This window comes from Streptomyces rapamycinicus NRRL 5491 (genome assembly GCF_024298965.1).
GTDB lineage: Bacteria > Actinomycetota > Actinomycetes > Streptomycetales > Streptomycetaceae > Streptomyces > Streptomyces rapamycinicus.
In genome coordinates, this window is the sequence record NZ_CP085193.1 from 8680315 (window position 1) to 8909516 (window position 229202).

General features: G+C 71.2%; 209 protein-coding genes, 1 tRNA gene and 2 pseudogenes (1 of these 212 running past the window's edge). 140 read left to right on the top strand and 72 right to left on the bottom strand.

Annotated features, from left to right (window positions below):
* The 9 genes from ftsW to LIV37_RS36475 form a co-directional block, all read left to right on the top strand.
* Positions 1–345, top strand: partial view of a putative lipid II flippase FtsW gene (gene ftsW / locus LIV37_RS36435; RefSeq protein ID WP_121824090.1) — the 3' portion only. 1107 nt of this gene lie to the left of the window's left edge; the window shows 345 of its 1452 coding nt (coding positions 1108–1452); its start codon lies beyond the left edge, outside the window; the stop codon is at positions 343–345.
* A 6-nt stretch (positions 346–351) separates the two neighbouring features.
* Positions 352–1446 (top strand): undecaprenyldiphospho-muramoylpentapeptide beta-N-acetylglucosaminyltransferase, encoded by a 1095-nt coding sequence (gene murG / locus LIV37_RS36440; protein ID WP_020872074.1) that lies wholly within the window; start codon positions 352–354, stop codon positions 1444–1446.
* A 13-nt stretch (positions 1447–1459) separates the two neighbouring features.
* Positions 1460–2257 carry a cell division protein FtsQ/DivIB gene (locus tag LIV37_RS36445; RefSeq protein WP_020872075.1) on the top strand — a complete coding sequence of 266 codons (798 nt, stop codon included), beginning with the start codon at positions 1460–1462 and terminating at the stop codon, positions 2255–2257.
* Positions 2258–2534: 277 nt separating this feature from the next.
* The gene (ftsZ, locus tag LIV37_RS36450; protein WP_020872076.1) at positions 2535–3776 is read left to right on the top strand and encodes a cell division protein FtsZ; all 1242 of its coding nucleotides are present in this window, start codon (positions 2535–2537) and stop codon (positions 3774–3776) included.
* Positions 3777–3819: 43 nt separating this feature from the next.
* Positions 3820–4560, top strand: a complete 741-nt coding sequence (pgeF, locus tag LIV37_RS36455) for a peptidoglycan editing factor PgeF (protein ID WP_020872077.1) — start codon at positions 3820–3822, stop codon at positions 4558–4560.
* 3 nt (positions 4561–4563) lie between these two features.
* Positions 4564–5283: a YggS family pyridoxal phosphate-dependent enzyme gene (locus tag LIV37_RS36460; RefSeq protein WP_020872078.1), complete on the top strand. Its 720-nt coding sequence runs from the start codon at positions 4564–4566 to the stop codon at positions 5281–5283.
* 123 nt (positions 5284–5406) lie between these two features.
* Positions 5407–6021, top strand: coding sequence for a cell division protein SepF (locus LIV37_RS36465; RefSeq protein WP_020872079.1), 615 nt, complete (start codon positions 5407–5409; stop codon positions 6019–6021).
* Positions 6022–6103: 82 nt separating this feature from the next.
* Positions 6104–6400: a YggT family protein gene (locus tag LIV37_RS36470; RefSeq protein WP_014060001.1), complete on the top strand. Its 297-nt coding sequence runs from the start codon at positions 6104–6106 to the stop codon at positions 6398–6400.
* 49 nt (positions 6401–6449) lie between these two features.
* Complete coding sequence (locus tag LIV37_RS36475; protein WP_020872080.1) at positions 6450–7634, top strand: DivIVA domain-containing protein; 1185 nt, start codon at positions 6450–6452, stop codon at positions 7632–7634.
* A gap of 311 nt (positions 7635–7945) precedes the next feature.
* On the opposite strand, the gene ileS is transcribed toward LIV37_RS36475, so the two are convergent.
* The gene (gene ileS / locus LIV37_RS36480) at positions 7946–11083 is read right to left on the bottom strand and encodes an isoleucine--tRNA ligase (RefSeq protein WP_020872081.1); all 3138 of its coding nucleotides are present in this window, start codon (positions 11081–11083) and stop codon (positions 7946–7948) included.
* A 597-nt stretch (positions 11084–11680) separates the two neighbouring features.
* Here ileS and LIV37_RS36485 point away from each other — a divergent pair.
* The 4 genes from LIV37_RS36485 (at position 11681) to LIV37_RS36500 (ending at position 14576) form a co-directional block, all read left to right on the top strand.
* The gene (locus LIV37_RS36485) at positions 11681–12421 is read left to right on the top strand and encodes a TraR/DksA family transcriptional regulator (protein ID WP_020872082.1); all 741 of its coding nucleotides are present in this window, start codon (positions 11681–11683) and stop codon (positions 12419–12421) included.
* A gap of 70 nt (positions 12422–12491) precedes the next feature.
* A complete protein-coding gene (gene lspA / locus LIV37_RS36490; protein WP_020872083.1) occupies positions 12492–13079 on the top strand; it encodes a signal peptidase II in 588 nt (195 codons plus the stop codon).
* 94 nt (positions 13080–13173) lie between these two features.
* Positions 13174–14115, top strand: a complete 942-nt coding sequence (locus LIV37_RS36495) for an RluA family pseudouridine synthase (RefSeq protein ID WP_020872084.1) — start codon at positions 13174–13176, stop codon at positions 14113–14115.
* On the top strand, positions 14112–14576 hold the full coding sequence (locus tag LIV37_RS36500; RefSeq protein ID WP_020872085.1) for a GNAT family N-acetyltransferase: 465 nt from the start codon (positions 14112–14114) through the stop codon (positions 14574–14576). The genes LIV37_RS36495 and LIV37_RS36500 overlap by 4 nt, the downstream gene beginning before the upstream one ends.
* A gap of 16 nt (positions 14577–14592) precedes the next feature.
* Here LIV37_RS36500 and LIV37_RS36505 read toward each other — a convergent pair whose 3' ends face one another.
* Positions 14593–15732, bottom strand: coding sequence for a mechanosensitive ion channel family protein (locus tag LIV37_RS36505; protein ID WP_020872086.1), 1140 nt, complete (start codon positions 15730–15732; stop codon positions 14593–14595).
* A gap of 132 nt (positions 15733–15864) precedes the next feature.
* Here LIV37_RS36505 and LIV37_RS36510 point away from each other — a divergent pair, with 132 nt between their 5' ends.
* Positions 15865–16455 carry a dienelactone hydrolase family protein gene (locus LIV37_RS36510; RefSeq protein ID WP_121824089.1) on the top strand — a complete coding sequence of 197 codons (591 nt, stop codon included), beginning with the start codon at positions 15865–15867 and terminating at the stop codon, positions 16453–16455.
* A 65-nt stretch (positions 16456–16520) separates the two neighbouring features.
* On the opposite strand, the gene LIV37_RS36515 is transcribed toward LIV37_RS36510, so the two are convergent.
* The 5 genes from LIV37_RS36515 to LIV37_RS36535 all read right to left on the bottom strand — a co-directional run bounded on the left by LIV37_RS36515 (position 16521) and on the right by LIV37_RS36535 (position 22407).
* Positions 16521–18152 carry an alkaline phosphatase D family protein gene (locus tag LIV37_RS36515; protein ID WP_020872088.1) on the bottom strand — a complete coding sequence of 544 codons (1632 nt, stop codon included), beginning with the start codon at positions 18150–18152 and terminating at the stop codon, positions 16521–16523.
* 205 nt (positions 18153–18357) lie between these two features.
* Complete coding sequence (locus LIV37_RS36520; RefSeq protein WP_020872089.1) at positions 18358–19185, bottom strand: thioredoxin domain-containing protein; 828 nt, start codon at positions 19183–19185, stop codon at positions 18358–18360.
* A gap of 63 nt (positions 19186–19248) precedes the next feature.
* Positions 19249–19947: a hypothetical protein gene (locus LIV37_RS36525; protein WP_020872090.1), complete on the bottom strand. Its 699-nt coding sequence runs from the start codon at positions 19945–19947 to the stop codon at positions 19249–19251.
* Between the two features lie 64 nt (positions 19948–20011).
* Positions 20012–20998 (bottom strand): thioredoxin domain-containing protein, encoded by a 987-nt coding sequence (locus LIV37_RS36530; RefSeq protein WP_121824087.1) that lies wholly within the window; start codon positions 20996–20998, stop codon positions 20012–20014.
* Between the two features lie 83 nt (positions 20999–21081).
* On the bottom strand, positions 21082–22407 hold the full coding sequence (locus LIV37_RS36535; protein ID WP_020872092.1) for a DUF2252 domain-containing protein: 1326 nt from the start codon (positions 22405–22407) through the stop codon (positions 21082–21084).
* Positions 22408–22621: 214 nt separating this feature from the next.
* On the opposite strand from LIV37_RS36535, the gene dnaE reads away from it, so the two are divergent.
* Positions 22622–26167: a DNA polymerase III subunit alpha gene (dnaE, locus tag LIV37_RS36540; RefSeq protein WP_020872093.1), complete on the top strand. Its 3546-nt coding sequence runs from the start codon at positions 22622–22624 to the stop codon at positions 26165–26167.
* A gap of 187 nt (positions 26168–26354) precedes the next feature.
* Here dnaE and LIV37_RS36545 read toward each other — a convergent pair whose 3' ends face one another.
* Positions 26355–26534 carry a hypothetical protein gene (locus tag LIV37_RS36545; protein WP_020872094.1) on the bottom strand — a complete coding sequence of 60 codons (180 nt, stop codon included), beginning with the start codon at positions 26532–26534 and terminating at the stop codon, positions 26355–26357.
* A gap of 334 nt (positions 26535–26868) precedes the next feature.
* Between LIV37_RS36545 and LIV37_RS36550 the strand changes: the two genes are divergently transcribed.
* From LIV37_RS36550 to LIV37_RS36565, 4 genes are all read left to right on the top strand, one after another.
* Positions 26869–28200 (top strand): NYN domain-containing protein, encoded by a 1332-nt coding sequence (locus tag LIV37_RS36550; RefSeq protein WP_121824086.1) that lies wholly within the window; start codon positions 26869–26871, stop codon positions 28198–28200.
* 745 nt (positions 28201–28945) lie between these two features.
* Entirely contained in the window at positions 28946–29986 is a 1041-nt protein-coding gene (locus LIV37_RS36555) for an ABC transporter ATP-binding protein (RefSeq protein ID WP_121824085.1), read from the top strand.
* 246 nt (positions 29987–30232) lie between these two features.
* A complete protein-coding gene (locus LIV37_RS36560) occupies positions 30233–30991 on the top strand; it encodes an ABC transporter permease (protein WP_020872096.1) in 759 nt (252 codons plus the stop codon).
* Between the two features lie 59 nt (positions 30992–31050).
* Entirely contained in the window at positions 31051–31809 is a 759-nt protein-coding gene (locus LIV37_RS36565; protein ID WP_020872097.1) for a magnesium transporter, read from the top strand.
* A gap of 107 nt (positions 31810–31916) precedes the next feature.
* On the opposite strand, the gene LIV37_RS36570 is transcribed toward LIV37_RS36565, so the two are convergent.
* Positions 31917–32942 carry a LacI family DNA-binding transcriptional regulator gene (locus tag LIV37_RS36570; protein WP_020872098.1) on the bottom strand — a complete coding sequence of 342 codons (1026 nt, stop codon included), beginning with the start codon at positions 32940–32942 and terminating at the stop codon, positions 31917–31919.
* A 190-nt stretch (positions 32943–33132) separates the two neighbouring features.
* Here LIV37_RS36570 and LIV37_RS36575 point away from each other — a divergent pair, with 190 nt between their 5' ends.
* The 6 genes from LIV37_RS36575 (at position 33133) to LIV37_RS36600 (ending at position 39268) form a co-directional block, all read left to right on the top strand.
* On the top strand, positions 33133–34131 hold the full coding sequence (locus LIV37_RS36575) for an asparaginase (RefSeq protein ID WP_020872099.1): 999 nt from the start codon (positions 33133–33135) through the stop codon (positions 34129–34131).
* The gene (locus LIV37_RS36580; protein ID WP_020872100.1) at positions 34124–35002 is read left to right on the top strand and encodes a polysaccharide deacetylase family protein; all 879 of its coding nucleotides are present in this window, start codon (positions 34124–34126) and stop codon (positions 35000–35002) included. The genes LIV37_RS36575 and LIV37_RS36580 overlap by 8 nt, the downstream gene beginning before the upstream one ends.
* Positions 35003–35387: 385 nt before the next feature.
* Positions 35388–36716: an MFS transporter gene (locus LIV37_RS36585; protein WP_020872101.1), complete on the top strand. Its 1329-nt coding sequence runs from the start codon at positions 35388–35390 to the stop codon at positions 36714–36716.
* 21 nt (positions 36717–36737) lie between these two features.
* Positions 36738–37520, top strand: a complete 783-nt coding sequence (locus LIV37_RS36590) for an SDR family NAD(P)-dependent oxidoreductase (RefSeq protein ID WP_020872102.1) — start codon at positions 36738–36740, stop codon at positions 37518–37520.
* Positions 37521–37533: 13 nt separating this feature from the next.
* Positions 37534–38271, top strand: a complete 738-nt coding sequence (locus LIV37_RS36595) for an SDR family NAD(P)-dependent oxidoreductase (RefSeq protein WP_020872103.1) — start codon at positions 37534–37536, stop codon at positions 38269–38271.
* A 139-nt stretch (positions 38272–38410) separates the two neighbouring features.
* The gene (locus tag LIV37_RS36600) at positions 38411–39268 is read left to right on the top strand and encodes a hypothetical protein (RefSeq protein WP_020872104.1); all 858 of its coding nucleotides are present in this window, start codon (positions 38411–38413) and stop codon (positions 39266–39268) included.
* Here the strand turns inward: LIV37_RS36600 and ybaK are convergent.
* Genes ybaK through LIV37_RS36615 form a run of 3 tightly spaced genes read right to left on the bottom strand, consistent with a single transcriptional unit; the run spans position 39157 to position 42057 of the window.
* Positions 39157–39654, bottom strand: a complete 498-nt coding sequence (gene ybaK, locus LIV37_RS36605; RefSeq protein ID WP_020872105.1) for a Cys-tRNA(Pro) deacylase — start codon at positions 39652–39654, stop codon at positions 39157–39159. The two genes, LIV37_RS36600 and ybaK, sit on opposite strands and share 112 nt — an antisense overlap.
* 11 nt (positions 39655–39665) lie before the next feature.
* A complete protein-coding gene (locus LIV37_RS36610) occupies positions 39666–40406 on the bottom strand; it encodes an LON peptidase substrate-binding domain-containing protein (RefSeq protein ID WP_020872106.1) in 741 nt (246 codons plus the stop codon).
* Between the two features lie 55 nt (positions 40407–40461).
* Positions 40462–42057 carry a hypothetical protein gene (locus LIV37_RS36615; protein ID WP_020872107.1) on the bottom strand — a complete coding sequence of 532 codons (1596 nt, stop codon included), beginning with the start codon at positions 42055–42057 and terminating at the stop codon, positions 40462–40464.
* Positions 42058–42213: 156 nt separating this feature from the next.
* Between LIV37_RS36615 and hisD the strand changes: the two genes are divergently transcribed.
* Genes hisD through hisF form a run of 8 tightly spaced genes read left to right on the top strand, consistent with a single transcriptional unit; the run spans position 42214 to position 48006 of the window.
* Positions 42214–43539: a histidinol dehydrogenase gene (hisD, locus tag LIV37_RS36620; RefSeq protein ID WP_020872108.1), complete on the top strand. Its 1326-nt coding sequence runs from the start codon at positions 42214–42216 to the stop codon at positions 43537–43539.
* Entirely contained in the window at positions 43536–44654 is a 1119-nt protein-coding gene (locus LIV37_RS36625) for a histidinol-phosphate transaminase (RefSeq protein ID WP_020872109.1), read from the top strand. The genes hisD and LIV37_RS36625 overlap by 4 nt, the downstream gene beginning before the upstream one ends.
* Positions 44651–45244 carry an imidazoleglycerol-phosphate dehydratase HisB gene (hisB, locus tag LIV37_RS36630; protein ID WP_020872110.1) on the top strand — a complete coding sequence of 198 codons (594 nt, stop codon included), beginning with the start codon at positions 44651–44653 and terminating at the stop codon, positions 45242–45244. Before LIV37_RS36625 ends, hisB begins: the two co-directional genes overlap by 4 nt.
* A 1-nt stretch (position 45245) precedes the next feature.
* A complete protein-coding gene (locus tag LIV37_RS36635) occupies positions 45246–45410 on the top strand; it encodes a hypothetical protein (protein WP_020872111.1) in 165 nt (54 codons plus the stop codon).
* Positions 45401–46045: an imidazole glycerol phosphate synthase subunit HisH gene (gene hisH / locus LIV37_RS36640; RefSeq protein ID WP_121824083.1), complete on the top strand. Its 645-nt coding sequence runs from the start codon at positions 45401–45403 to the stop codon at positions 46043–46045. The genes LIV37_RS36635 and hisH overlap by 10 nt, the downstream gene beginning before the upstream one ends.
* Before the next feature lie 55 nt (positions 46046–46100).
* A complete protein-coding gene (gene priA / locus LIV37_RS36645; protein ID WP_020872113.1) occupies positions 46101–46832 on the top strand; it encodes a bifunctional 1-(5-phosphoribosyl)-5-((5-phosphoribosylamino)methylideneamino)imidazole-4-carboxamide isomerase/phosphoribosylanthranilate isomerase PriA in 732 nt (243 codons plus the stop codon).
* Positions 46829–47239: a Rid family hydrolase gene (locus tag LIV37_RS36650; RefSeq protein ID WP_020872114.1), complete on the top strand. Its 411-nt coding sequence runs from the start codon at positions 46829–46831 to the stop codon at positions 47237–47239. Before priA ends, LIV37_RS36650 begins: the two co-directional genes overlap by 4 nt.
* Positions 47236–48006: an imidazole glycerol phosphate synthase subunit HisF gene (hisF, locus tag LIV37_RS36655; RefSeq protein WP_020872115.1), complete on the top strand. Its 771-nt coding sequence runs from the start codon at positions 47236–47238 to the stop codon at positions 48004–48006. Before LIV37_RS36650 ends, hisF begins: the two co-directional genes overlap by 4 nt.
* A gap of 54 nt (positions 48007–48060) precedes the next feature.
* On the opposite strand, the gene LIV37_RS36660 is transcribed toward hisF, so the two are convergent.
* The 4 genes from LIV37_RS36660 to LIV37_RS36675 form a co-directional block, all read right to left on the bottom strand.
* On the bottom strand, positions 48061–49131 hold the full coding sequence (locus LIV37_RS36660) for a CU044_5270 family protein (protein ID WP_020872116.1): 1071 nt from the start codon (positions 49129–49131) through the stop codon (positions 48061–48063).
* The gene (locus LIV37_RS36665) at positions 49128–49769 is read right to left on the bottom strand and encodes an RNA polymerase sigma factor (RefSeq protein WP_121825056.1); all 642 of its coding nucleotides are present in this window, start codon (positions 49767–49769) and stop codon (positions 49128–49130) included. Before LIV37_RS36665 ends, LIV37_RS36660 begins: the two co-directional genes overlap by 4 nt.
* Before the next feature lie 239 nt (positions 49770–50008).
* Positions 50009–51646, bottom strand: coding sequence for an IS200/IS605 family element transposase accessory protein TnpB (locus tag LIV37_RS36670; protein WP_020872118.1), 1638 nt, complete (start codon positions 51644–51646; stop codon positions 50009–50011).
* A 206-nt stretch (positions 51647–51852) separates the two neighbouring features.
* The gene (locus LIV37_RS36675; protein WP_020872119.1) at positions 51853–52323 is read right to left on the bottom strand and encodes an OsmC family protein; all 471 of its coding nucleotides are present in this window, start codon (positions 52321–52323) and stop codon (positions 51853–51855) included.
* 193 nt (positions 52324–52516) lie between these two features.
* Between LIV37_RS36675 and LIV37_RS36680 the strand changes: the two genes are divergently transcribed.
* The 3 genes from LIV37_RS36680 (at position 52517) to LIV37_RS36690 (ending at position 55258) form a co-directional block, all read left to right on the top strand.
* The gene (locus tag LIV37_RS36680) at positions 52517–53251 is read left to right on the top strand and encodes an SDR family oxidoreductase (protein WP_167525832.1); all 735 of its coding nucleotides are present in this window, start codon (positions 52517–52519) and stop codon (positions 53249–53251) included.
* Positions 53252–53355: 104 nt separating this feature from the next.
* Complete coding sequence (locus tag LIV37_RS36685) at positions 53356–54228, top strand: polysaccharide deacetylase family protein (protein ID WP_020872121.1); 873 nt, start codon at positions 53356–53358, stop codon at positions 54226–54228.
* A 199-nt stretch (positions 54229–54427) separates the two neighbouring features.
* Positions 54428–55258 carry an endo alpha-1,4 polygalactosaminidase gene (locus LIV37_RS36690; RefSeq protein ID WP_121824082.1) on the top strand — a complete coding sequence of 277 codons (831 nt, stop codon included), beginning with the start codon at positions 54428–54430 and terminating at the stop codon, positions 55256–55258.
* Positions 55259–55367: 109 nt separating this feature from the next.
* Here the strand turns inward: LIV37_RS36690 and LIV37_RS36695 are convergent, their stop codons facing one another.
* Complete coding sequence (locus LIV37_RS36695) at positions 55368–56000, bottom strand: TIGR03085 family metal-binding protein (RefSeq protein WP_020872123.1); 633 nt, start codon at positions 55998–56000, stop codon at positions 55368–55370.
* Positions 56001–56275: 275 nt separating this feature from the next.
* On the bottom strand, positions 56276–57301 hold the full coding sequence (locus LIV37_RS36700) for a hypothetical protein (RefSeq protein ID WP_148717764.1): 1026 nt from the start codon (positions 57299–57301) through the stop codon (positions 56276–56278).
* A 165-nt stretch (positions 57302–57466) separates the two neighbouring features.
* On the opposite strand from LIV37_RS36700, the gene hisI reads away from it, so the two are divergent.
* The 18 genes from hisI to LIV37_RS36785 all read left to right on the top strand — a co-directional run bounded on the left by hisI (position 57467) and on the right by LIV37_RS36785 (position 78211).
* Entirely contained in the window at positions 57467–57844 is a 378-nt protein-coding gene (hisI, locus tag LIV37_RS36705) for a phosphoribosyl-AMP cyclohydrolase (RefSeq protein ID WP_121825055.1), read from the top strand.
* Positions 57845–57913: 69 nt separating this feature from the next.
* Entirely contained in the window at positions 57914–59449 is a 1536-nt protein-coding gene (locus tag LIV37_RS36710) for an anthranilate synthase component I (RefSeq protein WP_274596666.1), read from the top strand.
* Positions 59450–59565: 116 nt separating this feature from the next.
* Positions 59566–60279: a TIGR02234 family membrane protein gene (locus LIV37_RS36715; protein ID WP_020872127.1), complete on the top strand. Its 714-nt coding sequence runs from the start codon at positions 59566–59568 to the stop codon at positions 60277–60279.
* Positions 60280–60714: 435 nt separating this feature from the next.
* The gene (locus tag LIV37_RS36720) at positions 60715–61002 is read left to right on the top strand and encodes an HGxxPAAW family protein (RefSeq protein WP_020872128.1); all 288 of its coding nucleotides are present in this window, start codon (positions 60715–60717) and stop codon (positions 61000–61002) included.
* A gap of 117 nt (positions 61003–61119) precedes the next feature.
* Positions 61120–61530 (top strand): DUF2752 domain-containing protein, encoded by a 411-nt coding sequence (locus LIV37_RS36725; RefSeq protein ID WP_020872129.1) that lies wholly within the window; start codon positions 61120–61122, stop codon positions 61528–61530.
* A 157-nt stretch (positions 61531–61687) separates the two neighbouring features.
* Positions 61688–62497: an indole-3-glycerol phosphate synthase TrpC gene (trpC, locus tag LIV37_RS36730; RefSeq protein WP_020872130.1), complete on the top strand. Its 810-nt coding sequence runs from the start codon at positions 61688–61690 to the stop codon at positions 62495–62497.
* A gap of 23 nt (positions 62498–62520) precedes the next feature.
* Positions 62521–62673, top strand: a complete 153-nt coding sequence (trpM, locus tag LIV37_RS52695) for a tryptophan biosynthesis modulator TrpM (RefSeq protein WP_369075658.1) — start codon at positions 62521–62523, stop codon at positions 62671–62673.
* Between the two features lie 69 nt (positions 62674–62742).
* Entirely contained in the window at positions 62743–63990 is a 1248-nt protein-coding gene (trpB, locus tag LIV37_RS36735; protein ID WP_020872131.1) for a tryptophan synthase subunit beta, read from the top strand.
* Positions 63990–64808 (top strand): tryptophan synthase subunit alpha, encoded by an 819-nt coding sequence (gene trpA / locus LIV37_RS36740; protein WP_020872132.1) that lies wholly within the window; start codon positions 63990–63992, stop codon positions 64806–64808. Before trpB ends, trpA begins: the two co-directional genes overlap by 1 nt.
* Positions 64809–64880: 72 nt before the next feature.
* Positions 64881–65699: a DsbA family protein gene (locus LIV37_RS36745; protein WP_020872133.1), complete on the top strand. Its 819-nt coding sequence runs from the start codon at positions 64881–64883 to the stop codon at positions 65697–65699.
* A gap of 70 nt (positions 65700–65769) precedes the next feature.
* The gene (gene lgt, locus LIV37_RS36750; RefSeq protein ID WP_121824080.1) at positions 65770–66762 is read left to right on the top strand and encodes a prolipoprotein diacylglyceryl transferase; all 993 of its coding nucleotides are present in this window, start codon (positions 65770–65772) and stop codon (positions 66760–66762) included.
* Positions 66763–66950: 188 nt separating this feature from the next.
* Positions 66951–67682, top strand: a complete 732-nt coding sequence (locus LIV37_RS36755; RefSeq protein WP_020872135.1) for a VIT1/CCC1 transporter family protein — start codon at positions 66951–66953, stop codon at positions 67680–67682.
* A gap of 300 nt (positions 67683–67982) precedes the next feature.
* Positions 67983–72533 (top strand): glutamate synthase large subunit, encoded by a 4551-nt coding sequence (gene gltB / locus LIV37_RS36760; RefSeq protein WP_121824079.1) that lies wholly within the window; start codon positions 67983–67985, stop codon positions 72531–72533.
* Positions 72526–73986 carry a glutamate synthase subunit beta gene (locus LIV37_RS36765; protein ID WP_020872137.1) on the top strand — a complete coding sequence of 487 codons (1461 nt, stop codon included), beginning with the start codon at positions 72526–72528 and terminating at the stop codon, positions 73984–73986. The genes gltB and LIV37_RS36765 overlap by 8 nt, the downstream gene beginning before the upstream one ends.
* Positions 73987–74247: 261 nt before the next feature.
* Entirely contained in the window at positions 74248–74670 is a 423-nt protein-coding gene (locus LIV37_RS36770; protein WP_020872138.1) for a GntR family transcriptional regulator, read from the top strand.
* Positions 74667–75599, top strand: a complete 933-nt coding sequence (locus tag LIV37_RS36775) for an ABC transporter ATP-binding protein (RefSeq protein WP_020872139.1) — start codon at positions 74667–74669, stop codon at positions 75597–75599. The genes LIV37_RS36770 and LIV37_RS36775 overlap by 4 nt, the downstream gene beginning before the upstream one ends.
* Positions 75596–76654 (top strand): translation initiation factor IF-2, encoded by a 1059-nt coding sequence (locus tag LIV37_RS36780; RefSeq protein ID WP_020872140.1) that lies wholly within the window; start codon positions 75596–75598, stop codon positions 76652–76654. The genes LIV37_RS36775 and LIV37_RS36780 overlap by 4 nt, the downstream gene beginning before the upstream one ends.
* A gap of 57 nt (positions 76655–76711) precedes the next feature.
* Complete coding sequence (locus tag LIV37_RS36785) at positions 76712–78211, top strand: glycosyltransferase family 39 protein (protein WP_020872141.1); 1500 nt, start codon at positions 76712–76714, stop codon at positions 78209–78211.
* Positions 78212–78223: 12 nt separating this feature from the next.
* Here the strand turns inward: LIV37_RS36785 and LIV37_RS36790 are convergent, their stop codons facing one another.
* Entirely contained in the window at positions 78224–78697 is a 474-nt protein-coding gene (locus LIV37_RS36790; protein WP_020872142.1) for a PPOX class F420-dependent oxidoreductase, read from the bottom strand.
* A gap of 108 nt (positions 78698–78805) precedes the next feature.
* On the bottom strand, positions 78806–79693 hold the full coding sequence (locus LIV37_RS36795; protein WP_020872143.1) for a hypothetical protein: 888 nt from the start codon (positions 79691–79693) through the stop codon (positions 78806–78808).
* Between the two features lie 264 nt (positions 79694–79957).
* Here LIV37_RS36795 and LIV37_RS36800 point away from each other — a divergent pair, with 264 nt between their 5' ends.
* Positions 79958–80755, top strand: coding sequence for a S1 family peptidase (locus tag LIV37_RS36800; protein WP_020872144.1), 798 nt, complete (start codon positions 79958–79960; stop codon positions 80753–80755).
* A gap of 62 nt (positions 80756–80817) precedes the next feature.
* Here the strand turns inward: LIV37_RS36800 and LIV37_RS36805 are convergent, their stop codons facing one another.
* Complete coding sequence (locus LIV37_RS36805; RefSeq protein ID WP_020872145.1) at positions 80818–81204, bottom strand: VOC family protein; 387 nt, start codon at positions 81202–81204, stop codon at positions 80818–80820.
* Positions 81205–81684: 480 nt separating this feature from the next.
* On the opposite strand from LIV37_RS36805, the gene LIV37_RS36810 reads away from it, so the two are divergent.
* A complete protein-coding gene (locus LIV37_RS36810; protein WP_020872146.1) occupies positions 81685–82074 on the top strand; it encodes a chorismate mutase in 390 nt (129 codons plus the stop codon).
* A gap of 79 nt (positions 82075–82153) precedes the next feature.
* A complete protein-coding gene (gene pepN / locus LIV37_RS36815; RefSeq protein WP_020872147.1) occupies positions 82154–84775 on the top strand; it encodes an aminopeptidase N in 2622 nt (873 codons plus the stop codon).
* Positions 84776–84850: 75 nt separating this feature from the next.
* Here pepN and LIV37_RS36820 read toward each other — a convergent pair whose 3' ends face one another.
* Both LIV37_RS36820 and LIV37_RS36825 read right to left on the bottom strand, forming a co-directional pair.
* The gene (locus LIV37_RS36820; RefSeq protein WP_020872148.1) at positions 84851–85429 is read right to left on the bottom strand and encodes a TetR/AcrR family transcriptional regulator; all 579 of its coding nucleotides are present in this window, start codon (positions 85427–85429) and stop codon (positions 84851–84853) included.
* 69 nt (positions 85430–85498) lie between these two features.
* Positions 85499–85906 (bottom strand): annotated as a pseudogene (locus LIV37_RS36825) (dihydrofolate reductase family protein); the annotation flags it as partial.
* Between the two features lie 28 nt (positions 85907–85934).
* On the opposite strand from LIV37_RS36825, the gene LIV37_RS36830 reads away from it, so the two are divergent.
* From LIV37_RS36830 to LIV37_RS36840, 3 genes are all read left to right on the top strand, one after another.
* On the top strand, positions 85935–86168 hold the full coding sequence (locus LIV37_RS36830; RefSeq protein WP_121824077.1) for a hypothetical protein: 234 nt from the start codon (positions 85935–85937) through the stop codon (positions 86166–86168).
* A gap of 131 nt (positions 86169–86299) precedes the next feature.
* Positions 86300–87700 (top strand): pyridoxal phosphate-dependent decarboxylase family protein, encoded by a 1401-nt coding sequence (locus LIV37_RS36835; RefSeq protein WP_020872151.1) that lies wholly within the window; start codon positions 86300–86302, stop codon positions 87698–87700.
* Positions 87697–89184 carry a lysine N(6)-hydroxylase/L-ornithine N(5)-oxygenase family protein gene (locus LIV37_RS36840; RefSeq protein WP_020872152.1) on the top strand — a complete coding sequence of 496 codons (1488 nt, stop codon included), beginning with the start codon at positions 87697–87699 and terminating at the stop codon, positions 89182–89184. Before LIV37_RS36835 ends, LIV37_RS36840 begins: the two co-directional genes overlap by 4 nt.
* A 42-nt stretch (positions 89185–89226) precedes the next feature.
* Here LIV37_RS36840 and LIV37_RS36845 read toward each other — a convergent pair whose 3' ends face one another.
* Positions 89227–89793: a TetR family transcriptional regulator gene (locus tag LIV37_RS36845; protein WP_020872153.1), complete on the bottom strand. Its 567-nt coding sequence runs from the start codon at positions 89791–89793 to the stop codon at positions 89227–89229.
* Between the two features lie 117 nt (positions 89794–89910).
* On the opposite strand from LIV37_RS36845, the gene LIV37_RS36850 reads away from it, so the two are divergent.
* Positions 89911–90849, top strand: coding sequence for an NADP-dependent oxidoreductase (locus LIV37_RS36850; RefSeq protein ID WP_020872154.1), 939 nt, complete (start codon positions 89911–89913; stop codon positions 90847–90849).
* Positions 90850–90934: 85 nt separating this feature from the next.
* Here LIV37_RS36850 and LIV37_RS36855 read toward each other — a convergent pair whose 3' ends face one another.
* Positions 90935–92731, bottom strand: a complete 1797-nt coding sequence (locus tag LIV37_RS36855) for a bifunctional metallophosphatase/5'-nucleotidase (RefSeq protein WP_020872155.1) — start codon at positions 92729–92731, stop codon at positions 90935–90937.
* A gap of 105 nt (positions 92732–92836) precedes the next feature.
* On the opposite strand from LIV37_RS36855, the gene LIV37_RS36860 reads away from it, so the two are divergent.
* On the top strand, positions 92837–93577 hold the full coding sequence (locus tag LIV37_RS36860; protein ID WP_020872156.1) for an SIMPL domain-containing protein: 741 nt from the start codon (positions 92837–92839) through the stop codon (positions 93575–93577).
* A gap of 157 nt (positions 93578–93734) precedes the next feature.
* The gene (pyk, locus tag LIV37_RS36865; protein WP_121824076.1) at positions 93735–95165 is read left to right on the top strand and encodes a pyruvate kinase; all 1431 of its coding nucleotides are present in this window, start codon (positions 93735–93737) and stop codon (positions 95163–95165) included.
* 128 nt (positions 95166–95293) lie between these two features.
* Here pyk and LIV37_RS36870 read toward each other — a convergent pair.
* Positions 95294–95368, bottom strand: a tRNA-Leu gene (locus tag LIV37_RS36870).
* A gap of 97 nt (positions 95369–95465) precedes the next feature.
* Between LIV37_RS36870 and LIV37_RS36875 the strand changes: the two genes are divergently transcribed.
* Complete coding sequence (locus LIV37_RS36875) at positions 95466–96107, top strand: ANTAR domain-containing response regulator (protein WP_020872158.1); 642 nt, start codon at positions 95466–95468, stop codon at positions 96105–96107.
* Between the two features lie 54 nt (positions 96108–96161).
* Here LIV37_RS36875 and LIV37_RS36880 read toward each other — a convergent pair whose 3' ends face one another.
* The 8 genes from LIV37_RS36880 to LIV37_RS36915 all read right to left on the bottom strand — a co-directional run bounded on the left by LIV37_RS36880 (position 96162) and on the right by LIV37_RS36915 (position 105871).
* Positions 96162–96878, bottom strand: coding sequence for an ABC transporter ATP-binding protein (locus LIV37_RS36880; protein ID WP_020872159.1), 717 nt, complete (start codon positions 96876–96878; stop codon positions 96162–96164).
* The gene (locus LIV37_RS36885; RefSeq protein ID WP_086880995.1) at positions 96875–97792 is read right to left on the bottom strand and encodes an ABC transporter ATP-binding protein; all 918 of its coding nucleotides are present in this window, start codon (positions 97790–97792) and stop codon (positions 96875–96877) included. The genes LIV37_RS36880 and LIV37_RS36885 overlap by 4 nt, the downstream gene beginning before the upstream one ends.
* The gene (locus tag LIV37_RS36890) at positions 97789–99543 is read right to left on the bottom strand and encodes a branched-chain amino acid ABC transporter permease (protein WP_020872161.1); all 1755 of its coding nucleotides are present in this window, start codon (positions 99541–99543) and stop codon (positions 97789–97791) included. The genes LIV37_RS36885 and LIV37_RS36890 overlap by 4 nt, the downstream gene beginning before the upstream one ends.
* A gap of 12 nt (positions 99544–99555) precedes the next feature.
* Positions 99556–100488, bottom strand: coding sequence for a branched-chain amino acid ABC transporter permease (locus tag LIV37_RS36895; RefSeq protein ID WP_020872162.1), 933 nt, complete (start codon positions 100486–100488; stop codon positions 99556–99558).
* Positions 100489–100589: 101 nt separating this feature from the next.
* Positions 100590–101822, bottom strand: coding sequence for a branched-chain amino acid ABC transporter substrate-binding protein (locus tag LIV37_RS36900; RefSeq protein ID WP_121824075.1), 1233 nt, complete (start codon positions 101820–101822; stop codon positions 100590–100592).
* Positions 101823–102342: 520 nt separating this feature from the next.
* Positions 102343–102861 carry a hypothetical protein gene (locus LIV37_RS36905; protein ID WP_020872164.1) on the bottom strand — a complete coding sequence of 173 codons (519 nt, stop codon included), beginning with the start codon at positions 102859–102861 and terminating at the stop codon, positions 102343–102345.
* A 130-nt stretch (positions 102862–102991) separates the two neighbouring features.
* Positions 102992–103507, bottom strand: coding sequence for a hotdog fold thioesterase (locus LIV37_RS36910; protein WP_020872165.1), 516 nt, complete (start codon positions 103505–103507; stop codon positions 102992–102994).
* An 81-nt stretch (positions 103508–103588) separates the two neighbouring features.
* Positions 103589–105871, bottom strand: coding sequence for an FdhF/YdeP family oxidoreductase (locus tag LIV37_RS36915; RefSeq protein WP_020872166.1), 2283 nt, complete (start codon positions 105869–105871; stop codon positions 103589–103591).
* A gap of 194 nt (positions 105872–106065) precedes the next feature.
* On the opposite strand from LIV37_RS36915, the gene polA reads away from it, so the two are divergent.
* The 7 genes from polA to LIV37_RS36950 all read left to right on the top strand — a co-directional run bounded on the left by polA (position 106066) and on the right by LIV37_RS36950 (position 113314).
* Positions 106066–108804 carry a DNA polymerase I gene (gene polA / locus LIV37_RS36920; protein ID WP_020872167.1) on the top strand — a complete coding sequence of 913 codons (2739 nt, stop codon included), beginning with the start codon at positions 106066–106068 and terminating at the stop codon, positions 108802–108804.
* A gap of 113 nt (positions 108805–108917) precedes the next feature.
* Complete coding sequence (locus tag LIV37_RS36925) at positions 108918–110678, top strand: lytic transglycosylase domain-containing protein (protein WP_121824074.1); 1761 nt, start codon at positions 108918–108920, stop codon at positions 110676–110678.
* A 171-nt stretch (positions 110679–110849) separates the two neighbouring features.
* Entirely contained in the window at positions 110850–110984 is a 135-nt protein-coding gene (locus LIV37_RS36930) for an SPW_0924 family protein (RefSeq protein ID WP_020872169.1), read from the top strand.
* A gap of 16 nt (positions 110985–111000) precedes the next feature.
* Positions 111001–112002 (top strand): cell envelope lipid trafficking protein PgfA, encoded by a 1002-nt coding sequence (pgfA, locus tag LIV37_RS36935; protein ID WP_121824073.1) that lies wholly within the window; start codon positions 111001–111003, stop codon positions 112000–112002.
* Between the two features lie 2 nt (positions 112003–112004).
* Positions 112005–112625, top strand: a complete 621-nt coding sequence (locus LIV37_RS36940) for a hypothetical protein (RefSeq protein WP_243146099.1) — start codon at positions 112005–112007, stop codon at positions 112623–112625.
* Positions 112626–112721: 96 nt separating this feature from the next.
* Positions 112722–112940 (top strand): hypothetical protein, encoded by a 219-nt coding sequence (locus tag LIV37_RS36945; protein WP_020872172.1) that lies wholly within the window; start codon positions 112722–112724, stop codon positions 112938–112940.
* Positions 112937–113314 (top strand): hypothetical protein, encoded by a 378-nt coding sequence (locus LIV37_RS36950; RefSeq protein ID WP_020872173.1) that lies wholly within the window; start codon positions 112937–112939, stop codon positions 113312–113314. The genes LIV37_RS36945 and LIV37_RS36950 overlap by 4 nt, the downstream gene beginning before the upstream one ends.
* Positions 113315–113458: 144 nt before the next feature.
* Here LIV37_RS36950 and hrpB read toward each other — a convergent pair whose 3' ends face one another.
* Together hrpB and LIV37_RS36960 are read right to left on the bottom strand one after the other, a co-directional pair.
* Positions 113459–116122, bottom strand: coding sequence for an ATP-dependent helicase HrpB (gene hrpB, locus LIV37_RS36955; protein ID WP_121824071.1), 2664 nt, complete (start codon positions 116120–116122; stop codon positions 113459–113461).
* Entirely contained in the window at positions 116107–116997 is an 891-nt protein-coding gene (locus LIV37_RS36960; RefSeq protein ID WP_121824070.1) for a class I SAM-dependent methyltransferase, read from the bottom strand. The genes hrpB and LIV37_RS36960 overlap by 16 nt, the downstream gene beginning before the upstream one ends.
* Before the next feature lie 367 nt (positions 116998–117364).
* Here LIV37_RS36960 and rpsA point away from each other — a divergent pair, with 367 nt between their 5' ends.
* A complete protein-coding gene (gene rpsA / locus LIV37_RS36965) occupies positions 117365–118873 on the top strand; it encodes a 30S ribosomal protein S1 (RefSeq protein WP_020872175.1) in 1509 nt (502 codons plus the stop codon).
* A 62-nt stretch (positions 118874–118935) separates the two neighbouring features.
* On the opposite strand, the gene LIV37_RS36970 is transcribed toward rpsA, so the two are convergent.
* Positions 118936–119397: a right-handed parallel beta-helix repeat-containing protein gene (locus tag LIV37_RS36970; protein WP_020872176.1), complete on the bottom strand. Its 462-nt coding sequence runs from the start codon at positions 119395–119397 to the stop codon at positions 118936–118938.
* Positions 119398–119732: 335 nt separating this feature from the next.
* On the opposite strand from LIV37_RS36970, the gene LIV37_RS36975 reads away from it, so the two are divergent.
* From LIV37_RS36975 to LIV37_RS36985, 3 genes are all read left to right on the top strand, one after another.
* Positions 119733–120677, top strand: coding sequence for a PAC2 family protein (locus LIV37_RS36975; RefSeq protein ID WP_020872177.1), 945 nt, complete (start codon positions 119733–119735; stop codon positions 120675–120677).
* A gap of 38 nt (positions 120678–120715) precedes the next feature.
* Complete coding sequence (coaE, locus tag LIV37_RS36980; RefSeq protein WP_020872178.1) at positions 120716–121324, top strand: dephospho-CoA kinase; 609 nt, start codon at positions 120716–120718, stop codon at positions 121322–121324.
* 298 nt (positions 121325–121622) lie between these two features.
* Positions 121623–122003 (top strand): tetratricopeptide repeat protein, encoded by a 381-nt coding sequence (locus tag LIV37_RS36985; protein ID WP_020872179.1) that lies wholly within the window; start codon positions 121623–121625, stop codon positions 122001–122003.
* Between the two features lie 82 nt (positions 122004–122085).
* Here the strand turns inward: LIV37_RS36985 and LIV37_RS36990 are convergent, their stop codons facing one another.
* On the bottom strand, positions 122086–122292 hold the full coding sequence (locus LIV37_RS36990) for a hypothetical protein (RefSeq protein WP_020872180.1): 207 nt from the start codon (positions 122290–122292) through the stop codon (positions 122086–122088).
* A 173-nt stretch (positions 122293–122465) separates the two neighbouring features.
* Positions 122466–122771 (bottom strand): DUF6343 family protein, encoded by a 306-nt coding sequence (locus LIV37_RS36995; RefSeq protein ID WP_020872181.1) that lies wholly within the window; start codon positions 122769–122771, stop codon positions 122466–122468.
* A gap of 144 nt (positions 122772–122915) precedes the next feature.
* Here LIV37_RS36995 and LIV37_RS37000 point away from each other — a divergent pair, with 144 nt between their 5' ends.
* Positions 122916–124124 carry an ADP-ribosylglycohydrolase family protein gene (locus LIV37_RS37000; protein ID WP_020872182.1) on the top strand — a complete coding sequence of 403 codons (1209 nt, stop codon included), beginning with the start codon at positions 122916–122918 and terminating at the stop codon, positions 124122–124124.
* A 48-nt stretch (positions 124125–124172) separates the two neighbouring features.
* Here LIV37_RS37000 and LIV37_RS37005 read toward each other — a convergent pair whose 3' ends face one another.
* Complete coding sequence (locus LIV37_RS37005; protein WP_121825053.1) at positions 124173–125396, bottom strand: FUSC family protein; 1224 nt, start codon at positions 125394–125396, stop codon at positions 124173–124175.
* 70 nt (positions 125397–125466) lie between these two features.
* On the opposite strand from LIV37_RS37005, the gene LIV37_RS37010 reads away from it, so the two are divergent.
* Positions 125467–125937: a type II toxin-antitoxin system PemK/MazF family toxin gene (locus LIV37_RS37010; protein WP_020872184.1), complete on the top strand. Its 471-nt coding sequence runs from the start codon at positions 125467–125469 to the stop codon at positions 125935–125937.
* Positions 125938–125978: 41 nt separating this feature from the next.
* Here LIV37_RS37010 and LIV37_RS37015 read toward each other — a convergent pair whose 3' ends face one another.
* Positions 125979–126521, bottom strand: coding sequence for a DUF1697 domain-containing protein (locus tag LIV37_RS37015; protein WP_121824068.1), 543 nt, complete (start codon positions 126519–126521; stop codon positions 125979–125981).
* A gap of 108 nt (positions 126522–126629) precedes the next feature.
* Between LIV37_RS37015 and LIV37_RS37020 the strand changes: the two genes are divergently transcribed.
* Positions 126630–127277 carry a nucleoside/nucleotide kinase family protein gene (locus tag LIV37_RS37020; RefSeq protein WP_020872186.1) on the top strand — a complete coding sequence of 216 codons (648 nt, stop codon included), beginning with the start codon at positions 126630–126632 and terminating at the stop codon, positions 127275–127277.
* 56 nt (positions 127278–127333) lie between these two features.
* Here the strand turns inward: LIV37_RS37020 and LIV37_RS37025 are convergent, their stop codons facing one another.
* The 4 genes from LIV37_RS37025 to LIV37_RS37040 all read right to left on the bottom strand — a co-directional run bounded on the left by LIV37_RS37025 (position 127334) and on the right by LIV37_RS37040 (position 130665).
* Entirely contained in the window at positions 127334–127996 is a 663-nt protein-coding gene (locus LIV37_RS37025) for a DUF4360 domain-containing protein (protein ID WP_020872187.1), read from the bottom strand.
* A gap of 30 nt (positions 127997–128026) precedes the next feature.
* On the bottom strand, positions 128027–128680 hold the full coding sequence (locus LIV37_RS37030) for a DUF4360 domain-containing protein (protein ID WP_020872188.1): 654 nt from the start codon (positions 128678–128680) through the stop codon (positions 128027–128029).
* Between the two features lie 360 nt (positions 128681–129040).
* Positions 129041–129694, bottom strand: coding sequence for a methylated-DNA--[protein]-cysteine S-methyltransferase (locus tag LIV37_RS37035; protein WP_020872189.1), 654 nt, complete (start codon positions 129692–129694; stop codon positions 129041–129043).
* Between the two features lie 89 nt (positions 129695–129783).
* On the bottom strand, positions 129784–130665 hold the full coding sequence (locus tag LIV37_RS37040; RefSeq protein ID WP_020872190.1) for a glycerophosphodiester phosphodiesterase: 882 nt from the start codon (positions 130663–130665) through the stop codon (positions 129784–129786).
* A 216-nt stretch (positions 130666–130881) separates the two neighbouring features.
* Between LIV37_RS37040 and uvrB the strand changes: the two genes are divergently transcribed.
* From uvrB to LIV37_RS37060, 4 genes are all read left to right on the top strand, one after another.
* The gene (gene uvrB / locus LIV37_RS37045) at positions 130882–133026 is read left to right on the top strand and encodes an excinuclease ABC subunit UvrB (RefSeq protein ID WP_020872191.1); all 2145 of its coding nucleotides are present in this window, start codon (positions 130882–130884) and stop codon (positions 133024–133026) included.
* Positions 133027–133222: 196 nt separating this feature from the next.
* On the top strand, positions 133223–133801 hold the full coding sequence (locus LIV37_RS37050) for a TerD family protein (RefSeq protein WP_020872192.1): 579 nt from the start codon (positions 133223–133225) through the stop codon (positions 133799–133801).
* Between the two features lie 148 nt (positions 133802–133949).
* A complete protein-coding gene (locus LIV37_RS37055) occupies positions 133950–135890 on the top strand; it encodes a TerD family protein (protein WP_121824067.1) in 1941 nt (646 codons plus the stop codon).
* Between the two features lie 242 nt (positions 135891–136132).
* On the top strand, positions 136133–137137 hold the full coding sequence (locus LIV37_RS37060; RefSeq protein ID WP_185058025.1) for a TerC family protein: 1005 nt from the start codon (positions 136133–136135) through the stop codon (positions 137135–137137).
* Between the two features lie 90 nt (positions 137138–137227).
* Here LIV37_RS37060 and LIV37_RS37065 read toward each other — a convergent pair whose 3' ends face one another.
* From LIV37_RS37065 to LIV37_RS37075, 3 genes are all read right to left on the bottom strand, one after another.
* Positions 137228–138538 carry an MFS transporter gene (locus LIV37_RS37065; RefSeq protein WP_020872195.1) on the bottom strand — a complete coding sequence of 437 codons (1311 nt, stop codon included), beginning with the start codon at positions 138536–138538 and terminating at the stop codon, positions 137228–137230.
* A gap of 121 nt (positions 138539–138659) precedes the next feature.
* Positions 138660–139316 (bottom strand): MBL fold metallo-hydrolase, encoded by a 657-nt coding sequence (locus tag LIV37_RS37070; RefSeq protein WP_020872196.1) that lies wholly within the window; start codon positions 139314–139316, stop codon positions 138660–138662.
* 4 nt (positions 139317–139320) lie between these two features.
* Entirely contained in the window at positions 139321–140067 is a 747-nt protein-coding gene (locus LIV37_RS37075; RefSeq protein ID WP_020872197.1) for a maleylpyruvate isomerase family mycothiol-dependent enzyme, read from the bottom strand.
* A 229-nt stretch (positions 140068–140296) separates the two neighbouring features.
* Here LIV37_RS37075 and uvrA point away from each other — a divergent pair, with 229 nt between their 5' ends.
* Positions 140297–143314 carry an excinuclease ABC subunit UvrA gene (gene uvrA, locus LIV37_RS37080; RefSeq protein ID WP_020872198.1) on the top strand — a complete coding sequence of 1006 codons (3018 nt, stop codon included), beginning with the start codon at positions 140297–140299 and terminating at the stop codon, positions 143312–143314.
* A 93-nt stretch (positions 143315–143407) separates the two neighbouring features.
* Here uvrA and LIV37_RS37085 read toward each other — a convergent pair whose 3' ends face one another.
* A complete protein-coding gene (locus LIV37_RS37085; RefSeq protein ID WP_020872199.1) occupies positions 143408–144358 on the bottom strand; it encodes a carbohydrate kinase family protein in 951 nt (316 codons plus the stop codon).
* Complete coding sequence (locus LIV37_RS37090) at positions 144355–145434, bottom strand: LacI family DNA-binding transcriptional regulator (RefSeq protein WP_121824065.1); 1080 nt, start codon at positions 145432–145434, stop codon at positions 144355–144357. The genes LIV37_RS37085 and LIV37_RS37090 overlap by 4 nt, the downstream gene beginning before the upstream one ends.
* A 171-nt stretch (positions 145435–145605) precedes the next feature.
* On the opposite strand from LIV37_RS37090, the gene LIV37_RS37095 reads away from it, so the two are divergent.
* The 16 genes from LIV37_RS37095 (at position 145606) to pgi (ending at position 160822) form a co-directional block, all read left to right on the top strand.
* Positions 145606–146031: a QcrA and Rieske domain-containing protein gene (locus LIV37_RS37095; RefSeq protein ID WP_020872200.1), complete on the top strand. Its 426-nt coding sequence runs from the start codon at positions 145606–145608 to the stop codon at positions 146029–146031.
* Between the two features lie 112 nt (positions 146032–146143).
* Positions 146144–148285 (top strand): excinuclease ABC subunit UvrC, encoded by a 2142-nt coding sequence (gene uvrC, locus LIV37_RS37100; protein ID WP_121824064.1) that lies wholly within the window; start codon positions 146144–146146, stop codon positions 148283–148285.
* Complete coding sequence (gene rapZ, locus LIV37_RS37105) at positions 148282–149217, top strand: RNase adapter RapZ (protein WP_020872202.1); 936 nt, start codon at positions 148282–148284, stop codon at positions 149215–149217. Before uvrC ends, rapZ begins: the two co-directional genes overlap by 4 nt.
* Positions 149214–150233 carry a gluconeogenesis factor YvcK family protein gene (locus LIV37_RS37110; protein WP_020872203.1) on the top strand — a complete coding sequence of 340 codons (1020 nt, stop codon included), beginning with the start codon at positions 149214–149216 and terminating at the stop codon, positions 150231–150233. The genes rapZ and LIV37_RS37110 overlap by 4 nt, the downstream gene beginning before the upstream one ends.
* A complete protein-coding gene (whiA, locus tag LIV37_RS37115) occupies positions 150224–151213 on the top strand; it encodes a DNA-binding protein WhiA (protein ID WP_020872204.1) in 990 nt (329 codons plus the stop codon). Before LIV37_RS37110 ends, whiA begins: the two co-directional genes overlap by 10 nt.
* Positions 151214–151448: 235 nt before the next feature.
* Complete coding sequence (locus tag LIV37_RS37120) at positions 151449–151748, top strand: hypothetical protein (protein ID WP_185058026.1); 300 nt, start codon at positions 151449–151451, stop codon at positions 151746–151748.
* Positions 151749–152198: 450 nt separating this feature from the next.
* On the top strand, positions 152199–152525 hold the full coding sequence (locus LIV37_RS37125; protein WP_020872205.1) for a hypothetical protein: 327 nt from the start codon (positions 152199–152201) through the stop codon (positions 152523–152525).
* Between the two features lie 112 nt (positions 152526–152637).
* The gene (locus LIV37_RS51860; protein WP_274596681.1) at positions 152638–152766 is read left to right on the top strand and encodes a hypothetical protein; all 129 of its coding nucleotides are present in this window, start codon (positions 152638–152640) and stop codon (positions 152764–152766) included.
* Positions 152767–153131: 365 nt separating this feature from the next.
* Complete coding sequence (locus tag LIV37_RS37130; protein WP_407077181.1) at positions 153132–153578, top strand: hypothetical protein; 447 nt, start codon at positions 153132–153134, stop codon at positions 153576–153578.
* Positions 153579–153754: 176 nt separating this feature from the next.
* A complete protein-coding gene (gene gap / locus LIV37_RS37135; RefSeq protein ID WP_020872206.1) occupies positions 153755–154759 on the top strand; it encodes a type I glyceraldehyde-3-phosphate dehydrogenase in 1005 nt (334 codons plus the stop codon).
* An 83-nt stretch (positions 154760–154842) separates the two neighbouring features.
* Entirely contained in the window at positions 154843–156045 is a 1203-nt protein-coding gene (locus LIV37_RS37140) for a phosphoglycerate kinase (protein WP_020872207.1), read from the top strand.
* A 5-nt stretch (positions 156046–156050) separates the two neighbouring features.
* On the top strand, positions 156051–156827 hold the full coding sequence (tpiA, locus tag LIV37_RS37145) for a triose-phosphate isomerase (RefSeq protein WP_121824063.1): 777 nt from the start codon (positions 156051–156053) through the stop codon (positions 156825–156827).
* Positions 156828–156940: 113 nt separating this feature from the next.
* Positions 156941–157168, top strand: a complete 228-nt coding sequence (secG, locus tag LIV37_RS37150) for a preprotein translocase subunit SecG (RefSeq protein ID WP_014059875.1) — start codon at positions 156941–156943, stop codon at positions 157166–157168.
* Between the two features lie 219 nt (positions 157169–157387).
* Complete coding sequence (locus tag LIV37_RS37155; RefSeq protein ID WP_009718803.1) at positions 157388–157723, top strand: RNA polymerase-binding protein RbpA; 336 nt, start codon at positions 157388–157390, stop codon at positions 157721–157723.
* 157 nt (positions 157724–157880) lie between these two features.
* Complete coding sequence (locus tag LIV37_RS37160; RefSeq protein WP_020872211.1) at positions 157881–159119, top strand: MFS transporter; 1239 nt, start codon at positions 157881–157883, stop codon at positions 159117–159119.
* Between the two features lie 50 nt (positions 159120–159169).
* Positions 159170–160822 carry a glucose-6-phosphate isomerase gene (gene pgi, locus LIV37_RS37165; protein WP_121825050.1) on the top strand — a complete coding sequence of 551 codons (1653 nt, stop codon included), beginning with the start codon at positions 159170–159172 and terminating at the stop codon, positions 160820–160822.
* 78 nt (positions 160823–160900) lie between these two features.
* Here pgi and pgl read toward each other — a convergent pair whose 3' ends face one another.
* From pgl to tkt, 5 genes are read right to left on the bottom strand one after another with little or no spacing between them, the layout of a single operon-like run.
* On the bottom strand, positions 160901–161683 hold the full coding sequence (gene pgl / locus LIV37_RS37170) for a 6-phosphogluconolactonase (RefSeq protein WP_020872213.1): 783 nt from the start codon (positions 161681–161683) through the stop codon (positions 160901–160903).
* The gene (gene opcA / locus LIV37_RS37175; protein WP_020872214.1) at positions 161680–162846 is read right to left on the bottom strand and encodes a glucose-6-phosphate dehydrogenase assembly protein OpcA; all 1167 of its coding nucleotides are present in this window, start codon (positions 162844–162846) and stop codon (positions 161680–161682) included. The genes pgl and opcA overlap by 4 nt, the downstream gene beginning before the upstream one ends.
* Positions 162843–164366 carry a glucose-6-phosphate dehydrogenase gene (zwf, locus tag LIV37_RS37180; protein ID WP_020872215.1) on the bottom strand — a complete coding sequence of 508 codons (1524 nt, stop codon included), beginning with the start codon at positions 164364–164366 and terminating at the stop codon, positions 162843–162845. Before zwf ends, opcA begins: the two co-directional genes overlap by 4 nt.
* 4 nt (positions 164367–164370) lie before the next feature.
* Positions 164371–165489: a transaldolase gene (tal, locus tag LIV37_RS37185; protein ID WP_020872216.1), complete on the bottom strand. Its 1119-nt coding sequence runs from the start codon at positions 165487–165489 to the stop codon at positions 164371–164373.
* Between the two features lie 43 nt (positions 165490–165532).
* Complete coding sequence (gene tkt, locus LIV37_RS37190) at positions 165533–167611, bottom strand: transketolase (protein WP_020872217.1); 2079 nt, start codon at positions 167609–167611, stop codon at positions 165533–165535.
* Positions 167612–167994: 383 nt separating this feature from the next.
* Between tkt and LIV37_RS37195 the strand changes: the two genes are divergently transcribed.
* From LIV37_RS37195 to LIV37_RS37205, 3 genes are all read left to right on the top strand, one after another.
* Positions 167995–168945, top strand: coding sequence for a heme o synthase (locus LIV37_RS37195; RefSeq protein ID WP_121824062.1), 951 nt, complete (start codon positions 167995–167997; stop codon positions 168943–168945).
* Between the two features lie 24 nt (positions 168946–168969).
* Positions 168970–169404, top strand: a complete 435-nt coding sequence (locus tag LIV37_RS37200; RefSeq protein ID WP_020872219.1) for a hypothetical protein — start codon at positions 168970–168972, stop codon at positions 169402–169404.
* Positions 169405–169490: 86 nt separating this feature from the next.
* On the top strand, positions 169491–170627 hold the full coding sequence (locus tag LIV37_RS37205; protein WP_020872220.1) for a hypothetical protein: 1137 nt from the start codon (positions 169491–169493) through the stop codon (positions 170625–170627).
* On the opposite strand, the gene LIV37_RS37210 is transcribed toward LIV37_RS37205, so the two are convergent.
* The 3 genes from LIV37_RS37210 to LIV37_RS37220 all read right to left on the bottom strand — a co-directional run bounded on the left by LIV37_RS37210 (position 170597) and on the right by LIV37_RS37220 (position 173454).
* On the bottom strand, positions 170597–171589 hold the full coding sequence (locus tag LIV37_RS37210) for a COX15/CtaA family protein (protein ID WP_020872221.1): 993 nt from the start codon (positions 171587–171589) through the stop codon (positions 170597–170599). The genes LIV37_RS37205 and LIV37_RS37210 overlap by 31 nt on opposite strands.
* A 168-nt stretch (positions 171590–171757) precedes the next feature.
* Entirely contained in the window at positions 171758–172531 is a 774-nt protein-coding gene (locus tag LIV37_RS37215) for an ABC transporter permease (protein ID WP_020872222.1), read from the bottom strand.
* Positions 172528–173454, bottom strand: coding sequence for an ABC transporter ATP-binding protein (locus LIV37_RS37220; RefSeq protein ID WP_020872223.1), 927 nt, complete (start codon positions 173452–173454; stop codon positions 172528–172530). Before LIV37_RS37220 ends, LIV37_RS37215 begins: the two co-directional genes overlap by 4 nt.
* A gap of 255 nt (positions 173455–173709) precedes the next feature.
* Here LIV37_RS37220 and LIV37_RS37225 point away from each other — a divergent pair, with 255 nt between their 5' ends.
* From LIV37_RS37225 to dapD, 11 genes are all read left to right on the top strand, one after another.
* Positions 173710–174450, top strand: a complete 741-nt coding sequence (locus LIV37_RS37225) for a helix-turn-helix transcriptional regulator (RefSeq protein ID WP_121825048.1) — start codon at positions 173710–173712, stop codon at positions 174448–174450.
* Positions 174447–175868: a Fe-S cluster assembly protein SufB gene (sufB, locus tag LIV37_RS37230; RefSeq protein ID WP_020872225.1), complete on the top strand. Its 1422-nt coding sequence runs from the start codon at positions 174447–174449 to the stop codon at positions 175866–175868. The genes LIV37_RS37225 and sufB overlap by 4 nt, the downstream gene beginning before the upstream one ends.
* 91 nt (positions 175869–175959) lie before the next feature.
* Positions 175960–177129, top strand: coding sequence for a Fe-S cluster assembly protein SufD (gene sufD / locus LIV37_RS37235; protein WP_020872226.1), 1170 nt, complete (start codon positions 175960–175962; stop codon positions 177127–177129).
* Positions 177126–177449, top strand: a complete 324-nt coding sequence (locus tag LIV37_RS37240) for a bifunctional 3-phenylpropionate/cinnamic acid dioxygenase ferredoxin subunit (protein ID WP_020872227.1) — start codon at positions 177126–177128, stop codon at positions 177447–177449. Before sufD ends, LIV37_RS37240 begins: the two co-directional genes overlap by 4 nt.
* A 7-nt stretch (positions 177450–177456) precedes the next feature.
* Positions 177457–178221 (top strand): Fe-S cluster assembly ATPase SufC, encoded by a 765-nt coding sequence (gene sufC, locus LIV37_RS37245; protein WP_020872228.1) that lies wholly within the window; start codon positions 177457–177459, stop codon positions 178219–178221.
* Entirely contained in the window at positions 178218–179474 is a 1257-nt protein-coding gene (locus LIV37_RS37250; RefSeq protein WP_020872229.1) for a cysteine desulfurase, read from the top strand. Before sufC ends, LIV37_RS37250 begins: the two co-directional genes overlap by 4 nt.
* A gap of 11 nt (positions 179475–179485) precedes the next feature.
* Positions 179486–179950: a Fe-S cluster assembly sulfur transfer protein SufU gene (gene sufU, locus LIV37_RS37255; RefSeq protein WP_020872230.1), complete on the top strand. Its 465-nt coding sequence runs from the start codon at positions 179486–179488 to the stop codon at positions 179948–179950.
* On the top strand, positions 179947–180282 hold the full coding sequence (locus LIV37_RS37260; RefSeq protein ID WP_020872231.1) for a metal-sulfur cluster assembly factor: 336 nt from the start codon (positions 179947–179949) through the stop codon (positions 180280–180282). The genes sufU and LIV37_RS37260 overlap by 4 nt, the downstream gene beginning before the upstream one ends.
* A 136-nt stretch (positions 180283–180418) precedes the next feature.
* Positions 180419–180739, top strand: a complete 321-nt coding sequence (locus tag LIV37_RS37265; protein ID WP_020872232.1) for a DMT family transporter — start codon at positions 180419–180421, stop codon at positions 180737–180739.
* A complete protein-coding gene (locus tag LIV37_RS37270; RefSeq protein WP_020872233.1) occupies positions 180739–181308 on the top strand; it encodes a TetR/AcrR family transcriptional regulator in 570 nt (189 codons plus the stop codon). The genes LIV37_RS37265 and LIV37_RS37270 overlap by 1 nt, the downstream gene beginning before the upstream one ends.
* A 129-nt stretch (positions 181309–181437) precedes the next feature.
* Positions 181438–182427 carry a 2,3,4,5-tetrahydropyridine-2,6-dicarboxylate N-succinyltransferase gene (gene dapD / locus LIV37_RS37275; protein WP_020872234.1) on the top strand — a complete coding sequence of 330 codons (990 nt, stop codon included), beginning with the start codon at positions 181438–181440 and terminating at the stop codon, positions 182425–182427.
* Positions 182428–182570: 143 nt separating this feature from the next.
* Here the strand turns inward: dapD and LIV37_RS37280 are convergent, their stop codons facing one another.
* On the bottom strand, positions 182571–184397 hold the full coding sequence (locus LIV37_RS37280; RefSeq protein ID WP_020872235.1) for an endonuclease/exonuclease/phosphatase family protein: 1827 nt from the start codon (positions 184395–184397) through the stop codon (positions 182571–182573).
* A 388-nt stretch (positions 184398–184785) separates the two neighbouring features.
* On the opposite strand from LIV37_RS37280, the gene LIV37_RS37285 reads away from it, so the two are divergent.
* The 4 genes from LIV37_RS37285 to LIV37_RS37300 all read left to right on the top strand — a co-directional run bounded on the left by LIV37_RS37285 (position 184786) and on the right by LIV37_RS37300 (position 190604).
* The gene (locus tag LIV37_RS37285) at positions 184786–186303 is read left to right on the top strand and encodes a hypothetical protein (protein ID WP_121824061.1); all 1518 of its coding nucleotides are present in this window, start codon (positions 184786–184788) and stop codon (positions 186301–186303) included.
* A gap of 285 nt (positions 186304–186588) precedes the next feature.
* Positions 186589–188046, top strand: a complete 1458-nt coding sequence (locus tag LIV37_RS37290; RefSeq protein WP_020872237.1) for an alkaline phosphatase PhoX — start codon at positions 186589–186591, stop codon at positions 188044–188046.
* Positions 188047–188090: 44 nt separating this feature from the next.
* Positions 188091–189143, top strand: coding sequence for an LLM class flavin-dependent oxidoreductase (locus LIV37_RS37295; RefSeq protein WP_020872238.1), 1053 nt, complete (start codon positions 188091–188093; stop codon positions 189141–189143).
* A gap of 264 nt (positions 189144–189407) precedes the next feature.
* Entirely contained in the window at positions 189408–190604 is a 1197-nt protein-coding gene (locus tag LIV37_RS37300) for an IS110 family RNA-guided transposase (protein ID WP_167525781.1), read from the top strand.
* A 50-nt stretch (positions 190605–190654) separates the two neighbouring features.
* On the opposite strand, the gene LIV37_RS37305 is transcribed toward LIV37_RS37300, so the two are convergent.
* A complete protein-coding gene (locus LIV37_RS37305; RefSeq protein WP_121825047.1) occupies positions 190655–191869 on the bottom strand; it encodes a TerD family protein in 1215 nt (404 codons plus the stop codon).
* Between the two features lie 7 nt (positions 191870–191876).
* On the opposite strand from LIV37_RS37305, the gene LIV37_RS37310 reads away from it, so the two are divergent.
* Together LIV37_RS37310 and LIV37_RS37315 are read left to right on the top strand one after the other, a co-directional pair.
* Positions 191877–192686, top strand: coding sequence for a YwqG family protein (locus tag LIV37_RS37310; RefSeq protein ID WP_020872240.1), 810 nt, complete (start codon positions 191877–191879; stop codon positions 192684–192686).
* A gap of 91 nt (positions 192687–192777) precedes the next feature.
* Positions 192778–193689 (top strand): NAD-dependent epimerase/dehydratase family protein, encoded by a 912-nt coding sequence (locus LIV37_RS37315; protein ID WP_020872241.1) that lies wholly within the window; start codon positions 192778–192780, stop codon positions 193687–193689.
* Here the strand turns inward: LIV37_RS37315 and LIV37_RS37320 are convergent.
* Positions 193627–194562, bottom strand: a complete 936-nt coding sequence (locus LIV37_RS37320; protein WP_020872242.1) for a DMT family transporter — start codon at positions 194560–194562, stop codon at positions 193627–193629. The genes LIV37_RS37315 and LIV37_RS37320 overlap by 63 nt on opposite strands.
* A gap of 149 nt (positions 194563–194711) precedes the next feature.
* On the opposite strand from LIV37_RS37320, the gene LIV37_RS37325 reads away from it, so the two are divergent.
* The 5 genes from LIV37_RS37325 to LIV37_RS37345 all read left to right on the top strand — a co-directional run bounded on the left by LIV37_RS37325 (position 194712) and on the right by LIV37_RS37345 (position 198828).
* On the top strand, positions 194712–195356 hold the full coding sequence (locus LIV37_RS37325; RefSeq protein WP_020872243.1) for a TetR/AcrR family transcriptional regulator: 645 nt from the start codon (positions 194712–194714) through the stop codon (positions 195354–195356).
* Positions 195353–196315, top strand: a complete 963-nt coding sequence (locus tag LIV37_RS37330) for an SDR family NAD(P)-dependent oxidoreductase (protein ID WP_020872244.1) — start codon at positions 195353–195355, stop codon at positions 196313–196315. Before LIV37_RS37325 ends, LIV37_RS37330 begins: the two co-directional genes overlap by 4 nt.
* 86 nt (positions 196316–196401) lie before the next feature.
* Positions 196402–196830, top strand: coding sequence for a MarR family winged helix-turn-helix transcriptional regulator (locus tag LIV37_RS37335; RefSeq protein ID WP_121825046.1), 429 nt, complete (start codon positions 196402–196404; stop codon positions 196828–196830).
* On the top strand, positions 196827–198263 hold the full coding sequence (locus tag LIV37_RS37340; protein ID WP_020872246.1) for an MFS transporter: 1437 nt from the start codon (positions 196827–196829) through the stop codon (positions 198261–198263). Before LIV37_RS37335 ends, LIV37_RS37340 begins: the two co-directional genes overlap by 4 nt.
* 1 nt (position 198264) lies before the next feature.
* Positions 198265–198828, top strand: a complete 564-nt coding sequence (locus LIV37_RS37345) for a cysteine hydrolase family protein (protein ID WP_020872247.1) — start codon at positions 198265–198267, stop codon at positions 198826–198828.
* A gap of 526 nt (positions 198829–199354) precedes the next feature.
* Here LIV37_RS37345 and LIV37_RS37350 read toward each other — a convergent pair.
* A complete protein-coding gene (locus tag LIV37_RS37350; RefSeq protein WP_020872248.1) occupies positions 199355–200164 on the bottom strand; it encodes an NAD-dependent epimerase/dehydratase family protein in 810 nt (269 codons plus the stop codon).
* Between the two features lie 308 nt (positions 200165–200472).
* Here LIV37_RS37350 and LIV37_RS37355 point away from each other — a divergent pair, with 308 nt between their 5' ends.
* The 14 genes from LIV37_RS37355 to LIV37_RS37420 all read left to right on the top strand — a co-directional run bounded on the left by LIV37_RS37355 (position 200473) and on the right by LIV37_RS37420 (position 217039).
* Positions 200473–201450: a 5-dehydro-4-deoxyglucarate dehydratase gene (locus LIV37_RS37355; protein WP_020872249.1), complete on the top strand. Its 978-nt coding sequence runs from the start codon at positions 200473–200475 to the stop codon at positions 201448–201450.
* Positions 201447–202646: a hypothetical protein gene (locus LIV37_RS37360; RefSeq protein WP_020872250.1), complete on the top strand. Its 1200-nt coding sequence runs from the start codon at positions 201447–201449 to the stop codon at positions 202644–202646. The genes LIV37_RS37355 and LIV37_RS37360 overlap by 4 nt, the downstream gene beginning before the upstream one ends.
* 142 nt (positions 202647–202788) lie before the next feature.
* Positions 202789–203934 carry an MFS transporter gene (locus LIV37_RS37365; protein ID WP_020872251.1) on the top strand — a complete coding sequence of 382 codons (1146 nt, stop codon included), beginning with the start codon at positions 202789–202791 and terminating at the stop codon, positions 203932–203934.
* 85 nt (positions 203935–204019) lie between these two features.
* Positions 204020–204658: a GntR family transcriptional regulator gene (locus tag LIV37_RS37370; RefSeq protein ID WP_020872252.1), complete on the top strand. Its 639-nt coding sequence runs from the start codon at positions 204020–204022 to the stop codon at positions 204656–204658.
* A 115-nt stretch (positions 204659–204773) separates the two neighbouring features.
* Positions 204774–205676: a dihydrodipicolinate synthase family protein gene (locus tag LIV37_RS37375; protein WP_020872253.1), complete on the top strand. Its 903-nt coding sequence runs from the start codon at positions 204774–204776 to the stop codon at positions 205674–205676.
* Positions 205673–207412, top strand: a complete 1740-nt coding sequence (gene araD, locus LIV37_RS37380; RefSeq protein ID WP_121825045.1) for an L-arabinonate dehydratase — start codon at positions 205673–205675, stop codon at positions 207410–207412. The genes LIV37_RS37375 and araD overlap by 4 nt, the downstream gene beginning before the upstream one ends.
* A gap of 133 nt (positions 207413–207545) precedes the next feature.
* The gene (locus tag LIV37_RS37385) at positions 207546–208472 is read left to right on the top strand and encodes a carbohydrate ABC transporter permease (RefSeq protein WP_020872255.1); all 927 of its coding nucleotides are present in this window, start codon (positions 207546–207548) and stop codon (positions 208470–208472) included.
* Positions 208469–209368, top strand: coding sequence for a carbohydrate ABC transporter permease (locus LIV37_RS37390; protein WP_020872256.1), 900 nt, complete (start codon positions 208469–208471; stop codon positions 209366–209368). Before LIV37_RS37385 ends, LIV37_RS37390 begins: the two co-directional genes overlap by 4 nt.
* A gap of 67 nt (positions 209369–209435) precedes the next feature.
* Positions 209436–210665, top strand: a complete 1230-nt coding sequence (locus LIV37_RS37395; RefSeq protein WP_020872257.1) for a Gfo/Idh/MocA family protein — start codon at positions 209436–209438, stop codon at positions 210663–210665.
* On the top strand, positions 210662–211534 hold the full coding sequence (locus LIV37_RS37400; protein WP_020872258.1) for a DUF6807 domain-containing protein: 873 nt from the start codon (positions 210662–210664) through the stop codon (positions 211532–211534). The genes LIV37_RS37395 and LIV37_RS37400 overlap by 4 nt, the downstream gene beginning before the upstream one ends.
* Positions 211535–211703: 169 nt before the next feature.
* Complete coding sequence (locus LIV37_RS37405; protein WP_020872259.1) at positions 211704–213053, top strand: ABC transporter substrate-binding protein; 1350 nt, start codon at positions 211704–211706, stop codon at positions 213051–213053.
* Between the two features lie 130 nt (positions 213054–213183).
* Entirely contained in the window at positions 213184–214065 is an 882-nt protein-coding gene (locus LIV37_RS37410; RefSeq protein ID WP_020872260.1) for a polysaccharide deacetylase family protein, read from the top strand.
* A 213-nt stretch (positions 214066–214278) separates the two neighbouring features.
* On the top strand, positions 214279–215499 hold the full coding sequence (locus tag LIV37_RS37415; RefSeq protein ID WP_121824059.1) for a right-handed parallel beta-helix repeat-containing protein: 1221 nt from the start codon (positions 214279–214281) through the stop codon (positions 215497–215499).
* A 94-nt stretch (positions 215500–215593) separates the two neighbouring features.
* A complete protein-coding gene (locus LIV37_RS37420) occupies positions 215594–217039 on the top strand; it encodes an NCS2 family permease (protein WP_020872262.1) in 1446 nt (481 codons plus the stop codon).
* A 49-nt stretch (positions 217040–217088) separates the two neighbouring features.
* Here LIV37_RS37420 and LIV37_RS37425 read toward each other — a convergent pair whose 3' ends face one another.
* The 4 genes from LIV37_RS37425 to LIV37_RS37440 form a co-directional block, all read right to left on the bottom strand.
* Positions 217089–218069, bottom strand: a complete 981-nt coding sequence (locus LIV37_RS37425) for an aldo/keto reductase (protein WP_020872263.1) — start codon at positions 218067–218069, stop codon at positions 217089–217091.
* 70 nt (positions 218070–218139) lie between these two features.
* Positions 218140–218820 carry a response regulator transcription factor gene (locus LIV37_RS37430; protein WP_020872264.1) on the bottom strand — a complete coding sequence of 227 codons (681 nt, stop codon included), beginning with the start codon at positions 218818–218820 and terminating at the stop codon, positions 218140–218142.
* Complete coding sequence (locus LIV37_RS37435; RefSeq protein WP_254807134.1) at positions 218817–220082, bottom strand: sensor histidine kinase; 1266 nt, start codon at positions 220080–220082, stop codon at positions 218817–218819. The genes LIV37_RS37430 and LIV37_RS37435 overlap by 4 nt, the downstream gene beginning before the upstream one ends.
* A 162-nt stretch (positions 220083–220244) precedes the next feature.
* Positions 220245–221015, bottom strand: a complete 771-nt coding sequence (locus LIV37_RS37440) for an IclR family transcriptional regulator (protein WP_020872266.1) — start codon at positions 221013–221015, stop codon at positions 220245–220247.
* An 87-nt stretch (positions 221016–221102) separates the two neighbouring features.
* Here LIV37_RS37440 and LIV37_RS37445 point away from each other — a divergent pair, with 87 nt between their 5' ends.
* Positions 221103–222686 (top strand): aldehyde dehydrogenase (NADP(+)), encoded by a 1584-nt coding sequence (locus LIV37_RS37445; RefSeq protein WP_121824057.1) that lies wholly within the window; start codon positions 221103–221105, stop codon positions 222684–222686.
* A 202-nt stretch (positions 222687–222888) separates the two neighbouring features.
* On the top strand, positions 222889–223935 hold the full coding sequence (locus LIV37_RS37450; protein WP_020872268.1) for an aminotransferase class V-fold PLP-dependent enzyme: 1047 nt from the start codon (positions 222889–222891) through the stop codon (positions 223933–223935).
* Between the two features lie 102 nt (positions 223936–224037).
* Here LIV37_RS37450 and thpD read toward each other — a convergent pair whose 3' ends face one another.
* From thpD to LIV37_RS37480, 6 genes and pseudogenes are all read right to left on the bottom strand, one after another.
* Positions 224038–224925 carry an ectoine hydroxylase gene (gene thpD, locus LIV37_RS37455; protein ID WP_020872269.1) on the bottom strand — a complete coding sequence of 296 codons (888 nt, stop codon included), beginning with the start codon at positions 224923–224925 and terminating at the stop codon, positions 224038–224040.
* A gap of 4 nt (positions 224926–224929) precedes the next feature.
* A complete protein-coding gene (locus LIV37_RS37460; protein WP_020872270.1) occupies positions 224930–225334 on the bottom strand; it encodes an ectoine synthase in 405 nt (134 codons plus the stop codon).
* Between the two features lie 40 nt (positions 225335–225374).
* Positions 225375–226637: a diaminobutyrate--2-oxoglutarate transaminase gene (gene ectB / locus LIV37_RS37465; RefSeq protein WP_020872271.1), complete on the bottom strand. Its 1263-nt coding sequence runs from the start codon at positions 226635–226637 to the stop codon at positions 225375–225377.
* 73 nt (positions 226638–226710) lie between these two features.
* Positions 226711–227262 (bottom strand): diaminobutyrate acetyltransferase, encoded by a 552-nt coding sequence (gene ectA, locus LIV37_RS37470; protein WP_121824056.1) that lies wholly within the window; start codon positions 227260–227262, stop codon positions 226711–226713.
* A gap of 319 nt (positions 227263–227581) precedes the next feature.
* The gene (locus tag LIV37_RS37475) at positions 227582–228436 is read right to left on the bottom strand and encodes a hypothetical protein (protein WP_121824055.1); all 855 of its coding nucleotides are present in this window, start codon (positions 228434–228436) and stop codon (positions 227582–227584) included.
* Positions 228437–228579: 143 nt separating this feature from the next.
* Positions 228580–229125, bottom strand: a pseudogene (locus LIV37_RS37480) (SigE family RNA polymerase sigma factor); the annotation flags it as partial.
* Positions 229126–229202: the final 77 nt, after the last annotated feature.

Sequence of the window (229202 nt, forward strand, 5' to 3'; positions counted from 1 at the left end):
GGCTATGCGGGTATCCGCGTGGCCGGACGCACGGAGGACCCCTTCGTGAGGTACGCCGCGGGAGGCGTGACCACCTGGATCACGGCCCAGGCCGTGGTCAACATCGGTGCGGTGCTGGGTCTGCTGCCGATCGCCGGTGTTCCGCTCCCGCTGTTCTCCTACGGAGGGTCCGCCCTGCTGCCGACCATGTTCGCCGTAGGCCTGCTGATCGCCTTCGCACGGGCAGAGCCCGGTGCGCGGGCGGCGCTGGCCATGCGGCAGCCTGCTTTGCGGAAGAAGCTGGCTCGGGTGAGACGGAAGACGATGCGACGGCCCGTCAAGAGGCGGCCGTCCGGAGAGCGGTGAATTTCGGTGCATGTCGTACTCGCCGGTGGGGGGACCGCCGGCCACATCGAGCCCGCGCTCGCCCTCGCGGACGCCCTGCGCAGGCAGGACCCGACCGTGGGGATCACGGCGCTCGGCACGGAGCGCGGGCTCGAGACCCGGCTCGTACCGGAGCGCGGCTATGAGCTCGGGCTCATCCCGGCCGTACCGCTGCCGCGCAAGCCCACCCCCGAACTGATCACCGTCCCCGGGCGGCTGCGCGGCACCATCAAGGCCGCCGAGCAGATCCTGGAGCGCACCAAGGCCGACTGCGTCGTCGGCTTCGGCGGCTATGTGGCCCTGCCCGGATACCTGGCGGCCAAGCGGCTCGGCGTGCCGATCGTCGTCCACGAGGCCAACGCCCGCCCCGGCCTCGCCAACAAGATCGGCTCCCGTTACGCCCACTTCGTGGCGGTCTCCACCCCGGACAGCAAGCTCCGCAACTCCCGCTATGTGGGCATTCCGCTGCGCCGCTCCATCGCCACCCTCGACCGGGCCGCGGTCCGGCCCGAGGCCCGCGCGGCCTTCGGGCTCGACCAGAACCTGCCGACGCTGCTGGTCTCCGGCGGCTCGCAGGGCGCGCGGCGGCTGAACGAGGTGGTCCAGACGGTGGCGCCGTTCCTCCAGCGCGCCGGGATCCAGGTGCTGCACGCGGTCGGCCCGAAAAACGAAATGCCGCATGTTGACAACATGCCCGGAATGCCGCCCTATATCCCGGTACCGTATGTGGACCGGATGGACCTCGCGTACGCCGCGGCCGACATGATGCTCTGCCGTGCGGGCGCGATGACCGTCGCCGAACTGTCCGCCGTCGGGCTCCCCGCCGCCTACGTCCCGCTGCCGATCGGCAATGGCGAGCAGCGGCTCAACGCCCAGCCGGTGGTCAAGGCGGGCGGCGGGCTGCTGGTCGACGACGCCGAGCTGAGCCCCGAGTGGGTGCAGAGCAATGTGCTGCCGGTGCTCGGCGACCCGCACCGGCTGTACGAGATGTCCCGGCGCGCCGCCGAGTTCGGCCGCAGGGACGCCGACGAGCTGCTGGTCGGCATGGTGTACGAGGCGATCAGCGCACGCCGCCGGGCGTGAGGAGGCAGGGAGCGTGGCCGGACCGTCGACCGCCGAGCGCGGCACACGAGGGATGACTCCGTCCGGCCCGCCCCCACGTCTCCTCCGGGTCCGTCGCAGGCTCCGGCCGCCCCGCCGCCGCACCCTGCTGGTGACGGCGGTGGCGGTGACCCTGCTCGGTGCCGGGGCCGTCTGGCTGCTCTACGGCTCGAGCTGGCTGCGGACCGAGCGGGTGCGGGTCGCCGGGACCACCGTCCTCACCGTCGAGGAGGTGCGCGACGCCGCCGATGTATCCCTGAACACCCCGTTGGTGACGGTGGACACCGGAGCGATCGAACACCGTGTACGCGAGCGGCTGAAGCGGATTGCGAAAGTGGACGTATCCCGGTCATGGCCGCACACCATCAGTCTGGTGGTGACGGAACGCAGGCCCGAAGCCATTGTCGAAGAGGGCGGGAGGTTCCACGAAGTGGACGCCACGGGAGTCCGGTTCTCCACGCTGAGCAAGCGCCCGAAGGGGGTTCCGCTGCTGGAAATGGAGCCGGATCGGTCGCCGAGTTCGCGCCATTTCGGCCCGACCGGACTGCGCCGCGAGGCGGTCCGGGTGGTCACCCAACTCCCCGAGAAGGTCCGCCAGGACACCCGTTCCCTCCGGGTCCGCTCGTACGATTCGATCACCCTGGAGCTGACCGGGGGACGTACCATCGCCTGGGGGAGCGGAGAGCGCGGCGAGGCGAAGGCGAAGGCGCTCACCGCCCTGATGAAAGCGCGGCCGGACGCCGACCACTTCGATGTCCAAGCGCCGAGTGCCCCCGCGGTGTCTCGCAGTTGACGTCGATAGCGGCAGGCCAGCACCCTGGTTGGCTAGCCCGCTGGGTGATCACATAGGGTGAAAAGAAAAGCGGGAGGTTCGGCGTGTTCATTGAACGCGCGACACTTGTCGACTTAGTGTCCTGTTCCGAAGAGTCCGGGAAACAGAGGCACTGGTAACCCTAAACTTCAGCGTTAGGGTTGGGGTCGGCAATCGGAACCGTCCCATTCGGCATCAGTCGGCGCACCGCGGCAAGAGCGGGGTGGCGACACGTAACTCGAGGCGAGAGGCCTTCGACGTGGCAGCACCGCAGAACTACCTCGCAGTCATCAAGGTCGTCGGCATCGGCGGCGGTGGCGTGAATGCCATCAACCGGATGATCGAGGTCGGGCTCAAGGGCGTCGAGTTCATCGCGATCAACACCGATGCGCAGGCCCTGCTGATGAGTGACGCGGACGTCAAGCTGGACGTCGGTCGCGAGCTCACCCGGGGCCTGGGAGCCGGCGCCAACCCCGACGTCGGCCGTAAGGCCGCCGAGGACCACCGCGAGGAGATCGAGGAGGTCCTCAAGGGGGCCGACATGGTCTTCGTGACGGCGGGTGAGGGCGGCGGTACGGGCACCGGCGGTGCCCCGGTGGTCGCGAACATCGCCCGCTCGCTGGGCGCACTGACGATCGGTGTGGTCACCCGTCCGTTCACCTTCGAGGGCCGCCGCCGCGCCAATCAGGCGGAGGACGGCATCGCGGGTCTGCGGGACGAGGTCGACACCCTCATCGTGATCCCGAACGACCGGCTGCTGTCCATTTCGGACCGTCAGGTGAGCGTGCTCGACGCGTTCAAGTCGGCCGACCAGGTGCTGCTGTCGGGTGTTCAGGGCATCACCGACCTGATCACCACCCCGGGTCTGATCAACCTCGACTTCGCGGACGTCAAGTCCGTGATGTCGGAGGCCGGATCGGCGCTCATGGGCATCGGCTCGGCCCGCGGTGACGACCGCGCGGTGGCCGCGGCCGAGATGGCGATCTCCTCGCCGCTGCTGGAGGCGTCCATCGACGGCGCCCGGGGCGTGCTGCTCTCCATCTCCGGCGGCTCGGACCTCGGTCTGTTCGAGATCAACGAGGCCGCCCAGCTGGTGAGCGAGGCCGCCCACCCCGAGGCCAACATCATCTTCGGCGCGGTGATCGACGACGCGCTCGGCGACGAGGTCCGGGTCACCGTGATCGCGGCGGGCTTCGACGGCGGTCAGCCGCCCGCGAAGAACCGCGACAAGGTGCTCGGCTCCTACAGCGGCGGCAACCGCGAAGAGGGATCCGGCAGCTCCTCGAACCGCCCGGCCGGCCAGGACAGCGGCGGCCGCCCGTCCTTCGGCGGGCTCGGCAGCGTCACCCCGCGCGAGGAGGAGACCGCCCCGGCGGACCCCGCCCCGGTCGCCGAGGTGCCGCCGCCCCCGGTGCCCACCCCGCACCCCCAGGTCCCCCCGGCTCGCCCGTACCCGGACAGCCAGGCCGAGGAGCTGGACGTCCCGGACTTCCTGAAGTGAACCGTCCGGCATGGCTCGACGGCGATTTTGAAGTGAACCAGACGTGATAGCGCAACAGCACGACGCGAGCGGCGCGCACTTCGCCTTCACCGACCGGTGGGGCGGGGTGAGCGCCGCTCCGTATGAGGAGCTCAACCTCGGCGGGGCGGTCGGCGACGACCCCCAGGCCGTACGGACCAACCGCGAGCTGGCCGCCAAGGCGATGGGCCTGGACCCGGCGGCGGTCGTCTGGATGAACCAGGTGCACGGCCGGGACGTCGCGGTGGTCGACGGACCGTGGTCGGACGAGGAGATCCCGGCGGTGGACGCGGTGGTGACGCGGCGTCGGGGCCTCGCCCTGGCCGTCCTCACCGCCGACTGCACCCCGGTGCTGCTGGCCGATCCGGTGGCCGGGGTCGCCGGCGCCGCCCATGCCGGGCGGCCGGGACTGGTCGCCGGAGTGGTCCCGGCGGTGCTGAAGGCGATGACCGAACAGGGCGCCGAGCCCGCCCGGATCGTCGCCCGCACCGGTCCCGCGGTCTGCGGCCGCTGCTACGAGGTCCCCGCGGACATGCGCGCCGATGTCGCCGAGACGGTGCCGGAGGCGTGGGGCGAGACCAGCTGGGGTACCCCCGCCGTGGATGTGGCGGCCGGGGTGCGGGCCCAATTGGCGCGCGGGGGTGTGCGGATGGACGAGATGGATGGACAATCTCACATCTGCACCCTGGAGTCGGCCGACCACTTCTCGTACCGGCGCGAGCACACCACGGGGCGGCTCGCGAGCTATGTCTGGTTGGGCGGCTGAGCTGTGACGGATCGCAGGGCGGAACTGGCCGCGAATCTGGCCCGGGTGGAGGAACGTATCTCTGCCGCCTGCGCCGGGGCCGGTCGCAAGCGCGAAGAGGTGACCCTGATCGTGGTCACCAAGACCTATCCGGCGAGCGATGTCCGTTTGCTCGCGGAACTCGGCGTACGGCATGTCGCCGAGAACCGCGACCAGGAGGCCGCCCCCAAGGCCGCGGAATGCGCGGATCTGCCATTGATCTGGCACTTTGTCGGGCAATTGCAGACCAATAAGGTGCGTTCCGTATCGAGTTATGCCGATGTGGTGCAATCTGTCGATCGCAGGCGATTGGTCGACGCGCTCTCCCGTGCGGCTGTGGGGGCCGCGCGGGAGCTGGGCGTCCTGATTCAGGTCGCGCTCGACGTGGACTCCAGTGACCGGGGAGAGCGCGGAGGGGTGGGACCGGACGGAGTGGAACGGCTCGCCGGGTCCGTGGCCGAGGCCGAAGGGCTCCGGCTCGACGGTCTGATGACCGTCGCCCCGCTGGCGGGCCCCTACGAGGGGCGGCCGCGGGCGGCGTTCGACCGGCTGATGGAAATCTCATCCCGCCTGCGCGTGGCACATCCGGCTGCGAACATGGTCTCGGCGGGGATGAGCTCGGACCTGGAGGAAGCGGTGGCGGCGGGGGCGACACATGTGCGCGTCGGCACTGCGGTACTCGGAGTCCGACCCAGGCTCCGGTAACGTCGCGAAGAAGTCGGACCACAGCAGAAAATATGGTCATTCCCGTCAAAAGACGGGCGGGCCACGTGGATCCATGGCATCCGGTGGCGGAGCCGATCCACCACAGAGCGGAGGACGCAGAAAATGGCCGGCGCGATGCGCAAGATGGCGGTCTACCTCGGCCTCGTGGAGGACGATGGGTACGACGGCCGGGGATTCGACCCCGACGACGAGTTCGAGCCCGAGCCGGAGCCCGAGCGGGACCGCCGGCGGCATCAGGTGGTGGAGACCGAACCGCGGCCGGAAAGGGGCGAATCTGTGCGAGTCGTCCACCCTCCCGCACAACGCGAACCGGCCCCACTTGCGGTGGAAACCGGGCGACCCGCGCGAATTGCCCCCGTGGCGTCCATCACACCTGAACGTCAGAACTTGGAGAAGAACGCGCCAGTGATCATGCCCAAGGTCGTGTCCGAGCGGGAGCCGTACCGGATCACCACACTGCACCCCCGGACCTACAACGAGGCCCGTACTATCGGGGAACACTTCCGTGAGGGCACTCCCGTGATCATGAATCTGACGGAGATGGACGACACGGATGCGAAGCGACTTGTCGACTTTGCCGCCGGTCTGGTGTTCGGTCTCCATGGGAGCATTGAGCGGGTGACGCAGAAGGTGTTCCTGTTGTCTCCTGCTAACGTCGATGTCACGGCGGAGGACAAGGCCCGTATCGCGGAGGGCGGGTTCTTCAACCAGAGCTGAGACGCAAAAACGGCAAACCGGCAACACCGAGTCATCCGAGGCCGAAAGGCCGAGTACGAACCAGGGGAGAGGGACGCGCGGGATGGGCATCGCACTACAGGTGATCTACATCGCGCTCTACTGCTACCTGATCGTGCTGATCTTCAGGCTCGTGATGGACTACGTCTTCCAGTTCGCGCGCTCGTGGCAACCCGGTAGGGCGATGGTGGTCATCCTCGAGGCCACCTACACTGTGACCGATCCGCCACTCAAGCTGCTGCGGCGGTTCATTCCGCCGTTGCGTCTCGGGGGTGTGGCGCTCGACCTGTCCTTCTTCGTGCTGATGATCATCGTCTGGATCCTGATCACCGTCGTGAGCAATTTTGCGAGCAGGGTGTGAACGATACGGTCTTGCCGATTGCCGACGACTACGTTGAGGTGAAGTAGAGATGCCGTTGACCCCCGAGGACGTGCGGAACAAGCAGTTCACGACCGTCCGCCTCCGAGAAGGCTATGACGAGGACGAGGTCGATGCCTTCCTCGACGAGGTCGAAGCCGAACTGACCCGGCTGTTGCGGGAGAACGAAGACCTGCGCGCCAAGCTGGCCGCCGCGACACGCGCCGCGGCCCAGAGTCAGCAACAAGGCATGCGCAAGCCTCCCGAACAGCAGGAGCGGCCGGGCGCACCTGTGCCCGCCGCCATATCTGGACCGCCGCAGCCGGTGCCGCCCGGCCAGCAGCAGATGGGTGGCCCGCCCCAACTCCCGGGCGGAGCCCCGCAGCTGCCGGCCGGCCCGATGGGCCAGAACGGCCCCGGGCCGATGCAGCAGGGCGGCCCCGGTCCGATGCAGCAGGGCGGGCCCGGTCCGATGCAGCAGGGCGGCCCCGGCCCGATGGGCCAGAACGGACCCATGGGTCCCGGCGGCCCCATGGGTGGCCCGATGGGCGGTCCCGGTGGCCCCGGCGGTCCTGGCGGCCCCGGTGGCCCGCAGCTGCCGCAGCCGGGGCAGGGCCCGGGCGGCGACAGCGCCGCGCGCGTGCTCTCGCTCGCGCAGCAGACCGCCGACCAGGCGATCGCGGAGGCCCGTTCCGAGGCCAACAAGATCGTCGGCGAGGCCCGTAGCCGCGCCGAGGGCCTGGAGCGGGACGCCCGCGCCAAGGCCGACGCGCTGGAGCGGGACGCGCAGGAGAAGCACCGTGTCGCGATGGGCTCCCTGGAGTCCGCTCGCGCCACGCTCGAGCGCAAGGTCGAGGATCTGCGCGGCTTCGAGCGCGAGTACCGCACGCGGCTGAAGTCGTACCTGGAGAGCCAGCTGCGCCAGCTGGAGAACCAGGCCGACGACTCGCTCGCCCCGCCGCGCACCCCGGCGACCGCCTCGCTGCCGCCGTCCCCCTCGATGAGCGGCTCCATGGCCTCGGCCGGCGCCGGCACGATGGGTGGCCACACCATGGGCGGCAACCAGTCCATGGGCGGCCACCAGCAGAACGGCGGAGCGCCGTCCTACGGTGGCCAGCAGCAGATGTCTCCCGCGATGACCCAGCCGATGGCACCGGTGCGGCCGCAGAGTCCGCAGCCGATGCAGCAGGCGCCGAGCCCGATGCGGGGCTTCCTCATCGACGAGGACGACAACTGACGCGGGGCGCGTAAGCGCGGAGCGTTCGGCAATCACAAGGGCCGGGTCCCAGGAGCCTCCTCCTGGGACCCGGCCCTTTGCCATGCCCGCGGGCCGCGGGGGCTTTTCCCCTACCCGCCCCTTCCCGAACCAGGGGCTCCGCCCCCGGACCCCCGGACGCCCTTCGGGCGTGTCCTCAAGCGCCGGACGGGCTGAAATCAGCCCGTCCGGCGCCTGAGGACCGGGGTCCGGGGCGGAGCCCCGCCACGCGGCGGAGCCGCATATCGATGCTGCGGGAAGGGGCGGGTAGGGGAACAAACCCCCGGCCGGGGTTACGCCTTGCGGAGGCGGAAGGTGAGGCCCAGCGGGGCGTCGGTGAACTCGGCGCCGTAGCCTTCCTCCCCGTCGCCGGAGGCGAAGTCGGTCGCGAGGACCTCGTCCGCGATCAGCTCGGCGTGGTCGGCGAGAGCCTGACGCAGCTCCTCGTCGGCCGACTGCCACCGCAGCGCGATCCGGTCGGCCACGTCCAGCCCGCTGTTCTTACGGGCCTCCTGGATCAGCCGGATCGCGTCACGGGCGAGACCCGCGCGCCGCAGCTCCGGGGTGATCTCCAGGTCGAGGGCGACCGTGGCGCCCGCGTCGGAGGCGACGGACCAGCCCTCGCGCGGGGTCTCGGTGATGATGACCTCGTCGGGGGAGAGGGCGACCGTCTCGCCGTCCACCACGACCGACGCGTTCCCCTCGCGCAGCGCGACCGACAGCGCGGCGGCGTCGGCCTCCGCGATCGCCTTGGCGACCGGCTGGGTGCCTTTGCCGAAGCGCTTGCCCAGGGCGCGGAAGTTGGCCTTCGCGGTCGTGTCGACCAGCGAGCCGCCGACCTCGCTCAGCGACGCGAGCGAGGAGACGTTCAGCTCCTCCTCGATCTGGGCGCGCAGTTCGGCGCCGAGGGTTTCGAAGCCGGAGGCGGCGACCAGCGCGCGCGACAGCGGCTGGCGCGTCTTCACACCGGACTCCGCGCGGGTCGCGCGCCCCAGTTCCACCAGGCGCCGTACGAGCGCCATCCGCTCCGAGCGGGCCGGGTCGATCATCGACCGGTCCGGCTCCGGCCAGGTGGTCAGGTGCACGGAGGCCGGGGCCTCCGGGCTCACCGGGACGACCAGGTCCTGCCAGACCCGCTCGGTGATGAAGGGCACCAGGGGCGCCATCAGCCGGGTGACCGTCTCGATGACGTCGTGGAGGGTGCGCATCGCGGCGGCGTCGCCCTGCCAGAAGCGGCGGCGTGAGCGGCGCACGTACCAGTTGGACAGGTCGTCGACGAACGCCGACAGCAGCTTTCCGGCGCGCTGGGTGTCGTACGCCTCCAGGGACTCGGTGACCTGCTCGGTGAGCGTGCCCAGCTCGCCCAGCAGCCAGCGGTCCAGCAGCGGCCGCTCGGCCGGGGCCGGGTCGGCCGCGGATGGCGCCCAGCCCGAGGTGCGGGCGTACAGCGCCTGGAAGGCGACCGTGTTCCAGTAGGTGAGCAGCGTCTTGCGCACGACCTCCTGGATGGTGCCGTGGCCCACCCGGCGGGCCGCCCACGGCGAGCCGCCGGCGGCCATGAACCAGCGCACCGCGTCCGCGCCGTGCTGATCCATCAGCGGGATCGGCTGAAGGATGTTGCCCAGGTGCTTGGACATCTTCCGGCCGTCCTCGGCCAGGATGTGACCGAGGCAGACCACGTTCTCGTACGAGGACTTGTCGAAGACGAGCGTGCCGATCGCCATCAGCGTGTAGAACCAGCCGCGGGTCTGGTCGATGGCCTCGGAGATGAACTGCGCCGGGTAGCGCCGCTCGAAGAGCTCCTTGTTGCGGTACGGGTAGCCGTACTGGGCGAACGGCATGGAGCCCGAGTCGTACCAGGCGTCGATGACCTCGGGCACCCGCTCGGCCGTCAGCGAGCAGCCGTCGGCGGTGCAGGTGAAGGTGACCGCGTCGATGTACGGCCGGTGCGGGTCCAGACCGCTCTGGTCGGTGCCGGTCAGCTCGGAGAGCTCGGCGAGGGAGCCGACGCAGGTGAGATGGGACTCGGCGCAGCGCCAGATGGGGAGCGGGGTGCCCCAGTAGCGGTTCCGCGACAGCGCCCAGTCGATGTTGTTATTGAGCCAGTCGCCATAGCGACCGGTCTTGACCGACTCGGGATACCAGTTGGTCCTCTCGTTCTCCCGCAGCAGCGCGTCCTTGATCGCGGTGGTGCGGATGTACCAGGACGGCTGGGCGTAGTAGAGCAGCGCCGTGTGGCAGCGCCAGCAGTGCGGGTAGCTGTGCTCGTACGGCACGTGCCGGAACAGCAGCCCGCGCTCCTTGAGGTCCGCCGTCAGCGCCTCGTCGGCCTTCTTGAAGAACTGGCCGCCGATCAGGTCCAGGCCGTCCTCGAAGGTGCCGTCCGGGCGGACCGGGTTGACCACCGGCAGCCCGTAGGCCCGGCAGGTCAGCAGGTCGTCCTCACCGAAGGCGGGGGACTGGTGGACCAGACCGGTGCCGTCCTCGGTCGTCACATAGTCGGCGTTGACGACGAAGTGGGCGTCTGGGATCTCCACCAGGTCGAAGGGGCGCCGATAGGTCCAGCGCTCCATCTCGGCCCCGGTGAAGGACTCGCCGGTGACCGTCCAGTCCTCGCCGAGGGCCTTCTCGACCAGCGGCTCGGCGACGACCAGCTTCTCCTCGCCGTTGGTGGCGACCACGTAGCGCACCTCCGGGTGCGCGGCCACGGCGGTGTTGGAGACCAGGGTCCACGGCGTGGTCGTCCACACCAGCAGCGCCGCCTCGCCCGCCAGCGGGCCGGAGGTCAGCGGGAAGCGCACGAAGACCGAGGGGTCGACGACCGTCTCATAGCCCTGGGCGAGCTCGTGGTCGGACAGCCCGGTGCCGCAGCGCGGGCACCAGGGGGCCACCCGGTGGTCCTGGACCAGCAGCCCCTTGTTGAAGATCTCCTTCAGGGACCACCACACCGACTCGACGTACCCGGGGTTCATGGTCCAGTACGCGCCGTCGAGGTCGGTCCAGAACCCCATCCGGGTGGTGAGCTCGGCGAAGGCGTCGGTGTGCCGGGTCACGGACTCCCGGCACTTGGCGTTGAACTCGGCGATGCCGTACGCCTCGATGTCCTTCTTGCCGTTGAAGCCCAGCTCCTTCTCGACCGCCAGCTCGACCGGCAGGCCGTGGCAGTCCCAGCCCGCCTTACGGTCGACGTGGTAGCCCCGCATGGTGCGGAAGCGCGGGAAGACGTCCTTGAAGACGCGGGCCTCGATGTGGTGGGCGCCGGGCATGCCGTTCGCGGTCGGGGGGCCCTCGTAGAAGACCCACTCGGGCCGCCCCTCGGACTGCTCGAGGCTACGGGCGAAGATCTTGTTCTCCCGCCAGAAGTCGAGCACGGCGTGCTCGAGGGCGGGCAGGTCGACCTGGGCGGGCACCTGGCGGTACTGCGGCGTCATCGGGGCTCTTCTTCCTCCGGCGGACACGTGCTCTTCCGTTTCCGTCGGAGGGACGAGAGCCGTGCGCTCCCGCGGTACCACCCTCCTTGACCGGCAGTGGTTGGCTCCCGGCCCCCTCATTGGGATCGCGATGCCGGTTCTACTGACCCACGGGGGGCGTTCCTCCGGCGGCTCCGGGGTGATCCTTCACATCGCGCTCGCCCCCGGGCTCACACCGTCCCCGGGTCGCTCTGGGCCGCCTACGACGCTACTCGTCCCCATCCATGCCTTTCGCTGCGCCCCAGTGTACGGGGCCGGGGGGACCGTGGCCGACCGAATAAGGCGCTGCGCCGAGTGGGGGACGGCCGGGTCCGGGGACTGACCCGAACGGCCGGACGCCGGGGGCCGCGATCAGGGCAGTCACGCTGGGTCACCCCCCGGTACCGGATCCCGGACGGATTACCGGAGGCGGAGTGGGGCACAACGGTGGAGACCGGGTTGTCGTACGGGCAAGCCGGGCGAATCGGGCGGCGTGCCCCGTTGCCGCCCGCCCGGAGTCGATTTATCGTTCCGGAACGATTCGCGCGCAAGATCACAATATGTGAAGGGGCCGCGGCCATGGTGGCGAGAAAGACCACCGTGCAGAAGAGCACGGCGAAGGCGACGAAGGCCGCGCCCGGCAAGAAGAGCGCCTCGGGCAAGAAGGCCGTCAACGAGACCGCGGCACCCGGCAGGGCCGCCGCGCAAGGCGCCGCCAAGGCGGCGAAGAAGAGCGCACCGAAGAAGAAGTCGGAGACGCCCGCCAAGAAGGCCGCGCCCGCCGACAAGGCGGTGCCCGCGAAGAAGACGGGAGCCAGGAAAGTGGTTGCGAAGAAGACCTCGGGTGGTGCGCCTAACGGCAAGAAGGCCACGACGACCGCGCCGCCCCTGCCCAAGGCCCGTGCGGCGGGCGCCCCCGTCGACCCCAGTGAGCTCGCGGTCCGCCCGGGCGAGGACCCCTGGTCGGCCGAGGAGGTGGACGAGGCGCGCGCCGGGCTGCTGACCGAGGCCGGCCGGCTGCGCACCGAGATCCTCGCCTCCGAGGAGGCGATCACCGGGCTGATGCGCGATTCCGGCGACGGCGCGGGCGACGACCAGGCCGACACCGGCACCAAGAACATCACCCGCGAGCATGAGATGGCCCTGACCGGAAACGCCCGCGAGATGCTGCTCCAGACCGAGCGGGCCCTGGAGCGGCTGGACACCGGGACGTACGGGCGGTGCGAGAGCTGTGGCAACCCGATCGGCAAGGCGCGGATGCAGGCGTTCCCCAGGGCCACGCTGTGCGTCGAGTGCAAACAGCGCCAGGAGCGGCGCTGACGCCCGTACGCGTGTGCCGTACCCTCGTCCCTCACAGGGGGAGACAGGCTCACGAGGTTGAGGGACTCACGTGACAGAGGCGGAGCAGGCCATCGGTACGCCGGACGCGGGGAAGGCGGAGGGGGGCGCCGGGACCAGCGCCGCCGGATCCGGTGAGGCCGCGGCGGGCAGGGGGAAGCGGCGGGTCGGGGTGCTCCTCGCGGTCGCGGCGCTGGCCTATCTGATCGATCTGACCAGCAAGCTGGCCGTGGTCGCGAAGCTGGAGCACCACGCTCCGGTCGAGGTGATCGGCACCTGGCTGCAGTTCGAGGTGATCCGCAACCGGGGGGCAGCGTTCGGCTTCGGCGAGGCCATGACCATCGTCTTCACGGTGATCGCGGTCGGCGTCATCGTGGTGATCGCGCGGCTGGCCCGCAAGCTCCACAGCCTGCCCTGGGCCATCGCGCTCGGGCTGCTGCTCGGCGGCGCCTTCGGCAATCTCACCGACCGGATCTTCCGGGCCCCCGGGGACTTCCAGGGTGCGGTCGTCGACTTCATCGCGCCCTCCCACTTCGCGGTCTTCAACCTCGCCGACTCGGCCATCGTGTGCGGCGGCTTCCTGATCGTGATCCTGTCCTTCCGCGGTCTGGACCCGGACGGCACGGTCCACAAGGACTGACCGGGGCCGACACCGGTCCGACCCTGGAAGGGACCGGGCGGCCGGTATCCGACGGGCGTACGAACCGGTGCTCCCGGTCCGGCATACTCGTCGGGTGAGTACGATTCCCGAGATCCGCACCCTGCCCGTACCGGACGGACTGGAGGGCGAGCGCGTCGATGCCGCGATCGCCCGCATGTTCGGTTTCTCCCGGACGAAGGCGGCCGAGCTGGCCGCGGCCGGAAAGGTGCAGCTCGACGGCAGTGTCGCCGGGAAGTCCGACCGGGTCTCCGGGGGTGCCTGGCTCGAGGTCGAGATGCCGCAGGCCGCGCCGCCGGTGCGGATCGTCGCGGAGCCCGTCGAGGGCATGGACATCGTGCACGACGACGAGGACATCGTGGTCGTCTCCAAGCCGGTCGGCGTCGCCGCCCACCCCAGCCCCGGCTGGAGCGGCCCCACCGTGATCGGCGGGCTCGCCGCCGCCGGCTTCCGCGTCTCCACCTCGGGCGCCGCCGAGCGCCAGGGGATCGTGCACCGGCTGGACGTCGGCACCTCGGGGCTGATGGTCGTCGCCAAGTCCGAGCTCGCGTACTCCGTGCTCAAGCAGCAGTTCCGCGAGCGCACCGTGGACAAGCGCTACCACGCGCTGGTCCAGGGCCACCCGGACCCGCTGAGCGGCACCATCGACGCCCCGATCGGCCGCCATCCCCAGCACGACTACAAGTGGGCGGTGACCGCGGACGGCAAGCCGAGCGTCACCCACTACGACCTCATCGAGGCGTTCCGGGCCGCGAGCCTGCTGGACATCAAGCTGGAGACCGGCCGCACCCACCAGATCCGGGTGCACATGGCGGCCCACCGCCACCCCTGCGTCGGCGACCTCACCTACGGCGCGGACCCGACGCTCGCCAAGCGGCTGAAACTGACCCGGCAGTGGCTGCACGCCGTGCGGCTCGGCTTCGAACACCCCGCGCACGGCGGATGGGTCGAATTCGAGTCCGTCTACCCGGACGATCTGCGCGGGGCGCTGGACATCGTGAAGGCGGAGAGCGCGTGATCGAGGTCGTGGCCGACGGGGACCTGTCCGGCTGCTTCGCGGTCCGCCGCGAGGTCTTCGTGGTGGAGCAGCGGATCCCCGAGGAGGAGGAGATGGACGCGTACGACGCGCACGCCGTCCACCTCCTGGCCACCGACGCCGGGGGCCGCCCGGTGGGCACCGCCCGCTTTCTGCACGGCGCGGCCGCGGACAAGAAGTACGGCCACGCCGGTGTCGACGGCGCCACCACCGCCGTGCTCGGCCGCCTCGCGGTGGCCCGGGCGGCGCGGGGCACCGGGCTGGGGGCCGATCTGGTCCGGGCCGTCGAGGCGGAGGCCCACCGGCGCGGTCTGGCCGAGGTCTATCTGGAGTCCCAGACCCATGCGCTCGGCTTCTACGAGCGGCTGGGCTACGAGGCGTTCGGCCCCGAGTTCGACGAGGGCAGCGGCATCCCGCACCGGGCGATGCGACGGTCGCTGTAGCGGCGGACCGGCGGGCTCACCGTGAGTGCCGGGCGTCCTTGCGCAGCCCGTCCTCGAAGCGGGCGAAGTGATCGTGGCGCTCGCGGCGGCGCTCGCTCTCCGGCGGCGCCTGCGGGGCCTGGGCGGCCGGAGCGGTGGTGATGCGCGGCAGGGCGTACGGATGGGCGTCCCGCAGCCAGATGATCATCTTCTCGCGCACCTCACAGCGCACGGTCCACGCGTCATCCGGGTCCCGCGCGGTGATGAGCGCCCGCACCATGATGGTGCTCGGGGTGGTGTCCGTCACCACCAGGTTCCAGTCCCGGCCGTCCCAGGCGGGGGACTTCCTTACGATCTCGCGCAGATGCTCCCGCATCTCCTCGATCGGCGCGGTGTGGTCCAGGTGGAAGTAGACCGTGGCCACCTTCTGGGTGCCGCCCCGCGACCAGTTCTCGAACGGCTTGTTGGTGAAGTACGACACCGGCATGGTGATCCGCCGCTCGTCCCAGGTCCGTACGGACAGGAAGGTCAGCGTGATCTCCTCGACCGTGCCCCACTCGCCGTCCACGACCACCGTGTCCCCGATCCGCACCATGTCGCCGAAGGCGATCTGCAGCCCCGCGAAGAGGTTCCCCAGCGTGGACTGGGCGGCCACACCGGCGACCACCCCGAGGATCCCGGCGGAGGCCAGCATGGAGGTGCCGACCGTGCGCATCGTCGGGAAGGTCAGCAGCATGGCCGACGCCGCCACCACGCCGACGATCGCGGCCACCACCCGCTGGATCAGCGTCACCTGGGTCCGCACCCGGCGCACCCGCGCGGGGTCGTGCGCGCTGGAGGAGGCGTAGCGGAAGTAGGAGGACTCCACCACGGCCGAGGAGACCCGCACCATGAGCCACGCCGTGGCCGCGATGAGCACCAGCGCGAGCAACTGGCCGATCGCCGCCCCGTGCTCCTGGACGACCCTCGCCCCGGTCTTGTCGTACGAACCGCTCAGCGACGCCGTGCACACGGTCACCTGAAGAGGGAGCCGGCAGCGGCGCAGATGGCCCCACAAGGGGGTCTCGGGATGCCGGGCGTCGACCCTCCGCAGCAGCCAGTCGACGGCCCAGCCGATGAACAGCGTGATGGCCAGTGAGCCGCCGATGACAATGAGCGGACGCAGCACGTCCTCCATGGACACCTACCTCATCCTTCCCCAGGGGAGACTCCAGGGTGTCCTGTCCCGCCTTCCCCGGATCCGGTGCCCTCAGACTGTGACTGGCACGATAGGAGGGGCTGATCCACGGAAAGTGAAACGGGAAGGAAAGTGACGGCGGTGGCCGATACCTCGACGATTGTGCTGTTCCACTCCGCGTACGGGCTGCGGCCCGCCGTGCACGAGGCGGCCGACCGGCTGCGCGCGGCCGGGCATGAGGTGGTCGTGCCGGACCTGTACGAGGGGGAGACCGCCGAGACCGTCGAGGACGGCATGGTGATCAAGGAGCGGATCGGCCGGGACGAGCTGCTGAAACGGGCCGTCACCGCCGCCGCGCCGTACTCGGACCGCGGGCTGGTCTACGCCGGGTTCTCGCTCGGCGGCTCCCTCGCGCAGAACCTGGCGCTGGCCGACGACAAGGCGCGCGGACTGCTCCTGCTGCACGGCACCTCGGACATCGCCGACGACGCCGCGGCCGACGACCTGCCGGTGCAGCTGCATGTGGCCGACCCCGACCCGTTCGAGCCGCACGACTGGCTCAACGCCTGGTATCTGCGGATGCGGCGGGCCGGTGCCGATGTGGAGGTCTTCCGCTACGGCGGGGCCGGGCACGTCTTCACCGACCCCGAGCTGCCGGACTACGACAAGGAGGCCGCCGAGGCCACCTGGCGGGTGGCGCTCGGCTTCCTGGCGAGCCTCTGAACCTCTGAGCCTTTGACGCGCGGGCGGGCCTCGACGCGCGGGTGGTCTTGACGCGCGGGCGAGTCTCAGCGCACAGGCGCGTCCGCGCGCTCGATCTTCTGGCTGCCCGCCTGGGTGCGGTACGACCGCGTCCAGGCGCTCGTGGCCTGCGGATCGGTCCGGTCGGAGACGGTGTAGTAGTCCATCTGGGCCCGCCGCGGGGTGACGTCGAGCACGCCGTAGCCGTGCGAGTCCATGTCCACCCACTTCACATGGCGGTTGGCGGCCCTGATCGCGGCGGCCGCCGCCAGGGACACCGTCTGTGGCGCCACATGCAGCAGGTCGTCGAGGTTGTCGGAGGTCACCGAGGTGACCACGAACTCGGTCGCGGCCGACCGGGAGAGCGGATAGGTGGCGGCCTTCACCGGTACGTCGTTGGCCCACGCCATATGGATGTCACCGGTGAGGAAGACCGTGTTGGCGATCCCGTGGTCGGTGAGGTGGGCGAGCAGCTCGCGCCGGTCGTCCGTATAGCCGTCCCACTGGTCGGTGTTGATGGCCAGCCCGCCCTTGGGCAGCCCCAGCAGCTCGGCGAGCGGGCCCAGCAGCTCGGCGGGGAGGGCCCCGAAGGCGACCGGTGAGATCATCACCGAGTTGCCCACCAGCCGCCAGGTGGTGTCCGAGGCGGTCAGGCCCGACTTCAGCCAGTCGAGCTGGGCGCGCCCGGTCAGGGTGCGCTCCGGGTCGTCCACGTCCCCGCTGCCGGTGGCCGCCTGCTGGGAGCGGAACGAGCGCAGATCGAGCAGATGGAGATCGGCGAGGCCGCCGTAGCGCAGCCGCCGGTAGGTGGTGCCCTGGGTGGAGGGGCGCACCGGCATCCACTCGAAGTACGCCTGCTTGGCGGCGGCCACCCGCTGGGCCCACGCCCCCTCGGTGCCCGGCGTGTGGTTCTCCGCCCCGCCGGACCAGGCGTCGTTGGCGAACTCGTGGTCGTCCCAGATCGCGATCAGGGGGAGCGCGGCGTGCAGCGCCTGGGCGTCGGGGTCGGTCTTGTAGTTCCCGTGCCGGACGCGGTAGTCGGCGAGCGTGACGATCTCGTGGGTGGGGGCGTGCGGACGGACGACGTCCTTCGCCTCCGGGTACTCGCCGCTCTTGTACTCGTAGATGTAGTCGCCCAGATGGAGTACCGCGTCCAGGTCGGTGCGGGCGGCCAGATGGCGGTACGGGGAGAACCAGCCCGCCTCCCAGTTGGCGCAGGAAACCACGCCGAAGCGCACCCCGTCGGGCGCCGCGTCGTGCGCGGGTGCGGTGCGGGTGCGGCCCACGGGGGAGCGGACGCCGCCGTCCACGCCGAAGCGGTAGACGTAGTCGGTGGCGGGCCGCAGCCCGCGCACATCGGCCTTGACGGTGTGGTCGGTGTCGGCGGCGGCCTTGACGGTGCCGTGGGCGACGACCGAGCGGAAGTCCCGGTCCTCGGCGACCTCCCAGGTCACCTCGACGGCGGGGCCCAGCCCCGAGCCGGGCACGGCGTCGGGGGCGGGCGTGATACGGGTCCACAGCAGGATCCCGTCGGGCAGCGGGTCGCCCGAGGCGACGCCGTGCAGGAAGGCGGGCCCGGAGGCGGCGGTGGCGGTGGGGCCCGGGACGAGGGACAGCAGGGCGGCGGCGGCCGCCGCGGCCGTGACGGCGCTTCGGCGCGATATGTGGAGGTCGGTCACGGCCGTGGAGATTACTGACAAGTAGCCCGCGGGGACAGGGGGCTTGGGGGATGTTCGCCCACCCGTCGCCGCCAGGTCACCGGCGCGCTGGTCGCCCGGTCACCGCCCGGGCCGCCGGGTCACCGCCACCGCCGTCGGGGCCACAACGCCGTCGGCGGGCGCACCCTGGGGCGCGCCCGCCGATCCGGCCGGGAAGAGCCGGACACTACTTCTTGAGCTCCTGCTTGACGAGCGGGGTGAACTGCTCCGGGGTCATCGGCGGGTTCTGGCCCACCATCAGCTTCTTCCCGTTCATCTTGAAGGACGGGGTGGCGTCGACGTCCTTGGTGTCGTTGAACGACTTGGACATGGCCAGCGCCCACCGGTCGTAGGTGCCGTTCTTCACGGCCTTCTCGAAGCCCGTGTTGCCCTTCAGCTCCTTGACCTGCTGGGCGACGTCGATCAGCTTCTGGTCGTCCGCGAAGGCGTCATCGGTCTCCTCCGGGTGGTTCTTCGGCGCGTACAGCGCCTCCTTGTAGTCCAGGAACGCCTGCGGGCTGACATTGAGGGCCGCGCCGAGCGCGCTCAGCGCGTTCTTCGAGCCGGCGCCGGGCTGCTGCTTGTTGTCGTCGAGGAAGGTGCCCATGGTGAACTGCGCCTTGTAGGTGCCGTCCTTGATGTCCTTGAGCACGGTCGGGCCGGTGAACTTCTCGAACTGGGCACAGACCGGGCAGCGCATGTCCTCGTAGACGTGCAGGGTGTTCTTGGCCTTCTTGTCGCCGATGACGACCGTCGTGCCCTGGGAGCCGGTGGCGTTGGCGGGCTTGGCGAACGTCTTCTTCTCGGCCGCCGCCCGCCACTTCTGGTTCGGGTTGTCCGAGCTCATGTTGGTGACGGCGTAGCCGATGCCGCCGGCTATCGCGAGGACCGCGACGACCGCGCCGCCGACGAACAGCTGGCGCCGCATCCGGTCCTTCTTGGCCTGGCGCTCGCGCTCGGCACGCAGCCGTTCGCGCGCGGCCTGCTTGTTCTGCTGGCTGTTGCGGTTGCTCATGATGGTTCGATCTCCGTGGGTGTGCGTCGTCAGTGATGCGTACGGGGGTGGGGAGCGCTGTGCTCAGGCAGCGGCCGAGCAGGGCGGTCCACGACGCACCACGGAGTGCACGAGGAGAGGGAGCGCAGGTGCCGGGCGCACCGGCCGTACGGGCCGCGGGGTCCGGCGGCGGGGCAGCGGGGCCGCCGCGTGGACCGCGACGGCCAGCAGCAGCGGCCGGAAGGCGAAGGCGGCCAGGGCGGCCAGCAGACGGCTCAGGGCGGCCTCGCCGCGCCGCAGCCAGGCCGAGGCGATCAGACCCACCGCGATATGCGCGGCGAGCAGCAGCCAGGGGGTGGCGGAGCTCACGGCCGCCGCCAGCGGGGTGGCGATGCCGTTCTGGGAGACCCCGGGCAGCGGACCGCCGAGGTCGCCCCCGCCACACAGCACGGTGACGCCCATGGTGCGCAGGGAGCCCGCCACCGGGCCACCGGACTGTCCGTAACACGCCTGCTGACCGGTGGTGAAGATCGTGTCGGCGGCCAGCTCCAGGGGGATCATGAGGGCCGCTATGGACCAGAAGCCCCGCTCCCGGCCCGCGAGGGCGTACGCGACGGCGAAGACGGCCACCGCGAGCGCGCCGACGGTGCCCAGCGGCAGCGGGGCCCGCGACAGCAGGACATGCGAAGCCGAGGACAGCGTGACGCACAGCGCCGTGAAGAGCGCCGCGCGCACTGCCCTCAGCTGCGGTCCGGTGCCGTCCATGACTTCGAATTCTGCCATGAACGGCTGTAGGGACCATGTGAAGAATCGGCCCGGCGCCCGGCTACCCGCCTGACCTGCTGGTTCACCCCTTGAGCTGCTTGTCCACCGCTTCCGTGAACTCCGTCGCGGTCGCGGGGGTGGAGCCGCCGCTGCCGGTCAGCTGGGAGCCGTCGAGCTTGACGGTGGGGGTGCCGCTCACCCCGGAGGCGTCGAAGTCGGCGATCACCTTCTTCGCCCAGGGGTCGTAGGTGCCCTCGCGCAGAGCCTCCCGGAAGGAGGCGTTCGTCTTGAGCGCGTACACCTCCTGCGAGACGGTCAGCAGCTGGTTGTCGTCGGCGTAGGAGTCCTTGCTCTCCTCGGGGTGGTTCTTCGGCGACATCAGGGCGGCCTTGTAGTCGAGGAAGGTGTCGGTGCTCACGTCCAGCGCCGCCCCGAGGGCGCTCAGGGCGTTCGCGGAGCCACTGCCGCCCATGGTCTTGTCGAGGATGGCGGTGAAGTGGAACGAGACCTTGTACTTGCCGGCCTTGATGTCCTTGGCGATGGTCGGCCCGACCGCCTGGTCGAAGGAGGCGCACGGCGGGCAGCGCAGGTCCTCGTAGACGTCGAGGGTGTGCTCGGCACCGGCCTCGCCGATCACCACGGTCGTTCCGCCCGGCCCGGAGCTGTGGGCGGGCGTGACGAGATCTCCCGGGCCCTCCGAGCCGCCGGAGCTGTCCGGGTCCCCGGAACCGCCCGAGCCCGGCGCTCCCGGCGGGCCCTGGACGACATCGTCCGACGAGCCGCCCCGGGAGCCCTGGTCGTCATCCGTGAACACGAGGACGCCCGCGACCACCGCGGCGGCGGCCGCCACCGCGATGACGGCCGTAAGGCCGCCCTTGCGCTGCCGGTCCGCCGGTGCGGGAGCGCCGCCCCAGGGCCCGCCGCCCGGCCCGGGCGGCGGGCCCTGGGGCGGCGGGGGAGCGGGAGGGAAGCCCGGAGGCTGATCCGGGGGCGGCGGATGACCCGGCTGCTGGTACGGATTCTGCTGCGGGTCTCGCTCGCCCCCCGGCGGCTGCTGTCCAGGCCACATGACAGACAACGATAGGGGGGCGAGCGCACCCCGGCCATGGCCGGGGTGACGATCAACGGCCCGGGGGCGCCCCCGGGAGGCGATCAGAGGCCGGGGATGCGGCCGTTGCGGAAGAGGTCCACGAAGATCTGGTGGTCGGCGCGGGCGCGGGCGCCGTAGGAGTGCGCGAAGTCCACCAGGAGCTCGGCGAAGCCGTCCTCGTCGGCGGCGATCACCGCGTCGATGGCTCGCTCGGTGGAGAACGGCACCAGCGAGTGGCCGCTCTGGTCGTCCGCGGCCGCGTGCATGGTGGCCGTGGCCCGGCCCAGGTCGGCCACGACCGCCGCGATCTCGGCCGGGTCGTCGATGTCGGACCAGTCCAGGTCCACCGCGTACGGCGACACCTCGGCGACCAGCTGCCCCGCCCCGTCCAGCTCGGTCCAGCCCAGCCACGGGTCGGCGTGGGCCTGGAGCGCGCGCTGGGAGATCACCGTGCGGTGGCCCTCGTGGTGGAAGTACGACCGCACCTGCTCATCGGTGATGTGCCGGGAGACCGCCGGGGTCTGCCCCTGCTTCATGTAGATCACCACATCGTTCTCCAGGGCGTCGCTGTTGCCCTCCAGAAGGATGTTGTACGAGGGGAGCCCGGCGCTGCCGATGCCGATGCCCCGGCGGCCCACCACGTCCTTGACGCGGTAGGAGTCCGGGCGCGAGAGACTGGACTCGGGGAGCGTCTCCAGATAGCCGTCGAAGGCGGCCAGCACCTTGTAGCGGGTGGCCGCGTCCAGCTCGATGGACCCGCCGCCGGCCGCGAAGCGGCGCTCGAAGTCGCGGATCTCGGTCATCGAGTCCAGCAGCCCGAAGCGGGTCAGCGAGCGGGCGTCGCGCAGCGCGTCCAGCAGCGGGCCCTCCGCGGTCTCCAGGGTGAAGGGCGGCACCTCGTCGTTCTTGGCGCCGGTGGCCAGGGCGTGGACGCGCTCGCGGTAGGCGCCGGCGTACGTCCGCACCAGCTCGGTGATCTTCTCGTCGCTGAGCGCCTTGGTGTAGCCGATGAGCGCCACGGAGGCGGCGAACCGCTTGAGGTCCCAGGTGAAGGGGCCGACGTACGCCTCGTCGAAGTCGTTCACATTGAAGATCAGCCGGCCGTTGGCGTCCATGTAGGTGCCGAAGTTCTCGGCGTGGAGGTCGCCGTGGATCCACACCCGGCTGGTGCGCTCGTCCAGGTACGGCCCGCCGGAGCGCTCCCGCTCCACATCGGAATAGAACAGGCAGGCGGTGCCGCGGTAGAACGCGAACGCCGAGGCGGCCATCTTCCGGAACTTGACGCGGAAGGCGGCCGGGTCGGCGGCGAGCAGCTCGCCGAAGGCGGTGTCGAATACGGCGAGGATGTGCTCGCCGCGCTGCTCCGCCTGGGTCTGCTGGGTCGACATCGCGGAACGCCTCCTGGGGCATGAGAGTGATGATCGGTGGTGCGGATACGACAGGGTATGTTCCGTCTCGCCGGGTGCGCGGGAAGTCCGGATGACCCGTCGGGATCAACGCCTGAGGCTACTCGCGAGTGCCCGGCTCTTGTCAGTGCGGAGGGGTAACCTTCGGAGCTGTCTCGCCGTGCCGTCATCGATTGTTCGCCGGAGGTCTTCCACCGTGACCAAGCCGCCCTTCACGCACCTGCATGTCCATACCCAGTACTCGCTGCTGGACGGTGCGGCGCGGCTCAAGGACATGTTCAACGCGTGCAATGAGATGGGCATGACCCACATCGCCATGACCGACCATGGCAACCTCCACGGCGCGTACGACTTCTATCAGCAGGCGACGGGCGCGGGGATCACCCCGATCATCGGCATCGAGGCGTATGTGGCCCCCGAGTCGCGGCGCTACAAGCGACGGGTGCAGTGGGGCCAGCCGCACCAGAAGCGCGATGACGTCTCCGGTTCCGGTGGTTACACCCACAAGACCATCTGGGCGTCGAACAAGACCGGTCTGCACAATCTCTTCCGGCTCTCCTCGGACGCCTATATGGAGGGCTACTTCGTCAAGTGGCCGCGGATGGACAAGGAGACCATCGCCCAGTGGTCCGAGGGCCTGATCGCCTCCACCGGCTGCCCCTCCGGCGAGCTCCAGACCCGGCTGCGGCTCGGCCAGTTCGACGAGGCCCTCAAGGCCGCCTCCGAGTACCAGGACATCTTCGGCAAGGAGCGGTACTTCCTGGAGCTGATGGACCACGGCATCGAGATCGAGCGCCGGGTCCGGGACGGGCTGCTGGAGATCGGCAAGAAGCTGGACATCCCGCCGCTGGTCACCAATGACTCGCACTACACCTACTCCCGCGAGTCCGTGGCCCACGACGCGCTGCTGTGCGTCCAGACCGGCAAGAACCTCTCCGACCCGGACCGCTTCCGCTTCGACGGCACCGGCTATTACCTGAAGTCGACCGACGAGATGTACGCCATCGACTCCTCGGACGCCTGGCAGGAGGGGTGCCGCAACACCCTCCTGGTGGCCGAGCAGATCGACAACGACGGCTGGTTCGAGAAGCGCGACCTGATGCCTCGGTTCGACGTGCCCGAGGGCTACACCGAGGTCACCTGGTTCCAGGAGGAGGTCCACAAGGGGATGGCCCGCCGCTTCCCCGGCGGCGTCCCCGAGGACCGCCAGAAGCTGGCCGAGTACGAGATGGACGTCATCATCCAGATGGGGTTCCCGGGCTACTTCCTCGTGGTCGCCGACTTCATCATGTGGGCCAAGAACAACGGCATCGCGGTCGGCCCCGGCCGAGGCTCCGCGGCCGGTTCGATCGTCTCGTACGCGATGGGCATCACCGACCTCGACCCGGTCGAGCACGGGCTGATCTTCGAGCGGTTCCTCAACCCCGAGCGTGTGTCCATGCCCGATGTCGACATCGACTTCGACGAGCGTCGGCGCGGTGAGGTGATCCGGTACGTCACCGAGAAATACGGCGCCGACAAGGTCGCCCAGATCGGCACGTACGGCACCATCAAGGCCAAGAACGCCATCAAGGACTCCGCCCGGGTGCTCGGCTATCCGTACGCGATGGGCGACCGCATCACCAAGGCCATGCCCGCCGACGTCCTCGGCAAGGGCATCCCGCTCTCCGGCATCACCGACGAGAAGCACCCCCGCTACAGCGAGGCGGGCGAGGTGCGCGGGATGTACGAGAACGAGCCGGATGTGAAGAAGGTCATCGACACCGCGCGCGGAATCGAGGGCCTGGTCCGGCAGATGGGCGTGCACGCGGCCGGCGTGATCATGTCCAGCGAGACGGTCACCGACCATGTGCCCGTCTTCTCGCCGAAGAACGACGGTCAGGTCGTGACCCAGTGGGACTATCCCACTTGTGAGTCGCTCGGCCTGCTGAAGATGGACTTCCTCGGCCTGCGCAACCTCACCATCATGGACGACGCCGTCAAGATGGTGCGCGCCAACAAGGGCGTCGACCTGAAGATGCTCGATCTGTCCCTGGACGACCCCAAGACCTTCGAACTGCTCTGCCGCGGTGACACCCTGGGCGTCTTCCAGTTCGACGGCGGCCCCATGCGCTCCCTGCTGCGCATGATGAAGCCCGACCACTTCGAGGACATTTCCGCCGTCTCGGCCCTCTACCGGCCGGGCCCGATGGGCATGAACTCGCACATCAACTACGCGCTGCGGAAGAACGGCCAGCAGGAGATCACCCCGATCCACCCCGAGCTGGAGGAGCCGCTCAAGGAGGTCCTGGGGATCACCTACGGCCTCATCGTGTACCAGGAGCAGGTGCAGAAGGCCGCCCAGGTGCTCGCGGGCTACTCGCTCGGACAGGCCGACCTGCTCCGCCGCGCGATGGGCAAGAAGAAGCAGGAGGTCCTCGACAAGGAGTTCGTGCCCTTCCAGAAGGGCTGCCGCGAGCGCGGTTACTCCGACGAGGCCATCCAGGCGGTGTGGGACGTCCTGGTCCCGTTCGCCGGATACGCGTTCAACAAGGCGCACTCCTCCGCGTACGGCCTGGTCACCTACTGGACCGCGTACCTCAAGGCCAACTACCCCGCCGAGTACATGGCGGCGCTGCTCACCTCGGTCCGCGACGACAAGGACAAGTCGGCGGTCTACCTGAACGAATGCCGCCGCATGGGCATCAAGGTGCTGCCGCCGAACGTCAATGAGTCCGAGGCCAACTTCACCGCCCAGGGTGATGATGTGATCCTCTTCGGTCTCACGGCGGTCCGTAACGTCGGTCAGAACGTGGTGGAGGCGATCATCCGCGGCCGCAAGGCCAAGGGGAAGTACACCTCGTTCCCGGACTACCTGGACAAGGTCGAGGCGGTCGTCTGCAACAAGCGCACCACCGAATCGCTGATCAAGGCGGGCGCCTTCGACGAGATGGGCCACACCCGTAAGGGGCTCACGGCGCACTACGAAGCCCTGATCGACAATGTGGTCGCGGTGAAGCGCAAGGAGGCCGAGGGGCAGTTCGACCTCTTCGGCGGCATGGGCGGCGACAGCGGGGACGGCGACGGGCCGGGCTTCGGGCTCGACGTCGAGTTCGCGGACGTCGAATGGGACAAGAGCTATCTGCTGGCCCAGGAGCGGGAGATGCTCGGCCTGTATGTCTCCGACCATCCGCTGTTCGGCATCGAGCATGTGCTGAACGAGAAGGCGGACGCCGCGATCTCCGCGCTCACCGGTGGTGAGCACGCGGACGGCGCGATCGTCACCATCGGCGGCATCATCTCCGGTCTCCAGCGCAAGATGACCAAACAGGGCAACGCCTGGGCCATCGCCACCGTGGAGGACCTGGCCGGCTCCATCGAGTGCATGTTCTTCCCGGCCACCTATCAGCTGGTCTCCACCCAGCTGATCGAGGACGTGGTTGTCTTCGTCAAGGGGCGGCTGGACAAGCGCGAGGACGTGCCCCGGCTGGTCGCCATGGAGCTGATGGTCCCCGATCTCTCCGAGGCGGGCGCCAACGCGCCCGTGACGATCACCATTCCCACGGTCAAGGTCACCCCGCCGCTGGTCGAGAAGCTGAGCGAGGTGCTCACCCACCACCGCGGCTCCACCGAGGTGCGGATCAAGCTCCAGGGGGCGCGGAAGACCACCGTGCTGCGGCTCGACCGGCACCGCGTCACCGCCGACCCGGCCCTCTTCGGCGACCTCAAGGTGCTGTTGGGGGCGTCCTGCCTGGCCGGGTGACCGCCCGGCCCTGACGAAGGCAGTGATCGCCCGGCCCCGGTGAAAGCAGTGATCGCCCGGCCCGGCGAAAGACGAAATCAGCGGTTCCGGCGAGAACGCACAAGGGGCGCGCCCGTGTCGGGCGCGCCCCTTGGGGCCATGTCACACGGCCTGCCACCGCGGTGGCCCAGCGCCGGTGCGCGGTGCGTCAGTTGTGGCCGAAGCTCTTCTGCCGGTCCTTGCGCGGCGTCGAGGGGCTGCCCTCCGACCGCATCGCCTGCGACTGCGCGTCCATCGAGGACTGCTGGTCGGCGGGGCGGTCGGCCATGCCGCGCTCCTGACGCCGCTCCTGCTGCTGCTTGCGATCGCGGTTCTTGTTCTTGCCCATGGTGGTGTTCCTCCAGTTGGGATCAGCCCCCCGGTGAAGGGCCCTCCGGGAGAACCTCTTCGGAGGAAGCCCTTCGGAAGAAGCCCTTCGGAAGAAGCCCTTCGGGAAGAACAGTGACATGCCGAGGTGACCCGTGCATTTCGGGCAATTACGGTGAGTGAGAAGGAGGGTCTTGGCGGGTAAGCCGTATCCGCCACGCCGGTGATCCAGTTCGGACTGATAACCCCCGCACGGTCGGGCAGACTCGAAGGAAAGCCGAAAGACCACATCCGGGGACGGCGGCTGTGCGCGGGGGGCGACCGAGGACTGGATTCGTCAGGGAAGAGGGTGGAACGTGGACCGCTGCGTCGTCCTGGTGGACGCCGGGTACCTGCTGGGCGCCGCCGCGAGCCTGCTGGCCGGAGAGCCCGCCCGATCGCGTATTTCCGTCGACCACGCGACCCTCATCCAGGGCCTGCGGGAGCGGGCCGAGGCCGAGACCGAGCGCCCGCTGCTGCGGATCTACTGGTTCGACGGCGCCCCCGACCGCGTACCCCAGCCCGAGCACCGGCGGCTGCGGGTGATGCCCCGGGTGACCGTGCGGCTCGGCGCGCTCACCCGCAGCGACGGCCGCTGGGCCCAGAAGGGCGTGGACGCCGCCATGCACGCCGAGCTCACCGAGCTCGCCCGCAACCGGGCCTGCTCCGACATCGTCCTCGTCACCGGCGACGGGGATCTGCTGCCCGGGCTGATGTCGGCCAAGGAGCACGGCGTCGCCGTCCACCTCTGGGCAGTACAGGCCGCCGACGGCGACTACAACCAGTCCGAGGACCTCGTGGCCGAGGCCGATGAGCGCCGTGTCCTGGACCGCGCCTGGATCACCCGGGCGGTGCGCGCCAAGGAGCTTCCCGGGCCCTGTGCGCCCGTCTCCGAGCCGCGCCCGGAGATCGCGGCCATTCTCTCCGCCCCGCTGCCGGAGACCGCCGCGGCTGCCGCTGCCGCTGCCGCCGCGGCGGCAGCGCCCGGCGCGGCGGAGGCGGCACCCGGCCGCAACGGCGCCGCCCGGCCCGGCACCGATGTGACCGGCCCGGCCGCCGCCCCCGGCCGTCCCGCCGCCACGGCCGCCGAGGCGGGTGCGGACGCCGCGGCAGGGGCCGCGGCCAAGGGCGTGCCCACCCCCAAGGACCTCGCCGACCTCGGCCGCGGCCCCGCTGGCCCCGCCGGGCCCGGCGGCCAGGGGGACCGGCAGCCGGCCGGTGCCACGCTGCGCTGGTCCTCCGACAAGGGCTGGATCGACCGGGGCCCCGGCTCCGCCGGGGTGGGGGAGCCGCCGGAGACCGCCAACCTCCCCATGCTGGCCCAGCTCACCAGCGCCGAACAGCGCTGGGCCGACCGCGAGGAGGACATCACCGCGGTCAGCGGAGACCCGTTCGAGGTCGGCCAGGTCTTCGCCCGCCGCTGGACCGACCGGCTCGCCGATTCGGTCCACCTCCAGCAGCTCTCCACGGAGTACCCCCGCATCCCGCACCGCATCGACGGTGAACTACTGCGCTACGCGGCCCGCTTCGGGCTGCTGGCCCACAAGGACGATCAGATCGACGAGCACGACCGCTATGCGATCCGGGCGGGCTTCTGGCGCGAGATCGACCTCCGCTCGGCGGCGGAACACGCCCAGACCGGCGGCTAGGGGTCACCCGGCGAGCCTTGACGCCTGCGGCGAGCTGCTCCCCTCCCCGCCCCTTCCCGAAACCGGGGCTTCGCCCCAGACCCCGAAACCGGGGCTTCGCCCCAGACCCCGAAACCGGGGCTTCGCCCCAGACCCCGAAACCGGGGCTTCGCCCCAGACCCCGAAACCGGGGCTTCGCCCCAGACCCCGGGACCGGGGCTCCGCCCCAAGACCCCGGGACCGGGGCTTCGCCCCAGACCCCGGGACCGGGGCTCCGCCCCAAGACCCCGTAACTGGGGCTTCGTCCCAGGCCCCGGGCCGGGCTTCGTCCCAGGCCCTGGGTCCGGGGCTCTGCCCCGGACCCTGGAACCGCGGCTGCGGCCCAGACCGCGGGACTAGGGCTCCGTTCCAGGCTGCGGGGCCGGGGCTTCGTCCCAGGCCCCGGCGTCGGGGCCCTGCCCCAGACCTTGGAACCGGGGCTCCGTCCCTGGCCCTGGAATCGGGGCTGCGCCCCAGGCCCCGGAGCCGGGGCTCCATCCCAAGGCACCGGAGCCGGGGCTCTGCCCCAAGACCCGGGGGTCCAGGGGCGGAGCCCATGGTTACGGGGAGGGGCGGGGAGGGGGAAGCGCCGGTATGCGGCTTCGTTGCGTGGTTCGCCGGGCCACCGTGGGCCGTGGATGGGCCGCAGTCCGGCGCTGCCGGGTGAACCGTGACCCGAGGGCCCCGGGGACGGGAGCGGGTGTATGGGCGCGTACCCTCATAGCTCGTGAGGACGGGCGCGAAACAGGCGACGAGTGGCGATGTGGTGTGCACCGTGCGCGGCCTGGTCAAGACCTATCCCGCGGCGCGCGGCCGACGCGGGGCGCCCGGTACGCCCGCCGTCCGGGCCAGCGACGGCATCGACCTCGATGTGGTGCGCGGCGAGGTCTTCGGGCTGCTCGGGCCCAACGGCGCGGGCAAGTCCACCCTCGTACGGCAGCTCACCGGCCTGTTGCGGCCCGACGAGGGCCAGGTGCGGGTGCTCGGCCACGATCTCGTACGCCACCCCGAGCGGGCCGCCCGGCTGCTGGGCTATCTCGGCCAGGACTCGACCGCGCTGGACGAGCTGACCGTCGGCCTGGCCGCCGAGACCACCGCGCGGCTGCGCGGTCTGGATACCCGCGCGGCCCGCGCCGAGCGCGACGCGGTGATCGAGGAGCTGGGGCTCGGCGAGGTCGCCGGGCGGCCGCTGAAGAAGCTTTCCGGGGGTCAGCGGCGGCTGGCCTGCGTCGCCGCCGCGCTGGTGGGGGAGCGGCCGCTGCTGGTGCTGGACGAGCCCACCAGCGGGATGGACCCCGTGGCCCGGCGCGCCGTATGGGCGGCCGTGGACCGGCGGCGGGCCGAGCGGGGGGTGACGGTGGTGCTGGTCACCCACAATGTGATCGAGGCGGAGACGGTGCTGGACCGGGTCGCCGTGCTGGACCGCGGCCGGGTCATCGCCTGCGACACGCCCGCCGGGCTCAAGGCTCTGGTGGCCGACGAGGTGCGGCTGGAACTGGTGTGGCGCACCGAGCCGCCGCTGGAGGTGCCCGAGGTCGCCGCCCTGTGGAAATCCGCCGGGGCGGCCCGGGCCGCCGGCGGCGCCTCCGGGCGGCGCTGGACGCTCCGGCTGCCGCCGGACGACGCGCGCGCCGCCATCGCCACCGTGACCGGCGGCCCCGCCTTCGCCGCGCTGGACGATTTCACCTTGGCCACGCCGAGCCTGGAGGATGTGTACATCGCCCTGGGGGGCCGTGCCGAGGGCGCGGAGGGGCTGGTGAGGGCGTGACCGCCGGGGCGAGCCGGTGAACGCGTCGGTGACCGTGACCGTATTCGAGCCGTAAGAGGCGAAGAGGAGCAGCACAACGTGAGTGTCATGCCCGCCGTGTCCGGTGTATCCGGTGTGTCCGGGGCCACTGGTGTGCCTGGTGTGTCCGGTGCGTCCGCTGGGCTGCCCAGTGCGTCCGGTGCGTCCAGTGCGTCCAGTGCGTCCGGTGTCTCCGGTACCTCGGGGGCGTCCGGTGACGCCGGTGACATGCCCGCGCCGCTGGCGGCCCGGGCGCGGCTCTTCCCCGCGCTCGTCGCGGTCTACCGCGCCCAGCTCTCACGGGCCCGGGTGGCCCGGATACCGCTGCTCTTCGTGGCCACCTTCCAGTCCATCGGGATCATGATCCTGATGCGCGGGGTGGTGGACGGCGGAAGCGAGGCGCGATCGGTGGTGGCCGGATCGAGCGTGCTGGTCGTCGCCTTCGTGGCGCTCAACCTGCTCGCGCAGTACTTCGGCCAGCTGCGGGCCAGCGGCGGGCTCGACCACTACGCGACCCTGCCGGTGCCGCCCTCGGCCGTGGTGCTCGGGGCGGCCGCCGCGTACGCCTCGTTCACCGTGCCCGGGACCGCCGTCACCGCCGTGATGGGCAGTGTGCTCTTCCAACTGCCCATGACCAACCTGTGGATCCTCCTCGCCGTGATCCCCCTGTCCGGCGCCGCCCTCGCCGGACTCGGCGCCGCGCTGGGGCTGCTCGCCCCGCGTCAGGAACTCGCCACGCTGTGCGGGCAGTTGGGGATGTCCGCCGCGCTGCTGCTCGGCGTGCTGCCCGCGGCCCGGATGCCGCAGGTGGTGTCGTACGCGCGCGATCTGCTGCCGTCGACGTACGGTGTGGAGGCCCTGGCCCGGTCCTTCGACGGGCAGCCCGACTGGTGGGTGGTCTGCGCCGACCTCGGGGTGTGCGCCGGGGTGGCCGTGGTGTCCCTCGCCGCCGCGACCTGGGCCTATCGGCGGGCGGCGGTGCGGTGACGCGCCGCAGTGAACGTCCCGCCGACCGAAGTACGCCATCCGCCTGGCACGATGACGGGGTGACCGCACCGTTGACGCCACATGATCAGCACTCGCCGCACGACGAGCCCGCCGAGGGCCGGCCGCCGTCCCCCGAGCAGCCCGCCGGGGACTCCGCCGCGCCGTACCCCACCGGGTATCCCGCGCATCCGGGGCAGGCTTCGGGGTATCCGGAGCACGCCGAACACTCCGAGCACGCTGAGCACTCCGATGAGCACGCCGAGTTCTCCGGGCACTCCGAGCCCGGGCCCGAATTGCGTGCCGAACTGGTGCAGGCGTCGCTGGTCGCCATCGCGGTGGCTGTCGCGGGCGTGCTTCTCGGGCTGCTGTGGCTGTGGTTGGCGCCGAAGGTTCCCCTGGTCTCGGACGGTTCCGCCGTCTATCTGAAGAACTCGGAAGGGGAGGACGCGGTCGGCGCGGACGGGATGTTCACGCTGCTCGGGCTCGCCTTCGGCGCCGTCTCGGCCATCATCGTCTTTCTGCTGTTCCGCCACGGCGGTATCGCGCTGGTGGTCGGTCTGGCGATCGGCGGGGTGCTCGCCTCGGTGATCGCCTGGCGGCTCGGCGTATGGCTGGGGCCCACCTCGGACGTCGTGGCGCATGCCAAGTCGGCCGGTAAGGGCGTCACCTTCGACGGACCGCTCAAGCTGGGCGCCAAGGGTGCGCTGCTGGCGTGGTCGGTGGCGGCGATGGTGATCCACCTGGCGCTGACCGGGCTCTTCGGCCCGAGGGACCCGGAGCCCGCCCTGCCGCCTCCGGCGACGCCGGGAGCGCGCTGAGCGGAGCGCGCGTCTCTTGCCGGGCCCGGTGTTCGCGGGCCCGGTCCGCCGCCACCCTCCCGGCTCAGGGAGGCTGCCCCCTCCCGGCTCAGGGAGGTCGTCCCGGCTCAGGGAGAGGGGACGCTGGAGGCGCGGACGATGAGTTCGGGGCGTAGCCGCTTGGACTCCACGGCCTCGCCCTCCAGCAGCCGCAGCAGCGTCCGCAGCCCCTCGCGCCCCATGTCGAGCATCGGTGACCGCACCGTCGTCAGCGGCACCGGCAACTCCGCCGCCAGCGGCGTGTCGTTGAAGCCCACGACGGCGACGTCGTCCCCCGCCCGCAGCCCCTGGTTGCGCAGCGCGCCTATCGCGCCGATGGCCGCGAAGTCGTTGACCGCGAAGATGGCCGTCGGCCGGTTCGGGGTGTCCAGCAGCCGCGCCGTCGCGGCGTGGCCGCCGGAGACGTCGAAGCGGGACTGGGCTATGCGGTCCGCCGGAACGGGCAGCCCCGCCTCCCGGTAGCGGTCCACCAGGCCCGCGGTGCGGTCGATACCGGTGCTGGCGTACGGCTCGCCCGCGACGATGGCGACATCGCGGTGGCCCAGTTCCAGCAGATGCTCGGCCACCAGCCGCCCGCCGAGGTAGTCGTCGCAGGTCACCGAGGGATGGGCCCCGGCGGTGCGGCTGACCAGGACGAACGGAATGCCGCGGTCGGCCACCTCGTCCAGGAACCGCCCGTCCCCATGCGCGTCGCCGAAGATCATGCCGTCGACGCGTCGTCCGATGACCATATTGGTGCGGGTGCGCTGTGCCTCGGGCCGGTCGCCGGTGTTGGCGACGAACGTGGACAGTCCGTGCTCGGCGGCGGCCTCCTCGATGCCCTCGTAGATCGTGGCCAGCACCATGTCGGACAGCCGGGGCACCAGCACGCCCACCAGGTTGCTGCGCCGGGTGCGCAGGCTCGTGGCGTGCGGGTTGGGCTGATAGCCGAGCTCGTCGGCGAGGCGGCGGATGCGCTCGACCGTGCTGGTCGAGGCGGCGCGCAGGCTCTCGTCCGGTTTGGCGTGCAGCACCCGCGAGACGGTCGAGACATGCAGGCCGAGCTGATCGGCGATGGTGCGCAGGGTGACCGGTCGTGATCGCTGCGTACCCACTCCGCTCGGCCTCCGCTTGTCCCGCCGCCGCAGCCGGACCTCGGTTGCGGCCAGTTGGCGCGATGGTAACAGCGGACCCCTTGACACCCGCTGCCGGTGGCCCACATTCTACCCAAACGATTGGCCCAAACGTTTGGGTGCGAAATCGAGCCACCTGAGGTCGGTTTCGCGTCACCGATGAGGAGGCAGGGTGCGCAGGATCGTCGTGCTGTCGACGGGCGGAACCATTGCCACGCGGCAGGACGCCCATGGCACCAGGCTCGCCGCCGAGCCCGCGGACGCCCTGTTGGAGCGGCTCCCGTGGCCGCCGGGGGTGGCGATCGAGGCGAGGGACGTGTTCTGCCTGGGCAGCTATCTGCTGACCCCGGCCGATATGCACGGCGTCGCCCTGGCCGTCCGCGAGGCGCTGGCCGACGAGTCGGTGGCCGGGGTCGTCGTCACCCACGGCACCGACAGCCTGGAGGAGACCGCCTATCTGGTGGATCTCTTTCACGGCGACCCCCGGCCCGTGGTGTTCACCGGGGCGATGCGCCCGGCGGACGCCCCGGACGGCGACGGCCCGCGCAATCTGGCGGACGCGATCACGGTCGCGGACGCCGTCGCCGCCCGTGACCTGGGGGTGCTGGTCTGTTTCGACGGCCAGGTCTACCCCGCCCGTGGCACCCGTAAGGCGCACACCACGGCGCCCGCCGCGTTCGCGGCACCCGACGGCGGCCCGCTGGGGCGGGTCGGCGACGGCGAGGTGCGGATCTCGGCGGTGCCGGTGCGCCCCAAACCGCTGGACCTCGGCGCCTTCCGCCCCGACGGGATCCGCGCTGACATCGTGGCCTGCTACCCCGGATGCGATGTCCGGGCGTTGCGCGCGGTGGCCGACGCGGGCGCCCGCGGGGTGGTGCTCGAAGCCACCGGGGCGGGCAACGCCAACCCGGAGGTCGCCGCGGAGGTCGCCAGGCTCACCGCGTCCGGTGTCGTCGTCGCCCTGTCCACCCGGGTGCACGCGGGCCCCGTGGCCGCGCTCTACGGAAACGGCGGCGGCGCGGATCTGGTGCGGGCCGGGGCCGTCCCCACCGGAACCCTGCGCCCCTCCCAGGCGCGGGTCCTGCTCATCGCCCTGCTCGGCGCCTACGGCGATCCGGAGCGGGTGCGGGCCGAATTCAACGATTCACTGGAGAGGAACACCCATGGCTAAAGAGATCTTCGTGGCGTTCGGCGTCGATGTGGACGCGGTGGCCGGCTGGCTGGGCTCCTACGGCGGCGAGGACTCGCCCTGTGACATCTCCCGCGGGATGTTCGCCGGGGAGGTCGGGGTGCCACGGCTGCTCCGGCTGTTCGAGCGGAAGGAGTTGCGCACCACCTGGTTCATCCCCGGCCACTCCCTGGAGACCTTCCCGGATCAGACCCGCCAGGTGGTCGACGCGGGCCATGAGATCGGCGCCCACGGCTACTCGCACGAGAACCCGATCGCGATGACCCGGGCCCAGGAGAGCGCCGTCCTGGACCGCGGCATCGATCTGATCGAGAAGGTCTCCGGGCGCCGCCCGACCGGTTATGTCGCCCCCTGGTGGGAGTTCTCGCCGGTGACCAACGAGTTGCTGATCGAGCGCGGTATCACCTACGACCATTCGCTGATGCACAACGACTTCACGCCCTATTACGTCCGGGTGGGCGACAGCTGGACGAAGATCGACTACTCGCGCCCGGCCGAGGAGTGGATGAAACCGCTGGTGCGTGGTCAGGAGACCGGACTGGTCGAGATCCCGGCCAACTGGTACCTCGACGACCTGCCGCCCATGATGTTCGTCAAGGCCAGCGCCAACAGCCACGGTTTCGTCTCCCCGCGCGAACTGGAGCAGACCTGGCGCGACCAGTTCGACTGGGTGTACCGGGAGATGGACTACGCGGCCTTCACCATGACGATCCACCCCGATGTCTCCGGCAGGCCCCAGACGCTGCTGATGCTGGAGCGGCTCATCGAGTACATCGGCGGCCACGAGGGCGTGCGCTGGTCGACCTTCGACGACATCGCCACCGACTTCAAGGCTCGTTTCCCCCTTTCCTGAAGGCTCGGTTCGCCTCCGGGGCGCCTCAGCCTCCCCCCGCTACCGCTGGGAGGTGCCCCCTGTCGACGGTCGACCGTGCTCGGTCGCCCACGCGGCGGAGCCGCATGTCGATCGCAGCCCTCGCTCCCTGCGCGCGCTCTCCCTTTCGACAGCGACGCGCCCCTTCGGCTCGCCCCCAGCTACCGCTGGGAGGTGCCCCCGGCCACAAGACCCCAGCACCCTCTCCGTCCCGCCCCCAGCGCGGTCATCCCGTGTGCGGCGCGGCCCTTTCCCGGGCGACAGGTTTCATGCCGCCGGGCCCCGGCCCCACCCCCGGCCGAAGCATCTTCGTTCCCCTCGCCGCGCCGGCGCGGCGATCCCCCGCTTCCGACAAGGGGCACCCGTCATGACCACAGTCTCCTCCGACCCCGTCGCGCCCACCCGCAGATTGCCGCGCATCGGGGTGCGGCCCACCCGTAAGGCGACGGCCATCGCGTTCTTCGCATGGGTCTTCGCCGTCTACGACTACATCCTCTTCGGCACCCTGTTGCCGGAGATCTCCGACCGCTTCGGCTGGAGCGAGGAACGAGCGGCGCTGGTCTCCACCCTGATCTCCGCCGGAACGGCCATCGTGGTCCTCGGGGTCGGCCCGCTCGTCGACCGGCTCGGCCGCCGTAAGGGCATGATCCTCACCGTCTCGGGCACCGCCCTGGCATCGGCCGCCTCGGCCGGAACCGTGAACGCCGGGTATCTGGTCGGTGCCCGCTCCCTGGGCGGCATCGGGCTGTCCGAACAGTCCGTCAACACCACCTACCTCAACGAGATCTACGCCGTCACCGAGGACGAGGCGATCAAGAAGCGCCGCGGCTTCGTCTACAGCCTGGTGCAGGCCGGCTGGCCGACCGGCACGCTCGTGGCCGCGGCGTTCGTCGCCGTGTTCCTCCCGCTCGTCGGCTGGCGCGGCTGCTTCCTGCTGGCCACCTTCCCCGCCGTCGTCATCGCCCTGCTGCGCCGCGGACTGCCGGAGACCCCGCAGTTCGAACTGGAGCAACGGCTGCGTCGGCTGCGCCGGGAGGGCAAGCCGGACGAGGCACGGCGGGTCGCGGCGGAGTACGGCGTGGACGAGGGGTCCTCCGCACCGCTGCTGGAGATCTTCCGCGGCCGCGCCCGGCGCAACACCCTGGTGCTCAGCTTCGCCTGGCTGGCCAACTGGTTCGGCATCCAGACCTTCAGCGTCCTGGGCACCACGGTGCTCACCAAGGCCAAGGGCGTCAGCTTCGCCAACTCCCTGGTGCTCTTCATCGTCATCAACGCCGTGGCCTTCGCCGGATATCTCTTCCACGGCTGGGCCGGTGACCGTTTCGGACGCCGGAATGTGATCGGCTGCGGCTGGATCCTCTCGGGCGTGCTCTTCGCCCTCATGCTGACCGTCGCCCACGGCACCGTCGCCGTGGTGGTGCTCTACTCCCTGGGGATGTTCTTCCTGGTCGGCCCGTACGCCGCGATGCTCTTCTACATGGGCGAGTGCTACGACACCCGCTGCCGGGCCACCGGCACCTCGTTCATCAACGCGTTCAGCCAGCCCGGGGCCATCGCCGCCGGGGCGATCGCCACCGCGATGCTCGCCTCCGGCGCCCACTGGGATCGCACCGCGCTGCTCGTCGGGGCGGTCGGCACCTTTCTGTCCGGCTTCGTGATGTTCGCCGCCCGGCGCGTCGACACCGTCGAAGCCTGAAACCACCGGGAGAAGACCACAGTGGCAAGGACCGACCATCCCACGGACCGGCGCGTCGCCGTCATCACCGGGGCGGCCAGCGGCATCGGCCGCGCACTCGCCGTGGAGTACGCCCGCCGCGGGGTGCGCACCGTCATCGGCGGCTACCCCGGCGACCCCCACGACCCCGCCGAGACCGAGCGCCTGGTGAAGGCGGCGGGCGGGGAGTGCACGCGGTACGACGTCGATGTGCGCGACCCCGCTCAGGTCGAGGCGTTCGCCGAACACGCCCTTACGGCCTTCGGCCGCCTGGACATCGCCGTGGCCAACGCCGGGGTGCTGCGCCGGGCACCGCTCGATCGGCTCACCGACGACGCCTGGGACGACATGCTCTCCGTCGACCTCACCGGGGTGCTGCGCACCCTGCGCTCCGCCGCGCGGCGGATGGACGGACCGGGCGCGATGGTGGCGGTGTCCTCCATCGCGGGCGGGGTCTACGGCTGGGACGACCATGCCCACTACGCCGCCGCGAAGGCCGGTGTGCTCGGGCTGTGCCGCAGTCTCGCGGTCGAACTCGCCCCGCGGGGCATCCGCGTCAACTCCGTCGTTCCGGGGCTCATCGAAACCCCCCAGTCCTCCGACCCCGTCAACTCGCTCGGTCCCGAGGGGCTGTCCCGTGCCGCCGGGGGCATCCCCTGGGGACGGGTCGGGAGGCCCGGGGAGATCGCCTCCGCGATCGCCTATCTGACCTCGGGCGGCGCCTCGTACATCACCGGTCAGAGCCTGGTCGTCGACGGCGGCCTCACCGTGAGGATGCCGGCATGAGGAGGGAGCGCTGATGGGTGCGCTGGACGGACGGAGGGCGTTCATCACCGGCGGGGCCAGCGGGATCGGCCGCGCCGTCGTCGAGGCCTACGCGGCCGAAGGGGCCCGGGTGGTGGTGGCCGACCGCGACGGGGAGCGGGCGAGGGCCGTGGCCGAGCGGACCGGCGCCGCGGGGCACACGGCGGTGGACGTGAGCGATCCGGCCGCCGTGGAGGCGGTGATGTCGGCCGCGGTCGGGGAGTTCGGCGGAATCGACATCCTCGTCAACGCCGCGGGCATCCTCACCGAGGCGCCGCTGCTGGAGATGGACCCGCGGATGTGGTCCGAGACCCTCGCGGTCGATCTGACGGGCGTCTTCCTCTGCTGCCGCTACGCGGTCCCCCAGATGGCGGAACGGGGCTGGGGGAGGGTCATCAACATCGCCTCGCAGCTCGGTATCAAGGGTGGCCGGTCGCTGTCCCACTACGCGGCCGCCAAGGCCGGGGTCATCGGGCTGACCAAGTCGCTGGCCCTGGAGGTCGCGGAGCGGGGCGTCCTGGTGAACGCCATCGCGCCGGGGCCGATCGACACCCCGCTGGTCGCCGGGATCACCCCGGAGTGGAAGGCGGCCAAACAGGCCGAACTGCCACTGGGGCGGTTCGGCCGGCCCGAGGAGGTCGCCCCGACCGCCGTGCTGCTCGCCAGCGACCCCGGCGGCAATCTGTACGTCGGCCAGACCCTCGGCCCCAACAGCGGCGATGTGATGCCGTAGCCGCGTCGGCGTCGGCCGCGGCCCTCCCCGCGTCGGACGCGAACCGCGGACTCGGCGGGCCGGGCCCGGACGCATACGGCTCGGGGCGACAGAAGCGGAACGACAGAAGCGGGAACGACAGAAGAAGGAAGGTGGCGGGATGTGCGGGGCCTGCGGTGAGCGGGGCGCGTTCGACTGGGCGCGGCCCTGGGTCAGCGGGATCGCCGCCCGCCGGGCGGTGGCCGCCGCGGTCGGCGCGGTGGACCGGCCCGGGGTGCGGGTGGCGGTCGGGAGCGGCGGCTGGCTGGTGACCGGACCCACCGGAGCGACCACGGCCTGTGCGGGGCTGGTCGCCCTGGTGGCTGCCGTACGGCGCTGGGCCCCCGGAGCGGAACCGGCATCTCCGGACCGCGCGCGGCCGTCCGGGCCACTGTCCGTGCCCGGGGAGGAGGACCGGCGCCGGGGCGTGGTGCTGCGCGTCGCCCCGGGCGGGGCCCGCCGGGCCGACGCCGCGTTGGAGGTGCCCGGGACAGTGGCGTTGGTGGACTCCGGGGCCACGGCCCGCGCCGTCATCGCCGCGCTCGCCTCGCCCCGCTGGTTCCCCCGCCGCTATCTGGAGCGGGTGGAGGGCGTGGCGGACGCCTGGGCCCGTCCCGCGCCCGCCCTGTGGTCACCGCCGACCGGCCCGGACCCCTGTGCCCTGGCCGCCGACACCCTGGTCCGGCTGGAGTGGATCCGGCAGAGCGGCCGGCTGGACGGGGACGCGCTCGCGGTCCGGGGCCCGCTCGGTCCCGCCGCCGGGTACGACGTGGAGATCCGCGACGGGCACGTGGTGCGGGCCCGCACCTGCCGCGCGAGCCATGAGCGGGCCCGCCATGAGAGCTACGAGCGGAACCACGAGCAGAGCTACGAGCGGGCGATCGGTGCCACCACCGCGGCCGTCAGCGACGCCAGGTCCTTGGGGGACAGCTCGACCTCCAGCCCGCGGCGGCCCGCCGAGACGCAGATCGTCTCGTAGCCGTCGGCCGAGGCGTCCAGGGCCGTCGGGAGGCGCTTGCGCTGGCCGAGCGGGGAGATCCCGCCGCGCACATAGCCCGTGGTGCGCTCGGCCACCGCCGGGTCCGCCATCGTGGCGCGCTTGCCGCCGACCGCCGAGGCGAGCGCCTTGAGGTCGAGCGTGGCCGAGACGGGCACGATGGCGACCGTAAGGCGGTCATCGACGCTCGCGACGAGGGTCTTGAAGACCCGCTCCGGTGCGACGCCGAGCGCCTGGGCGGCCTCCTCGCCGTAGGACGGGGCCGCCGGGTCGTGCTCGTAGGAGTGCACGGTGAAGTCCGTGCCCGCGGCGGTGAGGGCGGTGGTGGCGGGGGTGCCCGCCGAGTTCTTCTTGGTCTTCTTCGGCATGTTCGTCCGCGTCAGTTGGGGCTGGTGGGACCGCGGGTCAGATCGACGGCGGGGAGCGACGGGAGCTTACCGATGACCGCGCTCTCGGCGCGAAGGAGTTTCAGCTCGTCGGCCAGCCGGCTCGCGGTGTCCGGCGCCTGCAGCAGCCGCTGCTTCGCGGGCGTGTCGAGCACGGCGGCGGCCGCCACCAGGTAGGAGAGGACGGATGGCTCGCCCGGCAGGTCCTGCTCGGCCGCCAGGGTGCGCTCCCGGGCTCCCGCGAGCCGCTTCTGGTACATGCGGAAGGCCCGTACGACCCCCGAGGCCAGCGCCCCGGCGCCCTCGCCCTGCTCCTCCTCCAGCTCCTTGACCTCGGCCGTCAGATACGGGCCCGAGGAGTCCACGGAGACCAGCTCGAAGCGGGTGGTGCCGGTGGCCAGCACCTCGAAGGTGCCGTCCTCCTGCTCCCGGATGGTGGCCGCGTCGGCCACGCATCCCACGGAGTAGAAGGACTTGGCGGGGTCGGGGCCGAACCCGGCGGTGGGGCCGGGGTCCGGCGGCGTGTGGGAGTCCGGGAGGCCGATCGCGCTCGGCGCGACCTCATAGCCGTCCCTGATCGCGATCACGCCGAACCGGCGCGGCGCGTCCTCGGGGAGCGCCGACAGATCGCGCATCAGGGAGCGGTACCGCTGCTCGAAGACGTTCAGGGGCATGACGAGCCCCGGGAACAGCACCGTGTTCAGCGGGAAGAGCGGAAGGCGCGCGGAGGTCACGGGGCGTAAGCCTAATGGCCCCGCGCGTTCCCTTTCACTGGCGCCGGAGCAGCGGTCACTGGCGCCGCAGCAGCCGGGACGCGCCGGCGGCGACCGCGGTGGCCAGCACCCAGCCCAGAAGGATCATGACGATGGAGGCCCATTGGACGGCGCCCTGGGGTTTCCAGTAGCCGTCCATGCCCAGATCGATGACCGGGATCAGCAGGTCGAGCGTGTACAGCGAGGCGTTCCAGTTCGGCGATTCATCGGGCTTCAGCGCCTCCGGCCGGTTGTGGGCGAAGAACACCGAGCCGACCGCCCACAGCACCGCCATCCACACCGCCGCCCGGCCCGGGCGGTAGCCGTAGGCCACCGTCCAGTCCTGGAGGTAGCCCCACACCTTCCCGGCGAGCGGCAGGGTCTCCCGGCGGCGCCGCTGCTTGGCGAGCTGCACCTCGCGCGCGTCGGCGTCCTCGCCGCTGGTCCGCATCGAGTTGGCCAGCATCTCGTACGGCTCGGGCGCGTACTCGGGTGTGGCGGCGGCCACCCACTCCAGCCGCCGGGCCAGCGGGAAGTGGCCGCGCGGGATCAGGCACTCATAGCTGAACCCGGCCATGGTCAGCCCGCCGGGCCCCGGCCAGCTCACCGACTTGTCGACAAGGTTGACCACCCGGGCGCCGGAGAGGATCACCCGTCCGCGCTGCGGCCGCTCCCCGAGGAAGCGCAGCTCGGGCGTCTGGACCCGGCGCAGCGACAGCTCCTGGTCGTTCTCCATGATGAAACGGGCCTGGTCGAAGTCGATCGCGTCGCCGATCCGCCCGTCGTCCAGCCGGACTCCGCCCTCGCACTCGAAGCGCTGGATCCGGGTGCCGCGGGTGGGGGTGGAGGCGGTGCCGTACGGCGGGGTGGAGCCGCTGGAGTACGTGCTCACCCCGCCCGCGGTGAGGTACAGGCTGCGCTCCACGGTCAGCTGCGGCGCGTTCAGCGCGCGGCGGCCGTAAGGGTTGCGCAGCCGGCTGCCGCGCAGGCTGAGCGACACGCCGATCTGCGCCCCGCGCAGGCTCAGCTCGCCGTACGACTCGATCATGTCGGCCTGGAAGTCCTGGGCGACGGTCAGCCCGTCGGCGCTGATCGACATGCCCCGGCGGTCGCGGCGCACGATGAGCTGGTTGAGCAGTAAATCGGTGCCGATATGGGCATCGGTGAGCCGGATGCCGTGTTCGACCACACAGCGCGGCAGATGCAGATCGCCCTCGGTGCGCAGCCGGGCCGCCTCCAGCCGGGGCAGCGAACAGCCCACCAGGCGCAGGGTGGTGAACTGCGCCTCGGGGACCAGCACCTCCCGCTCGAAGCGGCAGTTCTTGAGCTCCACATAGGGCTCGATGTTCCCGCCGGCCAGATCGAGCGTGCCGGTGATGTGCACCCCGTTGAGCTTGAGCGCCGAGACCCGGCCGGGCTGCGCGGGCGGCCCGTCCAGCAGCAGGAGGGCCACGACACGCGCGCGGACACTGCGCTCCGGGCCCCAGGCATACGGTCCTGAGGGGTCGTTCCGCTGGGGGTGGGAGGTGCGCAGATCATGGGTGCTGCCATTGCGGAACGCCTGCCACATGCCCCATTCGGCGGTGGTCAGATCGAGGCCCGGGGGTGGATCGCCATCGTGCGGCTCGGTCACAGCCGTGTCCCCTCCTGATTCTCCGTGTCCCCGTACGGAGCACATTCCCGCTGAGTAACCGGTTGAACGCCAACGGTCAGGGTCAACTTAGGGGGTCCGTATCACTGGCTGATACGGGGGGAGGGGCCTCGTGGCGGGTCTGAGACAATTGATCGCGTGATCTCCCGTATCGATCTGCGCGGCGCCGCCTTCCCGGAGGGCGGGATCGACCGCGACCTGCTGCCCCGTGCCGAGCTCGACGTCGAGGCCGCCCTGGAGAAGGTGCGGCCCATCTGCGACGACGTGCGCCATCGCGGTACCGCTGCGCTGATCGACTACGCCCATCGGTTCGACGGCGTGACCATGGAGCGGGTGCGGGTCCCCGCGGAGGCGCTGGAGAGCGCCCTCGCCGAGCTGGACCCGGCCGTGCGGGCCGCCCTGGAGGAGGCCGTCCGGCGGGCCCGGCTGGTCCACCGCGACCAGCGGCGCACCGACCACACCACCCAGGTGGTGCCGGGCGGCACCGTCACCGAGCGCTGGGTGCCGGTCGACCGCGTCGGGCTGTACGTACCGGGCGGGCGCTCGGTCTACCCCTCCTCCGTGGTGATGAACGTGGTGCCCGCGCAGGAGGCCGGGGTCGCCTCGATGGCCGTCGCCTCCCCGCCGCAGGCGGAGTTCGGCGGGCTGCCGCACCCCACCATCCTCGCGGCGTGCGCGCTGCTGGGCGTGGACGAGGTGTACGCGGCGGGCGGCGCCCAGGCCGTGGCGATGTTCGCCTACGGCACCGAGGACTGCCGTCCGGTCTCGATGGTGACTGGTCCCGGCAACATCTGGGTCGCGGCGGCCAAGCGGCTGCTCAAGGGCCGGATCGGCATCGACGCCGAGGCCGGGCCGACCGAGATCGCCATCCTCGCCGACGCCACCGCCGACCCGGTGCATGTCGCCGCGGACCTGATCAGCCAGGCCGAGCACGATCCGCTGGCCGCGTCCGTGCTGGTCACCGACTCCGAGGAGCTGGCGGCCGCGGTCGAGAAGGAACTCGAGACCCAGGTCGGTGCCACCAAGCATGTCGCGGACCGGATCGGTCCGGCGCTGGCCGGGCGGCAGTCCGGCATCGTACTGGTGGACGGTCTGGAGCAGGGCCTGGCCGTCGTGGACGCGTACGCGGCCGAGCACCTGGAGATCCAGACCGAGGACGCGGCGGCCGTCGCGGCCCGGGTGCGCAACGCCGGGGCGATCTTCGTCGGGGCCTACGCCCCGGTGTCGCTCGGCGACTACGCGGCGGGCTCCAACCACGTGCTGCCCACCGGCGGCTGCGCCTGTCACTCCTCGGGGCTGTCCGTGCAGTCCTTCCTGCGCGGCATCCATGTGGTGGACTACACCCGGGACGCGCTGGCCGAGATCGCCGGCCATGTGGTGACGCTGGCCGAGGCGGAGGATCTGCCCGCCCACGGCGCCGCGGTGAAGGCAAGGTTCGACTGGAAGGTGCCACCGAGCAAGTGACCGGCATTGACGATCTCCCGATCCGGGACGAGCTCCGTGGCAAATCCCCGTACGGCGCTCCGCAGCTGGACGTGCCCGTACGGCTGAACACCAACGAGAACCCCTATCCGCTGCCCGAGCCGCTGGTCGCCCGGATCGCCGAGCGGGTCGCCGAGGCGGCCCGCAACCTCAACCGCTACCCGGACCGGGACGCGGTCGAGCTCCGCACCGGGCTGGCCCGCTACCTCAGCCGTACGGCCGGTCTCGAAGTCGGCGTCGCCCAGGTCTGGGCGGCCAACGGGTCCAACGAGGTGCTCCAGCAGCTGCTGCAGACCTTCGGCGGCCCGGGGCGCACCGCGATCGGCTTCGAGCCCTCGTACTCGATGCACGCGCTGATCTCCCGTGGCACCGGCACCGGCTGGATTTCCGGTCCGCGGAACGCCGACTTCACCATCGATGTCGATGCCGCCCGTAAGGCCATCGCCGAGCACCGCCCCGACGTCGTCTTCATCACCTCGCCGAACAATCCGACGGGGACGGCGGTCGCCGCCGAGGCGGTGCTCGCGCTGCACGACGCGGCCCAGGACGCCAGGGCGGACACCGCCGGGGCGCTCGTCGTCGTGGACGAGGCGTACGGGGAGTTCAGCCACCGTCCGTCGCTGCTGCCGCTGATCGAGGGGCGGCCGCGGCTGGTGCTCTCGCGGACCATGTCCAAGGCGTTCGGCGCGGCCGGGCTGCGGCTCGGCTACCTCGCCGCCGACCCGGCGGTCGTCGACGCCGTCCAGCTGGTCCGCCTGCCGTACCACCTGTCGGCCATCACCCAGGCCACCGCGCTGGCCGCCCTGGAGCACACCGATACGCTGCTGGGGTACGTCGAGGCGCTCAAGGCCGAGCGCGACCGGCTGGTGAGCGAGTTGCGCACCATCGGCTGCCAGGTGACCGACTCCGACGCCAACTTCGTCCAGTTCGGCCGCTTCGAGGACGCCCACGCGGCGTGGCAGGGCCTGCTGGACCGGGGCGTCCTGGTCCGTGACAACGGTGTACCGGGATGGCTGCGGGTCACCGCGGGGACCCCGGCCGAGAACGACGCGTTCCTCGACGCGGTACGCGAGCTGATGAAGGAGAAGAGCGCATGACCCGCGTGGGACGCGTGGAGCGCAGCACCAAGGAGACCTCGGTCGTCGTCGAGATCGACCTCGACGGCACCGGCCAGGTCGATGTGTCGACAGGGGTCGGCTTCTACGACCACATGCTCGACCAGCTCGGCCGCCACGGCCTCTTCGACCTCACGGTCAAGACCGAGGGCGACCTGCACATCGACACCCACCACACCATCGAGGACACCGCCCTCGCGCTCGGCGCCGCCTTCAAGCAGGCGCTCGGCGACAAGGTGGGCATCTACCGCTTCGGCAACTGCACGGTGCCGCTGGACGAGTCGCTGGCCCAGGTGACGGTCGACCTCTCCGGCCGCCCGTACCTGGTGCACACCGAGCCGGAGAACATCGCGCCGATGATCGGCACCTACGACACCACGATGACCCGGCACATCCTGGAGTCCTTCGTGGCCCAGGCGCAGATCGCCCTGCATATCCACGTGCCCTACGGGCGCAACGCCCACCACATCGTGGAGTGCCAGTTCAAGGCCCTGGCGCGGGCCCTGCGCTACGCCAGCGAGCGCGACCCCCGCGCCGCCGGGATCCTCCCCTCCACGAAGGGCGCCCTCTGACGTGAATGGCCTGTCGACCGTATTCATCCTCGTGGGGCTGTTTCTGCTCGGCGGGGTCGTCTCCTTCGTCAAGCAGGGCATGTCCAAGAGCATCATCACGCTGCTCGGGATCGGCGCCACGATGGCGCTGCTCGCCGGCGTCCTGCGGCTTGAGGTATGGAATTGAGCAACAAGAGCGTCGTTGTCCTCGACTACGGATTCGGCAACGTCCGGTCCGCCGAGCGGGCCCTCGCCCATGTCGGCGCGCGGGTCGAGATCACCCGTGACTACGACAAGGCCATGGCCGCCGACGGCCTGCTCGTCCCCGGTGTCGGCGCCTTCGCCGCCTGTATGAATGGGCTGCGCGCGGCGCGCGGCGACTGGATCGTGGGGCGCCGGCTGTCCGGCGGCCGCCCGGTCATGGGCATCTGCGTCGGCATGCAGATCCTCTTCGGGCGCGGTATCGAGCACGGCGCCCCGGCCGAGGGCCTGGACGAGTGGCCCGGCACGGTCGAGCCGCTGCGCGCCCCCGTCGTCCCCCACATGGGCTGGAACACGGTCAAGGCACCCGGCGACTCCCAGCTCTTCGCGGGCCTCGACGAGGGCGAGCGGTACTACTTCGTTCACTCCTACGCGGTCCGCACCTGGGAGTTCGAGGTCACCAACCGGCATATCCCCGCCCCCAAGGTCACCTGGTCCACCCACGGCGAGCCGTTCGTCGCCGCCGTCGAGAACGGCCCGCTGTGGGCCACCCAGTTCCACCCCGAGAAGTCGGGCGACGCCGGGGCGCGGCTGCTCCGCAACTGGCTCGACACGCTCTGACCGGCCCCCCGCGCCAGCTCTCACCGCCCGCACGCTCCCACCGAAGGTTGTCCGCATGCGCACGCACCGCCTCGAACTCCTCCCCGCCGTCGATGTCCGCGACGGCCAGGCCGTCCGCCTCGTCCACGGCGAGTCCGGCTCCGAGACGTCGTACGGCGACCCGATGGAGGCCGCCCTGGCCTGGCAGCGGGCGGGCGCCGAGTGGCTGCACCTGGTGGACCTCGACGCCGCCTTCGGCACCGGGGACAACCGCGCGCAGATCGCCGAGGTGGCCCGCGCCATGGACCTCAAGGTCGAGCTGTCCGGCGGGATCCGCGACGACGCCTCGCTGGCCGCCGCCCTGGCCACCGGCTGCGCCCGGGTGAACCTCGGCACGGCCGCGCTGGAGTCCCCCGAGTGGGTCGCCAAGGTCATCGCCGAGCACGGCGAGCTGATCGCCGTGGGCCTCGATGTGCGCGGCACCACGCTGCGCGGCCGCGGCTGGACCCGGGACGGCGGCGATCTGTACGAGACGCTGACCCGCCTCGACTCCGAGGGCTGCGCCCGCTACGTCGTCACCGACATCGCCAAGGACGGCACCCTCCAGGGCCCCAACCTGGAGCTGCTGCGCAATGTCTGCGCCGCGACCGACCGGCCCGTCGTCGCCTCCGGCGGCGTTTCCTCGCTTGACGACCTGCGTGCCCTTGCGACCCTGGTACCGGAAGGTGTCGAGGGCGCCATCGTGGGCAAGGCGCTCTACGCCAAGGCGTTCACCTTGGAAGAGGCGTTGGAGGCGGTGGCCGTATGACCTCACCCGAGATCGGGCGACGGGTCCAGACCGAGAGTCCGTGGGAACAGACCATTGGGTTCGCCCGGGCCGTCGAGGCCGGTGACCTGGTGCTCGTCGCCGGGACGATGCCGCTCGCGGAGCGCGGCGTCCTGGAGGGCGAGGGGGATCCGTACGAGCAGACGCTCGCGGCCTTCCGCCATGCGCTGGACGCGCTGACGAAGTTCGACCTCGGCGTCGAATCGGTGGTCCGCACCCGTATGTACCTCACCCACGCCCGCGACGTGGACGAGGTGGGCCGCGCCCACAAGGAGCTCTTCGACGCCGTGCGCCCCGCCGCGACGCTGGTCGTGGTGTCCGGCTTCGTCGACTCGCGCGTCCTGGTAGAAGTCGAACTGGAAGCATTCCGAGGAGCACGACAGTCATGACCCTGGCGGTCCGAGTCATCCCCTGCCTGGACGTGGACAACGGCCGGGTCGTCAAGGGCGTCAACTTCCAGAATCTGCGCGACGCGGGCGACCCGGTCGAGATGGCCAAGATCTACGGCGAGGAGGGCGCGGACGAGCTGACCTTCCTCGACATCACCGCCTCCTCGGGCGACCGCGAGACCACCTACGACGTGGTCCGCCGCACCGCCGAGCAGGTCTTCATCCCGCTCACGGTCGGCGGTGGCGTCCGCACCCCGGAGGACGTCGACAAGCTGCTGCGCGCCGGGGCGGACAAGGTCGGCGTCAACACCGCCGCCATCGCCCGCCCCGAGCTGATCCGCGAGATCGCCGAGCGCTTCGGCAGCCAGGTGCTGGTCCTCTCGGTCGACGCCCGCCGCTGCCTCGAGGGGACGGTGACCCCCTCCGGCTACGAGGTCACCACCCACGGCGGCCGCCGCGGCACCGGCATCGACGCCGTCGAATGGGCCCACCGCGCGGCGGAGCTGGGCGCCGGGGAGATCCTGCTGAACTCCATGGACGCGGACGGCACCAAGGACGGCTACGACACGGCCATGATCGGGGCCGTCCGCAAGCACGTCACCGTCCCGGTGATCGCCAGTGGCGGCGCCGGTAAGCTCACCGACTTCGCCCCGGCGGTCGCGGCGGGCGCGGACGCGGTGCTGGCCGCCTCCGTCTTCCACTTCGGCGATCTGCGCATCGGCGAGGTCAAGGACGCGCTGCGGGACGCGGGGCACCCGGTGCGCTGAGGTACGTCACGGCGGCGGGGGACCACCGATGGTGATCCCCCGCCGCGTCGCGTCTCAGCTGGTCGGCCGCTCGCGGTAGTGGTCGACGATCCCGCGCTTCAGGTACGCGGTCTTCTCCATGACGTCGCCCTTCTTGCCCGCCCCGACGTCCCTCGTCAGGTAGCTGCGCTCACCGAGCAGGGTCAGGCTGTCCCGGTCGAAGACCCACTCGGTGGCCTCCCCCGACCTCTTGTCGACGCGGGCGATGCCGACCCCGTGGCGGCCGGCCGCGTCCACCGCGTCCTCCTTCCGCGTCACCCCGGGGAGCTTCGCGGCGGCCTTGTAGAGAGCGGCCGCGTTCTCCGGCGGCATCACCGTCTCACCCAGGAAGGAGCCGATCCGGTTGAAGACGGCCTGCGCCTTCTCCACGTCCTCGTCCGGGCTCGCCATCCGGTACAGCTCCTCGAGCAGGGCGTCCGGGTCGGTCGGCAGGGACGCCAGCCACTGGTACGTGGGGCGGTGGACGCCCGCCGGGGACCCACCCAACTCGGCCATCCGGCCCCACTCCCCGTTTTCCTTTATCTCGCCGGTCTTGGTGATCCGCTTCACCTGCTGCGACATCCAGACCTCACGCTCATGCCGCGGCTCCAGTTTCGAGGAGCCGTCCTCCTTCATCTCGGCCCCCGCCGTCAGGCTCTTGACGTAGACGAACTGGTCCTGTCGCACCGGCTGGACGTCCGACTTCGCCGCGGTCCCGGCGATCCGGTCGAGCAGGACGGTGGCGGTCTCACGCGGCTGGGCGGTGGTGTCGCCGGACGTCCCGCCCCCGGTGAAGGTGATGGCCAGCGCCCCGGCCAGCGCCAGCGCCGCGGCGGGCATCAGCAGCACCGGGCGCGGCAGCCGCCGCAGGACCTTCCGGGCGGGCGCGGGGGTGCGGTTCTGGTCGTCATCGATGTGCTGCATCAATCGGTCCTTGTGGTGGAGGTACGGAGCGGAGGGCACGTCCCGTTCGGCCGGGACGGGAGGAAGCAGCCGGGCGAGCTCCTCGCGCGCGGTGCCCTCGTACACGTCGTACGCGGTGTCCTCGTACGCGGCGTCCTCGCGCTCGCGCTCGGGCCGGGCGGGCCCGGAGCCGGCGGCGTTCATCGGGGGTCCTCCTGAAACTCCTGAAAGGGCAGGGCCGCGAACGCGGCCTCACGCTGTACCTCTCCGCGACGGTGCGGCGGTTCCTTCTTTTCTTCCGCGAGCCGCTGATCGGCGAGGGCGCGCAGCCGGGCGCGGGCCCGGGACAGCCGCGAGCGCACCGTCCCCACCGGGATGCCCATGGCCTCGGCCGCCTGTGCGTAGTCCAGACCGGACCAGACGCACAGCGCCAGCACCTCCTGCTCCCCGCGCCGCAGCCGTCCGAACACCCTGCGCACGGCGGCGATCCGGCGGGCGTCGTCGATCCGGCCCGCCGCCTCGTCGGCGAAGTCCGCCACCGGGGCGGGGGCCGGGCGGCGGGCCAGGAAGGCCAGGCGGCGGCCGATGCCGCGGTTGGCGTTGCGGGCCTTGTTCGTCGCCACGCCCAGCAGCCACGGTTTCAGCGTGCCGTCGCCCGGCTCCAGTTGCTCCCGGGTCCGCCAGGCGTCGAGGAACGTATCGCCCATCACCTCCTCGGCCACCGACCAGTCGCCGGTCAGCCGGAAGGCATGGTTGTAGACCGTGCGCGCGTAACTCTCGTAGAGCTCCGCGAACGCCTCACGGTCACCCGCCCGTATTCGCGCCCGAAGGCCGTCACTCATCTCGTTCACACCTCACACCCGTGCCTCTCCGCACGGCGGAGGTGGTTCCCGTGACCTGTGCCACACCTCTTGAGGAACGGGTTAAGGCACGGGCCGGTCTCCGACGCCGTCGCGACGCCCGCCTCGGCCCTCCTGGCCGGCCACGCTGATCGCCAACCCGGCACTACCCGGCGACGGGGTCGCCGCCGACGTCGGTATGCGTATCTGGCGTACGTGGGCGGCAAGACCGGCTACACGGACTACCGTTCCTGAAGACTGAGCGGGAGTGGGTCCTGTTGCCAGAACCCGTGCCCAGCCGTGTGCCCCGAACGGTGTTGGGCATACTGGTCGGCCGCTTTCGCTCCGCACTCAGCGCCATCAGATCGTGTCCGTGGTCCGGGGATGCGGGGGCGGCTTTCCTCACGCCCTTGGGCGCCGTGTCCGGCCTGGGCGGTCCGATGCCTACACCCATCGCTCTGGTGGGTGTGGGGCGGTGCCGTCCGTCGCCGGATACGGTGCCCGAGGGCGCGCCTTCCGATGGCCACGCTCGCGGCGTCGTGCCGCGTGGTGGCCCGATTCTTGCTGGTGAGGGGCCTCAGCCAGTGCTGAGCACCCCACTTGGACGTGTAGGCGGGATCGACGGCGACGATGACGATGCCCAGTTCTGCCGCCATCGCGACCAGACGGGCCCGGAGTGTGCTGACGGGCAGGCCGGAGATGAGTTTCCGGAAGCTTTTGCGGCGTCCGTGCTTCTCGCGGGTCTTCTCAGCGGTGAAGTCGAGGTCTTCGATGGCGATGGCCAAGTGGTGGCGCCTGGCCCAGTGCAGGAGGCGGATGAGGGCATGCCGTACCTGTGCGTCCCGGTGTGGTGCGTTGCCGGAGAGGTCGTAGGGGAACCTGCGGGGTTCGCCGACGGGGTTGCCGTGGGGGTCCAGGCGCCAGGCGGCCAGGTGATCGGCGTTGGTGTCCACACCGATCAGCCCGCCTGACCGGGGCGCCTCCAGCGGCATCGTCCTGACCGGTGGGTTCTGCCAGGAGGCGGTCAGGTACCAGCGGTCACGCTCCACGTCGTAGTGGATGCGGTAGGCCACGGCACCGTTCGCCGAGATGCGGTCCGCCCACTGCTCGCCCCGGTGCCGGAAGCCGGTCCGGCAGGCCAGCACGTACCGGCCGTGGGGCGCGTTCGCCAGTCCAGCCAGCGGCGCCGGAAGCTTGATGCTCACCTCACCGTCCGGAGTGACACGGATCGTCTCGTTCCCGCATCGCTTCCCCGACTCGCCGTCGGCCTGGAGGAACCAGCGCCCGGCCTCCCACCGCTCCCGCCACCGCGTCCCGGTCAGTCGGGCGGCTTGGAGGTTGTGCCGGTGGCGCAGCAGCTTCTTTCCGCCGCGCACCACCCGCACGCGTCCGGCCTCACGGTCGGCCCGCTCCCGCTCCAGCCGGTCCTGGAGCAGATGCAGGCGCCGGGCCTTGGCGAACCACTCCTGCCGGGAGCGGTAACCACCCGGGGAGCCCTTGGAACCCTTCGCCCCGACCGGCAGCGACAGCCGGAACGCGATCATGTCGATGCTCGTCCGGAGGTGCTGGATATGCGCGAGCTGACCGCGCCGGGCCAGCGCCCACTGGTCATGCGTGGCCTTGGTGATGCTGCCCGCCCAGCGCGAGGAAGACTGGCCGGTCACGACTCGCTTGCGCCGCGCCCACTGGTCACTGTCGTGATCCAGCCCGGCCGCGCAACGGGCCTTCAGGTCCCGGGAGGCCAGGGAGCCCAGCAAACCCCCGACCGTACGCAGGACCTCCTCGTCCTGCCCGGTCAGACCCTCGAGGCCGCAGCGGATCGACACTCCGGCCGGGCCGGGCACCACGAACGGCGCCGCCACCTCGCGCAGCTCACCCACTTCCCCCGCCCCCTTACCCGGCTCGAAGTTCCCGTCACCGCACCCAGCGAGCACCTCCCGCAAAGGTCACGCATTCGGGGTAGGAACTCCCGTTCCTTTTCAAGTCCCGTCGCGCGGCCGTCAATGCTCAGTCCCGCACGCCAAAACGCGCCTAAACGCTGTCAACCGGCAGCAGCTTGAAACCCCACCCTGACGGCGGCCTGAGCTCAGCCGACCCGGACGGCCGGCTGGTGGCGGACGGGGAAGTTGACCGAGTTCGCGATGAAGCACGTCTGATGGGCGTCCGTATGCGCCGAACGCGCCCGCTCCAGCATCGATTCGTCCGCGACGGTGACCACCGGATTGAGCACCACCTCGACGAAGCGTCCGCTGTGCCCGGCCGTCTCCTCCATGACCCCGGCGGCGACGTCCTCGTACGCCGTGACCGTCACCCCGTCCCGGGCGCATACGGAGAGGTAGGTCAGCATGTGGCACTGCGAGAGCGAGGCCAGCAGGAACTCCTCCGGATTCCAGCACTCCGGGTCCCCCAGGAACGCGGGATCGGCACTGCCCCGCAGGGTCGGCTTCCCGTCGCCGAGGATGTCGTGCGACCGCCCGTAGCCCCGGTAGCCACTCGTCCCCGAACCGGTGTTACCGGTCCACCGGACGGTTGCGCGATAGGTGTGCTGTCGGCCCATTGTCTGTGTGCTCCCCTTCGTGTCCCAGCAGTGGCGGAGCTGGCGCCTGCCCATCATGCCGTGCTGACTGGGAGTGTCGCACCCAGGAGGAGCGCGTCCTGGTACAGGGGCTCTGACCTGCGCAGACTCGGTGGGGTCGGCACAGAGCCGCACAGGGACGGAAAGGGATACCGCCATGAACGCCAAGAACGACATGACCGGGACCGGCAAGGTCGTGCTCATCACCGGGGCCAGCAGCGGGATCGGAGCGGCGACCGCGCGCCGGCTCGCCGCCGACGGGCACCGGGTCTATCTGGGGGCGCGGCGGACCGAGCGGCTGGGGGAGCTGGCCGGGGAGCTCACCGCCGAGGGCGGCAGCGCCGCGTACCAGAGGCTGGACGTCACCGCGGCCGATGACATGCGGGCCTTCGTGGCGGCCGCCCGGGAGCGGTTCGGGCGGGTGGACGTGCTGGTCAACAACGCCGGGGTGATGCCCCTTTCACCGCTCGAGGCGCTGAAGGTCGACGAATGGGACCGGATGCTCGATGTGAATGTGCGCGGTGTGCTGTACGGCATCGCCGCGGCCCTGCCGGTGATGCGGGAGCAGGGCGGCGGGCACGTCGTGAACATCGCCTCGGTCGGCGCGTACGAGGTGTCGCCCACCGCCGCGGTGTACTGCGCCACCAAGTTCGCCGTGCGCGCCATCTCGGAGGGGCTGCGCCAGGAGTCGGCCGGTCACATCCGGGTCAGCCTGGTCTCCCCGGGCGTGACCGAGTCCGAACTCGCCGAGTCCATCTCCGACCCGAGCGCCCGTGAGGCCATGAAGACCTACCGCTCGGTGGCCATCCCCGCCTCCGCGATCGCCGACGCCATCGCGTACGCCATCGGACAGCCGCCCGAGGTCGACGTCAACGAGATCGTGGTGCGCCCGGTGGCGAGCGCCCAGTAGGGGCGGGCCGTCCAGGAGGGGCGGGCCGTCCAGGAGGGGGCCGTCCAGGAGGGGTGGGCGGAAAACCGGTGGGGCGATCGCTGACGGCGGCTCACACTGAGGTCATGGACGGAGCCACGTCGAGTCAGCTGCTGGGTTTCCCGCCCGATGCGCGGGTGCTCATCGTCAACTGCGACGACCTCGGCATGCACGAGTCGGTCAACGTCGCCGTCATCGACGCGATCGAGGAGGGGATCGCCGGCTCCTGCAGTCTGATGGTGCCGTGCCCGGGGGCGCCGCAGGCCCTGCGGATGCTGCGCGCGCGGCCGGGCATCCCGTTCGGCATCCACCTCACCCTCGTCCGCGACGCGGACCACCTCCGGTGGGGGCCGCTGAGCGCGAAGGCGACGGTGGCGTCGCTGCTGGACGAGCGGGGCGAGCTCTTCACCGCCGGCCGGCGGGAGGAACTGTTCGCGCGGGCGCGCCCCGAGGAGGTCGAGCGGGAGTTCCGGGCGCAGATCGAGGCCGTGGCCGACGCGGGACTGACGCCGACTCATCTGGACTGGCACTGTCTGGCCGACGGCGGCCGCGAGGACGTCTTCGAGCTGACCGTGGCGCTGGCGGGGGAGTACGGACTGGCGGTGCGGGTCTGGCTCGACGGCGGCCGCCGGACGGCGCGCGGGCGGGGGCTGCCGGTCACCGACCATGACTTCCTGGACAGCTTCGCCCTCGACGTCGACGGTAAGGCGGCCCGCTACGCCGAGTTGCTGCGCGCCCTTCCGCCCGGGCTCAGCGAGTGGGCGGTCCACCCCGGTCTTGACGACGCCCGGTCGCGGGCCGCGGAGCCCGGCGGCGGATGGCGGGTGCGCCACGGCGACCACGCGTTCCTGACGTCGGCGCGGGCCCGCGAACTGCTGGCGGAGGAGGGCGTCGTGGTGATCGACTACCGGCCGCTCCAGCGGATCTGGTCCGGGGGCGGCCGGCGTGACGCCATCTGATCCAGCGGTACCGCCGACTTGACGCCGTTGCCGGGGCCCGCTTTGATCGCAGCAGCCGCACGGTGTACCTGCCCCGTGCCGCGCAAGAGGTGCGCCCAGCCGGTAGGGGACCCGGTGCCGGTCCCGAGCCCGGACACAGTCGCCAGGACGGCGGATGCCATCCGAGGCGGGGACGCTACCCGCGAGTGTTGGAGCTTTCATGCCAGCCAGCCATGCCGCACGCCTTCGTCGCCGCTGGGCCCTCGCGTCGGTGGTTACGGCCGCCGCCGCCGCGGCCGCCGTCGTGACCGTGTCCATGTCCTCGGGAGCCAGCGCGTCCGAAGTGGCGCTGCCGCCCGTCCACGGTGGCTTCGACTACCAGATCGGCGGGGCGTACACCCCGCCGAAGGGTGTCGACATCGTCAGCCGCGACCGCGGGGACTCCCCGGCGAAGGGGCTGTACAACATCTGCTACGTCAACGCCTTCCAGGTCCAGCCGGGCGAGCGCGACCAGTGGCCGGACGACCTGCTGCTGCGCGACAGCAACGGCGATCTCGTCATCGACACCAAGTGGAAGGAACCGCTGCTCGACCTCCGTACCGCCGGGAAGCGCGAGCGGGTGGCGGACAAGGTCGACGGGTGGATCGACGGCTGCGCCGACAAGGGGTTCGACGCCGTCGAGCCCGACAACTACGACAGCTACGAACGCTCCAAGAAGCTGCTGACCACCGCTCACGCCAAGGCGTTCATGGCCCTGCTGTCGGAGCACGCCCACGCCCAGGGGCTGGCCATCGCGCAGAAGAACACCGCGGAGCTCCTCCCCGACCGGGAGGCGGCCGGGCTGGACTTCGCGGTGGTCGAGGAGTGCGGCGAGTACGACGAGTGCGGTGAGTTCGCCGAGGCGTACGACGACCATGTGGTAGTGGTCGAGTACGGCGACGAGGGCTTCGCCAAGGCGTGCGAGGGCTGGGGCGACCGGCTCAGCGTCGTCCGGCGGGACGAGGGCGTCTCGCCCGCGGGTGAGGACGGCTACGTCCGCGAGACCTGTTAGGGGATTTCCCCGGTGACCTGTTAGGGAATTCCCTCGTGTCGTCCCCGCCCGCCCCGCGCGGGCGGGGACGTGTCGTTCGGGCGGGCACGCCTCGCGTCCGGCGGGCGGCTCAGATGCCCAGCCCGGCCTCGTGCGCCGCGGCCACGGCCTCCTTGTCGCCCTCCAGCTCGACCCGGGCGGAATCCTGGCGGCCGGTGAGGAAGAGCGCCAGCTCGCCCGGTTCGCCGGTGACCGTGACGACCGGGGTGCCGCGGCGGGCCACCGCCGTACGGCCGTCCGGGCGGCGCAGCACCAGGCCGACGGGGGAGCGGCGGCCGAAGATCCGGGCGCCGCGCTCGATGCGGGACCACAGCGTGTCGGCGAAGACCGGGTCCAGCTCGCGCGGTGTCCAGTCCGGCCGGGCGCGGCGCACATCCTCGGCGTGGACGTAGAACTCGAAGCTGTTGGCCGCCTCGTCCACCTGCTTCAGCGCGAACGGCGACATCCGCGGCGGACCGGTACGGAACAGTTGGAGCAGCTCCTCGTACGGCCGCGCCGCGAACTCCTGCTGCACCCGGGCCAGCCGCGCGGCCAGCGGCTTGACCAGCACCCCGGCGGCCGCGTCGGGGCGGCGCTCGCGGACCACCAGATGGGCCGCCAGATCGCGGGTGCTCCAGCCCTCGCACAGCGTCGGGGCCCCGGGGCCCGCGCCCTCCAAGAGGTCGGCGAGGAGCAGGCGTTCGCGCTTCGCGTGAGTGGACATGCGTCCACCCTACGACCGGGGCCCGCCCGCTGCCATGAGGAGCGCCGCCGCACCCCGGCGCGGCGCGGCCTCCTGCCAGGCCTACGCGGTGTGCGGCTCCGCCGCGTGGCAGCGGCACCGCCCCTGGACCCCAGGGTCCGAGCGGTACCCCGCCTTCCAGCCCCTCCGGCGCTTGAGGAGCGGGGTCTGGGGCGGAGCCCCAGTTGTGGGAAGGGGCGGGGAGGGGAGCAGCCCGCCGCAGGCGCCACAATCCGCCGGACGACACGCCGCCCTGACTACCCCGGCAGCGGCTTGCTCAGCTTCTTGCCGTCCCGCCCGGCGCTCAGCGTGAGCGCGCAGGAGACCTGGTCCTCGCCCTGGATGGAGTACGTGCCCAGCGCGGGGTACAGCGCGTAGTAGTAGTACATCCGGCCGTCGTTGGGGATGCTCTTGAGCCGCTTCTTGGCATCCGTCGCGCACAGCGCGAGCGCCTTCGTCTGAATCGCCTTCTCGGTGGAGAAGTCGCCGCTCAGCGTCTCGTTGGCGATCACCTCGCCGTCGTGCGGGCCCTGGCAGGACCGCTTCTCGACCTTGGTGACGCTGCTGTCCATCGCCGGGTGGTCGAAGCACCGGCCGGGGTCGAGCACCACGTACGGCACCTTGTCACCGGGCGGGCCCGACTCCGACGCGTCCGGGGCCGCCGACTCCGAGGCGCCCGGATCCCCGTCGGGGGCCTCGCTTCCACCGCCCAGCGGCGCGCCCTCTCCGGGGTCCTCCGAGCCCGACGGGGCGGCGGACGACTCGGCGTCCGAGGGCGAGGAGAGGGGGCGGTCCGAGGCCGAGGCGGACGGGCCGGCGTCGGCCGCCGTCTCCTTGCCGCCGTCGTCCTTCGTCCCGATGACGACCGCGCCGACGACCACCGCCGCGGCCACCACCGCCGCGATGACGATCGCCGTGGTCCTGGAGCCGCCGGTGCCGGGCGGCGGGGGAGGGGGCGGCAGCGCGCCCGGGGGTATGGACCCCGGCGGCAGCGCGCCCGGGGGCGGGCCGCCGGGCAGCAGCGCCGGTGGGGTGGGCGGACCGAAACCGCCGCTCGGCGGCGCGGGCGGACCTGGCTGGGGCTGCGGCCCCGTCCCGCCCGGCTGCGCGGGCTGGTCCGCCGGGGGCGGCGGCCCGAAGCCCTGCTGCGGCTGCTGCGCCTGCGGGGGCTGTGGCTGCGCGGGCTGTGGCTGTGGTGGTTGCTGCTGCGGCTGCGGCGGTGGACCGAACCCCCCGCCGTTTCCAGGCCGGTTGGGCTCGTTCGACGGCGGCGGAAACGTCATGCCCGAAGCATGCCCCATTCCACCGACAATCCGTCCATCGGGCCCGGCCTACCGGCCGGTTTCCCGGCCCGGTTTCCCAGCCCGGCCTCGGGCCCGGCCCTGGTCCGGCCCGTTTCCGCGGAGATCATTCGCGGGGACCCCCCTCCGGACGTGCAGAATGGTCGCATGACCGGCTCCGACCGCCCCTCCGCCCTCGACCCGGCCCTCGCCGCCCGCCTCAAGCGCGGCGCCGACGGCCTGCTGCCCGCCATCGCCCAGCAGTACGACACCGGTGAGGTGCTGATGCTCGGCTGGATGGACGACGAGGCGCTGCACCGCACCCTCACCACCGGCCGCTGCACCTACTGGAGCCGCAGCCGCCAGGAGTACTGGGTCAAGGGCGACACCTCCGGCCATGTCCAGCTGGTCAAGTCCGTCGCGCTCGACTGCGACGCCGACACCGTCCTCGTCAAGGTCGACCAGGTCGGCGCCGCCTGCCACACCGGCGACCGCACCTGCTTCGACGCCGACGAGCTCCCGCTCGGCCCGCAGACCGGCCCGTAGACCGGCCCGCGGACCGGCCAGCAGACCGGTAACCACCCCGCCCAGCCTTCCAGCCCCAGCCCCAGTCCCGTGCCCCGCCGGGCTCCCCAGACCCAGACCCAGGACGCTGTCACGATGGATCTCGAGACCTTCCGCAAGCTGGCGGCCGACCGCCGCGTCATCCCCGTCAGCCGCAAGTTGCTCGCGGACGGCGACACCCCCGTGGGCCTCTATCGCAAGCTGGCCGCCGAGCGCCCCGGCACCTTCCTCCTCGAATCCGCCGAGAACGGCCGCTCCTGGTCCCGTTACTCCTTCATCGGCGTCCGCAGCGCCGCCACCCTCACCGAGCGCGACGGCCGCACCCACTGGCTGGGCACCCCGCCGGTCGGCGTCCCCACCGACGGCGATCCCCTCCAGGCGCTGCGCGCCACCGTCGAGACCCTGCACACCCCCCGGGACCTCGGCGGGCTGGTCCAGCTGCCGCCGTTCACCGGCGGCATGGTCGGCTACCTCGGCTACGACATCGTCCGCCGCCTGGAGAAGGTCGGCGAGCACGGCCGGGACGATCTGCGCCTGCCCGAGCTGACCATGCTGCTCACGTCGGACCTCGCGGTGCTGGACCACTGGGACGGCACCGTGCTGCTGATCGCCAACGCGATCAACCACAACGACCTCGACACAGGGGTGGACGAGGCGTACGCGGACGCCGTGGCCCGGCTCGACGCGATGGCCGCCGACCTGGTCCGTCCCGTGGCGACCGACCCCGCCGCGCTGCCGGACTCCGAGCTGCCCGAGTACACCGCGCTGTGGGGCGGCGAGGACTTCATGGAAGCGGTGGACGACATCAAGGAGCGCATCCGCGCGGGCGAGGCGTTCCAGGTCGTCCCCTCGCAGCGGTTCGAGACGCCGTGCTCGGCCAGCGCCCTCGATGTCTACCGGGTGCTGCGCGCCACCAACCCGAGCCCCTATATGTACCTCTTCCGGTTCGAGGGCTTCGATGTGGTGGGCTCGAGCCCGGAGGCGCTGGTCAAGGTCGAGGACGGCCGGGCGATGCTGCACCCCATCGCCGGCACCCGCCACCGGGGGGCCACCCCGCAGGAGGACGCCGCGCTCGGCGAGGAACTGCTCGCCGACCCCAAGGAGCGGGCCGAGCACCTCATGCTCGTCGATCTCGGGCGCAATGACCTCGGGCGGGTCTGCGAGCCGGGCAGCGTGGAGGTCGTCGACTTCATGTCGATCGAGCGCTACAGCCACGTCATGCACATCGTCTCGACCGTCACCGGCAGCCTCGCCGAGGGCCGTACGGCCTTCGACGTGCTCACCGCCTGCTTCCCCGCGGGCACCCTCTCCGGCGCCCCCAAGCCGCGGGCGCTCCAGATCATCGAGGAGCTGGAGCCGAGCCGCCGCGGGCTGTACGGCGGCTGTGTCGGCTATCTCGACTTCGCGGGCGACTCCGACACCGCGATCGCCATCCGCACCGCGCTGCTGCGCGAGGGCACGGCGTATGTCCAGGCGGGCGCCGGGATCGTCGCCGACTCCGACCCGGTGGCCGAGGACGCGGAGTGCCGCAACAAGGCGGCGGCGGTGCTGCGGGCGGTGCACGCGGCGGGCCGCCTCGGGCGGTAGTTCCCGGTGGCCGGTGGCCCCCAAGGCGGTAGTTCCCCATGGCCAGTGGCTCCCGGTAGGTCCCATATCCCCCACCCGGGAACGATCCCGTACCCGGGTGGGGGATAGTGGTAGGCGTGACTGCAGCAGCCGTACCCCAGCCCAGGGCCGAGCACGAGCCCTCCGCCCCCGTCGCGCGCGGCCGCCGAAGCAGCCTTGCCATCGCCCTGCTCGCCGGTGCGCTCGGCGCCGCCCTGGTCCTGCTGGCCACCAGCCGCAAATGGGCCGAGGGCACCGCCTCCGTCGCCCAGGGATCCCTCTCGCAGAGCGCCAACGGCGATGACATCACCGGACTCCCCGGTGCCCTCGCGGTCGTCGGCCTGGCCGCGCTGGTCGCGGTCTTCGCCGTACGCCGCCTGGGCCGTGCCGTCGTCGCGGCGCTGCTGGCCCTCTGCGGCGCGGGCATCGTGATCAGCTCCGCCGTCGGCGCGTCCGACAAGGCGGCGCTGGAGGAGAAGGCGTCCAAGGTGAGCGGGCTGACCCACAGCCCCATCCACGACGTGGCGTACACCCCCTGGCCGTGGGTCGCCGCGGCGGGCGGGGTGCTGCTGCTGCTCGCGGGCGTGCTCGCGCTGGGTTACGGCCGTCACTGGCCCGCCATGTCCGGTCGGTACGAGCGCGCGGGCACCGCGGGCACCCCGGCCCGGAGCCGCACCCGGCGCGGTGCCGCCGCCTCCGATCCGGACCGCCCCGAGGAGCTGTGGAAGGCCCTGGACCGCGGCGAGGACCCGACGGAGGCCCCGGCAGCCCCGACGACCCCGGCGCGGCGGGAGGCCGAGCGCGGCGCCTAGGCGCCTGCGGCGGACTGCTCCCCTCCCCGCCCCTTCCCGAACCCGGGGCTGTGCCCCAGACCCCCGGCCCGGGGCTGTGCCCCAGACCCCCGGCCTCGGGGGTGCGCCCCAGACCCCCGGCCCGGGGCTGCGCCCCAGACCCCGGCCTCGGGGGTGCGCCCCAGACCCCGGCCTCGGGGGTGCGCCCCAGACCCCGGCCTCGGGGGTGCGCCCCAGACCCCGGACCCGGGGCTCTGCCCCAGACCCCCGGAGGTCCAGGGGTGAAGCCCCTGCCATGCGGTGGAGCCGCGCATCGCATATCTCCCGGCCGCCGTCCCGTCTCGCGCCGTAAGGTCCCACCCCCGCTCAAGGGCGTTTCGCGCATCGGGGACAATGGCGTGGGAGCGTTCGCCCCCGAGCGCCCGGACCAGGCGCGTACAGATACGAGGAGAATTCATGGCGGGTCACGACCACGGACACACCCCGGCCGCCTGGACCGGTGTCACCATCGCCTTCATCGGCTTCTGCGTCGCCGGCGCGTTCACCGTGGCGGCCAACCCGCTCGGCTTCTGGGCGGGCATGGTGATCATCGCCCTCGGCGGTGTCGTCGGCGCGGCGATGCGCGCGGCCGGGCTGGGCATGCCCAAGACGCAGCACCCGCCGCAGCCGCAGCCCGCGGCGCAGCCGCAGCCCGCGGCGCAGTCGCAGCCCGCGGCGCAGTCGCAGGCGCAGACCCAGAGCTGAGCCCCGGCGCGGCCCGGGGCCGCGCCCGCCTCCACCGCATGCGGCACTGAGCCGTACGGAGGTCGGCGTATCGGCCCTGAGCTGCGCCTTCGTGGATCCCCGGGCAGACTCGGCGGTGTGACCGAACCACCGCCGACCGCCCTCGCCCCGCTGGTGCGGCGCCTGACCGCCCCGTTGGGTGTGCTCGCGGGCGTTCTCGCCGCCTTCGGCTACGTCGGCGCCGTGGACCCCCGGGAGCCCGGCCACTACCCCGTCTGCCCGCTGCTGCGGCTCACCGGGCTGTACTGCCCCGGCTGCGGCGGGCTGCGCGGCGCCCATGCCCTGGCCCATGGCGACCTGGCGGCCGCGTTGCGGGACAACGCCCTCGCCGTCGGCTGTTACGCGGCCTTCGCCGTCTGCTGGGCGGTCTGGTGCGTACGCGGACGCTTCCCGGCGCCGCGGCTGTGGCACGCGGGGGCGCTCGGCGTGGTGGCCCTGGTCTTCACAATCGTCCGGAATTTCCCGTTCGGGGGACTACTGGTGCCGTGATCGTTGTTGTGTATGTGCATGTGGCGGGCGTCCGCGTCAACCGGATGCGAGACCTCGGCCTACCGGCGGCTACCATCGCAGTGCCAGGTGACGCGGTGGACCGCCCCACCCGGTACAGATCAGAAGCTTCATCCCCGTCACGGAAGGGGGCCGCTCGGTGAGTGTGCTCGACGAGATCATCGACGGAGTCCGTGCCGACCTCGCGGAGCGGCAGGCGCGCGTCGCCCTCGACGAGCTCAAGGAGCGGGCGGCCAAGGCCCAGCCGGCGAAGGACGGTGTCGCCGCGCTCAAGGGCGACAGCGTCAAGGTGATCTGCGAGGTCAAGCGGTCCAGCCCCTCCAAGGGCGCGCTCGCCGCGATCGCCGACCCCGCCGGGCTCGCCGCGGACTACGAGGCGGGTGGCGCGGCCGTGATCAGCGTGCTGACCGAGCAGCGGCGCTTCGGCGGATCGCTGGCCGACCTGGAAGCCGTAAGGGCGAAGGTCGACATTCCGGTGCTCCGTAAGGACTTCATCGTCACCTCGTACCAGCTGTGGGAGGCGCGGGCGCACGGCGCCGACGTCATCCTGCTGATCGTCGCCGCGCTGGAGCAGCAGGCGCTGGTCTCGCTCATCGAGCGGGCGGAGTCGATCGGGCTGACGCCCGTGGTCGAGGTGCACGACGAGGAGGAGACCGCCCGGGCGGTCGACGCCGGAGCCCGGGTGATCGGCGTCAATGCGCGTGACCTCAAGACCCTCCAGGTGGACCGCTCGAACTTCGCCCGGATCGCACCGGAGATCCCGGACCACATCGTCAAGATCGCGGAGTCCGGGGTGCGCGGCCCGCACGACCTGATCGCCTATGCCAACGACGGCGCGGACGCGGTGCTGGTCGGCGAGTCCCTGGTGACCGGGCGCGACCCCAAGGCCGCGGTGGCCGATCTGGTGGCGGCGGGCGCCCATCCGGCGCTGCGCCACGGCCGGGACTGACGACGGGGCGGGATCGGCGGACCATGGAGACGTACGCGCGCCTGGCACGGGGCTGTCGGCCCCGGGGCTGCCGCGCGCCCGCGAGGCGGGTGCGGGGGCGGCGCGTGCGCTACCACATCGGATGCGAGCCGGGGCAGATCAACGGGCGGCGATGGCGCCGGGCGGCGGCGCGCTGAGCGCACGCCGCACGCCTGCCATCCATCCCACCTGTCGCGGGGCGCTGCCCCGATCGAGGAGTACGTCGCATGTCCTCTGATTTCTTCATCCCTGACCCGGAGGGCCAGGTGCCCAGCGCCGAGGGGTATTTCGGTGCCTTCGGCGGCAAGTTCATCCCCGAGGCGCTCGTCGCCGCGGTCGACGAGGTCGCCGCCGAGTACGAGAAGGCCAAGGCGGACCCCGCCTTCGCGGCCGAACTCGAGGATCTGCTGGTCAACTACACCGGCCGGCCAAGCGCGCTGACCGAGGTGGAGCGGTTCGCCGAGCACGCCGGGGGCGCCCGGGTCTTCCTCAAGCGGGAGGACCTCAACCACACCGGCTCCCACAAGATCAACAACGTGCTGGGGCAGGCCCTGCTCACCCGGCGGATGGGCAAGTCCCGCGTCATCGCCGAGACCGGCGCCGGCCAGCACGGGGTGGCCACGGCCACCGCATGCGCGCTGTTCGGGCTCGAGTGCACCATCTACATGGGCGAGATCGACACCCAGCGGCAGGCGCTCAACGTGGCGCGGATGCGGATGCTGGGCGCCGAGGTCATCGCCGTGAAGTCCGGCAGCCGCACCCTCAAGGACGCCATCAACGAGGCGTTCCGGGACTGGGTCGCCAATGTGGACCGCACCCACTACCTCTTCGGCACCGTGGCGGGACCCCACCCCTTCCCGGCGCTGGTGCGCGACTTCCACCGGGTGATCGGCGTGGAGGCGCGGCGGCAGATCCTGGAGCGGACCGGGCGGCTGCCGGACGCGGTCGCGGCCTGCGTGGGCGGCGGATCCAACGCGATCGGGCTGTTCCACGCCTTCCTGCCGGACGAGAGCGTGCGGATCGTCGGCTTCGAGCCCGCCGGGCACGGCGTGGCCACCGGGGAACACGCCGCCACGCTGAGCCAGGGCGAGCCCGGGATCCTGCACGGCTCCCGGTCCTATGTCCTCCAGGACGAGGACGGCCAGATCACCGAGCCGTACTCGATCTCGGCCGGTCTCGACTACCCCGGCGTCGGCCCTGAGCACGCGTATCTGAAGGACACCGGCCGCGCCGAATACCGGGCGGTCACCGACGACGAGGCCATGCGGGCGCTGCGGCTGCTGTCGGAGACCGAGGGCATCATCCCGGCGATCGAGAGCGCCCACGCGCTCGCGGGCGCCCTGGACCTCGGCCGGGAGCTGGGGAGCGGCGGCCTGGTGCTGGTCAACCTCTCCGGGCGCGGCGACAAGGACATGGACACGGCGGCCCAGTACTTCGGGCTCTACGAGCAGCAGGGCGACGAGGGGGCGAAGTGATGGCCGGGAACCTGGAGCTGCTGGGGTCCGTCCTGGCGGGCGCCAAGGACGAGGGGCGCGCCGCGCTCGTCGGCTATCTGCCCGCCGGTTTCCCCACCATCGACGGCGCGGTGGACGCGATGACCGCCATGATCGAGGGCGGCTGCGACATCGTCGAGGTCGGGCTGCCGCACAGCGATCCGGTGCTCGACGGGCCGGTGATCCAGACCGCCGACGACATCGCGCTGCGCAACGGGGTCCGGATCCGCGATGTGATCCGCACGGTGGGGGAGGCGCACGCCCGTACCGGCGCCCCGATCCTGTGCATGACGTACTGGAACCCCGTGGACCGGTACGGCGCCGAGCGGTTCGCCGCCGATCTCGCCGAGGCGGGCGGCGCGGGCTGCATCCTGCCCGATCTGCCGGTCGAGGAGTCGGAGATCTGGCGGAAGGCCGCCGAGCAGCACGGTCTGGCGACCGTGTTCGTGGTCGCGCCCAGCAGCCGTGATGAGCGGCTGGCGAAGATCACGGCGGCGGGCAGCGGTTTCGTCTACGCGGCGTCCCTGATGGGCGTCACCGGAACGAGGGAATCGGTGGGCCAGGAGGCGCGCGCTCTGGTGGAGCGCACCCGCGCCACCACCTCGCTCCCGGTGTGTGTGGGCCTCGGCGTCTCCAATGCCACCCAGGCGGCGGAGGTCGCGGCGTTCGCCGACGGGGTCATCGTGGGCTCGGCCTTCGTCAAGCGGCTGCTGGACGCCGGGGGTGACACCGAGGCCGGTCTGGCGGGGCTGCGCGAGCTCGCGGGTGAGCTGGCGGAGGGCGTCCGCACCGCCCGTTAGAGGGTCGCTCGTTCGAGGGAACAACGGGGCGGAGAAGCTCAGCGGTGCTCCTCCGCCTCGTTAGGCGAGGGCGTGAGCCAGAGAAACCGTGAGGGAAAGCGCGGCGCCCGAGAGCGCCTGCGGGAACAGCGCGAGCGGGACCGGGCGCGTGCGAAGCGTAAGCGGACGCTGGGCGTCCTGGGGGCGGTGGTGGCCGTCCTCGGCGCGGCGGTGGGCGTGGGCGTCTTCGCGTCCAGGACCGACGACGACTCGGGGAAGTCGGGCAGCGCCCTGGTGCCGCCGCGCGGAGCCGTCGGCAAGGGACGTCTGGTGATCCCCTCGGGGAAGTCGGAGAAGGCCGGGCAGGAGGGGAAGGCGGGGAAGACGGGCCCGGTGACCCTGACGGTCTACGAGGACTTCCGCTGCCCGGGGTGCAAGCAGTTCGAGGACGTCTTCCGCAAGACCGTCCACGAGCTCCAGGACAGCGGCCGGATGAGGGTCGAGTACCACCTGGTGACGATCATCGACGGCAACCTCGGCGGCACCGGTTCGGTCCGCGCCGCGAACGCGGCGGCCTGCGCCCAGGACAAGGACCCCGCGAAGTTCCGGGCGTACCACGATGTGCTCTACCGCCATCAGCCCCAGGAGACCCGGGACACCTACGCCGACAACGGCAGGCTGATCAAGCTCGCGGACCAGGTCCCCGGGCTGGTCACGCCCGCCTTCCGGCGTTGCGTCGAGGACGGCCGGCACGACGCCTGGGTGCGCAAGTCCAACGACGTCTTCGCCCACTCCGGCTACGCCTCCACGCCGACCGTGCTGCTGGACGGGAAGTCGATCTACGGCGACCCCAAGAAGCCGCTGAGTCCCAACAAGCTCAAGCACATGGTCCTCGCGGCGGCCCGCGACTGATCCTTGTTACGCAGCCGTTGCCGGGTGGGTTGCCGCATCGCCCGCCCGGCACGGTAGCGTCGGTCCTGTCATGGACCTCCTCGCTTATATTCCCAGCCCGTCGTCCGGCGTGATCTATCTCGGTCCGGTCCCGCTGCGCGGCTATGCGTTCTGCATCATCATCGGCGTCTTCGTCGCGGTCTGGTACGGCGGGCGGCGCTGGGTCGCCCGTGGCGGCCGGGTCGGCACCGTCGCCGACATCGCCGTCTGGGCGGTGCCCTTCGGCTTGGTCGGCGGCCGCCTCTACCACGTCATCACCGACTACGAGCTGTACTTCACCGACGGCCGTGACTGGGTGGACGCCTTCAAGATCTGGCAGGGCGGCCTGGGGATCTGGGGGGCCATCGCGCTGGGCGCGCTCGGCGCCTGGATCGGCTGCCGCCGCCGGGGGATTCCGCTTCCGGCGTACGCCGACGCCATCGCCCCCGGAATCGCCTTCGCCCAGGCCATCGGGCGCTGGGGCAACTGGTTCAACCAGGAGCTGTACGGCAAGGCCACCACGCTGCCCTGGGCGCTGAAGATCGACGGCGACGCCGACGCGGGCCGGGTGGCCGGCACGTACCACCCGACCTTCCTGTACGAGTCGCTGTGGTGCGTCGGCGTGGCGCTGCTGGTGATCTGGGCGGACCGCCGCTACAAGCTGGGGCATGGGCGGGCGTTTGCCCTCTACGTCGCGGCGTACACCGTGGGCCGCTTCTGGATCGAGTACCTCCGGGTGGACGACGCCCACCATGTGCTGGGGCTGCGGCTCAACAACTGGACGTCCGTCGTGGTCTTCCTGGCCGCGGTGGCCTATCTGGTGGTCTCCGCGAAGCGGTCCCCGGGCCGCGAGGAGGTCGTGGAACCGGCCGCGGTCGAGGACGGCGCGGCCCCGGCCACCGGCACGAGCGGCGACGCCCCGGCCGGGAGCGCGGCCAAGAGCGGCGACACTCCGGCCAAGAGCGACGGCAGTCCAGCCAAGAGCGACGGTGCGGACGAGGCCGGTGCGGTGGCCGCCGAGGCGGAGCCCACCAAGAATCCCTGACGCGCGCCGATATGCGTCCATCGGGCCGCCTGACCCCTCGGGGTTTGGCGGCCCTTCTGCGTTTACGCAGGTCAGCGAGGTAAGTTCGGCCTTCCTTGCTGGCGGAGCGGGGGAATTCGTGCGTACCTTCGAACCGTTGGGGTGAGGGCCGCATCGCCACACCCTTCTCGAAGGGAGCACATCTTCATATGTCCGTCATTGACAGTGCTGAGTCACCGCACATCGCCCACCGCGACAACCACACCCACCGTGATGTGAACGGCGGCTGGCTGCGCCCCGCCGTCTTCGGCGCCATGGACGGACTGGTCTCCAACCTCGCGCTGATGACCGGTGTGGCCGGTGGCGCCGTGGACCGGCAGACCATCGTGATCACCGGTCTCGCGGGCCTCGCGGCCGGTGCCTTCTCGATGGCCGCCGGTGAGTACACCTCCGTCGCCTCCCAGCGCGATCTGGTCCAGGCCGAGCTGGAGGTGGAGCGGCGCGAGCTGCGCAAGCACCCGGTGGACGAGCTGGAGGAGCTGGCCGCGCTCTACGAGTCGCGCGGGGTGGAGCCGGCCCTGGCCCGTGAGGTGGCCGAGCAGCTCTCCCGCGACCCCGAGCAGGCGCTGGAGATACACGCCCGCGAGGAGCTGGGCGTGGACCCGGACGATCTGCCGTCGCCGCTGGTCGCGGCGGTGTCCTCGTTCGGCTCCTTCGCGCTGGGCGCGCTGCTGCCGGTGCTGCCGTATCTGCTGGGCGCCTCGGCGCTGTGGCCGGCCCTGGTGCTGGCGCTGATCGGGCTCTTCGGCTGCGGTGCGGTGGTGGCGCGGGTGACCGCCCGTAACTGGTGGTACAGCGGGCTGCGGCAGCTGGCGCTGGGCGGCGCGGCGGCGGGTGTGACCTATGCCCTGGGCGCTTTCTTCGGAACGGCCGTAGGATGACAGTCATACGGCGAGCCGCATAATCACGCCGTTACTCCTCGGTTTCGATCCTTTTACGGGCGGGCATAAGCCCGAAGCGCTTGGGCAGTGTCGCCCGATCCGCGCCATGGCGACGCCGGTCGCCCCATCCCCAATGCCCGTACTGCCTCACCTCACCCCACCCCTGGGGTGTCCGCATGATGGAACGGAATTTCCGCTTCCCGAGATGCACTCCATCATGTAACCTGCACGAAATTCTCGCGGAGGGCCAACGTCGTCCCTCGGCACACGCAAAATGCCATGACGACGACGGGAGAGCCGATGCGTTCCGCATCCCACCCTGCCCGCCAAGGGATGTACGACCCACGCAATGAGCACGACGCCTGTGGCGTCGGCTTCGTGGCGACCCTCACCGGCGAGGCCAGCCATGAGCTCGTGGAGCAGGCTCTCACCGTGCTGAGGAACCTCGAGCACCGCGGCGCCACCGGTTCCGAGCCCGACTCCGGCGATGGCGCGGGCATCCTCGTCCAGGTTCCGGACGCCTTCCTGCGGGCCAGTGTGACCGGCTTCGAGCTGCCCGAAGCCGGTGCCTACGCGGTGGGCATCGCGTTCCTCCCGGAGGGCGAGACCGAGGGTGCGGCCGCCGCGGAGCACATCGAGCGGCTCGCCGCCGACGAGGGCCTGACCGTCCTCGGCTGGCGTGAGGTGCCCGTCGCCCCCGAGCTGCTGGGCAACGGCGCCCGGGCCACCATGCCCGCCTTCCGCCAGCTCTTCGTCGCCGACGGCACCACCACCGGCGTGGCCCTGGACCGCAAGGCGTTCATGCTGCGCAAGCGCGCCGAGCGCGAGGCGGGGGTCTACTTCCCCTCGCTGTCCGCCCGCACCCTGGTCTACAAGGGAATGCTGACCACCGGTCAGCTGGAGCCGTTCTTCCCGGACCTCTCCGACCGACGCTTCGCCACGGCCGTCGCGCTGGTCCACTCCCGGTTCTCCACCAACACCTTCCCGAGCTGGCCGCTGGCCCACCCGTACCGCTTCGTCGCCCACAACGGTGAGATCAACACCGTCCAGGGCAACCGCAACTGGATGCGGGCCCGGGAGTCCCAGCTGGTCAGCGACCTGTTCGGGGAGAAGGGCCTGGAGCGGATCTTCCCCGTCTGCACCCCGGACGCCTCCGACTCGGCGACCTTCGACGAGGTCCTGGAGCTGCTCCACCTCGGTGGCCGCTCGCTGCCGCACTCGGTGCTGATGATGGTCCCCGAGGCGTGGGAGAACCACCCCTCCATGGACCCGGCCCGGCGCGCCTTCTACCAGTACCACTCCACGATGATGGAGCCCTGGGACGGCCCGGCCTGTGTCACCTTCACCGACGGCGTCCAGGTCGGCGCCGTGCTGGACCGCAACGGTCTGCGGCCCGGGCGCTACTGGGTCACCGACGACGGTCTGGTCGTGCTCTCCTCCGAGGTCGGCGTCCTGGACATCGACCCGGCCAAGGTGGTCCGCAAGGGCCGGCTCCAGCCGGGCCGGATGTTCCTGGTGGACACCGCCGAGCACCGCATCATCGAGGACCACGAGATCAAGGCCGAGCTGGCCGCCGAGCAGCCGTACGGCGAGTGGCTGGAGGCCGGTCTGATCGACCTGGCCGACCTGCCCGAGCGCGAGCACATCGTGCACACCCACGCCTCGGTCACCCGCCGCCAGCAGACCTTCGGGTACACCGAGGAGGAGCTGCGCGTCCTGCTCGCGCCGATGGCCAAGGCCGGTGCCGAGCCGATCGGCTCGATGGGCACCGACTCGCCGATCGCCGCCCTCTCGGAGCGGCCGCGGCTGCTGTTCGACTACTTCACCCAGCTGTTCGCGCAGGTCACCAACCCGCCGCTGGACGCGATCCGCGAGGAGCTGGTCACCTCGCTGATCTCCTCGCTGGGCCCGCAGGGCAATCTGCTGGAGCCGACTTCGGCCTCCTGCCGCAGCGTCACCCTGCCCTTCCCGGTGATCGACAACGATGAGCTGGCCAAGCTCATCCACATCAACGCCGACGGGGACATGCCGGGCCTCAAGGCGGCGAACCTCTCGGGCCTGTACCGGGTCGGTGGCGGCGGTCAGGCGCTCGCCGCCCGGCTGGACGAGATCTGCGCCGAGGCCGACCGCGCCATCGAGGACGGCGCCCGGCTGATCGTGCTCTCCGACCGCCACTCGGACGCCGAGCACGCCCCGATCCCCTCGCTGCTGCTCACCTCCGCGGTCCACCACCACCTCATCGGCACCAAGCAGCGCACCGAGGTGGGGCTGCTGGTCGAGGCGGGCGACGTCCGCGAGGTGCACCATGTCGCGCTGCTGATCGGCTACGGCGCCGCGGCCGTCAACCCGTACCTGGCCATGGAGTCGGTCGAGGACCTGGTCCGGGCCGGCACCTTCCTGCCCGGTGTCGAGGCCGAGACCGCGATCAAGAACCTCATCAAGGCGCTCGGCAAGGGCGTCCTGAAGGTCATGTCCAAGATGGGCATCTCGACCGTGGCCTCCTACCGGGGTGCGCAGGTCTTCGAGGCCGTCGGCCTGGACGAGTCCTTCGTGGACACCTACTTCCACGGCACCGCCACCAAGATCGGCGGCGCGGGCCTGGACGTCGTCGCCAAGGAGGTGGCCGCCCGCCACGCCAAGGCGTACCCCGCCTCCGGGGTCCCCTCCGCCCATCGCGCGCTGGAGATCGGCGGCGAGTACCAGTGGCGCCGCGAGGGCGAGCCGCACCTCTTCGACCCCGAGACGGTCTTCCGGCTCCAGCACTCCACCCGGTCGCGCCGCTACGACATCTTCAAGAAGTACACGGAGCGGGTGAACGAGCAGTCCGAGCGGCTGATGACGCTGCGCGGTCTGTTCTCCTTCAAGGGCGAGCGCACCTCGATCCCGATCGAGGAGGTCGAGCCGGTCAGCGAGATCGTCAAGCGGTTCTCCACCGGCGCCATGTCGTACGGCTCCATCTCCCAGGAGGCGCACGAGACCCTCGCCATCGCCATGAACCAGCTGGGCGGAAAGTCCAACACCGGTGAGGGCGGCGAGGACTCCGACCGGCTGCACGACCCCGCCCGGCGCTCCTCGATCAAGCAGGTGGCCTCCGGCCGCTTCGGTGTGACCAGCGAATACCTGGTCAACTCCGATGACATCCAGATCAAGATGGCCCAGGGCGCCAAGCCCGGCGAGGGCGGCCAGCTGCCCGGCCACAAGGTCTACCCGTGGGTGGCCAAGACCCGGCACTCCACTCCGGGCGTCGGCCTGATCTCCCCGCCGCCGCACCACGACATCTACTCGATCGAGGATCTCGCCCAGCTGATCCACGACCTGAAGAACGCCAACCCGCGGGCCCGGATCCACGTCAAGCTGGTCTCCGAGGTCGGCGTCGGCACGGTGGCCGCGGGCGTCTCCAAGGCCCACGCCGATGTGGTGCTGATCTCCGGCCACGACGGCGGCACCGGCGCCTCGCCGCTCACCTCGCTCAAGCACGCGGGCGGCCCCTGGGAGCTCGGCCTCGCCGAGACCCAGCAGACGCTGCTGCTCAACGGGTTGCGCGACCGCATCGTGGTGCAGACCGACGGCCAGCTGAAGACCGGCCGTGACGTGGTGATCGCCGCGCTGCTCGGCGCCGAGGAGTTCGGCTTCGCCACCGCGCCGCTGGTGGTCTCCGGCTGCGTCATGATGCGCGTCTGCCACCTGGACACCTGCCCGGTCGGCATCGCCACCCAGAACCCGGTGCTGCGCGAGCGCTACAGCGGCAAGGCCGAGTTCGTGGTGAACTTCTTCCAGTTCATCGCCGAGGAGGTCCGCGAGTTCCTCGCCGAGCTGGGCTTCCGCTCCCTGGACGAGGCCATCGGCCACGCCGAACTGCTGGACACCACCCGAGCCGTCCAGCACTGGAAGGCGCAGGGCCTGGACCTCGCCCCGCTGCTGTACGTGCCCGAGCTGCCCGAGGGCGCCGTCCGCCACCAGGCGATCGAGCAGGACCACGGCCTGGCCAAGGCGCTCGACAACCAGCTGATCAAGCTGGCGGCCGACGCGCTGAACGCCGCGAGCGCCGAGGCCGCCGAGCCGGTCCGGGCCCAGGTCGCGATCCGCAACATCAACCGGACCGTCGGCACCATGCTCGGCCATGAGGTGACCCGTACGTTCGGTGGCGCGGGCCTGCCCGAGGACACCATCGACATCACCTTCACCGGCTCGGCCGGCCAGTCCTTCGGCGCGTTCCTGCCCAGCGGTGTCACGCTGCGGCTCGAGGGCGACGCCAACGACTACGTGGGCAAGGGCCTGTCCGGTGGCCGCGTGATCGTCCGCCCGGACCGGGGCGCGGACCACCTCGCCGAGTACTCGACGATCGCGGGCAACACCCTCGCGTACGGCGCGACCGGCGGCGAGATGTTCCTGCGCGGCCGGGTCGGCGAGCGGTTCTGCGTCCGCAACTCCGGGGCCACGGTCGTCGCCGAGGGCGTGGGCGACCACGGCTGTGAGTACATGACCGGCGGCCACGCGGTAGTCCTCGGCCGCACCGGCCGTAACTTCGCGGCCGGGATGTCCGGCGGTATCGCCTATGTGATCGACCTCGACCCGGACAACGTCAACGTCGATCTGCGGGACGCCGTCGGCGCGCTGGACGACACCGACCAGCGGTGGCTGCACGACGCGGTGCGCCGCCACCACGAGGAGACCGGCTCCACCGTCGCGGGCACGCTGCTCGACGACTGGGAGACCGCCGTCACCCGCTTCAGCAAGATCATCCCAGCTACGTACCAGGCCGTGCTCGCCGCCAAGGACGCCGCCGAGCGTGCCGGGCTCTCCGAGTCCGAGACCCACGAGAAGATGATGGAGGCGGCGATCAATGGCTGACCCCAAGGGCTTCCTGAGCACTGACCGCGAGGTCGCCGAGACCCGTCCGGTGGACGAGCGCGTCAAGGACTGGAACGAGGTCTACGTCCCCGGCTCGCTGCTGCCGATCATCAGCAAGCAGGCCGGCCGGTGCATGGACTGCGGCATCCCGTTCTGCCACAACGGCTGTCCGCTCGGAAACCTCATCCCCGAGTGGAACGACTACGCCTACCGGGAGGACTGGCGCGAGGCCAGCGAGCGGCTGCACGCGACCAACAACTTCCCGGAGTTCACCGGGCGGCTGTGCCCCGCCCCGTGCGAGTCGGCGTGCGTCCTCGGCATCAACCAGCCGGCGGTGACCATCAAGAACGTCGAGGTCACCATCATCGACAAGGCCTGGGACTCCGGTGACGTCACCCCGCAGCCGCCCGAGCGGCTCAGCGGCAAGACCGTCGCCGTCATCGGCTCGGGCCCGGCGGGCCTGGCCGCCGCCCAGCAGCTCACCCGCGCCGGGCACACGGTCGCCGTCTACGAGCGGGCCGACCGCATCGGCGGACTGCTGCGCTACGGCATCCCCGAGTTCAAGATGGAGAAGCGGCACATCAACCGCCGCATCGAGCAGATGCGCGCGGAGGGCACCAAGTTCCGCACCGAGACCGAGATCGGCCGCGACATCGACGCCGCCAAGCTGCGCAAGCGGTACGACGCCGTGGTCATCGCGGCCGGCGCCACCACCTCGCGCGACCTGCCGGCCCCGGGCCGGGAGCTGAACGGCATCCACTTCGCGATGGAGTACCTGCCGCTCGCCAACAAGGTGCAGGAGGGCGACCTCACCACGTCCCCCATCACCGCCGAGGGCAAGCACGTCGTGGTCATCGGCGGCGGTGACACCGGCGCGGACTGCGTCGGCACCGCCCACCGGCAGGGCGCCGCCTCCGTCACCCAGCTGGAGATCATGCCCCGGCCGGGCGAGGAGCGGCACGCGGGCCAGCCCTGGCCCACCTTCCCGATGCTCTACAAGGTCACCTCGGCGCACGAGGAGGGCGGCGAGCGGATCTACTCCGTCTCCACCACCCACTTCGAGGGCGACGAGGACGGCAACGTCCAGTGGCTGCACCTGATCGAGGTGGAGTTCAAGGACGGCAAGCTGGAGCAGAAGCCGGGCACCGAGCGGAAGATCCCGGCCCAGCTGGTCACCCTCGCCATGGGCTTCACCGGTACCGACCAGAAGAACGGCCTGGTCGAGCAGTTCGGCCTGGAGCTGGACGAGCGCGGCAACATCGCGCGCGATGCCTCCTTCGCCACCAATGTGCCGGGTGTCTTCGTGGCCGGTGACGCGGGCCGCGGCCAGTCGCTGATCGTCTGGGCCATCGCCGAGGGCCGCTCCGCGGCGCGCGGGGTGGACCGCTATCTGGCCGGGGCCAGCGAGCTGCCCGCCCCGATCCGCCCCACCGACCGGGCCCTCATGGTCTGACCCGGTCTCCCGGCTTTCCCGGATCTCCGCCCGTACAACGGCGTACGGACCGGCCGCGCGGCGCCTTCCCCCTCCCGACCGGGGGAAGGCGCCGCGTGGCGTTTGGGCTGACGTCCTCCCGGACCGGCTGACCAGGCCGGCTGACCAGGCCGACTGACCAGGTTGGCCGAACAGACCGGCTGACCAGGTCGGTTGACATTCCCTTGGGCGCACTACACCATCATTCCACTAACTGATTAGTGAAAGGGTGGTGGAGGGCGGATGGTCGAATACCGCATCGACCGGCGCAGCGGCATCGCCACCTATCTGCAGATCGTCCAGCAGACCAAGCAGGCGCTCCGCCTCGGCCTGCTGGAACCCGGGGACCGGCTGCCCACGGCCAAGGAGGTCGTCGCGGCCACCGCCATCAACCCCAACACCGTCCTGAAGGCGTACCGCGAGCTGGAGCGCGAAGGGCTGGTCGAGCCCCGGCCGGGGCTCGGCACCTTCGTCCGCCGGTCGCTGGCCCGGCCCGGCGCCGCCGCGGACTCACCGCTGCGCGCGGAGCTCGCCGACTGGACCGACCGGGCCCGCGCCGCCGGGCTCGACCGCGAGGACGTGACGGCGCTGGTGGCCTCGGTCCTCGAAGAGCGCTTCGGCGAGACCGCCGCCCCCGGCGAGCGTGGACACGAGGAGAACGGGTGACCGACGACATCGACGCGGCCGACGCACTGGAGGCGTCCGGGCTGGGCAGGAAGTACCGACGCGGCTGGGCCGTCAGAGACGTCGCCTTCCGGCTGCCCGCCGGGCGGATCTGCGCGCTGGTGGGCCCCAACGGCTCCGGCAAGAGCACCCTGCTGTCGCTCGCCGCCGGACTGCTGACCCCGACCACCGGCATCCTGCGGGTCTTCGGCCGGCCCGCCTCCGACCCCGGCACCCGCGAGCGCATCGCCTTCGTCGCCCAGGACAAGCCGCTCTACCCGCGCTTCTCCGTGGCCGACACCCTGCGCCTGGGCCGGGAGCTCAACCCCCGCTGGGACCAGAGCGCCGCCGAACGGGTGGTGGCGGAGGCCGATGTGCCGCTGTCCGCCCGTGTCGGCTCGCTCTCCGGCGGCCAGCGCACCTGTGTGGCCCTCGCCCTCGCCCTCGGCAAACGCGCCGATCTGCTGTTCCTGGACGAGCCGATGGCCGATCAGGACCCACTGCGCCGCCGCCGGATGATGGGTGCCCTGATGGCCGAGGCCGCCGAGCGCGGCACCGGCGTGGTCATCTCCACCCATGTGCTCGCCGAACTCGACGGCGTCTGTGACTACCTGCTGCTGATGGGCGGCGGCCGGATCCGCCTGGCGGGCGGGACGGACGCCCTCCAGGCCGCCCACCGCCTGGTCACCGGCCCGAGCGCGCCCGGTGGCGGAACACCGGAGGCGCTCGCCCGCCACACCGTGGTCGAGACCCGTACGACGGGCCGTCAGCTCACCGCGCTGATACGCCCGGAGGGCACCCCGGCCGGGGACGGCTGGATCGTCACCGAACCCTCCCTCGAGGATGTCCTGCTCGGCTATCTGGGCGCGCCCGACGCCCCGCCGATGTTCACGGCCGAAGCGCGGGCGACCGTTACGGAGGTGGGGGCATGAGCTCGATCGGCATACGGCTCCGGGCACCCGGCGCACGGCTCCGTGCCCGGGGGCTGGTGTGGCTGGTGGCGCGCCAGCACCGGGCCGCCCTGTGGGCGGGCCTGGCCGTGGTCGTGGCGATCGCCGCGTACATCGTCTGGCAGCGCGCCGAGATGGTCGGCTATATGCGGGCGCACCACATCCAGGGCTGCGCGGACTGGGACTCGGAGGCGCTCTGCCACGGCAGGCAGATCAGTCCCCAGAAGGGGACCAACCCGATGGCCGAAGCGTTCCGCCACCTCACCGCCACCTACCGCACACCGCTGCTCAACACCGGACGGCTGCTCATCGCGCTGCCCGTGCTGATCGGCGTCTTCATCGGCGCGCCGCTGTTCGCCCGGGAGCTGGAGACGGGCACCCACCAGGTGGTGTGGACCCAGTCCGTCGGCAGGACCCGCTGGCTCATCGCCAAACTCGCGCTCCCCCTTGTCGCCGTCACGGCCGGCACCTCGGTCCTCGTGGCCCTCTACACCTGGTGGTGGCGGGTGGCCCGGATCCAGTTCCAGGACATCGCCTGGGGCACCGCCGCACCGTTCGACGCGACCGGCCCGGCGGCCGTCGCCCTCGCCCCGCTGTCCTTCCTCCTCGGTGCGGCGGCCGGGCTGCTGCTGCGGCGCACCCTGCCCGCCATGGTGGTCACCCTGGGGGCCACCGCCGGTGTCCAGTACGGGCTGGACGCCCTGCGCCCCCATCTGATGACCCCGCGGACGATCGTCTCCACCCTCTCCGAGGACACCTCCCCCCAGGTCTACGTCAACGCGTGGCGCGGCATGGGCGACGGCTATCTGGGCCGGTCCGGGGAGAAGATCCCCCTGGACAGCTGCGCGTCCGCCGTCGGTCCGCACGGCTGGGACCGCTGCTTCGCCCGGCTCGGCGCCACCGACAGGTGGTACGAGGAGGTGCACCCGGCGAGCCACTACTGGCCCATGCAGTGGATGCAGGCCGGGATCTGCCTGGCCGCGGCCGTCGCGCTCGCCGCCCTCTGCGTGTGGTGGATCGGCCGCAGACGGGCCTGACCGGCGCCACCCCCTTCCACCAGCAGCCCTTCCGCTCCGATCGGAGTTCCCCTTCCCATGTCCATCTCGCCTGCCCTCGACACCGCCGGGGCCGGTCCACGCGCCCACCGGGCGTCCCCGGAGCCCCCGGCGTCCCGCCCCGCCGGGCGTACCGGGCGCGCCGCCGTCGGGCTCGCACCGGCCGGGCTGGCGCTGGCGCTCGGGCTGTGGGGGATCCGCCGCGAGAACAGCATGTGGCGGGACGAGTCGACGACGTATCAGGTCGCCCACCGCGACCTCGCCGACATCTGGCATCTGCTCGGCCAGGCCGATGTCGTCCACGGCCTGTACTACCTGCTCATGCACGGCCTGTTCGCCCTCTGGGACGGCGGTATTGTCGCCCTCCGGCTGCCCTCGGTGCTGGCCATGGCCGCCGCGGCCGCCGGGGTCGGACTGCTCGGGCAGCGGCTCGCGGGGCCCCGTGCCGGACTCGCCGCCGGGCTGGTCTTCCCGCTGTTCCCGGTGGTGCAGCGGTACGCGCAGGAAGGGCGCTCCTACGCCCTGGTCTGCGCCGTGGTCGTCTGGGCCACGCATCTGCTGCTGAGCGCGGTGGCCAGGCCCCGCAAGCGGACCTGGACCGGCTATGCCGTCGTCGCGGCGCTGGCCTGTCTGCTGCACGAGTTCGCGATCCTGGCCGTCGCCGCACACGGCGTCGCCCTGTTCCGGGCCCGGGTGCCGGCGGCGCTGGGCTGGGCCTGGGGCCAGGCCGCAGCGGCGACGGCCCTCGTGCTGACTCCGCTGGTGATCGTCAGTCAGCAGCAGGTGGCGCTGGTCGGCTGGATCTCAGCCCCGGGCACGAGCCAGCTGCTCGGCTTCGGCGTGCCCGCGCTGGCGGGCGTCCTGTGTGCCAGGGCGCCGGTCCCGGCGCGCGGGCCCATCGCGCTCGGCGATCTCGCGCTGCCCCTGCTGATCCTGCCCCCGGCCGTGCTGATCGCGGTGTCGTATCTGCACCCGCTGTACGTCGACCGCTACGTGATCTACGTCTACGTCGGCCTCGCACTGCTGGTGGGCGCGCGCCTGGAGCGGCTGACGCGCACCTCCCCGGCCCCGAGGACGGCGGCCGCCGCGCTGGCGGTGGTGGCGGTGGCCGCCCTGCTCCCGTACTCCGTCCAGCTGCGGACCCCGCAGAGCCGCATCGACGACACCATGGCCGCCGCACGTGCCGTACGGGAGCTGAGCCGGCCCGGCGACGGCGTGCTCTTCATGCCCGCCCGCCGCCGGGAACCGATCATGTCGAGTCCCGGGGACTTCCGCGGGCTGGAGGATCTGGCCCTGGCCGAGCGCCCGGTGCCCTCGGGCACCCTGCACGGCATCGAGCTGCCCGCGCCGCGCATCCGGACCCGGATGCTGGCGGCCGGCCGGATCGTCACGGTCAATGACCCGCCCGGCCAGCCACTGGACGACAACCCCCGGGAGAACGTCAAGCGGGGGGTGCTGAAGAAGTACTTCCACCGGTGTGCCGTCAGGGACGTCACGGGGATGCGGATCGTCCTGTACGCGCGCCCCGGCAGCTGCTGATCCGGCGTCCCGTCAGCCCTCGTCCTCCACCAGCCGGGCCGGGAAGCCGCCCGTGGCCACCGGGCCCCAGCGCTCGGGGGTGACCCGGATCAGCGACTTGCCCTGCTTGCGCATGGCCTCGCGGTACTCGTCCCAGTCCGGGTGCTCGCCCGCGATATTGCGGTAGTACTCGACCAGCGGCTCGACGGACTCCGGGGTGTCGATCACCTCGGCGGTGCCGTCGATCTGCACCCACGGGCCGTTCCATTCGTCGGACAGCACGACGAGGCTCACGGCGGCGTCGCGCTTGGCGTTGCGCACCTTGGCACGCTCGGGGTAGGTGGACATCACGATCCGGCCGGAGTCGTCGACTCCGCAGGTCAGCGGGGACGCCTGGGGCGAGCCATCCGTCCGGCGGGTCATCAGCAGCGCACGGTGGCGCGGGCGTACGAACTCCAGCAGTTCGTCGAGGCCGACTTGGGTGTTGGTGGCGATGGAGGGGCTCATGCAGGCGAGCGTACGACGTCGAGCGCACTCCAAGGCCGTACGGCACCGCGGACCGCGTCGCGGACCTGCGTCGCGTCAGAAGCCGCGGTCACGTGGTCAGGTGCCGCGTCAGGTGTCGCACTCCAGCACCGTGCGGCACAGCCCGCAGCGGGCCCGCACCCGCCCGCGCACCGGGACCCGGATGCGCTGGCGGCAGGTCGGGCAGGGGAAGGAGACGCTCAGCGGAGGGCCGGTGTCGAAGGCGTACTCCCCTCCGGTGGGGGAGGGCCGGCCGGACTGGGCCGACCGGCGGTCCTTGGCGTAGCGGCGGCGGCCGGTCCAGCCGGCGGCGGTGAGCGGCGGCCGGGCCTGCTCGCGGCGGGCCAGCTCCAGCCCCTTGGTGTACGCCTCGTACGCCTGCGGAGAGGTGAACCAGGGGGAGGGGTCCTCGTCGAAGAGCAGCGCCCGCATGGCCAGGACGTAGCCGAACTCCTCCGGTGTCAGATAGCCCAGTTTCTGGCTGGAAACCGAGTCCTGGCGATAGGCGTCGAGCAGCAACCAGCCCGTGCCGAGATAGGCGGCGGTGGTGTCGGTGAGGATTTCGTTGTCGCGTGTGCCGGGGAACGACAGGTCCAGGCGGTGCAGATACACATGTGTGACCTCGTGGGCCAGGGCCGCGCCGATGTCCCGACGGTGGGTCTTGAAGCGGGAGTTGAGCTCGATGAAGTACTCCGGGCCCGCGGCCAGTTCCACGTTCCCCGCGTGCCGCATCTCCCGGAAGCTCACGATCATCCGGGCGTCCGGCAGCCGCAGATGCTGCACCATGACCCGGGCCACCCGCTGTACGCCCAGGTAGAGGTCGTCCTGGTCGGAGAAGGCGACATCGCCGGGGACCACGCTGAGTCCGAAGGTGTCCACCGTGTCGCGGGACAGGCGGTGGTAGAGCGCGGTGATCGCGGCCCGGACGGTGTCCAGGTGGGGATAGCCGTGCTCGATGTCGCTGCCCGGTGCCGCCACGCCGTCACCCCGTGCCCGTCGCCAGCCGTGCGCCCTGTCTCACGTCAACCTTACGGTCGTTCGGCGGGGCAGTGGGTAGGCCGCGCTGGCTTGAAACCGACCCTTGTCACCTCGTTGACCCGGTCCACATAATCACAGGGCGTTTTACCGGCTCATCCACGGGATTTCGGAGAGGTTTCCGGATTTTTGTCGCGCGGCGGAGCCGTAAATCGATGCTTGGCATGAGCCTGACATGCCTTGAACCCCCCACGAAAGGACAGTCCGTTGCGGAACACGCTGAAGCACATCAAGAGAGCCTCGGCCCTCGGCGCGGTCGCCCTCGCCGCCTTCAGCCTCACCCCCGGCAGCGCCAGCGCCCAGCCCACCGGCCCCGAGCCGAGCCCCTCCGTGGTCGGCGGCACCCGCGCCGCGCAGGGCGAATTCCCCTTCATGGTCCGGCTGTCCATGGGCTGTGGTGGCGCGCTCTACACCCAGGACATCGTCCTCACCGCCGCCCACTGTGTGGACGGCAGCGGCGCCAACACCTCCATCACCGCCACCGCGGGCGTCGTGGACCTCCAGAGCTCGAGCGCCATCAAGGTCAAGTCCACCCGGGTGCTCCAGGCCCCGGGCTACAACGGCACCGGCAAGGACTGGGCGCTCATCAAGCTCGCCAAGCCGATCAACCAGCCCACCCTGAAGATCGCCGAGACCACGGCGTACAACAAGGGAGACTTCACCGTGGCCGGCTGGGGCGCCGCGGTCGAGGGCGGCGGCCAGCAGCGCTACCTGCTGAAGGCCAGCGTGCCGTTCGTCGACGACGCCACCTGCAAGTCCGCCTACGACGAGCTCGTCACCGGCGAGGAGATCTGCGCCGGGAAGATGGCCGAGGGCGGCGTGGACACCTGCCAGGGCGACTCCGGCGGCCCGATGTTCCGCAAGGACGACGGCGGCCAGTGGATCCAGGTCGGCATCGTCAGCTGGGGCGAGGGCTGCGCACGGCCCGGTAAGCCCGGTGTCTACACCGAGGTGAGCACCTTCGCCAAGGACATCAAGGCGGGTGCGACCCAGCTCGGCGGCTGACCCCTCCTCAGCACCGAGAACGCGGAGAGCTGACCGGGGTGCGGCCATCGGGCCGGTCCCGGTCAGCTCGGTTCCATCTGTCCGTAGCAAATGCAGAACGGGTGCCCGGCCGGATCGTTGAAGACCCGGAACCCCGAACGCTCCCCGCCGCTGTCACGCAGGAACGTCGCCCCGAGCTCGATCAGCTCGCGCTGCGCCCGCTCCGCGTCCGCGCGCGTCTCCACGTCGAAGTCCAGATGGATCTGCTGCGGGTGGGCCGGGTCCGGCCAGCGCGGCGGCTGGTGGTCCGGCGCCAGCTGGAAGGCCAGCTTACGGCCGTCCTCGGCGGTCAGGGTCGCCCACTCGGGATCGGCGTCGTTCAGCCGCCAGCCCAGGATCCTGCCGTAGAAGGCGGCCAGCGCGGCGGGGTCGGGGCAGTCGATGACGGTGCACTGAAGCGTCGCGATCATGTGGGGACCCTACGGGGTATCCGCCGGATCTTTCCCCTTCTTTCAGGGGCCGATATGCGTCTGCGCCGCGCGGCGGGGCATCGCCTTTGGGGTCTGGGGCGGAGCCCCGGCGGGGTCGGGGGCGGAGCCCCAGTTGTGGGAAGGGGCGGGGAGGGGAGCAGCCCGCCGCAGGCGTCAAGCCCCGCCGGAGCCCCCTAGCCCGGAACGGCGCCCTCCGGAGCGGGGCCGCGCCGAAAGCCGGGCCGGAAGTGGAACCTCTCCCCGCCCAGGTGACTCCTCCACGGTGGAGGCGCCGTACCGGGAGCGGTCCTCCACCACGACCGCCCCGCCCCCTTCCGCGCCCCGTGGGCCGGACCCCGAACCCCCCACAGGGGTCGGGGCGGTCCGGGGCCGGCCGAGGGCGGGCCCCGGACGCGGCCGACGCCGGCCGAAGCGCCCCCGAGCGGAACCGGGCCCCGGGGAAAAGTACTCTCGGGAGGCATGACGCACAGCACGAGCGACCACACCGCCGGACAGCCGGCGACGCCGGGCGACCCCGAGGGGATCGACCCGTCCGTCCTCGACGAGCTGACCCGGTTGCGTGACAGCATCGACAACATCGACGCGGCCGTGGTCCATATGCTCGCCGAGCGCTTCAAATGCACCCAGCAGGTCGGCCACCTCAAGGCCGCCCACCGGCTCCCCCCGGCCGACCCGGCCCGTGAGGCGCGTCAGATCACCCGGCTGCGGCAGCTCGCCGAGAGCGCCAAGCTCGACCCCGGCTTCGCCGAGAAGCTGCTCAACTTCATCATCGCCGAGGTCATCCGGCACCACGAGACCATCGCACGCTCCGACAACGGCACCGAGGGGCCCGAGGGCGCACTCCGGTAGTGCGCCCGGGCGGCCGTACGCGCCGGGCAACCACTTCCCACCCGTGTGCGGCCCGCCGCACGTAGGGCAGCATGTCCCCATGTCCGTACTGACGCGCGAGGAAGCGCAGAACCGAGCCCGCCTCATCGAGGTCCACAGCTACACGATCGACCTCGACCTCACCCGCGGGGAGGAGCTCTTCGGCTCCACCACGACCATCCGCTTCAGCGCGCGCCAGGCGGGCGCGGACACCTTCGCCGAGCTCCAGCCGGCCGCCCTCCACCGCGCCGTGCTCGACGGCCGGGAGCTCGACCTCACCGGCGAGACCGCCGAGGCGCTCGCGGGCGGCCGGCTCCCGCTCACCGGGCTCGGTGAGGGCGAGCACGAGCTGCGCGTCGAGACCGACATGCGCTACTCCCACACCGGCGAGGGCATGCACCGCTTCACCGACCCCGCCGACGGCGAGACGTACCTCTACACCATGTGCTGCATGTCGGACGCGAACGGCGTCTTCACCGCGTTCGACCAGCCCGACCTCAAGGCCGTCTTCGACGTCCGCGTCACCGCCCCGCCCGAGTGGACCGTCCTCGGCAACGGCATCGCCACCCGCGTCGGCGCCCCCGAGGAGGGCCGCTGGCAGCTCGCGCCCACCCCGCCCATCAGCACCTATCTGATGGCCCTGGCCGCCGGCCCGTACCACTCGGTGCGCACCGAGCACGCCGGACTCCCCTTCGGGCTGCATGTCCGCCGCTCCCTCGCGCCCCACCTCGAGGCCGACGCCGACGAGCTCTTCGACATCACCCGGCGCTGCTTCGACCGCTACCACGAGCTCTTCGAGGAGCCGTACCCCTTCGACTCCTACGACCAGGCGTTCGTCCCCGAGTTCAACTCGGGTGCCATGGAGAACCCGGGCCTGGTCACCTTCCGCGACGAATACGTCTTCCGCTCCGCCGTCACCGACGCCGAGCGCCAGACCCGCGCCATGGTCATCGCCCATGAGATGGCCCATATGTGGTTCGGCGACCTCGTCACCATGAAGTGGTGGGACGACATCTGGCTGAACGAGTCCTTCGCCGAGTACATGGGCTACCAGATCCTCACCGAGACCACCCGCTACACCGACACCTGGGCCGACTTCGGCGTCCGCCGCAAGAACTGGGGCTACGACGCCGACCAGCGCCCCTCCACCCACCCGGTCGCCCCCGCGCCCGAGCTGGTCCCCGACACCGCCGCCGCCCGCCTCAACTTCGACGGCATCTCCTACGCCAAGGGCGCCTCCGCGCTCCGCCAGCTCGTCACCTGGCTCGGCGAGAAGACCTTCCTCGACGGCATCAACGACCACTTCACCCGGCACCGCTTCGGCAACGCCACCCTCGCCGACTTCATCGACTCCCTGGCCCGCTCCTCCGGCCGCGACGTCCACGCCTGGGCCGACCGCTGGCTGCGCACCACCGGGGTCGACACCCTCGCCCCCGTCGTCACCGCGAACGGCGACCGCTGGAGCGCCGAGATCCGCCACCAGGGCGGCGGCCCGGACGGGGACGCCCCCGTCAGGCGCCCGCACCGCATCGCCATCGGCCTGTACGACCACGCGCCCGCGGCCCCGCACCAGCTGGTCCTGCGCGAGCGCGTCGAGGCCGAGCTCGACGGCGCCGAGCCCGGCCTCAGCCTCTCCTTCACCGGGCCCCGGCCCGATCTGCTGCTGCTGAACGACGGCGACCTCACCTACGCCAAGATCCGGCTCGACCCCGCCTCCTGGAAGGCCGTCCACCGCTCGCTGTCCGGCCTCCCCGACGCCGTCAGCCGCGCCGTGGTCTGGAACGCCGCCCGCGACATGGTGCGCGACGGCGACCTGCCCGCCACCGACTACCTCGAGGCCGCCCGCGCCCATCTGCCGCACGAGACCGACATAGCGATCGTCCAGGGCGTCCTCGCCTTCGCCCGCACCCAGATCGCCGACCGCTACCTCCCCGCGGACCGGCGCCCCGCCGCGCTGGCCACCATCGGCGCCACCTGCCGCGATCTGCTGCGCCGCACCGAGGACGGCTCCGGGGACGGGCTGCGGCTCGCCGCGGTCCGTACGTTCATCGGCAGCGCCACCGCGCCCGCCGAGCTCAGCGACTGGCTCGACGGCGACACCGTCCCCGGCGGCCCCGCCCTCGACCCCGAGCTGCGCTGGCAGATCCTCGGCCGCCTCGCCGTCCTCGGCGCCGTCGGCCCCGCCGACATCGACGCCGAACGCGCCCGCGACTCCAGCGCCACCGGCCAGGAGGGCGCCGCCCGCTGCCGGGCCGCCCTGCCGGACGCGGCGGCGAAGGAGGCCGCGTGGCAGACCCTCTTCGGCGGCGGCGAGGACGACCGGAACACGGACGGCCAGGGTGCCGGTGGTCAGGGTGCCGGTGGTCAGGGGGCCGAGCTCTCCAACTACCTGGCCATCGCGACCGTCGCGGGCTTCTGGCAGCCCGAGCACCACGACGTCCTCGTCGACTACGTGCCGCGCTACTTCCCGGCCGCCGTCGCGCTGGGTGCCCGCCGGGGCGCCGTCATCGCCGACACCGTCGCCCGCTTCGGCTTCCCGAGCACCGTCGACGCCGAGACCCTGCGCCTGGGCGAGGAGTGGATCGCGTCCTCCGACGCCGTTCCCGCCCTCCGCCGCCGCCTCGCCGACCAGATCGACGACCTGCGGCGCGCCCTGCGCGTACGGGAGAAGCAGGGCGGGTGATCCCGCGCCGACGGGGGCGGCGAGGGCGCTCGGCCGCCCCGCCGCCCCTGCCGCGCGGTCTTGGCGCGGGGCCGGTCAGCTCGGGGTGTCGGCGAGCTGGGTGATGAGGAAGTCGAGGCGCTCATCCTGAGTGTCCGGGGGGATGCGGCCGCTGTCCGACAGGACGGCGATGCCGTGCAACGCGCTCCAGATGACTTCGGCGAACAGTTGGCGCCGCGCGTTGTCCGGGCGGTAGCAGCTGACGAATTCGTCGAAGCCGGCGCGCAGTTGGGGCGGGGTGTCGACGTGCGCGAACTTCACGTCGGTCGGCATGACGAACATGGCCTGGTAGAGGGCGGGCCGCTCGGTGGCGAACTCCAGATAGGCGCGGCATACGGCGTGCAGGGCCTGCCCTGGCTCGGGGGCGGCCAGCCGGGCACGGCGCAGGTGGGCGGCGAGTTCGCCGAAGCCGTCGATCGAGACGGCGCGCACGATGGCGTCCTTCCCGCTGAAGTGGCTGTAGAGCACGGGCTGGCTGTACTCGACGCGCTCGGCGAGCCTTCGCGTCGTCACCGCCTCCCAGCCTTCGGCCTCGGCGAGTTCGCGGGCTGCTGTGATGATCAGCTGATGGCGTTGGGCACGTTCACGTTCGCGGCGCTCTTTGATGGCGGACATATCGACATCTTAGCGGTGCTAGACATTCTGCCGAGGATATGACTATCGTCGACACAACAACTAGCGCCGCTAGCCAATAGTGGGCGCCGCTACCGACCGCGACGTCACCTGCTCCAGCCGCAGCGGCGGGACGCCCTCGAACAGCCGCGTGCCGGCGCCGAGCGTGAACGGCACGATACGCAGCCGCAGCTCATCGATCAGACCGGCGGTGAGGTACTGGTTGATGGTGGTCGCGCCGCCATGGACCGAGACCTCGCCGTCCCCGGCCGCCGCGCGTGCCCGTGCCAGCGCCGCCGCGATCCCGTCGGTCACGAAGTGGTACGTGGTGCCGCCGTCCATCGGCTGCGGCTCGCGCGCGTGGTGGGTGAGCACGGACACCGGGGCGTGGAACGGCGGATCGCCGCCCCACCAGCCTTTCCACTGCCGGTCCCGCGCGCCGCGCACCGGGCCGAACATATTGCGCGCCATGATGAACGCCGGTCCGGGCACGGGGCAGACTGACGGCATGGATCGAGAAGCGCGCCAGTGGATGCTGAAGGTCGACGGAGAGGGGTTCGAGGTCGCTGAGCGCCCCGACGAACCCGGGACGTACGACTTCACCTGGCTGACCGGGCCGAACCCGGGATACGGCTTCACCACCCATGTGCACGGAGCCGACTCATTGAGCGAGCGGGAACTGGAGGAGTCCGCACGGGACTTCCTCGGTCAGGTGGACCCCGGGACGGGGCACATCGAGTAACCGATCAATTCGCGGGGCCGGGCCGTACCACGTACGGGTGCACTTGCCCCCGACCCCGGATCGGACCGCCGGCGGGCGAAGTAATTTAGGCAGCCCTGACCGCCGCCCAGACACCCCCTAGGGGCACACCCATGCCCGTGCCCGCAGCCGGAACCGCCCGCCTCCTCGCCGGGGGCCAGAGCGGACCGGACGTGCTCCGCCCGATGGTCGACACCGTCCTGGACGCCCTCGCTCACGGCGCCGCCGACCGCGGTGGGCCCCTCCCGGCCGGGGGACCGGCCGCGGTGGCCCGGCGGATACGCGGTGCGGCCCGGCCGCTCATCCCCGACGAGGGGGAGGGGCCCCACCACGCGCTGCGCGGCCTCGTCCGCGCCCTCGCCCACGGCGCCGCCGAACCCGCCGACCCCCGCTGCACCGCCCATCTGCACTGTCCGCCGCTCGCCGTCGCCACCGCCGCCGACCTCGCGGTCTCCGCGCTCAACCCCTCCCTCGACTCCTGGGACCAGGCCCCCGCAGCCTGTGCGCTGGAGGCGCTGACCTGCCGCGCCCTCGCCGAACTCGTCCACCCCCACGGCCCCGACCCCGACGCCCTCGTCACCACCGGCGGCACCGAATCCAACCAACTCGGCCTGCTCCTCGCCCGCGAGGCCGCCCGGGGCGCTCCGCTCCGTATCGTCCGCGGCGCCAACGGTCACCACAGCGTCCAGCGCGCCGCCTGGCTGCTCGGGCTGGACGAGCCCCTCACCCTCCCCACCCCCGGCGGCGTCCTCGACCCGGTCGCGCTCCACACCGCCCTCGACCGGCCGTCCGACGCCCCCACCCTCGTCGTCGCCACCGCCGGCACCACCGACACCGGGGCCATCGACCCGCTCCCCGACATCGCCGACGTCTGCGACCACCACGCCGCCACCCTCCACATCGACGCCGCCTACGGTGCGCCGCTCCTGTTCAGCGACACCCTCCACAAGCGGCTCCACGGGCTCGACCGCGCCCGTACCGTCGCCCTCGACCTGCACAAACTCGGCTGGCAGCCGGTGGCCGCGGGCCTCCTCGCCGTGCCCGACGGCGCCGCGCTCGCCGCGCTGGCCCACCACGCCGACTACCTCAACGCCGACGACGACACCGAAGCGGGCCTGCCCGATCTGCTCGGCCGCTCGCTCCGCACCACCCGCCGTCCCGACATCTTCAAGATCGCCGTCACGCTGCGGGCGCTCGGCCGCCGCGGTCTCGGCGAGCTCGTGGACCACGTGTGCGCGGCCGCCCAGCACCTCGCCGACCTCATCGAGGCGCGCCCCGGGCTCGAGCTCCACGCCCGCCCCACCATCAGCACCGTCCTCTTCCGCCCCACCGGGGCACCGCCCGCCACCGTCGCCGCGCTGCGCCGCCGCCTCCTCCACCACGGGGCGGCCGTCCTCGGCCGCGCCGCCACACCCGAGGGGCTGTGGCTCAAGGCCACCGTTCTCAACCCGCACATCCAGCCCGACGATCTGCGCGGGCTGCTCGAACTCGTGGAAGGCAACACCACCCCATGAGCACCGCACAACCCCCCAATTCCGCCGCCGGTCCCGCATCCGACACCGACCGGCCCGTGGACCTGGCCGGTATCGGCATCGGCCCGTTCAACCTCTCCCTCGCCGCCCTCGCCCACGGCGTCCCCGCCCTGCGCACCGCCTGCTACGAGCAGCGGCCCGCCTTCCACTGGCACCCCGGCCTCCTCATCGACGGCGCGACCATCCAAGTCCCCTTCCTCGCCGACCTGGTGACCCTCGCCGACCCCGGCAGCCCCTGGACCTTCCTCCAGTACCTCAAGGCCCATGAGCGGCTCTTCCCCTTCTACGTCGCCGAGCGCTTCCACATCGAGCGCGCCGAGTACGACGCCTACTGCCGCTGGGTCAGCGAACAGCTCCCCGGACTCCACTTCGACCACCGCGTGGACGCCGTCCGCTGGGACCACGAATACGAGCTGTTCGAAATCGACTTCACCCGGCTCGGCCCGGCCGCCGACACCCCCGCGTCCGATGCGACCGGAACCGACGAGGAGTGCAGGGCCCTCGGCCGCGTCTACGCCCGCAACCTCGTCCTCGGCGTCGGCACCGAGCCGTACGTCCCCGAACCCCTGCGCCCACTCGCCGACGCCCCCAACGTCCCCGTCCTCCACTCCTCCGACTACCTCGAACACCGCGAGCGGCTCCTGGCCACCGGCCACGTCACCGTCATCGGCTCCGGCCAGTCCGGCGCCGAGGTCTTCCTCGACCTGCTGCGCAACCGCCCCCTCGGCGCCGAGGGGCTCCACTGGATGGCCCGCACGCCCGCCTTCGCGCCCATGGAGTACAGCAAGCTCGGCCTGGAGCAGTTCAGCCCCGATTACACCCGCTACTTCCACACCCTGCCCGAGCCCGTCCGCGACCAGCTGCTGCCCCGCCAGTGGCAGCTCTACAAGGGCATCGCCCACGAGACGCTCGACGCCATCCACCACGAGCTCTACCGCCGCGCCATGCACTCCGACGGCTGGCCCGGCGCCGTGCTCACCCCCGGGGTCACCGTCCGCACCGCCGGCCGTATCGCCGCCGCCCAGCTCGAACTCCACCTGGAACACACCGAGCAGGGCACCCGGGCCCGCCACACCACCGAGGCCGTCGTCCTCGCCACCGGCTACCGCGAGCGCCGCGTCGACACCCTCCTCGCCGCCCTCGACCCCTACATCCGCCGGGACGCCTCCGAGCGCCCCCGCGTCGACGCCGACCACCGGCTGGTCCTCGATCCCATGATCAAGGGCTCGGTGTACGTCCAGAACGCCGAGCGCCACACCCATGGCGTCGGCACCCCCGACCTCGGCCTCGCCGCCTGGCGCTCCGCCGTCATCCTCAACGCGCTGCTCGCGGAGCCCGCCTACCGGCTGCCGTCCCGCACCGCGTTCACCGCCTTCGGGCTCCAGCCGTCGGGGCGGTGCGGCACCGTGATCGGCAACCCGCACCTCCCCGACCAGCGCACCCCCCTCACCCCGACGCGGACCTGACCGCGCCGGGCCGGGCGCGCCCCGGGCCACGGGAAGCGCACCTCAGCCGGTGGCGGTCAGTGCCCGCAGCTGGGCCAGCGTCTCGCGGATGACATCGCGCAAGTCGCGGTCCTCGGTGGCGTTGATCCATCGTTCATAGGCGACGCGGAACACCGCGATGCCGGTCTCGGTGGCCAGGCTGGCCTCGGCGTCGTCGATACCCCGCCGCCGCAACCTGTCGGCCAGGACGGCCGACATGGACGCGAGCTTGATCAACTCACGTTCGCGGAGATCGGCGTTGGCCATGATCACCGTCTGCCGTGTCCGTGCGAACTCACGGTCGCCGCCGACCACCTCGGCCACCGCGTCGAGCGCGGCCGCGACGGCGTCCAGCGCCGATGCCGTGGCCGGCGCCCCCTCCAGGGCGGCAACCGACCTTTCCTCCAGTTCGGACGCCCCGTCGAAGAGAACCTCGCGCTTGTCGGCGAAGTACCGGAAGAAGGTGCGGGCGGTGACACCGGCCCGTTCGGCTATATCGGCAACCATGGTCTGCTCGAAGCCACGTTCCAGATACAGCGCCAGCGCGGCCTCGCGCAGTCGGCCACCGGCTCCAGGTTCCCACCGTCCCATGCGGCGAGTTTACGTGATGTCACCTGATGACACCGTGTCGCCGCACACTGATGTCATCAGGTGACATCGGCGTGCTAGGGTGATGTCACCTGATGACATCAGCGGTGGAGGCCTCGAATGACAACGGCGAAGCGCATTCAGTACCACCAGTACGGCGGGCCCGAGGTCTTGCGGCTCGAGGACTTCCAGCCGGCCCGGCCCGGCCCCGGCGAGGTTCTGGTCCGTATGCGGGCGGCGGCAGCCAACCCGATGGACTGGAAGATCCGCAGTGGCGGCATGAAGATGCTGACCGGCCGGAGCTTCCCGCGTGGGCTGGGCCACGACTTCGCGGGCGTCATCGAGGCGGTCGGCGACGGCGTCACCCGGCTCGGCGTCGGTGACGAAGTGCTCGGCGGGGCGCCGCTCAAGACGGCGGGGGCGTTCGCCGAGATGATCGTCGCCGAAGCGAAGGGGGTCGTGAAGAAGCCGGCGGATCTCTCGTTCGAGGATGCCGCCGTGCTCCCAACGGTCGGGATCACCGCCCTTCAGGCCCTGACCAACCTGGGGAAGCTGCAACCCGGGCAAGCCGTCTTCGTCCACGGCTGCCTCGGCGGAGTGGGCCGGGCCGCCGTCCAGATAGCCTCGATGCGCGGCGCCTCGGTGGGAGGCAGCTGCCGCGCCACCGCCACGCGGGACGCGCGCGACCTCGGCATCGCCCCGATCGTCGAGTTCGACTTCGACCCGACGACGCTTCGAGGGCGATTCGACATCGTCTTCGACACGGCGGGCACGCTCCCGGTCAAGGCGGCGCAGACGTTGCTGAAGTCCGGCGGCCACATCATCGACATCACCCCCACTCCGGCGAAGTTCGCGAGAAGTGCTCTGCCGGGGCCCTTCAAGGTGTTGATCGCCCAAGCCGTCACCAAGGACCTCGAGGAAGTCGCGCGAGCCGCCGGGCAGGGGACGCTGCGGCTCCCCATCGCTCGCACGGTGCCGCTCACACAAGCGATCGCGGCGCTCACGGAGTTCGAACGCGGCATACCCAAGGGCGGCAAGCTCGTCATCACGACCGGGTGACCGCCGTGCCGCTGTCAGCCCACGCCGTTCCGGTGCGGCGGCCGGCCGGAACGGCGTGAGCGCGGCGATACCCCCGGAACACGCCCTAGAACACCGGAGCGCCGTCGCGGGTCAGCTTCCAGTCCACCGACGCGAACCGCGACACATCGATCGTCCCCTTCGCCTGCACCCAGGCGATGATCGTGTTCCGGATCTCCTCCGAATTGGCCCACACCTGCTTCGCGGAGGCCACATGCGGGAAGTTGCCGCCCCCGCTCGCCCGGTAGTTGTTGACCGCCAGCACGAACTGCGCCTTCTCGTCGACCGGCTCGCCGTCGAAGCTGAGCTTCGCGATCCGCGAGCCCGGCGCCTTCGCGATGTCGATCTCGTACGTGAGCCCGCCGACCGCGTCGTAGTTGTAGTCCGGGATGTCCGAGGCGTTCGTCAGCTTCGCGGGGTCCACATCGCCACCCGCCGGGGTCTGGACGTAGTAGCGCGCCGAGAACTCCAGATACTCCTTGAGCTGGGCACCCGTCAGCACCCGTGCCTCCAGCGTGTTCTCGAACGGGTACAACCCCGCCACCTGCCGGATCGTGACCTCCCCGGCCGGGATCGCCGCCGTACGGGAGAAGCAGGACGCCTGAGAGAGCACCGGCAGCTCCGCGTACTCCGTCCCCGCCAGCGCCGCCTTCACCGTCTCCGCCTGCACATGGTTGATGAAGTCGACGATCGGCGCGTCCTTGTACGGCGCCTCGGTGGCCGCCATCGCCGCCGAGCAGGTGCCGATGACCTGGTTCACATAGCCGACGACCTCCTTGTGCTCGGCGTCGAGCAGCCGCACGATCCGCGGGTCCTCCCCGGCCGTGTTGGAATTCAGCACCGTCGCCGACACCGACGCCACCCGCCAGCGGCCCCGCTCCCACTCCAGCTCGAAGTCGAAGAGGGTGAGCCGCTGACCCCACTTGAGCGGTTCCGACAGCACGACCTCGCGCCCGGTCTCCTTGTTGACCACCCGTGACTCGGGGATCTCCACATGCGCGTGGCCCACCAGGATCGCGTCGATCCCCGCCACCTTCTCGGCCACCAGCGCCGCCGCGTTCTCCACATACGGCACCTGGTCGCCGTAGCTGGAGGTGCCGCTGGTCCCCGAATGCGCCGAGACGATCACCACGTCCGCGCCCATCGACCGCAGCCGCGGCACCCACTTCGCGGCCTGCTCCTCCAGCCCCGGGAAGGTCATCTTGCCCTGCACATTGACCTTGTCCCAGATCGCGATGCCCGGGTTGGTCAGCCCCAGCACCGCCACCTTCACATCCCGTCCGCACGGGGTGCGCAGCCGCGTCATCCAGTACGGCGGGAAGGCGGGCCGCAGCGTCTTCGCGTCCAGCGCGTTCGCCCCCAGCAGCGGGAAATCGCACTGCTCCTCGAACTTCCGCAGCACCGGGATGCCGTAGTTGAACTCATGGTTGCCCAGCGCCGCCGCGTCATAGCCGATCGCGTTCATCGCCCGCGCCATGGGATGCACCGGGCCGCCCTCCCCGGTGATCGGGTCCACCCGGGCGTAGTAGTACGACAGCTGGGTGCCCTGGATGGTGTCGCCCGCGTCGATCAGCAGCGTATTGCGGCGCCCCTTCTCCTCGCGGACCTGGTCGACCAGCGTGGAGATCTTCGCCAGGCCCACATCGTTGTGCGCCGCGTCGTCGAACTCGGCGTCGGTGAAGTAGTCCCAGTTGAAGACGTTGCCGTGCAGATCGGTCGTGCCCATCACGGTGAAGGCGTACCGCCGCCGGGGCCGCTCATGACCCCGTGCCTCCGCCGGGACGGCGGCCGCGGCGGAGACGAGGGCGGCCCCCGCACTGGTCGCCGCGGTGCGGCCGAGGAACTTCCGACGGTTGAGCGGCATGGCTGATCTCCCCTGAGATACCTGCGAATTGGGCACAACGCGCGTAGATTCTGGCCCAACCGCACCGCTTCGCACCAGCCCTCGCACACCTGACCGGGAGCCGCCATGAATCAGCCGCCGCCCCAGCCCGCCCACCCCGGCCCGCCGCCGCCCGCCGCCCACGTGCCGTACGGCACCCCCGAGACCCCGCGCGTCGCCGTCCGCGGCGAGGCGACCCTGGAGGTCGACCCCGAGATCGCCCGGCTCACCATCACCATCAGCGCCCGCGGCGACGACCGGCGCGCCGCGCTGGAGGACCTCACCCGCCGCAACAACCAGGTCCTGGAGCTGGTGAAGTCCTACGGCGAGGCGGTCGAGAAGCTGGAGACCGGCGCCTTCTCGGTCACCCCCGAGATCAACCCCAAGAGCCGCCATGAGCGCGTACGGGCCTATCACGGCCGGGTGCACCTCACCGCGACCCTCGCCGACTTCACCGCCCTGGGCGAGCTCACCACCCGCCTCGCCGACCTCGAGCTCACCCGCGTCGACGGTCCCTGGTGGGGGCTGCGCCCCGACTCGCCCGCCCATGGCCGGGCCCGGCAGCAGGCGGTGCGCGAGGCGGTGCAGCGGGCCCGCGAGTACGCCGGAGCGCTCGGCGCCCGGCTGGTGGCGCTCACCGAGCTCGCCGACCTGGAGGCGGAGGAGGGCCCCTTCCAGCCCGTGGCCGTCGCCGCCCCGCGCGCCCGGTCCGGCTACGGCGGCCCCGCCGACCGGGACGCCGTGGCCGCGCTCGATCTGGAACCGCAGCGCCAGACGGTGTACGCGCACGTCAACGCGCGCTTCACCATGACCCCGCCCGAGCTCTGAAACGCCTTCTCCGGAACCCCGGAACCACCCTCCGGAACGCTCATCGGAGCGGCCCACTGCACGTTTCATTAGTTGTCAATAACCTGCCATGCAAAGGCCATGGGGGAGTGTGAAGTTCCCGGTTCTTTACTCGCCGGTAAGTCATAGGCTCGGCATCATGCGCCGAGCAAAAATCGTCTGTACTTTGGGACCCGCCACCGACTCGTACGAGCAGATCAAGGCACTCATCGAGGCCGGAATGGACGTGGCCCGCTTCAACCTCAGCCACGGCACCTATGCCGAGCACGAGGAGCGTTATCGGCGAGTGCGCAAAGCCTCGCTGGAAACCGGCCGCAGCGTCGGCATCCTCGCCGACCTTCAAGGTCCGAAGATTCGGCTCGGCCGTTTCCGTGAAGGGCCGGTACTCCTTGAACGCGGGGATGAGTTCATCATCACCGTCGAACCCATCGAGGGCGACCGGTTCCGCTGCGGCACCACCTACGAGGGGCTGGCCGGCGACGTCAGCAAGGGTGAGCGGATCCTCGTCGACGACGGCCGGGTCACCCTGGAGGTCGTCGACATCGACGGCCCTCGGGTGCACACCATCGCCATCGAGGGCGGCATGGTCTCCGACCACAAGGGGCTCAACCTCCCCGGCGTGGCCGTCTCCGTCCCCGCGCTGTCCAAGAAGGACATCGAGGACCTGCGCTGGGCCCTTCGCATCGGCGCCGATGTCATCGCCCTCTCCTTCGTCCGCAACGGCAACGACGTCGTGGACGTCCACCGGGTGATGGACGAGGAGGACCGCCGGCTCCCGGTCATCGCGAAGATCGAGAAGCCGCAGGCGGTGGAGAACCTCGAGGGTATCGTCGACGCCTTCGACGGCATCATGGTCGCCCGTGGCGACCTCGGCGTGGAGATGCCGCTCGAGCAGGTGCCGATCGTCCAGAAGCGCGCGATCAAACTGGCCAAGCGGAACGCCAAGCCGGTGATCGTCGCCACTCAGATGCTCGACTCGATGATCGAGAACTCCCGCCCCACCCGGGCCGAGGCGTCCGACGTCGCCAACGCGGTGATCGACGGCACGGACGCGGTGATGCTCTCGGGCGAGACCAGCGTCGGCAAGTACCCGATCGTCACGGTCAAGACGATGGGCCGCATCGTGGCCGCCGCCGAGGAGGACATCCTCGCCAAGGGACTCCCCCCGCTCACCGAGCGCAGCAAGCCCCGCACCCAGGGCGGCGCGGTGGCCCGCGCGGCGGCCGAGATGGGCGACTTCCTCGGCGCGAAGTTCCTCGTCGCCTTCACCCAGTCCGGCGACACCGTCCGCCGCCTCTCCCGCTACCGCTCCCCGATCCCGCTGCTGGCCTTCACCCCGGAACCGGGCACCCGCTCCCAGCTCAATCTGACCTGGGGCGTGGAGACCTTCCTCGGCCCGATGGTCGAATCCACGGACGAGATGGTGGCCCAGGTGGACGAGGAACTGCTGCGCCTCGGCCGCTGCAAGAAGGGCGACCTGGTCATCATCACCGCCGGTTCCCCGCCCGGTGTCTCCGGCTCCACCAACCTGGTCCGCGTCCACCACATCGGCGCGGACGACCTGAGGTAACCGAGCCGCGCTCCTTGGGGCCGAAGTACTGGTTCAGTACTTCGGCCCGACGTGGTATTTCGCCGAAGCATTCACTTCATCGAGTGAAGAAGACCGATTCCAATGTGACCTTGGAATCGAAGGAAAAGTGCCCCGGGTCGGACTCGAACCGACACTGTATGGGTTTTGAATCCATTGCCTGCTGCCAATTGGGCTACCGGGGCTTGCAGTTTCGAAGGTCACCAATGACCCGCTGCGCGTCCACCTTACCGTAGCTAGGTAGGCTCGTGGTGCCCACCTGCCAGGAAACCGAGGAGCACAGTGAGCACCGCTGACGCCCCCGACGCGCAGTCGCACGTCCCACCGCAGACAACCCGCGTCGTCATCGCCGAGGACGAGGCCCTCATCCGCCTCGACCTGAAGGAGATGCTCGAGGAGGAGGGGTACTCCGTCGTCGGCGAGGCGGGCGATGGGGAGACGGCTGTCGCGCTCGCCCAGGAGCACCACCCCGACCTCGTCATTCTCGATGTGAAGATGCCGGTTCTCGACGGCATCTCCGCCGCCGAGCGGATCGCGGCCGACCGCATCGCCCCCGTACTGATGCTGACCGCCTTCTCCCAGCGCGAACTGGTCGAACGGGCCCGGGACGCCGGGGCGATGGCGTATCTCGTGAAGCCGTTCAGCAAGAGCGATGTGGTGCCCGCCATCGAGATGGCCGTCTCCCGCTTCACCGAGTTGAAGACCCTGGAGCAGGAGGTCGCCGACCTCTCCCAGCGGCTGGAGACCCGCAAGCTGGTCGACCGGGCCAAGAGCGTTCTTCAGACGCAATACGGGCTGACCGAGCCCGCCGCCTTCCGCTGGATCCAGAAGACCTCGATGGACCGCCGGCTGTCGATGCAGCAGGTGGCGGAGGCCGTCATCGAGGACGCGGCGGAGAAGAAGGCCGCCAACGAGGAGCAGTAGAAGAGGGAAGGGCCCGCACCGCTGCTTGTCGCGGTGCGGGCCCTCCCGTTTTCGTCAGTCCTCGCCGAGGTACGCCTTCCGCACCGACTCGTCGTGCAGCAGCGTCTCGCCCGAGCCCGACAGCACGATCTTGCCGATCTCCATCACATGGCCCTGGTCGGCCAGCGACAGAGCGGCCTGGGCGTTCTGCTCGACCAGCAGGATCGTCGTGCCCTGGGACTTGAGCTCGGCGATGGTCTGCATGATCTTCTGCATCATGATCGGCGATAGGCCCATCGAGGGCTCGTCGAGCATCAGCAGCTTGGGGCGGGACATCAGGGCCCGGCCCATCGCGAGCATCTGCTGTTCACCGCCGGAGAGGGTGCCCGCCGCCTGGTTGCGGCGCTCGCCGAGGATGGGGAAGAGCTCGTAGGCGTGCCGGATATCGGCGGCTATGCCGTCAGCGTCCTTCCGGAGGAACGCTCCGAGCTGGAGGTTCTCGGCGATCGACAGCCGCGGGAAGATATGCCGTCCCTCGGGCGAGTGGGCCAGCCCCAGGGCGACGATCTTGTGCGCGGGGACGCCCCGCAGCGGTTTGCCGTCGAAGCGGATCTCCCCGCCGAGCGGCTGGAGCAGGCCGGACAGGGTGCGCAGCGTGGTCGTCTTGCCCGCGCCGTTGGTACCGATGAGGGTGACGACCTGTCCGGCCTCGACGCTGAACGAGATGCCCTTGACGGCCTCGATCTTGCCGTAGGCGACCCGCAGGTCCTCGACCTCGAGCAGTGCGGTCACTGTCCGTCCTCCGTACGTGCTGTGGTGCCCCGCTGGGCCTCGTCCTGCGTGGCCCCTCCCGTGGCTCCGGTCGTGGCCCCGGCCTCCGCGGCCTCGACCTCGGCGGCCTCCTCCGCGCCCGGCGCGCCCTCGAAGGGGGTGCCGAGGTAGGCGGCGATGACGCGCTCATCGCTCTGGACGACCTCCGAGGTGCCCTCGACGAGCTTCTGGCCCTGGACGAGTACGGCGACCCGGTCGCAGAGGTTGAAGATGAAGCGCATGTCGTGCTCGATGACGAGCACGGCGGTGCCCAGGTCCCGGATGGCGAAGACCAGTTCCTCGGTGGCGCGGGTCTCCTGGGGGTTCATTCCGGCGGTGGGCTCGTCGAGCAGCAGCAGTCCGGGGTCGCTGGCGAGGGCGCGGGCGATCTCCAGCTTGCGCTGTTCGCCGTAGGGGAGGTTGCGGGAGAGGTGGTCGGCCTTGTCGGCGAGGCCGGTGAACTCCAGGAGTTCCATGGCACGGGCCTTGGAGGCGGCCTCGGCGCGCTTGAAGCCGGGGCCGCGCAGCAGGGCCGACCACAGGCCCTCCTTGGTGCGGGTGTGGCGGCCGACGAGCACGTTCTCCAGGACCGTCATATTGGCGAAGAGCCGGATGTTCTGGAAGGTGCGCGCGATGCCCGCCTGGGTGACGAGGTGGGGCTTGGGCGGCAGCACGGTGCCCCGGTAGGCGACGCTGCCCTCGGTGGGGACGTAGAGACCGGTGAGGCAGTTGAAGAAGGTGGTCTTGCCCGCGCCGTTGGGCCCGATGAGGCCGACGATCTCGCCGGGGTGGACGTCGAGGTCGACCGCTTGTACGGCCGTGAGCCCGCCGAAGCGCATGGTGACGCCGGTGGCGGTGAGCACGGGGGAGGTCGTGGTGGTGGTCATCGCTGTCATGCCTCCGCCTTGGTGACGCCGACGGCACCGTCCTTGAGTCCGGTGGCGCCGGGGACGTCGAGCTGGCCGGTCTCGTGGTACTCGAGCTGCTGCCGCCGGTTGGGGACGATCCCCTCGGGGCGGAAGCGCATCAGCAGGATGAGCGCGATACCGAAGGCGAGGAGCTGGTAGTCCTGGAGGAACTCCAGCTTCTTGGGGATCAGATAGAGCAGGGTGGCGCCGAGCAGCGGGCCGCCGATGGTGCCCATGCCGCCGAGGATGACGGCGGCCACCAGGAAGGTGGAGTTGGGCGGGACGGGTCCGGCGAAGACGTACTGCTCGGGGACGACCGTGGACTGGAAGTGGGCCCATACGGCGCCGGCGACCCCGGCCAGGGTGGCGCCGAGCGCGAAGGCGATGAGCTTGACCCGGAATCCGTTGATGCCCATGGCGGTGGCGGCGGTCTCGTCCTCGCGGATGGCGACCCAGGCGCGGCCGATACGGGAGTTGCCCGCCCGGCTGAAGATCAGCACGACGACCACCGTGACCAGAAGCATCAGCAGGTAGTAGTTGCCGTTGGAGTCGAGGCTGATGCCGCCGACGCTGTGGTCGTCGTTGAAGTTGAACCCGAAGATCTCCAGCGGGGGGATGTTGGGGATGCCGTCGGGGCCGTTGGTGACGGAGGGGCCGGAGGTGCCGTCGAGGTTCAGCATGGCGAGTCGGAAGATCTCTCCGAAGCCGAGGGTCACGATGGCGAGGTAGTCGCCGCGCAGCCGCAGGGTCGGGGCGCCGATGACCACGCCGAAGATCAGTGAGACCACGCCGCCGGTGATCACGGCGGCCCAGAACGGGAACCTGACGTCGATCGTCGAGGCGGTGGACCCGGAGACCAGGGCGGCGGTGTAGGCGCCGACGCCGAGGAAGGCGACGTACCCGAGGTCCAGGAGGCCCGCGAGGCCGACGACGATGTTCAGGCCGAGGGCGACGGTCGCGAAGATGGCGATGTTGACGCCCAGCTCGGTGAAGCTGGACTTGTCCTGGAAGAAGGGGAAGACGATCGCGGTGATCAGCGCCGCCACCAGGGTGACGGAGCGGTAGGAGTTGGTGAGCTCGCTGATCCGGCTGATGAGCCCGGCCTTGACCAGGGCGACGGCGGCGAATCCGATGGCGATGAGGTAGCCGAGGAACGGCTCGGGGTGGTCGGCGTCGGTCTGGATGCCGTAGTTGACCACGTAGAGGCCGACGGCGAAGACCGCCGCGATGATCAGGATCTCGGCCCAGGAGGGCAGCTCCTTGGGGCGGCACAGCGGGCGGCTGTCGTCCGGGAGCAGGTAGGTGGTGGCCACCGGCACGGCGGTCACCACGGCGGCTACCCAGCCGCCGGGTTCCAGGTTGACCAGGCCGTCCAGGTCCACCGCGATGGCGATGACGGTGAACCAGGTGACGGCGAAGGTGCCGAGGGCCAGCATCCGCAGGGCCTGGGTGGAGCCGCTGGGGGTGAGCCAGCGCAGGCCCTTCAGGTCGAGGGCGGCCAGCGCGAAGACGCCGGTGGCGATTCCCAGGACGAGGGTGAGGAGCTGCAGTCCGCCGGGGTAGCCGTAGACGGTCAGATCGCCGGGGAATTCGGCGGTCCAGGTCCAGGCGAGGAAGGTGGAGACGACGGCGGCGGCGCCGCCGGCCGCGGTGAGGGCCCGCAGCAGCGTGGTGCGCGGGGCGGGTGCGCCGGCCTCGGCCTTGCGCACGGCGGTGGGCTGGGTCTTGTCGGTGGTCATCGGTTCACTCCCTCACGCCCGGTCCGCTACGCGTTCGCCGAGCAGACCCTGTGGCCTGACCAGCAGGACGAGGATGAGCAGGGTGAAGGCCCATACGTCCTTCCAGGCACCGCCGCCGAGCTGGTCCATCCCGGGGATGTCCTGGATGTACTTGATGGCCAGGGCCTCGACGACGCCCAGGACGACGCCGCCGAGCATGGCACCGTAGATGTTGCCGATGCCGCCGAGCACGGCGGCGGTGAACGCCTTGAGACCGGCGATGAAGCCCATCTCGAAGTTGATCTGGCCGTACTTGAGCCCGTGGGAGAGGGCGGCGACGGCGGCGAACGCACCGCCGATGGCGAAGGCCATCACGATGATGCGGTCGGTGTTGATGCCCATGAGCTTGGCGGTGTCGGGGTCCTGCGCGGTGGCCTGCATGGCGCGGCCGGCCCGGCTCTTGGAGACGAACAGCCCCAGGGCGAGCATGCACAGCGGGGCGGCGATGAGCAGGAAGGCGTCGCCGCGCTGGATGTGCAGATTGTCGAGGATCTCGAACGACGATCCCTCGAACTGCGGGAAGCTGCGGGGCTTCTTGGCGTCGGGGTAGAAGGCCCAGACGGCCTGCTGCAGTGCGATGGACAGACCGATCGCGGTGATCAGGGGGGCGAGCCGGGGGCCGCCGCGCAGGGGCCGGTAGGCGAAGCGTTCCGCCGCGGTGGCGATGGCGACCGAGGCGACGATGCCGCCGATCAGCATCAGGGGCAGAGCGAGGGAGAGCGCGGTGCCGCTGGGCAGCCAGATGTAGATGGTGAGGGCCCCGAAGCCCCCGATCATGAAGATCTCGCCATGGGCGAAGTTGATGAGCTGGACGATGCCGTAGACCATGGTGTACCCGATGGCGATCAAGCCGTAGAGGGCGCCAAGGGTCAGGCCGTTGACCAGCGTTTGCGGCAGTTCGTGCACCGCAGGGCCTCCGATGAGCGTGTCGGATATGACGCCGCGCGAGGGCGATGGGTACGCCCTCGCGCGGATTCGTTTCGTGGGTGTGCGATCGCTGCCGGGGGTCAGTCCTTGAAGGTCTCGCTCTTCACGGACTTCCAGGCGCCCTTGGTGACCTTGTAGACGGTCAGCTGCTTGTTCGTGGTGTCGCCGTACTTGTCGAAGGAGACCTTGCCGGTGACGCCGTCGAAGGAGACCTTGCCGAGCGCCTCGGTGATCTTGGCGCGGGCGTCGTCGGGGAGCTTGCCGTCGTTGTCCTCGACCACGGCCTTGACGGCCTGGATGATGGCCCAGCCGGCGTCGTAGGAGTAGCCGCCGTAGGCCGCGTACGGGTCCTTGTAGTGCTGGTCCGCGTAGTTCTTCACGAACGTCTTGGCGGAGTCGAGCTGCTCGACCGGGTAGCCGACGGAGGTGGCGAGGTCACCGTCGTTGCTGGTGCCCGAGGCCTTGATGAAGGCGGGGTCGTAGATGCCGTCGCCGCCCATGACCGGGACCTGCGCGCCGGCCTGCTTGACCTGGTCGGACAGCAGACCGCCCTCGGGGTACTGGCCGCCGAAGTAGACCGAGTCGGCGCCGGAGGACTTCACCTTGTTGGAGATGCCGGAGAAGTCGGTCTCCTTGACGGTCAGGTGGTCCCGGCCGACGACCTTGCCGCCGAGGCGCTTGAACTCCTCGGCGAAGATGGTGGCGAGGCCGTTGCCGTACGCCTGCTTGTCGTCGATGACGAAGACCTTCCGCTTCTTCGCGTCCTTGAAGTAGTACTGCGCGGCGAAGCGGCCCTGGATGATGTCGGTGGTCGCGGTGCGGAAGTAGGTCTTGAAGGGGCGCGACTTCTTGCCCGAGGCCCAGTCGTCGCCCTGGCTCAGGGCCGGATTGGTGTTGGCGGGGGAGACCTGGGCGAGGTCGCCTCTGTCGAAGACGCCCTGCATGGACTGGGCGACGCCCGAGTTGAGCGGCCCCACCGCGCCGAGGATGTCCTCGTCGTCGACCATCGAGGTCGCGTTCGCCTTGCCGGAGGAGGGCACGGCCTGGTCGTCGAAGGACTTGACCTTGAAGGTGACCCCGTCCACCTCGTTGTTCTTGTTGGCTATCTTCGCCGCGAGGTCGACGGAGTTCTTGATGCCCTGGCCGAGAGCGGACAGCGAGCCGGTGAGCGGGGCGTCGACACCGATGACCACGGTCGTCTTGCCGTCCTTGCCGCCACTGTCGTCTTTGTCGTCCCGCGACCCGCAGGCGCTGAGGGTGAGGGCGCCCGCGGTGATGGCGGTCGTCATGATGAGCAAGGAACGGTGTCGCACGAGGAATCCTTTCGCTGGCCCGGCACCCCGGGGTCATGGGGTGCCGTGTCCTCGCCGGATGAACCTGGAATGGCCGTGTGGGTGCGGCGTACATCCCACGGGGCCGTGACTGGCTGTGACTCTAAGCGCGGGGCGCGACCGGGGGCAGAGGTCTAGACGATGATGTGACTGTCTTGTTATGACGCGCGTCACCCCGGGATGTCCGTGTAGCGGAACGGAAGGGACGAATAGGGCGCATTTGGGCCAATCATTAGGTCCGGATCCTGAGAAGGTGCAGTTCCGCTAAGGAGTGCGGTGCGCTTGTGAATGAAGCGCGGAGACGGCTGCGCGGATGAGCGCGGAAAGATCGTTTCCGGAGTCGCCGAGGGTGCTGAAAATGCGATCTTATATTGCGTCAGTGTTACGCAGTGTTACGGCCGGCGGTCCGGGTCCGGGGCTTGTCCGGGGTGGTGGGCGGGGTTCCGGAATGGTGTCGGACCGGTGTCGCGCGAATGTCGCGCGGATGTGGCGCCGGTGCGGCTCAGGCCGGCGGACGCCAGTTCTCGGAGCTGTGGGTGGCGCCGTTCGCGGCCGCGCAGCGGCGCTCGGCCAGCCGCTTGATCAGCGCTTTGGCCGCCGGAGTGCCATGCCGCTTCCGCTCGGTGCGCGCGGCCCGGACGATGTCGTCGTAGATCTCGTACTGCTCGTTGGAGAGCCCCTTCTGCTCCCAGTCGAGCCCCGCCCACTGGCTGCCCGCGAGGTCCTGCTCGGCCCAGTAGGAGATGAGGTCGGCGCACAGCCGTACGGGGGAGGCGGCCCGCGGTGTGGGGCCGTGAGAGGCAGGTGTGGACGCCGGGGCGTTACGGGAGTCGCCGGAGTTTCCGGAGCCACCGGAGTTGCGGGAGCCGCCCGAGGGGCCGGAGTCACTGGAGTTGCGGGAGCCGCCCGAGGGGCCGGAGTCACTGGAGTTGCGGGAGCCGCCCGAGGGGCCGGAGTCACTGGAGTTGCGGGAGCCGCCCGAGGGGCCGGAACCGGAGCCGCCGCATCCGGTCACCGTCACGGCGAGTACGAGAGCGCAGCCACAGACTGCGGCGGGCCAGGTACCCGCCCGGGTCGTTGCCCCCATGGAGAGTCACGGTAGACCCGGCCCCCCAGGGGGACAACGGCGATGGCGCCGGGCGTCCCGGGCGTCACGCCTCGGCGCGGCCCTTCGCCTCGGTGATGTCGGCGACCGTCCTGGCCCGGCCGGCGTCGTCCACCTCGCGCAGCAGGCAGGTGAGACGGGCGGTGCACACCCGCCGGTCCTGCTCATCGCTGATGACGATCTCGTAGGTGGCGGTGGAGCGGCCCCGGTGGACGGGGGTGGCCACGCCGGTGACCAGGCCCGAGCGGGCGCCCCGGTGGTGGGTGCAGTTGAGGTCCACGCCGACCGCGATCCGCCCGCTGCCGCCGTGGAGCATCGAGCCGACCGAGCCCAGGGTCTCGGCCAGCACGGCGGAGGCGCCGCCGTGCAGCAGCCCGTACGGCTGGGTGTTGCCCTCCACCGGCATGGTGCCCACGACCCGCTCGGCCGAGGCCTCGATGATCTGCACGCCCATGCGGGTGCCGAGGTGTCCGGCGGAGAACAGCGCGGGAAGATCCACGCCGAGCGCCGCGTACTCCTCGAGTACCTCTTGCGGGAACTTCACGCTGGTCTGCTCGCCCATCGGGACAGGCTCCGTTCGGTTGCTGTGGTGGCCACCTTTGCTTGCGGTGGCCACCTTCTTACCAGGCAACTGAGCAAACGCTTAGGCCGGGGTTGTCTGTTCCAGGCGGACGACCACGGACTTGCTCGCCGGGGTGTTGCTGGTGTCGGCGGTGGCGTCCAGCGGGACCAGGACGTTGGTCTCCGGGTAGTACGAGGCGGCGCAGCCGCGCGCGGTCGGGTAGTGGATCACGCGGAAGCCGGTGGCACGCCGCTCGGTGCCGTCCTTCCACTCGCCGACCAGGTCGACGTAGGAGCCGTCGGCCAGCCCGAGCTCCTGGGCGTCCTCGGGGTGCACCAGCACCACCCGGCGGCCGTTCTTGATGCCGCGGTAGCGGTCGTCCAGACCGTAGATGGTGGTGTTGTACTGGTCGTGGGAGCGCAGGGTCTGCAGCAGCAGCCGGCCCTCGGGCGCCTCGGGGTACTCGACGGGGGCCGCGGTGAAGTTGGCCTTGCCGGTGGTGGTGGGGAAGCTGCGGCTGTCGCGCGGGGCGTGCGGCAGGGCGAAACCGGAGGGGTCGCTCACCCGGTCGTTGAAGTCCTCGAAGCCGGGGATGACGGCGGCGATGCGGTCGCGGACGCGCGCGTAGTCCTTCTCGAACTCCTCCCAGGGGGTGTGGCTCCCGGGGCCGAGCACCCGGCGGGCCAGCCGGCAGACGATGGCGGGCTCGGAGAGCAGATGGGAGCTCGCGGGCTCCAGGCGCCCGCGGGAGGCGTGCACCATGCCCATGGAGTCCTCGACGGTGACGAACTGCGGGCCGCCGCCCTGGACATCGCGCTCGGTGCGGCCGAGGGTGGGCAGGATCAGCGCCCGCGCGCCGGTCACCACATGGGAGCGGTTGAGCTTGGTGGAGACATGCACGGTCAGCCGCGCGGTGCGCATCGCGGACTCGGTGACCTCGGTGTCGGGGGAGGCCGCCACGAAGTTGCCGCCCATGGCGAAGAAGACCTTGGCCCGGCCGTCGCGCAGGGCGCGGATGGCCCGGACGACGTCGAAGCCGTGCTCGCGGGGCGGGGCGAAGCCGAACTCGCGCTCCAGGGCGTCCAGGAAGGCCGGGGCGGGCCGCTCGAAGATCCCCATGGTGCGGTCGCCCTGCACATTGCTGTGGCCGCGCACCGGGCAGACACCGGCGCCGGGGCGGCCCACGTTGCCGCGCAGCAGCAGGAAGTTGACGACCTCACGGATGGTGGGCACCGAGTGCTTGTGCTGGGTCAGGCCCATCGCCCAGCACACGATGGTCCGCTTCGAGTCGAGGACCATGCGCAGGGCACGGTCGATCTCGGCGCGGTCGAGACCGGTGGCGCGCAGTGTCTCTTCCCAGTCGGCGGCGCGGGCCTCGGCGGCGAACTCCTCGAAGCCATGGGTGTGCTCGCGGATGAACTCCTCGTCGGTGGCGCCCTCTGTCTCCAGGATGAGCTTGTTGAAGAGGCGGAAGAGGGCCTGGTCGCCGCCGATCCGGATCTGCAGGAAGAGATCGGTGAGCGCGGTGCCGCCCCCCGCGATACCGCGGGCGTTCTGCGGGTTCTTGAACCGCTCGAGACCCGCCTCGGGCAGCGGGTTGATGGAGATGATCTTCGCGCCGTTGGCCTTGGCCTTCTCCAGGGCGGAGAGCATGCGCGGGTGGTTGGTGCCCGGGTTCTGCCCGGCCACGACGATCAGATCCGCCTTGTAGAGGTCCTCCAGCAGCACGCTGCCCTTGCCGACGCCGAGGGTCTCGGTGAGCGCCGAGCCGGAGGACTCATGGCACATGTTGGAGCAGTCGGGCAGGTTGTTGGTGCCGAACTCGCGGGCGAAGAGCTGGTAGAGGAAGGCCGCCTCGTTGCTGGTGCGGCCCGAGGTGTAGAAGACCGCCTCGTCGGGGGAGCCGAGCGCGGTCAGCTCGTCGGCGACGATGTCGAAGGCCCGGTCCCAGGTCACCGGCTCGTACCGCTCGGCGCCCTCGGGGAGGTACATGGGCTGGGTCAGCCGGCCCTGCTGACCGAGCCAGTAGCCGCTGCGGGTGGCGAGGTCGGCCACCGGGTGGGCGGCGAAGAAGTCGGGCGTCACCCGGCGGAGGGTGGCCTCCTCGGCGACGGCCTTCGCGCCGTTCTCACAGAACTCGGCCGCGTGGCGCTTGTCCGGCTCGGGCCACGCGCAGCCGGGGCAGTCGAAGCCGTCCTTCTGGTTGACGCGCAGCAGGGTGAGCGCGGTGCGGCGCACGCCCATCTGCTGCTGCGCGATGCGCAGCGAATGCCCCACGGCCGGCAGCCCGGCGGCGGCATGTTGTGGGGGTGTGACCTCGGGCGCGTCCTGGATCGGATCGCCTGCGGGCGGCTTCGCTGCCATGTCGCTCCCCTTGGGCTCGAGCGTTGCGGGACCTGTGTGTGGACCTATGGGTCCGATCCTGTCATGGGCCACTGACAGCCGGGGCGGCGGCCCGGTTCGGCCGGCGGTGCCCCCGCCTGGTGGTCCGGCGGCCCGGTCCGGTCCGGTGGCCGGGGCGGGAGGCATTGTCGGTGGGGCGTGGCAGGATCGGGGGCGTGGCAGAGAAAGCATCGAAGAAGACCGCGGCGCCCGCGCCCGACCGCACGGGGGACGACCGTCCCCGCCTGCTCCTGCTGGACGGGCACTCCCTGGCATACCGGGCGTTCTTCGCGCTGCCGGCGGAGAACTTCAACACGACCACAGGCCAGACCACCAACGCGATCTACGGCTTCACCTCGATGCTGGCGAACACGCTCCGTGACGAGCGGCCCACGCACCTCGCCGTGGCGTTCGACGTCTCGCGCAAGACCTGGCGCTCCGAGCAGTTCACCGAGTACAAGGCGAACCGGTCCAAGTCCCCCGACGAGTTCAAGGGCCAGGTCGAGCTGATCGGCGAGCTGCTCGACGCCATGAAGATCACGCGCTTCGCGGTGGACGGCTTCGAGGCCGACGATGTGATCGCCACCCTCGCCACCCAGGCCGAGGAGCAGGGCTTCGACGTCCTGATCGTCACCGGCGACCGGGACTCCTTCCAGCTGGTCACCGACCATGTCACGGTGCTCTACCCCACCAAGGGCGTCTCCGAGCTGACCCGGTTCACCCCCGAGAAGGTGCAGGAGAAGTACGGCCTCACCCCGAGCCAGTACCCGGACTTCGCGGCCCTGCGCGGCGACCCGTCGGACAACCTCCCCGGTATCCCGGGCGTCGGCGAGAAGACGGCGGCGAAGTGGATCAATCAGTTCGGCTCCTTCAAGGAGCTGGTGGAGCGGGTCGAGGAGGTCAAGGGGAAGGTCGGCGAGAAGCTCCGTGACCACCTGGAGTCCGTGAAGCTCAACCGCCAGCTGACCGAGCTGGTGCGGGACGTGGAGCTCACCGCCGGCCCCGAGGGGCTCGAGCGCGCCCCGTACGACCGGGAGGCGCTCGGGGTGATCCTGGACGCGCTGGAGTTCCGCCACCAGAACTTCCGCGACCGGATCATGGCCGTCGACCCGGGCGCGGCGGCGGACGAGCCCGTGGCCGCCGAGCCGGGTGTCGCGGTCGACGGGGCGGCGCTGGGCGCGGGTGAGCTCGCCCCCTGGCTGGAGAGCCACCGTGACGGCCCGCTGGGCCTGGCCACCGTCGACACCTGGGCGCTGGGCAGCGGCAGCGTCAGCGAGGTCGCGCTGGCCACCGGCTCCGGCCCCGCCGCCTTCTTCGACCCCTCACAGCTGGACGAGGCCGATGAGCGGGCGTTCGCCGAGTGGATCGCGGACCCGGACCGCCCCAAGGTGCTGCACAACGCCAAGGGGATCATGCGGGTCTTCGCCGAGCACGGCTGGTCCGTCGCGGGCGTGCGCATGGACACCGCCCTCGCCGCCTATCTGGTCAAGCCCGGCCGCCGCTCCTTCGAGCTGGACGCCCTGTCGGTGGAGTACCTGGGCCGTGAGCTGTCCCCGGCGGTGGCCGCGGACAGCGGACAGCTGGCCTTCGGCGCCGATGAGGAGGCCGAGCGGGACGCCCTGATGATCAAGGCGCGGACCATCCTGGACCTGGGCGAGGCCTTCGGCGGCCGGCTGAAGGACGTGGGCGCGGCCGGGCTGCTGCACGACATGGAGCTGCCCGTCTCCGAGCTGCTGGCCCGGATGGAGCGGTCGGGCATCGCCGCCGACCGCGACTGGCTGGAGCGCATGGAGCAGCAGTTCGCGGCCGCCGTGCAGCACGCCGTGAAGGAGGCCCACGCCGCGGTGGGCCATGAGTTCAACCTCGGCTCGCCCAAGCAGCTCCAGGAGGTGCTCTTCGGCGAGCTGGGCCTGCCCAGGACCAAGAAGACCAAGACCGGGTACACCACGGACGCCGACGCGCTGGCCTGGCTGGCCGCGCAGACCGACCACGAGCTCCCGGTGATCATGCTGCGCCACCGTGAGCAGGCGCGGCTGCGCTCCACCGTCGAGGGCCTGATCAAGACCATCGCCCCCGGAGGCCGCATCCACACCAGCTTCAACCAGACCGTGGCGGCCACCGGCCGGCTCTCCTCCACCGACCCCAATCTGCAGAACATCCCGGTGCGCACGGACGAGGGCCGGGCGATCCGGCGCGGCTTCGTCGTCGGCGACGGCTTCGAGTCGCTGATGACCGCCGACTACAGCCAGATCGAGCTGCGCGTCATGGCCCATCTCTCCGAGGACGAGGGCCTGATCGAGGCGTTCACCTCCGGTGAGGACCTGCACACCACGGTCGCCTCCCAGGTCTTCTCCGTCGACAAGTCGGCGGTCGACCCCGAGATGCGCCGCAAGATCAAGGCCATGTCCTACGGGCTGGCGTACGGCCTCTCGGCGTTCGGCCTCTCCCAGCAGCTGGGCATCACCCCCGACGAGGCCCGCAAGCTGATGGAGAACTTCTTCGAGCGGTTCGGCGGGGTGCGCGACTATCTCCAGCGGGTCGTCGAGGAGGCGCGCGCCACCGGCTATACGGAGACCATGCTCGGCCGCCGCCGCTATCTGCCGGACCTCACCAGCGACAACCGCCAGCGCCGCGAGATGGCCGAGCGGATGGCGCTCAACGCCCCGATCCAGGGCACCGCCGCCGACATCGTGAAGATCGCGATGCTCAAGGTGGACGCGGCGTTGACGAAGGAGAAGCTCTCGTCGCGGATGCTGCTGCAGGTCCACGACGAAATCGTGCTGGAGATCGCCCCCGGAGAGCGGGAGCGGGTCGAGGAGCTGGTGCGCCGGGAGATGACGGGCGCCTTCCAGCTGAGCGCTCCGCTGGACGTATCGGTAGGATCCGGTGCCGACTGGGAGTCCGCGGCTCACTGAGAGTTCGCCCGATGGGGTGTTTGCACCGGTAGCTGCGTGCCATAAGTTGTCGTAGTGTCACCAGAGTTGACGCGCCGGGGGAGCGCATCGTGTTCGACGGGAGGGGCACACGGATGGCACCGCTAATCGGCCGACGACTGCGCAAGGGAGCGGCCACGACGGCGGTGGCGGCGGCCGCGATGGCCGCCCTCACCGCGTCCCAGGCGCCGGGATTCGCCGACTCCGACCATGGCGACCGGAACCGGGAGCAGCGGGCGGGGGAAGCACCGGCGCCGGACGACACGCCCATCGACGGTGGTTCCTCGTACCACACCGATCTGCCACCTCTGGTCACCCCCGACAAGCCGGGCTCCTCGGTCGATCTGCCCGGGCTCCCCGGGGGCAGCAGCACCAAGCCCGAGGCGGGAATACCCGCGAGCGTCCTGGCCGCCTACAAGAAGGCGGAAGCGGCCCTGAGGGAGTCCAACCCCGGCTGCAATCTGCCCTGGGAACTGCTCGCCGCGATCGGCAAGGTCGAGTCCGGCCAGGCCGGTGGCGGCAATGTGGGCGCCGACGGCACCACCGTCTCGCCCATCCTCGGCCCGGTCCTGAACGGCGACGGCTTCGCCCTGATCAAGGACACCGACGGCGGTGCCTACGACGGCGACAGTAGGCATGACCGGGCGGTCGGCCCCATGCAGTTCATCCCGTCCACCTGGGCCAACTGGGGCCGGGACGGCAATGGTGACGGCGAGAAGGACCCCAACAACGTCTATGACGCGGCCCTCGCCGCGGGCGGCTACCTCTGCGCTGACGGCCGCGATCTGTCCGTCAAGGCCGACCTGGACCGCGCGATCCTCGGCTACAACCACTCGCGGGAATACCTGAACACCGTCCTGTCGTGGTTCGAGTACTACAAGCGCGGCACCCATGAGGTCCCCGACGGCACCGGTTCGATCCCCTCGGGGAACGACTCCGGCTCGGGCGACAAGGGCAAGGACCCGGGCAGGAAGCCGGGGAAGGGCGGCGGCAAGGACACCGGGAACGGCAAGGAGAACGACGCCCACACCCTGCCCAAGCCCGACGACGAGCCCGACACCACCACCCCGACCCCGCCGGCCGACGGGAACGAGGGCACCCCCGGCACCGGGACCCCGACCCCGAAGCCCCCCACCACTCCGCCGTCCACCCCGAGCGGCACCAGCAAGCTCACCACCGTCGGCGCGAAGGAGCTGTCCACCACCGCGGGCACCGGGTTCGGCCGGTCGCCGCGCGTCAAGGCCGTGGACACCGCGGGCAAGCCGGTGGCCGGTGCCCGGGTGCGGTACGAGATCCTCGGCGACACCGACACGCGCTTCCTCGGCCTGGTCAAGTCCGCCACCGTGCTGACCGCCGCCGACGGCACCGCCATCGCGCCGAAGCTGCTCGCGGGCGAGAAGACCGGCACCTTCACCGCGCGCGCCACCGCCGTGGGGCGGGAGGCCGCCCCGGTCGAGTTCACCGCCACCGTCAAGGCCCGGCCCGTGCCGCAGGCCGACGCGCTGGCCCGGATCGGCGACAAGGAGCTCACGGCCCGGACCGGCGCCTCCTTCGCCGACGCGCTCACCGTCAAGGCCACCAACAAGGGCAAGATCATGGCGGATGTCCCGGTGACCGCCACCATGATCACCTCGGCGAAGGACCCCAAGCCCAACGAAAAGGGGCCCTACTTCCTGGACGACAAGGGCAAGCCGGTGCGCACCCTGGCCGCCCTGAAGACCAACGACCTCGGCCAGCTCACGCTGCCGAAGATCCTCACCGATGACCAGGCGGGCACCTTCCTGCTCCGCCTCACCGCCGAGGGCGGCGCCGTCCTGGACATCGAGCTGACGGTCACCCAGGCCCCCGCCTCGTAAACGAGCGCCCCTCATACGGTTCACCGCACCGCCCCTGAGCCCCCACCGGGCCCAGGGGCGGTGTGACGCTTTCACTCCTTCGTGTTCTCATCTGCGCCCCCCGTTGCTACGGTGCCCCATCCCTGACGAAGCGTCAGGCAGCGCCTCGTACCAACCACGAGGAGGCCCCGTATGCGTGCCCTCGTCGCCGCCGCGATCGGACTCGCCGCCGCCCTCGCCATCGTTCTCACGGTGACGGCCATCGGCGCCCCCAGCGGTGAGACCTCCCCGGAACCCCTGCTCACCACCGTCCCCAAGCACCCCTGAGGGAGGGACATCCGCCATGCGCCGCAGAGCAAGCCTGGTGCTGCTGGCCTTCGCCGTCTTCTTCGCCGCCCTCGCGCCGCTGCTGCGCTGGTACGCCTATCCCCGGCTGGCCAAGATCCCGCCCAGCGAGTACCAGACGGCGGTGATGGAGGCCAGCCCGGCAACCCTGCTCGACTACGGCACGATGCAGCCCCGCACCGTCCCCAAGGTCAGCATCGTGCAGACCCTGCGCGGCAATGTGCCCGCCGCGAAGAAGGTCGGGAAGGCGACCGGACGCGATGTCGTCGTCTGGGACACCCTGTCGTATGTGGCCGGGCCCGACGGCAAGATGGTCTCCAAGATCCCCGAACGCTATGTCTTCGACGCCCACTCCCAGGACCCGGTGCACGCGGGCGGTGAACATGTCGACGGGGACGCGGTGCGCCGCGACGGCATCGAGTACAAGTGGCCGTTCCTCACCGAGAAGCGCGACTACCGCTACTTCGACGCCCAGACCCGCACCTCCGCCCCCATCCACTACAAGGGCACCCGGAACTTCCGCGGCCTGGAGGTCTACTACTTCGAGCAGACCATCCCCTGGACCAAGGTGCCGCTGCCCAAGACGATGCCGGTCGACGGCGTCACCCCCGAGACCGTCCGCAAGGCCGGCACCTCCCGCTGGTACAGCACCAAGCGGATGTTCTGGGTCGAGCCCACCACGGGCGCCCCGGTCAACGGGCAGGAGATCCACAAGGAGGAGCTGCGCGGCGGCACGCTGCTGGGCGACCGCGACCGGGTGACCGTCTTCTCCGGCCATGTGAAGATGCGCGAGGACTACATCCGGCACACGGTGGACATGGTCAAGTCCCAGCGCCAGCTGGTCCTGCTGCTCACCGCCTATCTGCCGTGGGGCTTCCTGATCCTGGGGCTGGCCCTGCTCGCGCTCGCACTGCTGCTGGAGGCACGCGGGCGCGCCGCGCGGCCGCCGTCCGCCCCGGCGGCGCCGGCCGCGTTGTCAGTGGCGGGCCGTAGCGTATGACCATGCCAGTGAACAGCTGCGTCCCCGGCCCCGAACTCATCGGCCACATCGCCGACTTGGCACGCCTGGAATGGACCCCGGGCGCCACGGCGGCCGCCGCGAAGCGCTTCGGCTGGGTGCCCGACGGCTCCCGTACGTCCTCGTACGCCACCAACACCGGACACCATGTCCTCCCGGAGTGGTTCGGCGGGCCGGACGACGCGGACACCGAATGCATGATCCCGTTCTGTTACTACTACGAACCGGACGACTTCGACGCGGAGTTGCAGGCCGACGGGCTCAGCGGCAATGTCGAGTGGCTCGCCGGGTACCACTCCGGCGACCCCGGCTGGATCTTCGACCGCGAGGCCGGCCGCTCCGGCTTCGACGGCCGGTGGCGCGCCGCCGTGGACGCCTTCGGCGAGCGCCTGGGCGAGCCGGAAACCGTGGTGCGGGACGAGAAGGGCGACCGCCCGTGGAACTACGCGGCATGGCGCTGCGGCGGCAATGCGGTGGTGGTCGGCCAGTGCGTCGACAACGGCTCGTACATGACCTTCGAGCAGGCGCTCATATGGGTCGGGCCGCACCCCGCGGACGAGCCGTTCCCGACGGGGGAGCAGTTCGCCCTGAGGCTGGAGTGCTGAGCGGCGCGGCCGCCGCGTCAACTTCCGTCCTCGCGATTCGCTCGTGGTGGCCAAGCCGGTAGTGATCAGGGCGAGTGCGTGGCTAGCATGCCGCCCATGCCTGGCATCACGATTGAGTTCACCGAGCAGGAGCTGGCCGAGCTGCGTGCCGAGGCGAGGGAGAAGGGCGTCGCGATCAAGCGGCTGGCGCACGACATACTGACCGAGGACGTGGTGCGGCGGCGTCAGAAGCAGCGCTTCGTCGAGGGCGCCGTGAAGTTCGCCCTGGCCTACAAGGCCGAGTTCGAGCGGGAGTTCCCGCACGGCATGCGGTGATCCTGTACGTCGATGCCGGTTGGGTACTGAACGTCCAGGTCGAGGTCTCCCCGGTGAACACCCCGGTCCGGGACTGGGGTGCGCTGCACTGCATGACCGAGCGCCACCGCTACGAGCGGTTCGCGGGCGAGCCCTACTACGAGGAGGCCGCCGCCCGCGCCGCGACCTTTCTGCACACCTCACTGATCCTCGAGCCGTTCTCCGACTACAACGCCACGATCGGCGCGGCCTGCGCGCAGATGTACATGGAGGAGTCCGGAGAACCGATCGCGCCCCCGCCGGGCGCCATGGTCAAACTGGTCCGCGACATACGGGAGATCAGCGGCTTCCGCCTCGGCGAAACCGCCCGCCGCCTACGTGCCTGGGCCGACTGACGCCGCACTGACGCGCTGCACGGCTCCCTGAGCCCGGGATTCCTTCCGCGTCCCACGGCTCACAGGCCCCCGTGGTCTCCGTAGCCCACCGCGCCCCGCTGCCCGCTGAGCGCTGGCGGTCGTGCGGCCTTTCGGGCGCGTCGCTCAGCGGCGGGTGTTGGTGCGGCGGGTTGGTTCGGCCGCGGTCGGGTCCTCGGGCCAGGGGTGCTTGGGGTATCGGCCGCGCAGTTCGGCGCGGACCGCGCGATAGCCGTCCTTCCAGAAGGACGCCAGATCGGCGGTGACCGCGGCCGGGCGTCCCGCCGGGGACAGCAGGTGGATCAGCAGCGGCACCCGGCCGCCCGCGATCCGGGGCGCCTCCTGCCAGCCGAACAGCTCCTGGAGCTTGACCGCCAGCACGGGCCGGTCCGCGCCGTAGTCCACCCGCACCCGCGAGCCGCTTGGCACCTCGATCCGCTCCGGCGCCAGCTCCTCGAACCGCGCGGCCTCGCCCTTGGCCCACGGCATCAGCCGGGCCAGCGCCTGCCCGGCGTCCACCCGTCCCAGATCGGCGCGCCCGCGGGCCCGCGCCAGCTCCGTCCCGAGCCAGTCGTCCGCGCGGCCCAGCAGCGCCTCGTCGGAGACGTCCGGCCAGGCCCCGCCCAGTTCACGGTGGAGGAACGCCATCCGCTGCCGGACCGCCGTGGCCTGCGCCGACCAGCGCAGCAGCCCCGTGCCCTCGCGGCGCAGCCCGCCCAGCAGCGCCTGCCGTACCAGCTCCGGATCGGGGTCGGCCAGCGGCCGGGACACCAGCTCGATCGCGCCGAGCCGGGCCACCCGGCGCGCCAGGACGTCCCCGTCGGCCCAGCGCACCTCCTCGCCCTCCGAGGCCAGCGCCGCGGCCGCCGCCCGGGCGGTGTCCTCGTCGGTCACCGCCGCGAGCCGCACCCGCGCCGACGCGGAGGCCACCGGCCGGTCGGCGACGGCCACCGCGAGCCACGGCGCCCCGCCCAGCCGTGAGCCGTCGCCCAGCTCCGCGCCCGTCCCTGCGGCCATGAGGTACGCATGCTCGCCGCGCCGCCGGGCCACCCGCTCCGGGAACGCCAGCGCGGCCATCAGTCCCGCCACGGCGTCATCGCCGCGCGCCGGACCGGCACCGCGCCGCCCGCCGTCCGGACCCGAGGTCCCCGCGGCGGTCAGGGCGTGTTCGAGCCGCCGGGCCTCCTGGCGCCAGCGGGCGGCGTAGGGGTCGCCGCCGTGGCGGGCCGCGCGCCAGGCGGCCGCGAGGTCGTCGCCGTACTCCCTCGGGGGCTCCTCGCTCAGCAGGGCCACCACCTCGGCCGCCCGGCGCGCGCCGACCTCCTTCGCGCCGTCGATGAGCGCCCGTGCGAGGCGTGGGTGGAGGCCGAGGCGGGCCATCCGGGTGCCGCGTTCGGTGGCCCGTCCGGCGGCGTCCACGGCGCCGATCGCGGTGAGCGTCTCGCGTGCGGCCGCCATCGCCCCGGCGGGCGGCGGATCGAGCAGGGCCAGCCCCGAGGCGTCCGGATCGCCCCAGCACGCCGTCTGCAGGGCGAAGGCCGTAAGGTCCGCACCGGCGATCTCCGGGGACGGGAAACGCGGCAGCCGGGCGTCCTCCGCCTCCGGCCAGCAGCGGTAGACCACTCCGGGCGCCTCGCGCCCCGCACGGCCCGCGCGCTGCCGGGCGGCGGCCCGTGACGCCCTTACGGTCGTCAGCGCGCTCAGCCCGCGCGCGTGGTCCATCCGGGGCTCACGTGCCAGCCCGCAGTCCACGACGATCCGTACGCCCGGCACGGTCAGGCTCGACTCGGCGACCGAGGTGGCCAGCACCACCCGCCGCCGCCCGCCGTTCGCGCCGGCGAGCACCGCCTCCTGGACGGCGGCGGGCGCCCGCCCGTGCACCTGGAGGACCTCCGCGTCGGCGAGCCCGCCCAGCTTCCCGGCCACCCGGGCGATCTCCCCGACGCCCGGCAGGAAGCACAGCACATCGCCCTGCCGCTCGCGCAGCGCCCGCCGCACCACGGCCGAGAAATGGTCCAGCAGGGCGGGGTCCACCCGCATTCCGTGCGGCGGCCTTACGGGACGCTCGGGCGGCGCCCACACCACCTCCACCGGATGGGAGACCCCCGGCGCGGAGACGACCGGCGCGGGCTCCCCAGAGCCCTCCCCGCCGTCCGTCCCGCCACCCCTGGCCTGCCCGCCGCTGCCGCCGTCCCGGCCGTTGCCGACCTCTCCGCCGTCGCCGAGCAGCCGTGCCCAGCCCTCCGCGTCCGTGGTCGCCGACGCGGCGATCAGCCGCAGATCGGGGCGCAGGGCGGCCCGGACGTCCAGCAGGAAGGCGGCGGCCGTGTCCGCGTCCAGATGGCGCTCATGGCATTCGTCGAGCACGACCACATCGACCCCGGCCAGCTCCTGATCGCGTTGCAGCCGCTGCAACAGCACCCCGGTCGTGACCACCTCGACCACCGTCCCGGGCCCGGCCTGCCGCTCCCCGCGCACGGTGAAGCCGACCCTGCCGCCCGGTCGCTCGCCCAGCAGCCACGCCATCCGCCGCGCGGCGGCCCGCGCCGCGATCCGCCGCGGTTCGGTCACCAGCACCCGCCGCACCGGCCCGCCGTCCACCAGCCCGGCGAGTACCAGCGGCACCAGCGTCGTCTTACCGGTCCCCGGGGGCGCGCACAGCACGGCGACCCCGCGGTCGTCGAGCGCGCGCAGCAGTTCGGGCACGGCTTCGCGTACGGGAAGGCGGTCCAGGGCCTCGGCGCGCGCGTCCGCGGGTTTGGTCAACGCTCGCCTCAGTCCCGCTCGCATACGAAGATCGCCGTGCCCGGGATGAGGTTCCCCCGCAAGGGGGACCAGCCGCCCCACTCCTGGTGGTTCCACGCGGGCCACTCCGGTTCGATCAGGTCGACCAGCCGGAAACCTCCGGCCACCACGTCCCGTACCCGGTCGCCCAGCGTCCGGTGGTGCTCCACATAGACGGCCCGGCCCGACTCGTCCTGCTCCACATAGGGCGTGCGGTCGAAGTAGGAGGCGGCGATGGACAGCCCCTCGGGCCCCGGCTCGTCGGGGAACGCCCAGCGGATCGGATGCGTCACCGAGAAGACCCACCGCCCGCCCGGCCGCAGCACCCTGCGCACCTCGCGCATCACCCGCACCGGCTCGGCCACGAACGGCACCGCCCCGTACGCCGAGCACGCCAGGTCGAACGAGCCGTCCCGGAAGGGCAGGGCGGTGGCGTCGGCCTGCACCAGCGCGACCCCGGCCGCGTCGGCGTCCCGGGACGCCCCGGAGATCCCTGAGGCCCCTGAGGCCGCCGCCTCCGCGTCGATCCGCCGCGCGTGCCGCAACTGCCGGAGCGAGAGGTCAAGCGCCACCGGCCGCGCCCCCCGCGCGGCCAGCCAGCGGGCGCACTGCGCGGCGCCCGCGCCCACCTCCAGCACATCGCGCCCCTTGAGCGCGTCCACCGGGCCCAGCAGCCCGGCCTCCGCCTCGTCCAGCCCCTCCGGGCCCCATATGAACCGGTCGTCGCCCAGGAAGGCGCCGTGCTCCTCCTGGTACTCGTCCGCGTTGCGGTCCCACCACCCCCGGCTGGCCCGGCTGCTCTCCGCCGTGTCGGCGGTCCGGCGGGTGGCCGTCGGCTCGGCGGCCACCCCAGGGGTGCTGGGCTCGTGTTCTTGGACCATCGCGCGCGTCGTCGTACTCTCTGTATCGACCTGTGGCTGCGGGGCACGGTGAGAACCGCGTCGCAGTACGGACCATGCAATTTGCCGGGTTCGGGGTGTTATTCCCCGCGTGTGCTCTTCGTGCATTGACCATGCCCGGCTGCCCCCGTATGCTACAAGTTGCGCTGCGGGCCTGTGCGCCTCGGACGGAGCAGGCCGCGCTCGCATCTGTTGTATGTCCCCTCGGTTGTCGAGGCGCTCGGGTTTTTCGATCCCTGAAATCGGAAAGATTCGGCGTCTCCAAGGCTGTCCGGCTTCGGCAGTGCGATAAAGGGTCCCGGCGTAGCAGTACCTACGACTTCATGTCCGTACCGGAGCCCTTTTCCACATGACGAGCAGCACCGAGGCAACCCGCACCACCCCGCAGGTGGCGGTCAACGACATCGGTTCCGAGGAAGCCTTCCTCGCCGCGATCGACGAGACGATCAAGTACTTCAACGACGGCGACATCGTCGACGGCGTCATCGTGAAGGTCGACCGGGACGAGGTCCTGCTCGACATTGGTTACAAGACCGAAGGCGTCATCCCCTCTCGCGAACTGTCGATCAAGCACGACGTCGACCCCAACGAGGTCGTCGCCGTCGGCGACGAGATCGAGGCCCTCGTCCTCCAGAAGGAGGACAAGGAAGGCCGACTGATCCTCTCGAAGAAGCGCGCCCAGTACGAGCGCGCCTGGGGCACCATCGAGAAGATCAAGGAAGAGGACGGGATCGTCACCGGTACCGTCATCGAGGTCGTCAAGGGTGGTCTCATCCTCGACATCGGCCTCCGTGGCTTCCTTCCCGCCTCCCTGGTGGAGATGCGCCGCGTACGCGACCTGCAGCCCTACGTGGGCAAGGAGCTCGAGGCGAAGATCATCGAGCTCGACAAGAACCGCAACAACGTGGTCCTGTCCCGCCGCGCCTGGCTGGAGCAGACCCAGAGCGAGGTCCGCCAGACCTTCCTCACCACCCTCCAGAAGGGTCAGGTGCGCTCCGGCGTCGTCTCCTCCATCGTCAACTTCGGTGCGTTCGTGGACCTGGGCGGCGTCGACGGTCTCGTCCACGTCTCGGAGCTGTCCTGGAAGCACATCGACCACCCCTCCGAGGTCGTCGAGGTCGGCCAGGAGGTCACGGTCGAGGTCCTGGACGTCGACATGGACCGCGAGCGCGTCTCCCTGTCGCTCAAGGCGACCCAGGAGGACCCGTGGCAGCAGTTCGCCCGGACCCACCAGATCGGTCAGGTCGTCCCGGGTAAGGTCACCAAGCTCGTGCCGTTCGGTGCGTTCGTCCGCGTGGACGAGGGCATCGAGGGCCTGGTCCACATCTCCGAGCTGGCCGAGCGCCACGTGGAGATCCCGGAGCAGGTCGTCCAGGTCAACGACGAGATCTTCGTCAAGGTCATCGACATCGACCTCGAGCGCCGCCGCATCAGCCTCTCGCTGAAGCAGGCCAACGAGTCCTTCGGTGCCGACCCGTCCGCGGTCGAGTTCGACCCGACCCTGTACGGCATGGCCGCGTCCTACGACGACCAGGGCAACTACATCTACCCCGAGGGCTTCGACCCCGAGGCCAACGACTGGCTCGAGGGCTACGAGAAGCAGCGCGAGGAGTGGGAGCGCCAGTACGCCGAGGCGCAGCAGCGCTTCGAGCAGCACCAGGCGCAGGTCATCAAGTCCCGCGAGGCCGACGAGCAGGCCGCTGCCGAGGCGGGCAGCGCCGCCCCGGCGCCGGGCGGGCAGGCGGCCGGTGGCGGCGGCGGTTCGTACTCCTCGGAGTCGGCCGACAACTCCGGCGCCCTGGCCTCGGACGAGGCGCTGGCCGCGCTTCGCGAGAAGCTGGCCGGTGGCCAGAGCTGACCAGCCGCCGCTAGTCGGCACCAGCTGAGCAGGTAAGGCCCGCTCCCCCCGGGGAGCGGGCCTTACGCATGCCCATGGCGCCGCACACTGACCGAAACGGAGTCCACGGTCACGCCCCGGGCGCCGTCGATCCTGATGCCCTCCTTGCCGCCGTTGACCGTGATCCCCCTGACGGTCCAGTACGAGGCGCCGTTCAGCCGCAGCCCATAGCCGCCGCTCGCGGTGAGGACCGCCTTCGAGGAGCCGGTGAGGGTGATCCGCGAGCCGGAGGTGCCGGAGGCGGTGATCTCGAAGCTGCCGTGGTACCTGCCGTCGGCGAGCCGGATCGTATCGCCGGGCCGGGCCCCGGCAAGGGCCTCCCTGAGTCCGTCCGCGTCATCGACGGAGATCGGGACGGCGGTGGCGGCGGGGGCCTCCCGCCCGGTCATGCCCGCCGCCATCAGCCCGCCGGTGGCGATCAGTCCGGTGGCGACGGCGGTGAGGAGAGTGCGTAATCGGGTGGGTGTGCGGCCGGGGGAGTGCATAGGAGGCTGCCTTCCTGTGCCGTGGCCAGAGGTGAACACGCTGGGTTCGGGACAGTGAACGCCGGATGACATGATGAACCGCTGACGGCTGGCGAAGATAGGCGTGCCGCATATGCGAGTCAACCCCGCGACGTGCGCCGACGTCGAGATCGGGCCGCTCCCGTTCGCCCCGGTGGGCCGTTGGGGACGCCGCCCAAGTGGGCCCCTCGGAGACGGGGTTCGGGGCCGCTCGGCGACGGGGTTCGGAGCCGCTCGGCCATCGAAGGTCCCGCCCGGGGAATGCCCCCGCCCCCGTTCGGTGTTCTTCGGTGCGAACACGAGGAGGAGCGGTCACAGTGCATGATCCGCAGGAGTTGTACGCATGGGAACCGAGCGGGCTGGCGGAGGTCGACGCGATAGCCTCGCGGGACTCGGCCGGGCTGGTGCTGCTGTACCACTTCGACGGCTATATCGACGCCGGCGAGACCGGGGACCAGATCGTGGAGCGGCTGCTCGACGGTCTGCCGCGCAAGGTGGTCGCGCGTTTCGACCATGACCGGCTGGTCGACTACCGGGCCCGGCGCCCGCTGCTGACCTTCCAGCGCGACCGGTGGACGGCGTACGAGACCCCGAAGATCGAGCTGCATCTGGTGCGCGACGCGACCGCGGCCCCGTTCCTGCTGCTCACCGGGCCGGAGCCGGATGTGGAGTGGGAGCGGTTCGCGGCGGCCGTGGGCCAGATGGTCGAGCGGCTGGGCGTCAGGCTCGCGGTGAACTTCCACGGCATCCCGATGGGCGTGCCGCACACCCGGCCGGTCGGCATCACCCCGCACGGCAATCGCATCGATCTGATGCCCGGTCACCGGGGCTACTTCGACGAGGCGCAAGTGCCCGGCAGCGCCGAATCCCTGATCGAGTACCGGCTCGCCGAGGCGGGCCGCGATGTGCTCGGCGTGGCCGCGCATGTGCCGCACTATCTGGCCCGGTCGGCCTACCCGGACGCGGCGCTCACCGCGCTGGAGGCCATCACCGCGGCCACCGGTCTGGTGCTGCCGGGGCCGACGCACGCCCTGCGCAACGAGGCCCTGAGGACGCAGGAGGAGATCGAGCGGCAGATCTCGGAGGGCGACGAGGAGTTGGTCGCGCTCGTACGGGGCCTGGAGCACCAGTACGACGCGGTGGCCGGGGCCGAGAGCCGCGGCAATCTGGTCGCGGAGCCGGCCGAGCTGCCCTCGGCGGATGAACTGGGCGCGGAGTTCGAACGGTTCCTCGCCGAGCGCGAGGGCGACGGCGGAGCCTGACCGATGATCCCACCGGCGCGCCGTATAGCGTGGGGCCCATGCTGAACCTGGGGCTCACGGGCGGAATCGGCGCGGGCAAGAGCGAGGTCTCACTGATCCTGACCTCATTGGGAGCGGTGCTGATCGACTCGGATCGGATCGCTCGCGAGGTGGTCGAGCCGGGCACGCCGGGACTGGCCGCCGTGGTCGCCGAGTTCGGCCCCGAGCTGCTGACCGCCGACGGCCGTCTGGACCGGCCCGGGCTCGGCGGTATCGTCTTCAACGACCCGGAGCGGCTGAGCGCGCTGAACGCGATCATCCATCCGCTGGTCCGGGACCGCTCCGCCGAACTCCAGGCGGCGGCCGCGCCCGACGCCGTGGTCGTCCATGACGTCCCCCTTCTGGCCGAGAACAAGCTGGCGCCGCTGTACGACCTGGTCATGGTCGTGGATGCCACGCCGGAGACCCAGCTGGACCGGCTGGTGCGGCTGCGCGGCATGGCCGAGGACGAGGCGCGCGCCCGGATGGCGGCACAGGCCACCCGCGCGGAACGGCTGGCGATCGCGGATGTCGTGATCGACAACAATGGCCCGATCGAGGCGCTGGAGCCGCAGGTCAGAAAGGCCTGGGCGGATCTGGTGCGGCGCGCGGGCACCACGGAGGGCTGACCGGGAGCGCGGTGCGCGCGGAGCGTGCCGGGGCCGAGCTGGGGCGGGGCGCGGAACGGCCGGGGCCGAGCTGGGGCGGGGCGCGGAACGGCCGGGGCCGAGCCGGGGCGGGGCGCGGAACGGCCGGGGCCGAGCCGGGGCGCGGTGCGGAGCGTGCGCTGGCCCGTGGCGGGGAATGCGGCGTGCGGGGTGATTGTTGTGCACCCCGTAGCGAACGATCATCCGTGACGGTTCATCCCATCCCCTCACTCCATCCATCGCCTCACCACCGAGTACGTACCCGGGGAAGGAAACGGCTGTGCCCGAGCCCACGCCCGAGACCCACGTCATCGACTTCCGCGCCGCCGAGCACCTGCTCGCCGCCCGAGACCCACGGGGCGCCGTCAAGCTGCTCGACTCGGTCATCAGCGCCCACCCCGAGAACACGGCGGCCCGGCTGCTCCGGGCGCGCGCGTTCTTCGGCGCGGCCCAGCTGCGCTCGGCGGAGCTGGAGTTCCAGCTCGTCCTTGAGCGCGAGCCGGACAACGCGTTCGCCCACTTCGCCCTGGCCCGCACCCTGGAGCGGGCCAACCGGCCGGCCGAGGCCACCCGCCACTTCCGGCTGGCCGCGGCGCTCGATCCGCGCCCGGACTTCGTGGAGGCGGCCCGGTTCGGCGAGAGGGGCGGCCGGGACGGATAGCCGGGGCGCGGGCTGAGCCACGGCGCTCGCCGGGCCCGCGTGCCGTCGTGCGCGCCGGTGCGCGGGGGCGCCCGCGCCCCGGTCAGCCCCAGAGGGCGAAACCGCCGAGGACCACCGCGCCCAGCAGCACCACCCCGCCGAGCCCGAGCGCCACTCCGCGCTGACGGGCGAAGTCGTACGGGTCGGCTTCCTGTCCCCGCCGCGCCTCCCGCCGCCCGTACGGCTCTCCGGTCCCGGAGAGCATCAGCCCGAGCGCACAGAGCGCGATGCCGATCGCCAGCACCCCCATGACGGCCCCCTGTCGCGGCAGGTACTCAGCTGGTACTGGGCAGTATCCCCCGGAATGCGGTGCTCCCCGCCGTCGATATCCCGTCACCGCCGGAGCGCGTGCCCGCCTTACGGTGTCCGCGCGCACCAGGACGGTGCCGCCCTTACGGTGCCCACATTTCAGCGGCGACGCCCTTACGGAGCCCGCCGCCGCCCGCGGCTCCGCCTGCGCTCGGCGATCGGCGCGTACGGCGGCACATCCCGGCCCGGCTGGTAGTGCGGCCCCTGCCGGATGTGCCGGATGACCAGGACGAGGTCGATCAGCGTGACGACGGCGAGTGCTCCGCACGCCGCCGCCCACCCCGGCCGGCCCACGACCGCGAAGGCCACCGCGCCGCCGAGTGTCCAGAACAGCCCCCACGTGGCCAGCCCCAGCCGCATCCGCAGCGGACTGCGCGCGTGGATCGGCTCATCGCCCGTTCGGATCAGCCGCATCGGCATGGCACCGTATCTCCCGGTTTCGGCCGTTTCCTTACGCTTTCCGCCCTCTCGAATCTACCGCCGAGGGGCGCCCACCGACACCTGAGATCATGTCGTGTGCATCCATACGGGACGGCATGGGACCAGGACGATGAGGAGCTGCCAGTGATCCGCCAGTCATGGGACGAAACGGCCGCCAAGCGGGCCCGCATCCGCGGCTGCCTGCTGGGCGGTGCGATCGGCGACGCCCTCGGCAACCCCATCGAGTTCCTGTCCCTGCGGTCGATCCGCGAGACCCACGGCGCCGCGGGCGTCACCGCCCTCGTCCCGGACGGCAGCGGAGTCGTGGGCCGGGTCACCGATGACACCCAGATGACACTGTTCACGGCCGAGGGCCTGATACGGGCCCACGCCAGAACCTCGTCCAAGGGCCTCGAAGGGTCCGAGACCGCCGTCGTCCGCCATGCCTATCTGCGCTGGCTGGACACCCAGAACCACCCCGGGCCGCCGCCCGCCGAGGGCACCGGGGACCTGGTCCGCTCCGGCTGGCTGCGCACCCAGCCCTGGCTGTACGCCCGCCGCGCCCCCGGCAACGCCTGCCTCTCCGGCCTCACCGCGAAGCACGTCCCCGCCCCGCGCGCTCCCCTCGACGGCACCCCCGGCCCGGTGAACACCGGCTCCAAGGGCTGCGGCACCGTGATGCGCTCGGCGCCGTTCGGCCTCACCGGGCTCGACCCCCGCGACTGCTTCGAACTCGCCGCCCGCTGCGCCCAGATCACCCATGGCCATCCGACGGGCTACTACGCGGCCGGTGCCCTGGCCGCCATGATCGCCTGCCTGCTCGACGGAGAGTCCCTGGAAGGCGCGACCCTGCGCACCCTGGAACTCCTCGCCCGCTACCCCGGCCACGAGGAGACCACCGCCGCCCTCCGTAAGGCGGTCGACCTGGCGGCCGAGGGCGATCCGACGCCCGAGAAGGCCGAATCGCTCGGCGGCGGCTGGGTCGCCGAGGAGGCCCTGGCCATCGCGGTCTACAGCGCCCTGGCCCGCACCCCGGCCCAGCAGATCCTGTACGGCCCCGGCGGCAAGATCAGCTACGACCCGGCGCCCCCGCGCACCCCCGTCCAGGCGGCCCTGCTGATCTCCGTCAACCACTCGGGCGACAGCGACTCGACGGGCTCGATCTGCGGCAACATCCTCGGCGCCCACCACGGCGACCTCCGCCTCCCGCCGTCCTGGCTGTCCCTGACCGAGGGCCGCGGCACGATCGCCGAACTCGCCGACGACTTCGCCTCCGAGTTCCACCGTTCGGTGGAGCTGTACGAGCCCTACGACGACGTGGTCTTCCCCCGCGACCGCTACCCGCTCAGCTGACCGCTCCCAGGACTCCGGCCGCCCCAGGACTCGGACCGCCCCGGGGAGTCAGCCCGCTCCGGAGCCGTCCTTACGGCCGCGCCGGAACCGGCGCCGCAGCTTCTGGAGGAAGAGGAAGCGCTCGCGCTTCTCGCGGGTGCTGCGGTCGAGCTCTTCCATGAGCCGCTTGGAGCGCTGCTCCATGTCGAGTTCGTCGAGGATGCGGTCGATCTCCGCCAGCAGGGCACCGTGCAGCTGCCACTGGCGGGGGTGCTCCTGGACGCGGCGCAGCAGGAGGTCGGCGCCGCGGTCGCGGCCGGCGTGAGCCTTGACGAGCTCGCTGGAGAGGCGGGATTCGGCCTCCTCGGCGTTGGCGCTGACCTGGGTGGTGACCAGGACGGCGAAGCTCTCGACGGCGGCGGCGAGATGGATGAAGAGGTCCTTCAGGGCATCAGCCACGTCCGGGGGGAAGAGGGGCTCGTCCGTCCGTGCCCTGGCGAGGTCGGTCAGGGTGCGGGACATGACGCGCAGGATGACGGTGCAGATCTCCAGCGTGTCCAGGCCGGTACGGAGCACCACGCGGTAGAGGAGGCCCTCCTTGACGCGGGGGTTGAGCCGCACACTGTCCTCCGCCTGCCGGAGGGCCGCGTCGACCTGGGAGATGTCGTGGTCGAGGCGGCGGGCCTCGTAGAGCCGGGCGGCGGCGCGGTCGACGGCGATCTGACTGCCCAGCTCCTCGCCGATGTGCAGCAGCAGCTGACGCATCCGGCGGGCCAGGTCCTCGATGGACTTGCCGGCCGTCTCGACCCACACCGGAGGCGCGAGGAAGAAGTTGAAACCCATTCCGACACCGGCCCCGATGAGGGTCTCCAGCACCCGGTCCCAGGCGTAGGTGGTCACCTGCGCCACGCCCAGGACCAGCATGGCGCTGATCGCCACCTCCTGGACCCAGTCGCCCACGCGTGTGACATAGCCGGCGGTCTGGGCGGCGAGGATGATCAGGCACAGACTCCACCAGGTCAGCCCCACCAGCACGCTGAAGGCGACGGCGATCAGGACGCCCACGACCACGGCCTCGACCCTGCGGAGGCTTCTGGTGAGGGTCGCGTAGAGGGTGACCTGGACGACGAGGAGGGCGGTCAGCGGCGCGGTGAGCGGGGCGGGTTCCTTGCTGAGCTCGAGGGCGACGACGTAGGCGATGGTCGCGGCCGCCGTGGAGCGCACGGTCTGAACGACGACCGGGTCATGGCGTCGTTTGACGAGCTCCGCCAGTGGGTCGAGAACATCGGGCACGTACATGCCCCTTCCACGCGGAGGGGGTCGCCATGTCATCGGGTTTCGCGGACGGGTTAACGTGTCGGGCGTGATCAGCCCATTCAACGGAACGCAGGGGACGGGGGACGGCGCGGCGCTTCCCGGAAGCACCGGCCCGGCCGCCACCGTCGAGGCTCATCCGCGCCAGGTCGGGCGGGTACGGACGAGTTACGCACCCGATCCGGACGGGGACCCGGACCCCGGCGAGGTCGTCTGGACATGGGTGCCGTACGAGGAGAACGACGGCCGTGGCAAGGACCGGCCGGTGCTGGTGGTCGCGCGGGAGCGGGCCGGGACGCTGCTCGCCGTGCAGCTGTCGAGCAAGCGGCACGACGGCGACCGCGAGTGGGTGCCGATCGGCTCCGGGCCGTGGGACCGCGCCGGGCGGGAGTCATGGGTCGATGTGGACCGGGTGCTGCGGGTGCACCCGGACGGGATGCGGCGCGAGGCGTGCGCGCTCGACCGGCCGCGCTTCGACCTGGTCGTGATGCGGCTGCGGCAGCGGTACGGCTGGAGCTGAGCGCGGCTCGGTGCGTCTCCGGCCGCTGCCGAGGAAACGTCTCAGCCGTCGGCCAGGGCCAGCAGCTTGGTGACGGTGTTCCAGTTGCGGGCGGTGGCCGGCGTTCCGAGCCGGGCGTTGGTGACCTTCGCCGCCAGCTTGGAGCGGCCGACCCCGTCCGGGCAGCGCAGGAAGATCTCGCGGCCGATGAGGCGGAACGAGTCCGGGGCGTAGGCGGCCGGATCCAGCGCGTCCAGCGCGGCCGTGTCCGCGGGCACGGCCGCCAGGAAGACCACATGCAGGGTCTTGGGCTCGGCCACGGCTTCCGGATACGGGTTGGCCTCGATCGCGGCGGCCAGCTCGTCGCGCGTACGGACCATGACGTCCACGGGAAAGCCGAGACCGGCGGCGAAGTGGTCCTCGAGGGTACGGGCCGTCCGCCCGGGCGGGGTGCCGGGGTCGGCGAAGACGATGTTGCCGGTCTGGAGGTGGACGGTGACGTCCTCGAAGCCCAGCTCGGCCATCAGCTCACGCTGCCGCGCCATGGGGAACTTCCTGTTCCCGCCCACATTGATGCCGCGGAGCAGCGCTATCTGAGATGCCATGGCCGGAGGGTACCTCTACCTCTCCCGGAACCCCTGGCCCTGACCCCTGGCCCCTGAACCCTGACCCCTGGAGCCCGCAGCCGCCGGGCCCCACGGCATGATGGGGGCGTGCGGCTCGAAGCGATCACCTGGGAACGGCTGACCGACGCGACCGCCGACCGCATCGCCGGGCTGACGGCGGCGGACGGCAGCCCCTGGCTGAGAGTGGCCATAGACGGGGCTCCGGCGGCGCCCACCGGCGAACTGGCGCGGGATCTGGCGGAGGCCCTGCGCGTCCTCGGCCGGCCGGCGCTGGTGGTCGCGGCGGCGGGGTTCTGGCGGCCCGCCTCGCTGCGCTACGAGTACGGGAAGCGGGACCCCGACGCGTACTACGACCGCTGGCTGGACACCGGCGCCCTCTGGCGCGAGGTCTTCGATCCGCTGGAACCGGAGCCGGGCGGCACCGGGCGGGTGCTGCCCGACCTGTGGGATCCGGAGACCGACCGGGCCACGCGCAGCCCGTACGCCGAGCTCGCGCCGGGCGGGGTGCTGTTGCTGCACGGCGCGCTGCTGCTGGGGCACTGGTTCCCGTTCGACCTCTCGGTGCATCTGCGGCTGTCCCCGGCCGCCCTCGCCCGCCGCACCGACGAGGGCGACCGCTGGACCCTGCCCGCCTTCGCGCGCTACGAGGACGAGGTGGGGCCCGGTGAGGCGGCGGATGTGGTGGTGCGGATGGACGACCCCCGGCATCCGGCCTGGCACCGCCCGGAGCCGTAGCCGGGCACGTTTCGGGGCGGTGCGCAGGGGGTCATGTGCGGATTGGCGCGCAGGGGTCACTTCTTGGTCGGCGGGCATTCCTTCCAGGCGAAGTGATAGGTGGTGCTCACATCGCCGTCCGTCGAGTCCATGGCGATGAAGCTGGTCGTTTCCTGGGTGTTGGACGTTCCGGCGTTGACCCGCAACTCGGTGTTGATGTTGAAGTTGCGGAGTTCACCGCAGGGCGACCACACCACGGTGGCGATATCGGATACGTCGGTGGCCTGCCAGTTGTCGTCGTAAGCGCCGTTGTAGCCATGCGTGTTCGACGAGGTCTGCGACTGCCCCTGGAAGTAGTAAGAGGCTTTCTGCGTGGCGGACGCGCCCTTTTCCAGATGGGCGAAACCACGGTAGTCGACACTGGCGATGGCGTAGGAGAAGCCCTGTGGCACATGCGTGACCAGACTCAGCTGACAGTTCTTTCTGAAGTCCGTCGGCTTCGATCCCTTGCCCACCTGCGCGAGATACTCGCTGTAGGTCACGGTGAAGGCGGTGTTGTCCGGGGAGACAGCGATCGCCGCGGTGCCCGCCGGGCAGCCCGACCCATTGACGGTAGCGACCGTGATCACGATCTTGTCGGGCGGCACGGTGTCGAACGGGGGTTGTGCGTATGCCTGGGAAGTGAGCGTCGAGGCGAATAACGCCGCGACCACACCGCCTGCGTACAGAACACCGGGCATGATTCTCCATTCGATGGTGGATTTACCGGGCTACCGGACGGCGGAAGGGCATTCCTTCCAGGCGAGGTGGTAAACCGTGTTGACCCCGCCGTCCGTCGAGTCCATGGCCATGAAGCTGGTGGTGCCCGCAGGAGAGGTGCCGGCGCCGACCCGCAGCTCGGTGTTGACGTTGAAGTTGCGGTCCTGGCCGCAGGGGGCCCACACCAGGGCGCTGTAGTCGGTGCTGTCGGTGGTCTGCCAGTTGTCGTTGTACGGACCGCTGAAGTCATGGGTCCGCGACGCGGTGTCCGACGAGCCCTGGAAGTAGTAGCTCGCCTTCTCGGTGCCCTTGGCGCCCTTTTCGAGGTAGCCATAGCCCCGGTAGTCGACCTGGGCGATGGCGTAGGTGAACCCCTGCGGCACATGCACGCCCAGGCTGAGCTGGCAGTTCTTACGGATGTCGGTCGGGTCCGCGCCGGGGCCGACCTGGGCGAGATAGTCGCTGTAGGTCACGGTGAACGCCGAGTTGTCGGCGGCGACGGCCACGGCGGTGGTGCCCTTGGGGCAGCCCGAGCCGTTCACCGTCTTGACGCTTATCTGGATCTTTTCCGGCGGCCCATCAGGGGCCGACGAAACACCCTGGGTGGAAAGGGCCGAGGCGAATAGCGCCGCGGCCGCGCCGCCCGCGAGCAGAACACCGGACATGGCTCTCCAATTCGATCACTTGTGGGGACGTAGTTGAGCGATGAATTTCCGATGAGCGGGATGAGCGAGGAAGAGCGGGATGAGCGAGGAAGGGCAAGGAAGAGCGGGGGTGCGGGACGTGCGGGAAGTACCGGCAGAGCGGGTGGCACGCACGATCGGTGGAGCGGGAAGAGCTGAAGAGCGGAAGAGCGTTATCGCGCGGTACGGTTCGTACGGCCGAACGCAATGAGAGCCCCACGCCCGGCTGGTGACGGAAAGCCAGGGCGATGGGCGCTCTTAAGATAAGGGTGATAGACAAGCACCACAAGACGGCCGCGGAATTCCGGAACAAGATATTTCCGTCCGGCCGGGAAGAACGATTCAGAAGAGCGGTTGCGGAAGAACGCCTTCCAGTGCCAGCAGGGTGCGCTTGGTCTCCAACCCGCCGCCGAAGCCGCCGATGCCCCCGCCGCTCTCCACCACTCGGTGGCACGCCACCACGACCGGCAGCGGATTGCTCCCCATGGCCACGCCGACGGCGCGGGCCGCGCCCGGCTCACCCACCCGGTCGGCGAGGTTCTGATAGCCGACGACCGTGCCATAGGGCACATGCGCGGCCAGCTCGCGCAGCACCCGGCGGTTGAAGCCGGTGATCAGGGACCAGTCCAGGGAGAGGGTGAACGCCTTGGTGTCCCCGGCGAAATAGCTCTCCATCTGCCGTATCGCCTCGGCGAGATGCCCGGCGCAGCGAGGTGCGGCCGGGGCGGCCGTGGTACCGGGGGCCTCGGGCGGTACGGCGGTGGGCTCGGTGCCGAGGCGGCGCGTCAGCCGGGCGACGGCCTCGGCCGCCGTCTTCTCCTCCGCGTGGAAGACCACCTGGGCCAGCCCTTCGTCGGTGGCCGCGAGCAGCAGCGGGCCGATGGGCGTGGCCAGGACCGCCCAGGCCCAGGCGCGCGCGTCCGGCGCCTCCGGGCGCTCCCGCCGCTCCAGCCGCTCCGGCGGGTCCGGCTGTGTCTGCCGCTCTGCGATCGTCACGCCGTCAGCGTAGAACCCCCCACCGACAGCGCCGCCGACAGCGCCCCGCCGGTTGGCCGGCGGGGCGCCTCGTCAGGGGGAGCCGTGGCTCACGAGGCGTCGTCGAGGGCGTCCCGGATCACATCGGGCTTGTTGGTGATGATGCCGTTCACGCCCATGGCCGCGACCGAGACCGCCGTCGGGCCGTCGTTGACGGTCCAGGTGTAGACCTCCAGCGGCTTGCCGTGCGCCCCGTCCACCGACCGCACCGCGGACACATAGCCGGCGTCGATGGTCGTGTAGCTGGGGTTGATCTGGTCGGAGAACTCGGCGTACTCCGGCAGGTCGGCGACGGCCGGGGTGCCCAGGAAGCCGGTCTTGACGTCCGGGCGCAGCCGGTGGACCGCCCGCACGGAGTCGGCGCTGAAGCTCTGGACGATCAGCCGGCGCTTGTGCCGGTGGTCCAGCCAGCCCTCTCTTCGCAGCTCCCGCAGCGTCTGGCGCTCGATCCCCGGATAGAGCTCGGGAGCCTTGAGCTCCAGCAGGAGCTTTTGGTGGTTGTCCGAAACCCGGTCCATGTACTCCTCCAGGGTGGGCACCGCCTCGCCCTGGAACTCGGGGCCGAACCAGCTCCCGGCGTCCAGCTTCTCGATCTCGTCGAGGGTGAAGTCGGAGATCTTCCACGGCGCGCGGTCCGGGAAGACCTGCTCGACGTCGGTGGTCCGGCTCAGCGTGGTGTCGTGCATGACGATCAGCTCGCCGTCCCTGGTGCGCTGGACGTCGTTCTCCACCCAGTCGATGCCCAGGTCGTCGGCGGCGTCGACGGCGGCCAGGGTGTTCTCGGGGGCGTACGCGGAGGCACCGCGATGGGCCACGGTGACCGTGTGGTGGTGCGTCGTCCGGCCGGTGGCCTGGGCCGTGGCCGTGGGGAGGAAGAGCGCGGACATCCCGATGAGCGCGCCGGTTAACGCGGCGGCCGGGCGGATCTGCATACGGACTCCTCGCATCGTCTGGTTCTCGTCCGACTCATGGACGGGCAGAGGGTCCCAGATGCGCGGCAGTGGAGGATAGATATCGGATGGACGGAAAATTCGTGCCACGGGCGACATCGTGTGCATGATCGCCTGAATCCGGCCAGACGGCCGGGCAGGGGGGTGGCGCGGACGAGCGCTCCGCCGTTGTCAGTGGCGAGTCGTACGGTTGGTCTCATGCGGCCCGTAACTCAGCTCGAACGCAAGGTGGCGCCCTTCGAGGTCGTCAGCCCCTATCAGCCCAGCGGTGACCAGCCCACCGCCATCGCCGACCTCGACCGGCGCGTTCGCGCGGGGGAGAGGGACGTCGTCCTGCTCGGCGCGACCGGCACCGGCAAGTCCGCGACCACCGCATGGATGATCGAGAAACTTCAGCGGCCCACGCTGGTCATGGCTCCGAACAAGACGCTGGCCGCCCAGCTGGCCAATGAGTTCCGCGAGCTGCTGCCGAACAACGCGGTCGAGTACTTCGTCTCGTACTACGACTACTACCAGCCCGAGGCGTACGTCCCGCAGTCGGACACCTACATCGAGAAGGACTCCTCGATCAACGAGGAGGTGGAGCGGCTGCGCCATTCGGCGACGAACTCGCTGCTCACCCGGCGTGACGTGGTCGTGGTGGCCTCCGTCTCCTGCATCTACGGCCTCGGTACGCCGCAGGAGTACGTGGACCGTATGGTGCCGCTCAAGGTCGGCGAGGAGATCGACCGCGATCAGCTGCTGCGCCGCTTTGTCGACATTCAGTACAACCGCAATGACATGGCGTTCACCCGGGGCACCTTCCGGGTCCGCGGCGACACCATCGAGATCTTCCCGGTCTACGAGGAGCTCGCGGTCCGCATCGAGATGTTCGGCGACGAGATCGAGGCGCTGTCCACGCTCCATCCGCTCACCGGCGAAGTGATCAGCGACGACCAGGAGCTCTATGTGTTCCCGGCCACCCACTATGTGGCCGGGCCCGAGCGCATGGAGAAGGCCATCGCCGGGATCGAGGCCGAACTCACCGAGACCCTGGCCCGGATGGAGAAGCAGGGCAAGCTGCTGGAGGCCCAGCGGCTGCGGATGCGCACCACCTACGACATCGAGATGATGCGGCAGATCGGCACCTGCTCCGGTATCGAGAACTACTCGCTGCACATCGACGGCCGTGAGACCGGATCCCCGCCGCACACCCTGCTGGACTACTTCCCGGAGGACTTCCTCCTGGTCATCGACGAGTCGCATGTCACGGTCCCGCAGATCGGCGCGATGTACGAGGGCGACGCCTCCCGCAAGCGGACCCTCATCGAGCACGGCTTCCGGCTGCCCTCCGCACTGGACAACCGCCCCCTGAAGTGGGAGGAGTTCCTGGAGCGCGTCGGCCAGACGGTCTATCTCTCCGCCACCCCGGGGACGTACGAGATGTCCCGCGGCGACGGCTTCGTGGAGCAGATCATCCGCCCGACCGGCCTGGTCGACCCGGAGGTCGTAGTCAAGCCGACCGAGGGCCAGATCGACGATCTCATCCATGAGATCCGCACCCGCACCGAGAAGGACGAGCGGGTCCTGGTCACTACCCTCACCAAGAAGATGGCCGAGGACCTCACCGACTACATGCTCGAGCTGGGCATCCAGGTGCGCTATCTGCACAGCGATGTGGACACCCTGCGCCGGGTCGAGCTGCTGCGCGAGCTGCGCGCCGGCGAGTTCGACGTACTGGTGGGCATCAACCTGCTGCGGGAGGGCCTCGACCTTCCGGAGGTCTCGCTGGTCGCCATCCTCGACGCCGACAAGGAGGGCTTCCTGCGCTCGGGCACGTCGCTGATCCAGACCATCGGCCGTGCCGCCCGTAACGTCTCGGGCCAGGTGCATATGTACGCCGACAAGGTCACCCCGGCGATGGCGAAGGCCATCGACGAGACCAACCGCCGCCGCGAGAAGCAAGTCGCGTTCAACAAGGCCAACAAGATCGATCCGCAGCCGCTGCGGAAGAAGATCAACGACATCGTGGCCCAGATCGCCCGCGAGGACGTCGACACGGAGGAGCTGCTCGGCACCGGCTACCGCAAGACGAAGGACGGCAAGGGCGCGAAGGCGGCCGAGCCGGCGGCCGGCGGCAAGGCGGCCAAGGGCGGTAAGGCGAAGGCCGCCAAGGGCAAGGCCAAGGAGGAGGTGCTGACCGACCGGCCCGCGGCCGAGCTCGCCGAGCAGATCGAGGAGATGACCGACCGCATGCGGGCCGCGGCGGCGGAGCTCCAGTTCGAGGTGGCGGCCCGACTGCGCGACGAGGTGTCGGAGTTGAAGAAGGAGCTGCGGCAGATGAGGGAGGCCGGAGTTTCCTGATCACCGGGCGCCCCGGGTACTCACCGGGGCGCCCGTGGGTTCCCTGTGTTGCAAGACCGACACAAAAGTCCGCTCGTCCGGCCGGAGCCCTGGCCACAGTGCATAGGGTTTTCGGAAGGGCCGTGCGTACGGCGCGGCCACGGCCGCACACCCGCGGCGGCCACGGGGAATCGAGAGATGAGAGTAGGGACAGCGCGTGACGGTCAACATGTCCAAGGGACAGGCCATCAGCCTGCAGAAGGCCGACGGGGGCACCCTGACCGCGGTGCGGATGGGGCTGGGCTGGCAGGCGGCGCCCCGCCGCGGGCTGTTCGGCTCCCGTACGCGGGAGATCGACCTCGACGCGTCGGCCGTCCTCTTCGCCGACAAGCAGCCGACCGACGTCGTCTTCTTCCGCCACCTGGTCAGCGACGACGGCTCGGTCCGCCACACCGGTGACAACCTCGTGGGCGGCGCCGGACAGGGCGGCGACGACGAGGCCATCCTGGTCGACCTCCAGCGGGTGCCCGTCCACATCGATCAGATCGTCTTCACGGTGAACTCCTTCACCGGCCAGACCTTCGCCGAGGTGCAGAACGCGTTCTGCCGGCTGGTGGACGAGACCAACGGCCAGGAGCTCGCCCGCTACACCCTCACCGGCGGCGGGCAGTACACCGCCCAGATCATGGCCACGGTCCAGCGCGCGGGCAGCTCCTGGCAGATGAAGGCGGTCGGCGAGCCGGCCAACGGCCGCACCTTCCAGGACCTGATGCCGCACATCCTGCCGCATCTGTAAGGGCGTACCGCATCTGTAAAGGCGTACCGCCCAGGTGAGCGCGTCGGCCCGGTTGAGCAGAGCTCGCCGGGCCGACGCGCTCATCGCACCATCGCATCACCACACAACACGTACGGCACACAGCGGAACACAACGAGGGGACGCAGCCATGACGGCCGAGCTGGTCCGAGGGCAGAACCACCCGCTGCCCCAGACCCGTTTGGAGATCCGGATCTCTGCGGGCAATCCGATCGTGGCCGGGGCGACACTCGGCGATGAGCGGGGCACGGTGCACGGCGCCGAATGGGTCGCGCATCCCGCCTCGCCCCAACTGGCCGGGATAGAGGTGCCCAAACAGGCGGCGGCCGACCACCGGCTCGCCGTGGACCTCGACGCGATGCCCGAGCACATCCACCGGGTCACCGTGCTGCTCGCGCTGCCGACCGGTGTCGGCGGCCCGGCCCGGTTCGGCGCCATGGCCGCGCCGTTCGCCGCCGTCACCGGCCTCGACGGCACCGAGATCGCCAGCTACACCATCACCGATCTGGACTCGGAGTCCGCGGTGGCCGCCCTGGAGCTCTACCGCAGGCAGGGTGCCTGGAAGGTGCGCGCCATCGGCCAGGGGTACGCGGGCGGGCTGGCCGCCATGCTGCACGACCAGGGGCTGGAGCAGGGCACCGCCCTCGCGGCGCGGATCAACGAGGCGGTGGCCCGAGGCATGGCCCGCTCGGTCGCCCAGCCCCCGCCCCGCCCGGAGGGCGACGGCCGGGTGCGCACGGCCGCCGCGGGCGGCGCCACCGACCCGGCCCCCGCCCAGCCGCAGACCCCGCCGCAGCAGCCGCAGGGCACGCCCGCCGCCGGAGGGTCCATCGACTACCAGCACCCGGGCCGACGTACGGCCACGCCGCCCACGCCCCCGCCCACGGCGCCGCCCGCCGCGCCCGGACAGCCCGCCCAGCCGGTCGCGGGCGACGCCTCCGGCTGGTCCATGGACGAGCGGCTCTACAACCAGATCTGGGGCATGTTCGAGGACCTGGCCCGGACGACCGCGGCCTACCGCAGCGCGGTGGACTTCGCCGAGTCCCGTATGGAGCAGGAGCTGGACCGGGTGCTCTCCGACCCGCGCACCCGGGTGGGCCCGGCCGCCGACTCCGCCCGCGCCGAGGCGCGCGCCAAGCAGACCGACCTCGTGGAGCAGGCCCGGATCGCCCTGGACCGCGATCTGGCGCAGCTCATCGCCGAGGCCGAGGTGGTGGAGCCCGCGCTGCCGTACGCCTACGCCCGCTGGGACAGCCCGGTGTGGCAGGCGTACCAGGTGCCGATGGAGGTCCCGATGGCCCTGCGCCTGGGCGATCTGCACCTTCCGGAGCGCGCGGATCTGCACATCCCGATGCTGGTGCGGCTTCCGCTGGAGCGGGGGCTGTGGATCGACGCCGGGCGTTCCGGCTCGTTCGACGGGCCGGCCGACTCCGGTGAGCAGCGCAGGCTGGCGGCGGACGCGGCGGTGGCGATCGCGGCGCGGATGCTGGCCGTCTATCCGGTCGGGGAGTTCGCGGTGCATGTGATCGACCCGGCGGGTTCGGCCGCGGGCTCGTTCGCGCCGCTGGTGGGGTCGGGTGTGCTGGCCGAGCCGCCGGCGACCGGGGCCCAGGGGGTCTCGGCGGTGCTCGCCGCGCTGACCCAGCGTGTCGACCTGGTGCAGATGGCGATCCGCAGCGGGGCCACGGACGCGCTGCCGCCGGAAGTGGACATCGCCGAGCAGCTGCTGATCGTCCATGACTTCCCGCACGGCTTCGACGACCGGGCCGTCACCCAGCTGCGCTATCTGGCGGACGAGGGGCCCTCGGTGGGCGTGCATCTGATGATGGTCGCCGACCGCGAGGACGCGCGGGCCTACGGTCCGGTGCTGGACCCGCTGTGGCGGTCGCTGCTGCGGCTCACGCCGGTGGCCGACGACCACCTCGCCGACCCCTGGGTGGGCCACGCGTGGACGTACGAGCCGCCGACGGTGCCGCCGGGCAGCCGGGTGCTGGACCAGGTGCTGGGGGAGGTGGGGAGGGCCGCGCAGGCTCTGCGGGCCGCGCGGGCCCGCCAGTCGTATGGCGGCTGACCAGGGCTGACCCGGCCCTGACCAGGGCTTTTGCCTTTCTCTTTACTCTCTCATGGGGATTCCTGTACTCTCTTTTACGCGGAGGGGAGTACTCCTTAGCGGTGTTCCCGTCACCACGGATTCCGTCCGGCACCAGGAGGCCGGACGGAATCCCGGGGCACCGGTCCATGGCGCGGTCCACGGGCGGAAGAGACCTCCGGCAGCGACGACGCTGAGACTGCCGTACGAATGCCGGAGGAACCGTGGACGTATCCGTGACCATGTGGGGGTTGACGATCATCGGCCTCTGCGCCCTGATCGCCGTCGACTTCTTCATCGGCGGCCGCAAACCGCATGAGGTCTCCATCAAGGAGGCCGGGATCTGGACCGCCGTCTGGGTCGCCCTGGCCGGGCTCTTCGGGCTCGGGCTGCTGGTCTTCGCGGGCGGCCAGCCCTCCGGCGAATTCTTCGCGGGCTTCATCACCGAGAAGTCGCTGAGCGTCGACAACCTCTTCGTCTTCGTCCTGATCATGGCGAAGTTCGCCGTGCCGACGATCTACCAGCAGCGCGTGCTGATGGTGGGTGTGCTCATCGCCCTGGTGCTGCGCGCGGTCTTCATCGCCGCCGGCGCCGCGATCGTCTCGACCTTCGCCTGGGTCTTCTACATCTTCGGCGCCTTCCTCATCTGGACGGCCTGGAAGCTCATCCAGGAGGCGCGGGCCGATGAGGAGGAAGAGGAGTTCGAGGAGAACCGGCTGCTCAAGGCGGTCGAGAAGCGGTTCCCGTCCACCGACCGGTACCACGACACCAAGCTGTTCATCGTGGAGAACGGCAAGCGGCTGATGACCCCGATGCTGATCGTCATGCTGGCGATCGGCACCACGGACGTCCTCTTCGCGCTGGACTCGATACCCGCGATCTTCGGCCTCACCCAGGACCCGTACATCGTCTTCACCGCCAACGCCTTCGCGCTGATGGGCCTGCGCCAGCTGTACTTCCTCATCGGCGGCCTGCTCAGGAAGCTGGTCCACCTCTCGTACGGACTGTCGATCATCCTCGGCTTCATCGGCGTCAAGCTGGTGCTGCACGCGCTGCACGAGTCCGGGGTGCATGTCCCGGAGATCAGCATCCCGGTCTCGCTCGGCGTCATCTGCGCGGTGCTCGCCGTCACCACGGCCACCAGTCTGTACGCCTCGAGGAAACAGGCCCTGGCGGAGGCGGGGAGCGGGGAGGACCGGACCCGGGACAAGGACAGCGTCGACGTCTGACGGCGCCCGCGGCGTCACCGCCCTGACGGCGCCAGAGAGCGCCCGACGACGTCCGACAGCTCTGTCCGTCCCGGGTCCGGGAGGACGGGCTCACACAGCCGCCTCCCCGGCCTCCAGAGGCCGTACGGCCGACCGTCCACCGTCCGGACGGTCGGCCGTCGGCCGTGTCTCCGGCAGCAGGGCGAAACAGCCCAGGCTCAGCAGCGCCACGGCGGTCAGATACGCGGCGACGCCCCAGGGCGGGCCGTCGCCGTGGGACACCGCCGTCGCCACGATCGGGGTGAGCGCCCCGCCCAGGACGCCCGCGAGGTTGTAGCCGAGCGCCGCCCCCGTACAGCGCACCCGCGCCTCGAAAAGCTCGGGCAGATAGGCCGAGGTCACGGCGAACATGGTGATGAAGGAGAGCAGCGCGCCCAGGAAGCCCAGGAACATCAGCGGCGGCTCACCGGTGCGCAACAGTGCCACCAGCGGAAACATCCACACCACGATGGCCACGCAGCCCACCAGGCACATCGGCCGCCGCCCGAAGCGGTCGCCGAGATGGGCCGCCAGGGGCGTCAGGGCGCCCAGGACCGCCACGGCCGCCATGATGCAGCCGAGCAGGGTGGTGCGGGCCACCCCGAGCCGCTCCGTGCCGTACGCCAGGGACCAGGTCGTGACCGCGTAGAAGACGGCGTAGCCCACCGCCAGCCCGCCCGCGGTCAGCAGGACCAGCCGCCAGTGGCCGCGCACCACCTCGGCCAGCGGCGCCGCGGCCTGCTCGCCGCGCTCGGCCAGCTCCCGGAACTGCGGGGACTCGGTCACCTGGGCCCGCAGCAGCAGCCCGGCGCCCGCCAGCAGCCCCGCGCCCCAGAACGGCACCCGCCACCCCCAGGACCGGAACTCGCCGTCGCTCAGCGTGGCCGACAGGGCCAGCATCGTGCCATTGGCCAGCAGAAAGCCGATGGACGGGCCGACCTGCGGAAAGCCCGACCACAGCCCGCGCCTCGCGGCGGGCGCGTGCTCGGCGGTCAGCAGCACCGCGCCGCCCCATTCGCCGCCCAGCCCCAGCCCCTGAAGGAAGCGCAGCACGAGCAGCAGGACGGGGGCGGCGATGCCGATCGAGTCGTAGGCCGGTACGAAGCCCACCGCGACGGTCGCGAGACCGGTGAGCAGCAGCGAGGCGATGAGCACCGGACGGCGCCCGTGGCGGTCGCCGAGGGGCCCGAAGAGCATCGAGCCCAGCGGCCGGGAGACGAAGCCGACGGCGAAGGTGCCGAAGGCGGCGAGGGTGCCGGCCAGCGGCGAGAAGGTGGGGAAGAACAGCGGGCCGAGGACGAGCGCCGCGGCCGTGCCGTAGACGAAGAAGTCGTAGAACTCGATCGCGGTGCCGGCCAGGGACGCGGCCGCGAGGCGGGCCATGGACGGTGAGCGGTCATGCTGCGGTGAGCGGTCGTGCTGCATGACGCGACAACCGCCCCGGCCCGCCGGGGGTCACGGGGCGTACGGAGGCGCGCGGCGCTCCGGGGCCGTGCGAGCGCCGCTACCAGCCGCGCTCGCGCCACTCCCCGAGGTGCGGGCGCTCGGCGCCGAGGGTGGTGTCGTCGCCGTGGCCGGGGTAGACCCAGGTCTCGTCGGAGAGCTGGTCGAAGAGCTTGCTCTCGACGTCGTTGATCAGGCTCTCGAAAGCCTTGGGATCCTTACGGGTGTTACCGACCCCGCCCGGGAACAGGCAGTCGCCGGTGAAGACGTGCGGATGGCCGTGCGGATCGTCGTAGATCAGGGCGATGCTGCCGGGGGTGTGGCCGACCAGATGGCGGGCGGTCAGCTCGACCCGGCCGACCCGCAGCGTGTCGCCGTCCTCGACCAGGACATCGGTGCGCGCCGGGATGCCCTCCGCGTCGTAGCGGCCAGCGTAGGTACGGGCGCCGGTGGCCTCCATCACCTCGCGCAGCGCGCCCCAGTGGTCGGGGTGGCGGTGGGTGGTGACCAGGGACGCGATCCCGCTCTCGCCGATGAGGGAGAGCAGGGTGTGGGGCTCCGCGGCGGCGTCGATCAGCAGCTGTTCGTCGGTGGCCCGGCAGCGCAGCAGATAGGCGTTGTTGGACATGGGGCCGACCGCGACCTTCGAGATCATGAGATCGGGCAGTTCATGCACGTCGGCCGGTCCGCCGACCGTCACCACTCCGCTGTAGGTCATGGCCTCAGCCTAGTGCGGGCAGGAGGGGCAAGGGACCGTCGGGGCAGGAGAGACCGGCGCCGTCCGTACGGCCGGTGAGCCAGCCCAGCAGGGCGGCGGGGGAGCCGGTGACGGTGACCGGGGACTCCCCGGGGGCGGCGGGGCGGCCGGTGTGCCGGACGTCCGCTTCGCCGGGCCCGGTGGCCAGCCGCAGCGGGGGAATATCCGGGCGCCCGGCGAACCTTGTACCAATCAGCACGGTGAGCAGGCTCTCGACGAACGTGGCGGGGAGATCCGTCACGGTGCGGCCGACGCCGAGATCGACATGGTGCAGCTCGACCTCGGTGAGGCGGCGCAGCGGCAGCCCGGCGGCCGGCTCCCGGACACCGCCGCGCGGGGTCACCTCGTACGGCAGGCGCTCCGGGGGCAGCGCGGCGACCGCCGCGTCGAAGCGGGTGGCGCTGGTGCGCAGATCGTCCAGGTGGACGGCGAGCGGCCGGTCGGCATCCCGCCGGATGTCGGCGTCGCGCGTCTCCGCGTCGGGGTACATCGGGGTCTCTTCACCGGTCCGGGCCCAGGTGAGGAGGTTCACCATCGCGTCCGCGTTGCGGGCCAGATGGGCCAGGACATGGCCGCGGGTCCAGCCCGGGAGCTCCGATGGACGGGTGAGGGAGGCCTCGTCGAGGGCGGCGACGGCGGTCAGCAGCCGGTCCGTCGCCTCCTGTACGGCGGCGGCGTCCCGGGCGTAGTCGGCCCCGGCGTAGTCGGTCATGACCCGACCGTAGTGCGCACCACACGATCGGGTGAAGTCGGCTCCCGTGGCCCGCAAATCGAATGTGCGTGCTATAGGCTCGGCGTGCTGCATCCTTAAGACATCGTCGTCGTGCCCCCATACCCTGGGTTGGGGGCTTCGCTCCGCTCCGCCTCTGCTCCGACCGGCAGGGCCGCCCCGCGAGCGGGCTCGGCGCACCCCGACTCTCTCAAGAAAGGTGCCGACCGGCGTGGCCGACCGTCTCATCGTTCGTGGCGCTCGCGAGCACAACCTCAAGAACGTCTCACTCGACCTTCCCCGCGACTCGCTCATCGTCTTCACCGGGCTGTCCGGGTCGGGCAAGTCGTCCCTCGCGTTCGACACGATCTTCGCCGAGGGGCAGCGCCGGTACGTCGAGTCGCTCTCCTCCTACGCCCGCCAGTTCCTGGGGCAGATGGACAAGCCCGATGTGGACTTCATCGAGGGCCTGTCCCCCGCGGTGTCGATCGACCAGAAGTCGACCTCGCGGAACCCGCGCTCGACGGTCGGCACCATCACCGAGGTCTATGACTACCTCCGGCTGCTGTTCGCCCGTATCGGCAAGCCGCACTGCCCCGAATGCGGCCGTCCGATCGCCCGCCAGTCGCCGCAGGCGATCGTGGACCGGGTGCTGGAGCTCCCCGAGGGCAGCCGCTTCCAGGTGCTCTCCCCGCTGGTGCGCGAGCGCAAGGGGGAGTTCGTCGACCTCTTCTCCGATCTCCAGACCAAGGGCTACAGCCGCGCCCGGGTGGACGGCGCCACCATCCAGCTGTCCGACCCGCCGAAGCTGAAGAAGCAGGAGAAGCACACCATCGAGGTGGTCGTGGACCGCCTCACCGTCAAGGACAGCGCCAAGCGCCGGCTGACGGACTCGGTGGAGACCGCGCTCGGCCTCTCCGGCGGCATGGTGATCCTCGACTTCGTGGACCTGGAGGAGGACGACCCGCAGCGGGAGCGGATGTTCTCCGAGCATCTCTACTGCCCGTACGACGACCTGTCCTTCGAGGAGCTGGAGCCGCGCACCTTCTCCTTCAACTCGCCCTTCGGCGCCTGCCCGGAGTGCACCGGCATCGGCACCCGGATGGAGGTCGACCCGGAGCTGATCGTCCCGGACGAGGAGAAGTCGCTGGACGAGGGCGCCATCCACCCCTGGTCCCACGGCCACACCAAGGACTATTTCGGCCGTCTGGTCGGCGCGCTCGCCGACGCGCTCGGCTTCCGTACCGACGTCCCCTGGGCCGGGCTTCCGCAGCGCGCCAAGAAGGCGCTGCTCAACGGGCACCGGACCCAGATCGAGGTCCGCTACCGCAATCGCTACGGCCGCCAGCGGGCGTACACCACGGCCTTCGAGGGCGCGCTGCCCTATGTGAAGCGGCGCCACTCGGAGGCGGAGAGCGACGCCAGCCGGGAGCGGTTCGAGGGCTATATGCGCGAGGTGCCCTGCCCCACCTGTGAGGGCACCCGCCTCAAGCCGATCGTGCTGGCCGTCACCGTGCAGGACAAGTCCATCGCGGATGTCTCGGCGATGTCGATCAGCGAATGCGCCGAGTTCCTGCGCGGCATGGAGCTGAGCGCGCGCGAGAAGACCATCGCCGAGCGGGTCCTCAAGGAGGTCAACGAGCGGCTGCGGTTCCTGGTCGACGTCGGCCTGGACTACCTCTCGCTCAACCGCGCCGCGGGCACCCTCTCCGGCGGCGAGGCCCAGCGCATCCGGCTGGCCACCCAGATCGGCTCCGGCCTGGTCGGTGTGCTCTATGTGCTGGACGAGCCGTCCATCGGCCTGCACCAGCGTGACAATCACCGGCTGATCGAGACGCTGGTACGGCTGCGCGACCTCGGCAACACCCTGATCGTCGTGGAGCACGACGAGGACACCATCAAGACCTCGGACTGGGTGGTGGACATCGGCCCGGGCGCGGGCGAGCACGGCGGCAAGGTGGTGCACAGCGGGCCGCTGAGCGAGCTGCTGGTCAACCAGGAGTCGGTGACCGGGCACTATCTGTCCGGCAAGAAGGCCATCCCGCTGCCGGCGGCCCGCCGGCCCATGGATCCCAAGCGGCGGCTCACGGTCCACGGCGCCCGGGAGAACAACCTCCAGGACATCGACGTGTCCTTCCCGCTCGGGGTGCTCACCGCCGTCACCGGTGTCTCCGGATCGGGTAAGTCCACGCTGGTCAACGACATCCTCTACACCCATCTGGCCCGCGAGCTGAACGGGGCGCGGGCGGTTCCCGGGCGGCACACCCGGGTCGCCGGCGACGATCTCGTCGACAAGGTGGTGCATGTCGACCAGTCGCCCATCGGCCGCACCCCGCGCTCGAACCCGGCCACGTACACCGGCGTCTTCGACCATGTGCGCAAGCTGTTCGCGGAGACGATGGAGGCCAAGGTCCGGGGGTACCAGCCCGGCCGGTTCTCCTTCAACGTCAAGGGCGGCCGCTGCGAGAACTGCTCCGGTGACGGCACCATCAAGATCGAGATGAACTTCCTGCCGGATGTGTATGTGCCGTGCGAGGTCTGCCACGGCGCGCGCTACAACCGGGAGACCCTGGAGGTGCACTACAAGGGCAAGTCCATCGCCGAGGTGCTGGACATGCCCATCGAGGAGGCCCTGGACTTCTTCGAGGCCGTGCCCACCATCGCCCGCCATCTGCGCACCCTCAACGAGGTCGGGCTGGGCTATGTCCGGCTCGGGCAGCCCGCGCCGACCCTCTCCGGCGGTGAGGCCCAGCGCGTCAAGCTGGCGAGCGAGCTCCAGAAGCGGTCCACCGGCCGCACGGTGTATGTGCTGGACGAGCCGACCACCGGTCTGCACTTCGAGGACATCAGCAAGCTGATCAGCGTGCTCTCCGGCCTGGTCGACAAGGGCAACACGGTGATCGTCATCGAGCACAACCTCGATGTGATCAAGACGGCCGACTGGGTCGTGGACATGGGCCCCGAGGGCGGCAGCGGCGGCGGTCTGGTGATCGCCGAGGGCACCCCGGAGGACGTGGCCTCGATCCCGGTCAGCCACACCGGGAAGTTCCTGCGGGACATGCTGGGCGACCGGGTGAGCGACGCCACGGTGCCCGCCGCGCGCAAGGGCGGCGTGACCAGCAAGAAGGCGCCCGCCAAGAAGGCCGCCGCGAAGTCCACGGCGGCCAAGAAGACCGCGGCGAAGAAGACCGTGGCCAAGAAGGCGGCGGCCAAGACCACGGCCGCCTCCAAGCGGGCGGCCGCGAAGTAGCCCGAGCCGCTGTGCCCGCGCCACGCCCGGACCGATCCGGGCGCGGCGCGTGCTCAGGCGTACAGCGGCGTGCTCAGGCGTACAGCGGCAGGCTCAGGCCAGCTCGGACGCGTAGGGCGGCTCCGCGCCCGCGCGGGAGCAGGTGATCGCGGCGGCGCGGGCGGCGAAGCCCAGCACATCCCGCCAGGCCGCCTCGTCCAGCTTGGCCAGTGCGGGCGCCGACAGCGCCTGGTGCCCCGCCAGCCGGTGCAGCAGCGCGGCGTTCACGGTGTCACCCGCCCCGATGGTGTCCACGATGTCCACCCGCTCGCCCGGCACCGAGATCACCGAGCCGTCCTGGCGCCGTACGCTCAGCCCCTCCCCGCCATGGGTGAGCACCACGGCCGCCGGACCCGTCGCCAGCCACGCGCCCACGGCCCTCTCGACATCCCCCGCGTCCTCCGAGTCGGCCAGCCACCTGGCGTCCTCTATGGACAGCTTCAGCAGGCCGATATGGGGCAGCCAGCCGTGGAAGCGGGCCCGGTAGGCATCGGCGTCGGGGATCAGGCCGGTGCGGATATTGGGGTCCAGCGTGGTGAAGACCCCGCGCGCGGCCTCGCGCCGCAGCAGTTCCTCGTACGCGCTCGCGCCCGGCTCCAGCACCAGCGAGCAGGTGCCCAGCGACAGCGCGCTCACCCCCTCGGGAAGGGACGGCGGCAGGGTGAAGAGCCGGTCCGCGGTGCCCTGCACATAGAAGCCGTACCCGGCCGAGCCATCGGCCCCGATGGAGGCGACGGCCAGGGTCGTGGGCTCCTCGCCGCGCTGCACCAGCGCGGTGTCCACACCGTCCTTCCGCAGGCCCTCCAGCAGCGCCTCCCCGAAGCCGTCCGTGGAGACCCGCGAGCAGAACGCGGTGGGCGAGCCGAGCCGCCCCAGCGCCAGCGCGGTGTTGTACGGGCCGCCGCCGCGCGCGGGGCGCAGCGCGGGCAACTGGCCCGCCGCCGCGGCGCTCGACGTGCGTTCGGGCACGAGGTCGATCAGGGCTTCTCCGGCGACGACGATCACGAGACGGGGTCCTTTCCGGCGATTCCGGCGATTCCGGGGGTTCCGGGGAGCGGTCGGTCGAGCGGTGGGTCGGGGGCTTCGGCCGCACAGCCGCACGAGGTGCGGTGGACGAAGGCACAGGGCAGCCGTACGGTGCGCGGCGGCCGCCCCGGATTCTCCAGCCGATCGAGCAGCAGCCGGACGGCGGTGGCGCCGACCTCCCGGCTGGGCTGGGAGATCGCGGTGAGCCCGGGGGAGAAGACATCCGCCCAGGAGAAGTCGTCGAAGCAGACCAGCGCGAGATCGTCCGGCACGCTCAGCCCCGCCGTCCGCAGGGCGCGCAGCGCACCGATGGTCATCGCGTTGTTCGCGGTGATGATCGCGGTGGGCGGTTCGGGGGAGGCCAGCAGCCGGTGAACGGCGTCCTCCGCACCCCGCGCCTCGGAGTGGCCCTCGGCCAGCAGCCCGGGGCGGAACGGCAGCCCGTGCCGCTCCAGCCCGGCCCGGTAGCCCGCGATCCGCTCGGTGGTGGTGCTCAGCCCCGGCAGCCCCGCGACCAGCCCGATGCGGAGGTGGCCGAGATCGGCGAGATGGTCGACCAGCTGTTCGACGGGGCGCGTGTTCTCGGCGCACACCTGGTCGTGGGCGTCGCCGACCAGCCGGTCGAGGAAGACCGCGGGGATCTTGCGGCGGCCCAGATACTCCAGCAGCCCGGCGGGCTCGGCCGACGGGGCGAGGATCACGCCGTCCACCCGCCGCTCATGGAGCAGCCGGACGACGGTCAGCTCATGCGCGGGGTCGTCATGCGGATCGGCGATCAGCAGGCCGTAGCCCCGCTCCAGGGCGCTGGACTCGACGCCCTGGAGGATCTCGGTGAAGTACGGATTGCTGATCGCCGAGACGGCCAGGCCGATCGAGCGGGTGCGCGCGGTCACCAGGGAGCGCGCCAGCGTGTTGGGGATGTAGCCGAGGTCGTCGATGGCGTCCAGCACGGCCTTACGGGTGCCGGGGCGCACCGGCCGGGTCTTGTTGAGCACGTGCGAGACGGTGGCCACGGACACCCCGGCGCGACGGGCGACATCGACCATGGTTGCCATCCGCTGCGGTCCTTAACGTCGAGATCGTCGGGGGAGGGGCACGTAACGTATCGCATCGGGCGCTCGGCGTAAACGTTTGCGTAAGCGCTTGCGCACACCCCGGGGGCGGCCGCGGACGGATGGATCTGTGCCGGTATGGTCGGAGGGCCCTCACACCCCCAGGAGCCGCAGATGTCCAGCCAGCCCGCCTCCCGTCGAACCGTGCTGTGCCGCGCAGCGCTGGCCGGAGCCGCCGGGCTCGGGGTGGCGGCCTGCTCCCCGGACGGATCGGGCAAGAAGGTGTCCCCGACGCCCACCGCCCCCGTCGAACTCGGCTCGGCCGGTGTCGTGCCGGTCGGCGGCGCCAAGATCTACCGCGAGCAGCGGGTGGTGGTGGCCCAGCCCGCCAAGGGGGAGTTCACGGCGTTCAGCGCGGTGTGCACCCACGCCGGATGCGTCGTCGACACCGTCGAGGACGGCAAGATCAACTGTCCCTGCCACGGCAGCCAGTTCGACGCCCGCACCGGCAAGGTCGTCCAGGGGCCCGCGGAGAAGCCCCTGCCGTCGGTCCCGGTCACCGCGAAGGGCGGACGGCTCGTCGCGGGCCCCGACGCCTGAGCGGACGGCATCTGGACGGGCGAGGCCGGCGACTCCTGAAATCCCCTGGACCTCACCGAACCGCGTCCCGACGGCACCGGATGTGTCACTCCCCGCAAGTAGGGTGGTGACCATGGCCGACCCGAGCAGCTACCGCCCCAAGCCGGGACAGATCCCCGACTCGCCGGGGGTCTACAAGTTCCGTGACGAGCACGGCCGGGTGATCTACGTCGGAAAGGCGAAGAGCCTGCGCCAGCGGCTCTCGTCGTACTTCCAGGACCTGGCGAACCTCCACCCGCGGACCCGCACCATGGTCACCACGGCCGCCGCCGTGGAATGGACCGTGGTCTCCACCGAGGTCGAGGCCCTGCAGCTCGAGTACTCCTGGATCAAGGAGTTCGACCCCCGGTTCAACGTCATGTACCGCGACGACAAGAGCTACCCCTCCCTCGCCGTGACCCTCAACGAGGAGTTCCCCCGGGTCCAGGTGATGCGCGGTGCCAAGAAGAAGGGCGTGCGCTACTTCGGCCCGTACGCCCACGCCTGGGCCATCCGCGAGACCGTCGACCTGATGCTGCGCGTGTTCCCCGTCCGGACCTGCTCCGCCGGGGTGTTCAAGCGCTCCGCCCAGATCGGCCGCCCCTGTCTGCTCGGCTACATCGGCAAGTGCTCGGCCCCCTGCGTCGGCCGTGTCACCGCCGAGGAGCACCGCCAACTGGCCGAGGAGTTCTGCGACTTCATGGCCGGCCGCACCGGCACCTATCTGCGCCGTCTGGAGGAGCGGATGCACGAGGCGGCCGAGGAGATGGAGTACGAGAAGGCGGCCCGGCTCCGTGACGACATAGGGGCGCTCAAGCGCGCCATGGAGAAGAACGCGGTGGTGCTCGCCGACGCCACCGACGCGGACCTGATAGCGGTCGCCGAGGACGAGCTGGAGGCGGCCGTCCAGATCTTCCATGTGCGCGGCGGCCGGGTGCGCGGTCAGCGCGGCTGGGTCACCGACAAGGTCGAGGCCGTCGACACCGCCGGGCTGGTCGAGCACGCCCTCCAGCAGCTGTACGGGGAGGAGCGCGGCGACGCCGTCCCCAAGGAGGTCCTGGTGCCCGCCGTGCCGGAACCGGCCGAGCCGGTCGCCCAGTGGCTCGCCGGGCGCCGGGGCTCCCGGGTCGATCTGCGCATCCCGCAGCGCGGCGACAAGAAGGACCTCATGGAGACCGTGCAGCGCAACGCCCAGCAGGCGCTCGCGCTGCACAAGACCAAGCGCGCCTCCGACCTCACCACCCGCTCCCGGGCGCTGGAGGAGATCGCCGAGGCCCTGGGGCTGGACTCCGCTCCGCTGCGTGTGGAGTGCTTCGACATCTCCCATCTCCAGGGCGATGACGTGGTGGCCTCCATGGTGGTCTTCGAGGACGGGCTCCCCCGGAAGAGTGAGTACCGCCGCTTCCAGATCAAGAGCTTCGCCGGGCAGGACGATGTCCGCTCCATGCACGAGGTCGTGAGCCGCCGCTTCCGCCGCTATCTGCAGGAGAAGCAGAAGACGGGGGAGTGGCAGGAGGAAGTCACCGGGGCTTCCGGGGTTCCCGGGGCTGTCGAGGCGTCCGAGCCCGCCGGGTCCACCGGGGCCCCCGGGCAGCCCCTCGACGGATCCGCTGGACCCGACGGACCCGAGGGACCCGCTGGACCCGACGGCCCCGACCAGGGGCCCTCCGGCCCGATCGACGAGGAGGGCAGGCCGAAGCGGTTCGCCTACCCGCCCCAGCTCGTCGTGGTCGACGGCGGCAAGCCGCAGGTGGCCGCCGCCAAGCGGGCCCTGGACGAGCTCGGCGTCGACGATGTCGCCGTCTGCGGCCTCGCCAAGCGGCTCGAGGAGGTATGGCTGCCGGACGAGGAGGACCCGGTGGTGCTGCCCCGCAGCAGCGAGGGGCTCTACCTCCTCCAGCGGGTCCGCGACGAGGCCCACCGCTTCGCCATCACCTACCAGCGCAGCAAGCGCGCCAAGTCGCTGAAGGCCGGGCCGCTGGACACCGTTCCCGGCCTCGGTGACAGCCGTAAGCAGGCCCTGCTGAAGCACTTCGGCTCGGTCAAGCGGCTGCGCGCCGCCACCGTCGAGCAGATCTGCGAGGTGCCCGGCGTCGGCCGTAAGACGGCCGAGACGGTCGCCGCGGCGCTCGCCGGGGCCGCCCCGGCCGCGCCCGCCGTGAACACCGCCACAGGAGAGATCATTGAGGACGAGGCCGCTGGCGCGGCTTCGTCGAACGGGGGGACCAGACCATGACCGAGCACGAGAACCACGGAGACGGAGCGCAGGTGAATACGGGCACGTCGGGCGAGCCCGCCGAGGCGGCGGCCATCCCCGAGCTGGTGATCATCTCTGGAATGTCGGGCGCGGGCCGCAGCACCGCCGCCAAGTGTCTGGAGGACCTCGGCTGGTTCGTCGTGGACAACCTGCCGCCCGCGCTGATCCCCACCATGGTCGACCTGGGCGCCCGCTCCCAGGGCAACGTGGCCCGGATCGCCGTGGTGGTGGACGTCCGCGGCCGCCGCTTCTTCGACAACCTCCGCGAGTCCCTCGCGGACCTCGCCGCCAAGAACGTCAAGCGGCGCGTGCTGTTCCTGGAGGCGTCCGACGAGGCGCTGGTGCGCCGTTTCGAGTCCGTGCGCCGCCCGCACCCCCTCCAGGGCGACGGCCGGATCGTGGACGGCATCGCCGCCGAGCGCGATCTGCTGCGCGAGCTGCGCGGGGACGCCGATCTGGTGATCGACACCTCCAGCCTCAACGTCCATGAGCTGCGCGCCAAGATGGACGCCCAGTTCGCGGGCGAGGAGGAGCCCGAGCTGCGGGCCACCGTGATGTCGTTCGGCTACAAGTACGGGCTGCCGGTCGACGCCGATCTGGTGGTGGACTGCCGCTTCCTGCCCAATCCGCACTGGGTCCCCGAGCTGCGCCCCTTCACCGGGCTCAACGAGGAGGTCTCCAGCTATGTCTTCAACCAGCCCGGCGCCAAGGAGTTCCTGGACCGCTACGCGGAACTGCTCCAGCTCATCGCCGCGGGCTACCGCCGCGAGGGCAAGCGCTATGTGACCATCGCCGTCGGCTGCACCGGCGGCAAGCACCGCAGCGTCGCGATGTCCGAACGGCTCGCCCCGCGGCTCGCCGCCGAGGGAGTGGAGACCGTCATCGTCCACCGGGACATGGGGCGCGAGTGACCATTCGTAGCAACCGGCTGCGACGGCTGGTCGGGGCGCGGACGAACCGGGGCGCACAGCCCAAGGTCGTCGCCCTGGGCGGCGGCATGGGCCTGTCGGCGTCGCTCGCCGCGCTGCGCCGGATCACCGGCGATCTGACCGCCGTCGTCACCGTGGCCGACGACGGGGGCTCCAGCGGACGCCTCCGCGACGAGCTGGGCGTGCTGCCGCCCGGCGATCTGCGCAAGGCCCTGGCCGCGCTGTGCGGCGACGACGACTGGGGCCAGACCTGGGCGCGGGTCATCCAGCACCGCTTCGCCAGCGAGGGCGAGCTGCACGGCCACGCGGTCGGCAATGTGCTGATCGTCGCCCTGTGGGAGCAGCTGGGCGACCATGTGAAGGCGCTCGACCTGGTCGGCAAGCTGCTGGGCGCCCACGGCCGGGTGCTGCCCATGTCGGCCGTCCCCCTGGAGCTCCAGGCGTACGTCCGGGGCCATGACCCGGCGCGCCCGGACGAGGTCTCCACCGTCGCCGGGCAGGCCACCGTGGCGCTCACCCCCGGCGAGGTGCAGTCGGTCCATCTGGTGCCGCACGATCCGCCGGCCGTCCCCGAGGCCGTTGACGCGGTCATGGACGCCGACTGGGTGGTGCTGGGGCCCGGCTCCTGGTTCTCCTCCGTGATCCCGCATCTGCTGGTCCCCGATCTGCTCAAGGCGCTCACCGAGACCAAGGCCCGGCGCGTGCTCTCGCTGAACCTCGCCCCTCAGCCGGGAGAAACCGACGGCTTCTCCCCGCAGCGTCATTTGGAGGTTTTGGCCCGACACGCCCCTAAACTCGCCTTCGACGTGGTGCTGGCCGATCAGGCCGCCGTCCCCGACCAGAGCAGTCTGTGCGACGCCGCCAAGCGGCTGGGCGGCACAGTCGAGCTGGCGCCGGTGGCCGCGACCGACGGTGCCCCGAAGCACGACCCGGAGCTTCTGGCGGCCGCGTACGACCGTATTTTTCGGATGCATGGAAGGATCGGCCCATGGCGATGACGGCAGCGGTGAAGGACGAAATCTCCCGGCTCCCCGTCACCCGGACCTGCTGCCGGAAAGCGGAGGTCTCGGCGATCCTGCGGTTCGCGGGCGGGCTGCACCTGGTCAGCGGGCGCATCGTGATCGAGGCGGAGCTGGACACCGGGATCGCGGCCCGCAGGGTCCGCAAGGACATCCTGGAGATCTTCGGCCACTCCTCGGACCTGGTGGTGATGGCCCCCGGCGGGCTGCGCCGCGGCAGCCGGTACGTGGTGCGGGTGGTGGCGGGCGGTGACCAGCTGGCGCGGCAGACCGGTCTGGTCGACGGCCGCGGCCGGCCGATCCGCGGACTGCCGCCGCAGGTCGTCTCCGGCGCCACCTGCGACGCCGAGGCCGCCTGGCGCGGGGCCTTCCTCGCCCACGGCTCGCTCACCGAGCCCGGCCGCTCGTCCTCCCTGGAGGTGACCTGCCCCGGCCCGGAGGCCGCGCTCGCCCTGGTCGGCGCCGCCCGCCGGCTGCAGATCGCGGCCAAGGCGCGCGAGGTGCGCGGGGTGGACCGGGTGGTCGTCCGGGACGGTGATGCCATCGGCGCGCTGTTGACGCGGCTGGGGGCGCATGAGTCGGTCCTCGCCTGGGAGGAGCGGCGGATGCGCCGCGAGGTGCGGGCCACCGCCAACCGCCTCGCCAACTTCGACGACGCCAATCTGCGCCGCTCGGCCCGCGCCGCCGTCGCCGCCGGGGCCCGGGTGCAGCGCGCCCTGGAGATCCTGGGCGACGAGGTGCCCGAGCACCTCGCCGCGGCCGGGCGGCTGCGCATGGAGCACAAGCAGGCGTCCCTGGAGGAGCTGGGCGCCCTCGCCGACCCGCCGCTGACCAAGGACGCCGTCGCGGGCCGTATCCGCCGGCTGCTGGCCATGGCCGACAAGCGCGCCCAGGACCTGGGCATCCCCGGCACCGAGTCCAGCCTGACCGAGGAGATGGCCGACGGCATGGTCGGCTGACGGCGCCCGTGCCCGGGGCCGACCGTCCTGAGACCGCGCAGCGGCCCGGTAGTCCCTCCCTATCCGCTCGCGAGCCTGCAAGGCACGAACCGGCTCGCCGGGGATACGGCTCAGATGGCGCTGACCGGGCGGATGTCGCCGGGCGATGCCTGGCGTGGGGTCCCGTCATCGGTCCCGCACCGCAGTCCTGCGGTGGATGTGACTCCGGGCGCGGAAGCCGGCTGTGCAGGAGAGCATGACTCGGCGTGAGCCTTGTGTTCACGGCCGAGAAGTTGACATCCCGCTGCTGCTCCGCGCCGGAGTGGACGGCACCGAACTGGGGCGGCAGATGCCCGACGAGGGCACCGGCCCGGTCGAGCTCTACCTCACCGCCGAGCAGGCCGCCCGCTTGCGCGGCAAGGACGTGCGGCTCGCCGAGAAGAAGGTCTCCGCGCAGGGCCGCGACCGGCTGAAGGCCGCGGGCGACGGTGTCTTCCGCCCCGACAGCGGCAAGGGCGGGCTGAAGCAGCGGCTGGCCGAGGGTGTGGTCGGCTGACCGCCTCGGGAGTGAAGCGCGGAAGCCGCGTCCCCGCTCCCCGTACCCGCACCTCGCGCCCCTGAAGAACACGGGCGATCCGGCGGCGCACACGTCCCCCGGTCATGCGCCGGAGCGCTTGCTTGGTGTCCGCGATGGCGGAGTCATCGCCTCCCGTAGTGGCGTTCCGGAGGGTCGCCGCTCTGCTGTCTGTCCAGCGCAGAACGCCCGGACGATTGGCGGAGCCAGAGAATCGAACAACCGGCCTGCGAGTCACTGGTTATGGTGATCGATGAGTAAATGCGAGCTTGTGTGCGGTGGTCGTACTACGGTCCGAGACCGTGACGCAAGTGAAGCTGATGCCGGATGCCTTGCAGGCTCCGGCATTTGAGCGCACCCTGCCCGCGATCAACGAGGCCGCGAACTGGGTCTCCGCCGTGTCCTTCGAGCACTGGGGGGCTCAAGGGCAGCGTGCGCGAGCTGCGGAAGCGGTGTTACGGCGAGCTGAAGACCCGTGGGTTCGGGGCACAGGCCGCGCAGCACATCATCAAGCGCGTGGCCGACGCCTGTACGACGCTGCGGGCCAACATCAAGGCCGGGAATCTCGGCCCCGAGCACTCCAAGCGCCGGAGCAAGGCGGAGTCCAAGCGGGTCGTCTTCCGTCCGCACGCCGCGCACACTTTTGACGACCGGAGCCTGAGCTGGAACTACGACACCCGGACCGTGAGCGTCTGGACCCTGGACGGCCGGGTCAAGAACGTGCGGTTCACCTGCATGCCCGACCCGGTCCCCGCATAGCGCGGGGACTGGTAGATGTGACCCGTGACCGTCCTGCCGTAGGGGGCAGTCGGGAGCATAAGCGGAGCCGTATCAAACCGAGTCAACAAACTCGTCGTATACGGCCGAGCAGTTGACCTATGACACCGAGCCCGGCTACGACCATGTGATCGTCGAGGCGCGCACCGCGAGCCAGGACGACTGGACCACCCGCCCCCGACGCGAACGGCGGCTTCTCCACCGAGGTGCCCAACGAGTGTGAGGCGGGCTTCCTGCTCAACCTGCACCCGTTCGTCAACTTCTCGGCCGTGAACGGACCGAGCTTGTTGACTCAGTCGGCCACACCGATTCATGTCCTGCGCGGCTGGCTTCCGCGCCGCGAATCACATCCACCGCAGGACTGCGGTGTGGGACCGCTGACGGGGCCGCACACTGGGGCGCGCCCAGCGGCATCCGTTCGGTCAGCGCCATCTGAGTCGCATCCCCGGCAAGCCGGTTCGTGCGTTGCAGGCTCGCGAACGGATGCGAAGGGATTGCCGGACCGCTGCGCAGTCCGACGGCGGAGGATGCGATTTCTCCCAGGCGTGATCGCCCGGGGTTCCTCGCAAGGACAGGCGGAAGCACTAGCTGACCCCCGGTGACGACGGCTGCACCGCGAAGGGCAACACCGGCTCCTGGAACAGCCTGACGGGCTCCTCCGAGGGGTGGGTGCCGGTCTCGCTGGACGTGAGCGGCTACGCGGGCAAGAAGGCCGAGCCGGCCATCTCGTACGTCACCGACCCGGGCACCGGCGGCAGGGGTGCCTTCGTGGACGGCACCGAGCTCACGGTCGGCGGCACCGCCGAGGAATCCGAGGGCTTCGAGACCGCGCTCGGCCCGTGGACGGTGCGAGGGGCGCCGGAGGGCAGTCCGGCCAACGCCGGGGACCGGTCCCGTTCCCGGGAGCTCTTCCACACCGTCGCGGGTGTCACCACGCGGGACACCGTGCTGCTGGGATTCGGCCTCGAGCACGTCCCCGACACCGGCCAGAGGGCCCGGCTGGTGGGCGACGCGCTACGTGCGCTGCGTCGTTGACAGTGCGTGACACATCGTGACTGAATCGGCGGTCCGTACCACTTTCCGGTGGTCATGGGCCGCCGATGCCAATGTCACGTACGTCCCGTGATAGCGGTAGGGTCGGAGGCGGTCGGGGACATCCCATTACACGTTCGCCGGCGTCCAGACCGGCACACCAACGAGGAGATCGGTTCGTGACGATCCGCGTAGGCATCAATGGCTTCGGCCGCATCGGTCGCAACTACTTCCGCGCGCTCCTTGAGCAGGGCGCGGACATCGAGATCGTCGGTGTCAACGACCTGACCGACAACGCCACCCTGGTCCACCTGCTCAAGTACGACTCCATCCTCGGCCGGCTGAAGCACGAGGTCAGCCACACCGAGGACACCATCACGGTGGGCAACCAGACCTTCAAGACGATGGCCGAGCGCGACCCGGCCGCCCTTCCGTGGGGCGAACTCGGCGCCGACATCGTGGTGGAGTCCACCGGCATCTTCACCAAGCGTGATGACGCCGCCAAGCACCTTGCCGCCGGCGCCAAGAAGGTCCTGATCTCCGCGCCCGCCAAGAACGAGGACATCACCATCGTGATGGGCGTCAACCAGGACAAGTACGACCCGGCGAACCACCACGTCATCTCCAACGCCTCCTGCACCACCAACTGTGTGGCGCCGATGGCCAAGGTCCTCGACGAGAACTTCGGCATCGTCAAGGGCATGATGACGACGGTCCACGCGTACACCAACGACCAGCGCATCCTGGACTTCCCGCACAAGGACCTGCGTCGCGCCCGCGCGGCGGCCGAGAACATCATCCCGACCTCCACCGGTGCCGCCAAGGCCACCGCGCTGGTCCTCCCGCAGCTCAAGGGCAAGCTGGACGGCATCGCGATGCGCGTCCCGGTCCCGACCGGCTCGGTCACCGACCTCGTCCTGGAGCTCGACCGCGAGGTCACCAAGGACGAGATCAACACCGCCTTCCAGAAGGCCGCCGAGGGTCAGCTCAAGGGCATCCTCGAGTACACCGAGGACCCGATCGTCTCCTCGGACATCGTCAACTGGCCCGCGTCCTGCACGTTCGACTCCTCCCTGACCATGGTCCAGGGCAAGCAGGTCAAGGTCGTCGGCTGGTACGACAACGAGTGGGGCTACTCCAACCGCCTCGTCGACCTGACCGTCTTCGTCGGCGGCCGGCTCTGACCGCTGTCCCGATGAGCTAGGAAACGGGGCCCGCTACGACGCCGTCGTAACGGGCCCCGATCCATGATCAAGGAGTCATCCCTGTGAAGACGATTGACGATCTTCAGGTCGCCGGGCAGCGGGTCTTCGTCCGTGCCGATCTGAACGTTCCGCTCGACGGCGAGACGATCACCGACGACGGCCGGATCCGCGCCGCCGTCCCGACGATCACCAAGCTCCTGGACCGGGGCGCCAAGGTGATCGTCGCCTCGCACCTGGGCCGCCCCAAGGGCGCCCCGGACCCCCAGTACTCGCTCGCCCCGGTCGCCCGGCGGCTCGGCGAACTCCTCGGCAAGCAGGTCGCCTTCGCGACCGACACCGTGGACGACAGCGCCCGGGCCACCGTGGCGGCCCTCGGCGACGGCGAGGTCGCGCTGCTGGAGAACCTGCGCTTCAACGCCGGTGAGACCAGTAAGGACGACACCGAGCGCGGCGCCTTCGCCGACCGGCTCGCCGGCCTCGCCGACCTCTACGTGGGCGACGGCTTCGGCGCGGTCCACCGCAAGCACGCCTCGGTGTACGACCTCCCGGCGCGGCTGCCGCACGCCGCGGGCGACCTGATCGCCGCCGAGCTCACCGTCCTGAAGAAGCTCACCGAGGACGTCAAGCGGCCCTACGCGGTGGTCCTCGGCGGCGCCAAGGTCTCCGACAAGCTCGGCGTGATCGACCACCTCCTGGAGAAGGCCGACCGCATCCTGATCGGCGGCGGCATGGCCTACACCTTCCTCAAGGCCCAGGGGCACGAGGTCGGCGGTTCGCTGCTGCAGGAGGACCAGGTCCCGGCGGTCCAGGACTATCTGCGCCGGGCCGAGGAACGCGGTGTGGAGTTCGTGCTCCCGGTCGATGTCACGGCCGCGTCCGAATTCCCGGACCTGAAGACCAAGGCCCCCGCGAACCCGCGGCTCGTCGCCGCGGACGCGATCCCGGCCGAGCTCATGGGGCTGGACATCGGCCCGGAGACCCGCAAGCTGTACGCCTCGAAGCTGGCCGACGCGGCCACCGTCTTCTGGAACGGCCCCATGGGCGTCTTCGAGCACCCCGACTTCGCCGAGGGCACCCGGGCCGTGGCCCAGGCGCTCCTGGACAGCCCGGCCTTCACCGTGGTCGGCGGCGGCGACTCCGCCGCGGCCGTACGCATCCTGGGCTTCGACGAGAACGCTTTCGGCCACATCTCGACCGGCGGTGGAGCGAGCCTCGAATACCTCGAGGGCAAGACGCTCCCCGGCCTCGCCGCACTGGAGGACTGAACACCGTGAGTGACCGCATTCCGCTGATGGCGGGCAACTGGAAGATGAACCTCAACCACCTCGAGGCCATCGCCCACGTCCAGAAGCTCGCCTTCGGGCTCGCCGACAAGGACTACGAGGCCGTGGAGGTCGCGGTGCTGCCGCCCTTCATCGATCTGCGGTCCGTGCAGACCCTGGTCGACGGCGACAAGCTGAAGATCAAGTACGGCGCCCAGGACATCTCGGCGCATGACTCCGGCGCCTACACCGGCGAGATCTCCGGCCCGATGCTGGCCAAGCTCAGGTGCGCCTACGCCGTCGTCGGGCACTCGGAGCGGCGCCAGTACCACGACGAGACCGACGAGCTGTGCAACGCCAAGGTCAAGGCGGCCTTCCGCAACGACCTCACCCCGATCCTGTGCGTCGGCGAGGGCCTCGACGTCCGTAAGGCGGGCAACCAGGTCGCGCACACCCTCGCCCAGGTGGACGGGGGCCTGAAGGACGTCCCGGCCGAGCAGGCCGAGACGATCGTGATCGCCTACGAGCCGGTCTGGGCGATCGGCACCGGCGAGGTCGCGACCCCCGAGGACGCCCAGGAGGTCTGCGGGGCCATCCGCGGCCGGCTCGCCGAGCTCTACGGCCAGGAGGGCGCCGACAAGGTCAGGATCCAGTACGGCGGCTCGGTGAAGTCCGGGAACGTCGCCGCGATCATGGCCAAGCCGGATGTGGACGGCGCCCTGATCGGCGGTGCCTCGCTGGACGCGGACGAATTCGTCAAGATCGTTCGTTTCCGCGACCAGTGAGTAGGCCCTAGCGCGCGCGTCGTCGTACCCTGTCGGGGGCCGGGGCGGTGGAAATCGCACCGTCCGGCCCCCGACGTCCGTACAAGCCCGAGAAGGTTGGTCCAGCTGTGATCATGGGGTTCTCGATCGCCCTCATCATCTTCAGCCTGCTGCTGATGATGTTGGTGCTCATGCACAAGGGGAAGGGCGGCGGCCTGTCCGACATGTTCGGTGGCGGCATGCAGTCCTCGGTGGGCGGCTCCTCGGTCGCCGAGCGCAACCTGGACCGCATCACCGTGGTGGTCGGGCTGCTGTGGTTCGTCTGCATCGTCGTGCTCGGGCTGCTGATGAAGCTCGACTGAGGGTCCGCCGGCGGGGCCCGTCCGGGGCCCGGCTGACGCCCGATAACTGACGTACCGTCGTCAGCGGGGCCCATATGCGGCCTATGATGGCATGGCGTCCTCCGTGACGGGTGTAACTCCTCTCACTGGACGCGCGTTGGGCCTTACGTAGACTGGGGCGCCGGGCGGCGAAGCTGCCAATCGAGGCTTCGCGGCACCATCACGCAGGGAGTTACGACCGTGGCAAGTGGCAACGCGATCCGTGGAAGTCGGGTCGGGGCGGGGCCGATGGGAGAAGCCGAGCGAGGCGAATCGGCGCCGCGCCTGCGCATCTCCTTCTGGTGCTCGAACGGGCATGAGACCGTGCCGAGCTTCGCCAGCGACGCGCAGATCCCTGACACGTGGGACTGCCCCCGCTGCGGCTTCCCGGCCGGCAAGGACCGGGACAACCCGCCGGACCCGCCGCGCACCGAGCCGTACAAGACGCATCTGGCGTACGTACGGGAGCGGCGCAGCGACGCCGACGGCGAGGCGATCCTCGCCGAGGCACTCGCCAAGCTCCGGGGCGAGATCTAGACACACAACGCGGTACGACGGCCCGGCCGGGCACCTCCTGTGAGGGGTGCGCGGCCGGGCCGTTGTCAGTGGTGCGGGCTACGGTCATGGGGTGCTGGATCACCGGGGGAGCCGTCCCGCCGGTGGGGCCGGTTCATGGGACGCAGGGGGGATCGTCATGGCCGCGGTGGACGCCGGTGAGCTGGGTGCCGGGAAACCGGCGGCGCCCGGGTGGCGCGGGGGGTTCGGCCGGCTGTGGGCCGCCGCGGTCGTCTCCCGGTTCGGGGACGCCCTGCGGGGCGCGGCGCTGCCGTTGCTGGCCGTCTCGCTGACCGATTCGCCGGTGCTGGTCTCGCTCGTGACCGCCTGCGGCTTTCTGCCCTGGCTGCTGTTCGGGCTGATCGGCGGGGCGATCGCGGACCGGGTGGACCAGCGGCGGGCGATGTGGGCGGTGGACGGCGTGCGGGCCGTCCTGATGGCGGGGTTCGCCGTCGCGGTGTGGCTGGACCGGGCCAGCATCGGGCTGCTGCTCGCCCTCGCCTTCGCCCTCACCACCCTCCAGACCCTGTTCGACAACGCGGCCACGGCGCTGCTGCCGTCCGTGGTGGGGCAGCGGGCACTGGGCCGGGCCAACGCGCGGCTGATGACCGGGCAGGAGGTCATGGGCCGGTTCGTGGGCGCCCCGCTGGTGCCGGTGCTGCTCGGCCTCGGCGCCGCGATGCCGTACGCGGCGGACGCGGTCACCTACCTCGCCGCCGCCGCGCTGGTCGCCTCGCTGCGGGCGGCACCCCCCGAGCGGGCCCCGCGCCCGCCGGGCGGGTCGCTGCGGCGCGATATCGCCGAGGGCCTGGCCGTGCTGTGGCGGGACCGCACGCTGCGGGCGCTGTGCGCCTCCACCACGCTGTGCAACATAGGCATCGGCGCGCTCATCGCCACCCTGGTGCTGCACATCACCGGCTGGCTGGACGCCGGGAACACCGGCTACGCGGCCGTCATCACGGTCTACGGGATCGGCAGCGTGGCCGGGGGCCTGGTGGCCGCCCGGCTCACCGAGAAGCTCGGCCGCGCCCGCGCCCTCGTGGTGTGCGGCACCGCGCAGATCGGTGCCCTGACCGCCCTCGGGGCGATACGGAGCCTGCCGGTCGCGGTCGCCGCCATGGGCCTCTTCGGCTTCGCGGGGATCGTCTGGAACGTCACCGAGGTGACGATGATGCAGCAGCGCAGCCCCGACGGGGCACTCGGGCGGGTGAGCTCCGCCTTCCGCACCCTGTCGATCGCGGGCACCCCGCTCGGCGCGCTGCTGGGCGGGGTGATGGCCCAGGCGTGGGGGCTCAACACCCCGGCGCTGGGGGCCGCCGCGCTCTTCGTCTGCGGGGTGGCGGCCCTCGTTCCGGGAATGTGGTCCGTCATCAATTAGGTTGGTGGCACGGGGGCCAGGTACCGACGAGAAGTGGGCTGATGTCCGAGATGAACATGGAAGGCCGCACCAGGCTGGACCAGCTGCCGGAATGGCACGCGCTGGCCGCACACCGCAAGGAGCTGGGCGACGCCCATCTGCGCGACCTGTTCGCGGGCGACCCGGAGCGCGGGAGCCGTCTCACCCTTCAGGTCGGCGATCTCCACGTCGACTACTCCAAGCACCTGGTGACCGACGAGACCCTGCGGCTGCTGCGCGAGCTGGCGAGCGCCACCAAGGTGGCCGAGCTGCGCGACGCCATGTTCCGCGGCGAGCGGATCAACACCACAGAGGACCGCTCGGTGCTGCACATCGCGCTGCGCGCACCGCACTCCGCGGAGATCAAGGCGGACGGGCAGGACGTCGTCGGCGAAGTGCACGCCGTGCTCGCCAAGATGGCCGTCTTCGCCGACCGCGTCAGGTCCGGCGACTGGACCGGCCACACCGGCAAGCGGATCAAAAACGTCGTCAACATCGGCATCGGCGGCTCCGATCTGGGCCCGAAGATGGCGTACGAGGCGCTGCGCTCCTACAGCGACCGCTCGATGACGTTCCGGTTCGTCTCCAATGTGGACGGCGCGGATCTGCACGAGGCGGTGCGCGACCTGGACCCCGCCGAGACGCTGTTCATCGTCGCCTCCAAGACCTTCACCACCATCGAGACCCTGACCAACGCCGTCTCCGCCCGCGACTGGCTGCTGACCGGGCTCCGGGCCGGTCAGGAGGCCGTCGCCAAGCACTTCGTGGCGGTGTCGACCAACGCCGAGAAGGTCGCCGAGTTCGGCATCGACACGGACAACATGTTCGGGTTCTGGGACTGGGTCGGCGGGCGCTACTCCTACGACTCGGCCATCGGCCTCTCCCTGATGGTCGCCATCGGCCCGGACTGCTTCCGCGAGATGCTGGCCGGTTTCCACCTGGTCGACGAGCACTTCTCCACCGCCCCGCCGGAGCGGAACGTCCCGCTGCTGATGGGCCTGCTGGGCATCTGGTACGACAACTTCCACGGCGCCCAGGCGCATGCCGTCCTGCCCTACAGCCACTACCTGTCGCGGTTCACCGACTATCTGCAGCAGCTGGACATGGAGTCCAACGGCAAGCATGTGGACCGGGACGGCAACCGCGTCGGCTGGCAGACCGGCCCCATCGTCTGGGGCACCCCCGGCACCAACGGCCAGCACGCCTACTACCAGCTGCTCCACCAGGGCACCAAGCTGGTCCCGGCCGATCTGATCGGCTTCGCGCGGCCGGTGAAGGACCTGCCGCCCGGCCTGGAGTCCCATCACGACCTGCTGATGGCCAACCTCTTCGCCCAGGGCCAGGCGCTGGCCTTCGGCAAGACCGCCGAGGAGGTCGCCGCCGAGGGAGTGCCCGAGGAGCTGGTGCCGCACAAGACCTTCGACGGCAACCGCCCCACCACCACGATCCTCGCCCATGAGCTGACCCCGTCGGTGCTGGGCCAGCTGGTCGCCCTCTATGAGCACAAGGTCTTCGTCCAGGGCGCGGTGTGGAACATCGACTCCTTCGACCAGTGGGGAGTGGAGCTGGGCAAGGTGCTCGCCAAGCGCGTCGAGCCCGCCCTGACCGAGGGCGCCGAAGTGCCCGGTCTGGACGCCTCCACCGAGCACCTGGTCGCCACCTACCGCTCGCTGCGCGGCCGCTGAGGTCCTCGACGCACACAGAGAACGATCCCCCGGGCGCTTCCAGGCGCCAGGGGGATCGTTCTCTGTGCGATACGAGGGTTACGGCGAGGCCGGGGGGTACAGCTCGCGCGGCAGCCCCGCCGCCGCGGCCCGGTCCAGCAGCCACAGCGTCCGGCGGCGGCCGCGCGCGCCCGCCGCCGGAGCCTGCAGCTCCCCGGCGCCCGACAGCGCTATCGTGACCGCCTTCGCCTTGTCCTCACCGGCCGCCAGCAGCCACACCTCCCGTGCCGCGCGGATCGCGGGCAGGGTCAGCGAGATCCGTACCGGCGGCGGCTTGGGCGCGCCGCGCACCCCGACCACCATCCGCTCGGTCTCCCGGACGGCGGGCAGCTCGGGGAAGAGCGAGGCCACATGGGTGTCCGGGCCGACGCCGAGCAGCAGCACGTCGAACGACGGCACCGCGCCGTGGTTCTCCGGCCGCGCGGCCCGGGCCAGCTCGGCCGCGTACGCCTCGGCCGCCGCGTCCACATCGCCGCCGTGGGGCCCGTCGGACGCGGGCATCGGGTGCACCCGCGCCGGGTCCAGCTCCACCGCGTCCAGCAGCGCCTCGCGGGCCTGTGTGACATTGCGGTCCGCGTGGCCGTCGGGCAGGAATCGCTCATCGCCCCACCACAGGTCCAGCCGCGACCAGTCGACCGCGTCGCGCGCCGGGGAGGCGCCGAGCGCGGCCAGCAGGCCGTTGCCGTTGCGCCCGCCGGTCAGGACGACCGAGGCCGAGCCACGGGCGGCCTGGGCGTCCACGATCTTCGTGATCAGCCGGGCCGCCGCGGCCTGGGCCATCAGCTCCTTGTCGCGGTGGACGACCACCTGTGGTGCGGTCATGTGTCCGCCTTCCCGTCCGCCTTCTGCTCCTGGGACTTCTGCTCCTGGGACTTCGGGGGGTGGGGCTTGGGAACCGGCGGCTGCGCCGGTGCCTGCGGCGGGTTCTTCGGCGAGCCCGGAGCGTGCTCCGACGGCGTCTCCGGGTCCCGGGTCGGCAGCGGCGGCAGGTCAGCTCCGGGCGGCACCACCTGGGTCGCCGGGGCGGCCTTGGCGTCCCGCTCCAGCGTCCCCACGCCGCCCTTGCCCAGCTTGCTGACGCCGAACTTCACCGACGACTCGTAGCTCTCGTCGGGGTCCAGCCGGCGCAGCTCCTCGGCGATCAGCTCCGACATCTCACGCCGCTGCAGCGCCACATGCCGGTCGGGCTGGCCCGGCATGGCCAGCTCGGCCAGCGAGCCGTTCGCCCGGTCCAGGCAGATCACGCCGTCGGCCGTCTCCAGCCGCACCGCGGTCAGCCCGGGGCCCTCCGAGATCTGCCGGTCCACCGGGACCCCCAGCCGCTGGGCGAGCCACAGCGCGAGCAGTTCGCTGCTCGGGTTGTACGCCTCGCCCTCGACGACCGCGGAGGTGATCGGGGAGTGCCGCTGGTCCAGGGCCGCGGCCAGGACGCTGCGCCACGGGGTGATCCGGGTCCACGCCAGATCGGTGTCGCCCGGCGTGTAGGTGGCGGCCCGCAGCCCCAGGGACGCCACCGGGTCCTCGGTGGCCTGGGCGTCGGTGATCCGGCGCTGGGCCAGCTGCCCGAGCAGGTCCTCGGCGGGGTGCTCCGGGGCGTCCTCCGGCCACCACACCACCACCGGGGCGTCCGGCAGCAGCAGCGGCAGGACCACCGAGTAGGCGTGGTTGGCGAGTTCGCCGTGCAGCCGCAGCAGTACCGTCTCGCCGGTGCCGGTCTCGCCGCCGACCCGCACCTCGGCGTCCATCCGGGCCATCTTGCGGTCGCGCGGCGACCGGCCAGGACGCTTGATGACGACCAGGGTGCGCGAGGGGTGCTCCTTGGACGCCTCGCTCGCCGCCCGCAGCGCGTCGTAGTGGTTGCCCTCGTCGGTGACGATGACGAGGGTGAGCACCATGCCCACGGCCGGGGTACCGGTGGCCCGGCGTGCCTGGACCAGAGCGGAGTTGATCCGGCTGGACGTGGTGTCCGTGAGATCGATGTTCATGGCCGCCGCCAGCTCCGTCCGTCTCGTGCGAGCATCTCGTCCGCGGCTTTCGGCCCCCAGGTCCCGGAGGTGTACTGCTCGGGCCTGCCGTGCTGGTCCCAGTACTCCTCGATCGGGTCCAGGATCCGCCAGGACTGCTCGACCTCCTCATGGCGGGGGAAGAGGTTCGCCTCGCCGAGCAGGACGTCCAGCAGCAGCCGCTCGTACGCCTCGGGGCTGGACTCGGTGAAGGACTCGCCGTACTGGAAGTCCATCGTCACGTCCCGGATCTCCATGGAGGTGCCGGGCACCTTGGAGCCGAACCGGATGGTGACGCCCTCGTCCGGCTGCACCCGGATGACCAGGGCGTTCTGCCCGAGCTCCTGGGTGTCGGTGGCGTCGAAGGGGGAGTGCGGGGCGCGCTGGAAGACCACCGCGATCTCGGTGACCCGCCGCCCCAGCCGCTTGCCGGTGCGCAGGTAGAAGGGGACACCCGCCCAGCGGCGGTTGTCGATCTCCAGCTTGATCGCGGCGTAGGTGTCGGTCTTCGAGTGGGGGTCGATGCCCTCCTCCTCGAGGTAGCCGTGCACCTCCTCGCCGCCCTGCCAGCCGGGGGCGTACTGGGCGCGCACCGTGTGCTCGCCCAGCTCCTTGGGCAGTTTGACCGCCCTGAGCGCCTTCAGCTTCTCGGTGACCAGGGAGGACGCGTCGAAGGAGGCGGGCTCCTCCATGGCGGTCAGCGCGAGCAGCTGCAGCAGGTGGTTCTGGATGACGTCGCGGGCCGCGCCGATGCCGTCGTAGTAGCCCGCGCGCCCGCCGATGCCGATGTCCTCGGCCATGGTGATCTGCACGTGGTCGACGTACGACCGGTTCCAGATCGGCTCGAACATCGTGTTGGCGAAGCGCAGCGCCAGGATGTTCTGGACCGTCTCCTTGCCCAGGTAGTGGTCGATCCGGAAGACGTCGCTGGGCCGGAAGACCTCGTGGACGACCTGGTTGAGATCCTGGGCGCTCTTCAGGTCGTGGCCGAAGGGCTTCTCGATGACCGCGCGCCGCCAGGAGTCGCCCTGCCCGTGCGACAGCCCGTGCTTCTTGAGCTGCTGGACGACGGTGGGGAAGAACTTGGGCGGGACCGACAGATAGAAGGCGAAGTTGCCGCCGGTGCCGCGTGCCTTGTCGAGCTCCTCTATGGTCGCCCGCAGCTTGACGAACGCCTCGTCGTCGTCGAACACGCCGGGGACGAAGCGGAACCCCTCGGCCAGCTGCTGCCAGACCTCCTCGCGGAACGGGGTCCGCGCGTGCTCCTTGACCGCGTCGTGCACGACCTGGGCGAAGTCCTCGTTCTCCCAGTCGCGGCGGGCGAAGCCGACGAGGGAGAAGCCCGGGGGCAGCAGCCCGCGGTTGGCCAGGTCGTAGATGGCCGGCATCAGCTTCTTACGGGACAGGTCGCCCGTGACGCCGAAGATCACGAGGCCGGACGGCCCCGCGATGCGCGGGAGCCGCCGGTCTCGTGGGTCACGCAGCGGATTGCTGCTGCTCACGTTCTCACGCCTCCGAGGGTGCGAGGCGCTTGAGCTCCGCCTCGGTGGACTTCAGCAGGTCGTTCCACGAGGACGCGAACTTCTCGACGCCCTCGTCCTCCAGCACCTGGACGACGTCGTCGTAGGAGATCCCGATCCCGGCGAGCGCGTCGAGGTCGGCCTTGGCCTGCTCGTACGTGCCGCGCACGGCGTCACCGCGGATCTCGCCGTGGTCGGCGACCGCCTCCAGGGTGGCCTCCGGCATGGTGTTGACGGTGCCGGGGGCGACCAGGTCCACCACGTACATGGTGTCCTTGTACGCCGGGTCCTTGACGCCGGTCGAGGCCCACAGCGGACGCTGCTTGTTGGCGTGTCCCCGGTCCAGGACGTCCCAGCGGTCGGAGCTGAAAACCTCCTCGTACGCCTGGTACGCGAGACGGGCGTTGGCGACGGCGGCCTTGCCGCGCAGCGCCTTGGCCTCGTCGGTGCCGAGCTTGTCGATGCGCTTGTCGATCTCGGTGTCCACGCGGGAGACGAAGAAGGACGCCACCGAGTGGATCTTCTGCAGGTCGAGACCCGCGGCCTTGGCCTTCTCCAGACCGGCCAGGAAGGCGTCCATGACCGCGCGGTACCGCTCCAGGGAGAAGATCAGCGTGACATTGACGCTGATGCCCAGGCCGATCACCTCGGTGATCGCGGGCAGCCCCGCCTCGGTCGCCGGGATCTTGATGAAGGTGTTGGGCCGGTCCACCAGCCAGGCCAGCTGCTTGGCCTCGGCGATGGTGGCGGCCGTGTTGTGGGCCAGGCGCGGGTCCACCTCGATGGAGACCCGGCCGTCCTGGCCGCCCGTCGCGTCGTACACCGGCCGGAGGATGTCGGCCGCGTCGCGGACGTCCGCCGTGGTGATCATGCGGACGGCTTCCTCGACGGTGACCCGGCGGACCGCGAGGTCGGCGACCTGCTGCTGGTAGCCGTCGCCGCCGGAGATCGCCTTCTGGAAGATCGACGGGTTGGTGGTGACGCCTACGACATGCTGCTGGTCGATCAGCTCGGCCAGATTGCCGGAGGTGATCCTCTTGCGGGAGAGGTCGTCGAGCCAGATCGCGACGCCTTCGTCGGCCAGCCGCTTGAGTGCGTCTGTCATGGGGTGTGTTCTCCTACTCGTCGCACTTACGTCGTCTGTGGGGTCAGCGCCCGGCGGCGTCGAGGGACTCGCGGGCGGCGGTGACCACGGCCTCGGCGGTGAGGCCGAACTCCCGGAAGAGCACCTTGTAGTCGGCCGAGGCGCCGAAGTGCTCCAGCGAGACGATGCGGCCGGCCTCGCCGACGTAGCGGTACCAGGTCAGGCCGATACCCGCCTCGACGGCCACCCGAGCCTTGACGGACGGCGGCAGCACTGTCTCCCGGTACCCCTTGTCCTGCTCCTCGAACCACTCGACCGAGGGCATCGACACAACACGGGTGGGAATCCCGGCGGCCTGGAGCTGCTCGCGCGCCTCCACGGCCAGCTGCACCTCGGAACCGGTGCCGATGAGGATGACCCGCGGCTCGCCGCCCTCGGCCTCGAAGAGGACGTAGCCGCCCTTGGCGGCGTTCTCGTCGGCCTCGTAGGTCGGCACGTTCTGCCGGGTCAGGGCCAGGCCGTGCGGAGCCGGGTTCGCGGTGTGGCGGCGGGTGATCTCCCGCCAGGCGATGGCCGTCTCGTTGGCGTCGGCCGGGCGGACCACGTTCAGGCCCGGGATGGCGCGCAGCGCGGACAGGTGCTCCACCGGCTGGTGGGTCGGGCCGTCCTCGCCGAGGCCGATGGAGTCGTGCGTCCACACGTAGGTGACCGGCAGCTTCATCAGCGCGGCGAGCCGGACGGCCGGGCGCATGTAGTCGGAGAAGACCAGGAAGGTACCGCCGTAGACACGGGTGTTGCCGTGCAGCGCGATGCCGTTCATGGTCGAGCCCATGGCGTGCTCGCGGATGCCGAAGTGGATCGTGCGGCCGTACGGGTCGGCCTCCGGCAGCGGGTTGCCCTTCGGGAGGAAGGACGAGGACGCGTCGATCGTGGTGTTGTTGGAGCCGGCGAGGTCGGCGGAGCCGCCCCACAGCTCGGGGAGCACCCCGGCGAGCGCCTTGAGCGCCTGGCCGGAGGCCTTACGGGTGGCGACGTCCTTGCCCGGCTCGAAGACCGGCAGCGCGCTCTCCCAGCCCTCGGGCAGCTCGCCCGCGGTGATCCGGTCGAACAGGGCGGCCCGCCCGGAGTTGGTGTTCCGCCACTCCTGGAGCTTCTTGTCCCAGGCGGCGTGCGCCTCGCGGCCGCGCTCGACCAGGGCGCGGGTGTGGTTGATGACCTCGGTGTCGACCGCGAAGTGCTGCTCGGGGTCGAAGCCGAGGACGCGCTTGGTGGCCGCGACCTCGTCGGCGCCCAGCGCCGAGCCGTGGGACGCCTCGGTGTTCTGCGCGTTCGGGGCGGGCCAGGCGATGATCGTACGGGCCGCGATGATCGAGGGGCGCTCGGTCTCGGCCTGCGCCGCCTTGAGCGCCGCGTGCAGCGCGTGGATGTCGAAGTCGCCGCTCTCGGCCTGCTCGATGCGCTGGACGTGCCAGCCGTACGCCTCGTAGCGCTTCAGCACGTCCTCGGAGAGCGCGGTCGCGGTGTCGCCCTCGATCGAGATGTGGTTGTCGTCGTACAGGGCGACGATGTTGCCGAGCTTCTGGTGGCCGGCCAGCGAGGACGCCTCGGCGGAGATGCCCTCCTCCAGGTCGCCGTCGGAGACGATCGCCCAGATGGTGTGGTCGAACGGTGAGGCGCCCTCGGGCGCCTCCGGGTCGAACAGGCCGCGCTCGTAGCGGGCGGCCATCGCCATGCCCACCGCGTTGGCGATGCCCTGGCCCAGCGGGCCGGTGGTGGTCTCGACACCGGTGGTGTGGCCGAACTCGGGGTGGCCCGGGGTCTTGCTGCCCCAGGTGCGGAACGACCGCAGATCCTCGAGCTCAAGACCGAAGCCCGCCAGGTACAGCTGGACGTAGAGGGTCAGGCTGGTGTGCCCGGGGGAGAGGACGAAGCGGTCCCGGCCCGCCCAGCCCGCGTCGGAGGGGTCGTGCCGCATCAGCTTCTGGAAGAGCAGGTACGCGGCGGGCGCGAGACTCATGGCCGTGCCAGGGTGGCCGTTACCGACCTTCTGTACGGAGTCCATGGCCAGGACCCGGGCCGTGTCGACGGCTCGCTGGTCCAGATCGGTCCACTCGAGGTCTGTGGTAGTCGGCTTGGTGCTCACCCTGAGTCAGGGCTCCTCTCCACAATGTCGAAATCCGGTGACCGTATGTACACCGGCGATGTCGAGCCTACCCCTGGAACAACGGTCATCTTTTCGAGTTCCGCCCAACGGGATAAGGAACGAATTCCGAGGTTGCCGCATTCCCTCCGGGGCCCGTCCGAAGGGCGTCCCGAGCCCTATGGAAGGCACCGTTCCGGGCCCTGCCGAGCCCGTCGTCCGCCGGGCGTGGCCGCCTTACGGGCGCCTTGCCGCGCCTCTACAACACGAGGGACCCCGGCGCGGGGCGGCGCATCCGCTACGTCTAGAGTGGCGTGGTACGCGCAAGTCTTTACCGGCTCTTCATGTCCGGTGCTTGCTTGTTCTTGCTTTCACCAGGGGTGTGCGTGACGGCCGTCGAATCCCGTCCTGCGGGGGTGCTCGAGACGAGCGAAACGAGCTCCGGTCACCGGCCGTTCGGGGCCCGTGTCAAGGCGTTCGTGGCGCTGACGAAGCCGCGTGTCATCGAACTGCTGCTGATGACGACGGTGCCGGTCATGTTCCTGGCCGCCCAGGGCGTCCCGGACCTGTGGCTGGTGGTGGCCACCTGCGTCGGCGGTTACCTGTCGGCCGGTGGCGCCGCCGCGTTCAACATGTATTACGACCGGGACATCGACGCGCTGATGGAGCGCACCGCGCGGCGCCCGCTGGTGACCGGCATGGTCTCACCGCGGGAATGCCTCGTCTTCGCCTTCGCGCTCGCGGCGGGGTCGACGGCCTGGTTCTGGGCGCTGGTCAACCCGCTGTCCGCGATGCTGTCGCTCGGTGCGCTGGTCTTCTACGTCGTCGTCTACACGATGTTGCTCAAGCGCCGCACCTCGCAGAACATCGTCTGGGGCGGCATCGCGGGCTGCATGCCCGTGCTCATCGGCTGGTCCTCGGTGACCGACGAGGTCTCCTGGGCCGCCGTCATCCTCTTCCTCGTCATCTTCTTCTGGACGCCGCCGCACTACTGGCCGCTGTCGATGAAGGTCAAGGACGACTACGAGCGGGCCAGCGTGCCGATGCTGCCGGTGATCGCGGGCAACAAGGCGGTCGCGCGCCAGATCGTCCTCTACAGCTGGGCCATGGTCGGCGTCTCGCTGCTGCTGTGGCCGCTGGGCTACACCGGCTGGTTCTACCCGGCCGTCGCGGCCGTGCTCGGCGGGTTCTGGCTCAAGGAGGCGCACGGTCTCCAGGCGCGCGCCAGGGCCGGGATCACGGGCGCGAAGCTCAAGGAGATGCGGCTGTTCCACTGGTCGATCACCTATGTGTCGCTGCTGTTCGTGGCCGTGGCCGTGGACCCTTTCCTGCGGTGATTACCGGCGGGTAGCATCGGCTGTATGGCAGACACCACCCAGCCGGAGACACCCGAGAGCGGCGAGTCGGCCGCCCAGCCCTCCGCGCCGGAAGCATCCTCGAAGCCGTCCGAGCTGTCCAAGCCGTCCAAGCCGTCCAAGGACGAGAAGCGGGCCGAGCGGCTCGCCCGCCAGATCACGGCCTTCGCCGGGAGCCACGGCGGCGCCGAGGGGCAGCTCGCCCACATCGGGCGCGGCACCGTCCGGATCGCCCTCGTCGGCGCCGACGGCGAATGGGGTGTCCTCGTGGCCCCCTCCCAGGACAGCGCGCGGCGTGCCGCCGAGATCGCCGGGCTGACCCTCCAGGACGACTTCGGCGGCGAGCTCGCCGCCAAGGTCCGCACCGGTCCGTACGAGTGGACGCGCATGGCGGGCATCCAGCTCGGCGGACCCGGCAACCCTCCGGCAGCCGCCTCGTAGAACACCTGAGAACGGGTCCGGCGACACCTCGTGCCCCTTCCGTCCGTTAAGCCCGTCGATGCCGGAGGGCGAGGAGGCGGGCGGCGATGCACGAGGCGACGGACTCCCCGGACACCGTGGGCCCGCCGACCGGCCCGGTCCCCCGCGACGGGCCGGGCCAGGCGGCGGGGCCGATCACCCTGCCGCCGCTGGTCGACCAGCACAGCCACGGCACGGTCGACGGCGAGCTCGGAGTGGGCTCGTTCGAAACCCATCTGGCGGCGGCCGCCGGGTCCGGCGCGGCCCCGGCCGGCACCACCTTCTTCGACAGCTGGACCGGCCTCGCGGTGCGCCGCTGGTGCCCTCCGCTGCTGGGCATGGAGCCCCACTGCGCGCCGGTCAGCTATCTGGCCCGCCGCCGTGAGCTGGGCGCGTACCGCGCCGCGCGGCTGCTGCTGCGCGGCGCGGGCATCGGCACCTTTCTGCTGGAGTCCGGCGCCCGGGACGATCTCAGCGGCCCCGATGAACTGGCCGCGGCCGCCGACGGCACGGTCCTCGAGGTGGTCCGGCTGGAGCCGCTGGCCGAGCAGGTCGCCGACACCTCCGGCACGGTTGACGCCTTCATCGGCAACACCGCGGAGGCGCTGTACGCGGCGGCCCAGCACGCGACCGCCTTCGCCATGGGGATCGCCTTCTGCGACGAGATCCCGCCCGACCCGCGCGAGGTGCGGCGCGCCGCCGCCCGCTGGCTCGCGCTCACCGTCCGTCCGGACCGGAACCGCGCCCCCGACCCCGCGCTCGCCCAGCATCTGCTGTGGAGCGCCGTGGCGACCGGTCTTCCGGTGCAGCTGCACTGCGCCGATCCGCAGTCGCTCATCGGCTTCCTGCGCGCCACGGCCGGCTTCGGCACCGATCTGGTGCTGCTGCCGGACCGGCCGCACCACCGGCGGGCGGCCCAGCTCGCCGCCGCCTTCCCGCACGTCTACGCGGACGCCGGGCCGCGGCCCGGGGAGACCCTGGGCGAGGCGCCGTTCGGCAAGCTGCTGTTCTCGACGGGCGCGCGGGCGCTGCCCGAGCTGTATGTGGCCGCGTCCCGGCTGTTCGGCCAGGCCATGGCCCGGCTGGCGGAGGAGTGGGTCGGCGAGGGGATCTGCACCCGGGCCGAGGCCCAGCGGATCGCCGGGCTGGTCGCGGCCGGAACCGCGCGCCGGGTCTACCGGCTGGACGCGGCCGGTTCGGGCTGAACGGTCTCGTGGTCGCCGGTGGGGGCGGGCACGGCCGCCGGGAGCGCGGCGCGCTCGCGCTGGGCGAGCAGCACCCGCAGCGCCGCGATCCACACCAGGCAGGAGCCGAGCATGTGGATGCCGACGACGACCTCGGGCAGATGGGTGAAGTACTGCACGTACCCGATCACGCCCTGCGCGAGCAGCACGACGAGGAGCTCCAGGACCGTACGGCGCTGGGCGGCGGGGGCCTTCACGGCCCGCAGCGTGAACCACAGGGCGACGGTGAGGCCCAGCACGATGTAGACGAAGTCCACATGCAGCTGGGTGATCTCCTGCCAGTTCAGCGGGATGCGGTGCACCTCACGGGCGTCACCGGCGTGCGGGCCCGCGCCGGTGACCACCGTGCCGATCAGGATCAGCGCCAGGGTCGCGCCCACCAGCAGCCAGGTCAGCTGGCGCGCCGGGCGGGCGATGAGGTCGCGCGGCTCGCCGTCACCCTCGCGAGCCCGCTGCCAGACCACCATCGCGACCGTGAGGAGCGCGGAGGACAGTAGGAAGTGCGAGCTGACGATGTACGGGTTGAGCCCGGTGAGGACCACGATGCCGCCGACGACGGCGTTGCCCATCACGATCCAGAACTGGGCCCAGCCCAGCCGGGTGAGGGAGCGGCGCACCGGCGTGCGGGCCCGCGCGGCGATGATCAGCACACCGACGAAGACGCACAGGACGTACGTCAGCATGCGGTTGGTGAACTCGATGACACCGTTGATGCCCATGTCGGCGGTGGGCGTCAGGCTGGACGGGGTGCACTTGGGCCAGGTGTCACAGCCCAGGCCGGACTGGGTGAGCCGGACCGCGCCCCCGGTCACCACGATGACCACGGCCATCACCACGGTGGCCAGCGCGGCCCGCTCCACGAACCGCGCGGAGGGCTGCCAGCGCCGGGCGATCAGCTCGAAGGGATTCAGCGAATTCGGCACCCGCCCATCGTAGGCCGCCGCTTGTGCAGCTTTTCACGAGGGGTTGTGTTCCGGTAAAGCCGCAGGTCGCGAGGGTCGGCTTGGGCTGCTTCCAGCGGCGCTCGGGCTGCTTCCAGCGGTACCCGGCTGCTTCCAGCGGTACCCGGGCTGCTTCCAGCGCGATCCGGGCTACTCCCAGCGGAAGAAGCGGGCCGCCGTGCCCAGCCCCAGCACCGCCCAGACCGCCAGGATTCCCAGATCCCGCCACGGCATCCCGGCCCCGTCCTGGAGGACGTCCCGCAGCCCGCCCGAGAGCGCCGAGATCGGCAGCAGCTCCAGCGCGCTCCGCACGGCGCCCGGGAACTTGTCCAGCGACACGATGACGCCCCCGGACACGAGCAGCAGCAGGAAGACCAGATTGGCGGCGGCCAGCGTCGCCTCGGCCTTCAGCGTGCCCGCCATCAGCAGCCCGAGGCCGGAGAACGCCGCGGTGCCGAGGATCAGCAGCAGCGCCACGGAGAGCGGGTCGCCGTGCGGCGACCAGCCGAGCGCCAGCGCGATCGCGGTCAGCAGCACGATCTGCATCACCTCGGTGACCAGCACGGCGCAGGTCTTGGCGGCCATCAGCCCCCACCGCGGCAGCGGTGAGACGGCGAGCCGCTTGAGCACGCCGTAGCGCCGCTCGAAGCCGGTGGCGATGGCCTGTCCGGTGAACGCCGTGGACAGCACGGCGAGCGCCAGCACGCCGGGCGCCAGGAAGTCCACCGTGCTGCCGTCCGAGCCGGTGTCGACGATGTCGACGGTGCTGAAGAGCACCAGCACCAGGGACGGGATGACGACGGTCAGCAGCAGCTGTTCGCCGTTGCGCAGCAGCATCCGGGTCTCCAGGGCGGCCTGCGCCCGGATCATCCGCGGCAGCGGGGCCGCCCCCGGCTTGGGGAGAAAAGTGCCCGTGGCGGTCACGCTCGCAGCTCCTTACCGGTGAGCTCCAGGAAGACGTCCTCGAGGGTGTGCCGCTCGACCGAGATCCGGTCCGGCATCACCCCGTTCTGCGCGCACCAGGAGGTGACGGTGGCCAGCATCTGGGGGTTGACCTTGCCGGTGACGCGGTACGAGCCGGACGTCAGCTCGGCGGCCGTGGAGTCGGCGGGCAGCGCCTTGAGCAGCGAGGCCAGGTCGAGCGCGGGGCGGCCGATGAAGCGCAGGGTGTTCTCGGCGCCGCCCCGGCACAGCTCCTCCGGGGTGCCCCGGGCGATCACCTTGCCGCCGTCGATGATCGCCACGTCGTCGGCGAGCTGCTCGGCCTCGTCCATGTAGTGGGTCGTCAGCATCACGGTGACCCCGTCGTCCCGCAGATCGCGGATGAGGTCCCAGGTGGCGCGGCGGGCCTGCGGGTCGAGCCCGGCGGTCGGCTCGTCGAGGAAGACCAGCTCGGGGCGGCCGACGACGGCCATGGCGAGCGCGAGCCGCTGCTGCTGGCCCCCGGAGAGCCGCCGGTAGGTGGTCCGGCCGCAGGAGCCGAGACCGAGCCGCTCGATCAGCAGATTCACCTCCACCGGATGCGCGTGGAGGGAGGCGGTGTGGCGCAGCATCTCCTCTGCGCGCGCGCCGGAGTAAACGCCTCCGGACTGGAGCATCACCCCGACCCGGGGGCGCAGCGCCGGGGCGTCCGAGACCGGGTCGAGCCCGAATATCCGGACCGTCCCGGCGTCGGGGCGGCGGTACCCCTCGCAGGTCTCGACGGTGGTGGTCTTACCGGCTCCGTTGGGGCCCAGAACGGCGGTCACGGTGCCCCGGCCGACGGACAGATCGAGCCCGTCGACCGCGGTCTTCGGGCCGTACCGCTTGACCAGGCCGACGATGTCGACCGCGGGCTCTTCTCGCATGCCCGGCAGTCTACGAATCCCGGGGCCGTCCGTGGGCGGCAGGGCCGGAAGCCGTGGCGCCCGCTGTCCGGGCCCGGAGGCGTCGCCGCAGGTGAGCCCCGGTCTCGGAGTTAGGCAGACCTAAGTGACGTACCACACCGGAACCGGCGATCTCCTCGCTTGTGGATCGCCGGGGAATTACGCAACAATGGTGTTGTGAAATACGCGAGCGAGGCTCCGAACGAACGCGCGGCCGAAGCGGCCGCGCGGTCCGGCATGCCCGCGTCCGCGCCGGAAGAGCAGCACGGCACCCGCAACCGGGTGGCGCGCTCCATCCTCGACCACGGCCCCTCCACCGCGGCGGAGCTCGCCCTGCGGCTGGAGCTGACCCAGGCGGCCGTCCGCCGCCACCTGGACACCCTCGTTGCCGACGGCGTCGTCGAGCCCCGGGAGAAGAGGGTGTACGGGGCGCGGGGGCGCGGCCGCCCGGCCAAGGTCTTCGCGCTCACCGACTGCGGTCGCGACGCCTTCGACCAGGCCTACGACAAGCTCGCCGTCGACGCTCTCCGCTGGATCGAGCAGAGCGCCGGAGGCGGTGAGGCGGGGCGTGCCGCGGTCGCGGCGTTCGCCCGCGCCAGGCTCGCCGCCCAGGCGGAGGAGTACCGCGGCGCCGTCGAGGCCGCCGCCCCCGGCGGCCGCACCGAAGCGCTCGCCGGAGCACTCTCCGCGGACGGGTACGCTGCTACGGCGCGCAGCGCGCCGGTCGGCGAACAGCTCTGCCAGCACCACTGCCCGGTCGCCCACGCAGCCGAGCGATATCCGCAGCTGTGTGAGGCGGAGACCGAGGTCTTCTCCCAGCTGCTCGGAACCCATGTGCAGCGTCTGGCCACCATCGCCCACGGCGACGGGGTGTGCACGACGTTCGTTCCGAAGACCGGCAAGGTCGAGAAGGCCGACACCAGCACCACCAAGACCACCACCGCATCTGCCAGCACGGCCGGGAGGAACCCCGCATGACTCTCCCCACGGAGACCGCTCACCCCGAGCTTGAGGGCCTGGGCAACTACGAGTACGGCTGGGCCGACTCCGACGTGGCCGGCGCCTCGGCCAAGCGCGGCCTCTCCGAGGAGGTCGTACGCGACATCTCGGGGAAGAAGTCCGAGCCGGAGTGGATGCTCAAGCTCCGCCTCAAGGGCCTGAAGCTCTTCGGCAAGAAGCCCATGCCCACCTGGGGCTCGGACCTGTCGGGTATCGACTTCGACAACATCAAGTACTTCGTCCGCTCCACCGAGCAGCAGGCCGCCTCCTGGGAGGACCTGCCCGAGGACATCAAGAACACGTACGACAAGCTGGGCATCCCGGAGGCCGAGAAGCAGCGCCTCGTCGCGGGTGTCGCGGCCCAGTACGAGTCCGAGGTCGTCTACCACCAGATCCGTGAGGACCTGGAGGAGCAGGGCGTCATCTTCCTGGACACCGACACCGCGCTCAAGGAGCACCCGGAGCTCTTCAAGGAGTACTTCGGCACCGTGATCCCGGCGGGCGACAACAAGTTCGCCTCGCTGAACACGGCGGTCTGGTCCGGCGGCTCGTTCATCTACGTGCCGAAGGGCGTGCACGTGGAGATCCCGCTGCAGGCGTACTTCCGCATCAACACCGAGAACATGGGCCAGTTCGAGCGGACGCTGATCATCGTCGACGAGGACGCCTACGTCCACTACGTCGAGGGCTGCACCGCGCCGATCTACAAGTCGGACTCGCTGCACTCCGCGGTCGTCGAGATCATCGTCAAGAAGGGCGCCCGCTGCCGCTACACGACCATCCAGAACTGGTCGAACAACGTCTACAACCTGGTCACCAAGCGCGCCGTGGCCTACGAGGGCGCGACCATGGAGTGGGTCGACGGCAACATCGGCTCCAAGGTGACCATGAAGTACCCCGCCGTCTACCTGATGGGTGAGCACGCCAAGGGCGAGACCCTGTCCATCGCCTTCGCGGGCGAGGGCCAGCACCAGGACGCCGGCGCCAAGATGGTCCACATGGCCCCCCGCACCTCGTCGAACATCGTCTCCAAGTCGGTGGCGCGCGGCGGTGGCCGCACCTCCTACCGCGGTCTGATCGAGATCGGCGAGGGCGCCGAGGGCTCCAAGTCCAATGTGCTGTGCGACGCCCTGCTCGTCGACACGATCTCCCGCTCGGACACCTACCCGTATGTGGACGTCCGCGAGGACGACGTGTCCATGGGCCATGAGGCGACCGTCTCCAAGGTCAGCGACGACCAGCTCTTCTACCTGATGAGCCGCGGACTGTCCGAGGACGAGGCCATGGCGATGATCGTGCGCGGCTTCGTCGAGCCGATCGCGCGCGAGCTGCCCATGGAGTACGCGCTGGAGCTCAACCGGCTGATCGAGCTGCAGATGGAGGGCGCGGTCGGCTGACGCCACCCCCTCCCCGCCCGGCGGGGGCCGAAGCCTCCGCCCGGGCACCCCACTCAGGCCCATCAGGCAGAAAGAGAGCAGTACGACAGCCATGGCTGAAACCATCCCGGCCGGATCCACCACGGACGGCGTCATCCAGGTGGGCCAGCCCACCGATGCCCGGGTGAGCGCGCCCGCGTCGTACGACGTGGCCGACTTCCCGGTGCCCCACGGCCGCGAGGAGGACTGGCGGTTCACCCCCCTGGAGCGGCTGCGCGGTCTCCACGACGGCACGGCCGTCGCCGACGGCGGCGTCAAGGTCGAGGTGACCGCCCCCGCGGGCGTCACGGTCGAGACCGTGGGCCGTGACGACGCGCGCCTGGGGAAGGCCGGCAAGCCGGTGGACCGGGTGGCGGCGCAGGCGTACAGCTCCTTCGAGAAGGCATCGGTCGTCTCGGTGCCCAAGGAGACGGTGCTCACCGAGCCGGTGCGGATCGCCGTGCACGGCGAGGGCGGCACCGCCTTCGGCCACCAGGTGATCGAGATCGGCGCCTTCGCCGAGGCGGTCGTGGTCATCGACCACACCGGTGACGCCACGGTCGCCGCCAATGTGGAGTACCTGATCGGCGACGGCGCCAAGCTCACCGTGGTCTCGGTCCAGGACTGGGACGACACCGCGGTCCACGCCGGTCAGCACACCGCGCTGGTCGGCCGGGACGCCACCTTCAAGTCCGTGGTCGTCACCTTCGGCGGCGACCTGGTGCGGCTCCACCCGCGGGTCGTCTACGGCGCCCCGGGCGGTGAGGCCGAGCTCTACGGCCTGTACTTCACCGACAACGGCCAGCACCAGGAGCACCGGCTCTTCATCGACCACGACACCCCGCACTGCCGCAGCAACGTGGCCTACAAGGGCGCGCTGCAGGGCGCGGAGGCGCACGCGGTGTGGATCGGCGATGTGCTGATCCGGGCCGCCGCGGAGGGCACCGACACCTACGAGCTCAACCGCAACCTGGTCCTCACCGACGGCGCCCGCGTCGACTCGGTGCCGAACCTGGAGATCGAGACCGGTGAGATCGTCGGCGCCGGTCACGCGAGCGCGACCGGTCGCTTCGAGGACGAGCAGCTGTTCTACCTGATGGCGCGCGGCATCCCGGCCGACGAGGCCCGTCGGCTGGTGGTCCGCGGCTTCTTCGCCGAGCTCGTCCAGCAGATCGGGCTCCCCGAGCTGGAGGAGCGGCTGATCGCCAAGATCGAGGCCGAGCTGGAGGCGTCCGTAGGATGACCCCGACCTTCGTACGCGTCTGCGCGCTGGACGAACTCGAGGAAGACACCCCCAAGCGGGTCGAGCTCGAGGGCGTGCCGGTCGCTCTGGTGCGCACCGAGGGCGAGGTGTTCGCGGTCAACGACATCTGCTCGCACGCGAACGTCTCGCTGTCCGAGGGCGAGGTGGAGGACTGCCAGATCGAGTGCTGGCTGCACGGCTCCAGCTTCGACCTGCGCACCGGAAAGCCGTCCGGCCTCCCCGCGACGCGCCCGATCCCCGTGTACCCCGTAAAGATCGAAGGGGACGATGTGCTCGTCTCCGTCACCCAGGAGTCCTGAGGCACCCATGGCCACGCTTGAGATCAACGACCTGCACGTTTCCGTCGACGCCGAGGGCGGCCCCCGCGAGATCCTGCGCGGTGTCGACCTGACCGTGAAGCAGGGCGAGACGCACGCCATCATGGGCCCCAACGGCTCCGGCAAGTCCACCCTGGCCTACTCGCTCGCCGGTCACCCGAAGTACACGGTCACCGGCGGCACCGTGACGCTGGACGGCGAGGACGTGCTCGCGATGTCCGTCGACGAGCGCGCCCGCGCCGGTGTCTTCCTCGCCATGCAGTACCCGGTCGAGGTCCCCGGCGTCTCGGTCTCCAACTTCCTGCGTACCTCCGCGACCGCGATCCGCGGCGAGGCGCCCAAGCTGCGCACCTGGGTGAAGGAGGTCAAGGAGGCCATGGAGCGCCTCCACATCGACCCCTCCTTCGCCGAGCGGAATGTGAACGAGGGCTTCTCCGGCGGTGAGAAGAAGCGCCACGAGATCCTCCAGCTGGAGCTGCTGAAGCCGGCCATCGCGATCCTCGACGAGACCGACTCCGGCCTCGACGTGGACGCGCTGCGGGTGGTCTCCGAGGGCGTCAACCGGGTCCGCGAGGCCGGCCAGGTGGGCACCCTGCTGATCACCCACTACACCCGCATCCTGCGGTACATCAAGCCCGACCACGTCCACGTCTTCGCGGCGGGCCGGATCGCCGAGTCCGGCGGTCCCGAGCTCGCCGACAAGCTGGAAGAAGAGGGCTACGAGGAGTACGTGAAGGGAGGCGCGTCCGAGTGACACAGTTGCCGGGCCTCCTCGACACCGAGGCGATCCGTAAGGACTTCCCGATCCTGGACCGGGTCGTCCACGACGGCCAGCGGCTCGTCTACCTGGACAACGCGGCGACCTCGCAGAAGCCGCGCCAGGTGCTGGACGTGCTGAACGACTACTACGAGCGCTCCAACGCCAATGTGCACCGGGGCGTCCATGTGCTCGCGGAGGAGGCCACGGCGCTGTACGAGGGCGCCCGCGACAAGGTCGCCGCCTTCATCAACGCTCCCAGCCGCGACGAGGTGATCTTCACCAAGAACGCGTCGGAGTCCCTCAACCTGGTCGCCAACATGCTCGGCTGGGCCGATGAGCCCTACCGGGTGGACCAGGACACCGAGATCGTCATCACCGAGATGGAGCACCACTCCAACATCGTTCCGTGGCAGCTGCTCTCGCAGCGCACCGGCGCGAAGCTGAAGTGGTTCGGCCTCACCGAGGACGGCCGCCTCGACCTGTCGGAGATAGAGCAGATCATCACCGAGAAGACCAAGGTCGTCTCGTTCGTGCTGGTCTCCAACATCCTCGGTACGGTCAACCCGGTCGAGGCGATCGTCCGCCGCGCCCAGGACGTCGGCGCCCTCGTGGTGATCGACGCCTCCCAGGCCGCCCCGCACATGCTGCTGGACGTGCAGGCGCTCCAGGCCGACTTCGTGGCCTTCACCGGCCACAAGATGTGCGGTCCGACCGGTATCGGGGTGCTGTGGGGCCGCCAGGAGCTGCTGGAGGACCTGCCTCCGTTCCTCGGCGGCGGCGAGATGATCGAGACCGTCTCCATGCACTCGTCCACCTACGCCCCGGCGCCGCACAAGTTCGAGGCCGGTACGCCCCCGATCGCCCAGGCCGTCGGCCTCGGCGCGGCCGTGGACTACCTCACCTCGATCGGCATGGACAACATCGCCCGCCATGAGCACGCCCTCACGCACTACGCGGTCGGCAGGCTCCTGGAGGTCCCGGACCTGCGCATCATCGGCCCCACCACGGCCGAGGAGCGCGGTGCCACGATCTCCTTCACGCTCGGCGACATCCACCCCCACGATGTGGGCCAGGTGCTGGACGAGCAGGGGATCGCGGTCCGGGTGGGCCACCACTGCGCCCGCCCCGTATGCCTGCGCTACGGAATTCCGGCGACCACCCGAGCGTCGTTCTATCTGTACTCCACGCCGGCCGAGGTCGACGCCTTGGTGGAGGGCCTGGAGCACGTACGGAACTTCTTCGGGTAGGGGCGTGCCGCGTGAAGCTGGATTCGATGTACCAGGACGTCATCCTGGACCACTACAAGAACCCCCACGGCCGGGGGCTGAGGAACGGCGACGCAGAGGTACACCATGTCAATCCCACCTGCGGTGACGAGATCACGCTCCGGGTGCGGCTTGACGGCGACACCATCAAGGACGTGAGCTACGAGGGCCAGGGCTGTTCCATCAGCCAGGCCAGCGCCTCGGTGCTCAACGAGCTGCTGGTGGGCAAGGAGCTGGCCGAGGCCCGCAGAATCCAGGAGACCTTCCTGGAGCTGATGCAGTCCAAGGGCAAGGCCGAGCCGGACGACGCCATGGAGGAGGTGCTGGAGGACGCGATCGCGTTCGCCGGTGTCTCCAAGTACCCGGCCCGGGTGAAATGCGCCCTGCTGAGCTGGATGGCCTGGAAGGACGCCACGGCGCAGGCACTGGGCGAGACCGCCGGAGGGAAGACCGCATGACTGAGAACGCCACCACCACCAAGCCCGCCAGCGAGGAAGAGGTCCGCGAGGCCCTGTACGACGTCGTGGACCCCGAGCTGGGCATCGACGTGGTCAACCTCGGTCTGGTCTACGGCATCCATGTCGACGACGGCAATATCGCCACCATCGACATGACGCTCACCTCGGCGGCCTGTCCGCTGACCGATGTCATCGAGGACCAGGCCAAGTCCGCGACCGACGGCATCGTGAACGAGCTGCGGATCAACTGGGTCTGGATGCCGCCGTGGGGCCCGGACAAGATCACCGACGATGGGCGTGAGCAGCTGCGGGCGCTCGGCTTCAACGTCTGACAGCTCCCCCCAGGGCTTTTCGAGCGGCCCCCGCGCTTCGGCGCGGGGGCCGCTCGTATGTCCGGACCCGGCGCTGTCCGGACCCGCCGCGGCTGGTTGTGTACGGCCGTACGCATCGTTGTGTACGCTTGTACGCATGGCATATGTGACGCTCTCCGGGGCAATCCTGGCCGAGATCCTGGCGACCACCTCGATGAAGTACAGCGAAGGCTTCAGCAGGCTCTGGCCCTCGCTGGCCACCGGCGCGGGCTATCTGCTCTCCTTCGTGCTGCTCGCGCACACGCTCAAGTCCCTCTCCGTCAGCACCGCCTACGCCATATGGTCCGGGGCCGGGACCGCCGTCATCGCCGCGATCGGCATGCTCTTCCTGGGGGAGGCGATGACCGCCGCCAAGGTGCTGGGCGTACTGCTGGTCATCGCCGGTGTGGTGGTGCTCAATCTGAACGGCGCCCACTGATGGGCCGCCGCTACGACCCCGAGCGGCGGCAGCGGATCATCGACGCCGCGGCCGCCGTGGTCCGCGAGCGCGGCATCGCGGGGCTCGGCCACCGGGCCGTGGCCGCCGCGGCCGATGTGCCGCTGGGCTCGACGACCTACCACTTCGCGACCCTCGACGACCTGCTGATCGCGGCGCTCCGCCAGATCAACGCGGAGTGGCTGGCGGAGGTGGAGCACTGGGTGGAGGGCGTCGACCCGGCCGCGCCGCCCGCCGACGAGCTGGCCCGGTGGCTGGGGGAGCAGCTCACGGACGACCGGGCGCGGATGGAGCTGGAGTACGAGCTGTACTTCGCCGCGCTGCGCCATGAGGGGCTGCGGCCGCTCGCCGCCGAGTGCCTGGACGAGATGGCCCGGATGCTGACGCGACTGGTGCCCGACGCGGCCACGGCGCGCGCGGTGGTGGCCCTGATCGACGGGCTGACGTTGCAGGTGCTGCTTGCGGACCGCCCGTACGACCGGGAGGACACCCGCGCCGCGCTGGCGCGGATCATGGGCGGGGACGGCGACGACGGGCCGCCCGCAGGCTGAGACCGCACGGGCGCCCGCTCGGCGGGACCGCACGGGCGCCTGCTCGGCGGGACCGCACAGCGGACCGCCCGGGACCGCTCGCTGAGACCGGTTCGCCTCCCGGGCCCGGCTCCGGTTAGCGTTCTGACCATGACCGATGCACCCACCACCGCCCCCACCGGCGCCGTCGCCGCCGGTCTCGCCACCCTCACCGAGGACGGCACCGTCCTGGACACCTGGTTCCCGGCCCCCGAGCTGACCGCCGAACCCCGCCCGGCCGGGACCGAGCGGCTCGACGCCGAGCGCACCACGCGGCTGCTGGGCGAGACCGCCCTCAAGGCGGTCGGACCGGACCCCCGGCGCGGCGTCGAGGTCGTCGCCGTCCGCACGGTCATCGCCTCGCTGGACGAGAAGCCCAGGGACGCGCACGACGTCTATCTGCGGCTGCATCTGCTCAGCCACCGGCTGGTCAAGCCGCACGGCCTGAGCCTGGACGGCCAGTTCGGCCTGCTGGCCAACGTCGCCTGGACCTCGCTCGGCCCGGTCGCCGCCGACCAGGTGGAGCCGGCCCGGCTCGCCGCCCGCGCCGAGGGGCTGCAGCTGTCGGTGACCAGTGTCGACAAGTTCCCCCGGATGACCGACTACGTCGTCCCCGCCGGGGTCCGCATCGGCGACGCCGACCGGGTCCGGCTCGGCGCCCACCTTGCCCCCGGGACCACGGTCATGCACGAGGGCTTCGTCAACTTCAACGCCGGGACGCTCGGCACCTCCATGGTCGAGGGCCGGATCAGCGCGGGCGTCGTGGTCGGCGACGGCTCCGACATCGGCGGCGGCGCCTCGATCATGGGCACCCTCTCCGGCGGCGGCAAGCAGACGATCACCATCGGCGAGCGCTGCCTGCTCGGCGCCGAGGCGGGCCTGGGCATCTCGCTCGGCGACGACTGCATCGTCGAGGCGGGGCTGTACGTCACGGCGGGCACCCGCATCACGCTCCCGGACGGCAAGCTCGCCAAGGCCCTGGAGCTGTCCGGCGTCAACAACTTGCTCTTCCGCCGCAACTCCATCACCGGCACGGTGGAGGCGCTGCCTCGGACGGGTTCTTGGGGCGGGTTGAACGAGGCGTTGCACCGCCACAACTGAGGTTGGGCGCGCGCCTTGGGTTTCGTTGCGGGGTGCGGGCCGGTGGGTGGTGTTGTGCCCACCCGTTCCGCCAGGGGGCACCTCCCAGCGGTAGCTGGGGGAGGAACGATTGCCCACAACGGTCACCCACCGGAGTGCGCCCCTTAGGGGCGCACTCGTACCACCTGGGGGTCGTGGTCGCTTGACTGGTCCGAGAACTCGGCGTTGATGTGCACGATGTCGTAGTCGGCCCGGCGCAGCGCGCGGCTGGTCAGGATGTGGTCCAGCACCTGCGAATTGCCGTTGTAGACATAGCCGTAGCGCTCGTCCCTCGGCAGCCGGGTCACCAGGTCCGTCAGCACACCGCCCTCGGTGAGGTCGGCCAGCGCGGGCGAGAACTGGTAGTCGTTGAGGTCGCCCGCGACGACCACCGACGCCTTCGGGTCCGCGTTGAGCAGCGACTTGACGAAGGTGTTGACCGCCGTGGCCTGCCCGGTGCGCTGGGTCTCCGAGGAGCGGGCCGGGGGCTGGAAGCGGCTGTCCAGGCCCTGGTCGCCGCCCTTGGAGTTGAAGTGGTTCGCGACCACGAACACCGGGTGGCCCCGGAAGGAGAACTGCCCGGCCAGCGGCTTGCGGCTGTCCTTCCAGACGCCGTTCGCCGGGTCGATACGGCCGGGGGAGGCCGACAGCGTGGCCTTGCCGCCCTTCTTCTCGACCTTCACGGGGGTGGTGGAGTCGCCGCCGGGGACGTCGGTGAAGGACACCCGCTCGGGGTTGTAGAGGAACGCCACGCGGATGTTGCCGCCCGGCTCGCCGCCGTCCTGGTCGTCCACCGGGTTGATCTGCCGCCACTCGTACCCGGGACCGCCCGCCGCCTTGATCGCGTCGGTGAGCTTCTTCAGTGTGGCGTCGGCGCTCACCACCGAGTCGTTCGTCGCGCCGTTGTCGTCCTGGACCTCCTCCAGGGCGACGATGTCCGGCGAGGCGAGGTGCTCCACAAGACCGGTGGCCAGCCGGTCGAACTTCGACTGGGCGGTCTTGGGGGAGAGGTTCTCCACGTTGTAGGTGGCGATGGAGAGTTCGTCCGCCTTCTGCTTACGGGTGGTCTCCCGCCGCGGGCCGTGGTCGGCCAGTTCGCCCATCGCGGTGGCCGCGATCGTGTAGCCGCCGAAGTTGTCGTAGTCCATCGGCCCGGCCGTGGTGCCGGTCAGCGCGTCGCCGACGTCCGCCACGGGGAAGGGGAGCTGGGCGTAGGGCAGGAGCGAGACCACCTTCACCCGGCCCGCGTTCGGGTCGCGGTACGAGTCGTAGAGGGCGCCGCCGCGCGCGGTGCGCTGGTGGCGGGGCTCGGCGGTGACCCACAGCTCCTTGTAGGTGTTGGTCGCGCCGACCACGGGGGCGTTCTCGACCGAGACCCGCATGCCCTCCAGCGACTCGTAGCGGTCCAGGGCGTACGAGCGCGGCCGCAACGTCAGCCCCTCGACGGAGCCGCCGCCGGCGTCCGGGGCGTAGCGGTCGGGGACCGTGGCGGGGCCGAGCCGGTAGGCGGCGGGCAGCGCGTTGCCGGAGGACCGGACCGTCCAGGCCGCCTTGGTCAGCTCGGTGAGCGACTGCCCACCGGCGTCCTTGCCGCCCGGGTAGTACTCGGACACCGACCCGGAGACCAGCACCGAGTCGCCCACGGTGACCGAGGGCGTGGTCGACCCGGTGAAGACGAAGATCGCCTCACTGGTGGCCGCGTCCTTGTCGGGCCTGGTGTCCTGGATCCAGAAGCCGCGCGAGGAGCCGAAGGCGCGTATCGCCGTGACCGTGCCGGGGACGTCGCTCACCTGCTGTCCGGCGAGCGGGGATATCCGGGTGCTGCCCTGGATGTCATGGATGCGGACCTCGGCGGCGGAGGCCGGCGAGCCCACCGCGAGCAGCCCGGTCGCGAGGGCCGAGGCGGCGACGGCGGTGAGGGCGACGGGTCCGCGCGGGGCGCGAAGGGACATGGTGGTGGCCTCCGGAAAGGAGTGAACGGCGAGGGATGTGCCTCTACGCGCGTCAATCTCTTTCCTCGCCACGGAAGTTGTCAAGGGAGGACGGGTGGCCCGGGCATGGCGGAAGTGGGGCGGAAACATGAACGAGGGCCGCGGGATGTGGTGCGGGAGGGGGCGCGGGACGGGGCGCGGACCACATCGGGACGAAAGTGCCGTCCCGTTCCGTCTACGCTGGGGTCCGGGCCGTATCCGCGCACCCGCGCCGGTACACCCCGCATCGCCGTACCCCCATGGCTCCGCGGTCCCGTGGACCCATGGCCCCACAGCCCCATAGCCCCGCATTCGCGCCCGCGACCTCCGCGCCCGCGACTTCCGTGCCCTCGAGGAGTGACGTCCGCCCATGCCAGAAGAGCGCCCCACCATGCCGCCCGTGCGGCTTCGCACCGACGCGGAACTCGCGCGGGACGCACTCGCCACGCCGCTGCTCGCCCGCGCGGTCCGGCTCGCCCGCTGGGCCGAGAAGGGGAAGCCGGTGGCGTCGGGCGGGGCGCTGCCGGAGGGCGAGCTGCGGGAGGCGACCGAGCTGCTGGAGCTCGCGGGGGACGAGGACGGGCCGCTGTACGCGGCGCAGGCGTGGCAGCTGGCGGTGGACACCGGGCTGGTCGAGATCGAGGAGCCGGCGGGGGCCGACGGCGACGGCGACGGTGCCGGTGTTGACGCGAACGGTGAGGCGACGGCCGAGGACGAGTTCCCCGCCGTCGCGACCAGCGGCGAGGAACTGCGGCTGATCACCGAGGGCGGCCCCCGCGACGTCCTGGACATCTGGCTGGACGGCTTCGAAACGGTGCTGGCCGACGCCGCCGCCCCCGATCTGAGCGACATCGCCGCCCAGATCAGCGAGAGCGGTGAGCTCGACCTCGACGCGCTCGACTGGAACCCGGAGGAGGAGGCCGAATTCCTCGACGGGGTGCTGGGCAACCTCTATCTGCTGACCGCCCTGGACGAGGAGGCCGCCACGGCCCCCGTACCGCTGCCCGCGCTCGCCGCCTCCATGATCGTCCCCGAGGACATGGACGAGCCCACCGACGACATCCTCGAAGAAGTCTCCGAGGCGATGGTGCGGCTGGACGACCAGTTCCGGCTGCTCGCCCCGACCGGCCTCGTCGACTACCAGCCGGTGGACGAGGCGCTGATCCAGGAGGTCGACGGCGAGGGCCGGATCCAGGAGCCCGAGACGGCCCAGGAGCCCGAGGACGAGGACGTCTCCCGCTACGGCATGGTCCGGCTCACCCCGCTCGGCGTCTACGCCGTACGGGCCCGGATGCTCGAGGCGGGCATCGATGCCCCGGCCGTCGGCGACCTGGCCGACAAGGGCGCCGGCGTCCTGCTGGACGCCCTCCCCGGCCGCCCCGAGCCCGCCGCGCAGGCCGAGGCCGAGCAGTGGCTGGCCCGCCGTACGCCCGAGGAGGCCGCCCGCGAGCTGCTGGCCGCCGCCCGCGGCGACGACGAGGACGCGCCGCTGCGCCGCCTCACCTGCCAGCAGACCCTCTCGCTGACCGGGACCGAGGCCGAGCCCGCCCTGCGCGAGGTGCTCGACGACCGCCACCTGGGCGGGCTGGCCCGGGTCTGGCTGGCCGAGCACGGAGTGACGGGCGTCCCGGAGCCGTCGGAGGAGATGGTCTTCTGGCTCACCGTGGACACCCTCGCGGCCCAGCTCGCCTCCGAGGGCGACTCGGCGGAGCTGCGCGACCTGGTGCGGGGCCTGGTCGACCAGTCGGGGAGCTTCTTCGACTCGGCGTGGCGGGTGGACCACCCGGCGACGGCGGACGTGCTGGAGGCGATGGGGCGCCTGCACCCCGACAAGAAGGCCGCGAAGGAGGCCCGCAAGGCCGCCTTCAAGGCTCGCTCAAGGGCATAGCCGCGCCAAGAGGGATGCTGGAGGGAGGGTGCGCCTGCGGCGGGGGTGTTCCCCTCCCTGCCCCTTCCCGAAACTGAGGCTCCGCCCCAGACCCCGGGGGCCAGGGGTGGAGCCCCTGGTAGCGGGGGAGCGCGCGCTGCGTAGAGCCGTATCGGCCCACGCACCGTATATGGGATCGGCTGCCATTCGTCCGTTGATGTCGCGCGCCGTTCAACTGATGTTCGGCCGGGGACGGGAACGTATGGCCGCAGTCCGGAGGACACCATCCTGCGTTCGGGAGATGACATGCCGCTCAGCCGAAGAGACTTCGCGAGGCGTTCCGCGTACACCGGGGCCGGGTTCGCCCTGGTCGGAAGTGCGGGGGTGCTCGCCACCGCACCCGGCGCGCTCGCCGCCGAGGCGACGGAGGAGGGCGTCGCGGGGGTCGAGGGCCACCAGGGCCACGGCGGCTCGTCGCTCGGCTACGGCCCGCTCATCGCGGACCCCAAGGGCATCCTGGCCCTCCCCGAGGGCTTCCGCTACAAGATCATCACCCGTACCGGTGAGACGAAGCTGGAGTCCGGCGAGTCCACCCCGTCCAACCACGACGGCACCGCCACCTTCGAGGGCTCGCGCGGTGCGACGCTGCTGGTCAACAATCACGAGCTGGCCGGCCCCCGCAGCAAGTGGCCGCACCCGGTCCCGCTGACCGAGGGCCTGGTCTACGACCCGGCGGCCTCCGGCGGCTGCACCGTGGTCGAGGTGGCCAAGCACGGCGACCACGTCACCGAGTGGGTCGGCATCGCGGGCACCGCCACCAACTGCGCCGGTGGCCGCACCCCCTGGGGCACCTGGCTGACGTGCGAGGAGACCGAGGACAAGGCCGGCCAGAACGGCATGACCAAGGACCACGGCTACGTCTTCGAGGTCGACCCGCACGACCGCAAGGCCAACCGCGACCCGAAGCCGATCAAGGCCCTGGGCCGGTACGCCCACGAGGCCGTCGTCGTGGACCCGGGGCGCGGCCACCTCTACCTCACCGAGGACGCCTCAGGGCCGAACGGCCTCCTCTACCGCTGGGTCCCGCCGCACGGCTTCGAGCACGGCCGCGGCAAGCTCGACACGCTCAAGGACGACGCGGGCGTGCTCCAGGCGCCCAAGTGCTACGACTCGGGCGGCAACTTCGTGGACGACCTGTCCCGCGCCACCAGGACCGGCACGGTCTACGGTGTGGACTGGGAGCCGGTGCCGGACCGCGACGCGAAGTCGGTTTCGGTGCGCAAGCAGTTCAAGGACGGCGAGATCACCCGGGCCCGCAAGCTGGAGGGCATGTGGTGGGCGGACGGCGGCGCGTACATCGTCTCCTCGTTCGCCCGTGAGGAGAGCCCGGTCCAGCACGACGGCCAGGTCTGGTTCTACGACCCCAAGCGCCGCACCCTCACCCTCAAGGTGCTGCTGGGCGTCAACCCCGACCCGTCGAAGGACGGCGCCTTCGACGGCCCGGACAACATCACGGTCTCGCCGTACGGCGGTCTGGTGATCGCCGAGGACGGCGAGGGCATCCAGCACCTCTTCGGCGCCACCGAGGACGGCCGCACGTACCCGATCGCGCGCAACGACCTGAACATCGGCAGCGCGGAGGAGCCGGAGTTCAGCGAGTTCACCGGTGTGGTCTTCTCGCCCGACGGCTCGACGCTGTACGCCAACATCCAGGTGCCGGGCATCATGCTCGCGATCACCGGCCCCTGGCGCCGCCAGCGCTGAGGCCCATGGCCGGGGGAATCGTCCCGGCCGGGGCACGCGTTGACATGAGGGTGACCTCACGTCTGCGCACCACCCCCTTCTCCATCCTGGACCGCTCCCGCACCCGCCAGGGGCGGGAGCGGTCGCAGGCGCTGCGCGACACCGTACGGTTCGCGCAAGCCGCCGAGGCGCTCGGCTACCACCGCTTCTGGGTCTCCGAGCACCACAGCGTGCCCGGCGTGGCCGGTTCGGCGCCCACGGTGCTGGCGTCCGCGGTCGCGGCGGCGACGGTCCGCATCCGCGTGGGCACGGGCGGTGTGATGCTGCCGAACCACCGCCCGCTGGTCGTGGCGGAGCAGTTCGGGGTGCTCGAATCCCTCTTCCCGGGCCGGATCGACATGGGCCTGGGCCGCTCCGTCGGCTTCACCGACGGCATCCGCCGCGCCCTGGGCGCCGAGAAGGACGCCGCGCGGGACTTCGGCGCCCAACTGGACGAGCTGCTCGGCTGGTTCACCGGTGAGCAGGACGCCCACCCCCAGGTCCACGCCCACCCGGCGGAGGGGCTACGGCTGCCCGTCTTCGTCCTGGCCACCGGCGCCGGCGCGGATCTGGCGGCGCGGGCCGGACTGTCCCTGGTCATCGGCGATCTACGCGGCCGGGACGAGATGCTGCGCGCGATCGACCGCTACCGCACGGGCTTCCGCCCCTCCGCGTGGTCCTCCGCCCCGTACGTCGTCGTCTCGGGCAATGTCGCGGTCGCCGACACCACGGAGGAGGCCCGCGGACTGCTGCTCCCCGAGGCGTGGTCGATGGCCCACTCCCGTACCCACGGCGTCTTCCCGCCGCTGGCCCCGGCCCCGGAGATCGAGGCCCGGGAGATGACCGAGAAGGAGCGCGGTTTCTACGAGCGGGGCCTGCGCGGCCAGCTGTACGGCACGGAGGACGAGGTCGCCGCCGTGCTCGACGAGCTGATCGAGCGCAGCGACGCCGACGAGGTGCTGGTCACGACGAGCACCTATGACCGCCAGGCCCTCCTGGACTCCTACCGCCGCCTGGCCCGCGTGGCGGGGCTGTCCACCGCACACCCCGAGGCCGTCGGCGGTGGGGCCGGACTTTGACGCCGCGCACGCGGCTCTCGCAGAGCGGCATGCGCATGTCCTACCTTTCAAGGGTGGTTGCTCTGGTCATTCGTAAGATCGGAGGGCCCAGGGGTTCTGGGTATGGCTGGCATGTGGGCGCCGTTGGCAAGGCTCAAAGGACTTGGCCGCCCGGGACCCCGCGACGACTCGACCGCCAATTGGGAGACGCGACTCGATCGCTGCTGTAGGACAACGTCGGCGAGGTCGTCTGCGGGTGACATGTGAGACGGCGAGCTGGCGGAGGTGGCCGTGCCCGAGATCTGGGCCGGAGTGGACATCGGCAAGGAACACCACCACTGCGTGGTGATCAACGCGGACGGCGAACGGCTGCTGTCGCGCCGGGTCCTGAACGATGAGACCGAGTTGCTTCACCTCATCGGCGATGTCCTGGCGATATCCGCGGACGTGCTGTGGGCCGTCGATCTCAACCACGGCGGAGCTGCCCTGCTGATCTGCCTGCTCCTCAGCCACGATCAGCCGATGGCCTATCTGACCGGCCTGGCAGTCCACCGTGCCTCGGCCACCTACAAGGGCGAAGGCAAGACGGACGCGAAGGACGCCTTTGTCATCGCCGACCAGGCCCGCGTTCGCCGGGACCTCGGGCTGCTGAGGCCCGGTGACGAGATCGCTGTCGACCTGCGCACGCTGACCAACCGGCGCCTTGACGTGGTCTTCGACCGCACCCGGCAGATCAACCGGCTCCGCGCCCAACTGCTGGAGATCTTCCCCGCGTTGGAGCGGTCGCTGGACCTGGTCAATAAAGGCCCGGTGATGCTGCTGACCGGCTACCAGACCCCGGCCGCGATCCGCCGCGCCGGCGTCCAGCGGATCGAGACCTGGCTGAAGAACCGCAAGGTCCGCGGTGCCGCGGCGCTGGCGAAGACGGTTGTGGAGGCCGCCCGGGCCCAGATGACCGCACTGCCCGGCGAGAAGCTGGCGGCCGCCATGGTGGTCCGCCTCGCGAAGGGGGTGATGGCCCTTGATGAGGAGATCGTCGAGCTTGACGCCCTGATCGAGGCCACGTTTCGCGAGCATCCGCACGCCGAGGTGATCCGTAGCCTGCCCGGTATGGGCCCCAAGCTCGGCGCCGAATTCATCGCCGCGACCGGCGGTGACATGGACGCCTTCGGCAGCGCCGACCGCCTGGCCGGCTTCGCCGGCCTTGCCCCCAGGCCCCGTGACTCCGGCCGCGTCAGCGGCAACCTGCGCCGCCCCCGGCGCTACCACCGCGGACTGCTGCGGTCGATGTACCTCTCGGCGATGGTCAGCATCACGAAATGCCCCGCGTCCAAGGCGTACTACCAGCGGAAGAGAAGCGAGGGTAAGGGCCACAAGCAGGCCCTGCTCGCGCTCGCCCGCCGCAGGCTCAACGTCCTGTGGGCGATGATCCGTGACGGACAGTGCTACCAAGGTTCACCTCCCGTCACGACTGCGGCTTGACATCACGATTGGGAAGTCCTTCGGTGACCGGGTCGGCGCCCGGACAGTCCCTAGAGAGCCTTGCCGGCGGGCTTGGCCATGCCTCGTACGGTGCGCGAGTCCACGTACTCGCCCATCGCGGTCATCTCCCACTCGCCCGAGAACTGCTTGATCATCTTCGCCATCATCACGCCCGTGCGCGGCTCGGCGTGGGTGAGGTCGAAGCGGACCAGTTCCTCGCCGGTCTGGGCGTCGAGGAGGCGGCAGTACGCCTTGGCCACATCGGTGAACTTCTGGCCGGAGAAGGAGTTGACCGTGAAGACCAGGCCGGTGACCTCGGCCGGGAGCCCGCCGAGGTGGACGGTGATGGACTCGTCGTCGCCCCCGCCCTCACCGGTGAGGTTGTCGCCGGAGTGCTGGATGGCGCCGTTGAGGATGGCCAGCTTGCCGAAGAAGCAGGCGTCGATCTTCTTGCGGTCGACACCGAAGGCGATCACGGACGCGTCCAGGTCGATGTCCTTGCCGCGGAACGCGGGCTCCCAGCCCAGGCCCATCTTCACCGAGCTGAGCAGGGGACGGCCGCCCTTGACCAGGGACACCGTCTGGTTCTTCTGGAGGCTGACCCGGCCCTTGTCCAGGTTGATCTTCCCGGTGGCCGGGGCCGCCGCCGCGGCGGGCGCCGCGGCCGGGGGAGCGGACGGCATGGGCGGCGGGGGCTGGAAACCGGCGGGCGGACCGCTCGGCGGGGGCGGCGTCTGGGCGGCGGGGGTGGTGGGGGCGGGCGGGGCGGCGGGCTCCTCGACCGTCACGCCGAAGTCGGTGGCGATGCCCGCCAGACCGTTGGCATACCCCTGTCCGACCGCGCGCACCTTCCACGCCCCATTGCGCCGGTACACCTCCACGACCACCAGCGCGGTCTCGTTGCCCAGCCGCGGCGGGGTGAACGCGGCGATCACCGCGCCGTCGTCGGCGCCGCGCACGGTGGCGGTCGGCTCGGTGCCCGCGAACGTGGCCCCGGGCGCGTCCAGGCTCGCGGTCACCACGATCTTCTCGATGTCGGCGGGGACGGCGGCGGTGTCCACGGTGATGGTGTCGCCCGCGCCCGCCGCCCCGGCGCGGTGGGTCACGCCGGGTCCGGTGGGCTGGTTGTAGAAGACGAAGTCGTCGTCGGAACGCACTTTGCCGTTGGCGGTGAGCAGCAGGCCCGATACGTCGAGCCGCACCGGAGCGGTGACGTCAACCGCCACGCGCGCGACGGAGAGGGGGAGGTTCGAGCCGGGTGTCATAGCGGTCATGCCCGGGGTAACGAACGTCTCCGCTTTACGGTTCCTTGACCTGCGGAGTGACTTCCCGGCCGCCCACCTCCGCGGGGCCGGGGCGGCCGATCCGGTCGTCGGCCGGCTCGGCGGACTGCCCCGGCTGCCCGAGGGCACGGACTGGCCGGTGTGGGAGGGGCGCGGCCCGCTGGGGTTCGTGGCGGAGGTGGACTGCGCCGCGCTGCCCCGGGCGGAGCTGGACATACCGCTGCCCGCCGACGGCCGCCTCGCCTTCTTCTACTACGGCGACGAGGACGGGGACGTTGACGCGCTGGTCGACACCGCCGACCCGGACACCTGGGCCGGTGCCCGGGTGCTCCACCTCCCGCCCGCGCCCGCCGGCGCGCCCGAACGGCCCGCACCGGCCGGTCTCACCCCGTACCCGGAGGTGCCGCTGACCGTCCGGACCGGCCCGAGCGCCCCCGACTTCGATCTGCCCGCGCTGACCGCGGCGTTCGGCGAGGACGGGTTCCCGGAGGCGTTCACGAGGGCGATATGGGGCCACGAGAGTGGTGTCGCCCATCAGATCGGCGGCCATGCCCAGTCCGTGCAGGGCGCGGTGGAGGTCGTGGTGGCCCGTGGCGCGCTGGGCGGGCGGGACGTGTCCTGGGAGGACCCGCGGCTCGAGGAAGAGGCGGGGCGCTGGGTGCTGCTCGCGCAGTTCGACTCCGATGAGGACGCGGACATGATGTGGGGCGACAGCGGCGCGCTGTACTGGCTGATCCGCCCCGACGACCTGGCCGCGGGCCGCTTCGAGAAGGCCCTGTTCACCTGGCAGTGTTGCTGACGGGGTTTGCCGTCGCGGCAAACCCCGTTGGGGGTCCCCCGAATCCCGGTCGATGCTGCGCCCTGACCCCCGTCAGAGAGGCGCCCCTCCCATGCATGTCCTCCTCACCGGCGCGAGCGGCTACATCGGCGGCACCGTCGCCGTACGCCTCCGCCAGGCAGGCCACCACGTCAGCGGTCTGACCCGCGATCCGGCCAAGGCCGGACAACTCGCCCGGCTGGGCATCGAGCCCGTGGTGGGTTCGCTCGACGACACGGACCTCCTCGCCGCGCGGGCCCGCCGCGCCGACGCCGTGATCAACGCGGCCGACAGCGACCACCGCGCGGCCGTGGAGACACTCATCGCCGCCCTGGCCGGATCGGGCAAGCCGCTGATCCACACCAGCGGCTCCAGCACGGTCGGCACCGGCACGGAGGGCGAGGCCTCCGAGGCGGTCCATGGCGAGGACGTCCTCGACCCGGGATCGGCCTGGGAGCCCGATCACCCCATCCGCGCGGCCCGGGTGGCCATCGACCGCCTGGTCCTGAGCGCGGCCGAACGGGGCGTGCGGTCGGCGGTGCTGTGCGACAGCCTGATCTACGGGCACGGGCGGGGCCCGGGCCGGGACAGCGTCCTGATCGCCGCACTGGTCCGGCAGGCCCGCGCCGGGGGAGTGGTCCGCCATGTGGGTCCCGGCCGCAACATCTGGTCCACCGTCCATGTCGACGACGTCGCCGACCTGTACCTACTCGCGCTGGAGAAGACGCCTCCGGGCACCTTCTACTTCGTGGAGAACGGGGAGGAGTCGTTCGGCGCGATCGCCGAGGCCGTCGCCCGCTCCCTCGGCCTGCCCGGCCCCCGCCCCTGGGACCCCGACGCGCCGGACAACGTCTGGGACCCCCGGTTCGCCCGGCATGCCCTGGGCTCCAACAGCCGCGTACGGGCGCGCCGCGCCCGCGAGCTACTCGGCTGGCACCCGCGACACCGCTCGATCACGGACTGGATCCTCCGCGAGCTGCGCTGACCGGTCGGGGCGGCGGCGCGCGGTGGCCGCGGTCACCCCGATCACGCACACCGCCATGCCCGCGAGGGCCGTCCACCCGGGCGCGTCCCCGAACATCGCGTACGCCCACACCAGCGTGGTCGGGGGTGTGAGGTAGATCAGCGCGCTGGTGCGGGTGACGCCGTTGCGGCGCAGGCTCAGCCAGTAGAAGCCGTAGCCGCCGACCGTGGAGAGCAGCACCGTCCAGACCACCGCGGCCCAGAAACCCCCGCCCGCCGGGGGCGCGGCATGGCCCCCGGCCACGGCGACCCCGGTGAACAGCACGGCGCTGACCAGGCAGTGCAGCGGTATGGCGTCCACGGGGTCGAGCGGTGCCCGCACCCTGCGTTCGAGGAAGCTCGCGGCCAGCAGCGCCGCCATGGCGGCGAAGGGCAGCCCGTACGCCCACGCCGGGGCGGCCGGACCCGCCGACAGATCGCCCTGGACGACGAGCGCGACCCCGCCGAGGCCGATGGCCAGCCCCGCCCACTGGCGCGGGCTGACCGTCTCCCCGAGCAGCCGCCCGGCCAGCGCGCCCGCCGCGAGCGGCTGCAACGCGGCGATCAGCGCGGCGGTGCCGGACGGCACGCCGAGCCCGACCGACCAGACGATTCCGCCGAGGTAGCCGCCCTGCGAAAGCGCTCCGATCACCGCCTGCTCGGCCACGGCGCGCGGGCGCAGTCTGCGGCGCCTCAGCAGCGCCCAGGCGCCGCCCAGGACCGCCGCCGCGGCGAGGAAGCGCCACATCAGCAGGGTGTCGGCGGCGGCCTCCCGCGTGCCGAGCTCGGCTCCGATGAAGCCGGAGCTCCACATCACGACGAGGCCGATGGCGGTGACGGCGGCGCTGACGGGCATGGGGTCCTCGCTCTGGTCTTGGCTACCTGGTCGGGCTGTCCGGCCGGGACTGCGAATCGACTCCGGGTATACCGGTCTGTTTACTCCCTCATCCACTAGACTAAACAGATCGGTATACCCCTCCGTCAACCCCAGGAGGCGATCGGGGCATGGAAACGCGGACGGATGTGCTCACCCCCGCCGGGCGCCGCATCCTCGACACCGCCGCCGAGCTGTTCTACGGGCAGGGGATCAACGCGGTCGGCGTGGATCTGATCGCCCAGCGCGCCGGAGTCACCAAGAAGACGCTGTACGACCGCTTCGGCTCCAAGGAGGCGCTGGTCACCGCGTATCTGCGGGAGCGCGATGAACGGTGGCGGGCATGGCTCACCGCCGAGGTCGAGAAGTCGCCCCCGGCGGATCGCGCCCTCGCCACGTTCGACGCGCTCGCGGAGTGGGTGCGCCGTGAGAACCCGCGCGGCTGCGGCTTCGTCAACGCGGCGGCCGAACTGCCGGACGCCGGGCATCCGGCCCGGCGGGTGATCGCCGACCAGAAGCGCTGGCTGCGGGGCTATCTGCGGCAGCTGTGCGAGGAGGCGGGCGTGGCGGCCCCCGACGAACCGGCGGACGAGCTGCTGCTGCTCCACGAGGGGGCCACGGTGCTGAACGGGCTCTCGGTGGTCACCGATCCGGTCGCCACCGCGCGTGAGCTGGCCCGACGGGCGCTGGAGCGGCCCTGGCGGACTGACCCGGGCGCGTCGCCCGGGGCGTCGCTTGACCTTGAGCGCGCTCAAAACCGTACGTTCCCCGCATGACGACCAAACAGCATGCGATCGGCTCCGGTTTCGGGGTACGCAGTACGACCGGTGACGTCCTCGCGGGCATCGACCTGTCCGGGCAGCTCGCACTTGTGACCGGGGGTTATTCGGGGCTCGGGCTGGAGACGACACGGGCTCTCGCCGGTGCGGGGGCCCACGTCGTCGTGCCCGCGCGGCGGCCTGCGACCGCCGTCGAGGCGCTTGGCGGGATCGAGGGCGCGGAGGTCGCCGAGCTGGATCTCGCGGACCTGGGCAGCGTCCGGGCCTTCGCGGAGGAATTCCTCGCGTCCGGGCGCGATATCGACATTCTGATCAACAACGCCGGGATCATGGCCGCGCCCGAAACCCGGGTGGGCCCCGGCTGGGAGGCCCAGTTCGCCATCAACCACCTGGGGCACTACGCCCTGACCAACCGGCTGTGGCCCGCCATCGCCCGTGGCGGCGCACGCGTGGTGTCCGTCTCCTCCAATGGGCATCAGCTCTCGGACATCCACTGGGACGACCCGCACTTCGAGCGGCACGCGTACGACAAGTGGCAGGCGTATGGGCAGGCGAAGACGGCCAACGCCCTGTTCGCGCTGCGCCTCGACGCGCTGGGTCGGAACACCGGTGTGCGGGCGTTCTCCGTGCACCCCGGCACGATCGCCACCCAGTTGGGGCGCCACATGTCCCCGGAGGAGCTGGCGGAGCTGAGTGGGACGATCGAGGCCAGCCCCACCAACGTCGGCTGGAAGGCACCCGAGGAGGGGGCGGCGACCCAGGTCTGGGCGGCGACCTCGCCGCGGCTCGCGGGCATGGGCGGGGTGTACTGCGAGGACTGCGACATCGCCGGGCCCGCGTCGGAGGGAACCGAACTGGGCAGTGGTGTGAGCGCCTGGGTCACCGATCCGGAGCGGGCCGCGCGGCTGTGGGCGCTGTCGGCCGAGCTCACGGGCGTCGATGCCTTCGCCGGGTAGGTAGACAGTCCAGCCTGTTCAGTTTGAACTGGACAGCCTGAACTGAAGGAAATATCGTGCGGGGCATGGCAGAGACCCCTGGCGGCATGTCCGCGTCCGCCGTGCGCGCCGCGCATGAGATCCGCGTGGTAGTCGGCCGGCTGCGGCGCCGGATCAAGGAGACGTACGACCTCGAGGAACTCACCCCCTCGCAGACGTCCGTGCTCAGCAGGCTCAGCAAGGAGGGCCCCGCCTCGGCCAGCGCGCTGGCGGCGGCCGAGCGCGTACGGCCGCAGTCCATGGCGGCCACGCTCGCCGCCCTGGACGAGCGCGGGCTGATCCAGCGGCGCCCCGATCCCGGCGACGGGCGGCGGCAGCTGGTCTCGGTGAGCGAGACCGGCGGCGCCTTCCTGGCCGACAAGCGGCGGGCGGGCGAGGAATGGCTCGCCCGGGCCCTGGAGAGCGGCTATACCGAAGCGGAACGGGAGGCCATCCTCGAGGCGCTGGCCCTGCTGGACCGGCTCAGCCGCACATGATCGAGCGGCTGACACGACGAAAGGGCAGCGCGGACGCGAGGAGCGCCTTCGACCGGAGGCTGCTCGCGCCGATGATGCTGGGTTCGGTACTGAACCCGGTCAACTCCTCCATCATCTCGGTGTCGTTGGTGCCGATCGGCGCCGCGTTCGGGGCACCGCCGTCGCAGACGGCCTGGCTGGTCTCCGCGCTCTATCTGGCCACCTCGATAGGCCAGCCGGTCATGGGCCGGCTGATCGACCTCTACGGGCCGCGCCGCCTCTTCCTCGCCGGGGCGACCCTGACGGGGATCGCGGGGCTGATCGGACTGTTCGCCCCGAACCTGGGGACGCTGATCGTCGCGCGGGTGGTGCTCGGGTTCGGCACCTGCGCGGGCTATCCGGCCTCGATGTACCTCATCCGCGGCGAGGCCCGGCGGACCGGCCAGGAGAGCCCCGCCGGGATCCTCGCCACGCTCGCGGTCGCCAGCCAGACCATCGCGGTCATCGGGCCGCCCCTGGGCGGACTGCTGATCGGGCTGGGCGGCTGGCGCAGCACGTTCGCCGTCAACATCCCGCTGGCGGTGGCCGGTCTGATCCTCGGCGTCCGGCGTCTGCCGAAGGACCGGCCCCCGGCGGAACGCACCGGCGAGCGCGTCCGGCTGGATCTGATCGGCATGGGGCTGTTCGCCGCGATGCTCGTCTCGCTGCTGCTGTTCCTGATGGAGCCGCGAGCCGACCGGTGGTATCTGCCGGTGCTGATGGCGGTGGCGGCGGCCGGGTTCGCGGTGCGGGAGCTGCGGGTGACCGAGCCGTTCATCGATCTGCGGGTCTTCGGCGGCAATCTGCCCCTGCTGCTCACCTACGCCCGCGCGCTCCTGCTCTCCGTCGTCTTGTACGTCTTTCTGTACGGCTACACCCAGTGGCTCCAGGACGGCCGGGGGCTGACGGCCTCACAGGCGGGGCTCGCCCAACTGCCCCTGTTCCTGACCGGTATCGCGGTGTCCACCGCCACCGGCCGCCGCGCCGCCGTACGCGGCAAGCTGCTGGTGGGGGCCGTGGGGCAGATCGTCGCCTGCGCCCTGCTGCTCCAGCTCCAGCCGCACAGCGCGATATGGCTGCTGATCGTCATCGGGCTCGTCTTCGGCGTACCGCAGGGGCTGATCAACCTCGCCCTGCAGAACGCGGTGTACCACCAGGCCGATCCGGAGCGGATGGGCTCCTCGGCGGGGCTGCTCCGCACCTTCTTCTACCTCGGCGCGATCGTCGCCTCCAGCGCCGATGGCGTCTTCTTCGGCGCCCGCGCCGACACCGGTGGGCTGCACGGCCTGGCCTGGTTCATGCTCGCCGTCACCGGCCTGTGCCTGGCGCTGACGCTCGCGGACCGCTCGCTGGGCCGTATCGGTGCCGACGATTCCTCTTCTTCTTCCTCTTCCGCGCAACGAAAGGCTTCATGACATGAACATGAACGCGAACAAGACGGCTCTGCTCGTGATGGACGTCCAGGAGGGCATCGTGGCCCGCGTCCAGGACCCGGACTATGTGCCCCGCGTGAGCCGCGCGGCCGACGCGGCCCGCAACGCAGGAATCCCCGTCGTGTACGTCGCCATCGGCTTCCGCTCCGGCCGTCCCGAGGGCTCGGCCCGCAACAAGATCGTCGGCTCCCTGCCGCCGGGTCTCTACACCGAGGACGACCCCAAGATCGCCATCCACGCCGGTGTGGCGCCCCGGCCGGACGAGGTCGTGGTCACCAAGCGGCGGGTCAGCGCGTTCGCCGGCAGTGACCTGGACGTGGTACTGCGGTCAGGCGACATCACCCATCTCGTCCTGACCGGCGTCGCGACCAGCGGCGTCGTCCTGTCCACCCTGCGCCAGGCCGCCGACCTCGACTTCCGGCTCACGGTGCTGTCCGACGCCTGCTACGACCCGGACCCGGAGGTCCACCGGCTGCTCATCGAGAAGGTGTTTCCGTCGCAGGCCGAGCTCATGACGGTGGAGGAGTGGGTCAAGGCAGCGGGCTGAGCGGCTTTGGGGCTGAGGCATCCTGCTCCGGGCCGACACTCGGGTTGCCCGGCCAGGTCGGGTGCGGCGCCGTTTCGCGCCTTCGGCGCATTTGAGCATGGGTCGGTGGGTGGGGGCCCGGCCCTCGTCGCCGGGCGCCGGGCCGGTGGGGGCGGGGCCCGGCGGCGGCGTCCGTGCTCGGGGGCCAGGGTCGTTGCCGGGCTGGCGGGGCGATGGGGGATCGGGGCCGGACCGGCTTCCGGATGGCCCCGTGGTGGGGTACCCCTCGCCGAATTGCTTGACAAATTAGTTGCTTCAGATCAAGCGTTTTTTGCAGGGGTATCCGGAGAGGCCCGGGTCCCCGCCGGTCCGCACTCCGGATTCGGACGCTTCTGCCGCGTCGCCGAGCCGCCACGGCTCCAACACCCCACCGGCCCGGCGGTCGGCGGCGGCGCCTCGCCCCCCACCTCCGGACCCATGCTCAAAAAGCCACCCCGCTTCGGTAAGCGGCGCCCATGCGCACAGTGGCCGGCCCGACCCGGAAACCTCAACGCGGCCAGATGGGCGGGTTGGTGCAGAACGCGCCGCCGAGGTACTCGTGCTCGGGGTTGCCCGGCTCCAGTTCGCCCTGTTCGGCGATCAGCTTCGCGGCGTACGGCTCGGAGTCGTCCCTCGGCTCGTACCCCAGGGCCCGGGCCGAGGAGAGGTCCCACCACAGGCGGGTGTTGGCCGAGCTGCCGTAGACCGTCGTACAGCCCACGTTCTCCGCCGTAAGGGCGGCGTGGAGCAGCCGGGCGCCGTCCGCCGGGCTCATCCAGATGGACAGCATGCGGACCGTCGTCGGCTCGGGGAAGCAGGAGCCGATGCGGATGGCGACCGTCTCGACGCCGTGCTTTTCCCAGTAGAACGCGGCCAGGTCCTCGCCGAACGCCTTCGACACCCCGTAGTAGGTGTCGGGGCGGCGCGGGGCGTCGAGGGGGACGAGCGGGTCGTCCCCCACCGGGCGCGGGGTGAAGCCCACGACATGGTTGCTGGAGGCGAAGACGATCCGGCGGACCCCCGCCTCGCGCGCCGCCTCGTACACGTTGTACGTGCCCTCGATATTGGCCCGCAGGATCTTCTCGAACGGGGCTTCCAGGGAGATACCCGCGAGATGGATGATCGCGTCAACGCCCCGCACGGCCTCGCGCAGGGCGTCCCGGTCGGACAGATCCGCGGTGATCGCGTCCGGCTCGCCCTCGATGGGGAGTTGGTCGAGCAGCCGCAGCTGGTATCCGTACGGCGGCAGCAGCTCGCGCATCAAGGTGCCCATGCCGCCGGCGGCGCCGGTGAGGAGGACGGTGCGGGGAGCGGGCATGGGCGGATCTCCTCCGGGGGTATCGCGTTATGGGGTTATCGCGAAGGGGGCTATTGCGTATGTGGTTTTTGTTCATGTATGTGGTTCAGATTCATGGACACCGTAAGGATCGGCGCATGGGCCGTCAAGGGCGGCGCGATGTCGGCGAATTCACCGTCGGGTGAGTGGCGTCACCCGGTTGGCGCCCTTGACCGGCGGCCGATGGCTGCCTTACGGTGAACCTGTTCACGAATGTAGATGACGATCAGAAACGTGCACACGGCGTCGGTGGGTGACGGCGGGTCGGTGTACACGACAGGGAGAAGCCCGTGACCTCAGCTTCACTCGCCGAGCGCCTTGACGGACTGCTGTTCTTCCCCGTGACCGCCTACGGTCCCGATGGCGCCCTGGACCTGGAGATCTACCGCGCGCACATCCGCGCCGGGATCGAGGCGGGGGCGGGCGCCGTCTTCGCGTGCTGCGGCACGGGCGAGTTCCACGCCCTGACGCCCGAGGAGTTCCACGACTGCGTCGCGGTCGCCGTGGAGGAGGCCGCCGGGCGGGTGCCGGTGGTCGCGGGCGCCGGATACGGGACCGCGCTGGCGATCCAGTACGCCAAGCTGGCCGAGCGGGCCGGTGCGGACGGGCTGCTCGCCATGCCGCCGTATCTGGTCGTGGCCGATCAGGAAGGGCTGATCCGCCACTACAGCGCCCTCGCGGGCGCGACCGGCCTCGACATCATCGTCTACCAGCGGGACAACGCCGTCCTGGCCCCGGACTCCGTGGCCCGGCTCGCCAAGGTGCCCGGCATCATCGGCCTCAAGGACGGCATCGGCGACCTCGACCTGATGCAGCGCGTCGTGAGCGCGGTGCGGGCCGACGCCCCCGACGAGGGGTTCCGCTACTTCAACGGGCTGCCGACCGCCGAGCTGACCGGCCTCGCCTACCGCGGCATCGGCGTGACGCTCTACTCCTCCGCCGTCTTCTGCTTCGTCCCCGAAGTCGCCCTCGCCTTCCACAAGGCGCTCATGACGGGCGACGACGAGACCGCCAACAAGCTGCTGGACGGCTTCTACCGGCCGCTGGTCGAGCTCCGCAACCAGGGCCGCGGCTATGCGGTGTCGCTGGTCAAGGCCGGGGTCCGGCTGCGCGGGCTGGACGTCGGCGAGGTGCGGCCGCCGCTGAGCGAGCCCAGCCCCGCCCACGTCAAGGAGCTGGCCGAGCTGATCGAGCGCGGTATGGCGCTGGTCGGGGACGCGGACGGGGACGCGGACAAGGACGGGAACGGGGACGGGGAGGCGCGGTGAAGGCTTCCGCCTTCGTCTACCCCTGGGACGTCGTCGGGGACCCGGACGCCGCGCACCGCATCGCCGACCTCGGCGTCCAGCAGGTGACACTGGCCTCCGCCTACCACTCCACCCGGGCCCTGACCCCGCGCCACCCCGGCCACCGCATCGTCACCGCCCGCCACGCGGCCGTGCTCTACCCGCCGAGCGCGGAGCGCTGGCAGGGGCGCGAGCTGCGGCCGTACGAGCAGTCGTGGGTGCCCGGCGACGATCCGTACGGGGCGGCGGCCGCCGCGCTGGCCGACGCCGGTCTCGAGGTCCACACCTGGGTGGTGCTCGCGCACAACACCCGGCTGGGCGACGAGCATCCGCGGATCACCGTGCGCAACGCCTATGGCGACCGTTACCCCTGGGCGCCGTGCGTCGCACGCCCCGAGGTGCGCGCCTATCTGGTGGACCTGGCCGCCGAAGCCGCCGTACGGCCCGGAGCCCGCGGCACCGAGCTGGAGTCCTGCGGCTGGTACGGACTCGCCCATCTGCACGCCCACGACAAGATCGGCGGGGTGCCGCTGGGCGGCGCCGGCCAGTACTTGATGTCGCTGTGCTTCTGCGAGAGCTGCGAGGCGGGCTACGCCGGGCTGGGCGCCGACCCCGAGGAGCTGCGCGAACTCGTCGTGCGCGCCCTGCGGCCGGTGTGGGCGGGCGAGACCACCGCGGACGGCGGTGACCGCGCGGGGGAGTGGGCCGAGGTCGAGAAGCTGCTCGGCGCCGACCACGCCGCGCTCTTCGCGGCCTGGCGCGACCGGATCGCGAGCGGTCTGCGGGGCGAGGCCGTGGCCGCCGTAAGGGCCGCGGCGGACGAGGACTTCCAGGTCCTGCTGCACGCCGACCCGGCCCCGCACCGGCTCGGCGCCAACGTGGGCGTGGACCCGGCCGATGTGCTGGCCCAGGCCGACGGGGTCGTACTGCCGTGCACGGGGGGCGAGGCAGCGCGCTCCGGGGTCCTGCCGCCGTTCGTCCCGTACCGGACCGAACGGACCGTGCTCGCCGCCAACTTCACGGTGGTGGCGGGGATGGGCGGCAGCCCGGCGACGCTGGCCCGGGACGCGGCCCACGCGGTGGAGCTGGGCGCGGACGAGCTCCGTCTCTACCACGCCGGTCTGGCCTCGGACCAGGACCTGGCGGCCGTCCGCACGGCCCTGGCCGAGCTGAGCTGAGCCGAGCTCGGGGACCCGCCGCCCGCTGGCGGGTTTCCGGGACGGCCCGGCGGATTATCGGAAGCGCGACACCCGGTGGCATCGCCACGATCAAAGGGTGTCGACGAAACGGACCCCCTCACCCCGCAGGCCCATCGCGCTGATGTCCCTGGGACACGCCTGCGTGGACATCTACCAGGGAGCGGTGGCCGCGCTGGTGCCGTTCCTCGTCTCGGAACGGGCCTACGGCTACGCCGCCGCCTCCGGCGTCGTACTGGCCGCCTCGCTGCTGTCGTCCGTCGTACAGCCGCTGTTCGGGGCGCTCACCGACCGTTGGGCCATGCCGTGGCTGCTGCCGGTGAGCACGCTGGTGGGCGGGGCGGGTGTGGCGCTGAGCGGGGTCACCGGCTCCTATGCGGCGACCCTGGCGGTGGTCGCCGTCTCGGGCATCGGCGTCGCCGCGTACCACCCCGAATCCGCCCGGTTGGCCCGGCTCGCCAGCCGGGGCAGCCACACCGCGATGAGCTGGTTCTCCCTCGGCGGCAACATCGGCTTCGCCGCCGCGCCGCTCGCGGTCGCCACCGTCATCGCCACCGGCGGTCTGCGGGCCTCCCCGCTGCTGGCCGTCCCCGCCGTCGCCGGAGCCGCCCTGTGCGCGGCCGCGCTACGGGCGCTCAGGGCCCCGGGCGCGGTGGCCGGGCCCGCGCGGGCGAGCCGCGGGGGAGAGGGACGGGACGACTGGCCCTCCTTCCTCCGGCTGTCCGGCGCCATCATGTGCCGCTCGATCGTCTTCGTCGGGCTGAGCGCGTTCATTTCCCTGTACGTGCGCGAGCGCGCGGGCGGAGGCGAACTGGCCGGTACCGCCGCCCTGTTCGTGCTCTACGCCGGCGGCGCGGTGGGCACGGTGGCCGGCGGCGGACTCGCCGCCCGCCACGGCCGCGTCCCGGTCGTCCAGTGGTCCTACGGCCTGACCGTCCTCGCCGTCGCGGGCGTCGTCCTCGTCCCCGGCCCGGCGCTCTACCTCTGCGTGGCCCTGGCCTCGGCCGGGCTCTATGTGCCGTTCTCCCTGCACGTCACCCTCGGCCAGGACTACCTGCCCCGCCGTGTGGGCACCGCCAGCGGGGTCACCCTGGGCCTGACCGTCAGCGTAGGCGGCCTGGCCAGCCCCCTCATCGGCGCCCTGGCCGACGCCACCACCCTCCAAACCGCCCTGGCCCCTCTGATAGCCCTCCCCGCCCTCGGCTGCCTCCTCCTCCGCCCCCTGCGCGAACCCGCCCTCCCCTCGGCCAGTTTTTGTCAGAACCGTTGACGAACCCCTGGGGCCGCCCTAATTTCATCGCGTCGTACTTGGTATGTCATATATGAGACGCGATATGTGAGATCTGAGAGCATCCATGGACATCGCCCCGAGCCCGATCCCCTCCCGCACCCAGTACGTGCTGGAGGCGGTCAAGCGCGCGATTCTCACCGGGGGGCTGCGGCCCGGGCAGGCGTTGGTGGAGGCCGAGCTGGCCGCGCAGTTCGGGGTGTCCAAGACGCCGGTGCGGGAGGCGCTCAAGACGCTCGCGGGGCGGGGGCTCGTGGTGATGAGCGAGTACAAGGGGGCCACGGTCAGGACCGTGGACACCGCGATGGCGCACGCCGTCTACGATGTGCGGCTGCTCCTGGAGCCCGAGGCGCTGCGCCGGACCGTGGCCGCGCGGGCCGGTCTTGAGGACGCCGGGGCCGCGCTGGAGCGGTCGGACGCGGCGGCCGATCCGGCCGGGCGGTCGCTCGCCAACCGCGACTTCCACCGGGCGCTCTATCTGCCCTGCGGCAACCCCCTGCTGACCCGGATGCTCGACGAACTGCGCGACCAGGCCGCGCTGGTGTCCGCCATCGCCTGGCAGGCGGTGCCCTCCTGGGAGCAGGAGGCCCGTGAACACCGGGAGATCCTGGCCCGCGCGCTCGACGGCGACGCCGACGGGGCGGCCCGCGCACTGCACGAGCACATCGCCTCCTTCGTCCGGCGCGCCTTTCCGGACGGGGAGTAGCACCCGGCGGCCCCGGCCGCCGACCCCAGCACTCAGCACTCAGCACCCAGCACCCAGCACTCAGCACCATCCGAACAGCTCGTCCCGATGCCGGACATCGAGAGAAAGGGTTCGTATGGAGTACTCACCGCTGAGGACGGCGCTCGCGGACGTCGTGGCGATCCCGGTGACCCCGTACGACGCCGAGGGCGCCGTGGACCGCGCCGCCTACCGGGCCCTGCTCCGCCGGCTCCTCGACGGCGGGGTCAAGGCCGTCACCCCGAACGGCAACACGGGGGAGTTCTACGCCCTCACCCTCGAAGAGCGGCGGCTGGTCACCGAGCTGACCGTCGAGGAGGCCGCCGGGCGGGCCGCCGTCCTCGTCGGGGTCGGCCATGACGCGGCCACCGCGGTCGAGGCCGCCCGGCACGCCCGCGCGGCCGGGGCCGACATGGTGATGGTCCATCAGCCGGTGCATCCGTACGTCGCCCAGGACGGCTGGATCGACTACCACCGCACCATCGCGGAGGCCGTCCCCGAGCTGGGCGTGGTGCCGTATCTGCGCAATCCGCTCATCGAGGGCGCGGCGATCGCCCGGCTCGGCGAGGCGTGCCCCAATGTCATCGGGGTCAAGTACGCGGTCCATGACGCCACCCGCTTCGCCGCCGTGGCGCGCGACGCCGGGCTGGACCGGTTCGTGTGGGTGGCCGGGCTCGCCGAGCTGTACGCGCCCTCGTACTGGGCGGTCGGCGCCACCGGCTTCACCTCGGGCCTGGTCAACGTGGCCCCCAACGTCTCGCTCAACATGCTGGGCGCGCTGCGCGCGGGTGACTACCCGGGCGCGATGAAGGTCTGGGAGCAGATCCGGCGGTTCGAGGACCTCAGGGCCGAGCGGCAGTCCGCCAACAACGTCACGGTGGTCAAGGAAGCGCTTGCCGCGATGGGTCTGTGCCGGCGCGACGTCCGCGCCCCGAGCAAGCCGCTGCCCGAGCCGAGGCGCGCGGAAGTCGCCGCGATCGTCGAGGGGTGGTCGGTGTGAGTACGCAACGGAGCGCGCGCAAGCGCCCCGACGAGCTGCGCAGCCACCAGTGGTACGGCACCGACGGCCTGCGCTCCTTCAGCCACCGGGCCCGCACCCGCCAGCTCGGCTATCTCCCCGAGGAGCACCTGGGCAAGCCGGTCATCGCGATCCTCAACACCTGGAGCGACATCAACCCCTGCCATGTGCACCTGCGCGACCGCGCCCAGGCGGTCAAGCGCGGGGTCTGGCAGGCGGGCGGCTTCCCGCTGGAGTTCCCGGTCTCCACGCTCTCCGAGACCTTCCAGAAGCCCACCCCCATGCTCTACCGCAACCTTCTCGCCATGGAGACGGAGGAACTGCTCCGCTCGTACCCGGTCGACGGCGCCGTGCTGCTGGGCGGCTGCGACAAGTCCACCCCGGCGCTGCTGATGGGCGCGGCCAGCGCCGACCTCCCGGCGGTCTTCGTGCCGGCCGGGCCGATGCTGCCGGGGCACTGGCGCGACGAGGTGCTGGGTTCGGGCACCGACATGTGGAAGTACTGGGACGACAAGCGGGCCGGGCTGATCGGCGACTGCGAGATCTCCGAGCTGGAGCGGGGACTGGCCCGTTCGCCCGGCCACTGCATGACGATGGGCACCGCCTCCACGCTGACGGCCGCCGCCGAGGCGCTGGGCGTGACCGTGCCCGGCGCCTCGTCCATCCCGGCCGTGGACTCCGGGCACGACCGGATGGCGGCCGCCTCCGGGTTACGCGTGGTCGAGCTGGTCCGACAGGACCTCAGGCTCTCGGAACTCCTCACCAGGGAGGCGTACGAGGACGCGGTCGCGACCGTGCTGGCCCTCGGCGGTTCCACCAACGCGGTGATCCATCTGATCGCCATGGCGGGCCGGTCCGGGGTGCGGCTCACCCTCGACGACTTCGACCGGATCGCCCGTACCGTCCCCGTGCTGGCCGATCTGCGGCCCGGTGGCCGGTACTTGATGGAGGACTTCCACTTCGCGGGCGGGCTCCCGGGCTTCCTCTCCCGGCTGACGGACGTCCTGCACCTGGACCGCCCCACCGTCGGCCACCCCACACTGCGCGAACAGCTCGCCGGCGCCATGGTGCACAACCCCGAGGTGATCAGGGACCGCGACCGCCCGCTGGCCGAGGAGGGCGGAGTGGCGGTGCTGCGCGGCAACCTGTGCCCCGACGGCGCGGTCATCAAGCACATCGCGGCCGAGCCCCGGCTGCTGAAACACACCGGCCCCGCCGTGGTCTTCGACGACTACAGGGCGATGCAGGCCACCATCGACGACCCCGGTCTCGGCATCACCGAGGACAGTGTGCTGGTGCTGCGCAACGCGGGTCCGCTGGGCGGCCCCGGAATGCCCGAGTACGGCATGCTGCCGATCCCCGACCATCTGCTGAAGCAGGGGGTGCGGGACATGGTGCGGATCTCCGACGCCCGGATGAGCGGCACCAGTTACGGGGCCTGTGTGCTGCACATCGCGCCCGAGTCGTATGTGGGGGGCCCACTCGCCCTCGTCCACGACGGCGATCCGATCACCCTCGACGTCGCGGCGCGGGTGCTGCGGCTGGAGGTGGAGGACGCCGAGCTGGAACGGCGCCGGGCACGGTGGACGGCCCCGGCGCCCCGCTACGAGCGCGGCTACGGCGCGCTCTACCAGGAGCAGATGACCCAGGCCGACACCGGCTGCGACTTCCGCTTCCTGGCCCGCCCCGGGGCGGTGCCCGAACCCTACGCGGGCTGACGCGACCTCCCAGCGCGAAAAATTTTGTACGAGATTCCGAACGACATTCGGTAAGCGCTTCACGGAAGCGCTTCACCAGACCCTGCCCCTCCGAGACCGCCCGCCCCGCACCTCTGAGAACGGAGAAGCAGTCATGGCCCACGCCGTGGCGAAACCACCCCGGGTCACCCGGCGCCGTACGGGAGGACCGGCCCGCCGCCTCCCGTATCTGCTGATCGCCCCCGCCGGACTGCTGATGCTGGGCTTCATCGCCTATCCGATGCTCAGCGTCCTCTACTACAGCCTGCGGAACTACAACGTCACCAAGCCCTGGCGGAACGGCTACGCGGGCCTGGACAACTTCACCCGGATCCTCACCGACGACCCACAGTTCTGGGACACGCTCGTCTTCAGCGGCAAATGGGTCGTCACCGAGGTACTGCTGCAGCTCCTGCTCGGCCTCGCGCTCGCCCTGCTGGTGAACCAGACCTTCCTCGGCCGCGGCCTCGCCCGCGCCCTGGTCTTCTCGCCGTGGGCCGTGTCCGGGGTGCTGACCACCACCATCTGGATGCTGCTCTACAACCCCTCGACCGGCATCAGCCGCTATCTCGCGGACGCGGGGATCGGCACGTACGGCACCTCGGTGCTCTCGGACACCGGGACCGTCTTCTGGGCCGCCGTCGTCGCCGAACTGTGGCGCGGCGTCCCGTTCTTCGCGATCCTCCTCCTCGCCGACCTCCAGTCCATCCCCAGGGACCTCTACGAGGCGGCCTCGGTCGACGGCGCGGGCCGGACGCGGCGGTTCCTCCACATCACCCTGCCGCATCTGAAGGACGCGATCGTCCTCTCCACGCTGCTGCGCGGGGTCTGGGAGTTCAACAACGTCGATCTGCTCTACACCCTCACCGGCGGCGGACCGGCCGGGCAGACCACCACCCTTCCGCTGTACGTCGCCAACACCGGGATCAACGGCCATGACTTCGGCTACGCATCCGCGCTGACCACCGTCGCCTTCGTGATCCTCCTCTTCTGCTCGATCCTCTATCTGCGCCTGAGCAAGTTCGGAGGCGAGACCAAGTGACCGCCGCACTCGCCGAGCAGGGCACCCTGCCCGCCGCCGCGGCCACCCCGCCGCCCACCGCCCGCGGGAGGCGCCGACGCGGATCCGACCAGGGCGTGCCGCGCTGGCAGATCTATCTGCCGCTGGGCCTGTATCTGCTGTTCACCCTCGTCCCCTTCTACTGGATGCTGCTGTTCGCGCTGCGCCCCGCGGGCTCGAACGCGCTGGTGCCCTGGCCGATCACCGGTGAGCACTTCCAGAAGGTCTGGAACGAGCGCAGCTTCGGGATCTTCTTCCAGAACAGCATGATCGTCGGCGTCGCCTCCCTGGTGATGACGACGGCGGTCGCGCTGGCCGGGGGCTATGCCCTCGCCCGCTTCGACTTCCGTATCAAAAAGGGCTTCATGCTGGCGCTGCTGGCCTCGCAGTTCATCCCGGGCGCGCTGATGCTGGTGCCGCTCTTCGAGATCTTCAAGAACCTGCAGATGATCAACTCGCTGGGGAGCGTGGTCATCGCGGAGACGGTCTTCCAGCTGCCCCTGTCGATCATCCTCATCAGCGGCTTCATCAAGAACGTGCCGGTGTCGCTCGAGGAGCAGGCGTGGGTCGACGGCTGCGGCCGCTTCCGGGCCTTCTGCGCGGTGGTGCTGCCGCTGCTGCGCCCGGGGCTGATCGCGGTCGGCTCCTTCGCCTTCGTGCACAGCTGGAACCACTTCCTGTTCGCGCTGATGTTCCTCAGCTCCCAGGACAAGCAGACGATTCCGGTCGGCCTGAACACCCTCATCGGGGCGGACAGCGTCGACCTGGGCGCGCTCGCGGCGGGCGGGGTGATCGCCGCGGTGCCCGTCGTCATCGTCTTCGCCTTCATCCAGAAGTGGCTGATCACCGGCTTCAGCGCGGGGGCGGTCAAGGGCTGACCGCAACCTGACCCGTTGGGTCGGCGGAACGAGCATTCGCGAACGAGCCGGACAAGGAGGTCCGAGCATGGGCACGGCCCCGGAACCGAAGGAACTGAAGGAACCGACAGAGCCCCAGGAACCGACGGAGCCGATACCGGTCGTCCTCGCGGGCGCCCGCGGGCATGGGCGCCGGCATCTGGACAACATCCGGCGGCTGACCGCCGAGGGAAAGGTCCGGCTGGCCGGGGTGTGCGAACTCGCGCCGCTCACCCGGGAGGAGCTGGGCGACGGGCTCGGCGAGCCCGAGCAGTCCGCCGACCTCGCCGCGCTCGTGAGCCGGAGCGGCGCCCGGATCGCGATCATCTGCACCCCGATCCACACCCACGCCGACCTCGCCCTCGCCGCCGCCGAGCGCGGTGCGCACCTTCTGCTGGAGAAGCCGCCCACACCCTCGTACGCCGAATTCACCCGGTTGAGCGAAGGACTACGCGGATATGGAACCGCCTGCCAGATCGGCTTCCAGTCGCTCGGCTCCCATGCCCTGCCCGTCATCCGGAAGCTCGTCGCCGACGGCCGCATAGGGGCGGTCCGCGGCATCGGCGCGGCCGGAGCATGGGCTCGCGACGAGGACTACTACACCCGCGCCCCCTGGGCCGGACACCGCACCCTCGACGGCCGTGACGTCGTGGACGGCGTCCTCACCAACCCCCTCGCCCATGCCGTCTCCACCGCCCTGCACCTCGCCGACGCCGACCGGGCCGAGGACGTGGCCGGAATCGAACTGGAGCTGTACCGGGCCAACGCCATCGAGGCCGACGACACCTCCTGCGTACGGATCCGCACCACCCACGGCACCACCGTGGCCGCCGCCGTCACCCTGTGCGCGGAGGAACCCGGTGAGCCCTATGTGGCCGTCCACGGCGACCGGGGCCGGATCACCTTCTGGTACAAGCTCGACCGGGTCCGTATCGAACGCGACGGAGCGCCGCCCGAGACCACCGGCCACGCGCGCACCGATCTGCTGGACAACCTCGTCGCGCATCTCCGCGACGGCACCGAACTGCTCGTTCCCCCGGACCGCACCGGCGCGTTCATGCGCGTGGTCGAGGCGGTCCGCACCGCCCCCGCACCGGTCCAGCTGCCCGCCGACGCCTGGCGCACCGAGCCCGGTGCGGGCGTCACCGCGCGAGCGGCCGAGCGGCGCGTGGTGACCGGCATCGACCGACTGGTCACCGCCGGCGCCGAGCGCCTCGCCCTCTACTCCGAACTGCGCGCCCCCTGGGCCGCTCCCCCCACGGAGGTCCCGCACCCATGACACCCCTGACCCCCTCCAGCCCCCTGACCCCCTCCAACCCGCTCACTCCCTCCCTCACCCGCCGTCCCCCGTGCACCCTGCTGCGCCATGAACACCGGGTCGTCGGGACGTATGTGCACCGCCCCGAAATGCCCGGCCCGGCCGCGCCGCGCCCCTATCTGCACCCCGTGCGCACCCTCGGCGGTGTCACCGTCACCGGGCTGCGGCCCACCGAGGACCCGGCCCGCCCGGGGGTGTCCATGGCCATCCCGGAGGTGGCCGGATGGGACTTCCGGGGCGGTCCCGGCCGACGGGATCACCACGGCAGCCAGCGCCACCTCAGCTGGCTGCTGCGCGACCCCGACGGATTCGTGGAAGAGCTGTCGTGGACGGCCGGTGGGCGGCAACTGCTGCTGGAGCGGCGCACGGTGGCCGTACGGTCCCTCGGAACCGAGTGCTGGGCGCTGGACTTCACCTCGGCCCTCACCAATGTGACGGGCGAGGAGATCGCCCTCGGCGGGGCGGGCCACGCGGGCGGCTTCTTCTGGCGCGTCCCCCGGCGCCCCGAGCCCGCGCACGTCTTCAGCGCGGACGGCGAGGGCGAGGCGGCGGCGCACGGACGGCCCGCGGACTGGCTGGCGCTGGCCACCGACGACTGGACGCTGGTCTTCGTCGGCGCGACCGGCGACACCCGGGCCGACCCGTGGTGGGTCCGCACCGGCGACCACCCGGGCGTCGGCTCGGCCCTCACCTGGCAGCACCCCCTGCCCATAGCCCCCGCCGACACAGTGACCCGCCGAATAGTCACAGCGATAGCCGACACCCGCCTGACCCACCCCACCGCAGCCCGCCTGGCAGCCCACCTCTCAGACAAAGGGGCGGCCGTATAAGCACCTAGTTGTGGGCAATCGTTCCTCCCCCAGCTACCGCTGGGAGGTGCCCCCGGGCGGAACGGGTGGGCACGACGACCCGCACCCGGCCACGGACCCCAGCCACAACGGCGCGACCCCAACGACCACCACCCGCAAGCAAACCCACAAAGGAGACGGACGTACACCCATGAACCCACGCACCCGCAGAGCACCCCGCACCGCAGCCGCCCTGGCCGCAGTCCTAACTCTCGCCCTGACAGCCACAGCGTGCGGAGACGACGGCTCAACCTCCGGCGAGGAGGGCTCCGGCAAGGGCACCATCACCTTCTGGGACAACAACGGCGGCCCCCGCACCAAGATCTGGAAGCAGATCATCGCCAAGTTCGAGGACAAGTACCCCGACATCACGGTCAAGTACGTCCCGATCCCGATCGCCAACGTGCAGTCGAAGTACGACACCGCCATCCAGAGCGGCGGCGACAGCCTGCCCGACGTCGGCGGCGTGGGCACCGCGTATCTGGCCAATCTGGTGGCCCAGCGCGCCCTCGACCCCGTCACCGACCGCATCGGCGACAGCGCCCTCAAGGGCAAGCTGATCAAGAACATGGTCGAGAGCGTCCGCGCGGCCGGAGGTGACGACAAGGAGCTGTACTCCGTCCCGACCTCCGCCAACCAGGGCACCCTCTGGTACCGCACCGACCTCTTCAAGGCGGCGAAGCTGCCCGCGCCCGACAGCTGGGACAACTTCTACAAGGCCGCCGATGAGCTGACCGACAAGGGCCGGAACAAGTTCGGCTTCACCCTGCGTGGCGGCGCGGGCTCGATCGCCCAGGCGCTGGACATGATGTACGCCCAGTCCGGCATCTCGTCCTTCTGGAACGGCGAGGGCGGGGACAGGACCACCCTCAACGACCCGAAGAACGTCGCGGCGCTCGAGAAGTACATCGCCCTCTTCAAGAAGGTCACCCCCGCCGCGGACCTCAACAACGACTTCGCCAAGATGGTCGCCCAGTTCGACCAGGGCGACATCGGGATGCTCCAGCACAACCTCGGCAGCTATGTGGACCACGTGCGGCTGCTCGGCAAGGACAAGATCGCGGGCATACCGCTGCCGCCGTCCCGGCAGGGCGCGGCGCGCACCATCGTCTCCAACCCGGTCGACGGCCTCGGGCTGTTCAAGGCGAGCAAGAACAAGGCGGCGGCCTGGAAGTTCATCGAGTTCGCGGCCTCCCCGGAGATGAACAGCCTCTGGAACGAGGACGTCGGCGCGATCCCCGCCAACGTCGGCGCCGCGGACGACGACTGGATCGCGAAGGCCCCGCCGACCAAGGCCGCGCTGGAGTCGCTCAACGATCCGCGGACCAGGGTCGTCCAGCTGCCGTACTACCTCCCGGACTGGAACAACATCAGCAAGGCCGACAACGAGCCCAGCTTCCAGAAGGTGCTGCTCGGCAAGATGACCGCCAAGGCGTTCTGCGACAAGGTCGCGAAGGAGCTCAACGCGGCACAGGCGGACTGGAAGAAGCACCAGAGCTAGCCTTCTATGAACTCCATGTATACCTGCGGTGTATAGTGCTCGCAATCTGTGCTGCCAACTTTACGTTTTTGGGCGGACGTTGGAGGCATGGCGACCACTTACTGACCACAAGAGGACTTCGGGGACATCAATGGGGCGAAAAGGTCGAATATCCGGTCTGTGCGTCAGCCTCGTCGGCGCCGTCTGCCTGACGCTGGGCCTCAGCGGCTGCGGCGCGTCGTACGACACCACCTCGCCGCGCAGCGCCCGGGAGCACGCGGCGTCGGACGCCGACCACTCGACACCGGCCGCCTCCAAGCCGGACGTGCTGAAGAAGGGCGACGGGGCGAACGGGGCGGACGACAAGAGCGGGGCGGACGACAAGAGCGGGGCGAACGGCGAGAACGGGGCGGACGGCTCCGTCGACTGCGCCGTCGCCAAATGCGTCGCTCTCACCTTCGACGCGGGCCCCAGCGGCAACACGCCCCGGCTGCTGAAGATCCTCAAGCACGAGAAGGTCCACGCGACCTTCTTCATGCTCGGCAGGAAGCACATCGACCGCCACCCGGACCTGGTGCGCCGTATCGCCGACGAGGGGCATGAACTGGCCAACCACACCTGGTCGCACAAGATCCTGACCAAGACCGACTCCGACGAGGTCCGCACGGAGATCACCCGGGTCCAGACCGCCGTCAAGAAGCTCACCGGCCGTACGCCGCTGCTGATGCGCCCGCCGCAGGGGCGTACCGACGAGCGGGTCTCCAAGATCTGCCGTGAGCTGGGCGTGGCGCAGGTGCTGTGGAGCGTGACGGCGAAGGACTACCAGACGAACGACTCCGCGCTGATCGAGAAGCGGGTGCTGGAGCAGACGAAGCGCGACGGGATCATCCTGCTGCACGACATCTACAAGGGCACGGTGCCGGCCGTGCCGGGGATACTGGCGAAGCTGAAGAAGGAGGGCTACACGGTGGTGACGGTCTCCCAGCTGATGGCCCCGGCGGTCCCGGAAGCGGGCAAGGTCTATCGCCCATGAGGCAACAGACCGACACGATCTCCGTCGCGTTCGAACATCCTCGGCCACAAAATGATCAAGTGTTGTCGCAAGCTATCGCGATGCGATCGGGATTTCGTAATCTAAGAATCCTCGGGAGCCCGGCAACCTAATCTGGAGTGGCGGCAACTACGACATGGAGCGGGCCGGTCCGGATCCTCCGGCCCGTTCTCTCGACGCGGAACAGGAGTTGCCATGAGGCTGAGACGCAAACGGGGCCGTCACCGCCGTCGCAAGGATCGCACGCTGCCGTTGGGCAGCGCCGTGATCGTGGCGTCGGCCGTGGCCGGGGTGTATCTGACGGCTTCGCCGGAGGGCGCGAGCGCCGTGCCCACCACCCTGTACGTGGCCACCAACGGCAGCGACGGCAACACCGGCACCCTCAAGTCCCCCTACCGAAGCCTGGAGAAGGCGTTCTCCACCGCCAAGGCGGGCACCACCATCGAGGTCCGCGGCGGCACCTACTACCCCTCCAGGACCCTGCGCAGCTCCATCAGCGGCACCCCCCGCGAGCGCGTCCAACTGCGGTCGTACCGGGCCGAGAAGGTCCGGCTCGACGGCTCCCGGCTGGGCCGGGGCTCCTCCCTGGTCTCCCTCACCGCCGACTACTGGACGGTCTCGGGGATCGAACTGCGCAACGCCCCGGGCGGCGGCCTGGTCTGCACCTCCTGCGCGCGCAACGTCTTCCAGGACCTGAGCACCCACGGCAACGGTGACACCGGACTCACCCTCCGCGGCGACGACACCAACGGCAACGTCATCCGGAACCTCGACTCCTACGCCAACCACGACGACGCCACCGGCGGTCAGCGGGCCGACGGCATAGCCATCACCCACGGCTCCGGCTCGGGCAACGTGGTCACCGGATCCCGGCTGTTCCACAACAGCGACGACGGCCTCGATCTGTGGATGTGGGCGAGCCCCGTCACCATCGAGCACTCCTGGGCCTTCGGAAACGGCCGGAACCGCTGGCACATCCCCTACTTCAAGGGCGACGGCAGCGGCTTCCAGCTCGGCGCCGACCGCCGTGGCGCCCCCTCGCCCGCCCATCTCGTACGGTCCTCCGCCGCCTGGGCCAACACCAAGAGCGGCTTCGACGCGGGCGGCAACACCGGGGCCCTCCGGCTCCAGCGCACCACCTCCTTCGACAACTGGGGCAAGGGCTACGCCGTCGCCGGCTCCCGCGCCCGGCTGACCCGCAACCTCGCGCTCTCCAACGGCCGCGGCAGCGCCGACACCGGCCTCCTCGCCGTCTCCCGGGACAACAACTGGGCGCCGGGCCGCCGGGCCACCCCGCCGCTGGTCACCACCGACCCCACCACGGCCCTCGGACCCCGGCGGCCGAACGGCTCGCTGCCGCTCACCGCCTTCCTCGTGGTCATGGACCGCACCGAGATCGGTTCGCCGATGAACTGAAACCCCGGGAAAACCTGCATCGCGCTCCTGGCGGGCACAATCCCCTGATCCGGCACGCCGCCGACCCGCCCGCCGTCCCCCGAGGAGCGCGACCATGGCGAGACAGATCACGGACAAGGCCCCGGCCCCACCACCGCACGGACTCCCCCTGCTCGACCGCTACTTCCGGATATCCGAGCGGGGCTCCACCCTCGGCCGGGAGGTCCGGGGCGGGTTCGCCACCTTCTTCACGATGGCGTACATCCTCGTCCTGAACCCGATCATCCTGGGCGGGGCGAAGGACAAGTTCGGCGAGCAGCTCTCCGGCACCCAACTCGCCACCGCCACCGCCCTGGTGGCCGCCGTGATGACCGTCCTCATGGGCATCGGCGGCAATCTGCCGCTCGCCCTCGCCGCGGGCCTCGGGCTCAACGCGGTCGTCGCCTTCCAGATCGCCCCGCAGATGAGCTGGGCCGACGCCATGGGTCTGGTGGTCCTGGAGGGCCTGATCATCTGCGCGCTGGTGATGACCGGGCTGCGCGAGGCGGTGATGCACGCCATCCCGCAAGCGCTGAAGCAGGCCATCAGCGTGGGGATCGGGCTGTTCATCGCCTTCATCGGCTTCGTCGACGCCGGGTTCGTCTCCCGCATCCCTGGCCCCACCGGCTCCACGCCCGTGCAACTGGGCTCGGACGGGCGGCTCAGCGGCTGGCCGGTGCTGGTCTTCTGCGTGGGGGTGCTGCTGACCATCGCGCTGATGGCACGCAAGGCCAAGGGCGCCCTGCTGATCAGCATCGTCGTCTCGACCGTGCTCGCGATCGTCATCAACGAGATCGCCGACATCCGGCCGGAGGCGTGGGGGCTGACCGTGCCCACCCTCCCCGACAGCGTCGTCGACACCCCGGACTTCGGGCTGCTCGGCTCCTTCAGCCTCTTCGGGGCATTCCAGCAGGTCGGTGTGGTCACCATCGTCCTGCTGGTCTTCACCCTCATCCTGTCCGACTTCTTCGACACCATGGGCACGGTCGTCGGGGTGAGCAACGAGGCCGGGCTGCTGGACGCCGAGGGCAGGGTGCCGGGGCTGGGGCGGGTGCTGCTGATCGACGGTGCGGCGGCCGCCCTCGGCGGCGCCGCGTCCGCGTCATCCAACACCAGCTACATCGAGTCCGCGGCCGGGGTCGGCGAGGGCGCGCGCACCGGGTTCGCCAGCGTGGTCACCGGAGCGCTGTTCGGGCTCGCGCTCTTCCTGACCCCGCTGGCCACCGTGGTGCCCGCCCAGGCCGCCGCCCCGGCGCTGATCGCGGTGGGCTTCCTGCTGATGAGCCAGGTGCGGTCCATCGACTGGGAGCGGATCGACATCGCCGTCCCGGCGTTCCTCACCATCGCGCTGATGCCGTTCAGCTACTCCATCTCCAACGGGATCGGCGCCGGGTTCATCTCCTATGTGGTGATCAAGACGGTGCTGGGCAAGGTGCGGGAGGTGCACTGGCTGCTGTGGGGGACGGCCGCGCTGTTCGTGGTCTACTTCGCGATCGATCCCCTCGAGCAACTGCTCACCTGAGCCGCGACGCCTCCGTCCCGGAGCCCGCCCCGGAAGCCGCCCCGCCCCGTCAGCTGTGGCCCATGATGGGGCGCGGGCGGTAGGGGGCCTCCAGGCGGGCCACCTCCTTCTCGTCGAGCGTCAGCCCGACCGCCGCCACCGCGTCCTCCAGATGGTGGGTCTTCGTGGCCCCGACGATCGGCGCGGTGACCGCGGGCCTGCTGAGCAGCCAAGCCAGCGCGACCTGCGCCGGGGACACCCCGCGCTCCTCGGCGATCGCGCGGGTGGCGTCCACGATGGAGAAGTCCGCGTCCGCGTACCACCTCTCCACCAGCGGATCGCTGCCCGCCCGGACGGTCTGCCCGGTGCGGTCCCGGTCGCGGGTGCCCGCCAGCAGCCCGCGCGCCAGCGGGCTCCAGGGGATGACGCCCACGCCCTGGTCCAGGCAGAGCGGGTTCATCTCCCGCTCCTCCTCGCGGTAGAGCAGGTTGTAGTGGTTCTGCATGGAGACGAACCGGGTCCAGCCGTGCGCCTCGGCGATGTGCTGGGCCTTGGCGAACTGCCAGGCGTACATGGAGGACGCGCCGATGTACCGGGCCTTTCCGGCCCGCACCACATCGTGCAGCGCCTCCATCGTCTCCTCGAGCGGTGTCTCGTGGTCGAAGCGGTGGATCTGGTAGAGATCCACGTGGTCGGTGCCCAGCCGCCGCAGCGAGGCGTCGATGCCCGCCATGATGTGCTTGCGGGAAAGCCCGCGGTCGTTGGGGCCCTCGCCCATCGGGTTGTAGACCTTCGTGGCCAGGACGTAGTCGTCGCGGCTGGGGAAGAGCTCCCGCAGCAGCTCGCCGGTGATCTCCTCGCTGCGGCCCACCGAGTACATGTCGGCGGTGTCGAAGAAGGTCACCCCCTCCTCGGCCGCGCGCCGCACGATCGGCCGCGCGTCGTCGATGTCCAGCTGCCAGGGCCGGTGCTCGGGGTTGCCGTAGCTCATCATGCCCAGGCAGATCCGCGACACCTTGACGCCCGACGCGCCCAGCCGTACGTACTCCATGCGTCTGCTCCTCCTGCTCGTCCGCCCGTGCGGCCGACCCGTCACAGCAGACCACCCCGGCCGCCGGATGTCAGCCCGGTGTGACGAAGCCGCTCTCGTACGCGGCGATCACCGCCTGGGTGCGGTCCCGCACCCCCAGCTTGGTGAGCACCGCCCCCACATGCGTCTTGACGGTGGCCGGGCCCACCGCCATCCGGGCCGCGATCTCGGAGTTGGACAGCCCGTCGGTCATCAGCCGCAGCACCACGGCCTCCCGCTCGGAGAGCCGCTCGCGCAGCACCCGCGCCGTCGCCTCGCGGTCCGGGCCACGGGCGGCGGCGTGCTCGGCGGCCAGCGCCCGCACCGCGGCCGGGAACAGCAGCGAATCGCTGCGCGCCACCACCCGCACCGCCTGCACCAGCTCCGCCGCGCGGGCCCGCTTGAGCAGGAAGCCGCTGGCCCCGGCGCGCAGCGCGTCGTACACATAGCTGTCGTTCTCGAACGTCGTCACCACGATGACGCGCGGCGGGTCCGGCACGGTGCCCAGGATCCGCTCGGTGGCGCGGATGCCGTCCACCTCGGGCATCCGGACGTCCATCAGCACCACGTCCGGGCGCAGGTCACGGACCACCGGCACGGCCTCGGCGCCGCTTCCGGCCTCGCCCACGACCTCCAGGTCCGGCTCGCTGGAGAGGATCGCGCGCAGTGCGGTGCGCACCATCCGCTCGTCGTCGACGAGCACGATGCGCAAGGGGGACGGCGGGGTGCTCACCGGGACGCCTCCACCGGGAGCCGGACCGTGAGCCGCCAGACGCCGTCCACGGTGTCCCAGGCGCAGGTGCCGCGCAGCAGGGTGACCCGCTCGGTGATGCCGCGCAGCCCGCGGCCGCCGCCGGCGGTCCGTGCCCGGGGGGTTCCGTCCACCGGGTTCTCCATCGTGATCTCCACCTTCTTTTGCTCCTCGGCGATCCGGAGCCGCACCGGCACCCGGCCCGCGTGGCGCAGCGCGTTGCTGAGCCCTTCCTGGACGATGCGGTACGCCTCGCGGGAGACCACGGGCGGCAGCCGGTCCAGCGTGCCCGGGGCCGTCAGCTCGACGGCGACGCCCGCGGCCCGGGTGCGGGCGAGCAGCCCGTCCAGGTCCATCAGGGGGGGGGAGGGGGGGGGGGCCGGGGCGGCCTCCCCTTCCCGTAACAGGCCCAGCACGCTGTCGAGTTCGCCGACGGCGTCCCGGGTGGTCTCCTCGATGGCCGCCAGCGCCTCCCGGGCGAAGTCCGGATCGGAGTCGAGGACCTTACGGGCCGCGCTCGCCTGGAGGGTCACCGCACTCAGCGCATGGCCGACCGAGTCGTGCAGCTCACGGGCGAGCCGGTTGCGGGAGGCCAGCCGGGCGGCCCGCCGCTCGGCGGCGGCGAGCCGCTCGGCGGGGGCCGGGCCGAGCAGCGCGGGCGCACAGCGGGCCAGCAGCGCCCCGGCGGCCGCGGCGATGCCCATGAGAATGGCCAGCAGCGCCACCCCGGCCAGGGGTGCCAGCGCGGTGGGGGTCGAGCCGAACGCGTCCGGCCAGCCCAGCCCGTCGGCGTACGAATCGTCGGTGAACGGCAGCGCGACCAGCAGCGCCGAGGCGGGCAGCAGGGACAGGAAGACCCCGCTGACCAGCCCGCCGATGGCCAGGTGCAGCGCGTACCAGAGCGCGGTGCGGGCGCGCGCGTCCCATGAACCGGCGGGCCCGGCCGCGAGCTCCGCGGACTCCGGCAGCCCGCACAGCGAGCGCGCGGCGGTGGCCTCCAAGGGGCGTACCAGCGGCAGGAGCGCGGTCGGCGCGGCCAGCGGCACGGCCGAGGCGAAGGTGCCCAGCTGCCGGGGCAGGGAGGTGAAGGGATGGGCACCATGGGCCAGCATCGCGAAGACCACGGTGGTCAGCAGGTAGTACGGCATCAGCAGGGCGCCGCCGAGCACCAGATGGACCCAGCGCAGCTGGACCCGGCGGCCGACCACCGCCCGGACCGCCCGCCGCCACCAAGCCCCGGTCACCGGGGCAATCCGACGGTCATCCGCACAGCGTAGGTCAGATTCGCGGGTGCCGGGGCGGGTCAGGGCCATGGCCACCAGCCTTCCGGCGCGGCGGGCGCGGCGCGTCCCCCCGACCGACGATCCCCCCTCCCCCGCGCGGCGGAGGGGCCCTCCTCCCGTGGGTCAGAGGCGGCGCGTCGCGAGGGTGAGCCGGTCCCGGGCGTCGAACAGGGCGTCCTTGATCATCTGCTCATGGGTGGGGGTGAGCCGGGCCACCGGCACCGAGCAGCTGATGGCGTCGCGCGAGGGGGTGCGGTACGGGATGGCGATGCCGAAGCAGCGCAGGCCCAGGGTGTTCTCCTCGCGGTCCACCGCGTACCCCTGCTCCCGGATGAGGTGCAGCTCCTCGATCAGCTTCTCGCGGTCGGTGATGGTGTGCTCGGTGAGCTGGCTCAGCGTCTCCGGCAGCAGCTTGCGCACCTGCTCGTCGGAGTACGTGGCCAGCAGCGCCTTGCCCAGCGAGGTGGAGTGGGCGGGCAGCCGACGGCCGACGCGGGTGAAGGGGCGCAGATAGTGCTGCGACTGCCGGGTGGCGAGATAGACGACATTGGTGCCGTCGAGCCGGGCGAGGTGGATGGTCTCGGTGGTGTCGTCCGAGAGCCGGTCCAGGGTGGGGCGGGCGGCGGCCACGACCTCGTCGCCGTCGATGTAGGAGGTGCCGACGAGGAGGGCGCGCACCCCGATCCCGTAGCGGGTGCCGGTGGCGTCCGTCTCCACCCACCCGAGCTCCACCAGGGTGCGCAGCAGCATGTAGAGGCTCGACTTGGGATAGCCCACGGCCTCCTGGACCGCGGCGAGGCTGTGCATCCCGGGCCGCCCGGCGAAGAACTCCAGCAGTTCGACCGTGCGGACTGCCGATTTGACCTGGGCCCCGCCTGTCTCGGCAGCTGACATCGCCTTGACCCCTCTGTTCGACCAGCCATAGAGTCCCGAGGGGAAATTCATCACCCGGGACAGCGTTCAGCATATCGAACACCGTCGATGTGTGTGACGCAAGCAGCGGTAACACCACAGCAGGAGGAATCCGCGGTGTCAGCACCAGTGTGGAGCGTCGACCCCCGAACCGGAAAGCAGCGCGAGCAGGTAGCGGTCGAAGCCACGGCGGAGGAGGTCGACCGCGTGGTGCGCGCGGCCCACGCCGCGCGCGGCTCCCTGGCCGACCGCGCGGTGCGCGCCGCCCTGCTGCGCACCGCCGCCGATCTGCTCGACGAGGCCCGTGACCAGCTGGTCGAGGCCGCCGACGCGGAGACCGCCCTCGGCCCCGCCCGGCTCACCGGCGAACTCGCCCGCACCACCTACCAGCTGCGGTCGTTCGCGACCATCGTGGACGAGGGCGCCTTCCTCGACGTCCGCATCGACCACGCCGACGCCACCCAGACCCCGCCCTGGCCCGATCTGCGCCGCTACAAGCTCCCGCTCGGCGTCGTCGCCGTCTACGCCGCCAGCAACTTCCCGCTCGCCTTCTCCGTGCCCGGCGGGGACACCGCGAGCGCCCTCGCCGCGGGCTGCCCGGTGATCGTCAAGGCCCACCCCGACCACCCCGCCACCTCCGAGGTGGCCGCCTCCGCGCTGCGCCGCGCCGCCGAGCGGGTCGGGGTGCCCGCCGATGTGATCGCGGTGGTGCACGGCTTCGACGCGGGTCTTGAGCTGGTCAAGCATCCGCTGATCGCCGCCGCCGGGTTCACCGGCTCGGTCCGCGGAGGCCGCGCCCTGCACGACGCGGCGGCCTCCCGGCCGGTGCCGATCCCCTTCCACGGCGAACTGGGCAGCCTCAACCCGGTCGTGGTCACCGAGGCCGCGGCAGGCGAGCGCGGCGACCAGATCGGCGCGGGGCTCGCGGGCTCCATGACGCTGGGCGTCGGCCAGTTCTGCACCAAGCCCGGCTTTGTGCTGGCCCCGGCCGGCCCGGCGGGCGACGGCCTGCTGAAGTCCCTCACCGACGCGGTCAGCAACACCGACGCCGGGGTCCTGCTCGACCACCGGATGCGGGACAACTTCGTCGCCGGGATCAAGGAGCGCGTCGAACTGGCGGACGTGGAGGCCCCGGTCACCCCGGGATCCGGCGGTGAGCACACGGTCAGCGCGGGCTTCCTGACCGTCCCGGCACGGCGGCTCGCCGAGGGCGGCCCGCACGATGTGCTGCTGGAGGAGTGCTTCGGCCCGGTGACCGTCGTGGCGCGCTACGAGAGCGACGACGAGATCAGCGCGGTGCTCGGGCGGCTCCCGGGCAACCTCACCGCCACCGTCCACCTCTCCGCCGCCGAGGGCGAGGGCACCGAGGGCCGGGCCGGTGAGCTGATCGCCGAGCTCACCCCGCTGGCCGGCCGGGTCCTGGTCAACGGCTGGCCGACCGGTGTCGCGGTCGCCCCGGCCCAGCACCACGGCGGCCCCTACCCGGCCACCACCTCCACCTCCACCTCGGTCGGCGGCACCGCCGTCGAGCGCTGGCTGCGGCCGGTCGCGTACCAGGACACCCCGGCCGCCCTGCTGCCGCCGGAGCTGCGCGACGAGAACCCGCTGGAGCTGCCGCGGCGGATCAACGGCGTCCGGGAGCAGCGCGGCTGACCCTCCGGAACGACGGCTCGGCCGCCGGACCCGCGGATCTGACCCGCGCGTCCGGCGGCCGATTCATGTCGGCCTTCACCCGGGCGCCGCCCAAACCATCGGAATCGCCGCTGGTCAGCGGGTATGTATAAGGATCGCTTGAAGGCATCCGACACAGAAACGCGATGGACGCCGGGGTGCGCCCGTCCCATAGTGGGTGGACATGGAGAGCCTGGCGGGCGCCGAATTCGCGCCACACACGACGTATCTCACCACCGCGTCCAGCGGTCTGATCCCCGCACGCTCCGCGGCCGCCGTGAAGGCGGTCCTCGACGGCTCGGCCGCCGGACAGCCCATCGCCGACGTGTCCTTCGAGGCGGTCGAGGCGAGCCGCGCCGCCTACGCCCGGCTCGTCGGCGTACCGGCCCGGCGCGTCGCGGCTGGCAGTTCGGTCGCCGTGTACGCGGGGATGATCGCGACCTCGCTGCCGCCCGGGGCCGAAGTCCTGGTGGCCGACGGCGACTTCAGCTCCCTGGTCAACCCCTTCGCCGTGCGCGGCGACCTCAAGCTGCGCATCGTGCCGCTGGAGGAGATCGCGGAGGCGGTGCGGCCCGGTACCGCGCTGGTGGCCGTGAGCGCGGTCCAGTCGGCGGACGGGCGGATCGCCGACCTCGCCGCCATCCGGGAGGCCGCCCGGACCCACGGGGCCCGCACGCTGGTCGACATCAGCCAGGCGGCGGGCTGGTTCCCGGTGAACGCCGCCGAGGCCGACTACACGGTCTGCGTGGCCTACAAGTGGCTGATGTGCCCGCGCGGGGCCGCCTTCCTGACCGTGCCCGAGGACCTCGGCGAACTCACCCCCGTCTTCGCGGGCTGGGTCGCGGGCGAGAAGCCCTGGGACAGCTGCTACGGCCCGGTGGCGGAACTCGCCCACTCCGCACGGCGCTTCGACGAGAGCCCGAGCGTGTACGCGTACGTCGCGGCCCGGCATTCACTCGGGTTGATCGAGGAACTGGGCACCGAGGCCATCGCCGCGCACGACCGCGCGCTCGCCGACCGCTTCCGGGACGGGGTCGTCGCGCTCGGCCACCAGCCCGTGGCCGCCCCGGGCTCGGCCATCGTCTCCGTACCGGGCCTGGGCGACGCCGCGCCCCGGCTGGCGGAGGCCCAGGTGCATGTCTCGGCGCGGGCCGGCAACCTCCGCGCCTCCTTCCACCTGTACAACACCGTGGCCGATGTGGACCGGCTGCTGGAGCGGCTCTCCGGCTGAGCAGGTCCCGGTACGGGGGAGGCGCGGCGCAAAAATCTGAGGGAAGCCGGGATACTCCGGCTTCCCTCAGATCACGGACGTCACGTCATCGCACGGCGGTCATCACCGTACGGGCGTGAAGTCCCGCGCGCCGATGAACTCCGGCCGGGGGACCGGTGCGGCGAACGGCTCGACCGCCGTGTTCTCCACGCTGTTGAACACGATGAACACATTGCTGCGGGAGTACGGCGTGATGTTGTCGCCGGACCCGTGCATGCAATTGCAGTCGAACCACGTCGCCGACCCGGCCAGGCCGGTGAACAGCTTGATGCCGTGCTTGTCGGCGAAGCCGGTGAGGGCCTCGTCCGACGGGATGCCGGCGTCCTGCATCTGCAGCGACCGCTTGTAGTTGTCCTTCGGCGTGGCGCCTTCACAGCCGAGGAAGGTGCGGTGCGAGCCCGGCATGATCATCAGGCCGCCGTTGGTGTCGAAGTTCTCGGTCAGGGCGATCGAGACCGACACGGTCCGCATGTTCGGCAGCCCGTCCTCGGCGTGCCAGGTCTCGAAGTCCGAGTGCCAGTAGAAGCCCGAGGCCCCGAAACCCGGCTTGACGTTGATCCGGCTCTGGTGGACATAGACGTCCGAGCCCAGGATCTGCCGCGCGCGACCCACCACTCGCGGGTCGCGCACCAGGTTCGCGAAGACCTCGCTGATCCGATGCACCTCGAACACCGACCGTACGTCCCTGGACTTCGGCTCGATGATCGAGCGTTCGTCGGCGCGCACGTCCGGGTCGGTGACCAGCCGGTCCAGTTCGGCGCGGTACACCGCGACCTCATCCGGAGTGATCAGCTGGTCGATCGCCAGGAAGCCGTCGCGATCGAAATCGCTCAGCTCGGACGGTTGCAGCGGCCCCGAAGCCCCGGGCTCGGACCACACCACCGGATCCACGCGCGGTGTGGCCACCTCCACGGCACCACGGGTCGGGTACAAGTCAGTGACCGTGGTCATCGGATCATGCCTCCTCGGTCTCGGTGATCAGCGGGTATACGCCGTTCTCATCATGGTCCTCCCGTCCCGTGATCGGCGGGTTGAAGACACAGACGCACCGGAAGTCCGTCTTGGGGCGCATTGTGTGCTTCTCGTGCCCGTTCAGCAAGTACATGGTGCCGGGCGTGATCCAGTGCTTCTCACCGGTCTCGTCGTTGGTGAGCTCGGCCTCGCCCTCGACGCACAGCACCGCCTCGATGTGGTTGGCGTACCACATCGACGTCTCGGTGCCCGCGTAGAGGATGGTCTCGTGGAGCGAGAAGCCGACGCCCTCCCGGGCGAGCACGATGCGCTTGCTCTCCCAGGTGCCGGACTTGGACTTGATATGCCTCTCGGTGTCCTCGATGTCCTTGAAGGATCGGACGATCACGGTGAGATCTTGCCTTTCTCTTCTCTGCGGTGCGGGAGGGTCATGCGGTTTCGCGGACCGCGCGGGCGAGGGTCCGCAGCCCCTCGTCCAGGTCTTCGGGGGAGATCGTCAGCGCGGGCAGCAGCTTGACGACCTCGCTCTCGGGGCCGGAGGTCTCGACCAGCAGGCCGAGTTCGAAGGCGCGCTTGCAGACGGCCGAGGCGCGCGGTTTGTCCTCGAACTCGATACCCCACACCAGGCCACGGCCGCGGAAGTGGGTGCCGGACTGCTCCTCGCAGAGGGCGCGCAGGGCCTGCTCGACCTGCTCGCCGCGGGCGAGGGTCTGCTTCTCCATCTGGCCGTCCGCCCAGTAGGTGTCCAGGGTGGCGGCGGCGGTGACGAATGCGGGGTTGTTGCCGCGGAACGTGCCGTTGTGCTCGCCGGGCTCCCAGATGTCCAGCTCGGGCTTGAAGAGGGCGAGCGACATCGGCATGCCGTAGCCGCTGATGGACTTGGAGACGGTCACGATGTCCGGGGTGATGCCCGCCTCCTCGAAGGAGAAGAAGGCGCCGGTACGGCCGCAGCCCATCTGGATGTCGTCGACGATCAGCAGCATGTCCTGGCGCTCGCACAGCTCGGCCAGGGCGCGCAGCCACTCGGGCCGGGCCACGTTGATGCCGCCCTCGCCCTGCACGGTCTCGACGATCACGGCGGCGGGCTTGTTCAGCCCGGAGCCCTGGTCCTCCAGCAGCCGCTCGAACCACAGGAAGTCCTCGACCGTGCCGTCGAAGTAGTTGTCGAACGGCATCGGGGTGCCGTGGACCAGCGGGATCCCCGCACCGGCGCGCTTGAAGGCGTTGCCGGTCACGGCCAGCGACCCCAGCGACATGCCGTGGAAGGCGTTGGTGAAGGAGACGATCGACTCGCGGCCCTTGACCTTACGGGCCAGTTTGAGCGCGGCCTCGACGGCGTTGGTGCCGGTCGGGCCCGGGAACATGACCTTGTAGGGCAGGTCGCGCGGCCGCAGGATGTTGTTCTGGAACGACTCGAGGAACGCGCGCTTGGCCGTGGTGGACATGTCCAGGCCGTGGGTGACGCCGTCACGCTCGATGTAGTCGATCAGCGCCCGCTTCAGCACCGGGTTGTTGTGGCCGTAGTTGAGCGATCCGGCCCCGGCGAAGAAGTCGAGGTAGGTGTGGCCGTCCTCGTCGTACATGTGGCTGCCCTGCGCGCGGTCGAAGACAGCAGGCCAACCGCGGCAGTAGCTGCGCACCTCCGACTCCAGGGCCTCGAAGACGCTCAGGGCGGGCGGGGTGATGGTCACAGCGTTCTCCTGGGAGAGGGGTGTGAGGGGGTGAGGAGGGGGTGAGGGATCGGGGGATCGATCGAGGTCGGGGTCAGGCCCGGTCGGCGCGCTGGCCGAGCGGACCGATGCGGTAGAGCACCTCGGGCTCGTGCGCACCGTCGGGGAACAGGCCGCCGTGGAAGAGCACCTCATGCTCGAGCGGGGCTTCGTGCCGTTCCGCGAACGAGGTGAACAGCCGCTTCGAGGCGGTGTTGTCCGGGGTGATCGTCGTCTCGATGCCGCGGACGCCCGTCGCGGCGACCCGCTTGACCAGCCCGTCCAGCAGGGTGGCGGCCAGTCCGCGGCCACGCCAGGCGTGATCGACGGCGACCTGCCAGACGACCAGGGTCTCGGGGCGCTCGGGGCGGACGTAGCCGGTGATGAAGCCGACCGGTCCGCCGTCGGCGTCGCGCGCCACTACGGATGTGGCGGCGAAGTCGCGGCACCACAGGAGGTAGCTGTAGGAAGAGTTGAGGTCCAGGGTCTTGGAGTCGCGAGCGATTCGCCAGATCGCGGCTCCGTCCTCGACGCGCGGGGTGTCGAGAGACAGGCCCTCCGGCAAATCCAATTCGCTACGGACTAGGTCTGCTTGTGCGGCGGTCATGCAAATTCAATTTACCTAGCAGAATCAGAAAATGCATCGCGGTGGGGGGTTACGTGGAAGGGGGGCGATGTGTTATCACGCGGGAGCGCGAGCGCGCGCGGCCGTTCACCGAAAGGCGGTGATTTGTGGGGGAGTTACTGGGGCATAGCGCATCGCATGTGGAGTCTGTCACATGTGCGTAACTGGCCGGTGACCGGCTTGAATTTTGGTGGCAGGATCTCGTGAAAAATTTTGTGTTTAGGAATCACAAAAGCGGGCAGACGAATGTGGAAGCAGTAGCGGAAAAACGCGGGGAATTTCTGGCCAAGCTGCCATGAATTCAATCTCCCACGGTGAACTGAGGGAAGTCGCCCCGCACCGCGAAGGCCCCGGTGGCGCCGTTGCCCGAGGCCGCGTACGCGTCCCGGCCGGTGTCCCGGTCGCCCTCGGCGTGGTTGTACTGCCCCGCGAAGACATACCGGCCCGCGGGCACGGTCGCGCCCTTCCGGAGCGTCCAGCGGTAGACCAGCACACCGTCCTCGACATGGGTGGCGGTGGTCACATCGCCGGTCGGCAGCGAACTCCAGGACCCGGTGGACCGCACACCCCCGGTGTCCGCCACCCGCAGCTCCACCGTCAGCGAGGTCAGCGGCCTGCCGATGGTGAGCGTGATGTCGCTCTGCGCCCAGTACGGATTGGAATGAGTGTTGATGGCGCCCTTGGACCGCACGGTCGGCTCGGCGAGGTGGTTTGGACCGGCCGCGGTGGGATAGGCGCTCGGCGTGTGCCGCTCAGCATCGCCCTGCGACCCGGCGTCCGGCTCGTCCCCGGTCCGCCGGTCCGCGTCCGCACTCGCGCTGCCCGCCCCGGCGCCCGCGCTCGCCGCCGGGGGCGCGGCGGGCTCGCTCGAGGTGCGCACCGTCTGCGGTCGCTCGGCACCGTCCGTGGCCACCACCGCGATCCCCGTCGCGGCGACCGCCGCGGCCAGCCCGGCGACCGGGCTCACCACCCGGGTCCAGCGCGGGCTCGTCCGCGGGGCGCGGCGCCGGTCGTCGGCCGCCATGCCCGCCGTGACCCGGGCCAGCATCCGGACCCGGTCCGGCTCATGGGAGGCGGCGGCCGTACGCAGCTCGGCGACGACATCGCGGCCCTCGGGGCGGCCGCGGCTCTCGGGGCGCTCGCGATGCTCGATCATCAACTGCCCCCTCCTGCGTGCCCGGCGTGGCCCATATGACCGGAGTGGCGGGCTGGGCCTGTGTGGCCGGTGTGGCTCGTGTGACCTGTGTGGCCAGTGCTTCCGGTGCTTCCGGCGCGGAGCGTTCGTACCGTCCGTCCTGTGCGTCCTGTCCGATCGGCCTCGGTCGCCGCGGACAGTTCCTCCTCGTCCCCGCCGTCCGGAGGGCCGAGCAGCCGCTCCAGCTCGGCGATGCCGCGTGAGGTCTGGCTCTTGACCGTGCCCACCGAAATGCCCAGCGTACGGGCCGTCTCCCGCTCTGAGAGGTCGAAGGCGTGGCGCAGCACCACACACGCGCGCTTGCGGAACGGCAGCCGGACCAGCGCGGCCTGCACATCCACCACGGCGGACACATCCGGGTCGTCCACGCGGTCGGGGCGCTGCGAGGAGAAGAGCGCCACGCGGCGCCGCTCGCGCACCAGGCTGCGGATCCGGGACCGGGCCAGGTTGGCGACCACACCCCGGGCGTACGCGGCCGGGTGGTCGGCGGCCCGCACCCGGTCCCACTGGTGCCAGACCGCCACCAGCGCGTCGGCCGCCAGGTCGTCCGCCCCGTCGGAGCTGCCGAGCAGCAGATGGGCGAGGCGGGCCAGCTCGGCGTGGTGCCGCTCGAAGAAGTCCCGGAACTCGGCTTGTGGATCGGCCGGCAAGGCGTCGGCGGGCGGCAAGGCGTCGGCGGGGTGCACGTCGGCCGGTAGGGCGTCAGCGGGTAAGGCGTCGGCCGGTA

What these genes read in the sequence shown, in the direction of transcription:
- LIV37_RS36465 (WP_020872079.1), top strand. Translation starts at nt 5,407, where the DNA reads ATGGCCGGCGCGATGCGCAAGATGGCGGTCTACCTCGGCCTCGTGGAG.
- LIV37_RS36470 (WP_014060001.1), top strand. Translation starts at nt 6,104, where the DNA reads ATGGGCATCGCACTACAGGTGATCTACATCGCGCTCTACTGCTACCTG.
- LIV37_RS36475 (WP_020872080.1), top strand. Translation starts at nt 6,450, where the DNA reads ATGCCGTTGACCCCCGAGGACGTGCGGAACAAGCAGTTCACGACCGTC.
- ileS (WP_020872081.1), bottom strand. Translation starts at nt 11,083, where the DNA reads ATGACGCCGCAGTACCGCCAGGTGCCCGCCCAGGTCGACCTGCCCGCC.
- LIV37_RS36485 (WP_020872082.1), top strand. Translation starts at nt 11,681, where the DNA reads ATGGTGGCGAGAAAGACCACCGTGCAGAAGAGCACGGCGAAGGCGACG.
- LIV37_RS36505 (WP_020872086.1), bottom strand. Translation starts at nt 15,732, where the DNA reads ATGGAGGACGTGCTGCGTCCGCTCATTGTCATCGGCGGCTCACTGGCC.
- LIV37_RS36520 (WP_020872089.1), bottom strand. Translation starts at nt 19,185, where the DNA reads ATGAGCAACCGCAACAGCCAGCAGAACAAGCAGGCCGCGCGCGAACGG.
- LIV37_RS36525 (WP_020872090.1), bottom strand. Translation starts at nt 19,947, where the DNA reads ATGGCAGAATTCGAAGTCATGGACGGCACCGGACCGCAGCTGAGGGCA.
- LIV37_RS36530 (WP_121824087.1), bottom strand. Translation starts at nt 20,998, where the DNA reads ATGTGGCCTGGACAGCAGCCGCCGGGGGGCGAGCGAGACCCGCAGCAG.
- LIV37_RS36535 (WP_020872092.1), bottom strand. Translation starts at nt 22,407, where the DNA reads ATGTCGACCCAGCAGACCCAGGCGGAGCAGCGCGGCGAGCACATCCTC.
- LIV37_RS36545 (WP_020872094.1), bottom strand. Translation starts at nt 26,534, where the DNA reads ATGGGCAAGAACAAGAACCGCGATCGCAAGCAGCAGCAGGAGCGGCGT.
- LIV37_RS36560 (WP_020872096.1), top strand. Translation starts at nt 30,233, where the DNA reads ATGCCCGCGCCGCTGGCGGCCCGGGCGCGGCTCTTCCCCGCGCTCGTC.
- LIV37_RS36580 (WP_020872100.1), top strand. Translation starts at nt 34,124, where the DNA reads ATGGCTAAAGAGATCTTCGTGGCGTTCGGCGTCGATGTGGACGCGGTG.
- LIV37_RS36585 (WP_020872101.1), top strand. Translation starts at nt 35,388, where the DNA reads ATGACCACAGTCTCCTCCGACCCCGTCGCGCCCACCCGCAGATTGCCG.
- LIV37_RS36595 (WP_020872103.1), top strand. Translation starts at nt 37,534, where the DNA reads ATGGGTGCGCTGGACGGACGGAGGGCGTTCATCACCGGCGGGGCCAGC.
- LIV37_RS36600 (WP_020872104.1), top strand. Translation starts at nt 38,411, where the DNA reads ATGTGCGGGGCCTGCGGTGAGCGGGGCGCGTTCGACTGGGCGCGGCCC.
- ybaK (WP_020872105.1), bottom strand. Translation starts at nt 39,654, where the DNA reads ATGCCGAAGAAGACCAAGAAGAACTCGGCGGGCACCCCCGCCACCACC.
- hisB (WP_020872110.1), top strand. Translation starts at nt 44,651, where the DNA reads ATGACCCGCGTGGGACGCGTGGAGCGCAGCACCAAGGAGACCTCGGTC.
- hisH (WP_121824083.1), top strand. Translation starts at nt 45,401, where the DNA reads ATGGAATTGAGCAACAAGAGCGTCGTTGTCCTCGACTACGGATTCGGC.
- priA (WP_020872113.1), top strand. Translation starts at nt 46,101, where the DNA reads ATGCGCACGCACCGCCTCGAACTCCTCCCCGCCGTCGATGTCCGCGAC.
- LIV37_RS36650 (WP_020872114.1), top strand. Translation starts at nt 46,829, where the DNA reads ATGACCTCACCCGAGATCGGGCGACGGGTCCAGACCGAGAGTCCGTGG.
- hisF (WP_020872115.1), top strand. Translation starts at nt 47,236, where the DNA reads ATGACCCTGGCGGTCCGAGTCATCCCCTGCCTGGACGTGGACAACGGC.
- LIV37_RS36660 (WP_020872116.1), bottom strand. Translation starts at nt 49,131, where the DNA reads ATGAACGCCGCCGGCTCCGGGCCCGCCCGGCCCGAGCGCGAGCGCGAG.
- LIV37_RS36665 (WP_121825056.1), bottom strand. Translation starts at nt 49,769, where the DNA reads ATGAGTGACGGCCTTCGGGCGCGAATACGGGCGGGTGACCGTGAGGCG.
- LIV37_RS36675 (WP_020872119.1), bottom strand. Translation starts at nt 52,323, where the DNA reads ATGGGCCGACAGCACACCTATCGCGCAACCGTCCGGTGGACCGGTAAC.
- LIV37_RS36680 (WP_167525832.1), top strand. Translation starts at nt 52,517, where the DNA reads ATGACCGGGACCGGCAAGGTCGTGCTCATCACCGGGGCCAGCAGCGGG.
- LIV37_RS36685 (WP_020872121.1), top strand. Translation starts at nt 53,356, where the DNA reads ATGGACGGAGCCACGTCGAGTCAGCTGCTGGGTTTCCCGCCCGATGCG.
- LIV37_RS36690 (WP_121824082.1), top strand. Translation starts at nt 54,428, where the DNA reads ATGCCAGCCAGCCATGCCGCACGCCTTCGTCGCCGCTGGGCCCTCGCG.
- LIV37_RS36695 (WP_020872123.1), bottom strand. Translation starts at nt 56,000, where the DNA reads ATGTCCACTCACGCGAAGCGCGAACGCCTGCTCCTCGCCGACCTCTTG.
- LIV37_RS36700 (WP_148717764.1), bottom strand. Translation starts at nt 57,301, where the DNA reads ATGACGTTTCCGCCGCCGTCGAACGAGCCCAACCGGCCTGGAAACGGC.
- hisI (WP_121825055.1), top strand. Translation starts at nt 57,467, where the DNA reads ATGACCGGCTCCGACCGCCCCTCCGCCCTCGACCCGGCCCTCGCCGCC.
- LIV37_RS36720 (WP_020872128.1), top strand. Translation starts at nt 60,715, where the DNA reads ATGGCGGGTCACGACCACGGACACACCCCGGCCGCCTGGACCGGTGTC.
- trpM (WP_369075658.1), top strand. Translation starts at nt 62,521, where the DNA reads ATGGAGACGTACGCGCGCCTGGCACGGGGCTGTCGGCCCCGGGGCTGC.
- trpB (WP_020872131.1), top strand. Translation starts at nt 62,743, where the DNA reads ATGTCCTCTGATTTCTTCATCCCTGACCCGGAGGGCCAGGTGCCCAGC.
- trpA (WP_020872132.1), top strand. Translation starts at nt 63,990, where the DNA reads ATGGCCGGGAACCTGGAGCTGCTGGGGTCCGTCCTGGCGGGCGCCAAG.
- lgt (WP_121824080.1), top strand. Translation starts at nt 65,770, where the DNA reads ATGGACCTCCTCGCTTATATTCCCAGCCCGTCGTCCGGCGTGATCTAT.
- LIV37_RS36755 (WP_020872135.1), top strand. Translation starts at nt 66,951, where the DNA reads ATGTCCGTCATTGACAGTGCTGAGTCACCGCACATCGCCCACCGCGAC.
- gltB (WP_121824079.1), top strand. Translation starts at nt 67,983, where the DNA reads ATGCGTTCCGCATCCCACCCTGCCCGCCAAGGGATGTACGACCCACGC.
- LIV37_RS36765 (WP_020872137.1), top strand. Translation starts at nt 72,526, where the DNA reads ATGGCTGACCCCAAGGGCTTCCTGAGCACTGACCGCGAGGTCGCCGAG.
- LIV37_RS36770 (WP_020872138.1), top strand. Translation starts at nt 74,248, where the DNA reads ATGGTCGAATACCGCATCGACCGGCGCAGCGGCATCGCCACCTATCTG.
- LIV37_RS36780 (WP_020872140.1), top strand. Translation starts at nt 75,596, where the DNA reads ATGAGCTCGATCGGCATACGGCTCCGGGCACCCGGCGCACGGCTCCGT.
- LIV37_RS36785 (WP_020872141.1), top strand. Translation starts at nt 76,712, where the DNA reads ATGTCCATCTCGCCTGCCCTCGACACCGCCGGGGCCGGTCCACGCGCC.
- LIV37_RS36790 (WP_020872142.1), bottom strand. Translation starts at nt 78,697, where the DNA reads ATGAGCCCCTCCATCGCCACCAACACCCAAGTCGGCCTCGACGAACTG.
- LIV37_RS36805 (WP_020872145.1), bottom strand. Translation starts at nt 81,204, where the DNA reads ATGATCGCGACGCTTCAGTGCACCGTCATCGACTGCCCCGACCCCGCC.
- LIV37_RS36810 (WP_020872146.1), top strand. Translation starts at nt 81,685, where the DNA reads ATGACGCACAGCACGAGCGACCACACCGCCGGACAGCCGGCGACGCCG.
- pepN (WP_020872147.1), top strand. Translation starts at nt 82,154, where the DNA reads ATGTCCGTACTGACGCGCGAGGAAGCGCAGAACCGAGCCCGCCTCATC.
- LIV37_RS36820 (WP_020872148.1), bottom strand. Translation starts at nt 85,429, where the DNA reads ATGTCCGCCATCAAAGAGCGCCGCGAACGTGAACGTGCCCAACGCCAT.
- LIV37_RS36830 (WP_121824077.1), top strand. Translation starts at nt 85,935, where the DNA reads ATGGATCGAGAAGCGCGCCAGTGGATGCTGAAGGTCGACGGAGAGGGG.
- LIV37_RS36835 (WP_020872151.1), top strand. Translation starts at nt 86,300, where the DNA reads ATGCCCGTGCCCGCAGCCGGAACCGCCCGCCTCCTCGCCGGGGGCCAG.
- LIV37_RS36840 (WP_020872152.1), top strand. Translation starts at nt 87,697, where the DNA reads ATGAGCACCGCACAACCCCCCAATTCCGCCGCCGGTCCCGCATCCGAC.
- LIV37_RS36845 (WP_020872153.1), bottom strand. Translation starts at nt 89,793, where the DNA reads ATGGGACGGTGGGAACCTGGAGCCGGTGGCCGACTGCGCGAGGCCGCG.
- LIV37_RS36850 (WP_020872154.1), top strand. Translation starts at nt 89,911, where the DNA reads ATGACAACGGCGAAGCGCATTCAGTACCACCAGTACGGCGGGCCCGAG.
- LIV37_RS36855 (WP_020872155.1), bottom strand. Translation starts at nt 92,731, where the DNA reads ATGCCGCTCAACCGTCGGAAGTTCCTCGGCCGCACCGCGGCGACCAGT.
- LIV37_RS36860 (WP_020872156.1), top strand. Translation starts at nt 92,837, where the DNA reads ATGAATCAGCCGCCGCCCCAGCCCGCCCACCCCGGCCCGCCGCCGCCC.
- pyk (WP_121824076.1), top strand. Translation starts at nt 93,735, where the DNA reads ATGCGCCGAGCAAAAATCGTCTGTACTTTGGGACCCGCCACCGACTCG.
- LIV37_RS36885 (WP_086880995.1), bottom strand. Translation starts at nt 97,792, where the DNA reads ATGACAGCGATGACCACCACCACGACCTCCCCCGTGCTCACCGCCACC.
- LIV37_RS36890 (WP_020872161.1), bottom strand. Translation starts at nt 99,543, where the DNA reads ATGACCACCGACAAGACCCAGCCCACCGCCGTGCGCAAGGCCGAGGCC.
- LIV37_RS36910 (WP_020872165.1), bottom strand. Translation starts at nt 103,507, where the DNA reads ATGGGCGAGCAGACCAGCGTGAAGTTCCCGCAAGAGGTACTCGAGGAG.
- LIV37_RS36915 (WP_020872166.1), bottom strand. Translation starts at nt 105,871, where the DNA reads ATGGCAGCGAAGCCGCCCGCAGGCGATCCGATCCAGGACGCGCCCGAG.
- LIV37_RS36925 (WP_121824074.1), top strand. Translation starts at nt 108,918, where the DNA reads ATGGCACCGCTAATCGGCCGACGACTGCGCAAGGGAGCGGCCACGACG.
- LIV37_RS36930 (WP_020872169.1), top strand. Translation starts at nt 110,850, where the DNA reads ATGCGTGCCCTCGTCGCCGCCGCGATCGGACTCGCCGCCGCCCTCGCC.
- pgfA (WP_121824073.1), top strand. Translation starts at nt 111,001, where the DNA reads ATGCGCCGCAGAGCAAGCCTGGTGCTGCTGGCCTTCGCCGTCTTCTTC.
- LIV37_RS36940 (WP_243146099.1), top strand. Translation starts at nt 112,005, where the DNA reads ATGCCAGTGAACAGCTGCGTCCCCGGCCCCGAACTCATCGGCCACATC.
- LIV37_RS36945 (WP_020872172.1), top strand. Translation starts at nt 112,722, where the DNA reads ATGCCTGGCATCACGATTGAGTTCACCGAGCAGGAGCTGGCCGAGCTG.
- hrpB (WP_121824071.1), bottom strand. Translation starts at nt 116,122, where the DNA reads ATGCGAGCGGGACTGAGGCGAGCGTTGACCAAACCCGCGGACGCGCGC.
- LIV37_RS36960 (WP_121824070.1), bottom strand. Translation starts at nt 116,997, where the DNA reads ATGGTCCAAGAACACGAGCCCAGCACCCCTGGGGTGGCCGCCGAGCCG.
- rpsA (WP_020872175.1), top strand. Translation starts at nt 117,365, where the DNA reads ATGACGAGCAGCACCGAGGCAACCCGCACCACCCCGCAGGTGGCGGTC.
- LIV37_RS36970 (WP_020872176.1), bottom strand. Translation starts at nt 119,397, where the DNA reads ATGCACTCCCCCGGCCGCACACCCACCCGATTACGCACTCTCCTCACC.
- coaE (WP_020872178.1), top strand. Translation starts at nt 120,716, where the DNA reads ATGCTGAACCTGGGGCTCACGGGCGGAATCGGCGCGGGCAAGAGCGAG.
- LIV37_RS36990 (WP_020872180.1), bottom strand. Translation starts at nt 122,292, where the DNA reads ATGGGGGTGCTGGCGATCGGCATCGCGCTCTGTGCGCTCGGGCTGATG.
- LIV37_RS36995 (WP_020872181.1), bottom strand. Translation starts at nt 122,771, where the DNA reads ATGCCGATGCGGCTGATCCGAACGGGCGATGAGCCGATCCACGCGCGC.
- LIV37_RS37015 (WP_121824068.1), bottom strand. Translation starts at nt 126,521, where the DNA reads ATGGCATCTCAGATAGCGCTGCTCCGCGGCATCAATGTGGGCGGGAAC.
- LIV37_RS37025 (WP_020872187.1), bottom strand. Translation starts at nt 127,996, where the DNA reads ATGCCCGGTGTTCTGTACGCAGGCGGTGTGGTCGCGGCGTTATTCGCC.
- LIV37_RS37030 (WP_020872188.1), bottom strand. Translation starts at nt 128,680, where the DNA reads ATGTCCGGTGTTCTGCTCGCGGGCGGCGCGGCCGCGGCGCTATTCGCC.
- LIV37_RS37040 (WP_020872190.1), bottom strand. Translation starts at nt 130,665, where the DNA reads ATGCAGATCCGCCCGGCCGCCGCGTTAACCGGCGCGCTCATCGGGATG.
- uvrB (WP_020872191.1), top strand. Translation starts at nt 130,882, where the DNA reads ATGCGGCCCGTAACTCAGCTCGAACGCAAGGTGGCGCCCTTCGAGGTC.
- LIV37_RS37055 (WP_121824067.1), top strand. Translation starts at nt 133,950, where the DNA reads ATGACGGCCGAGCTGGTCCGAGGGCAGAACCACCCGCTGCCCCAGACC.
- LIV37_RS37065 (WP_020872195.1), bottom strand. Translation starts at nt 138,538, where the DNA reads ATGGCCCGCCTCGCGGCCGCGTCCCTGGCCGGCACCGCGATCGAGTTC.
- LIV37_RS37070 (WP_020872196.1), bottom strand. Translation starts at nt 139,316, where the DNA reads ATGACCTACAGCGGAGTGGTGACGGTCGGCGGACCGGCCGACGTGCAT.
- LIV37_RS37075 (WP_020872197.1), bottom strand. Translation starts at nt 140,067, where the DNA reads ATGACCGACTACGCCGGGGCCGACTACGCCCGGGACGCCGCCGCCGTA.
- LIV37_RS37090 (WP_121824065.1), bottom strand. Translation starts at nt 145,434, where the DNA reads ATGGCAACCATGGTCGATGTCGCCCGTCGCGCCGGGGTGTCCGTGGCC.
- LIV37_RS37095 (WP_020872200.1), top strand. Translation starts at nt 145,606, where the DNA reads ATGTCCAGCCAGCCCGCCTCCCGTCGAACCGTGCTGTGCCGCGCAGCG.
- uvrC (WP_121824064.1), top strand. Translation starts at nt 146,144, where the DNA reads ATGGCCGACCCGAGCAGCTACCGCCCCAAGCCGGGACAGATCCCCGAC.
- rapZ (WP_020872202.1), top strand. Translation starts at nt 148,282, where the DNA reads ATGACCGAGCACGAGAACCACGGAGACGGAGCGCAGGTGAATACGGGC.
- whiA (WP_020872204.1), top strand. Translation starts at nt 150,224, where the DNA reads ATGGCGATGACGGCAGCGGTGAAGGACGAAATCTCCCGGCTCCCCGTC.
- LIV37_RS37120 (WP_185058026.1), top strand. Translation starts at nt 151,449, where the DNA reads ATGACTCGGCGTGAGCCTTGTGTTCACGGCCGAGAAGTTGACATCCCG.
- secG (WP_014059875.1), top strand. Translation starts at nt 156,941, where the DNA reads ATGGGGTTCTCGATCGCCCTCATCATCTTCAGCCTGCTGCTGATGATG.
- LIV37_RS37160 (WP_020872211.1), top strand. Translation starts at nt 157,881, where the DNA reads ATGGCCGCGGTGGACGCCGGTGAGCTGGGTGCCGGGAAACCGGCGGCG.
- pgi (WP_121825050.1), top strand. Translation starts at nt 159,170, where the DNA reads ATGAACATGGAAGGCCGCACCAGGCTGGACCAGCTGCCGGAATGGCAC.
- pgl (WP_020872213.1), bottom strand. Translation starts at nt 161,683, where the DNA reads ATGACCGCACCACAGGTGGTCGTCCACCGCGACAAGGAGCTGATGGCC.
- opcA (WP_020872214.1), bottom strand. Translation starts at nt 162,846, where the DNA reads ATGAACATCGATCTCACGGACACCACGTCCAGCCGGATCAACTCCGCT.
- tal (WP_020872216.1), bottom strand. Translation starts at nt 165,489, where the DNA reads ATGACAGACGCACTCAAGCGGCTGGCCGACGAAGGCGTCGCGATCTGG.
- LIV37_RS37200 (WP_020872219.1), top strand. Translation starts at nt 168,970, where the DNA reads ATGGCAGACACCACCCAGCCGGAGACACCCGAGAGCGGCGAGTCGGCC.
- LIV37_RS37205 (WP_020872220.1), top strand. Translation starts at nt 169,491, where the DNA reads ATGCACGAGGCGACGGACTCCCCGGACACCGTGGGCCCGCCGACCGGC.
- LIV37_RS37220 (WP_020872223.1), bottom strand. Translation starts at nt 173,454, where the DNA reads ATGCGAGAAGAGCCCGCGGTCGACATCGTCGGCCTGGTCAAGCGGTAC.
- LIV37_RS37225 (WP_121825048.1), top strand. Translation starts at nt 173,710, where the DNA reads ATGCCCGCGTCCGCGCCGGAAGAGCAGCACGGCACCCGCAACCGGGTG.
- sufB (WP_020872225.1), top strand. Translation starts at nt 174,447, where the DNA reads ATGACTCTCCCCACGGAGACCGCTCACCCCGAGCTTGAGGGCCTGGGC.
- sufD (WP_020872226.1), top strand. Translation starts at nt 175,960, where the DNA reads ATGGCTGAAACCATCCCGGCCGGATCCACCACGGACGGCGTCATCCAG.
- LIV37_RS37240 (WP_020872227.1), top strand. Translation starts at nt 177,126, where the DNA reads ATGACCCCGACCTTCGTACGCGTCTGCGCGCTGGACGAACTCGAGGAA.
- sufC (WP_020872228.1), top strand. Translation starts at nt 177,457, where the DNA reads ATGGCCACGCTTGAGATCAACGACCTGCACGTTTCCGTCGACGCCGAG.
- LIV37_RS37260 (WP_020872231.1), top strand. Translation starts at nt 179,947, where the DNA reads ATGACTGAGAACGCCACCACCACCAAGCCCGCCAGCGAGGAAGAGGTC.
- LIV37_RS37265 (WP_020872232.1), top strand. Translation starts at nt 180,419, where the DNA reads ATGGCATATGTGACGCTCTCCGGGGCAATCCTGGCCGAGATCCTGGCG.
- LIV37_RS37270 (WP_020872233.1), top strand. Translation starts at nt 180,739, where the DNA reads ATGGGCCGCCGCTACGACCCCGAGCGGCGGCAGCGGATCATCGACGCC.
- dapD (WP_020872234.1), top strand. Translation starts at nt 181,438, where the DNA reads ATGACCGATGCACCCACCACCGCCCCCACCGGCGCCGTCGCCGCCGGT.
- LIV37_RS37280 (WP_020872235.1), bottom strand. Translation starts at nt 184,397, where the DNA reads ATGTCCCTTCGCGCCCCGCGCGGACCCGTCGCCCTCACCGCCGTCGCC.
- LIV37_RS37285 (WP_121824061.1), top strand. Translation starts at nt 184,786, where the DNA reads ATGCCAGAAGAGCGCCCCACCATGCCGCCCGTGCGGCTTCGCACCGAC.
- LIV37_RS37290 (WP_020872237.1), top strand. Translation starts at nt 186,589, where the DNA reads ATGCCGCTCAGCCGAAGAGACTTCGCGAGGCGTTCCGCGTACACCGGG.
- LIV37_RS37295 (WP_020872238.1), top strand. Translation starts at nt 188,091, where the DNA reads ATGAGGGTGACCTCACGTCTGCGCACCACCCCCTTCTCCATCCTGGAC.
- LIV37_RS37305 (WP_121825047.1), bottom strand. Translation starts at nt 191,869, where the DNA reads ATGACACCCGGCTCGAACCTCCCCCTCTCCGTCGCGCGCGTGGCGGTT.
- LIV37_RS37310 (WP_020872240.1), top strand. Translation starts at nt 191,877, where the DNA reads ATGCCCGGGGTAACGAACGTCTCCGCTTTACGGTTCCTTGACCTGCGG.
- LIV37_RS37315 (WP_020872241.1), top strand. Translation starts at nt 192,778, where the DNA reads ATGCATGTCCTCCTCACCGGCGCGAGCGGCTACATCGGCGGCACCGTC.
- LIV37_RS37320 (WP_020872242.1), bottom strand. Translation starts at nt 194,562, where the DNA reads ATGCCCGTCAGCGCCGCCGTCACCGCCATCGGCCTCGTCGTGATGTGG.
- LIV37_RS37325 (WP_020872243.1), top strand. Translation starts at nt 194,712, where the DNA reads ATGGAAACGCGGACGGATGTGCTCACCCCCGCCGGGCGCCGCATCCTC.
- LIV37_RS37330 (WP_020872244.1), top strand. Translation starts at nt 195,353, where the DNA reads ATGACGACCAAACAGCATGCGATCGGCTCCGGTTTCGGGGTACGCAGT.
- LIV37_RS37335 (WP_121825046.1), top strand. Translation starts at nt 196,402, where the DNA reads ATGTCCGCGTCCGCCGTGCGCGCCGCGCATGAGATCCGCGTGGTAGTC.
- LIV37_RS37340 (WP_020872246.1), top strand. Translation starts at nt 196,827, where the DNA reads ATGATCGAGCGGCTGACACGACGAAAGGGCAGCGCGGACGCGAGGAGC.
- LIV37_RS37345 (WP_020872247.1), top strand. Translation starts at nt 198,265, where the DNA reads ATGAACATGAACGCGAACAAGACGGCTCTGCTCGTGATGGACGTCCAG.
- LIV37_RS37350 (WP_020872248.1), bottom strand. Translation starts at nt 200,164, where the DNA reads ATGCCCGCTCCCCGCACCGTCCTCCTCACCGGCGCCGCCGGCGGCATG.
- LIV37_RS37365 (WP_020872251.1), top strand. Translation starts at nt 202,789, where the DNA reads ATGTCCCTGGGACACGCCTGCGTGGACATCTACCAGGGAGCGGTGGCC.
- LIV37_RS37370 (WP_020872252.1), top strand. Translation starts at nt 204,020, where the DNA reads ATGGACATCGCCCCGAGCCCGATCCCCTCCCGCACCCAGTACGTGCTG.
- LIV37_RS37375 (WP_020872253.1), top strand. Translation starts at nt 204,774, where the DNA reads ATGGAGTACTCACCGCTGAGGACGGCGCTCGCGGACGTCGTGGCGATC.
- LIV37_RS37385 (WP_020872255.1), top strand. Translation starts at nt 207,546, where the DNA reads ATGGCCCACGCCGTGGCGAAACCACCCCGGGTCACCCGGCGCCGTACG.
- LIV37_RS37395 (WP_020872257.1), top strand. Translation starts at nt 209,436, where the DNA reads ATGGGCACGGCCCCGGAACCGAAGGAACTGAAGGAACCGACAGAGCCC.
- LIV37_RS37400 (WP_020872258.1), top strand. Translation starts at nt 210,662, where the DNA reads ATGACACCCCTGACCCCCTCCAGCCCCCTGACCCCCTCCAACCCGCTC.
- LIV37_RS37405 (WP_020872259.1), top strand. Translation starts at nt 211,704, where the DNA reads ATGAACCCACGCACCCGCAGAGCACCCCGCACCGCAGCCGCCCTGGCC.
- LIV37_RS37410 (WP_020872260.1), top strand. Translation starts at nt 213,184, where the DNA reads ATGGGGCGAAAAGGTCGAATATCCGGTCTGTGCGTCAGCCTCGTCGGC.
- LIV37_RS37415 (WP_121824059.1), top strand. Translation starts at nt 214,279, where the DNA reads ATGAGGCTGAGACGCAAACGGGGCCGTCACCGCCGTCGCAAGGATCGC.
- LIV37_RS37420 (WP_020872262.1), top strand. Translation starts at nt 215,594, where the DNA reads ATGGCGAGACAGATCACGGACAAGGCCCCGGCCCCACCACCGCACGGA.
- LIV37_RS37425 (WP_020872263.1), bottom strand. Translation starts at nt 218,069, where the DNA reads ATGGAGTACGTACGGCTGGGCGCGTCGGGCGTCAAGGTGTCGCGGATC.
- LIV37_RS37440 (WP_020872266.1), bottom strand. Translation starts at nt 221,015, where the DNA reads ATGTCAGCTGCCGAGACAGGCGGGGCCCAGGTCAAATCGGCAGTCCGC.
- LIV37_RS37445 (WP_121824057.1), top strand. Translation starts at nt 221,103, where the DNA reads ATGTGTGTGACGCAAGCAGCGGTAACACCACAGCAGGAGGAATCCGCG.
- LIV37_RS37450 (WP_020872268.1), top strand. Translation starts at nt 222,889, where the DNA reads ATGGAGAGCCTGGCGGGCGCCGAATTCGCGCCACACACGACGTATCTC.
- thpD (WP_020872269.1), bottom strand. Translation starts at nt 224,925, where the DNA reads ATGACCACGGTCACTGACTTGTACCCGACCCGTGGTGCCGTGGAGGTG.
- ectA (WP_121824056.1), bottom strand. Translation starts at nt 227,262, where the DNA reads ATGACCGCCGCACAAGCAGACCTAGTCCGTAGCGAATTGGATTTGCCG.
- LIV37_RS37475 (WP_121824055.1), bottom strand. Translation starts at nt 228,436, where the DNA reads ATGATCGAGCATCGCGAGCGCCCCGAGAGCCGCGGCCGCCCCGAGGGC.